The organism is Lentzea californiensis (assembly GCF_024648825.1).
GTDB lineage: Bacteria > Actinomycetota > Actinomycetes > Mycobacteriales > Pseudonocardiaceae > Lentzea > Lentzea californiensis.
Genome location: NZ_JANBBE010000010.1, coordinates 57,672 through 288,357 on the forward strand (window position 1 = coordinate 57,672; position 230,686 = coordinate 288,357).

General features: G+C 69.4%; 167 protein-coding genes, 1 tRNA gene and 6 pseudogenes (2 of these 174 only partly in view). 83 read left to right on the forward strand and 91 right to left on the reverse strand.

The annotated features are described in order from the left end of the window. On the reverse strand, positions 1 to 1,261 hold the 5' portion of the coding sequence (locus LX88_RS30755; protein WP_258951272.1) for an AMP-binding protein. 479 nt of this gene lie to the left of the window's left edge; only the first 1,261 of its 1,740 coding nucleotides appear in the window; the start codon lies at positions 1,259 to 1,261; the stop codon falls past the left edge of the window. Between the two features lie 41 nt (positions 1,262 to 1,302). Further along, positions 1,303 to 2,856, reverse strand: a complete 1,554-nt coding sequence (locus LX88_RS30760; RefSeq protein WP_258951273.1) for a class I adenylate-forming enzyme family protein — start codon at positions 2,854 to 2,856, stop codon at positions 1,303 to 1,305. A gap of 587 nt (positions 2,857 to 3,443) precedes the next feature. Here LX88_RS30760 and LX88_RS30765 point away from each other — a divergent pair. The 4 genes from LX88_RS30765 to LX88_RS30780 all read left to right on the forward strand — a co-directional run bounded on the left by LX88_RS30765 (position 3,444) and on the right by LX88_RS30780 (position 8,331). Beyond that, complete coding sequence (locus tag LX88_RS30765; RefSeq protein ID WP_258951486.1) at positions 3,444 to 4,964, forward strand: MFS transporter; 1,521 nt, start codon at positions 3,444 to 3,446, stop codon at positions 4,962 to 4,964. 23 nt (positions 4,965 to 4,987) lie between these two features. Then, positions 4,988 to 6,769, forward strand: coding sequence for a DEAD/DEAH box helicase (locus tag LX88_RS30770; RefSeq protein WP_258951274.1), 1,782 nt, complete (start codon positions 4,988 to 4,990; stop codon positions 6,767 to 6,769). Position 6,770: 1 nt separating this feature from the next. After that, complete coding sequence (locus LX88_RS30775) at positions 6,771 to 7,331, forward strand: SWIM zinc finger family protein (protein WP_258951275.1); 561 nt, start codon at positions 6,771 to 6,773, stop codon at positions 7,329 to 7,331. A 379-nt stretch (positions 7,332 to 7,710) separates the two neighbouring features. Next, complete coding sequence (locus LX88_RS30780; protein ID WP_258951276.1) at positions 7,711 to 8,331, forward strand: helix-turn-helix transcriptional regulator; 621 nt, start codon at positions 7,711 to 7,713, stop codon at positions 8,329 to 8,331. Between the two features lie 80 nt (positions 8,332 to 8,411). Here the strand turns inward: LX88_RS30780 and LX88_RS30785 are convergent. From LX88_RS30785 to LX88_RS30840, 12 genes and pseudogenes are all read right to left on the reverse strand, one after another. Further along, positions 8,412 to 19,514: pseudogene (locus tag LX88_RS30785) on the reverse strand (SDR family NAD(P)-dependent oxidoreductase); the annotation flags it as partial. Between the two features lie 20 nt (positions 19,515 to 19,534). After that, positions 19,535 to 35,452: a type I polyketide synthase gene (locus LX88_RS30790; RefSeq protein ID WP_258951278.1), complete on the reverse strand. Its 15,918-nt coding sequence runs from the start codon at positions 35,450 to 35,452 to the stop codon at positions 19,535 to 19,537. An 8-nt stretch (positions 35,453 to 35,460) separates the two neighbouring features. Next, positions 35,461 to 37,743 carry a type I polyketide synthase gene (locus tag LX88_RS30795; RefSeq protein WP_258951279.1) on the reverse strand — a complete coding sequence of 761 codons (2,283 nt, stop codon included), beginning with the start codon at positions 37,741 to 37,743 and terminating at the stop codon, positions 35,461 to 35,463. 98 nt (positions 37,744 to 37,841) lie between these two features. Beyond that, on the reverse strand, positions 37,842 to 39,341 hold the full coding sequence (locus tag LX88_RS30800; protein ID WP_258951280.1) for an AMP-binding protein: 1,500 nt from the start codon (positions 39,339 to 39,341) through the stop codon (positions 37,842 to 37,844). Further along, positions 39,338 to 40,567 (reverse strand): 5-aminolevulinate synthase, encoded by a 1,230-nt coding sequence (gene hemA / locus LX88_RS30805; RefSeq protein ID WP_258951281.1) that lies wholly within the window; start codon positions 40,565 to 40,567, stop codon positions 39,338 to 39,340. The genes LX88_RS30800 and hemA overlap by 4 nt, the downstream gene beginning before the upstream one ends. Positions 40,568 to 40,622: 55 nt before the next feature. Continuing rightward, the gene (locus LX88_RS30810; RefSeq protein WP_258951282.1) at positions 40,623 to 42,176 is read right to left on the reverse strand and encodes a class I adenylate-forming enzyme family protein; all 1,554 of its coding nucleotides are present in this window, start codon (positions 42,174 to 42,176) and stop codon (positions 40,623 to 40,625) included. 160 nt (positions 42,177 to 42,336) lie between these two features. Beyond that, entirely contained in the window at positions 42,337 to 43,143 is an 807-nt protein-coding gene (locus LX88_RS30815; RefSeq protein WP_258951283.1) for a cytochrome c oxidase assembly protein, read from the reverse strand. Continuing rightward, entirely contained in the window at positions 43,140 to 43,553 is a 414-nt protein-coding gene (locus LX88_RS30820) for a DUF2243 domain-containing protein (protein ID WP_258951284.1), read from the reverse strand. The genes LX88_RS30815 and LX88_RS30820 overlap by 4 nt, the downstream gene beginning before the upstream one ends. Positions 43,554 to 43,672: 119 nt before the next feature. Beyond that, positions 43,673 to 44,209: a hypothetical protein gene (locus LX88_RS30825; protein WP_258951285.1), complete on the reverse strand. Its 537-nt coding sequence runs from the start codon at positions 44,207 to 44,209 to the stop codon at positions 43,673 to 43,675. A gap of 148 nt (positions 44,210 to 44,357) precedes the next feature. Further along, positions 44,358 to 44,645: a DUF3040 domain-containing protein gene (locus LX88_RS30830; protein WP_258951286.1), complete on the reverse strand. Its 288-nt coding sequence runs from the start codon at positions 44,643 to 44,645 to the stop codon at positions 44,358 to 44,360. A 3-nt stretch (positions 44,646 to 44,648) separates the two neighbouring features. After that, a complete protein-coding gene (gene ctaD, locus LX88_RS30835; RefSeq protein ID WP_258951287.1) occupies positions 44,649 to 46,403 on the reverse strand; it encodes an aa3-type cytochrome oxidase subunit I in 1,755 nt (584 codons plus the stop codon). Between the two features lie 85 nt (positions 46,404 to 46,488). After that, positions 46,489 to 46,746: a hypothetical protein gene (locus LX88_RS30840; RefSeq protein WP_258951288.1), complete on the reverse strand. Its 258-nt coding sequence runs from the start codon at positions 46,744 to 46,746 to the stop codon at positions 46,489 to 46,491. Between the two features lie 95 nt (positions 46,747 to 46,841). On the opposite strand from LX88_RS30840, the gene LX88_RS30845 reads away from it, so the two are divergent. Continuing rightward, positions 46,842 to 47,060: a hypothetical protein gene (locus LX88_RS30845; RefSeq protein WP_258951289.1), complete on the forward strand. Its 219-nt coding sequence runs from the start codon at positions 46,842 to 46,844 to the stop codon at positions 47,058 to 47,060. 52 nt (positions 47,061 to 47,112) lie between these two features. Here LX88_RS30845 and LX88_RS30850 read toward each other — a convergent pair whose 3' ends face one another. Both LX88_RS30850 and LX88_RS30855 read right to left on the reverse strand, forming a co-directional pair. Continuing rightward, positions 47,113 to 47,691: an STAS domain-containing protein gene (locus LX88_RS30850; protein WP_258951290.1), complete on the reverse strand. Its 579-nt coding sequence runs from the start codon at positions 47,689 to 47,691 to the stop codon at positions 47,113 to 47,115. Positions 47,692 to 47,763: 72 nt separating this feature from the next. Further along, positions 47,764 to 48,201 carry a DUF4383 domain-containing protein gene (locus LX88_RS30855; protein ID WP_258951291.1) on the reverse strand — a complete coding sequence of 146 codons (438 nt, stop codon included), beginning with the start codon at positions 48,199 to 48,201 and terminating at the stop codon, positions 47,764 to 47,766. Between the two features lie 339 nt (positions 48,202 to 48,540). Between LX88_RS30855 and LX88_RS30860 the strand changes: the two genes are divergently transcribed. After that, positions 48,541 to 49,791: a carboxylate-amine ligase gene (locus LX88_RS30860; protein WP_258951292.1), complete on the forward strand. Its 1,251-nt coding sequence runs from the start codon at positions 48,541 to 48,543 to the stop codon at positions 49,789 to 49,791. Between the two features lie 6 nt (positions 49,792 to 49,797). Here LX88_RS30860 and LX88_RS30865 read toward each other — a convergent pair whose 3' ends face one another. Continuing rightward, on the reverse strand, positions 49,798 to 51,579 hold the full coding sequence (locus tag LX88_RS30865; RefSeq protein WP_258951293.1) for an N-acetylglutaminylglutamine amidotransferase: 1,782 nt from the start codon (positions 51,577 to 51,579) through the stop codon (positions 49,798 to 49,800). Positions 51,580 to 51,739: 160 nt separating this feature from the next. Here LX88_RS30865 and LX88_RS30870 point away from each other — a divergent pair, with 160 nt between their 5' ends. Both LX88_RS30870 and LX88_RS30875 read left to right on the forward strand, forming a co-directional pair. Beyond that, positions 51,740 to 53,215 carry an amidase family protein gene (locus LX88_RS30870; protein ID WP_258951294.1) on the forward strand — a complete coding sequence of 492 codons (1,476 nt, stop codon included), beginning with the start codon at positions 51,740 to 51,742 and terminating at the stop codon, positions 53,213 to 53,215. 140 nt (positions 53,216 to 53,355) lie between these two features. Then, positions 53,356 to 54,117: an alpha/beta fold hydrolase gene (locus LX88_RS30875; RefSeq protein WP_258951295.1), complete on the forward strand. Its 762-nt coding sequence runs from the start codon at positions 53,356 to 53,358 to the stop codon at positions 54,115 to 54,117. A gap of 160 nt (positions 54,118 to 54,277) precedes the next feature. On the opposite strand, the gene LX88_RS30880 is transcribed toward LX88_RS30875, so the two are convergent. The 6 genes from LX88_RS30880 to LX88_RS30905 all read right to left on the reverse strand — a co-directional run bounded on the left by LX88_RS30880 (position 54,278) and on the right by LX88_RS30905 (position 63,274). Further along, entirely contained in the window at positions 54,278 to 55,159 is an 882-nt protein-coding gene (locus LX88_RS30880) for an NAD-dependent epimerase/dehydratase family protein (protein WP_258951296.1), read from the reverse strand. Next, positions 55,159 to 56,661 (reverse strand): class I adenylate-forming enzyme family protein, encoded by a 1,503-nt coding sequence (locus LX88_RS30885; RefSeq protein ID WP_258951297.1) that lies wholly within the window; start codon positions 56,659 to 56,661, stop codon positions 55,159 to 55,161. Before LX88_RS30885 ends, LX88_RS30880 begins: the two co-directional genes overlap by 1 nt. After that, positions 56,654 to 57,790, reverse strand: a complete 1,137-nt coding sequence (locus tag LX88_RS30890) for a cytochrome P450 (RefSeq protein WP_258951298.1) — start codon at positions 57,788 to 57,790, stop codon at positions 56,654 to 56,656. Before LX88_RS30890 ends, LX88_RS30885 begins: the two co-directional genes overlap by 8 nt. Then, on the reverse strand, positions 57,787 to 58,536 hold the full coding sequence (locus LX88_RS30895) for a glycosyltransferase family 2 protein (protein WP_258951299.1): 750 nt from the start codon (positions 58,534 to 58,536) through the stop codon (positions 57,787 to 57,789). Before LX88_RS30895 ends, LX88_RS30890 begins: the two co-directional genes overlap by 4 nt. Then, positions 58,533 to 59,507 (reverse strand): 3-oxoacyl-ACP synthase III family protein, encoded by a 975-nt coding sequence (locus LX88_RS30900; RefSeq protein WP_258951487.1) that lies wholly within the window; start codon positions 59,505 to 59,507, stop codon positions 58,533 to 58,535. Before LX88_RS30900 ends, LX88_RS30895 begins: the two co-directional genes overlap by 4 nt. A gap of 554 nt (positions 59,508 to 60,061) precedes the next feature. Next, positions 60,062 to 63,274: a P-loop NTPase family protein gene (locus LX88_RS30905; protein ID WP_258951300.1), complete on the reverse strand. Its 3,213-nt coding sequence runs from the start codon at positions 63,272 to 63,274 to the stop codon at positions 60,062 to 60,064. Positions 63,275 to 63,488: 214 nt separating this feature from the next. Between LX88_RS30905 and LX88_RS30910 the strand changes: the two genes are divergently transcribed. Both LX88_RS30910 and LX88_RS44420 read left to right on the forward strand, forming a co-directional pair. Continuing rightward, positions 63,489 to 63,614 carry an acyl carrier protein gene (locus tag LX88_RS30910; RefSeq protein WP_258951301.1) on the forward strand — a complete coding sequence of 42 codons (126 nt, stop codon included), beginning with the start codon at positions 63,489 to 63,491 and terminating at the stop codon, positions 63,612 to 63,614. 773 nt (positions 63,615 to 64,387) lie between these two features. Continuing rightward, positions 64,388 to 67,186: a helix-turn-helix transcriptional regulator gene (locus LX88_RS44420; RefSeq protein WP_258951302.1), complete on the forward strand. Its 2,799-nt coding sequence runs from the start codon at positions 64,388 to 64,390 to the stop codon at positions 67,184 to 67,186. A gap of 4 nt (positions 67,187 to 67,190) precedes the next feature. Here the strand turns inward: LX88_RS44420 and LX88_RS30920 are convergent, their stop codons facing one another. Genes LX88_RS30920 through LX88_RS30930 form a run of 3 tightly spaced genes read right to left on the reverse strand, consistent with a single transcriptional unit; the run spans position 67,191 to position 71,469 of the window. Beyond that, positions 67,191 to 68,369 carry a cytochrome P450 gene (locus LX88_RS30920; RefSeq protein ID WP_258951303.1) on the reverse strand — a complete coding sequence of 393 codons (1,179 nt, stop codon included), beginning with the start codon at positions 68,367 to 68,369 and terminating at the stop codon, positions 67,191 to 67,193. Further along, on the reverse strand, positions 68,366 to 69,967 hold the full coding sequence (locus LX88_RS30925; RefSeq protein ID WP_258951304.1) for an FAD-dependent monooxygenase: 1,602 nt from the start codon (positions 69,965 to 69,967) through the stop codon (positions 68,366 to 68,368). Before LX88_RS30925 ends, LX88_RS30920 begins: the two co-directional genes overlap by 4 nt. After that, complete coding sequence (locus LX88_RS30930) at positions 69,964 to 71,469, reverse strand: flavin monoamine oxidase family protein (protein ID WP_258951305.1); 1,506 nt, start codon at positions 71,467 to 71,469, stop codon at positions 69,964 to 69,966. Before LX88_RS30930 ends, LX88_RS30925 begins: the two co-directional genes overlap by 4 nt. A 189-nt stretch (positions 71,470 to 71,658) precedes the next feature. On the opposite strand from LX88_RS30930, the gene LX88_RS30935 reads away from it, so the two are divergent. Next, complete coding sequence (locus LX88_RS30935) at positions 71,659 to 72,453, forward strand: alpha/beta hydrolase (protein ID WP_258951306.1); 795 nt, start codon at positions 71,659 to 71,661, stop codon at positions 72,451 to 72,453. 60 nt (positions 72,454 to 72,513) lie between these two features. Here the strand turns inward: LX88_RS30935 and LX88_RS30940 are convergent, their stop codons facing one another. From LX88_RS30940 to LX88_RS30970, 7 genes are read right to left on the reverse strand one after another with little or no spacing between them, the layout of a single operon-like run. Then, the gene (locus LX88_RS30940; RefSeq protein WP_258951307.1) at positions 72,514 to 72,996 is read right to left on the reverse strand and encodes a flavin reductase family protein; all 483 of its coding nucleotides are present in this window, start codon (positions 72,994 to 72,996) and stop codon (positions 72,514 to 72,516) included. After that, positions 72,993 to 74,231, reverse strand: coding sequence for a cation:proton antiporter (locus LX88_RS30945; protein ID WP_258951308.1), 1,239 nt, complete (start codon positions 74,229 to 74,231; stop codon positions 72,993 to 72,995). The genes LX88_RS30940 and LX88_RS30945 overlap by 4 nt, the downstream gene beginning before the upstream one ends. Positions 74,232 to 74,236: 5 nt before the next feature. After that, complete coding sequence (locus tag LX88_RS30950) at positions 74,237 to 75,784, reverse strand: tryptophan halogenase family protein (RefSeq protein ID WP_258951309.1); 1,548 nt, start codon at positions 75,782 to 75,784, stop codon at positions 74,237 to 74,239. A 25-nt stretch (positions 75,785 to 75,809) separates the two neighbouring features. Next, complete coding sequence (locus LX88_RS30955; RefSeq protein ID WP_258951310.1) at positions 75,810 to 76,820, reverse strand: methyltransferase; 1,011 nt, start codon at positions 76,818 to 76,820, stop codon at positions 75,810 to 75,812. After that, a complete protein-coding gene (locus LX88_RS30960; RefSeq protein ID WP_258951311.1) occupies positions 76,817 to 78,058 on the reverse strand; it encodes an FAD-dependent oxidoreductase in 1,242 nt (413 codons plus the stop codon). The genes LX88_RS30955 and LX88_RS30960 overlap by 4 nt, the downstream gene beginning before the upstream one ends. Continuing rightward, entirely contained in the window at positions 78,058 to 81,105 is a 3,048-nt protein-coding gene (locus tag LX88_RS30965) for a ferritin-like domain-containing protein (RefSeq protein WP_258951312.1), read from the reverse strand. The genes LX88_RS30960 and LX88_RS30965 overlap by 1 nt, the downstream gene beginning before the upstream one ends. Next, complete coding sequence (locus LX88_RS30970; RefSeq protein ID WP_258951313.1) at positions 81,102 to 81,797, reverse strand: class I SAM-dependent methyltransferase; 696 nt, start codon at positions 81,795 to 81,797, stop codon at positions 81,102 to 81,104. Before LX88_RS30970 ends, LX88_RS30965 begins: the two co-directional genes overlap by 4 nt. Positions 81,798 to 82,001: 204 nt before the next feature. On the opposite strand from LX88_RS30970, the gene LX88_RS30975 reads away from it, so the two are divergent. The 5 genes from LX88_RS30975 (at position 82,002) to LX88_RS30995 (ending at position 87,124) form a co-directional block, all read left to right on the forward strand. Then, complete coding sequence (locus tag LX88_RS30975; RefSeq protein ID WP_258951314.1) at positions 82,002 to 83,603, forward strand: FAD-dependent monooxygenase; 1,602 nt, start codon at positions 82,002 to 82,004, stop codon at positions 83,601 to 83,603. Between the two features lie 108 nt (positions 83,604 to 83,711). Next, on the forward strand, positions 83,712 to 84,404 hold the full coding sequence (locus LX88_RS30980; RefSeq protein ID WP_090062894.1) for a class I SAM-dependent methyltransferase: 693 nt from the start codon (positions 83,712 to 83,714) through the stop codon (positions 84,402 to 84,404). A gap of 297 nt (positions 84,405 to 84,701) precedes the next feature. Further along, the gene (locus LX88_RS30985) at positions 84,702 to 86,186 is read left to right on the forward strand and encodes a family 43 glycosylhydrolase (protein ID WP_258951315.1); all 1,485 of its coding nucleotides are present in this window, start codon (positions 84,702 to 84,704) and stop codon (positions 86,184 to 86,186) included. Positions 86,187 to 86,308: 122 nt separating this feature from the next. Further along, positions 86,309 to 86,608 (forward strand): hypothetical protein, encoded by a 300-nt coding sequence (locus tag LX88_RS30990; RefSeq protein WP_258951316.1) that lies wholly within the window; start codon positions 86,309 to 86,311, stop codon positions 86,606 to 86,608. Positions 86,609 to 86,788: 180 nt separating this feature from the next. Then, a complete protein-coding gene (locus LX88_RS30995; protein WP_258951317.1) occupies positions 86,789 to 87,124 on the forward strand; it encodes a hypothetical protein in 336 nt (111 codons plus the stop codon). Positions 87,125 to 87,886: 762 nt separating this feature from the next. On the opposite strand, the gene LX88_RS31000 is transcribed toward LX88_RS30995, so the two are convergent. Continuing rightward, positions 87,887 to 89,224, reverse strand: a complete 1,338-nt coding sequence (locus tag LX88_RS31000) for an FAD-binding oxidoreductase (protein ID WP_258951318.1) — start codon at positions 89,222 to 89,224, stop codon at positions 87,887 to 87,889. 70 nt (positions 89,225 to 89,294) lie between these two features. Between LX88_RS31000 and LX88_RS31005 the strand changes: the two genes are divergently transcribed. After that, positions 89,295 to 90,146 (forward strand): LysR family transcriptional regulator, encoded by an 852-nt coding sequence (locus tag LX88_RS31005; RefSeq protein ID WP_258951319.1) that lies wholly within the window; start codon positions 89,295 to 89,297, stop codon positions 90,144 to 90,146. Positions 90,147 to 90,402: 256 nt separating this feature from the next. On the opposite strand, the gene LX88_RS31010 is transcribed toward LX88_RS31005, so the two are convergent. The 4 genes from LX88_RS31010 to LX88_RS31025 form a co-directional block, all read right to left on the reverse strand. After that, on the reverse strand, positions 90,403 to 91,989 hold the full coding sequence (locus LX88_RS31010) for a poly(ethylene terephthalate) hydrolase family protein (RefSeq protein ID WP_258951320.1): 1,587 nt from the start codon (positions 91,987 to 91,989) through the stop codon (positions 90,403 to 90,405). A gap of 270 nt (positions 91,990 to 92,259) precedes the next feature. Continuing rightward, positions 92,260 to 93,186 (reverse strand): 3-hydroxyacyl-CoA dehydrogenase family protein, encoded by a 927-nt coding sequence (locus LX88_RS31015; RefSeq protein WP_258951321.1) that lies wholly within the window; start codon positions 93,184 to 93,186, stop codon positions 92,260 to 92,262. A gap of 48 nt (positions 93,187 to 93,234) precedes the next feature. After that, positions 93,235 to 95,028, reverse strand: a complete 1,794-nt coding sequence (locus LX88_RS31020) for a helix-turn-helix domain-containing protein (protein WP_258951322.1) — start codon at positions 95,026 to 95,028, stop codon at positions 93,235 to 93,237. Between the two features lie 16 nt (positions 95,029 to 95,044). Further along, the gene (locus tag LX88_RS31025; protein WP_258951323.1) at positions 95,045 to 95,815 is read right to left on the reverse strand and encodes a CoA transferase subunit A; all 771 of its coding nucleotides are present in this window, start codon (positions 95,813 to 95,815) and stop codon (positions 95,045 to 95,047) included. A 211-nt stretch (positions 95,816 to 96,026) separates the two neighbouring features. On the opposite strand from LX88_RS31025, the gene LX88_RS31030 reads away from it, so the two are divergent. Genes LX88_RS31030 through LX88_RS31045 form a run of 4 tightly spaced genes read left to right on the forward strand, consistent with a single transcriptional unit; the run spans position 96,027 to position 100,105 of the window. Then, a complete protein-coding gene (locus tag LX88_RS31030) occupies positions 96,027 to 97,361 on the forward strand; it encodes an MFS transporter (protein ID WP_258951324.1) in 1,335 nt (444 codons plus the stop codon). After that, complete coding sequence (locus tag LX88_RS31035) at positions 97,358 to 98,029, forward strand: 3-oxoacid CoA-transferase subunit B (RefSeq protein WP_258951325.1); 672 nt, start codon at positions 97,358 to 97,360, stop codon at positions 98,027 to 98,029. The genes LX88_RS31030 and LX88_RS31035 overlap by 4 nt, the downstream gene beginning before the upstream one ends. Positions 98,030 to 98,063: 34 nt before the next feature. Further along, entirely contained in the window at positions 98,064 to 98,462 is a 399-nt protein-coding gene (locus LX88_RS31040; RefSeq protein ID WP_258951326.1) for a hypothetical protein, read from the forward strand. Beyond that, entirely contained in the window at positions 98,459 to 100,105 is a 1,647-nt protein-coding gene (locus tag LX88_RS31045; RefSeq protein WP_258951327.1) for a tannase/feruloyl esterase family alpha/beta hydrolase, read from the forward strand. Before LX88_RS31040 ends, LX88_RS31045 begins: the two co-directional genes overlap by 4 nt. A 63-nt stretch (positions 100,106 to 100,168) precedes the next feature. Here LX88_RS31045 and LX88_RS31050 read toward each other — a convergent pair whose 3' ends face one another. Next, the gene (locus tag LX88_RS31050; protein WP_258951328.1) at positions 100,169 to 102,058 is read right to left on the reverse strand and encodes a helix-turn-helix domain-containing protein; all 1,890 of its coding nucleotides are present in this window, start codon (positions 102,056 to 102,058) and stop codon (positions 100,169 to 100,171) included. 461 nt (positions 102,059 to 102,519) lie between these two features. Between LX88_RS31050 and LX88_RS31055 the strand changes: the two genes are divergently transcribed. Continuing rightward, positions 102,520 to 103,320 carry an NAD(P)H-dependent oxidoreductase gene (locus LX88_RS31055; RefSeq protein WP_258951329.1) on the forward strand — a complete coding sequence of 267 codons (801 nt, stop codon included), beginning with the start codon at positions 102,520 to 102,522 and terminating at the stop codon, positions 103,318 to 103,320. Between the two features lie 369 nt (positions 103,321 to 103,689). After that, positions 103,690 to 106,326, forward strand: coding sequence for an RICIN domain-containing protein (locus tag LX88_RS31060; RefSeq protein ID WP_258951330.1), 2,637 nt, complete (start codon positions 103,690 to 103,692; stop codon positions 106,324 to 106,326). A gap of 36 nt (positions 106,327 to 106,362) precedes the next feature. On the opposite strand, the pseudogene LX88_RS31065 reads toward LX88_RS31060, so the two are convergent. Next, positions 106,363 to 106,569: pseudogene (locus LX88_RS31065) on the reverse strand (hypothetical protein); the annotation flags it as partial. Positions 106,570 to 106,995: 426 nt separating this feature from the next. On the opposite strand from LX88_RS31065, the pseudogene LX88_RS31070 reads away from it, so the two are divergent. Together LX88_RS31070 and LX88_RS43970 are read left to right on the forward strand one after the other, a co-directional pair. Beyond that, positions 106,996 to 107,199 (forward strand): annotated as a pseudogene (locus LX88_RS31070) (cold-shock protein); the annotation flags it as partial. Between the two features lie 30 nt (positions 107,200 to 107,229). Next, positions 107,230 to 107,934, forward strand: coding sequence for a cold shock domain-containing protein (locus LX88_RS43970; RefSeq protein ID WP_372511450.1), 705 nt, complete (start codon positions 107,230 to 107,232; stop codon positions 107,932 to 107,934). Between the two features lie 15 nt (positions 107,935 to 107,949). Here the strand turns inward: LX88_RS43970 and LX88_RS31090 are convergent, their stop codons facing one another. Continuing rightward, a complete protein-coding gene (locus LX88_RS31090; protein WP_372511447.1) occupies positions 107,950 to 108,075 on the reverse strand; it encodes a hypothetical protein in 126 nt (41 codons plus the stop codon). A gap of 275 nt (positions 108,076 to 108,350) precedes the next feature. Beyond that, positions 108,351 to 108,806, reverse strand: coding sequence for a hypothetical protein (locus LX88_RS31095; protein ID WP_258951331.1), 456 nt, complete (start codon positions 108,804 to 108,806; stop codon positions 108,351 to 108,353). Positions 108,807 to 109,186: 380 nt separating this feature from the next. On the opposite strand from LX88_RS31095, the gene LX88_RS31100 reads away from it, so the two are divergent. After that, a complete protein-coding gene (locus LX88_RS31100) occupies positions 109,187 to 109,690 on the forward strand; it encodes a SigE family RNA polymerase sigma factor (RefSeq protein ID WP_258951332.1) in 504 nt (167 codons plus the stop codon). Beyond that, a complete protein-coding gene (locus LX88_RS31105) occupies positions 109,687 to 110,742 on the forward strand; it encodes a hypothetical protein (RefSeq protein WP_258951333.1) in 1,056 nt (351 codons plus the stop codon). Before LX88_RS31100 ends, LX88_RS31105 begins: the two co-directional genes overlap by 4 nt. 16 nt (positions 110,743 to 110,758) lie before the next feature. Here the strand turns inward: LX88_RS31105 and LX88_RS31110 are convergent, their stop codons facing one another. Beyond that, on the reverse strand, positions 110,759 to 111,736 hold the full coding sequence (locus LX88_RS31110) for a zinc-binding dehydrogenase (RefSeq protein WP_258951334.1): 978 nt from the start codon (positions 111,734 to 111,736) through the stop codon (positions 110,759 to 110,761). Between the two features lie 46 nt (positions 111,737 to 111,782). Further along, on the reverse strand, positions 111,783 to 112,172 hold the full coding sequence (locus LX88_RS31115; protein WP_258951335.1) for a hypothetical protein: 390 nt from the start codon (positions 112,170 to 112,172) through the stop codon (positions 111,783 to 111,785). Positions 112,173 to 112,376: 204 nt separating this feature from the next. Here LX88_RS31115 and LX88_RS31120 point away from each other — a divergent pair, with 204 nt between their 5' ends. Beyond that, positions 112,377 to 112,895 carry a hypothetical protein gene (locus LX88_RS31120; protein WP_258951336.1) on the forward strand — a complete coding sequence of 173 codons (519 nt, stop codon included), beginning with the start codon at positions 112,377 to 112,379 and terminating at the stop codon, positions 112,893 to 112,895. Here LX88_RS31120 and LX88_RS31125 read toward each other — a convergent pair. Together LX88_RS31125 and LX88_RS31130 are read right to left on the reverse strand one after the other, a co-directional pair. After that, on the reverse strand, positions 112,862 to 115,576 hold the full coding sequence (locus LX88_RS31125; RefSeq protein WP_258951337.1) for an AfsR/SARP family transcriptional regulator: 2,715 nt from the start codon (positions 115,574 to 115,576) through the stop codon (positions 112,862 to 112,864). The two genes, LX88_RS31120 and LX88_RS31125, sit on opposite strands and share 34 nt — an antisense overlap. Positions 115,577 to 115,799: 223 nt before the next feature. Then, positions 115,800 to 116,129, reverse strand: a complete 330-nt coding sequence (locus LX88_RS31130) for a hypothetical protein (protein ID WP_258951338.1) — start codon at positions 116,127 to 116,129, stop codon at positions 115,800 to 115,802. Here LX88_RS31130 and LX88_RS44640 point away from each other — a divergent pair. Further along, the gene (locus tag LX88_RS44640; RefSeq protein WP_372511451.1) at positions 116,061 to 116,267 is read left to right on the forward strand and encodes a transposase; all 207 of its coding nucleotides are present in this window, start codon (positions 116,061 to 116,063) and stop codon (positions 116,265 to 116,267) included. The genes LX88_RS31130 and LX88_RS44640 overlap by 69 nt on opposite strands. A gap of 74 nt (positions 116,268 to 116,341) precedes the next feature. Here the strand turns inward: LX88_RS44640 and LX88_RS31135 are convergent, their stop codons facing one another. After that, positions 116,342 to 116,521 (reverse strand): hypothetical protein, encoded by a 180-nt coding sequence (locus tag LX88_RS31135; protein ID WP_258951339.1) that lies wholly within the window; start codon positions 116,519 to 116,521, stop codon positions 116,342 to 116,344. A 61-nt stretch (positions 116,522 to 116,582) separates the two neighbouring features. Beyond that, positions 116,583 to 116,726: a hypothetical protein gene (locus tag LX88_RS31140; RefSeq protein ID WP_258951340.1), complete on the reverse strand. Its 144-nt coding sequence runs from the start codon at positions 116,724 to 116,726 to the stop codon at positions 116,583 to 116,585. A 573-nt stretch (positions 116,727 to 117,299) separates the two neighbouring features. On the opposite strand from LX88_RS31140, the gene LX88_RS31145 reads away from it, so the two are divergent. After that, positions 117,300 to 117,779, forward strand: coding sequence for a hypothetical protein (locus LX88_RS31145; protein WP_258951341.1), 480 nt, complete (start codon positions 117,300 to 117,302; stop codon positions 117,777 to 117,779). Positions 117,780 to 118,082: 303 nt separating this feature from the next. Here LX88_RS31145 and LX88_RS31150 read toward each other — a convergent pair whose 3' ends face one another. Then, entirely contained in the window at positions 118,083 to 118,529 is a 447-nt protein-coding gene (locus tag LX88_RS31150) for a hypothetical protein (protein ID WP_258951342.1), read from the reverse strand. A gap of 407 nt (positions 118,530 to 118,936) precedes the next feature. On the opposite strand from LX88_RS31150, the gene LX88_RS31155 reads away from it, so the two are divergent. Together LX88_RS31155 and LX88_RS31160 are read left to right on the forward strand one after the other, a co-directional pair. Continuing rightward, positions 118,937 to 120,805, forward strand: a complete 1,869-nt coding sequence (locus LX88_RS31155) for an FAD/NAD(P)-binding protein (RefSeq protein WP_258951343.1) — start codon at positions 118,937 to 118,939, stop codon at positions 120,803 to 120,805. A gap of 164 nt (positions 120,806 to 120,969) precedes the next feature. Continuing rightward, entirely contained in the window at positions 120,970 to 122,157 is a 1,188-nt protein-coding gene (locus LX88_RS31160; protein ID WP_258951488.1) for a putative PEP-binding protein, read from the forward strand. Between the two features lie 36 nt (positions 122,158 to 122,193). Here the strand turns inward: LX88_RS31160 and LX88_RS31165 are convergent, their stop codons facing one another. Beyond that, positions 122,194 to 123,198 carry a carotenoid oxygenase family protein gene (locus tag LX88_RS31165; RefSeq protein ID WP_258951344.1) on the reverse strand — a complete coding sequence of 335 codons (1,005 nt, stop codon included), beginning with the start codon at positions 123,196 to 123,198 and terminating at the stop codon, positions 122,194 to 122,196. Positions 123,199 to 123,267: 69 nt separating this feature from the next. On the opposite strand from LX88_RS31165, the gene LX88_RS31170 reads away from it, so the two are divergent. Then, the gene (locus tag LX88_RS31170; protein ID WP_258951345.1) at positions 123,268 to 123,933 is read left to right on the forward strand and encodes a TetR/AcrR family transcriptional regulator; all 666 of its coding nucleotides are present in this window, start codon (positions 123,268 to 123,270) and stop codon (positions 123,931 to 123,933) included. Here the strand turns inward: LX88_RS31170 and LX88_RS31175 are convergent. From LX88_RS31175 to LX88_RS31185, 3 genes are all read right to left on the reverse strand, one after another. After that, on the reverse strand, positions 123,914 to 124,555 hold the full coding sequence (locus LX88_RS31175) for a maleylpyruvate isomerase N-terminal domain-containing protein (protein ID WP_258951346.1): 642 nt from the start codon (positions 124,553 to 124,555) through the stop codon (positions 123,914 to 123,916). The two genes, LX88_RS31170 and LX88_RS31175, sit on opposite strands and share 20 nt — an antisense overlap. Beyond that, entirely contained in the window at positions 124,552 to 126,093 is a 1,542-nt protein-coding gene (locus LX88_RS31180; protein WP_258951489.1) for an acyl-CoA carboxylase subunit beta, read from the reverse strand. The genes LX88_RS31175 and LX88_RS31180 overlap by 4 nt, the downstream gene beginning before the upstream one ends. 86 nt (positions 126,094 to 126,179) lie before the next feature. Further along, entirely contained in the window at positions 126,180 to 127,133 is a 954-nt protein-coding gene (locus tag LX88_RS31185) for an NAD-dependent epimerase/dehydratase family protein (protein ID WP_308203470.1), read from the reverse strand. Between the two features lie 183 nt (positions 127,134 to 127,316). Here LX88_RS31185 and LX88_RS31190 point away from each other — a divergent pair, with 183 nt between their 5' ends. The 9 genes from LX88_RS31190 (at position 127,317) to LX88_RS31230 (ending at position 140,639) form a co-directional block, all read left to right on the forward strand. Beyond that, entirely contained in the window at positions 127,317 to 128,285 is a 969-nt protein-coding gene (locus LX88_RS31190; RefSeq protein WP_258951347.1) for a hypothetical protein, read from the forward strand. After that, positions 128,258 to 128,899 (forward strand): MerR family transcriptional regulator, encoded by a 642-nt coding sequence (locus LX88_RS31195; RefSeq protein ID WP_258951348.1) that lies wholly within the window; start codon positions 128,258 to 128,260, stop codon positions 128,897 to 128,899. Before LX88_RS31190 ends, LX88_RS31195 begins: the two co-directional genes overlap by 28 nt. A gap of 75 nt (positions 128,900 to 128,974) precedes the next feature. Further along, complete coding sequence (locus LX88_RS31200; RefSeq protein WP_258951349.1) at positions 128,975 to 129,943, forward strand: DUF1702 family protein; 969 nt, start codon at positions 128,975 to 128,977, stop codon at positions 129,941 to 129,943. Positions 129,944 to 130,040: 97 nt separating this feature from the next. Beyond that, positions 130,041 to 131,024: a DUF1702 family protein gene (locus LX88_RS31205; RefSeq protein ID WP_258951350.1), complete on the forward strand. Its 984-nt coding sequence runs from the start codon at positions 130,041 to 130,043 to the stop codon at positions 131,022 to 131,024. A gap of 62 nt (positions 131,025 to 131,086) precedes the next feature. Continuing rightward, positions 131,087 to 132,931 carry a CRTAC1 family protein gene (locus LX88_RS31210; protein ID WP_258951491.1) on the forward strand — a complete coding sequence of 615 codons (1,845 nt, stop codon included), beginning with the start codon at positions 131,087 to 131,089 and terminating at the stop codon, positions 132,929 to 132,931. Between the two features lie 5 nt (positions 132,932 to 132,936). Beyond that, complete coding sequence (locus LX88_RS31215) at positions 132,937 to 133,941, forward strand: enediyne biosynthesis protein (protein ID WP_372511452.1); 1,005 nt, start codon at positions 132,937 to 132,939, stop codon at positions 133,939 to 133,941. Next, positions 133,938 to 139,670 carry a type I polyketide synthase gene (locus tag LX88_RS31220; protein ID WP_258951351.1) on the forward strand — a complete coding sequence of 1,911 codons (5,733 nt, stop codon included), beginning with the start codon at positions 133,938 to 133,940 and terminating at the stop codon, positions 139,668 to 139,670. Before LX88_RS31215 ends, LX88_RS31220 begins: the two co-directional genes overlap by 4 nt. Before the next feature lies 1 nt (position 139,671). After that, positions 139,672 to 140,109, forward strand: a complete 438-nt coding sequence (locus tag LX88_RS31225; protein ID WP_258951352.1) for an acyl-CoA thioesterase — start codon at positions 139,672 to 139,674, stop codon at positions 140,107 to 140,109. Positions 140,110 to 140,129: 20 nt separating this feature from the next. After that, the gene (locus LX88_RS31230; protein ID WP_258951353.1) at positions 140,130 to 140,639 is read left to right on the forward strand and encodes a flavin reductase family protein; all 510 of its coding nucleotides are present in this window, start codon (positions 140,130 to 140,132) and stop codon (positions 140,637 to 140,639) included. Between the two features lie 65 nt (positions 140,640 to 140,704). On the opposite strand, the gene LX88_RS31235 is transcribed toward LX88_RS31230, so the two are convergent. Continuing rightward, positions 140,705 to 141,439 (reverse strand): helix-turn-helix domain-containing protein, encoded by a 735-nt coding sequence (locus tag LX88_RS31235; RefSeq protein ID WP_308203471.1) that lies wholly within the window; start codon positions 141,437 to 141,439, stop codon positions 140,705 to 140,707. Between the two features lie 623 nt (positions 141,440 to 142,062). On the opposite strand from LX88_RS31235, the gene LX88_RS31240 reads away from it, so the two are divergent. From LX88_RS31240 to LX88_RS31250, 3 genes are read left to right on the forward strand one after another with little or no spacing between them, the layout of a single operon-like run. After that, positions 142,063 to 142,593 carry a DUF5987 family protein gene (locus tag LX88_RS31240; protein ID WP_258951494.1) on the forward strand — a complete coding sequence of 177 codons (531 nt, stop codon included), beginning with the start codon at positions 142,063 to 142,065 and terminating at the stop codon, positions 142,591 to 142,593. Further along, positions 142,590 to 144,251 carry an FAD-dependent oxidoreductase gene (locus LX88_RS31245; RefSeq protein WP_258951354.1) on the forward strand — a complete coding sequence of 554 codons (1,662 nt, stop codon included), beginning with the start codon at positions 142,590 to 142,592 and terminating at the stop codon, positions 144,249 to 144,251. Before LX88_RS31240 ends, LX88_RS31245 begins: the two co-directional genes overlap by 4 nt. After that, positions 144,248 to 145,576 (forward strand): cytochrome P450, encoded by a 1,329-nt coding sequence (locus tag LX88_RS31250; RefSeq protein ID WP_258951355.1) that lies wholly within the window; start codon positions 144,248 to 144,250, stop codon positions 145,574 to 145,576. The genes LX88_RS31245 and LX88_RS31250 overlap by 4 nt, the downstream gene beginning before the upstream one ends. A gap of 51 nt (positions 145,577 to 145,627) precedes the next feature. Here LX88_RS31250 and LX88_RS31255 read toward each other — a convergent pair whose 3' ends face one another. The 3 genes from LX88_RS31255 to LX88_RS31265 all read right to left on the reverse strand — a co-directional run bounded on the left by LX88_RS31255 (position 145,628) and on the right by LX88_RS31265 (position 148,709). Next, a complete protein-coding gene (locus LX88_RS31255; RefSeq protein WP_258951356.1) occupies positions 145,628 to 146,626 on the reverse strand; it encodes a carboxymuconolactone decarboxylase family protein in 999 nt (332 codons plus the stop codon). Positions 146,627 to 146,633: 7 nt separating this feature from the next. Further along, positions 146,634 to 147,620, reverse strand: coding sequence for a DUF1702 family protein (locus tag LX88_RS31260; protein ID WP_258951357.1), 987 nt, complete (start codon positions 147,618 to 147,620; stop codon positions 146,634 to 146,636). A 138-nt stretch (positions 147,621 to 147,758) separates the two neighbouring features. Then, on the reverse strand, positions 147,759 to 148,709 hold the full coding sequence (locus LX88_RS31265) for a carboxymuconolactone decarboxylase family protein (RefSeq protein ID WP_258951358.1): 951 nt from the start codon (positions 148,707 to 148,709) through the stop codon (positions 147,759 to 147,761). 88 nt (positions 148,710 to 148,797) lie between these two features. Between LX88_RS31265 and LX88_RS31270 the strand changes: the two genes are divergently transcribed. Beyond that, positions 148,798 to 149,244, forward strand: coding sequence for a winged helix-turn-helix transcriptional regulator (locus LX88_RS31270; protein ID WP_258951359.1), 447 nt, complete (start codon positions 148,798 to 148,800; stop codon positions 149,242 to 149,244). A 7-nt stretch (positions 149,245 to 149,251) separates the two neighbouring features. Here the strand turns inward: LX88_RS31270 and LX88_RS31275 are convergent, their stop codons facing one another. Beyond that, entirely contained in the window at positions 149,252 to 152,380 is a 3,129-nt protein-coding gene (locus LX88_RS31275; protein ID WP_258951360.1) for an AfsR/SARP family transcriptional regulator, read from the reverse strand. Positions 152,381 to 152,487: 107 nt separating this feature from the next. Here LX88_RS31275 and LX88_RS31280 point away from each other — a divergent pair, with 107 nt between their 5' ends. Further along, entirely contained in the window at positions 152,488 to 154,074 is a 1,587-nt protein-coding gene (locus LX88_RS31280) for an MFS transporter (RefSeq protein WP_258951361.1), read from the forward strand. Positions 154,075 to 154,261: 187 nt separating this feature from the next. On the opposite strand, the gene LX88_RS31285 is transcribed toward LX88_RS31280, so the two are convergent. From LX88_RS31285 to LX88_RS31295, 3 genes are read right to left on the reverse strand one after another with little or no spacing between them, the layout of a single operon-like run. Continuing rightward, positions 154,262 to 155,062: a TIGR03084 family metal-binding protein gene (locus LX88_RS31285; protein ID WP_258951362.1), complete on the reverse strand. Its 801-nt coding sequence runs from the start codon at positions 155,060 to 155,062 to the stop codon at positions 154,262 to 154,264. 22 nt (positions 155,063 to 155,084) lie between these two features. Then, on the reverse strand, positions 155,085 to 156,317 hold the full coding sequence (locus LX88_RS31290; RefSeq protein WP_258951363.1) for a class I SAM-dependent methyltransferase: 1,233 nt from the start codon (positions 156,315 to 156,317) through the stop codon (positions 155,085 to 155,087). Then, positions 156,317 to 157,648: a nucleotide disphospho-sugar-binding domain-containing protein gene (locus tag LX88_RS31295; protein ID WP_258951364.1), complete on the reverse strand. Its 1,332-nt coding sequence runs from the start codon at positions 157,646 to 157,648 to the stop codon at positions 156,317 to 156,319. Before LX88_RS31295 ends, LX88_RS31290 begins: the two co-directional genes overlap by 1 nt. Before the next feature lie 242 nt (positions 157,649 to 157,890). Here LX88_RS31295 and LX88_RS31300 point away from each other — a divergent pair, with 242 nt between their 5' ends. The 3 genes from LX88_RS31300 to LX88_RS31310 are packed head-to-tail and all read left to right on the forward strand — an operon-like array spanning position 157,891 to position 160,776. Continuing rightward, positions 157,891 to 158,628 (forward strand): DUF2306 domain-containing protein, encoded by a 738-nt coding sequence (locus LX88_RS31300; RefSeq protein WP_258951365.1) that lies wholly within the window; start codon positions 157,891 to 157,893, stop codon positions 158,626 to 158,628. Between the two features lie 2 nt (positions 158,629 to 158,630). Next, positions 158,631 to 159,788 (forward strand): epoxide hydrolase family protein, encoded by a 1,158-nt coding sequence (locus LX88_RS31305; RefSeq protein ID WP_258951366.1) that lies wholly within the window; start codon positions 158,631 to 158,633, stop codon positions 159,786 to 159,788. Then, entirely contained in the window at positions 159,778 to 160,776 is a 999-nt protein-coding gene (locus tag LX88_RS31310; RefSeq protein WP_258951367.1) for an NAD-dependent epimerase/dehydratase family protein, read from the forward strand. Before LX88_RS31305 ends, LX88_RS31310 begins: the two co-directional genes overlap by 11 nt. Here LX88_RS31310 and rfbA read toward each other — a convergent pair. Next, positions 160,726 to 161,601, reverse strand: a complete 876-nt coding sequence (gene rfbA, locus LX88_RS31315; protein ID WP_258951368.1) for a glucose-1-phosphate thymidylyltransferase RfbA — start codon at positions 161,599 to 161,601, stop codon at positions 160,726 to 160,728. The two genes, LX88_RS31310 and rfbA, sit on opposite strands and share 51 nt — an antisense overlap. A gap of 152 nt (positions 161,602 to 161,753) precedes the next feature. On the opposite strand from rfbA, the gene LX88_RS31320 reads away from it, so the two are divergent. Further along, positions 161,754 to 162,857 (forward strand): DegT/DnrJ/EryC1/StrS family aminotransferase, encoded by a 1,104-nt coding sequence (locus LX88_RS31320; RefSeq protein ID WP_258951369.1) that lies wholly within the window; start codon positions 161,754 to 161,756, stop codon positions 162,855 to 162,857. Next, positions 162,854 to 164,245 carry an NDP-hexose 2,3-dehydratase family protein gene (locus LX88_RS31325; RefSeq protein ID WP_258951370.1) on the forward strand — a complete coding sequence of 464 codons (1,392 nt, stop codon included), beginning with the start codon at positions 162,854 to 162,856 and terminating at the stop codon, positions 164,243 to 164,245. The genes LX88_RS31320 and LX88_RS31325 overlap by 4 nt, the downstream gene beginning before the upstream one ends. On the opposite strand, the gene LX88_RS31330 is transcribed toward LX88_RS31325, so the two are convergent. From LX88_RS31330 to LX88_RS31340, 3 genes are read right to left on the reverse strand one after another with little or no spacing between them, the layout of a single operon-like run. After that, positions 164,235 to 166,427, reverse strand: coding sequence for a helix-turn-helix transcriptional regulator (locus LX88_RS31330; RefSeq protein ID WP_258951371.1), 2,193 nt, complete (start codon positions 166,425 to 166,427; stop codon positions 164,235 to 164,237). The two genes, LX88_RS31325 and LX88_RS31330, sit on opposite strands and share 11 nt — an antisense overlap. After that, complete coding sequence (locus LX88_RS31335) at positions 166,385 to 166,786, reverse strand: SgcJ/EcaC family oxidoreductase (RefSeq protein WP_258951372.1); 402 nt, start codon at positions 166,784 to 166,786, stop codon at positions 166,385 to 166,387. The genes LX88_RS31330 and LX88_RS31335 overlap by 43 nt, the downstream gene beginning before the upstream one ends. A gap of 20 nt (positions 166,787 to 166,806) precedes the next feature. Next, positions 166,807 to 167,979 (reverse strand): acyl-CoA dehydrogenase family protein, encoded by a 1,173-nt coding sequence (locus LX88_RS31340; RefSeq protein ID WP_258951373.1) that lies wholly within the window; start codon positions 167,977 to 167,979, stop codon positions 166,807 to 166,809. 181 nt (positions 167,980 to 168,160) lie between these two features. Here LX88_RS31340 and LX88_RS31345 point away from each other — a divergent pair, with 181 nt between their 5' ends. The 4 genes from LX88_RS31345 to LX88_RS31360 all read left to right on the forward strand — a co-directional run bounded on the left by LX88_RS31345 (position 168,161) and on the right by LX88_RS31360 (position 170,951). Continuing rightward, positions 168,161 to 168,715, forward strand: coding sequence for a hypothetical protein (locus tag LX88_RS31345; RefSeq protein WP_258951374.1), 555 nt, complete (start codon positions 168,161 to 168,163; stop codon positions 168,713 to 168,715). A 1-nt stretch (position 168,716) separates the two neighbouring features. Continuing rightward, positions 168,717 to 169,241, forward strand: a complete 525-nt coding sequence (locus tag LX88_RS31350; protein ID WP_258951375.1) for a DUF6239 family natural product biosynthesis protein — start codon at positions 168,717 to 168,719, stop codon at positions 169,239 to 169,241. A gap of 126 nt (positions 169,242 to 169,367) precedes the next feature. Continuing rightward, complete coding sequence (locus LX88_RS31355) at positions 169,368 to 170,432, forward strand: cobalamin-independent methionine synthase II family protein (protein ID WP_258951376.1); 1,065 nt, start codon at positions 169,368 to 169,370, stop codon at positions 170,430 to 170,432. Between the two features lie 312 nt (positions 170,433 to 170,744). After that, positions 170,745 to 170,951 carry a hypothetical protein gene (locus LX88_RS31360; RefSeq protein WP_258951377.1) on the forward strand — a complete coding sequence of 69 codons (207 nt, stop codon included), beginning with the start codon at positions 170,745 to 170,747 and terminating at the stop codon, positions 170,949 to 170,951. Positions 170,952 to 170,983: 32 nt separating this feature from the next. On the opposite strand, the gene mycP is transcribed toward LX88_RS31360, so the two are convergent. From mycP to LX88_RS31400, 7 genes and pseudogenes are all read right to left on the reverse strand, one after another. Further along, positions 170,984 to 172,465, reverse strand: a complete 1,482-nt coding sequence (gene mycP / locus LX88_RS31365; protein ID WP_258951378.1) for a type VII secretion-associated serine protease mycosin — start codon at positions 172,463 to 172,465, stop codon at positions 170,984 to 170,986. A 478-nt stretch (positions 172,466 to 172,943) separates the two neighbouring features. Then, positions 172,944 to 173,858 carry a phosphorothioated DNA-binding restriction endonuclease gene (locus LX88_RS31370; RefSeq protein WP_307791522.1) on the reverse strand — a complete coding sequence of 305 codons (915 nt, stop codon included), beginning with the start codon at positions 173,856 to 173,858 and terminating at the stop codon, positions 172,944 to 172,946. 24 nt (positions 173,859 to 173,882) lie between these two features. After that, positions 173,883 to 174,587, reverse strand: coding sequence for an ABC transporter substrate-binding protein (locus LX88_RS31375; protein WP_258951380.1), 705 nt, complete (start codon positions 174,585 to 174,587; stop codon positions 173,883 to 173,885). An 85-nt stretch (positions 174,588 to 174,672) separates the two neighbouring features. After that, on the reverse strand, positions 174,673 to 175,701 hold the full coding sequence (locus LX88_RS31380) for a LacI family DNA-binding transcriptional regulator (RefSeq protein ID WP_258951381.1): 1,029 nt from the start codon (positions 175,699 to 175,701) through the stop codon (positions 174,673 to 174,675). A 324-nt stretch (positions 175,702 to 176,025) separates the two neighbouring features. Further along, positions 176,026 to 176,829 (reverse strand): NADPH-dependent F420 reductase, encoded by an 804-nt coding sequence (locus tag LX88_RS31385; RefSeq protein WP_258951495.1) that lies wholly within the window; start codon positions 176,827 to 176,829, stop codon positions 176,026 to 176,028. Positions 176,830 to 177,109: 280 nt separating this feature from the next. Further along, positions 177,110 to 177,993 (reverse strand): annotated as a pseudogene (locus LX88_RS44645) (MFS transporter); the annotation flags it as partial. Between the two features lie 38 nt (positions 177,994 to 178,031). Beyond that, positions 178,032 to 179,378, reverse strand: coding sequence for an NtaA/DmoA family FMN-dependent monooxygenase (locus LX88_RS31400; protein WP_258951384.1), 1,347 nt, complete (start codon positions 179,376 to 179,378; stop codon positions 178,032 to 178,034). A gap of 152 nt (positions 179,379 to 179,530) precedes the next feature. On the opposite strand from LX88_RS31400, the gene LX88_RS31405 reads away from it, so the two are divergent. Genes LX88_RS31405 through LX88_RS31415 form a run of 3 tightly spaced genes read left to right on the forward strand, consistent with a single transcriptional unit; the run spans position 179,531 to position 181,032 of the window. Next, positions 179,531 to 180,145, forward strand: a complete 615-nt coding sequence (locus LX88_RS31405; RefSeq protein WP_258951385.1) for a TetR/AcrR family transcriptional regulator — start codon at positions 179,531 to 179,533, stop codon at positions 180,143 to 180,145. Further along, positions 180,138 to 180,560 (forward strand): YnfA family protein, encoded by a 423-nt coding sequence (locus tag LX88_RS44650; RefSeq protein WP_372511454.1) that lies wholly within the window; start codon positions 180,138 to 180,140, stop codon positions 180,558 to 180,560. The genes LX88_RS31405 and LX88_RS44650 overlap by 8 nt, the downstream gene beginning before the upstream one ends. Continuing rightward, on the forward strand, positions 180,553 to 181,032 hold the full coding sequence (locus LX88_RS31415) for an HIT family protein (protein WP_258951386.1): 480 nt from the start codon (positions 180,553 to 180,555) through the stop codon (positions 181,030 to 181,032). Before LX88_RS44650 ends, LX88_RS31415 begins: the two co-directional genes overlap by 8 nt. On the opposite strand, the gene LX88_RS31420 is transcribed toward LX88_RS31415, so the two are convergent. Next, a complete protein-coding gene (locus tag LX88_RS31420; RefSeq protein ID WP_258951496.1) occupies positions 181,029 to 181,925 on the reverse strand; it encodes a reverse transcriptase domain-containing protein in 897 nt (298 codons plus the stop codon). The genes LX88_RS31415 and LX88_RS31420 overlap by 4 nt on opposite strands. 913 nt (positions 181,926 to 182,838) lie before the next feature. On the opposite strand from LX88_RS31420, the gene LX88_RS31425 reads away from it, so the two are divergent. The 4 genes from LX88_RS31425 (at position 182,839) to LX88_RS31440 (ending at position 188,096) form a co-directional block, all read left to right on the forward strand. After that, a complete protein-coding gene (locus tag LX88_RS31425) occupies positions 182,839 to 183,390 on the forward strand; it encodes a hypothetical protein (protein WP_258951387.1) in 552 nt (183 codons plus the stop codon). 221 nt (positions 183,391 to 183,611) lie between these two features. Further along, positions 183,612 to 184,034 (forward strand): hypothetical protein, encoded by a 423-nt coding sequence (locus LX88_RS31430; RefSeq protein ID WP_258951388.1) that lies wholly within the window; start codon positions 183,612 to 183,614, stop codon positions 184,032 to 184,034. A gap of 119 nt (positions 184,035 to 184,153) precedes the next feature. Further along, entirely contained in the window at positions 184,154 to 184,945 is a 792-nt protein-coding gene (locus LX88_RS31435; RefSeq protein ID WP_258951389.1) for a hypothetical protein, read from the forward strand. Between the two features lie 163 nt (positions 184,946 to 185,108). Further along, complete coding sequence (locus tag LX88_RS31440; protein ID WP_258951390.1) at positions 185,109 to 188,096, forward strand: AfsR/SARP family transcriptional regulator; 2,988 nt, start codon at positions 185,109 to 185,111, stop codon at positions 188,094 to 188,096. 312 nt (positions 188,097 to 188,408) lie between these two features. Here LX88_RS31440 and LX88_RS31445 read toward each other — a convergent pair. Next, positions 188,409 to 189,582 (reverse strand): annotated as a pseudogene (locus LX88_RS31445) (IS3 family transposase). An 86-nt stretch (positions 189,583 to 189,668) separates the two neighbouring features. On the opposite strand from LX88_RS31445, the gene LX88_RS44430 reads away from it, so the two are divergent. After that, positions 189,669 to 190,538: an integrase core domain-containing protein gene (locus LX88_RS44430; protein WP_258951391.1), complete on the forward strand. Its 870-nt coding sequence runs from the start codon at positions 189,669 to 189,671 to the stop codon at positions 190,536 to 190,538. On the opposite strand, the gene LX88_RS31455 is transcribed toward LX88_RS44430, so the two are convergent. Together LX88_RS31455 and LX88_RS31460 are read right to left on the reverse strand one after the other, a co-directional pair. Next, positions 190,535 to 191,343, reverse strand: a protein-coding gene (locus LX88_RS31455) for an IS5 family transposase (RefSeq protein WP_372511455.1) whose coding sequence is annotated in 2 segments (ribosomal slippage) — positions 190,535 to 191,010 and positions 191,010 to 191,343 — 810 coding nt in all. Because the reading frame shifts where the segments join, the coding sequence is not laid out codon by codon here. The two genes, LX88_RS44430 and LX88_RS31455, sit on opposite strands and share 4 nt — an antisense overlap. Before the next feature lie 128 nt (positions 191,344 to 191,471). Beyond that, complete coding sequence (locus tag LX88_RS31460; protein ID WP_258951393.1) at positions 191,472 to 191,933, reverse strand: hypothetical protein; 462 nt, start codon at positions 191,931 to 191,933, stop codon at positions 191,472 to 191,474. Between the two features lie 95 nt (positions 191,934 to 192,028). On the opposite strand from LX88_RS31460, the gene LX88_RS31465 reads away from it, so the two are divergent. After that, positions 192,029 to 192,769 (forward strand): helix-turn-helix transcriptional regulator, encoded by a 741-nt coding sequence (locus tag LX88_RS31465; protein WP_258951394.1) that lies wholly within the window; start codon positions 192,029 to 192,031, stop codon positions 192,767 to 192,769. A 27-nt stretch (positions 192,770 to 192,796) separates the two neighbouring features. Here the strand turns inward: LX88_RS31465 and LX88_RS31470 are convergent, their stop codons facing one another. Then, entirely contained in the window at positions 192,797 to 193,093 is a 297-nt protein-coding gene (locus LX88_RS31470) for a hypothetical protein (RefSeq protein ID WP_258951395.1), read from the reverse strand. A 10-nt stretch (positions 193,094 to 193,103) separates the two neighbouring features. On the opposite strand from LX88_RS31470, the gene LX88_RS31475 reads away from it, so the two are divergent. After that, on the forward strand, positions 193,104 to 194,174 hold the full coding sequence (locus LX88_RS31475; protein WP_258951396.1) for an integrase core domain-containing protein: 1,071 nt from the start codon (positions 193,104 to 193,106) through the stop codon (positions 194,172 to 194,174). A gap of 993 nt (positions 194,175 to 195,167) precedes the next feature. Next, on the forward strand, positions 195,168 to 195,305 hold the full coding sequence (locus tag LX88_RS31480; protein WP_258951397.1) for a hypothetical protein: 138 nt from the start codon (positions 195,168 to 195,170) through the stop codon (positions 195,303 to 195,305). A gap of 2,303 nt (positions 195,306 to 197,608) precedes the next feature. Here the strand turns inward: LX88_RS31480 and LX88_RS31485 are convergent. Further along, on the reverse strand, positions 197,609 to 198,859 hold the full coding sequence (locus tag LX88_RS31485) for an NACHT domain-containing protein (protein WP_258951398.1): 1,251 nt from the start codon (positions 198,857 to 198,859) through the stop codon (positions 197,609 to 197,611). A gap of 528 nt (positions 198,860 to 199,387) precedes the next feature. On the opposite strand from LX88_RS31485, the gene LX88_RS31490 reads away from it, so the two are divergent. Continuing rightward, positions 199,388 to 204,490: an NACHT domain-containing protein gene (locus LX88_RS31490; protein WP_258951399.1), complete on the forward strand. Its 5,103-nt coding sequence runs from the start codon at positions 199,388 to 199,390 to the stop codon at positions 204,488 to 204,490. A 156-nt stretch (positions 204,491 to 204,646) separates the two neighbouring features. On the opposite strand, the pseudogene LX88_RS44655 reads toward LX88_RS31490, so the two are convergent. After that, positions 204,647 to 204,843: pseudogene (locus LX88_RS44655) on the reverse strand (phosphorothioated DNA-binding restriction endonuclease); the annotation flags it as partial. Positions 204,844 to 204,988: 145 nt separating this feature from the next. On the opposite strand from LX88_RS44655, the gene LX88_RS31495 reads away from it, so the two are divergent. From LX88_RS31495 to LX88_RS31505, 3 genes are all read left to right on the forward strand, one after another. After that, positions 204,989 to 205,585, forward strand: a complete 597-nt coding sequence (locus LX88_RS31495) for a hypothetical protein (RefSeq protein ID WP_258951400.1) — start codon at positions 204,989 to 204,991, stop codon at positions 205,583 to 205,585. A 33-nt stretch (positions 205,586 to 205,618) separates the two neighbouring features. Beyond that, positions 205,619 to 206,701, forward strand: a complete 1,083-nt coding sequence (locus LX88_RS31500) for an integrase core domain-containing protein (RefSeq protein ID WP_258951401.1) — start codon at positions 205,619 to 205,621, stop codon at positions 206,699 to 206,701. Positions 206,702 to 207,054: 353 nt separating this feature from the next. Next, positions 207,055 to 207,984: a hypothetical protein gene (locus LX88_RS31505; RefSeq protein WP_258951402.1), complete on the forward strand. Its 930-nt coding sequence runs from the start codon at positions 207,055 to 207,057 to the stop codon at positions 207,982 to 207,984. 171 nt (positions 207,985 to 208,155) lie between these two features. Here LX88_RS31505 and LX88_RS31510 read toward each other — a convergent pair whose 3' ends face one another. Together LX88_RS31510 and LX88_RS31515 are read right to left on the reverse strand one after the other, a co-directional pair. After that, a complete protein-coding gene (locus LX88_RS31510; protein ID WP_258951403.1) occupies positions 208,156 to 208,671 on the reverse strand; it encodes a site-specific integrase in 516 nt (171 codons plus the stop codon). Positions 208,672 to 209,199: 528 nt separating this feature from the next. Continuing rightward, positions 209,200 to 209,285: transfer RNA gene (locus tag LX88_RS31515), tRNA-Leu, on the reverse strand. Positions 209,286 to 209,658: 373 nt separating this feature from the next. Here LX88_RS31515 and LX88_RS31520 point away from each other — a divergent pair. Further along, positions 209,659 to 210,339 carry a prenyltransferase/squalene oxidase repeat-containing protein gene (locus LX88_RS31520; protein WP_258951404.1) on the forward strand — a complete coding sequence of 227 codons (681 nt, stop codon included), beginning with the start codon at positions 209,659 to 209,661 and terminating at the stop codon, positions 210,337 to 210,339. Here LX88_RS31520 and LX88_RS31525 read toward each other — a convergent pair. Genes LX88_RS31525 through LX88_RS31540 form a run of 4 tightly spaced genes read right to left on the reverse strand, consistent with a single transcriptional unit; the run spans position 210,336 to position 213,665 of the window. Then, complete coding sequence (locus LX88_RS31525) at positions 210,336 to 210,941, reverse strand: response regulator transcription factor (protein ID WP_030475129.1); 606 nt, start codon at positions 210,939 to 210,941, stop codon at positions 210,336 to 210,338. The genes LX88_RS31520 and LX88_RS31525 overlap by 4 nt on opposite strands. Next, positions 210,938 to 212,104 carry a sensor histidine kinase gene (locus LX88_RS31530; protein ID WP_258951405.1) on the reverse strand — a complete coding sequence of 389 codons (1,167 nt, stop codon included), beginning with the start codon at positions 212,102 to 212,104 and terminating at the stop codon, positions 210,938 to 210,940. Before LX88_RS31530 ends, LX88_RS31525 begins: the two co-directional genes overlap by 4 nt. After that, complete coding sequence (locus LX88_RS31535; protein WP_258951406.1) at positions 212,077 to 212,784, reverse strand: ABC transporter permease; 708 nt, start codon at positions 212,782 to 212,784, stop codon at positions 212,077 to 212,079. The genes LX88_RS31530 and LX88_RS31535 overlap by 28 nt, the downstream gene beginning before the upstream one ends. After that, positions 212,781 to 213,665 (reverse strand): ABC transporter ATP-binding protein, encoded by an 885-nt coding sequence (locus LX88_RS31540; RefSeq protein WP_258951407.1) that lies wholly within the window; start codon positions 213,663 to 213,665, stop codon positions 212,781 to 212,783. Before LX88_RS31540 ends, LX88_RS31535 begins: the two co-directional genes overlap by 4 nt. Before the next feature lie 126 nt (positions 213,666 to 213,791). Between LX88_RS31540 and LX88_RS44435 the strand changes: the two genes are divergently transcribed. The 9 genes from LX88_RS44435 (at position 213,792) to LX88_RS31585 (ending at position 222,021) form a co-directional block, all read left to right on the forward strand. Beyond that, the gene (locus LX88_RS44435; RefSeq protein ID WP_258951408.1) at positions 213,792 to 214,358 is read left to right on the forward strand and encodes a TetR/AcrR family transcriptional regulator; all 567 of its coding nucleotides are present in this window, start codon (positions 213,792 to 213,794) and stop codon (positions 214,356 to 214,358) included. Next, the gene (locus tag LX88_RS31550; protein WP_258951409.1) at positions 214,355 to 215,023 is read left to right on the forward strand and encodes a GAP family protein; all 669 of its coding nucleotides are present in this window, start codon (positions 214,355 to 214,357) and stop codon (positions 215,021 to 215,023) included. Before LX88_RS44435 ends, LX88_RS31550 begins: the two co-directional genes overlap by 4 nt. Positions 215,024 to 215,081: 58 nt before the next feature. Next, complete coding sequence (locus LX88_RS31555; protein WP_258951410.1) at positions 215,082 to 216,239, forward strand: PucR family transcriptional regulator; 1,158 nt, start codon at positions 215,082 to 215,084, stop codon at positions 216,237 to 216,239. A 144-nt stretch (positions 216,240 to 216,383) separates the two neighbouring features. After that, positions 216,384 to 216,977 (forward strand): DUF6801 domain-containing protein, encoded by a 594-nt coding sequence (locus LX88_RS31560; protein ID WP_258951411.1) that lies wholly within the window; start codon positions 216,384 to 216,386, stop codon positions 216,975 to 216,977. A gap of 26 nt (positions 216,978 to 217,003) precedes the next feature. Continuing rightward, positions 217,004 to 217,894 (forward strand): glutaminase, encoded by an 891-nt coding sequence (locus LX88_RS31565; RefSeq protein WP_258951412.1) that lies wholly within the window; start codon positions 217,004 to 217,006, stop codon positions 217,892 to 217,894. A gap of 19 nt (positions 217,895 to 217,913) precedes the next feature. After that, positions 217,914 to 219,239, forward strand: coding sequence for a M20/M25/M40 family metallo-hydrolase (locus LX88_RS31570; RefSeq protein WP_258951413.1), 1,326 nt, complete (start codon positions 217,914 to 217,916; stop codon positions 219,237 to 219,239). Positions 219,240 to 219,249: 10 nt separating this feature from the next. Further along, on the forward strand, positions 219,250 to 220,038 hold the full coding sequence (locus LX88_RS31575; protein ID WP_258951414.1) for an SDR family NAD(P)-dependent oxidoreductase: 789 nt from the start codon (positions 219,250 to 219,252) through the stop codon (positions 220,036 to 220,038). Between the two features lie 64 nt (positions 220,039 to 220,102). Continuing rightward, entirely contained in the window at positions 220,103 to 220,936 is an 834-nt protein-coding gene (locus LX88_RS31580) for an alpha/beta fold hydrolase (protein WP_258951415.1), read from the forward strand. Between the two features lie 11 nt (positions 220,937 to 220,947). Further along, positions 220,948 to 222,021: a hypothetical protein gene (locus LX88_RS31585; protein WP_258951416.1), complete on the forward strand. Its 1,074-nt coding sequence runs from the start codon at positions 220,948 to 220,950 to the stop codon at positions 222,019 to 222,021. A 100-nt stretch (positions 222,022 to 222,121) separates the two neighbouring features. On the opposite strand, the gene LX88_RS31590 is transcribed toward LX88_RS31585, so the two are convergent. From LX88_RS31590 to LX88_RS31600, 3 genes are all read right to left on the reverse strand, one after another. Continuing rightward, on the reverse strand, positions 222,122 to 222,565 hold the full coding sequence (locus tag LX88_RS31590) for a hypothetical protein (RefSeq protein ID WP_258951417.1): 444 nt from the start codon (positions 222,563 to 222,565) through the stop codon (positions 222,122 to 222,124). Between the two features lie 187 nt (positions 222,566 to 222,752). Continuing rightward, on the reverse strand, positions 222,753 to 226,391 hold the full coding sequence (locus LX88_RS31595) for an nSTAND1 domain-containing NTPase (RefSeq protein WP_258951418.1): 3,639 nt from the start codon (positions 226,389 to 226,391) through the stop codon (positions 222,753 to 222,755). Positions 226,392 to 226,437: 46 nt separating this feature from the next. Next, entirely contained in the window at positions 226,438 to 227,160 is a 723-nt protein-coding gene (locus LX88_RS31600; protein WP_258951419.1) for a helix-turn-helix domain-containing protein, read from the reverse strand. Positions 227,161 to 227,392: 232 nt separating this feature from the next. On the opposite strand from LX88_RS31600, the gene LX88_RS31605 reads away from it, so the two are divergent. Further along, positions 227,393 to 228,325: an aldo/keto reductase gene (locus LX88_RS31605; RefSeq protein ID WP_258951420.1), complete on the forward strand. Its 933-nt coding sequence runs from the start codon at positions 227,393 to 227,395 to the stop codon at positions 228,323 to 228,325. Here LX88_RS31605 and LX88_RS31610 read toward each other — a convergent pair. From LX88_RS31610 to LX88_RS31620, 3 genes are all read right to left on the reverse strand, one after another. Further along, positions 228,318 to 228,530 (reverse strand): DUF5703 family protein, encoded by a 213-nt coding sequence (locus LX88_RS31610; protein ID WP_258951421.1) that lies wholly within the window; start codon positions 228,528 to 228,530, stop codon positions 228,318 to 228,320. The genes LX88_RS31605 and LX88_RS31610 overlap by 8 nt on opposite strands. Further along, entirely contained in the window at positions 228,527 to 229,159 is a 633-nt protein-coding gene (locus tag LX88_RS31615) for a YncE family protein (RefSeq protein WP_258951422.1), read from the reverse strand. The genes LX88_RS31610 and LX88_RS31615 overlap by 4 nt, the downstream gene beginning before the upstream one ends. A 225-nt stretch (positions 229,160 to 229,384) precedes the next feature. Then, positions 229,385 to 230,350, reverse strand: coding sequence for an aldo/keto reductase (locus LX88_RS31620; RefSeq protein ID WP_258951423.1), 966 nt, complete (start codon positions 230,348 to 230,350; stop codon positions 229,385 to 229,387). Between the two features lie 72 nt (positions 230,351 to 230,422). Between LX88_RS31620 and LX88_RS31625 the strand changes: the two genes are divergently transcribed. Continuing rightward, positions 230,423 to 230,686, forward strand: partial view of an LLM class F420-dependent oxidoreductase gene (locus LX88_RS31625; protein WP_258951424.1) — the 5' portion only. Its footprint extends 786 nt past the window's final position; 264 of the gene's 1,050 nt are visible here — the first part of the coding sequence; it begins with the start codon at positions 230,423 to 230,425; its stop codon lies off the right edge, out of view.

Below are 230,686 nucleotides of genomic sequence, written 5' to 3' on the forward strand. Positions count from 1 at the left end.
CGGCGGTGAACCGGCCGGGGGCGACGTCACCCTGGTAGCCCTGCGCGACCGAGCTGCCGCGGATGCGGATCTGGCCGAGGTATCCCTCGCCCAGTTCGGCACCCTGGTCGTCGATGATGTCGACCGACATCCCGGGTACCGCGGTGCCGCACCCGGTCAGCCAGGTGCCCGTCACCGGCAGGTCGACACCCAGCACACCCGCGTCGCCGAACTTGACCGGAGTGCCCTCGGTGATGACGGGGGAGTCCACCGCCCTGATCGACGTGCCGGTCCCGGGGGTCACGCCGGTCACCGCCAAGGTCGCCTCGGCCATCCCGTACGCGGCCACGAGAGCGGACGGGTCGAACCCGAACGGGGCCAGCAGCCGGCCGAACCGGCCCATGCCGGCCGGGTCGATCCGCTCGGCGCCCAGGATGGCCACCCGCCACCGGGAGAAGTCGAGCCCGTCGAGGTGTTCCGCGCGCACGCGCCGTGCGGCGTAGGCGAAGCCGAAGCTGGGCGCCGAGGTGGCGGTGGCGAGTCCCTGCCCGAGCAGCCGCAGCCAGCACATCGGGTCGCGCAGGAAGTCCTGCGGCGTCATCAGGTACATGGTGTTCTGGGTGACCATGTTGTGCACCGTGGTGATCAGACCCATGTCGTGGTACAGCGGTACCCACTGCGCGAAGACGTCGTCCGGGGTGAGCCCCAGCCAGTCCCGTTGCGCGGCGATGGTCGACACCAGGTTGCCGACGCTCACCCGCACGCCCTTGGGCGCGCCGCTGGAGCCGGACGTGTACTGCAGCAGGGCCAGTTCCGGGAGCGGCAACGGGACAGCGGTTCCAGCGCCGGCCCCGGAGTCCCGGCTCGGCACGAGAAGCGGCGCTGGCCCGACGTGCTCCGCAGCGTCGCGGGCGTGCTGGGCCAGGAGGTCGTCGAAGACGACGGCCGTGCAGCCGGACACGCGGATGATGGTGGCGGCGTGCTCCAGAGACCTCTCGCCACCGCCGAACGTGGCGGGCGTCGCCAGCGGTGACGGCGTGCACCCGGCTGCCAGCACACCGAAGAAGGCGGTCACGAACTGGAGCGGGTCCGCGACCGCCAGGACGACCACCGACCCCGGCCGCACCCCGGCGGCCAGGACGCGCTGTGCGGTGTGCAGGGCTTCCGCCGCGATGTCCGAGTACGGGTGGTAGGAGAACTCACCGGAACCGGCTGAGATGTGCAGGCCGTGCCCCGCGCGAGGTGAGGTCAACCAGTCGTTGAGTGATATCTGATCGGGCATTTCCTGTTCGCTCGCTCATCTCGTGGTGGGACGGTTCGACGTCAGGCGTGTTGCGACCGCAGTAGCACTTTGTCGGGCTTGCCGTTGGCGTTGAGCGGCAGAGCGCTCAGGACGTCGATCTGCTCGGGCACGTGGATCACCGACAGGGACCGGGCGATGCGGGCGCGGATGTGGCCGACGTCGATCGGCGCGTCCGGATCGCACTCGATGGCGGCATGAACGTGCTCGGTGCCGTCGGCGTCCTGCACCCCGTAGACCGCGGCGTGCCGGACGCCCGGATGCGAGAGGATCTCGCCCTCGACGACGATCGGGTGGACCTTGACGCCGTCGACCTTGATCACCTCTGCCACCCGGCTCGTCAGGTGCAGGTAGCCGTCGTCGTCGAAGAAGCCGATGTCCCCGGTGAAGTACCAGCCGTCGCGCAGCACGCGGGTCGTCAGATCCGGGTCGCCGGTGTAGCCGTCCATCATCTGCGGCGAGCGCACCCGGAGTTCACCGATCTGCCCCGCCTCCAGCGGCGCGCCCGAATCCGGGTCGCAGACGACGGCCTCCACCTGGGGGTGGGGCCGGCCGACGGTGGTCGCGAGCGCCGGATCGCCGTGCTCGTCGGGCATGAGGTACGTGATCCGGCCGGTCTCCATCGAGCCGTACCCCTGGGCCAGGACCGGGCCGAAGAGGGCGAAGGCCTGCGCGATCCTGGCCGGCGCCGCCGGGCTCCCGCTGTAGAAGATCCGCTTCAGCGAGGAGAGGCCCGAAGCCGCGACGTCGCTGATCCCCTGTTCGTGGAGGTGGTCGATGAGCTGGAACACGTGCGTGGTCGCCATGTAGGTCCACGTGACGTCCCCTTCGGACACGATCTTCACGAGTTCCTCGGCGCTGTAGTTCTCCTGGAGGTGGACCGCGCCGCCCAGCGCGAGAGTGGCGTCCGCGATCGGGGCGACCGAGTGGCTCAACGGCGTGGACACCAGCATCGTGGCGCAGTCGACGTTGCGGCCGACGGTGACGAAGGCCTGCACCGCGCACTCCCAAGCCCGGTTCGCCATCCGGATGCCCTTGGGCCGTCCGGTGCTCCCGCTCGTGAAGGTGACGGCGGCGAGCGCATCCGGATCCCACGGCGCGACGTCGGCCCGCCCGGCGCCATCGCGGTCCGCGGGACGAGGCCGCACCACCTCGAGTCCGCCCACGCTGTCGGCGAGTTCCCCGGCGCGCCGGGAGTTCCCGGCATCGGCGTAGACGGCCGTGGCGCCGGTCTCGTGCAGGACCCGGACCTGGTCGTCCAGGGGGAGGACCGTCGACCTGGTCCCGGGGTTGCTGGTCCGCAGGTAGCAGACGGCACCACCGAGCAGATGCGTCGCGTACCGCACCGTGAGCATTTCAGGACTGTTGGCCGCGACGAGGATCGCGACCACGTGCCCCTTGCCGACGCCGCATTCGCGCAGCGCGTGGAACGCATCGGTCACGGACCGGAGCAGATCCCCGCCGGTGAACACTTCGCCCCGCCAATGCGCGGCAGGGGAGTCCGGTGCGCCGGCGAGCACCGAAAGGATCTCCGACACGTGACTGCGACTCGCGGTCCACCAATGCTCGGGTGGCATGAAGCGACCTTCCTGATCAGGTGATGGCTGCACCACTGCCCGACGAAGTCGGCGGCTGCACGTGAGAGGCCGGTCGTTCGCCGTTGAACGGCGTGGCGCATACGACCGGGCGGATGAATTCTCGCCTGGCGGGTGAAGACGCGGTAGAACGTTCGACCGGCTACAACGGCGCGTCGAACAGCCTCTGATCGGGGTAGCCGATCAGGGCGGCCGGCCTTCCCGGCCGACGCGTCCCGTGCCGGCACCGGGTCGCGGTGCGGCGCGGCGCGACGCGGATTCGCAGGCTGTGGCCCCGTGCTGTTCGAGGGCATGAAATCTGCTCGGTCGCAACCCTCCGGAAGACACGAGATAATTTGAATGGTGAATCTCTCCGAGGGCATAGAATTACGCAGGAGGCAAATCTGCCCGAGGGCATGGGATTCGGTCGCACGCAACGGTATTGACGAGGAACTTTCGGCTTGACAGTGTTGCGCGCATTTGATTGTGTACGAGTCGTTCAGGCCCTCGCCGATCGATATCCGAAGGTGGTCATGACCACGCCTCCAACGCTGCCGAAGTTCAGGCAGCAGTTGATTCTTGCCGTTCTTATGCTGTGTTCGGTGCTGATCTGGCTGGACAACACGGTCCTGAGCGCTGCGCTGGAGACCCTTGCGGACCCGGTTCGCGGGCTGAGCGCCGATCCCGGTGAGCTGCAGTGGGCCACCGGTTCGTACACGCTGACCTTTGCCACGTTGATGTTCACCGCGGGTGCGTTGGGCGACCGGTTCGGGCACCGGACGGTTTTCTGCGGCGGATTGGTGGTCTTCGCGGGGTCGTCGTTGTGGGCGGCCTATGCGGGTGACGCGGGGCAGCTGATCGCGGCTCGGGCGGTCATGGGGGTCGGCAGCGCGCTGATCACGCCCGCCATGATGGCCATTCTCATGTGGACGTTCACCGGCGCCGCGCGGGCTGCCGCGATCGGTGTTTTCTCCACGTCGGCCGGTGTCGGCATGGCTGCCGGTCCCGTGCTGGCCGGGTTCCTGCTGGACCACTTCTGGTGGGGTTCGGTCTTCCTGATCAACGTTCCGGTCACGGTGGTGGCGCTGGCCGGGCTCGCGCTGCTGGTGCCCAACTTCCGCAGCCCCGTCGTGCGGCCGCTGGACCCCGCCGGAATGGTGTTGTCGATCAGCGGGCTCGTGGCGCTGGCCTACGGGCTGATCCGGGCCGGACAGGTGGCCGCGTGGGGTCGCGCCGACGTCTGGGCGCCGATCGTCCTGGGACTGGTGCTGCTGGGCCTCTTCGTGCTCGTCGAGCTCCGGGCCGAGGTGCCCAGCTTCGATCCGCGACTGCTCGCACAACGCGTGTTCGGTGGCGGCAACGTGGCGCTCGGCCTGCTGCTGTTCGCGGTGGCGGCCATCACCTTCTACAACGCCTTCTACCTGCAGGGCGCGCTCGGGTACTCGCCGACGAAGGCGGGTCTGGCCAACATCCCGACCGCGGTCGGCGCGCTCGTGGGGGCGCCGCTCGCCACGCGCCTGGTCCGGCGTCTGTCGCTGCGCCTCGTCGCCGTGCCGGCGTTGACCGTGGCCGCGCTGACGATGGGCGGGTACGCGTTCCTCGGACTGGAGACCCCGCTCTTCTGGATCGAGGTCCTGTTGCTGGTGCAGGGACTCGCGATCGGCATGGTGATCGGGCCCGTCACGGCCGCGTTGATCGGCAACCTGCCGCTGGACCAGGCCGGTGCCGGATCGGCCGTCACCAACACCATCCGGCAGACCGGCAGCGTGATCGGCATCGCGGTCGGCGGCACGATCCTGTCGATCGTCTACCGGCGCGAGATCGAGCCCTCGCTGGCGGGTGTGCCCGGTCCGGAGCAGGACCAGGCGCGGCTGTCCGCCGAACAGGCGCGCCACGTCGCCGACGTCATCGAGCGGCCGGCTCTCGCCAGGGCCGCCGACAACGCGTTCGTCGAGGCCATGCACGTCGGGGCGGGCTGGATCACGGTCATCGCGCTCCTCGGAGCGGTCGTGCTGCTCTTCACCCTGCCCGCCACCGCGAAGAAGAAGGAGCCGGTCGAGGTCAAGACCCAGGGCGCCGAGGTCAGGGTCGCCGAGGCGCCACGAGTGTGATGAAGACTGAAACGGTGGCCCCGGTGAGGGTCGACAGCCAGGCCACGTACCTCCTCGACCGGCACATGTTCGCCCTGTGGACCTGGGCCGGCAGTGCGGCGGGAGCTGCTCCGCCCGTGGGGGACGTGCAGCCGATCGCCCTGGCCGTTCCGACGCAGGACCTCGCCAGGTTCGAGGTGTCCGAGGTCGACTGCGCACTGGTCGAGCCGGACCGGCTCGCCGGCACCTCGCTCGACTCGCCCGGCCGGTCCGTGGACGCCTGGCGGGCACGGATCACGGGCGGCGACTCGGCCATGCCGATCGCCGGGCACGCCGTTCCCGACGCCACCGGTGCCGCCGTGACGTCAGCGGAACACGCCGTGGCGGTCTTCCTGCACACCACCGCCGTCGCGGCCGAACTGCGCACCACGCTGACCGCCGAGCTGCGGCCCTACCAGGTCCGGGGGGTGAGCTGGCTGCGCGAGACCGTCGACGTGCACGGCGGTGCGGTGCTCGCCGACGAGATGGGGCTCGGCAAGACGCTGCAGACGATCGGCTATCTCGTCGGACGCGCCGGCGAGGGGCCGCAGGTGGTGGTGTGCCCCACGTCGCTGGTCGGCAACTGGGCGCACGAGATCGCGCGGTTCGCACCGGACCTGCGGACGAAGATCTGGCGTGGCGGGCCGCTGGAGGCGATGGGCGACAGGACCGTGGTGCTCACCGGCTATCCGACGCTGCGCATGCACGGCCCCGTCCTCCTGGAGCACCAGTGGGTCACCGCCGTCTTCGACGAGGCGCAGGTGCTGAAGAACCCCTACACGCAGGTGTCGAAGGCCGCGCGAACCATCGAGGCCGACGCGAAGATCGCGCTGACCGGAACGCCCGTCGAGAATCGTCTCGAGGAACTCTGGGCGTTGCTGAACCTGGTCGCACCACAGCTCTTCGGGCACAAGGCGCAGTTCCGCCGTCGTTACATCCGGCCGATCGCGGAAGGTTCCGTCGCCGCCGCCACCCGGCTGCGCGGGGTGATCGAACCGGTCGTGCTGATGCGCAAGAAGTCCCAGGTCGCGGTGTCACTTCCACCGAAGATCCACGCCGACCTGATCTGCGACCTCACCGAAGAGCAGCAGCGGCTGTACGACCGGCTGCTGGAACGGGCGATCGACGACGGCTTCGGCAGCGGCGCGCAACGCCAGGCGAGAGTGCTGGCGGCGCTGACCGCGCTCAAGCAGGTCTGCAACCACCCGGCACTGGTCGCCGGCGATTCCGACGACTCCGGCGACTTGGCGGGGCGGTCCGGAAAGCTCGACCTGTGCACCGACATCGTGGCCAACAACCTCGAAACCGACTCGCCGACGCTGATCTTCACGCAGTACCGGAAGACCGGTGAGCTGCTCCTGCGGCACTTCGCCGAGCAGTTCCGCCTGAACGTCCCGTTCTTCCACGGCGGTTTGAACGCCGACCAGCGGGCCGGCATCGTCCGCGGCTTCCAGTCCGACGACGGCCCGAAAGTACTGGTGCTCAGCCTGAAAGCCGGCGGCACCGGGCTCACCCTCACCCGCGCGGCCGACGTCATCCACTTCGACCGGTGGTGGAATCCGGCCGTGGAGGCGCAGGCCTCCGATCGGGTTCACCGAATCGGTCAGACCCGCACCGTGACCGTCACGACCCTGACCACCAACACCACCGTCGAGGAGCACATCGCGGCCATGCATTCGCGCAAATCCGCGCTGTCCGACATCGCTGACATGTCGGGTGTCGCCGAACTGGCCCGGCTGGACGACGATCGCCTCATCGCGACCCTGCGCCGGAAGCGGGCCGGGTGACGTGCCGGACGACGATTTCGGCTACACGCCGTGGGGCCGGGACTGGGTCCGGCTCGCCCAACCCCTGCGCCAGACCCTGCCCAACCCGGCTCTGCCGCGCGCCCGCAAGCTGGCGCGCCTGGGAGGAGTGCAGGTCACGATCGACGGCCGCGTCGTGCGCGGTGTCGTCGAGCGCGGCCGTGGCACGTCGGTGGCCTGCATCGCGGTGGCGCCGATGTCGCAGGAGACGATCGCCGATATCGCCGGCAGGTTGTGCGGCGCCCGGGCTCTCCTCACCGAGGACGTGCACCGCGCGGTCACGGAGATGGGCCATTCACCCGCACCGGTGCTGGAAAGCGTCGACTGCTCCTGCTCGGACGACACCGGGCGATGTGTCCACGTGTTGGCCGTCTTTTACGAAATGGCCCGGCGGGTCGACGACGACCCGCGAATCTCACTCGACGTCCAGGAATTCTGCCAGGTCTCACCGGATGTCACCCGAGCGCCCACCGCGGCATTGCCGCAGCGGTGGATCGCGCTCAACGTCCTGAACCCGGCCGACTACTTCGCCGTTCCGAGGTAGCCCTACGCGAAGGGGGACTTCACGGTGGAGTCACATTGGACAAAACGGAAAGTTTCGGTGCGCGACACCGGGGATTTCAGTGAGCGCCGTCACTGTTGCCGGCTGATGTGGGCGAATTGGTCATGTGACCAGCTCGAACGCGGTGGTCCATTGAGGTTGGTCTTGTGGACAGTGTCCGCAAAGCGTGCCATGCTGATCCATATGGGGCGAATCTTCGCGATATAACACAACAAAATGGGGGATTGTTGCCATGAGTGGCGTGAACGGTGGTGTGGCGCGACACCCGAGCTTGAGCAGTGGAAGTCGTGCGCGTTGCAGCCAGCAGGAATATTACCTGTTACCTGAGATACGGGACAGGCGAACCGTCAATCTGCAGATCATGCTGATCATTCAGAACGACATTCATCGATATAGCATCGAGGGAATGTTCCGGTCGCTCGACATCCGCTTGACGGCGCAGTTCGGCGCGGATTTCGACGATCTCTCGGCGTTCTCCAACGGGCAGCTGATCATTTCGTCCGCCAGTGCTCTGTGTCCTGTGCCCGGCGAGATCGCGGAAAGGTTGCGCGGCCACAACGTGCGCGTGCTGATCCTGGTGGATTCGGCCGACGTCGTCCACGGGTCCTGGATCGATCAAGCCAACGGCTTCCTGGATTGGGCGGACCTCCGGCCCGAGACCCTGCGCCAAGCGGTCGTCGACGTGGAGGCCGGACGGTTCCACGTTTCGCCGACCCTGGCGCGCCGATCCGTGACGGCAGCCGACAGAGCCGGTGACGACATCGGCTCGAAGCGCGCGTCGGCGATCGCGCTGACGGCACGCGAGCAGCAGGTGCTGCGCCTGATCGCCGAGGGACTCAGCAACCGGCAGATCGCCCGGTCACTGAGCGTCTCCGAGCACGGGGTCAAGCGCATGGTCGGCATCATCCTGGCCAAGCTCAACTGTCCGAACCGGACTCTCGCGGTGGTCCGCGCCATCGAGGCAGGGCTTCTCGCCGTGTGACGTGTCGCCCCAGCCGACCCCAGCTCCGACGAGTTCGCCGGCGGTCCCGGCGAACTCGTCGGAGTCGGCGTTTCCGCCCATCAGACCGAATCGAGCCAGCGCCGCAGGTGCGCCGCCGTCTCCGCCGCCTGCTCCTCGATGATCGAGAAGTGATCCGCCTGCACCTGTTCGGCCGGACCGCGGTGCAGCCAGGCGGGGACGGGGTCGGCGTCTCCGAAACCGCTCAACGCCGCGGTGGCCCGGAGGTTCAGCGTCGGCGCGGTGATCGGCCTGGTGTCGCGCTCGGAAGTGATCCGCACGTAGCCGCCCATGGCGACCAGGCCGTGATCGTCCACGGGAGTCAGCGCGTTGTCCCGCGACAGGAGTTGTCCCAGCGCGTCGGTGAGGACGCGGCCCTGGAGCTCGAGGTCCTCCGTCGAGTAGGTGTCGATCATCGCGACGCCCGCGAGCTCACCGCCGCCGTCCTCGATCCGCCGGGCGACCGCGTGGGCGATCGCACCCCCGATCGAATAGCCGACGAGCGCCACCGGGCCCCGTTCGAGCTCCGCCGCGACGGTCGCGGCGAGGCTCTCGATCGCCGCCGCCCACGTCGCCGGCAGGTCGTCGCCCGCGCGCGTGCCGGGTAGCCGCAACGCACTGACCTGGCGTTGACCACCCAGTTCACGGGCCAGCCGGGCGAACTGGTGCGGGCCTGATCCCGGCAGGAACGACGGGACGCAGATCAGCGCCGGTGCCGCGCTGCCGCGGGCCAGGAGTTGCGCGGCCGGGCGCTGCGCGGCGGCCTCGTCCACGGTGTACGTGGTCACGAGGGACGAACCGGCGATCAGCAGGGGCATCGCCTCCGCCAGCCGGCCGCGGACGTGCGCAGCCGACACCAGCTCGGTGATCGTGCCGCGCACGCCGGCCGGTGCCTGCTCGGCCACTCCGGTGTCGGACTCCTCGATCCGCGATCGCACCAGTTTCGCCACGTCGGCGGCGGTCGGGTGGTCGAAGATCAGCGTCGACGGCAACGCCAGCCCGGTCAGCTGGGCGAGCCGGTTCCGGAACTCGACGGCGCCGAGGGAGTCGAAACCGAGCTCGGTGAACGGCGCGTCCGGGTCGATCGCGTCGCCGGACAGGTGACCGAGGACCACCGCGGCGATCTTGCACACCTCTCGCAGGACCACACCGTCGCGGTCGGCGCCGGGCACCGCGGCGAGCTGCCGCGCCAGGCCGCCACCGGCACTCGCGGCGGCCGGGGGAACCCGGATCATGCCGCGCAGCACCGCGGGAAGCGCACCGCCGCGCGCCAGGGCGGTGAGCGCCGCCGTGTCCAGCAACGCCGTCATCGGTGTCGCCCGATCGGTCGCGACCGCGTTGTCGAACAACACCATCCCGGACTCCGGGTCGATCGGGACCAGGCCCAGCCTGTCCCGGATCTGACGGGCGTGCTTGTCGCCGCCGTCCCCGCCGAGCGTCTCCGCCATGCCGACCGTCCACAGTCCCCACGCCAGTGAGTGCGCGGGCAGGCCGGCGCCGCGCCGCACGCGGGCCAGCGCGTCCAGCATGCTGTTCGCCGCGGCGTAGTTGCCCTGCCCCTGCCCGCCGAGCAACGGTGCCGCGGACGAGAACAGCACGAACGCCGACAGGTCCAGGTCTCGGGTCAGCTCGTGCAGGTGCAGTGCGGCATCGACCTTCGGTGCCAGCACCCGTGTCGTCTGCTCGGGGGTGAGGGTGTCGAGCGTGCCGTCGTCCAGGACGCCCGCCGCGTGGACGACGGCGGTCAGCGGGGCGTCGGCGTCGATGCCGGCCAGCAACGCCCCGACCGCGGCGCGTTCGGTGACGTCGCACGCCACGACCCGGACGCGGGCGCCGAGGCCGGTCAGTTCGGCGGCCAGTTCGGTGGCGCCTTCCGCGGCCTCACCACGCCGCGAGACCAGCAACAGCCGTCGTGCGCCGTGAGCTGTCACCACGTGCCGGGCGACGATCGCGCCGATGCCGCCCGTGCCGCCGGTGATGAGCACGGTGCCCCGGTCGAACGACGGCGGCACGCCCGGTTCGGTGGCGGGCAACGGGTGCAGCCGTGGCACCAGGAGCCGGCCCTCGCGGACGGCCACGTGCGGTTCGCCCTGGGCGACGGCCTCGGCGAGCGAGGAGTCCGGCAGGGTCTCGCCGTCGTGGTCGACGAGCAGGAACCGGCCGGGGTGCTCGGACTGCGCGCTGCGCACCAGGCCCGCCACGGCGGCCCCGGTCAGGTCGGGTTCCTCACCGGGCAGTCCGGCGGCCGTGCGCGTCACGACCACGAGCCTGCCGGGCTGGTCAGAGCTCAGCCAGCCCTGCAACTGCTCGAGCGCCGCCAGCACGCCGGCGTGCACGTCCACGGCGCCGTTCCCCCCAGGCGCCGACCACACGACCGTGCCGGACGCGTCCTGCGGCACAGAAGCGGGCACGTCGACCCACCGGAGGTCGAACAACGGCGCCGCGCCGCGCAGCCGGGCCAGCGCCTGCCGCTCGACCGGGCGGGTCCGCACCGACTCCACGCTCAGCACGAGGACACCGGTCGCGTCGACCGCCTCCACGCGGAACGCGTCCGGTGCGATGCGCGCCACGCGGGCACGCAGGGCGCCCACGCCGGTCTGAGCCAGCTGGACACCGTCGAAGGCGAAAGGCAGCCGCGCCCCGCCGTCGGTGAGATGGCCGGCAGCCGCGTGGAACACCGCGTCCAGCAGCGCCGGATGCAGTCCGAAGGTGGTGGCGCGCACCGCGGCGTCGGTGTCGAGCGCCAGGTCGGCGAACACTTCCTCACCACGCGACCACACGGCGCGAACGCCCTGGAACGCCGGGCCGTACCCGAAGCCGAGGTCGCCGAGCGCGCGGTACACCTGCTCTCCGTCGACCGGCTGACCCGCGACCGGAGGCCACACGCGGGACCAGTCGGGCACCACGGCCGGTGCGGCGGGCGTGAGCACGCCACGGGCGTGCAGCACCCAGGAATCGCCCACGCGGGCGTGCACGGCCACAGCCCGGTGCCCGTTGGCGTCGGGTTCGTCCACGGAGAGCTGGACGTCCACGGCACCATCGGCCGTGAGCACGAGCGGCGCCGCGAGCACGAGCTCCGCCAGGCGCGGCACACCGAGCCGGGCACCGGCGGCCAGCGCCAGTTCGACGAATCCGCTGCCGGGCATCAGGACCGTGTCGAAGACGGCGTGGTCGGCGAGCCACGGCTGCGTGCGCAGCGAGAGCCTGCCGGTGAACAGCCACTCGTCCTTGCCGGCGAGCTGCACCTGCGCGTGCAGCAACGGGTGGTCGGCGGAGTCGGCACCGGCGAGCGGCGCGGTGCTCTCCGCGGGCTGCAGCCAGAACCTCTCGTGCTGGAAGGGATAGGTGGGCAACGTGGTCCGCGTCTGCGGCCGCTCGCCGAGGCAGGCCGCCCACCGCACCGACCGGCCCGCACAGTGCGCGGTGGCCAGCGCGGCGACCAGCTGCTCGGGTTCGGCGACCGTGCGACGGGATGCCGCGACCACCGTCGCATCGGCTTCCGCCAGGGTGGCGCGGGCCATGGTCGTCAGCACCGCGTCCGGGCCCAGCTCGACGAACAGGCCCGCACCCGAGTCGAGCAGTGTCCGCACCGCCGGGGCGAAGCGCACCGCCTCGCGCACCTGCCGCACCCAGTACTCGGGCGTGCCGACCGGGTCGAACGCTCCGGACACCGTGGAACACAAGGGGATCCGCGGCTCGTGATAGGTCAGGCCCGCGGCGATCTCCGCGAACTCGGCCAGCATCGGGTCCATCAGGGCGGAGTGGAACGCGTGGCTCACCCGCAGCCTGCTGGTCTTGACGCCTTCGGCCACCAGCCTCGACTCCAGCTCCGACACCGCCTCGGTGGCCCCGGAGAAGACGACCGCGTCGGGTGCGTTCACGGCCGCCAGTGAGACCGTTCCGCCCGCGACCAGTTCCCGCGCCCGTTCCTCCGGTACCGCGGCGGCGAGCATCGCTCCACCGGCCGGCAGCGCGCCCATCAACCGGCCACGGGCCGCGACGAGCCGGCACGCGTCCGTCAACGACCACACTCCGGCCACGTGCGCCGCGGCCAGTTCGCCGATCGAGTGCCCGGCCACGACGTCCGGCGTCACGCCGAACGACTCGACGAGGCGGTACATCGCCACCTCGAACGCGAACAAGGCGGGCTGGGTGAACTCGGTGCGGTCCAGCGGAGTGTCGTCGGCCGCGCCGAACATCACGTCCCGCAGCGAACGCCCCAGGTGCGCGTCGAACTCCGCGCACACCTCGCCGAGCGCGGCCGCGAAGACCGGGAACTCCTGGTACAGCCCGGCGCCCATCCCGATCCGCTGCGCGCCCTGGCCGGTGAACAGGAACGCGGTCGTGCCCGTCTGGCCGGCGCCGTCGACGATGCCCGGTCCCGGCTCACCCACTGCCAGGCGCGCGAGGGCCGGCAGCAGCGTCTCCCGGTCCGAGCCCACGACGGCGGCGCTCCGCTCGAACCGCGCGCGGTGCCGTGCCAGCGTCACCGCGACGTCGGTCAGGTCGAGCTCCGGACGTTCGAGCAGCGCGTCGTGCAGACGGCGCGCCTGGGTCCGCAGCGCGGTGGTCGTCCGCGCGGACAGCAGCAACGGCACGGCTGCCGGACGGCGCGGATCGACCGGCCGCGGCGAGACCGCGGGTGCCTCTTCGAGGATCAGGTGCGCGTTGGTCCCGCTGATCCCGAACGACGACACCCCCGCCCGGCGCGGGCGCTCCCCGACCGGCCACGGCTCGGCCTCGGTCAGGATCCGCACCGCCCCGGCCGACCAGTCCACGTGCGGTGAGGGCGCGTCGACGTGCAGGGTCGGCGGCAACGTCTCGTGCCGCAGCGCCTGCACCATCTTGATCACACCGCCGACACCGGCGGCCGCCTGCGCGTGCCCGATGTTCGACTTCAACGACCCGATCCGCAGCGGCTCGGCGCGGTCCTGGCCGTAGGCGTTGAGCAGTGCGCGCGCCTCGATCGGATCGCCCAGCGTGGTGCCGGTGCCGTGCGCCTCCACCGCGTCCACCTCGGCCGCGCTCACCCCCGCGTTGGCCAGTGCCTGCGCGATCACCCGCTCCTGCGACGGACCGTTCGGCGCGGTCAAGCCGTTGCTCGCACCGTCCTGGTTGATCGCGCTGCCGCGGATCACGGCCAGCACCGGGCGCCCGTTGCGCTGGGCGTCGGACAACCGCTCGAGGGCGAGCACGCCGACGCCCTCCGCCCACGAGACACCGTCCGCGGACGACGAGAACGCCTTGCAGCGCCCGTCCGGCGACAGCGCCCGCTGCCGGGAGAACTCGAGGAACAGCAACGGGGTCGACATGACCGTCACCCCGCCGACCAGGACCAGCGACGTGTCCCCGGCACGCAGCGCCTGTGCCGCCACGTGCAAGGCCACCAGCGACGACGAGCACGCCGTGTCCACCGTGACCGCCGGTCCTTCCAGTCCGAGTGCGTAGGACACCCGGCCGGAGACGACGCTGCCGGCCGACCCGGTCGCCAAATAGCCTTCCGCGGCCCCGTCGGCGGCGTCGCGCGCCGTGTGGCCGTAGTCCTGGTACATGACGCCCGCGTACACGCCGGTGTCGCTGCCCCGCAGCGAGGCCGGGTCGATGCCGGCGTCCTCGAGCGCTTCCCAGGAGGCTTCGAGCATCAACCGCTGCTGCGGGTCCATCGCCGCCGCCTCGCGGGGCCCGATGCCGAAGAACCCGGCGTCGAAGTCACCCGCGGCGTGCAGGAACCCGCCTTCCCTGGTGTAGATCCTGCCGGGTTTGCCGGGTTCGGTGTCGTAGAGGCGGTCGAGGTCCCAGCCGCGGTCGCCGGGGATCGTGGTGATCGCGTCGACGCGCCCGGTGACCAGGTCCCAGAGCTGGTCGGGGTTCTCGACACCGCCGGGGTACCGGCAGCTCATGCCGACGATCGCAATCGGCTCGTCCGCCTTCGTCCTGGCCCTGGCGGCACGGCGCGGTCCCGCCGGCTCCGAACCGTCGACGCGGGTGCGCAGGAAACTCGCCACGGCGGCGGCGGTGGGGTGGTCGAACACCAGGGTGGCCGGAAGCGGGACACCGGTGGCCGCGGTCACCCGGTTGCGGAACTCGACTCCGCCGAGCGAGTCGAAGCCCAGGTCCTTGAACGGTGTGCCGGGGTCGACGGCGTCGGCCGACTCGTGGCCGAGGACCGCCGCGGCGATCGAGCGGACCTCGTCGCGGATCAACGCCTCCCACTGGCCGGCGGGGGCGTCGAGCAGCCGCCGGCGCAACGGGCTGTCGGCGACCCGGCCGCGTGACGGCACGCGGATCAGGTCGCGCAGCAATGCGGGCAGCGTGCCGAGCCGGGCCGACGCGGTGAGGGAGGCGGTGTCGAGCACCGCGGTCATCAGCACCGGTTCGCCGGTGCCGATCGCGTCGTCGAACATCCGCATGCCGATGTCCGGCTCGATCGGGGCGAGCCCGAGGCGCGTGCGGATCTGCCGTACCAGGTGGTCGCCGCCGGGGTCGTTCAGCGCCTCGGCCATGCCGAGCTTCCACAGTCCCCAGGCCAGTGAGTGCGCGGGCAGACCGGCGGCGCGGCGGGACTGGGCGAGTGCGTCCAGCGCGGCGTTCGCGGCCGCGTAGTTGCCCTGGCCCTGCCCGCCGAGCAAGGGCCCGGCGGAGGAGAACAGCACGAACGCCGAGAGGTCCTTCCCGCGGGTGAGGTCGTGCAGGTGCCAGGCGGCGTCGACCTTCGGTGCGAGGACCCGATCCACCTGCTCGGCGGTCAGGGTGTCGATGGTGCCGTCGTCGACCACACCCGCGGTGTGCACGACAGCGGTCACCGGCTCGGAGTCCAGCAGTGCCGCGACCGCGGCGCGGTCGCTGACATCGCACGCGGCGACGCGGACCTCGGCGCCCAGCGCGGTCAGTTCGCCGACCAGTTCCGCGGCACCCCGCGCGGCCGGTCCGCGGCGCGAGACGAGCAGCAGCCTGCGCACTCCGTGCCCGGTGACGAGGTGGCGTGCCGTGACGGCGCCCAGGCCACCGGTGCCGCCGGTGATCAGGACCGTGCCGTCACCGAAGTGGTCGCCGGTCGGGTCGGCGGTGGCGGCGCGACTCAGCCGCGGTGCGAACGCGGCACCGTCGCGGATCGCGAGTTGTGGTTCGTCCGCGGCGATCCACCGGTGCAGGTCCGCGGGCTCGTCGTCGAGGTCGATCTGCACGATGCGCCCCGGACGTTCCGACTGCGCGCTGCGCACCAGGCCGCGGACGGCCGCCGCCGCGAGGTCCGGCGCCTCACCGGGCAGCCCCGCCGCACCGCGGGTCAGCACGATCAGCGTCGAGTCGGCGCAGGCGGGTTCGGCGAACCAGTCGCGCAGCACCGCGAGGGCGTCGTGCACAGCGGTGCGGACGGTCGCCGGGACGTTGTCGCCGTACTCCGTTTCCGGCGCCCAGACGACAGCCACGCCCGGCCGGTTCCCGCTCGCCGCGAACGCGGTGACGTCCGCGAACGTCTCGTCGCACCCGGCGACGGGCCGTCCCAGCGCGACCAGGTGCCGGTCGGCTGCCGGGCGTGCCGGCACCGGCGTCCAGCCGAGGGTGTGAAGGCGGGTGCGATCGCCGGCGAGAGCACGTGCGTCCGCGGGGCGGGCGAGCACGGCGTCGACCGACAGCACCGCGGCACCGGTGGAGTCGCAGGCGTCGATGCGCACCTTCCCGGGACCCGAGCGGCTGATGCGCGCGCGGACCGCGGTGGCGCCGCGCCGGAACACCCGGACGCCGCTGAAGGAGAACGGCAGCGGCAGCCTCCCGTCGGGCAGGTCGCCGGCGAGTGCGCCGAGGACGGCGTGGAAGGACGCGTCCAGCAGCGCCGGATGCACCTCGAAGCCGGCCGCCCGGTCCAGAGCGACCTCGGCGAACACGTCGTCATCACTGCTCCAGGCGGCGCGCACGGCCTGGAAGTGGGGGCCGTAGCCGAATCCGAGGCCGGCGAGCCGGTCGTACAGCAGCGTCTCGTCGATCGGCGTGCCGTCGATCGGCCAGTCGGGGTCGGTCCAGGCAGGTGCCACGCCGTCGGCGGGGGAGAGGACGCCGGTGGCGTGCACCGTCCAGTCCGCCTCGCCGGAGGCCAGGGCGCGCGAGTGGATCGTCAGGCGCCGGCGGCCGGTGTGGTCGGCGTCGGTCACCGAGACCTGCACGTCCACGGCACCGGTGCCGTCGAACAGCAGCGGCGCCGACAGGACGAGCTCGTCCACGACGGGCAGGTCCAGGTGGCCACCGGCGGCCAGCGCGAGCTCCACGAACGCGGTGCCGGGCAGCAGCACCGTTCCGAAGGCCGTGTGGTCGGCGATCCACGGCTGGTCGGTGGTGGAGAGCCTGCCGCTGAACAGCCATTCGTCGCGTCCGGCGAGCGGAGCGGCGACGCGCAGCATCGGATGGTCGAGTGCGGCGAGACCGGCGCTGCCCACGTCACCGAGCGCCGTGTCGTCGGGCTCCAGCCAGTGGCGGCGACGCTGGAAGGCGTAGACGGGCAGGTCGAGGTGGGGTCGTTCCGGTGTCAGTGGCGTCCAGTCGACGGCGACGCCGGAGCAATGGGCGGCGGCGAGGGACCGCAGGAACTGGCCGGCCTCGTCGACGGTGCGCCGTGACGCCGCCACGACCAGCGAGCGGGCCGCCACCTCGTCGCCCAGGGTCTGGCGGGTCAGCGCCGTCAGCACCGCGTCCGGACCCACCTCGACGAACCGGCGCACGCCGGCGTCGGCCAGTGATCGCACCGCCGGGGCGAACCGCACGGCCTCGCGCACCTGCCGCACCCAGTACCGCGGCGTCAGCAGTTCAGGACCGGCCGGCTCGCCCGACACCGTGGAGTGCACGGCGATACGCGGTGCCTGGTACGCGATGGACCGGGCGACCTCCTCGTACTCGGCGAGCATCGGCTCCATCAACGCCGAGTGGAAGGCGTGGCTGACCGTCAGGCGGGTCGTCTTCACCTTCTCGGCCACCAGCCGTTGCTCCAGCGCGCCGATCGCGGCCGTCTCGCCGGAGAACACCGTCGCCGCCGGTGCGTTCACGGCCGCCAGTGAGACCGTTCCGCCCGCGACCAGTTCCCGCGCCCGTTCCTCCGGTACCGCGGCGGCGAGCATCGCTCCACCGGCGGGCAGCGCGCCCATCAACCGGCCACGGGCGGCGACCAGCCGGCACGCGTCGGCCAGCGACCACACCCCGGCCACGTGCACCGCGGCCAGCTCGCCGATCGAATGCCCGGCCACGACGTCCGGGGTCACGCCGAACGACTCCAGGAGGCGGCACAGGGCCACCTCGAACGCGAACAGGCCGGGCTGCGTGAACTCCGTCCGGTCGAGCAGGGCCGTGCGCTCGATGTCGATGTCGCCGAACACGACGTCGCGCAGCGACACGCCCAGCAGGGCGTCGAACTCCGCGCACACCTCGTCGAGGGCGGCGGCGAACACCGGGAACGCGGCAGCCAGCCCCGCCCCCATGCCCACGCGTTGCGCGCCCTGCCCGGTGAACAGGAACGCCGTTTCGCCGGTGGTGGCGGCGCCCGACACGACCTGTGCGGACGCCGAACCCGCCGCCAGGGCCGCGAGACCGGAGAGCAGTCCGGCCCGCTCGGCGCCGAGCACCGCGCCGCGCTGTTCCAGGCGAGCGCGCGTGGAGGTCAGGGCGGCGGCGACATCGGCGTCGTCTGCCTCGGGGTGGTCGGCGAGCCAGGTCAGCAGCCGGCTCGCCTGTGCCCGCAGCGCGCTTTCCGACTTGGCCGAGAGCAACCACGGCATGGGTGGTCCCGATCGAGGCTGCTGTGCGACGGGTTCCGTGCGCGGCGCCTCCTCGAGGATCACGTGCGCGTTGGTCCCGCTGATTCCGAAGGACGACACACCGGTCCTGCGTGGACGGTCGGTTTCGGGCCACTGCCGGGCCTGGGTGAGGAGTCGGACCGTGCCGGCCGACCAGTCGACCTCGGGGGTGGGTTCGTCGACGTGCAGGGTCGTGGGCATGATCCCGTTGCGCAGGGCCATGACCATCTTGATCACGCCGGCCACGCCCGCCGCGGCTTGTGCGTGGCCGATGTTCGACTTCACCGAACCCAGCCACAGCGGGTCGTCCTCGCCGTGGGCCCGGCCGTAGGTGGCCAGCAGCGCCTGCGCCTCGATCGGGTCGCCCAGCCGCGTGCCCGTGCCGTGCGCCTCGACGACGTCCACTTCGGACGCTGACAGCTGTGCGTTGGCCAGCGCGGCCCGGATGACGCGCTCCTGCGACGGCCCGTTCGGCGCCGTCAGCTGACTGCTCGCACCGTCCTGGTTCACCGCCGTGCCGCGGATCACCGCGAGCACGCGATGACCGTTGCGCTGGGCGTCCGAAAGGCGCTCCAGCACCAGCACACCGGCACCTTCGGCCCAGCCGGTGCCGTCCGCCGAGGACGAGAACGCCTTGCACCGCCCGTCCGGTGACAACCCGCGCTGCCGGGAGAACTCGACGAACGTGTTCGGCGTCGCCATCACCGTGACGCCACCGGCGAGCGCCATCGAGCACTCGCCTTGGCGCAGCGACTGAGCGGCGAGGTGCACCGCCACCAACGACGAGGAACAGGCGGTGTCGATCGTGACCGCCGGCCCCTCCAGCCCGAAGGTGTACGACAGGCGCCCCGACGCGATGCTGCTCGCGCTTCCGGTCAGCAGGTAGCCCTCGAAACCCTCGGGCGCGGTGGGAATCCGCGAGCCGTAGTCGTCGTACATGACGCCCACGTACACCCCGGTGCGGGTGCTCCTCAGCGTGGTCGGGTCGATGCCCGCGTGCTCGAAGGCCTCCCAGCCGGTCTCCAGCAGCAACCGCTGCTGGGGGTCCATCGCCGCCGCCTCGCGAGGGCTGATGCCGAAGAACTCGGCGTCGAACTGGTCCGCGTCGTACAGGAAACCGCCTTCACGGGTGTACGAGGTCCCCAGGTGATCGGGATCGGGGTGGTAGAGCGCTTCCAGGTCCCAGCCGCGGGTGTCGGGGAAGGACCCCACCACGTCACGCCCGGTGCCGACGAGCTCCCAGAAGTCCTCCGGAGAGGCGATCCCGCCCGGCAACCGGCACGCCATGCCCACGACCGCGATCGGCTCGTGGGCGCGTTCCTCCAGGTCCTGGACGCGCTGGCGGCTCTCCCGCAGGTCGACCGTCGCCCGCTTGAGGTAGTCCCGCAGCTTTTCCTCGTTGTTCATGTCTACCTGCCGAATTCTTTGTCGAGCGCTGCGAAGAGGTCGTCGTCGGTGTCGAGGTCGAGGGCCGGGACGGCGGACCCTCCGTCCACCAGCCGGAGCAGAGCGCGCAGTCGTGCGGCGATCGTGTCCGCGGCGGCCGGGTCCGGGGTGGCGATGACGGTCTCCAGGACGTCCAGCGCCTGCTGGACGGGGTCCGGCGTCCCACCGGCGAGCCGGTCCCGCAGATGTGCGGCGATGGCCGCCGTCGTCGGGTGGTCGAAGACGAGCGTGCTCGGCAACCTCAGCTCGGTGGCGGCGCCCAGCCTGTTGCGGAGCTCGACCGCGGTGAGCGAGTCGAAGCCCAGGTCCAGCAGACCGCGCTGGACGTCGATGGTCCGCGGTTCCGGGTGGGCGAGGACGACGCCGACCTGTTCCTTGACGAACGAGAGCAGCAGCGCTTCCTGTTCTGCCTCGCCCAGTCCGGCCAGCCGTCGCGCCAGCGGAACCTCGACCGGCGTGGTTCGCCGGTCGGCTCGGCGCTCGGTCCGCACCAGGTCGCGGAACAGGTCGGGCAGCGCGTCTCCGAGGGAGCGCAACGCGGCCAGGTCGAGTGCCACCGGCGCGAGAACGGGCGGGGCGGTCGAGCCCAGGACCACGTCGAGCGCCGCGAGTGCCTGGTCGTCCGGCATCGGCAGCACGCCGTTGCGCATCAGCCTGACCCGGTCGGCCTCGTCGAGCTCGTTCGCCATTCCGCCCTGCCACATGCCCCACGCCAGGGACACCGCGGGCAGTCCGGCGCCGCGCCGGTGCTCGGCCAGCGCGTCGAGGAACGTGTTGCCCGCGGCGTAGTTGGCCTGTCCGGCGTTGCCCACCAGCCCGGCGACCGAGGAGAAGAGGACGAAGTCCGTCAGCTCCAGGCCGGCGGTCAGCTCGTGCAGGTTCCACGCGCCCTGCACCTTCGGCCGCAGGGCCCTGGCGAGGCTCTCCGGGCTCATCGCCTCGACGGTGGAGTCCTCGACGACTCCGGCCGCGTGCACCACCGCGGTGAGCCGGTGTTCGTCCGGGATCGAGGCGAGCAGCCCGGCCAGCGCGTCGCGATCGGCCACGTCGCACGCCGCGACCCGCACCTCGGCGCCCAGCGCGGTCAGTTCGGGCACCAGATCCTCCGCACCGCCACGGCGGCTGGTGAGCAGCAGCCGGCGAGCGCCGCGACTGGTCACCAGGTGCCGGGCGACGACCGCACCCAGCGCGCCCGTGCCGCCCGTGATCAGGACCGTGCGCTCCGGGTCGAACAGGTCGACGGCGTCCGGGAGTCGCGGCACCTTCACCAGCCTGGTCACCAGCGTTCGTCCGTTGTGGAGCTCCAGCCGCGGCCGGGGATCCGCCAGGGCCGCGGCCAGCAGCTCGTCACTGGCAGGCAGGCCGTCGGTGATCACGTGCTGGAAACGCCCGGGGTGTTCCGACTCGGCCGCCCGCAGCAGTCCGGACAGCGCGCTGTGGCCCAGTTCCCCCGTGCTGACCACGGCGAGTCGTGCTCCGGCCGGTGCGTCGGTGGCGAGCCACCGCTGCACCTCCGCCAGCACTTCCTCCGTGACCTGGGCCGTCTCCTGCGGAGTGGCCGGGCGTACCCGGAAGACGACGCCGTCGGGAACGACACCCGCGGCAGGAGGCTCCACCGCCGTTCGTTCGACCGCGTACACGTGGGGGTTACCGGTCGGCAGTGCCCTCGACGTGAGCGACTCGACGGTGGCGGCAAGCGCTCCCGTCTCGTCGGCGATGCGCACCGCGCCGGCCGAGAGCTTCACCCGCAGCGTGCCGGGCCGTGCCCCCGGCAGCTGGACACCGGAGAAGGAGAAGGGCAGCCGGACCTCCGCCGCGTCGTCCAGGAGCAGCGCGTGCAGCGAGGCGTCGAACAGCGCGGGGTGCAGGGCGAACCCGTCGGTGTCGACGGAGGCCTGAACCTCGGCGTAGAGGTCGTCACCCGACCGCCACGCCGCCCGAAGTCCTCGGAAGGCAGGGCCATAGGCGTAGCCGCGGTCGGCGAGGCGCTCGTACAGGTCGTCGACCGGCAGCGGTTCGGCGGCGGGAGGCCAGGACGCCAGATCGGGGTCCGGACCGACGGGAACGGCGGCCACCACGGTTCCGGTGGCGTGCCGGGTCCAGACGTCCTGGTCCGCACGGGAGTGGACGGCCACCGGACGGCGGCCGTGCGCGTCGGGGCTGCCCACGGTGATCTGCAGCTGGAGCGCACCCCTGTCGGGGAGGACCAAGGGCTCGGAAAGGGTCAGCTCCTCCAGCCGCGTGCAGCCGACCTCGGCTCCCGCGTGCAGGGCGAGCTCCACCAGGGCCGTCCCCGGGACCAGCGGGGTACCGCCGATGGCGTGGTCCGCGAACCACGGGTGGCTGCGGGCCGAGATCCGGCCGGTGAACAGGACGCCGTCGGAGTCCGCGAGTGGGACTCCGGCTCCGAGCAACGGGTGCCGGGTGTAGTCCAGTCCGGCCGAGGTGACGTCGTCGCCGCCCGGCCCCTCCGTGAGCCAGTAGTGCCGGCGCTGGAACGGGTAGGTCGGCAGATCCGCGGTCTCGCTCTCACCGAACAGGGCACGCCACTGCACCGGAACGCCTCGTACATGAGCGTGGGCGACGGCGGTGACGACGGTGTGCGGCTCGGAGCGCCCACCGCGCAGCACCGGGACCAGCAGTGACGTCGCGTCGAGGAAGTCCTGTCCCATGGCGCTGAGCACGCCGTCCGGGCCGAGCTCCAGGAAGGTCCGCACGCCTTCTGCCTCCAGCGCGCGTACCGCGTCCAGGAAGCGCACCGGCCGGCGGACGTGGCGGACCCAGTACTCCGGGGTGACCAGTTCCTCCGCGGTGGCGGGCTTCCCGGTCAGGGCCGACACGATCGAGATGGCGGGTGGGGTGAAGGTGCACTCCCGCACGACCGCGCGGAAGTCTTCGAGCATCGCGTCCATTTGCGGGGAGTGGAAGGCGTGGCTTACCCGCAGCCGCTTGGTCTTCCGTCCTCGAGCGGCCAGTTCCGCCCCGATCGCCTCGACGGCGGCCGTGTCGCCCGAGAGGACCACGGACGTGGGGCCGTTGACGGCGGCGATGCCGAGCAGGTCCTCCTGTCCGTCGAGCAGGCCGAGCACCTCCGTCTCGTCCGCCTCGACGGCGAGCATCGTGCCGTCACGGGGCAGTGCCTGCATCAACCGGCCGCGGGCCGCGACCAGCTTCGCCGCGTCGGCCAGTGGGAGTACGCCGGCGACGTGTGCGGCCGCCAGTTCGCCGATGGAGTGGCCCGCGAGGAAGTCCGGCCGCATCCCCCAGCTCTCGAGGAGCCGGAAGAGAGCCACCTCGGTGGCGAACAGAGCGGGCTGGGTGAAGTCGGTCCGGTCCAGCAGTTCGGGGTCCTCGCCCCACACGACGTCGAGCAGGGGCTTCTCCAGCCACCGGTCGAGCTCGGCGCAGGCGGCGTCCAGTGCCTCGGCGTAGACGGGGTAGGCGGAGTGGAGCTCCCTGCCCATGCCGAGTCGCTGGCTGCCCTGACCGGTGAACAGGAACGCGGTACGCCCGGCCACGGGCGTGCCGCGGACGCTCAACGCCGCGAGCCCACCGGCCGCGTCCTCGGCGGTGGAGGCCACCACCACGGCGCGGTGGGGGAGTCCGGCGCGTCCGGTGGCCAGGGTGGCGCCCGCGGATGCCAGGTCCACGGTGTGCGCGAGAGCCGCGCCGACCTGGTCGGCCTGCGCCCGCAGAGCCGCGTCGTTGTGCGCGGACAACACGAGCGGCACGACCGGCATCGGGACCGGTGAGGTGGTCTCCACCGCCGGTGGCTGCTCGACGATGACGTGGGCGTTGGTGCCGCTGATGCCGAATGAGGACACGCCCGCCCTGCGCGGACGTCCGGACTCCGGCCACGGCTGTGCCGCGCTGAGCAGTTCCACCCGGCCCGCCGACCAGTCCACGTGCGGGGTGGGCTCGTCGATGTGCAGGCTCCTCGGGACCACGCCGTGCCGCATCGCCATGATCATCTTGATGATGCCGGCCACACCCGACGCGGCCTGCGAGTGCCCGATGTTCGACTTCAGCGTGCCCATCAGGACAGGCGTTTCGCGCTGCTGCCCGTACGTGGCGAGCACCGCCTGGGCCTCGATCGGGTCACCCAGCGTGGTGCCGGTGCCGTGGGCCTCGAGCACGTCGACGTCGGCCGGGACCAGCCCCGCGCTGGTGAGCGCCTGGCGGATCACCCGTTCCTGGGAGGGACCGTTGGGGGCGGTGAGACCGTTGCTCGCACCGTCGTTGTTGACGGCGGTCCCCCTGATGACGCCGAGGATCCGGCGGCCGTTGCGCTGGGCGTCGGAGAGTCGCTCCAGCAGGAGGACTCCGGCGCCCTCCGCCCAGGCCGTGCCGTCCGCCTCCGCGGAGAAGGACTTGCACCGGCCGTCCGGCGCCAGCCCGCGCTGCCGGCTGAACTCGACGAAGAGCGTGGGCGCGGCCAGCACCGTCACGCCACCGGCGAGCGCCAGCCCGCAGTCACCGTTGCGGAGGGCCTGCGCGGCGAGGTGGATGGAGACCAGCGACGAGGAACAGGCCGTGTCGACGGTGATCGCGGGTCCCTGCAGGCCGAACGTGTAGGCGACCCGGCCCGAGGCGACGCTGACCGTGCTGCCCACCGACAGGTAGCCCTCCAACGCGCCGGGGACGTCCTTCAGCCGTGCCGCGTAGTCGTTCGCCATGACACCGGCGAACACACCGGTCTGGCTGCCCTTGAGCGAGGTCGGGTCGATGCCCGCGCGTTCGAACGCCTCCCAGCAGATCTCCAGCAGCAGGCGCTGCTGCGGGTCGATCGCCGTGGCCTCCCGCGGGCTCACCCCGAAGAGCTCGGGGTCGAACTCCGCTGCCTCGTGGACGAATCCGCCGTGCTGGGTGTACGAGGTGCCCACGTGGTCCGGGTCCGAGTCGTACAGGTTGTCCAGATCCCAGCCGCGGTTCTGCGGGAACGGCCCCATCGCGTCGCGTTCGTCGGCCAGCAGCGCCCACAGCTCCTCCGGGGAGCTGACCTCTCCCGGGTAGCGGCAGGCCATCGCCACGATCGCGATCGGCTCGTCCGCCGCGCCGGCGATCGGGTGTGCCAGCACCGGTTCGGCGCCCGGAGCGACTAGCTCGCCGCGGAGGAAGCCCGCCAGCTCGACGGTGTCGGGGTAGTCGAACACCACGGTCGTGGGCAGCTTCAGCCCTGACGCCACGTTCAACCGGTTGCGCAGTTCCACCGCCTTGAGCGAGTCGAAGCCCAGCTCGTTGAAGGCCCGGTCGGGGGAGACCTGACCGGCGTCGGCGTACCCCAGCACGGAAGCCACCGTGCCGCGGACCAGTTCCAGCACCAGGCGGTCCTGGTCCTGAGGAGGCAGGCCCGCCAGTCGTTCCCGCAGTGAGCTCGTGCCTGCCCGCTCGCCGGCCGCGGCTCGCCGTGCCGGGCGCACCAGTCCGTGGAAGAGGTCGGGCAGCGTGCCGTCCTCGCGCTGCCCGCGCAGTCCGGTGTGGTTCAGCAGTGCCGGGACGAGCACCGCGCGACGGGTCGCCAGGGCGGCGTCGAACAACGCCAGCCCCTGGTCGCTGCTGATCGGCGCGATACCGCTGCGGGACATGCGGGCCAGGTCGGCGTCGGTCAGGTGGGCGGTCATCCCGCTGTCGTCCGCCCACAGACCCCAGGCGAGCGACGTGCCCGGCAGTCCCAGCGCCTGGCGGTGCAGCGCGAGAGCGTCCAGGTAGGTGTTGGCCGCCGCGTAGTTGGCCTGTCCCGGGGTGCCGACCGTGCCGGCCAGCGAGGAGAACAGGACGAACGCGTCCAGCTCGAGGTCCGCCGTGAGCTCGTGCAGGTGCCGGGCGGCGTCGATCTTGGGACGCAGCACGGTGTCCAGCTGCTCGGGCGTCAGGGTCTGGAGGGTGCCGTCGTCGAGCACACCGGCGGTGTGGATCACGGCGGTGAGCGGGTGCTCGGCGGGAACGCCCCGCAGGACCCCGGCGAGTGCCGCACGGTCAGCCGTGTCGCAGGCGGCCACGGAGATCTCGGCTCCGTGGGCGATGAGCTCGGCCTCCAGCTTCAGCATTCCCGGGGCGTCCCGGCCGCGGCGGCTCACCAGCAGCAGGTGCCGCACGCCGTGTTCGGAGACGAGGTGGCGGGCGAACAGCCGTCCCAGCGTGCCGGTCGCACCTGTGATGAGCACGGTGCCCTCGGGGTTCATCGCGGGCGCGGCCTGGTTCGTCGCGGGCGACTTGACCAGCCGCGGTACCAGCAGCGCTCCGTCCCGGAGGCTCGCCTGTGCTCCAGGTACCGCCAGCGCACGGCCCAGCTCGTCCTCGGAGAGGTCCCACGTCGTCACGTCCACGAGCCCGAACCGGCCGGGCTGCTCGGACATCGCGGTGCGCACCAGCCCCCAGACCGGAGCCGAGCTGAGGCCGGCCTCCGTGCGGGCGGTGGTCGCGTCACGGGTCGCGAAGACCAGGCGGGCGTCGCCGAACCGTTCGTGTGCGAGCCATTCCTGAGCCAGCCGCAGGGCGCGGTGTGCCGTGGCACGCGGCCCGTCCTCGCCGGGCAAGGGCACCACGACCACCCGCGGAACGTCCACGACGCCGGAGAGGTCTGGGTAGGTGCCCGCAGGGGCGGGCAGACCGTCGCCGAGCACGGCCCAGCGCGTGATCGCGGGGCCGTCCGGGGCGACCGCCCACTCCACCTCGAGCAGCGGCCGGTCCGGTGTGGACGGACCGGCCAGCTGCGCGGGATCGACGGGCCTCAGGCTGAGGGACTCCACCGTCATGATCGGTGCGTTGCTCGTGTCGGTGAGGGACAACGTGGCACCCGAGCCGTTCGGGGTGATCCGCACGCGCAGCACGCTGGCGTTCACCGCGAGGAGCCGGACGCCCGTCCAGGCGAACGGCAGCACCAGCCGGCCGTCCTCGGCCAGCGCCAGCGGGTGCAGCGCGGCGTCGAGCAGAGCCGGGTGGATCCCGAACTCGCCGGCGGCGACGTCCTCCGGCAACGCGACCTCGGCGAACACCTCCTCGCCCGCGCGCCACAAAGCCCGCAGCCCCTGGAAGACGGGGCCGTACTGGAAGCCCCGCTCGGCGAGCGTGTCGTACACCGCCGACAGGTCCACCGGTTCGGCGCCGGCGGGAGGCCAGGCAGACGCGTCCACCAAGCCTGTGCCCGCTTCCGCGCGGCCCAGTGCTCCGGTGGCGTGCAGGACCCAAGGCGTGGGCGGCACGTCGGCCTCGGGCTCCGGGCGGGAGTGGAACGACAGCGCGCGCCGGCCCTCCTCGTCCGGAGCGTCGACCACGACCTGGAGCTGCACCCCGCCGCCGCCCGCGAGCACCAGCGGTGCCTGCAACGTCAGCTCGTCGAGCTGGTCGAGACCCGTGTGGTCACCCGCCAGGACGGCGAGGTCCACGAACGCGCTGGCGGGGAGCAGCACAGTGCCCGCCACGGCGTGGTCCGCCAGCCACGGCTGCCCGTGTCGTGAGATCCGTCCACTCAGGACGAGCTTGTCCTCGTCGGCCATCCAGAGCACCGCACCGATGAGCGGGTGGCGCTCGGCGGCCAGACCGAGCCCGCCCGCGTCCCCGGCGAGCTGCGGAGCGTCGAGCCAGTGGCGTTGCCGCTGGAACGGGTAGGTGGGCAGGTCGACCGGGACGCTGGGACCCGCCACCGCCGGCCAGTCCACCACCACGCCGTTGACGTGCGCCTCCGCGACCGAGGCGAGGAAACGATCCCGTCCACCGTCGTCGCGCCGCAGCGATCCGACGACCACCGCGTCGTCCACGCCGGCCTCGTCGGCCGTGTCGCTGAGGGCCGAGGTGAGCACCGGGTGGGCACTGACCTCGATGAAGACGCGATGCCCGTCGCCGAGCAGGGCACGGGTGGCCTCGTCCAGCCGTACGGTCCGGCGGAGGTTGCGGAACCAGTACCCGCCGTCGAGCTCCTCACCGTTGAGCGGCTGCCCGGTGACGGTGGAGAACATCGTGATGTCGCTGGTGCGCGGCGTGATTCCGGCCAGCAGCTCCCGCAGTTCGTCCTCCAGCAGGTCGACGTGCGCGGAGTGCGAGGCGTAGTCGACCGGAATGGTGCGGGAGCGGTGTCCCTCGGCCCTGCATCGAGCGACGAGGCCGGCCAGCGCCTCCGGGTCACCGGAGACGACAGTGCTCGCGGGACCGTTGTGCGCGGCGATGTCGATCGCGCCGCCCCGCCGGGCGATGAGCTCGCGAACCTCGCCGGCCGGCAGAGCGACCGACACCATGCCGCCCGTGCCGACCAGCCGCACGATCGACCGGCTGCGCAACGCGACGACCTTCGCCGCGTCGTCGAGCGACAACGCACCGGCGACCACCGCCGCCGCGATCTCACCCTGCGAGTGACCGGCCACCGCGTCCGGCTCGATGCCCACCGATCGCCACAACGCCGCCAGCGACACCATCACCGCCCACAACGCGGGCTGCACCACGTCCACCCGGTCGAAACCAGGTGCACCCTCCGCGCCGCGCAGCACGTCCAGCAGCGACCAGTCCGTGAACGCCGCCAGAGCGCGCTCGCACTCCGCCAGCCGCGCCGCGAACACGGGGGAGGAGTCGAAGAGGTCGACCGCCATGCCCTGCCACTGCGATCCCTGACCGGGGAAGACGAACACCGTCTTGCCGGCACCGGAGGCCACCCCCTGCACCAGGTTCGCGGCGGTTCCCCCCGAAGCGAGTGCGTCGAGACCCGCCAGCAACCCGTCACCGTCCACACCGGACACGGCCGCGCGGAACGGAAGATGGGGAACCCTTGTCGCCAGAGCCGAAGCGACCAAAGCCGGTGCCACGGTCCGCGAGGCCAGCAGTGCGCGGATCTGCCCTGCCCGCGCGGCCAGCGCCGCCTCGTTCCTGGCGGACACCACCAGCGGAAGTCCCGCTACGACGGGCTCATCGGCGACGACCGGTTCCGGTCCCTGTTCCAGGACCACGTGCGCGTTCGTGCCGCTGATGCCGAACGACGACACCGACGCACGACGCGGGCGACCTGGTTCCGGCCACTGCCGCGCCTGTGTGAGCAGCTGCACCGTGCCCGCCGACCAGTCGACCTCGGGGCTCGGTTCGTCCACGTGCAACGTCGCCGGGAGCTCGCCGTTGCGCATCGCCATCAGCATCTTGATGATGCCCGCGACACCTGCGGCGGCCTGCGTGTGACCGATGTTCGACTTGATGGAACCGAGCCACAGGGGCTGGTCGCCGGACCGTTCCCGGCCGTAGGTGGCGAGGAGCGCCTGCGCCTCGATCGGATCGCCCAGCCGGGTTCCCGTGCCGTGTGCCTCCACGGCGTCGACGTCCGAGGGCTCCAGCCCCGCGTTGGCGAGGGCCTGCCGGATCACCCGCTGCTGCGACGGTCCGTTCGGGGCGGTGAGGCCGTTGCTCGCACCGTCCTGGTTGACCGCCGACCCCTTGATCACGCCCAGGACGTGGTGTCCGTTGCGTTCCGCGTCCGACAGCCGTTCCAGCACCAGCACACCGGCACCTTCGCCCCAGCCGGTGCCGTCCGCCGAGGACGAGAACGCCTTGCACCGCCCGTCCGCCGAGAGGCCGCGTTGGCGGGAGAACTCGACGAACGTGTTGGGCGTCGACATCACGGTGACGCCACCGGCGAGCGCCATCGAGCACTCACCCCGGCGCAGCGCCTGAGCCGCCAGGTGCACCGCCACCAGCGACGAAGAGCACGCCGTGTCGACCGTGACCGCAGGCCCCTCCAGACCGAACGTGTAGGCCACCCGGCCCGACAGCACACTCGAGATCGTGCCCGTCAGCAGATGCCCCTCGAACCCTTCCGGGGCACTCCTCAACCGCGACCCGTAGTCGTTGTACATCACGCCCGCGTACACACCGGTCGAGGAACCGCGGAGCGTCGCGGGGTCGATGCCTCCTCGCTCCAACGCCTCCCACACGACGTCCAGCAGCACGCGTTGCTGAGGATCCGTCGCCATCGCCTCACGCGGGCTCAGACCGAAGAACTCCGCGTCGAAATCCGCGGCCTCGTAGAGGAATCCGCCCCTGCGCGTGTACGACTTGCCGATCTTGTCGGGGTCCGGATCGTAGAGGCCCTCCACGTCCCAGCCGCGGTCCACCGGGAACTCGTCGATCGCGTCCCGGCCCTCGGCCACCAGCCGCCACAGGTCCTCGGGCGATTCGACCCCACCCGGATAACGGCACCCCATGCCGACCACGGCGATCGGTTCGTCCGGCCCCAGGTCGTGGGCCGCCACCGGCGGGGCGACGGCCGTTCCGGACGCGTCGAGCCGTTCCAGCAGGAAGTCCGCGACCGCCCTGGGCGAAGGACTGTCGAAGACCAGCGTGGCCGGCAGCCGCAGACCCGTCAGTTCACCCAGGCGGTTGCGGAACTCGACACCGGTCAGCGAGTCGAAGCCCGCGTCCTTGAACGTCTTGCCCGGATCGACGTCGGTCCCGGCCCCGTACCCGAGCACCAGGGCGGCCGACTTCCGCACCGCTTCGAGCACTTCCCGCGTCCGGTCCTCCACTGGCAGCCGGCTCGTCCGGTCGGCCCAGGACGAGCCGATGGCGGTGGCACCCGCCGCCTGCCTGCGGCGTACCGGGACCAGGCCGGTGTACAGGCCGGGCAGCTCGGCCAGGGCGCGCAACGCACCCAGGTCCAGTTCGGCCGGAACCAGCAGCGGCTCCGCCGAACCCAGCGCGGCGTCGAACAGGGCCATGCCCAGTTCCGGCTCCAGCGGGACGATTCCGCTTCGCTTCCAGCGCGCGACGTCCGCGTCCCCGAGCCCTCCGGCCATGCCTCCGTCGCTGTCCCACAGACCCCAGGCGAGAGAGGTGGCGGGCAGGTTCCGCTCCCGGCGGTACCGCGCGAGAGCGTCCAGGAAGGTGTTCGCGGCCGCGTAGTTCGCCTGACCGGCGTTGCCGATGAGACCCGCGATGGACGAGAAGACCACGAACGCGGACAGGTCGTGGTCCTGGGTGAGGCGGTGCAGGTTCCAGGCCGCGTCCACCTTCGGACGCATCACCCGTTCCAGATGGCCCGCCGTCAGCGATCCGACCGTCGCGTCGTCCAGCACGCCCGCCGTGTGCACCACGGCGGTCAGGTCGACCTCGTCCAGCGCACCCGCCACCGCGTCGAAGTCCGACACGTCACACGCGACCACCGAGGCACGCGCGCCCAGCTCCGCCAACTCCGCCACGAACTCCGCGGCACCCGGAGCCTCACCACCACGACGACTCACCAGCAGCAGGTGCCGCACACCGTGATGGGTCACCAGCCGCCGTGCCACCAGGCGACCCAGCGCGCCCAGACCGCCGGTCACCAGGACCGTGCCGTCCGGATCCAGGCCTTCCACACCCGCGACCGCGCCCGCCGCACGCGCCAGCCTCGGCACGAACAGCTCACCACCGCGCACCGCGACCTCGGGCTCACCCGACGCCATCACCACCGGCAGCAGCTCCGCTCCGCCCTCGTCCAGGTGAGCCAGGACCAGCCTGCCCGGCTGCTCGGACTGGGCGGTGCGGACCAGGCCCACGAGCGCGGCCGCGGGCAGCGCGTCGTCCGGCAGGGCGACGACCAGGCGGCTCTCGGCGAACTGCGGAGCCGTGAGCCACTCCTGCACGAGCTCCAGGCCGCGCGCCGTCGTCATGCGGGTCTGCGCGAGGACATCACCGGAGTCGTCGAGTTCCGGGGTGCCGACCACCACGAACTCCGGCGCCGGCAGGCCCGCGTCGACAGCGGCACGAAGCGCGCCGAGGTCGGCGTGCGGTGCCTCACCCACTCGCACCCACCGCTGTCCGGCGGCGGGCTCCATCGCGGGCAGTGGCTCCCAGGCCACCCGGTACAGGGACTCCACGGCCGGACCCGCCGGTGCGAGCTGGTCGCGGGTGATCGGCCGCAGGGAGACCGCCTCGATCGCCGCCACCGGCGCGCCGGTCCCGTCCGCGACGACGAGGCTCGCGGTGTCCTGGCCGGTACGGGTCCAGCGGACTCGCAGCACCGTGGCACCTACGGCGTGCACGGCGAAGCGCGAGAACGAGAACGGCAGGTGGATCGTGCTGCCGTCGTCCTCCTCGGCCTTGAGCACGAGCACCAGTGGGTGCAGGGCCGCGTCGAGGAGTGCGGGGTGCACACCGAAACGACCGGCTTCGTCGTGCAGCTGTTCGGGCAGCACGACTTCGGCGAAGAGGTCGTCCCCGTCGCTCCAGGCCGCGCGCAGACCGGAGAAGGCCGGCCCGTACCCGTAACCCAGGTCGCCGAGGTGGTCGTAGACGCCCTCCAGCGGGATGGCCATGCCATCGGCCGGGGGCCACTGGTCCAGGGACACCTCCGGCGCGGGGGAGGAGGTCGTGAGCAGACCGGCCGCATGGGCGGTCCACTGCTCTTCACCGGTCCTCGAGTACACGGTGAACTGGCGGTCGCCGCGCGCATCGCCCCGGTCGACGGTCAGCCGGATCGGGACGGCGGCGGTTCCGCTGAGCGCGAGGGGCGCCTGGAGGGTGAGCTCCTCGACGGTGGCGTGTCCGAGCTGCTCGGCGGCGTGACCCGCCAGTTCCAGGAACGCCGTCGCCGGAACCAGGACCGTCCCGCCGATCGCGTGATCGGCCAGCCACGGATGCGTCGCCAACGACACCGATCCGGAGAACTGCACACCGTCGCCGTCCGGCTCCGCGATCACCGCTGCCAGCAGCGGGTGGTCCACAGCGGTCAGACCGAGACTGCCCGCACCACCGGAACGCGGGGCGTTCAGCCAGAAGTGCTGGCGCTGGAAGGCGTACGTGGGCAGGTCCACCACACCCTTGCCGGGCAGGAACCGCTCCCACTCCACGTTCACGCCGTGCACGTGCATCGCAGCCAGAGTCGTTGTCAGAGCACGCTCTTCCGGATGCCCTCGGCGCAGCACCGGGACCACCACGGCGTCCGGCACGCACTCACTCGCGAGGCCGGCCAGCGTGGCGTCCGGGCCCAGCTCGACGAAGGCCGTCACGCCCAGGCGGGCCAGTGTCGCGATGCCGTCGGCGAACCGCACCGCGGATCGGGCTTGAACCGCCCAGTACTCCGGCGTGAACTCGTCGACCAGCTCGCCGGTCACGTTCGACACGACCGGGATGCGCGGTGCCGAGAAGGTCAGCTCACGCGCGACCTCGGTGAGCTCTTCGAGCATTCCGTCGAGGTGTGCGGAGTGGAAGGCGTGGCTCACCTTCAGGCGGGTTGCCTTCACGCCTTCCGCGCGCGCCAGTTCCAGGACCTCCAGCACCGCGGCTTCGTCACCGGAGACCACTGTGCTGCCAGGGCTGTTGAACCCGGCCACGTCCACGCCCGGCCGGCCCTCGAGCCACTGCGAGACCTGCTCCTCACCGGCGTTGAGAGCGACCATCGCGCCGCCTGCGGTCACCTCGTCCATCAAGCGTGCTCGCGCGCACACCAGACGTGCCGCGTCCTCGAGGGACAGCGCGCCTGACACGTGGGCGGCGGCCAGTTCGCCGACCGAGTGGCCGACCAGGTAGTCCGGTGTCACGCCGTGGTGGGCCATCAGGCGGAACAGCGCCACCTCGACCGCGAACAGTGCCGGTTGCGTGAACAGCGTCCGTTCCAGCAGCTCCGGCTCGTTCCCGATCACCGCGGCCAGCGAACGATCCAAGTGCACGTCAAGCGCTGCAACGACCTCGTCGAAGGCGGAGGCGAAAACCGGCTCACTCGCACGCAACTCGCGGCCCATGCCCACGCGCTGGCTGCCCTGTCCCGAGAACAGGAACGCCACCGCGCCACCGGGCACCACGCGTTCCGGCACCGCGGCGCCCTCGGCCAGCGCGCGGACGCCCGCGAGGAGCTCATCGCGGGTCGTTCCCGTGACGACCGCACGATGGTCGAAGCGCGCACGTGACGCCAGCGAACGGCCCACTGCCGTGACATCCAGCTCAGGGCGTTCCTCCAGGAACGACGACAGCCGTCGCGCCTGAGCCGCCACAGCTCCGGCCGACCTGCCGGACACCAGCCACGGCACCACACTCGGCGGGTCGCCCGCCGGAGCGTCGACTTCGGCGGCCTGCTCGACGATGAGGTGTGCGTTGGTCCCGCTGATCCCGAAGGACGAGACGCCCGCCCGGCGCGGGCGGTCGAGCGACGGCCACTGCTGGGCCTGCGTGAGGAGTCGCATAGTGCCGGCCGACCAGTCGACCTCGGGCGTGGGTTCGTCGACGTGCAGGGTCGTGGGCATGATTCCGTTGCGCAGGGCCATGACCATCTTGATCACGCCCGCGACGCCCGCCGCGGCCTGCGTGTGACCGATGTTCGACTTCAGCGAACCGAGCCGGAGCGGCTCCTGGCGAGCCTGGCCGTAGGTGGCCAGCAGCGCCTGGGCCTCGATCGGGTCGCCCAGCCGCGTGCCCGTGCCGTGCGCCTCCACCACGTCCACTTCGGACGCGGACAGTCGTGCGTTGGCCAGTGCGGCCCGGATGACGCGCTCCTGCGACGGCCCGTTCGGTGCCGTCAGACCGTTGCTCGCACCGTCCTGGTTCACCGCGGAACCGCGGATCACCGCGAGCACCCGATGACCGTGGCGCTGGGCGTCCGACAACCGTTCCAGCACCAGCACGCCCGCGCCCTCGGCCCAGCCCGTGCCGTCCGCCGACGACGAGAACGCCTTGCACCGCCCGTCCGGTGACAACCCGCGCTGCCGGGAGAACTCCACGAACATGCCCGGCGTCGCCATCACCGTCACACCACCGGCGAGCGCCATCGAGCACTCGCCCTGACGCAGCGACTGAGCGGCGAGGTGAAGCGCCACCAACGACGACGAACACGCCGTGTCGACCGTGACCGCCGGCCCCTCCAAGCCGAAGGTGTAGGCCAGCCGTCCCGACGCGACGCTGGCGGTGTTGCCCGTCAGCAGATAGCCCTCGTGCCCGCCGGACAGCTCGTGCAGCCGTGGCCCGTACTCCTGTGCCGTCGCGCCGACGAACACGCCGGTGCGGGTGCCTCGCACCACGGCCGGGTCGATCCCCGCGTGTTCGAAGGCCTCCCAGCCCGTCTCCAGCAGCAACCGCTGCTGGGGGTCCATCGCCGCCGCCTCGCGGGGACTGATGCCGAAGAACTCGGCGTCGAACTGGTCGGCGTCGTGCAGGAAGCCACCCGTGGTGGCGTAGGTCTTGCCGGGACTGTCCGGATCTGTCGTGAAGAGCGAGTCGAGGTCCCAGCCGCGGTTGGCCGGGAACCCGTCGACGGCGTCGACCTCGCTGCTGACCAGACGCCACAGGTCCTCGGGAGAGGCGACTCCGCCCGGCAGCCGGCACGCCATGCCCACGATCGCGATCGGCTCGTCGAGGGCCACCGCCTGGTAGGCCTCGTCATCGTGCCGCCGGCCACCGAGGTGCTCGGCGAGCGCGGCCGGGGTCGGGTGGTTGAAGAGGAGGCCGGAGGGCAGCGAGAGCCCGGTGGCGGTGTTCAGCGAGTTCCGGAGCTCGACGGCCGAGAGGGAGTCGAAGCCCAGGTCCTTGAAGGTCGTGTCGACGTCCACGTCTCGCGCGGATCCGTGGCCGAGCACTGCTGCCACGTGCGCACGCACCAGTTCCAGCTCATCGCCTCGTGGCGCGGACGGCTTCGGGGTGCTCTGCCTCGTCACCGAGCCGTCCAGCCAGAAGTGCTGGCGCTGGAAGGCGTACGTGGGCAGATCGACCACACCCCCGCCGGGCAGGAACCGCTCCCACTCCACGCTCACGCCGTGCACGTGCACCACGGACAAAGCTGTTGCCAGGCAACGGTTCTCGGGACGGTCCCGGCGCAGCACCGGGACCACCACGGCGTCTGGCAGGCACTCACCCGCCAGGCCGGCCAGCGTGGCGTCCGGGCCCAGTTCCACGAAGGCCGTCACGCCCAGGCGGGCCAGTGTCGCGATGCCGTCGGCGAACCGCACTCGCCACTTCAGTACTCCGGCGTGAACTCGTCGACCAGCTCGCCGGTCACGTTCGACACGACCGGGATGCGCGGTGCCGAGTAGGTCAGCTCACGCGCGACCTCGGTGAGGTCGTTCAGCATTGCGTCGAGGTGTGCGGAGTGGAAGGCGTGGCTCACCTTGAGGCGAGTCGCTTTGACGCCCTCTGCGCGTGCCAGTTCCAAGACCTCCAGCACCGCGGCTTCGTCGCCCGAAACCACTGTGCTGCCAGGGCTGTTGAACCCGGCCACGTCCACGCCCGGCCGGCCCTCGAGCCACTGCGAGACCCGTTCCTCGCCGGCGTTGAGGGCGACCATCGCGCCGCCCGCGGTCACCTCGTCCATCAAGCGCGCTCGCGCGCAGACGAGGCGTGCTGCGTCGTCAAGGGACAGCACGCCTGACACGTGGGCGGCGGCCAGTTCGCCGACCGAGTGGCCCACCAGGTAGTCCGGCTCGACCCCGTAGTGCGCCAGCAGGCGGAACAGCGCCACTTCGACCGCGAACAACGCCGGTTGCGTGAACAGCGTCCGTTCCAGCAGTTCCGGCTCGTTCCCGATCACCGCAGTGAGCGAACGATCCAGATGAACATCAAGGGCTGCAACGATCTTCTCGAAGGCGGCGGCGAACACCGGTTCGCTCGCACACAGCTCACGGCCCATGCCCACGCGTTGGCTGCCCTGTCCCGAGAACAGGAACGCGACCCTGCCGGCGGGAATCGCGCGACCCGACACCACGCGGGCCGCGGGCTTGCCTTCGGCCAGCGCCTGGACACCTGCCAGGAGCTCTTCGCGAGTCTCTCCCGCGACGACCGCGCGATGATCGAAACGGGCACGTGACACCGCGAGCGAACGGCCGACCGCCGCCACGTCCAGTTCCGGACGCTGTTCCAGGAACGACCGCAGCCGCCCCGCCTGAGCAGCCACGGCCTCGGCCGACCTGCCCGACACCACCCACGGCACGACCCCCGGCGCCGGAAGCCCTTCCACCGCAGGCTCGGTGCGCCAGTCCGAAAGCACGACGTGGCAGTTCGTGCCGCCCATGCCGAACGAGCTGACACCTGCGTAGAGCGGCTCGTCCGGCCGCGGCCACGGCTCGACCCCTCGCTGTACGGCGATCTTCAACTCGTCGAACGGGATGTCCGGGTTGGGGGTCTCGAAGTTGAGGCTCGGCACGAGCTCGCGGTGGCGGATGCACAGTGCCGCCTTGAGCAAGCCGACGATGCCGGCGGCACCTTCCAGATGTCCGACGTTGGTCTTCACCGAACCGACGCGCAGCTCGGCTCCGGTCACGCGGCCGTCACCGAGCACCGCACCCAGAGCGGACGCCTCGATCGGGTCGCCCACCTTGGTCCCCGTGCCGTGCAGTTCGACGTACTGCACCTGCTCCGCGGCGACCTGGGCGCGCTCGTAAGCCTGGCGCAGCACGTCTTGCTGGCCCGCCGGGCTCGGCACGGTGAGGCCCTCGGTCGTGCCGTCGTTGTTCATCGCGCTGCCGTGCAGCACGCAGTAAATCGGGTCGCCGTCCGCCACGGCGGCGTGCAGTGGCTTGAGCACGACGAACGCGCCGCCCTCACCGCGCACGTATCCGTTCGCCCGCGCGTCGAAGGTGAAGCTGAGACCGTCCGGTGAGAGTGCGCCGAACCGTTCCGCGCCGATGGTGCTGTCCGGCACCAGGTTCAGGTTGACGCCGCCCGCGATGGCGGTGGTGGACTCGCCGCGGCGCAGGCTCTCGACCGCCAGGTGCACCGCGACCAGCGAGGAGGACTGGCCGGTGTCCACGGCCGCACTGGGCCCGTGCAGGCCCAGGGTGTAGGAGATCCGGTTGGCGACGATGCCGCGGTTGAGACCTGTCAGCGTGTGACGGGTGATGCCGTCGGCCCCGCGCTGGTGCGTGAGGGCGGCGTAGTCGTCGGCGATGACACCGACGAAGACACCGGTCCGGGTGTCGGCGAGGCTGGACGGGACGATCCTGGCGTCCTCCAGCGCCTCCCACGCGAGTTCGAGCATCAGCCGCTGCTGCGGATCCATCGACTCCGCCTCGCGCGGGCCGATGCCGAAGAAGCCCGCGTCGAAGCCGCTGACGTCGTCCAGATGTCCGCCCGGCCGGTCGGGCAGCCCTGGGCGGCTCGCGGGAGGTGCGCCGATCGCGCTGCGGCCGTCGCGCAGCAGCCGCCACAGCTGGGCGGGGTTCTCCGCGTGCGGCAGCCGGCAGGATGCGCCGACGATGGCGATCGCCTCGGTCGATACCGACGTGTCCTCTGGGATTTCAACCATTGTCGAGCTGCCCCACCTGTGTGCGAAGTGATGCTTGCGCGGAGGCGTGGCACCCGCGGCGCTGCGGGTGCCACGCGACGAACCGGTGCTGTGGCGGCCTACTCGTATTTCGAGACGAGCAGCCGCTTGAGAACTTTTCCGCTGGGCCCCGTCGGGAGCGCGTCGGTGAACTCGACGCGACGCGGGTACTTGTACGCGGCGACGCGCTTTCTGGCCCATTCGACGATCTCGTCACCGGATCCGGAGGTGACGTCCTCCGGCCGGGCCGGCACGACCACCGCCCAGACCTCCTCGCCCAGCGCGAGGTGCGGGACACCGATGACCGCCACCTGTGCCACGGCCGGGTGCTGGACGAGAACCTCCTCGATCTCGCGTGGATGGACGTTGTAGCCGCCACGCACGATCAGGTCCTTCTTCCGGCCCACCACCGAGAGGTAGCCGTCGTCGTCCAGCCTCCCGAGATCGCCGGTGCGGAACCAGCCGCCGACCAGGACCTCGGCGGTGAGATCCGGGCGACCGAGATATCCGGCCATGACGGTCGGGCCGCTCACCACGATCTCGCCCACCTCGCCGACGGGCAGGAGCTCGATCCCGCCGGCGTTCGGCAGTGTGATGCCGACGGTGACGTCGTTGACCGGAACACCGACCGTTCCGGGACGGAAGGGCAGTCCGGGGTAGTGGTAGGCGACGCTGCAGGAGGTCTCGGTCATCCCGTAGCCCTCGTACACGGGACATCCGAACGTGCTCCGGACGTCGTCGAGGGTCTTGACCGGAAGCGCGGATCCTCCGCTGAACACGCGGTCGAGGTCGGGAACCGGACCTCCGCGGTGCACCGCGTCGAGCAAGCCGAAGTACATCGTCGGCACGCCCATGAACACCGTGCACCGGTGTTCCGCCATCAGCGCGAGAGCGTCCCGTCCGGAGAACTTCGACATCAGGACGATGGAGATACCGGCGCGGAACCCGGTGAGCATGCCGCAGATCTGGCCGAAGCCGTGGGAGAGCGGCAGGCACCCGAGCAGGACGTCGTCACTCCGGAACGCGTACGGGGTGGTGATCATCCCCTCGACGTTGTGCATGATGTTGCGGTGGGTGAGCATCACCCCCTTCGGCTTGCCCGTCGTGCCGGACGTGTAGAACACGACCGCGACGTCGTCTGGTGCCCGGCTCTCGAATCCGTCGATCGGGTCGGTGTTCTCCGCGTTGTCCGGGTCGACGGCGAGGAGGACCGTGCCGAGTCGCTCCGCCGCCTCTTCCGCCTGTGGGAGCGAGGAGTTGTCGGTCGCGAGAAACCGGAGGCCGGCATCGGTCAGCACGTGACGGATCTCCGCCGCGGTGGACAGGACGCTCAGCGGGACCGCGACGGCACCGGCCGCCAGCACGCCGAAGTAGGCGATCGGAAACCGCGGTGTGTCGGCCAGGAGCACGGCCACCTGGTCTCCCGGCCGCACCCCGTCGGCGCGCAGCAAGGAGGCGTAGCGCCGCGCCTGGTCCCACAGCCACCCGTAGGTGAAGTGCTCCGAGTCGTGGATCACCGCGGGGTGATCGGGTCGCCGCGCCGCCGCGTCGGCCAGCACGGCGGCGACAGACGTGGTCATCGCGCGTCTCGGGCGCTCGCGGTCGGGATGTTCAGCTCTTTCCAGATGCCGTGCAGGGCGTGGGCGAAGTTCTCGACGTCGGTCTGGTCGTGCACGGCGGACGGCGCGATCCGCAGGATCTCCTCGCCCGTGGGAACGCTGGGGGCGTTGATCGACTGGACGTAGATGCCGTGCCGCTCGAACAGCAACTGGGACGCCCTCTTGCAGGTGTCGTCGTCACCGACGAAGGCCGAGACGATGTGGGAGTCCGTCGAGAGGAACGGGATGTCGGCCGAGATCAGCAGGCTGTGCAGGTACCGAGCGTTCTCCGCGAGCGCCTTCCGTTCTGCATCGGAGGACCGCAGGTACTGGACCGACGCCAGTGCGGCGGCCGCGACCGACGGCGGCAGCGAGGTGGTGAAGACGAACGAGCGCGCATAGGTGCGCACCGCGTCCACGAGCGCCGCGGGACCCGCGATGTAGCCGCCGATCGTTCCGAAACCCTTGGCCAAGGTGCCCATGATGACCGTGAACCGGTCGGCGATGCCTTCCTGCGCGGCGATGCCGGCGCCCTGCGGGCCGTACATGCCGACCGCGTGGACCTCGTCGATGAAGGTCGTGGCACCGTACTCGTCCGCGAGGCCGGCGATCTGCGCGAGCGGCGCGACGGTGCCCGACATGGAGTAGACCGATTCCGCGACGATGAACTTCGGGGCGTCGGCGGGAGCGGCCGCGAGCAGCTCCTCCAGGTGGGCGACGTCGTTGTGCCGGAAGATGAACTTCTTCGCGCCGCTGTGCCGCAGGCCGTCGATGATCGAGGCGTGGTTCTTCGCGTCGGAGAACACGAGGGTGTCCTTCGGCATGCCTGCCAGCACCGTGAGAGAGCCTTCGTTGGCCGTGTACCCCGAGGTGAAGAGCAGCGCGGCTTCCTTGCCGTGCAGATCCGCGAGCTCTTTTTCCAGCAGGACGTGGTGGTGGTTGTTCCCGCCGATGTTCCGGGAACCGCCCGAGCCCACGCCGTGGGTGTCGACCGCGGCCTGCATGGCGGCGATCACCTGGGGGTTCTGGCCCATTCCCAGGTAGTCGTTGCTGCACCACACGCTTACTTCCGAGTCCACGCCGTCGCGCCGCGCGGAGGCCATGGGGTAGTTGCCGGACTTGCGGCCGATCTCCAGGAATTCCCGTTTGCTGCCAGCAAGATCATCAGCGGTTTGCCCGCTCAGGTACGACGCCAGGTGGTGGTTCATTCACTTGCCTTCTCGACGTAGCGGCTGGGTTTACGTGCGAATCAGAAAGACTGCGCTAGACGGATTTCGACCGCAGGAGAACTTTGTCGGGCTTGCCGTTGCTGTTCATCGGTAGCGTGGCCAAGACGTGCACGGTCTCCGGCACGTGGATCGAGGACAGCGCTTCGGCGATTCCGGTGCGGATCTTCTCCACGTCGATCTCGCCGGGATCGCATTCGATCGCGGCGTGGATGTGGTCGCTGCCGTCCTCGTCGCGCACGCCGTAGACGGCGGCGTGCCGGACGCCGGGATGGGCCAGGATCTCCGCCTCGACGACGATGGGGTGCACCTTGACGCCGTGAACCTTGATGACGTCGGCCACCCGGCTCACGAGGGTCAGGCACCCCCGCTCGTCGAAGAAGCCGATGTCCCCGGTGAAGTACCAGCCGTCACGAAGAACTCGTGCGGTCGCTTCCGGTTCGCCGTGGTAGCCGTCCATCAGCTGGGGCGAGCGGACGCGCACCTCGCCGATCTCCCCGACCGCCAGCTGCTCACCCGAGTCCGAGTTGCAGACGACGACCTCCACCTCGGGGAAGGGTTTCCCGACCGTGGCGGCGATCTCCGGGTCACCGTGGTCGAGAGGGGTGAGGGTCGTGATCCGGCCGCTCTCGGTCGTCGCGTACCCCTGCGCCAGCACGGGACCGAAGAGCCGGAACGCCTGCGCGACCCTGGCGGGTGCGGCGGGGCTGCCGCCGTAGATGATCCGCCTCAGCGAGGACAGGCCCGCGGCCTCGACCGCGTCACGGTCACGAATTCCGCGCTCGTACAGGTGGTCGATGAGCTGGAACACGTGGTTCGTCGCCATGAACGTCCACGACACCGCCTTCTCCGTGGCCGCGGTGTGCACGAACTTCTCGACGTCGAAGCTCTCGTGCAGGTGGAGCGCTCCGCCCATGACGAGGACCGCGTCCGTCATCGCGGCGACACCGTGACTCAACGGCGTCGACACCAGCATCGACTCGCAGCCGGCCGCACGGCCGAGGTCCATCCACGCGCGCAACGTGGCGTCCCACGCCCGTCCCGACAACCGGATGCCCTTGGGGCGCCCCGTGCTGCCACTCGTGTAGCTGATGACGGCCAACGCGTCCGGGTCCCACGACACGGCGACCGGCACACCGTCACCGCGTTCGCCCAGCCGCGTCACCGCGATCCCGGTGCTGCCGGCGAGCTCGGCCGCGCGTTCCGACGTCTCACCGTCGGCGTAAATGGTCACGGCACCGGTGTCGCGCAGGATCTGGATCTGGTGGTCGAGCGGGAGGACCGTGGCCTTGGTGCCGGGATTCGTGGTCCGCAAATAGCACACGGCGGCACCGAGCAGATGCGTCGCATACCGCGCGGTGAGCATCTCAGGGCTGTTGGGCGCGAGCAGAATCGCCACCACATCTTTCTTGCCCACTCCGCGCTCGCGCAGCGCGAGAACCGCCTCCGTGACGGAATGGATCAGGTCGCCACCGGAGAAGGCTCGGCCGCGCCAATGGACGACATCGCGCTCCGGCTCGGCCGCGAACAGCGAAAGAATCTCCGAGACATAACCTTGACTAGCGCTCCACCAATGCCCGGGCAGGCTCATGCGAAATTCCTTAGATTCGCCGACTGGCAGCGATGTCGTCCGATTGGATGACTCGATTTTCGCCGTAGAATCGAAGGGATCGGTAGATCGTTCGACTGGCTACAACGGCGTATCGGAAGTCATCCCGTTCCGGCGTAGCCGTTCGGGGCGCACCGATCGGCTACCCCGGAACGCGCGAAAGCCGGCGGGTGCGGGCGCGGCCGGTGGTGGTGTACCACTGGACGGCGATGATCGCGGCGAGGGCGAGTTCGACCAGGTCGCCGCCGTAGTACATCAGCTGTGCGCCGGTGTGCAGGTCAGTGGTGGTGAAGGCGGTGCCCGGCGGAGGTGTCGCGTAGAGGGCTTTGGCCAGGACGGCGTGGGCGGTGCCGGCGGCCAGCAGGGCCGTGGCGCGCCAGGTGAGGTTCCAGCGGTGCCTGACCGGGTCCAGCTGGCACACGGCGAAGGTGAACAGCAGCCCCGAGACCACGACGTGGGTGTGAACCGCGGCGTGCAGCAGCGGCTGGTGGTGAAGGCTGGCGAACAAGGACGTTCGGTAGAGCAGCCACAGACCGCCGAGATCCAGCACTGCCGCCAGTGGGGGGAAGACCAGCACGGTCGCTGGAGCGGAGTGCGCCACGGCCAGCAGCGTGCGCCGTGGCCGCACCGGCAGCACCCGCAGCAGCAGAGTCAGCGGGCGGGCCAGCACCACCAGCACTGGGGCGATCATGGCCATCACGAGGTGCTGGGCCATGTGGGCGGTGAACGGGCCACCTGGCAGCGGTCCCAGCAGCGCGTACGCCAGGACGGCGCACCCGGCGGTGAAGCAGGCGTCTCGCCACCTCGGCCAGGCGTCACCGCGCAGGCGCAGACGGGTACCGCCTGCCAGGTAAGCAGCCGCGGCCAGCAATGCCGTCGCCGCGATGACCATCCCGATCAGTCCTGGAGGCGCCGCGGTGGGCACGTGGTGCAGGTGAGGACCGCTCACGAACTGGCCCGTCGACGCGCGCGCACGGCGAGGACGATGCCCACCGCCAACAGAGCCAGCGCCGCGCCGTTCCACACCAGGTCGTACACCAGCAAGTCCACGCCATAGCGGACCTGGTGCAGGCGCAGCACCTTGTGGTCGACAATCCCGTCGAACAATTGGAAGCCGCCCAACCCGAGGAACAGTCCGGCCCAGGCATGAGCGGGGGCGAGGGCGTCACGACGGCGCAGGTCGGCGTACAGGACGAACCCGGCCACCAGGCCCAGCAGTTCGGCGGTGTGCAGCAGCCCGTCCGACACCAGCCCCACCGCCGGGGTGGACCGGTCGAAGAAGTGGTGCCAGGCCAGGATCTGGTGGAACACGATCTCGTCAACGGCGGCCATCAGCGCCGCGCCGATCACCGCGCACACGACCAACGATCGTCCGGGCAGGGTCGCGGGTTCCGGTGCAGAGGGCGGTAGGGCGTGCCCGGCGGATTCGCTCATCAGGCGAGGAGTCCTCCAGTCGGTGGTGCGGTGGGCCGTTCGCGCTACCGGGTGTGGGCACGCGTGCGGGGCAGTGGGCCGACGCCGGAGTGGCGGCCGGGCAGTACCGCGGCGTGGCGTTGCCCGGGCCCGGGACCGGAGCGGGCGGCCAAGGCGTCAGCGACGACACCGGTGGTCACGGCGTAGACGGCTTTGTGCAGCAGGTCCACCGCCAGTTCGCGGCGGGGCCAGGTCGGGGGCGGGGCGCCGACGCCGGTGGCGTTCTCCAGGATCTGGTCGTTGGTCAGCCGGACCACGGCGAACTTCGCTGAGGACCACGGGCCTCGTAGCCCGGCGTGCGCCATGACCGAGCGCAGCACGCCGAGCAGCACGCCTTGGCCGAGGTGCATCGCCAGGTTGACCGGCACCGGCTGCCGGCCACCAGGGCGTTCCCGCATGCCGGTGAGCCGTTGCAGCACTCGTGCCGGAACGTGGGAGTCGGGACGGCCGGTCAGGCGCTGTTCCACCTTCTCTCCCAGCGTCATCACCAACACCCCGGCGGTACCGGCGAGCAGTCCTTCCCACAACGCGCGTTTCATCATGTCGCTTCGAGTACCCGACTACGGGCGACCTATCCGGGATCTCGGTCCGGTGCAACGGTTTCACCGTTGATCGCGCATTTCACGGACGCCCGGCGCGCGGTCGCCTCCGGCTGGAGCAGCGATGCGGCGACGGTACGGGTCGTTCCGGTCACGGCGAGATCGCACCTCGGCGGCGCCGACGCCGGCACGTGGCGTGCAGGCATGCGCCGATCATCAGCACCAGCACACCCACGAAGACGAACATGAACAGTCCGATGAGTGCACCGATGATCACGCACGCCGCTCCGAGGAAGTCGACGGCGAGCCGTGTCGATCGGCGGTTCGCCGTCCGCGGTTCGGTGCCGTGTGCGGACAACGCCGCAGCCAGCTCGGGGTCGTTGACCGTGAGCCAGCGTTCGATCCGGCGCAGTTCTCGGAGTTCGCGGGCGGCGTCCACGGCTCAGTGCTCCGTTTCGCGGTCGGTCGGGGCGAGCACCTTCTCCGTGGTCTGGTCGATGCCCGCCGGTCCTGGCTTGGTGATGGAGACGTGGGATTCGGCGCGCATGCGTTCGACCATGTGCGGGTAGTGCAGCTCGAACGCGGGGCGTTCGGACCGGATCCTGGGCAGTTCGTGGAAGTTGTGCCGGGGCGGGGGTGAGGTGGTGGCCCACTCGAGCGAGTTGCCGAAGCCCCACGGGTCGTCGTGCCGGGCCGGTTCGCCGAAGCGGTAGCTGCGGAAGACGTTGTAGACGAACGGCAGGACGGACGCGCCGAGCACGAAGGAGCCGATGGTGGAGATGGTGTTGAGGTTGGTGAACTGGTCGCTGGGCAGGTAGTCGGCGTAGCGGCGGGGCATGCCCTGGTTGCCGAGCCAGTGGTGGACCAGGAAGGTGCCGTGGAAGCCGAGGAAGGTGGTCCAGAAGTGCAGTTTGCCGATGGGTTCGCTCATCATCCGGCCGGTGATCTTGGGGAACCAGAAGTAGATGCCGGCGTAGGTGGCGAACACGATGGTGCCGAACAGCACGTAGTGGAAGTGGGCGACGACGAAGTAGGTGTCGGTGACGTGGAAGTCCAGTGGCGGTGAGGCGAGCAGGATGCCGGACAGGCCGCCGAACAGGAACGTGACGATGAACCCGAGGCTGAACAGCATCGGCGTCTCGAAGGTGAGCTGGCCCTTCCACATCGTGCCGATCCAGTTGAAGAACTTGATGCCGGTCGGGATGGCGATGATGAACGTCGTGAGGGAGAAGAACAGCAGCAGTACGGCGCCGGTGGCGTACATGTGGTGGGCCCACACGACGACGGAGTACAGCGCGATGGCGATGGTGGCGTAGACGAGGCCCTTGTAGCCGAACAGCGGTTTGCGGCTGAACACGGGGAAGATCTCGCTGACGATGCCGAAGAACGGCAGGGCGACGATGTAGACCTCGGGGTGGCCGAAGAACCAGAACAGGTGCTGCCACAGGATGACGCCGCCGTTGGCGGGGTCGAACACGTGGGCGCCGAAGTGCCGGTCGGCCAGCAGCCCGAGCAGCGCGGCGGTGAGGATCGGGAACGCGAGCAGCACGAGGATGCTGGTGATCAGGATGTTCCAGGTGAAGATCGGCATCCGGAACGGGGTCATGCCAGGAGCTCGCAGGCACACGATGGTGGTGATCATGTTGACCGCGCCGAGGATGGTGCCGAGACCGCCGACCACGAGCCCGGAGATCCAGAGGTCCCCGCCGATGCCGGGCGAGTGCACCGCGCTCGACAACGGCGTGTAGGCGGTCCAGCCGAAGTCGGCGGCGCCCGCCGGGGTGAGGAACGACCCGACGACGATCAGGCCACCGAACAGGAACAGCCAGTAGGAGAAGGCGTTCAGGCGGGGAAAGGCGACGTCCGGCGAGCCGATCTGCAACGGCACCACGAAGTTGGCGAACCCGAACACGATCGGGGTGGCGTAGAGCAGCAGCATCACCGTGCCGTGCATGGTGAACAGCTGGTTGTACTGCTCGTTCGACAGGAACTGCAGGCCCGGCCGCGCCAGCTCGCCGCGCATCAGCAGCGCCATCACACCGCCGACCATGAAGAACCCGAACGACGTGATCATGTACATGATCCCGATCAGCTTGTGATCGGTGGTGTTCAACAGCTTCAGGAACGTGGAGCCCTTGCGGCCCCGTGCCGCCGCACCGGGGAGCGGCACGACCGGTGCCGGCTTCAACGTGGTCATGATTCCCCTCGACGCCGCGTGGTGGTTCCGCCGTGCAGGGCGTTGACTACCCTGCAAAATCGGGGCGACACATGCCAGAGCGAGTTCATCTGGGTGACTCGTCGATCGGGCAACAGATCGGCGTACCCCGGCCGACGGCACGACTCCGCGGGGTCGCGCTCTCCACCTGCGCGCGGGTGATCTCTTGCTGCAGGCCGGTGCCGAAGCCGTTCGCCACGTCGATCACCTCGCTCGCCACGGGGAGGGGGAAACCGGTGGCGGCATCGACGATCAGGAACTCTTCCTCGACACCCGGGGTGGGCGGATCGAGATTGCGGGGAAGCGGGGAACGGGTGTGGATCATGACGTCCGACCGGCACGTCGAACAGCCGGCGCTACCTGGACCGTCTCGACCGTGGCGCCTGGACCGACGTGCGCCTCGAACTCACTGGAGTCGCCATGGCGACCAAGCCTTGTCCCGGCCGCCGTGCGGTCGTCACCTACCTCAACCCCGATGTGATGCACCCGTCCGTCTTCGTGCACGGGGTGGTCATCGGAGCGCACGTGGTGGACCCGCAGACGTCACACACGTGGGTGCCGATCATGCAGCCCGACTGCACCGTGTCGGTGCTGGACACGAGTCACATCATCAGCGTGCGGCACTCGGAGCTGCGCTGAGAAGAGCCTGCCGTCGGCCTCCTGCCTGTCTCGAACCGCGACCGCAGGCGGCTCAGCTCGCGGTCCGGGCGTACCGATCGAGGGACAAAGCCTGCTCCACGTTCGCATGCAGTTCCAGGACCTGGTCGAGTCCTGTCATCTCGATCGCGCGCAGCACCGCACGATGCGCCGCGACGATTCGCAGAGGGATCTTCTCGGCGGCGGCGCGCCGGTGGTGCACCAGTAGCTGGTTGAGCCCGGCCGACCCGAAGAACCGGACTCCGGTCAGATCCACCACAACCGGGAACGACGGTGTCGCCATCGCGAGGGCGGTCTGCAGTTCGGTGCGCAACACGGCAATGGTTTGCTGGTCCACTTCTCCAGCGGCACGCACGACGATTGCGAGCCCGTGTACTTCTCGCTGCACGTGCAGCGGCTGAACGAAGATCTTCGACATGGCAGCCAGCGCCTCCTCACCTCGTGAACGCACGAGGGCGTTGCGTCCGGCTGCCGTGGGAAGCCCGGCAAGGATGTCGGGCCGTGAGCCGGACGAAGGAAGCAGCTGCGGGCTGAACCGCTTGCATGCGAGTTTAACCGCACTGCAGGCAAGCGCAATCCGGAATCGTTCCAGAGCGGCCCGGCGGCGCACCACCGCGTCGGCGAAGCCGCCGACGCGGGACTGCCCTCCGCGCCGGCGGTACCCACCGGAGTGGTCCTGAGGTGGTCAGTGCCTGCGGGGTGACCGGCGCAGCGCGAGGCCGAGGCCGATCATGCCGACGCCGAGCAGCAGGTGCAGCCAGTTGTCGGCGTTGTTGAGCGGTACGAAGTTGGCGGAGCTGTCGTGGTCGATCACCAGGCCGTACAGCCACAACAGGAGGTAGACCGCGCCGCCGCCGACGAGGTACCAGTACGCGCCGTTCACCGTCCGGGCCATCAGGAACCCGGCGACGCCGAAGGCGAGGTGCACGAGGTTGTGCAGGATGGACACCGCGAACACGCCGAGCAGCATCGCCTGCGACTCGTGGCCGGCGAACGTCATGGTGTCGTAGTTCGTGGTGAGGCCGGGGATGAACCCGGCGATGCCGACCAGCGCGAACACGGCGGCGACGGCGAGAGCCGCTTTCTGCACCGGCGTGCGCGTGGTCATCTCGGTTCTGGACATGCCGACTCCCGATGAGGGTGGGGAACCGCTTCGGTCGTGGCCCGGCTACCCCTGCGATGACCAGGCAAACTGCCGTCGACGTGTGGGCGTGCCCTGGTGGCCGTGACAGGAAGACGCCACCGGACCACGTGCGCCGCCACGCTGTCGCCGCTGCCCGAGCCCGACGTGGCCGGTCAGTCCCAACAGGACGGTCACTGACCACGATCGGGACGTTTCGCGGCCGTTCACCTGGGAATTCGACTCATGCCCGCTCGTGACGACGATCGGCAGCCTCCGCCGGTGAAGCAGGCGCCGGAACCACCTCGGTGGTGTTCGCGCTACGAGCAAGGCGGTGAGATCGTGGAACACGCGCGCCCGAATGACGTGTGGAGTCCAACTGTCGGTGTGGAGGAGGAGTTCCTCCTGGTCGACCCGGTGACCGGGGTGGCGGTGAACCGGTCGGACGAGGTGGTCTCCGTCGCGCGGGAGCTGTACGGGCTCGAGCTGGACTACGAGCTGACCAGGGCCCAGGTTGAGACCAACACCACGGTCTGCCGCGACGCCGGGCAGGTTCGGCGTGAACTGCTCGACACACGCGCCGCGGTCGCGATGGCCGCGCGCACGGCCGGGTGCCGTGCCATCGCGGTCGGGGCGCCGCCGCTGGGCGACGCGACCGGTGTCATCACGGACAGCCTGCGGTACCGGCGGCTGGCACGTGAGTTCGGAGCGCTGGCCGCGCAACAGCTGATCTGCGGATGTCATGTGCACGTCGCCGTGCCGGACAGGGAGACCGCGGTCCAGGTCTGCAACCACGTACGACCGTGGCTGCCCGTGTTGGGCGCGATCACGGCGAACTCTCCGTTCTCACGGGGTGTGGACACCGGCTTCGCGAGCTGGCGGTCGATGGTGTGGTCGCGATGGCCGGTGTCCGGCCCGCCGCCCTACTTCACCTCGTGGGAGCACTACGAGTCCGTGTGCGACACGGTGATCGAGGCAGGCACCGCACTGGACCGGGCGATGATCTACTGGGACGTCCGGCCGTCCGACCACCTGCCGACCGTGGAGGTGCGTGTCGCGGACGTCGCCCCGAGTGCCGGCGACGCGGCACTGCTGGCGGCGCTGGTGCGTGCCTTGGTCGCGACGGCGGTGATGGACGTCGAACGCGGTGTGCAGGCCGTTCCCGTGCCCGCCGAGGTGCTGCGGCAGGCCTGCTGGCGTGCCGCGAGGGACGGTGTGACGGGACGCGTCTGGGACGTGCTGTCCGGCCGGGCGCTGCCGGTGCGGCAGTTGCTGGACGAGCTGGTGCGCCGGCTGATGCCGGTGCTCGACGCCAACGGCGACCTGCCTCTGGTGGAGCATGGTCTGGAGCTCCTGGACAGCGACGGAAGCGGCGCGGATCGTCAGCGCCGCACCTACTGCGGCGGGCAGGTGGAGCCGCTGCTCGGTCTGCTCGACGCCCACGCGCCGCACCGTCCACCGCAGGATCAGCCCGGTGGCCGGCGGGACCGTCGAGCACATGCCGCGCGCCACCGCCATGGGCACGCTCCTGCCGCTCCGCATGCGCTCCGAGGTCCCCTCGCCGGAAGCCGGTTGACCACCGGCGGCGAGTAGCGGTGGTCAGCCGATGCCGCGCTGCTGCAGCCACATCTCCAGCACGCCCAGGTGCCACAGCGCGTTCCCGCCGGTCTTGGTCGCCTGGCCGTTCGGGTCGGCGAGCAGGGCGTCGACGTAACCGGGGCGCAGCAGGCCGCGACGGCGGGCGGCGGGGGAGCCGAGCACCGACCGGAGCAGGTCGAGGACCTCGCCGTCGAGCCGGGTCAGCGCGGGCACCGGGAAGTAGCCCTTCGGCCGGTCGACCACGTCGACGGGCAGCACGTCGCGTCCGATGTCCTTGAGGATCCCCTTGCCGCCCTGGCCGGACTTCAGCTCGGGAGGACACGCCGCGACCAGCTCCACCAGGTCCTGGTCGAGGAACGGCACGCGCGCTTCGACGCCCCACGCCATCGCCGTGTTGTCGACCCGCTTGACCGGGTCGTCGGGCATCAGCAGGTGGGTGTCGGTGCGCAGCACCGCGTCCAGCGCAGTCTCCGCGCCGGGAGCGGCCAGGTGACGGGCGATCAGCTCGCCGCTGACGTCGTGGTCCGGCAGCCGATCGGCTTCCACGAGCTGTGAGAGCTCGTCGTGGGTCAGGTCGTGGAACGCCTCGCGGAACACCTCGGCCACCCGTTGCCGTGCCGCGCCCGCCGCGGGCTGGTGGTAGCGGTAGCCGGCGAACACCTCGTCAGCGCCCTGTCCGCACTGGACGACCTTGACGTGCTGGGACACCTCGCGGCAGACGAGGTGGAACGCGGTGACGTCGTGGCTGCCCATCGGCTCGCTCATCGACCCGACTGCGTGCTCGACCGCCGAGGCGATCTGCTCGTCACCGATGTGCAGCTGGTGGTGGTCGGTGCCGAACTTCTGCGCCACGGCGTCGGAGTAGACGAACTCGTCGCCGTCCACGCCGTCGCGGCCGGTGAAGCCGATGCTGAACGTGCTGGGCCGCTGCCCCTCCTCGGCCAGCAGGGCGACCAGCAGGCTTGAGTCCAGCCCGCCGGAGAGCAGCACGCCCACCTCGACGTCGGACACGGTGCGCCGCCGGACCGCGACGCGCAAGGCCTCCTGCACGGCGTCCTGCCAGTCCTGCGCGGTCCACCCCGAGTGCTCGGGCCGCCGTGTGTACGACGGCCGCCAGTAGACGTGGTCGCGCGGTGCCCGGCCCGGTTCGAGAACGCGGATGGTGGCAGGCGGCAGCTTGCGCACGCCACGCAGGACCGTGCGCGGCGCGGGAACGATCGAATGCCAGGTCAGGTAGTGGTGCAGGCCGACCGGGTCGAGCTCGGTGTCGACGCCGCCACCGGCCAGCAACGCGGGCAGCGTGGAGGCGAACCGCGTCCGGCCGCGCACCTCGGCCAGGTAGAGGGGCTTGATGCCCAGCCGGTCCCTGACCAGCAGCACGCGGTCGCGCCTCCGGTCGACCAGGGCGATCGCGAACATGCCGACGAGGTGCTCGACGAACCGCTCACCCCAGCGGTGGTAGGCCTTCAGGATCACCTCGGTGTCGCTGGTGGACGTGAAGCGGTACCGGTCCGACAGCTCGGCGCGCAGCTCCTTGTAGTTGTAGATGCACCCGTTGAACGCCACCGCGAGCCCGAGCTCGTCGTCGACCATGGGCTGCGTGCCGGTGTCGGACAGGTCGATGATCGACAGTCTTCGGTGCCCGAGCGCGACCCGTCCCTCCGACCAGTGACCCGCGCCGTCCGGTCCCCGCGACCACATGGACCGCGTCATGCGCTCCACCGCGCCGACGTCCGGAACGTCCGCCTGATCCGCCACCACCTCACCGGCGATCCCACACATGGCGAGTCCTCCTTGGACGGTTCACCTGACAGGTGGCAGTCGAATACCCCGATCGCGGACGATCACGCTCGACGAGCCGGACCCGTGTGTGAGCAAGAGCACGTTTGCCGTGGCCACCTGTGCCTTGACGTGGGGGGCCTGTGGGCCCGGCAATGTCTACATGCAGCTCCTGTCCGCCGGCGAACCGGCGATCAACGCCGGTCCGGACCTGGACCTGGATCTGGATCTGGCCACGATCCCCGTGCTCGCCCGTCGGATGGCGGACGGCACGCTGACCTCGGCGGAGCTGACCCGCGCCTACCTGTGCCGCATCGCCCTCGTGGACGGACTGGTGCGGTCGGTGCTCGCCGTCGACCCGACAGCGTTGCGTCAGGCCGAGGAGAGCGACCTGCGGCGGGCGTGCGGGCAGTCCCGTGGACTGATGGACGGCATTCCCGTGTTGCTCAAGGACAACATCGACACCGCCGGCCTGGCGACCACGGCCGGATCCCGGGCGCTGCACGTGCCGCCGCGCGAGGACGCCGGGCTCGTCGCACACCTCCGCGCCGCCGGTGCCGTCGTGCTGGGCAAGGCGGCCATGACGGAGTGGGGGAACTTCCGCTCGCCGTGGGCGGTCTCCGGCTGGTCCGCGGTCGGCGGGCAGACCGTCAACCCGCACGTGCTGGACCGCAACCCGAGCGGCTCGTCGTCGGGCTCGGCCGTGGCGGTGGCGGCGTCACTGGCGCAGGTCGCCGTCGGCACCGAGACCAACGGCTCCATCGTGTCCCCGGCGGGTCACGCAGGTGTCGTCGGGTTCAAACCCACTCTCGGCAGAATCAGCGGGACCGGGATCGTGCCGATCTCGACCAGGCAGGACACGGCGGGTCCGCTGGCGCGGCACGTCGTGGACGCCGCGATCCTGACGTCGGTCCTGCAAGGTCGCGAGGTGCACCACCTGCTCACGCCCGCCACGCTGCGGGGTGCGCGCGTCGGCGTGTGGCGCCAGGTGGGGTTCGGCGCCGAGACGGACCAGGTCGTGGAGTCCGTGGTGGCGCTCCTGCGGCGTTGTGGCGCCGTGGTGGTCGACGTCGAGCTGTCCTACCTGGACCGCATCGACGCTGCCGGACGACCCGCGTTGCTCGCCGAGTTCAAGCACGACCTGGAGCAGTACCTCCGCACCCGGCCCGGCGTGCCGCAGACGTTGCGCGAACTGATCGAGTTCAACGAGACCGACCCGATCGAGCTGAGCGAGTTCGGGCAGGAACTGTTCCACGACGCCGAGAAGGCGCCGCCGATCACCGACTCGGCCTACCTCGAGCAGCGGCGGACGGCGACCGGCCTGGCGCGCCGGTCGATCGACGAGGTGCTCGCCGCGCACAGCCTGGACGTGATCATGGCACCGACCAATGGTCCCGCCTGCGCCGCCGACGCCGGTGACGCGCCCGGACCGAGCACCGCCATGCCGGCCGCGGTCGCGGGCTACCCGGACGTCACCGTCCCGGCCGGGTTCGCCGGGCCGCTGCCCATCGGCGTGTCGTTCATCGGCGGACACGGGGAGGACGAGGCGGTCCTGCGGTTCGCGGCGGCCTTCGAACGCGCGGCCTCGGCACGGCGGGCACCCGGCTACCTGCCGACGACGCCGGTGCTGCGCACCTAGACGCGGCCGACGGGTCGAGGCCGAGCCACCGCTGGAGCCGTTGTGCGGCCAGTGCCCGGCGAACACGAGCACGATCACGTTTCCTCACCGGTTCAGGCGGTAGTCCTCTGGTGGACCACGTCTCCGAGGAGAGGACGCCCATGCCGAACGACCTGCGACGACCTTGCCGGGAGCGGTGGGACGACGTGGCGGGGCGGCAGGTGCGGAGCCTGGAGGCGGGCTGGGAGCACACCTCGGGTCCGCTCGTAGTGGTCGTACCCGGCCTGGGAGCGCTGGGCTACCTGATGGGCGCGGTCGATGCCTGTGCCGGCTGGGCGCGAACAATTCTGCTCGACTTACCCGGCTTCGGCCGTCGAGGTCCGCAGGGTTGCCCTCCGGAGATCCCCGCCATCGCGGAGACGGTGTCGGCGTGGCTCACGCGGGTCGCTGACGGTCCCGTCGTGCTGGCAGGGCATTCCACGGGCGCGCAGGCCGCACTGCACGTGGCTGCGGCACATCCGGATCGCGTCGGTGCGCTGGCCTTGCTGGGACCCACCTTTCCGCCGGAGCAGCGTGTCCTCAGTGGACTGGCGCGCGGCTTCGCCCGCAACTCCCGCCACGAGCCGCCTGGTCTGTGGCGGGTGACGTTGCCCTACTACCTGCGGGGAGGTCCGAGGGCCCTGACGCGCTTCGTCCGGTCCGCGCAGCGCGACGAACCCGAGCGGGTCATCACCGGCGTCAGGTGCCCCGTCCTCCTCGCCCGCGGCGAACACGACGCCTTCGCGCCGCAGTCGTGGCTCGACCGGCTCACCGCGGCAGCACCCGACGGGCGGTCCACGACGGTGCCGGGCGCACACACTTTCCCCTTCCACCAGGGACCGCTGACCGCGGATCTCATCGCACGCACGGCCGATCTGCGCTGATCTGCTCGTGCGCGCGATCCTCGGACTTCGCGGGAGTGCCGTGACCCGCGCTTGCTCACCAGCTTCTGTCCACAGTGGATTGGCTGGTCGGTGCGTCTCGGCCAAGTGTCGCCCGTCCAGCTGCATAGGAACGATCTTCCCGTCGCCGGACGTCTTCTTCTCACCACGTTGCCGCGCCGGCAAAAGACGTCGGTGCGGGCTCGTAGCCGAGGCGCGTCCGGGCGGCTGTGATGTCAAGGGTGCGCTCGCTTGCCAGGTGGCTGATGGCGTACCTGGTCAGGCGGGGAGGCCTGGCTCGGCCCGCCAGTCGCCAGACAGGCTCGGCCATCGCTGCCAGGGACCAGGCGAGTCCCAGGGGGAGGTAGCGGATCCGGACGTCCAGGCCACGTTCCCGCAGTAGGTCCCGCAACGCACTTTCCAGTACGACCGGCGAAGAGTCCGCCACGTTGTAGACGCCGGGTCGGCCGGTGCAGGCCAGCAGGCTGGCTCGTGCGAGGTTGTCGATCGACGTGAGCGACTGCAGCGCCTGCCCGTTGCCCACGAGGAACAAGGTCCGGCCGCGGATGGCGCTCAGCACCCGTGGAAGCAGTGTCGGGTCGCCCGGGCCGTAGACGGCATGGGGGCGGAGGACGACGCTGTTCGGGCGTGCCAGCACCACTCCCTCGGCCTCGGCCTTCGTCGCACCATAAGCGGTGAGGTAGCGACTCACCGGGGCGGTGGACTCGATCGCCGAGATGGTCGGCCTGAACGGGTCGTACACGCTCGCCGACGACATGTGCACGAACCGTGCGCCAGGGAAGGTCTCCAGGACGCTTCGAGTACCGGAGACGTTCACCCGCCGGATCTCCGCAGGAGAACCCCAGTCGGTCACGGCAGCGGCGCAGTGCACCACTGCGTCGACGACTGGCGGGTCGATCAGCGGCCCCGCCGTGATGTCCCACGAACGTGACCCGTAGGCGTGCACCTGCCAACCCCGTGCTTCGGCGGCACGGCGCACCGCCCCGCCCACGAAGCCGGTCGCCCCCGTCACCGCGATCCGCATCAGCGAGCCAGTCTCGCACGGAGGGCGGATCGGTCGATCTTCCTGTTGCGGCCCGACAGCGGCAGCTCCGGCAGGACCACGACCTCGTCGGGCAGCGCGTAGACGTCGATCAGTTCTGGCAGCGAGGCTTGGACCCGCGCGGCCAGTCCGCGGCCGGCGTCAGGGGCGGGCACGAGTGCCAGCACGATCCGCTCGTCGCCGATCTCGTCCGGCACGCCGATCATGACGGCGGCCGCGACTCCCGGCAGGCGGGCGATGGCCGGTTCGTACAAGCCGGGATACACGTTGGTCCCCTTGCGGAGGATCATGTCCTTCTTCCGGCCGGTGAGCACGATCAAGTCGCCCTCCAGACGAGCCAGGTCGCCGGTGGCGTGCTCTGTCAACGGTGGCGATCCCAGATAACCGCGGCACAGGTTGGGCCCGGACACCATCAGTTCCCCGTCCTCGGCGACGCGTGCGCGCACGCCCGGCAGCGGCCGGCCGAGGAGGTCGCCGTCGTGCGCGAGCTTCTCCTCGGCGGTCGCGATCGCCACCGGAAGGATCTCGGTCATGCCGTACACGGCGAGCAGTTCGACCCCTGGCAGCGCGGCTCGTGCACGTCGCAGCAGAGGTGGCAGGACCGGTGCGGAACCCAGCAACACCTGGCGCAGCGACCGTGGCAGCGCGACCCCGCTGTCGAGGATCGCGGCCAGGTCGGAAGGCACCAGGAAGGTGTGGGTGGCGCCCTCCAGGCCGGCCGCGAGCGCGGCGGGCTCGGCGGCGGGCGCGAACCCGTAGGGCGGCATGGACCAGTGCCCACCCGCGATGAGCGCGGGCAGTCCCAGCATCATCTGGTCGGTGTGCACTCGGGCGTCCGGACCCAGTTCGCACCGCGTCGCCAGCACGTTCAGCGCGGCCGCGAGCGAACCCCTGGTGTGCACAACGGCTTTCGGCTCTGCCGTGGTGCCCGAGGTGAACACGACCACGGCGTCCTGGTCTGGTCGGGGGTCGGGCAGTGGCGCGCCGGCAACTGGTTTCGCGAGCCGCCGGGTGGACACCGCGCGCAGTGGTACACCGGGCAGCCATGGCCCGGATCTGATGTACCGCACCGGTAATGAGGTGTAGTCCGGTAGGAGCACACCCCTGCGACGAGCCAAGGCGCGCACCGGGCCGGGTGCGCTCGCCGCGTACAGCAGGGACTCCGCCGCCACCCACGCCGGCCCTGCCAGGTCGGTGCGCCTCGTGAAGAGCTCCTGCCCGCCGCCGGGGTCGACGAACACCACCGTGCCGCCGGCCGCGACGGTTCCCAGAGCCAGGACGATCGCGTCGGGCCCTGGTCGCACGGAGAACAGCATCCGGCTTCCGGGCGAGAAGCCCCTTGAGCGCAACCGGTGCGCTGTGCCGAGTACGCGGTCGGCCAGCTCGGCGTAGGTCGTCGTCCTTCCGCGTCCGTCGGTCAGCGCAGGCCTCCGGCTGTGGCGCCTGGCCGCCTGCAACACCCCGATCAGAAGGTCGTCAGCCACGGCGCACCACCAGTCTCGAGTAGGAGGGGATCAGCACCCGCCGGGCGGCGCTTCGGTCCACAACGGACAAAGGGGCTGCGTCGAGCACGGCGCCGAGCACCGCGCGGATCTCCGCTTGAGCCAGCGGCATGCCCAGGCAGAAGTGCGGTCCCGCGCCGAACCACAGCTGCCTGATCTGCGGCGGGTGCCGACGCTCTGGATCGAAGGCCCCCAACGCGTTGGCCGCCGAGATCGTCGCGATCACCACCCGGTCGCCCGCCCGCACCCGCACCCGGCCGATCCGGGAGTCCGCGGCCACGCTGCGCAGCATCACCGGCGAAGGCACGGTCACCCGCAGCGCCTCGGCGACCGCGTCGTCGACCCGGCTCCTGTCAGCGGCCAGCCGGTCCAGCCAGCCGAAGTCGTGCAGCAACGCCACCAGCCGCGGGACGTACGACACCAACGTCTCGGTCCCCGTGAGCACGAACGCCGCTACCGCGCCGAGCGCCTCCTCCTCGGTCAGTCCGAGTTGCCGCATCCGGCCCGGCACAGTCGTCGGGTCACCGGCGGCCCACGCCCGCGCGGCCGGCCGGGTGAGCACACCCAGCGACTGCCGGTACCGCAGCACCTGCGCGGGCGTCAGCGACCGGCGGCCCAGCCGGATCGCCGACGTGATCGCGGTCCCTGCCACGTGTGCTGCCACCGCCTCGGACACGTCCAGTCCGACCAGTTCGCAGATCACCGCACCCACCAGCCGCCGCACGACGGCCACCAGGTCGACCGGACGGCCGGCTCTCAGGGCACTCCGCAACTCCTCCACCGGTGCGTCGAGGACCGCCCCGCACAGATCGGACACGCTGCGCGGTGTGAACAGCCCGGACAGCTTGCGCCGAAGGTCGCCGTGCGCCGCGCCTTCCATGTTCAGCAACACGGTCGGGCCCACCACAGGCGTCCACAGGTCCGCAGGTGACCCAGGTCCGGTCTTGGTGAAGTGCTCCGGGTCGTTGAGCACTTCCTTCGCGAGTGCGGCGTCGCTGACCACGACCCCGACCCGCGGTACGCGCACCACCGGTGCGATGCGGCCGACGGCGCGGACCAAGGGGTAGGCGACCGGGTGCGCGGCCAGGTGGAGCCTCGACTCCCAGTTCATCGGATGTCCACGACGTCCGGCCGGTAGCGGTGGTCGGCGTACCAAGCGAGCGTCCTGCGCAACCCCCATGCCCGCGCCCGCCGCGACGAGCCGTGGACGACGACGTCCCGCCGCCGCCCGTAGGCTGTGGTGTGCAGGCGAACGGCGTTGACGAGGGCGCGGTCCTCGTGCAGGTCTTCGATCTTCGACCGCGGGAACCCACCGGCGAGCACGTACAACTCGGCCGTGATCGCCATGTTGCAGCCGGGCGTCATCACGTACGGCCCCAGGTAGCGGGGATCTCGGTTGCCCGACCTCACCTTGCCGAACACCGAAGCGACCTCGACGGCGACGATGAGCACCCACCGCGTGACAGCCCGAACCCCTTCGTCCTCGCGCGGCAGGAGCTGCCCTGACACCAGTCGAAGTCCGCTGCCCAGCGCGGCCTTGATCCGAACCGTCCAGTCCGGTGCCGGCAGGCAGTCGGCGTCCGTGCGTGCCAGCCATCGCGCCCCTTGGGCGACGGCGTGGCGCATCCCGGTGTCCGCCGCCGCGCCGGTGCCCTTCTGGGGCTCGTGCACGACTTCGAGCCGCAGCCCCGGATTCTCCTGATGGAACCGCTGCACCAGGTCCACCGTGGAATCGGTCGAGCCGTTGTCCACCACGACCAGCGTGAAGTCCTGGTCCTCCTGTGCCGCAAGAGATCTCAGCGTCGCGACGATGGAGCGTTCCTCGTTGTAGGCCGGCACGACCACCCACAGGCTCACAGCCGCACCACCACGAGACCGAGGCTCACTCCACCGGCCAGGCCCACCAACGCGACGAGGTCGCCGGGACCGCAACGGCCCATGCGCTGCGCGGTGACCAGCTGCAGGGGCAGGCTCGCGGATGCCACGTTGCCGTGCTCGGGCAGCGTCACCACCAGCTTGTCGCGCGGCACGCCCGCGCCCTCGGCGAAGATCTCCAGGTAGGGCAACGACACCTGGTGCACGCATGCCACCGCGAAGTCGTCCCAAGTCAGATCGAGCCCGCGGAGGGTGTCGTCGAGGACGTCGCGGCCCAGGTGCAGGAACGCGTCCTTGAGCCGCGGACCGTCCATGTCGAAGTAGGTGAACTCCGGATCGCGCGGATGCCGAGACCCGCCGCCGGGCAGAGTGCCGACGTCCCACCACGTCGAATCCGCGGTGAACGCACTGCCCAGCACGCCGGCATCACCCGCGGTGAGCAGCACGGCCGCGCCTGCGTCGGACAGCGTGTAACCGGGAAAAGCACGTCGGAACTGCGCTGCATTCGCCACGTCCCACCGCACAGCCCGCGACGGTGACTCACCGCTGGCGACCAGAACGGTGCGGTAACGCCCCGCCGAGATCAGGGCGTCGGCGACCTCGATCGCGTTGAGAACGCTGTTGCACGCGTTCTTGACGTCCATCACGGGGCAGCGCAGCTCGAGCTTCGCCGCGACGATGTGGGCGGTCGCCGGCTCCACCATGTCCTGACTGGCGGAAGCGAACAGCAGCAGGTCGATGTCCGCCGGCTCGGATCCGGTGTCCGCCAGCAGCTTGCGCGCTGCCGCAACGGCCAGGTCAGATGCCTGCTCGTCATCGCGCATCACGTGCCGTGACCGAATACCGGTCAACCGGCCTATGAGCCCAGGCGGCGGAGTGAACGGTCCCAACCGCCGCTCCACCTCGTCTGTGCTCAGCCGCGTCTCGGGCAGATGCACCGCCACACCGGCCATCCGTGTACTCACTCCCGCACCTCCTGTGTGCACGTTATATGCGGTAGCCCGGAGCGACGTCGGTAGATCTACTCGGATGACGAGGCAGGTGGGATGGCGGCGGTTCCCAGGCGCCGCAGGCCGAAGTCTGCGCTAGCGTTGAGCTCGTCAACCGGCGGTGCCGGGCACGATGCATCTCTCCTGATGCGAAATCGTGCTGCATCCCAAGCTGCTGGCGCTGACTTCGTGGGGCAGCGGTTCATCTGGGGCAGGGCTTCTGTGGTCGTCCATGTGGAGACGACCCGCAGACCTCCCGAGCTTGGCAGCGGGCGGTGTCCGACGAGTTGATCGACGACGGACGGAGGCGCGGTGGAGACCTCCGGCGCCTCGGTCAGGGGCAGGGCCACGTGGTCATCACCGAGACGGTCAAGGCGCAACGGGTCGAGGATCTGCGGCCTGGGGTGGAGCTCTTTCGCCCAGCGAGCGAACCACGTGATCAGCGCCGTGTTCTGGTCCTCGAACGACGTCCCTAGTTCTGGAGCGGCGTGGCCTTCGTCCTGATCGCGGGACCGAGGTCATCTGCCTTCTGCCTGGAGCCGATCGAGTTCCCTGATGATGGCGGGGTAGACGGCGGGGTCTTCTTCGACGAGCCGGTCGACGGTGTCCATCCAACTGCTGATGGTGAGCGCTTCGGCGAGTTGCGTGCGGAACGAGAGCGGCGATGAACCCAGGAAGAATGGTGATGCGACGGAGCGAACCGCCGATCCTTCCTCTTCCCTCATGATGTGAATGGGAGAGGCTTTCAGTCGATCTGCGAGCTCGGTCAACGTCCGCAGGCCTTCCGGCAGATGCACCGCCCAGGCGTGATCGCCGTTGCGCTTCGCTTCGGCGGTCAGTTGGTCCTGGACCAGGTGCAGCCTTCGGAGCAGTAGTTCAGCGGTGGCCCGGTCGCCCATGTCGACGGCGGTGCGGAGTGCGGCGCGCAGGATCGTCGCCTGTTCGTCGAGTTCGATCGCGTCGGTCGCCAGGGAGATCACTTCGTCGAGCATCGCCCGATTGCGGGTGGCTCCGGCGATGAAGTCGAGAGCCGCCGCGCGGTGACGGGTCACGTCGGCGGTTCGAGCGAGTCTGGTGGCCTCGTTCTCCTCGCCGGCGCCGAGCAGCATCCGGATCATCTCCATGCGCGGCCGCTGTTGCAGTGAGGGTTGTGTGATGTGGTCGAACGCGGCTTGGAAGCGGCGGAGGTCGCCAGAGGCCGCTGCGGTCTCGGCGAGCCGTTGCCAGGCCGCCGAGCGGATTTCAGGGTCCTGCAGGAAGCTCGCCGCTGTCTCCGCGCGGTCGACGTCTCCGAAGTCCGTCATGACGTCGATCCACCTCAGGAATGCGCGTTCATCCGAGCTCGGTGATGTCGAGCGGGCGGCGTGCTCGGTGGCCTCGATGATGCGTTCGGCTCGGTTGGATTCGCCACGACGCAGGAAAGCGAATGCCACCGACAACGCCCCGCTGAAGTCCTTCTCTGGGAGCAACAGCGTGAAGGTGGACTTCTCGGCCCGGTCGCACTGTCCCGCATCGGCAGCGGCCACCGCCGTCGCCATGACGGCGAACCGTTTGAACTCGTCAGGCGCAAGATCGTTGAGGGCCGGCTCGACCTCGGTTCGGAGCCGGTTCGCCCGGACGGGGTCCGCACCCCTGCCCGCCGCGAACTCGACGGCGGCGAGTGCGGCGCAGCGGTGCTGTGCCTCCGCGCCGGTTCGGGCCAAGGCCTCGGCTTCGTCGAGGTCGCCGTTGTTCGCCAACGTCCGCACGATGCCCAGCAACGCGTCCTCGGGGTCCTCGACAGCGGTGTGTGTCTTGGTGAAGGACAACGCCAAGTCGACGAAGCCGCCGCTGGCCAATGTCTCCGCCACCTCCACGACTTGTCCGTGCGAGCGCAGCTCGTACGTTGATTCGGGATCGGTGGCCGTGGCTGCGAGTTCCGCCGCTCGTTGCTGCCGGCCCAGGGCGGCTGCGGCGGCTGCCATGGTCGCGAACATGAGGGCGTTCGCCTGGAACTTGACGGCGGTGCCGAACAGTCCCTCACGCGCCGGCTCTGACGTGAGCGCCTGCTCGGCGTCCTGGTACCACCGCTCGGCGTGCTCACGGTTCGCGGTCGACAACGCCGCGAGAGCCGCGGAAGCACAGACGTGGGCCTTGGAGTCGGCGGAACTCAGGTGGTCGATCAGGCGCTGGGTCCTGTCGTGGTCGCCGACTTTCACAGCAGCCTCGGCCAGTTCCCGGTGCAGCCAGTCGCCCCAGAACTGATTGAACGCCAACGTCAGGGCCTCGGCCGTGTCGAGCATGCGGGCCGCGAGGTCCAGTCGACCGGTGCGGTACAGCATTTCCGCCGTGCCCATGAGCGCACGAGTGCGTGCGATCGGTTCGCTGATCGACGCGATCAGCATCTGTGCGTGGTCGACCCGCCCAGCCCTGGCCCAGATACTCGGAAGTGGCGCCGGGATCCAGTCCCCACCGTCCTGAAGGCTGGTCCGGTGCACGGCGAGCCGGGCCAGTGCGGTGAGGTCCGGCTCGTCATCGCCGAGGAAGACCGCCTGTGCGGTCTCGATCTCGGTGAGGGAGGCGTGGTGGTTGCCGAACATCCTGTGGGCGGCGTTCTGCCGGCGGGCGTCGATCACGTGGTCCAGCAGACGCTGCCGGTCGCCTGTCGCCGCGAGCAGCGCGGCGTGGCCTTGCAACAGGTGCCGCGGAGTGTCGGCTGGCCATCTACGCGCACGATAGGAGCTCGCCCACTCGGCAAGCCGTTGCTGGAACGAGCGCAAGCGCGGACCGAGCATTTCCACGGCCAGGACGTGCAACTGGTCGTGGGCCAGGAGGTAGACCGGCGGTTCCCCTGGGCGGCGGGCGAAACTGCGCCCCGCTGTGGTGCTCAGGTCGTCCTCGACCTGCCATTGCGATGCGCCGGTCAGCTCGGCCAGGTCTCGCGCGGACAACCCGCCGCCCGCCGCAGTGACGAAGCCGAGCAGGTCCTGTTGCACCTGGCTGCCGCGCATCAGCCGTTTGAGGTCCCTGGTCATCACGTCGTGCACGGCGCTTGCCTCCGGCGATGGGGTCAGTCGTTCGACACGCGCTGAGGTGCGCAGCGGGTGGTCCTTGTGCACGTCGCTGGGAAGTGCCGGGTCCGGGCGCCCCGCGACGACCACCCGGACGCCGCGGTGGGGGAGCAGCGCCGCGATGCTGTGTGCGTCGGCGGATCCGTCGAGTCCGCGGTCCTCGTCCAGGCCGTCGACCACCAGCACGAAGTGCTCGCCCTGCGCGCGGATCTGGTTCGCCACCTCCACGAGCAGTCTTCGAAGGAACGGCTCACGGGTGGCGTCGGTGAGATCCGGGCGAGGAGGACGCTTGGCGAGGTCGTGGAGCTGCTCCAGTACGCAGTCCACGAAGCCGCGCCGGTCGTTCTGGCCCGGTAGCTGCGAGGTGACGAAGAACGACACCACATGCACGTTCGGCGGCGGGTGCAGGACGAACCACGACAACAACGCGGACTTGCCCGACCACGCCTCCGCCCGCCACCAAAGGTAGCTCTCGACGGCCGACTCCGAGGTGCAGAACGCCGTCAAGAGTGCCAGTTCGTGGGATCTTCCTTCGAGGCTCTCCGGCCTGAGTGCTTCCACCTGGGCCAGATAGGCGGAGCGAGCAGGCCGCGCCGTGTCCACGTGCACGTCGCCCACCAGCACGCCGACCTGCAGCACAGGACCGTCGACCCGGCCGGACACCTCGTTGGTCCACGACATGCACCTGATCATGCCGCCGTCCACCGACCCGTGACAGGGACGTACGGGTGAGCGCCACCTGGCGGCCGACACCTCGGGGTCGAGCAGGGCGAGTGCCCCGATGGTGGCGCCTTCGACAGGACGGGAACGCTGGTGATAGCCGCGGCCATTCAGGCCGCCGACGAGACCCACTACGAGGTCGAGAAGGCGGATCTGGCATGGAGGCCTTGTCGGCGTGGTGGCGGCCGAAACCGGTGTGCCGGAGCACCGGATCGAACCCGAACGACCGTTTTCGGACATCGGCCTGGACTCGGTCATGGGCATCGCCATTCGGGATCTCAGCGCGATGGCGGCGCGTTGAGTTCCTGGCCACGAGGTCGTTCCTGGGCAGGAGCTCCCACGGAATCCCGGTGTGCCCGTTGGCGACGCTCTGATCAACGCCGACGGCGGGCGATTCGTCTCGCTGACGTCGGCTCGTGTGGTGACACCCGGCAATTCAGTCCATGGGCTGTCGCCGTGAATTCGTCAGGTGGCGAGCCTCCGGTGTGAAGTCCGTGGCGGTGGCACCGGTCCGTCTCGGTAGGTAGCTGGCTCCGTGTCGCCCCAGATCGGGTGTGGAGTTTCCACTATTGCTTCAGTGCAGACCGAAGGCAAAGTTTCCGCGCAGTGGGCGGCGAGTGGGTCACACGTCCATATAGTGTGCCGAAAGGCCTGCTGAGCAGCAGTTTCCACGTCGTCGACAGCATCCTCGGGGCGCGGTCGAAGCGCGGGGACGGCTCCTCGCCGCAGGACCGAAGCTTCGTGTGGCTGACGGTGGAACGTCTTTTCGATGGCAGGTGGGCGTACCCCGGACATCGAATCGAATTGAGACGGTGGGCGCCGATGATTTGGCTTTATTACTCGAGATCGGTGGACTCGTGGCGCTTCGTTGACATCGTTCTGGCGGCTCGGCCATCATGGGAAAACCACGCAAGATCAATGTGGAGGGTAGTTCCAGGTCACGCCCGGCCCAGGTGCTCGCCAATTGAGATAATTGCGCCTCGTCTCGATTTCTTCGTCGGGTGGTGGAGAGTTTCAAGACAACGATGACATGGGTCGTTGCCGGTCCGGACAACACGCATAGGAGAGTTCGGCGTGTCTCAAAGGAATCTGGAAGACAACCTCGATCGCTCACGCTTGCCCGGCATCAGGGTGGTCGCACCACCGCACGGTCGGGAGGCCGAGCTGCGCGTGGTCGAGGACGTGATCTCCACGATCGAGGCAGGCGCGCAGGCCAACGTCGTCGTGCTGCAGTCCGATCAGGGTTCCGGGAAGACGTGGTTGCTGGAGAGGGCCGCGGCGCTGGCGGCGCGGCGTGGGTTCGCCGTTGTGGACGGCATGTCGCCGTCCGTCGCCACCGGCCGGCCCGTCTCGCTGGTCGGCGGTCGCACCGCGCGGGGCGAGGATGACCGCATCGCCGTGCTCGCGGCCGGGTGTGAGGCGCAGGTCTGCGGTCGTCTGCGGAACGAGCCCGTGCTGGTGGTCCTGGACGACGTGCACTGGGTGGAACCGGCGTTGTTGCACGCGATCGGCCTGGTGATGGCCAAGCTCGGTGCGGCACCCGTGCTGTGGATGTTCGCGCTGGACACGGCGCACGCGGAGTCGGCGAACGGCCAGCTGCTGCACTCGCTGGTCCGCCGGCAGCGCGTGCAGCGGCTCGGCCCGCTGGAGCCGTTGTCCGGCGCCGCCGTGGTCAGCCTGGTCCAGGGCCTGACCGGGGCCACGCCCGATCCGGACGTCATCGCGTTGTGCGAGAGCGTGGGCGGCGAACCCCAGTCCGTCGTGGACCTCGTGCTCGCCCTGCGGCAGGAGCAGTCCCTCGTCATCAGCGGCGGTGTGGTCGAGCTCGCGGACGGGGCGTTGACGACGGACGTGCCGTCGAGGGTCGAGGCCGAACCCGGTGCACGGCTGCCGGCGGCCTTCGTGCGCATGGTCCGTTCCCGGCTGGGGCGGCTGTCGCTGCGGTGCCGGGAGGTGTTGCAGGTCGCGGCGGTGCTCGGCGACAGGTTCCCCCCGCAGGACCTCGCCGAGATGCTGGAGGAACGGACTTCGCACCTGCTGGGGCCCTTGCAGGAGGCCATTCGCGCCGGCGTGATCGACAGTGACGGGGACGAGTTCACCTTCCACCGCGAACCCGTGTGGCTGGTCGTCCTCGGCACCGTGCCCGCGTTGTTGCGCTCGTTGCTGCACCGGCAGGCGGCCACGATGCTGGTCGAGCAGGGACGTGCCGACGCCGCCGCCGTGCACGTGGTCCACTTCGTGAAGCCGGGCGACGAGGACGCACTCCGGATCATCCGCGACGCCGCGGTCGGACTGCTTCCCACGGCACCGCGGACCGCCGCCGCGCTCGCGATCCGCGGCCTGGAGATCGCGCCGCCCGGCAGCGACGACCGGCTGGTGCTGGCGACCTCTGCCGTCGCCGCGCTGGTGCGGATGGGCGACCTCGGTGCCGCGGTGGACCTCGCGACGGAACAGCTCGGCACGTGCGGCGAGAGCGCGTCCTCCTCGCTGCGGACCTGGCTCGCGACGGCGTTGATGCTGCGCGGTGACGAGTCGGCGGCGCAGGGCGTGCTCGCCGGCGGGGGAGACACCCGCGATCCGTTGCCGGACCTCTTGCTGCTCAACACCTTCTCCGGTGAGGAACGGCGTGAGGTCGTCGCGATGGCGGAGCGGGTGCTGGCCGAACCCGGCTCCCACAGCGACGCGGTGCGTGCGGCCGCGCTCACCGTTCGCGCGCGGGTGAGGTGGCGCGAGGGCGAGTTGAGCGAGGCGCTGGCGACCGCGGAGGAGGCCATCGCGGTGCAACCGGGCCTGCCCGAGGTCTGCCAGGTGGATCCGCTGTGGATGCGGGCGTGGATGCTCACGAGGGTGCGCAGGCTCGACGACGCCTTCGAGACGGCGGAGCAGGCGCGTCGAGTGATCGACGAGCACAACCTGGGTGTGCTCGTGTCCCTCCCGCTGGCCCTGCGGGCGGAGGTGCGTCTGGTCCAGGGTGATCTGGCCGCCGCGGAGGCCGACGCGACAGCGGGTCTGCGGGCGGCGGAACGAGCCGGCACGTCCGTGTACGAACCGCAGTTGCGGGCGGTGCTGGTGATGGTGTCGCTGCGGCGAGGTGATCTGGCGGTCGCGGCGCGGCACCTGCGCTGCCTGGAGGACCGTGTACCCGGTGGGCCGCCGGTTCTGTTGCGGTGCCTGCTGTCCGCGCTGCTCACCGCCGCCGGGCGCGGAGTGCGCGAGGCGATGGAGGAGCTGCGAGAGGTGGTCGGGGACGCGGGCTCACGTCGGCGGCTCGTCCTGGAGGACCCGTCGTCGACGTCGTGGGTGGTGCGCACGGCGCTGGGCGCGGGGGAGGTCGACCACGCCGAGCTGGTGGTCGTGACGGCCGAGGAGATCGCCGCGGGCAACCCCGGGCACTCCGCGTTCGCCGCGGCGGCACGGCACGGCCGGGCGCTGCTCGAGGACGACGTCACGGGCCTCGCCGGCCTGGAGGACCTCTACGGCGACGACGTCTGGGCAGCGGCGTCGCTGGTCGAGGACAGGGGGTCGATGCTGCGCGCCGACGACCGCGATCGAGCCATGTCGGAACTCGACCAGGCGATGGAGCGCTACGACGACCTGGGCGCGGCGTGGGACGCGGCAAGGGTGCGGCGCAAGCTCCGCCGGCTGGGGGTGCGGCGGCGGCACTGGAACCACGAGACCCGTCCCGACTCCGGCTGGGAGAGCCTCACCACCGCTGAGGGGAAGGTCGCGGCACTCGTCGCGCAGGGCATGACCAACCAGCAGGTGGCCACGGGGTTGTTCGTCTCCCCGCACACCGTCGGGTTCCACCTCCGGCAGATCTACCGCAAACTGGGCATCAGGTCACGCGTCGACCTGGCCCGCATCGCTCCGTGAGCCGTCATCCCGACCTGGTCACGACGACACTGTGCGGACCGTGGAAGACGATGTCGTGCGGGAACTTCACGCTGTCCACCACGTAGTCGCCCAGCACCGGGAGGAGCGCGCCGAGCCCGATCTCCAGCTCGGCGCGAGCCAGCGCGGCGCCGAGGCAGTAGTGGATGCCGAGGCCGAAGCCCGTGTTGCGGCCACCGGCACGACGCAGGTCGAGCGAATCCGGTGCGGCGAACCGGGCGGGGTCGCGGTTCGCCGCACCGAGCATCACCATCACCTTGCTGCCGGCGGGAATCGTCACGCCCGCGACGTCGGCGTCGCGGTGCGCCCAGCGTCCGACGGCCTGCACGGGCGGGTCGAAGCGCACCAGTTCCTCGACGGCCGCGGCGGTGACGCCGCGGCGCAGCTCCGCCCGCGCCTCGGGCCGCGACGCCAGTGCCAGCACCGACTTGCTCAGCACGTTGGTCGTCGTCTCGTGCCCGGCGGTCATCAGGTGCACGCAGGTACCGACGATCTCGTCCGGCGACACCGGTTCGCCGCGGGTCTGGGCCGACACCATCAGCGACACCAGGTCGTCACCGGGCTCGGACCGCAGCGTCCGCATCAGCGCGAGGAAGTAGTCCCGCAGCTCCTGCGCGGCACGGTCGGCGACGGCGTGCGCGTCCGGGTTCGCCGCCGCCCTGACGCTGCTCGCCTCCTGCAGGTCGACCGCTCTGTCCCGCAGCCACCCCGCGTCCTCGCGCGGTACGCCGAGCAGTTCGGAGATGACCAGGATCGGCAGGGGCGCGGAGAACCTCTCCACCAGGTCGAACGTCACCGGCAGGTCGGTGAGCAGGGTTCGGGCGATCTCGGCGATCCGCGGACGGAGGTTCGTTACCACGGCGGGTGAGAACTCCTTGTTCAGCACCGATCGCAGCTCGGTGTGCCGTGGTGGGTCGAGGAAGACCAGCCAGTTCTCCACGAGCGTGCGCAATGCCGATGGCACCGACACGGGGCTCCCGCCGCCCGCCGGCGAGCGGCGGCCGAAGGCGGAACCGGTCAGCACCTCGACCGCGGCGTCGTGGCCGAACACGTACCAGGTGCCGTCGGCGCGGTGCAGGGGACCGTTCGCCAGGTAGCGGGCGAACACCGGGAAGGGGTTGTGCAGGTCCTCGTCCGTCCAGTTCTTCAGGGAGAACGGCTTCACCGCGCACCTCCGCGCACGGTGTCCGCGATCGTCCCGGCGTCCGCGGGCAGCTCGGTTCCCCGCCAGGCCACGTGCCCGTCCGGCCGCACCAGGACGAACGGCCGTTCATAGGCGTGCGCGATCTCCGGCGAGTCCAGGCACTCCGCGCGGAACGGAATCCCCCGCGACTCGAACGCCTTGGCGAACGACGCCAGGCGTGCGGAGTTCTCGAAGTGCACCAGCACGAACCCGTCTCCGAAGAGGTCCAATGTGGACACGCCGTCCTTCACCCACGCGTGCGGTGCGCGGGACCCCGGCCGGGTGTTCGGCCTGCGGTCCTGCAGGTTCTCCGCCGTCGGGTCGTCGACGACCAGCGCCGATCCGGCATAGGTGAAACCGAGGTGGATCTCCGGCGCGTCGAACTCGCGGGCCACCCCGCCGCGCTGGAGCCCTTCGCTGATCTTCGACCGCATCGCCGCGCCCTGCTCGGTGTCGTCGTTCAGGAACGGCGGCACCTCGCGGCGCATCGCCCGTTCCAGGTTGCGGTTGGCCTCCTCCAGGCCCTCGAACGCGACCGGCTGACGCTCCCGCGTGTAGCTGTCGAGCAGGTCCGGGCCCGCCCACCCGCGCAGCTCGGCCGCGAGCTTCCAGCCGAGGTCCGCGGCGCCGCAGATGCCGGTGTTCATGCCGAACCCACCCGACGGCGACAGCGTGTGCGCGGCGTCTCCGACGAGGAAGACCCGGCCGGAGCGGAAGTCCTCGGCGACCCGGTGCACCAGGTGCCACTCGTTGTCGGACACCACCTCCACCGGCGTGTCGAACGCGATCGCCTTGCGCACCAAGGTCTCGGCCTCCTGCAACGACTCGGGTGAGCCCTGCAGCCCGACCGTCATCCGGTACAGCTCCCGGCCGTCCAGCGCGCGGACCGGGAAGCGCAGTGCGGAGGAGATCATGAGGTAGTAGAAGTTGGCGACCTGGTCGCCGAGCCGCTCGCGCAGTTCGGGCGCGCGGAACAGGACGTTGCGGAAGACCAGCGCGTCGTGGACGGCGGGAGCCGCGATGCCGAGGTGCTTGCGGATCGGCGAGCTCGCGCCGTCGCAGGCGATCAGGTACTGCGCGTGCACCTCGGTGCCGTCGCTCAGCACCGCGTGAACGCCGGTGTCGTCCTGCGTGAACGACTCCAGGCGCGTGCTCATCCGCACCGGTCCGTCCGGGTGGACGCCCAGAGCCCCGCGCAGCAGCGGACCGAGCCAGTGCTGCGGGCAGATCGCGTCCGGTTCCGGGGTGTGCCGGAAGTCCGGCCTGGTGCCCATCGTGTGGCGGGGGAGGCGGAAGAGCTCGTGTCCGCCGATCCTGGTGGTCCACACGCAGTCGAGCGGGTGGTCCTCGGGCCAGCCGGAGTGGCGGACGGCGTCCGCGACACCCCAGCGGCGGAAGAACTCCATGGACCGGGGGCCGATGCTGGACACCTTGGGATGACCGACCGTGCCGTCGCCGGCCTCGACCAGGACGAAGCCGACGCCACGCGAACGCAGTTCCAGCGCGGTGGCCATGCCGGTCGGCCCGCCGCCGACGATGATCACTTCGGTCTCGAGCACGTCGTTCTCCACTGGGTTCATGCCGCGCCACCCCTCATGCGCCGGTACCCGGTCGCCACGAGCGGGCGTTCGGCCGGAGCGGCGGCGTGGACGTCCTGGGCCGCCGCGAGGCCGGACTCGATCGCGCCCTCGATCCACGCCGGGTAGGTCGAGCAGTGCTCGCCGGCGAAGAACAACGTGCCCTGCGGCTTGGCCGCCAGCGCACGTTCCTCCTCGGCCGTCGCGGCGTCCTTGCTCCACCGCACCGACGCGGCCCCCATGCTGGAGAAGTCCTCGCCCCAGGCCTGGGTCACCACGTCGAGCACCATTCCCGGCCTCTTCAGCTCGGGGTGGATCCTGCTGAGCTCGTCGAGCACGACGCGTTCCCGCTCCTGCGGCGAGAACCGCGTCAGCGCGTCCGAGTCCGGCCCGATCGTGTAGCTCGCGAGGAGGGCCGCGCCGAGCCGTGGGTCGCTCTCGACCGGCGGGTAGTAGGTCTGGCGCACCAGGCCGCCGGTGAACGAGCCGCCGCCGCTGATGCCGTCGCCCTCCCAGAACGCGTCCTGGCAGTGCACCGCGATCTTGGTGGCGGGCCAGTACTGCATGTCGTGCACGGTCGCGACCTTGTCGTCGTCCAGTCCGCTGAGGTTCATCCGCCGCACGACCGAGAACGGCACGGTGCACAGCACGTAGTCGCAGTGGCTCGCGACGACGTCCAGGCCGCGCCGCGTCTCGACCACCACGCCGTCGGGCCGTACGTGCAGCCCGATGACCTGGCGGCCGCGGTGGACCGGGCCGCGCAGGCTTCCGGCCAGCCTGACGGTGATCTGGTCCATCCCGCCTTCGAGCCGGAACAGCGCCGACGACGTCTCGACGGTGATGTCGTCGAAGAAGTGCGCGAGACGGCTGCGCCCGGCGAACTTCGGGTTGCCCGCGAAGAACCGGTTGACGTCGAGCCTTTCGACGCCGCCGGTGCTCACGAAGAACGGCCGCACGTCGATGCCGTCGAGCAGGTCGAGCAGTTCCAGGTTCAGGTCGCTGTGCAGGTTCGTGCGGAACGCGCCGGGCGCCACGGCGTTCACGCTCGCGGTCAGCCAGGTCGCCGCGAGCACGGACTCCTCGCGGTACTCGCCGGGAGGCAGGCCGCGGCGGAACTCCTCGACGAGCACCGAGGTCGCGTCGCGCACCCGCAGGTGCCCGGTGCAGGTCTCCAGGTAGCTGGAGTCGTCGGAGAACAGCGTGCGGAACTGCCGCACCCTGTCGCTCAGCCCCAGCAGGTCGATCCACTGCATGGTTCGGTGGTGCGAGGCGGGGATGCGCATGGCGCCGAGCTCGGCGAGCGGGCCCCTGCCGACGAACGAGTGCGTGCGCACCCGGCCACCGACCTCCAGCCGCGCCTCCAGCACCTCGACGCTGTGGCCGAGGCGTTCCAGCTCGTGCGCCGCCACCAGGCCCGCGACGCCCGCGCCGAGGACGGTCACCCGCTTCGGGCGTTGCGGCCAGTGTTGTCCGCCCGAGAGGACGTTCGTGTGCACCGGACTCATGAACGGAATCGTGCCGCCGCGGCCCTGCGCCCACATCCCCCGCAACACCTGTGGCACAGGTGGTTCCGCGTGCCCAACCCACTCGCCGGAGCAGTTCACACCGCGCGACAGAACGGTTTCCGGCGGCCAGGGGGCTCCCGTGCCATCCACGCAGGACACTGGCGCCACACTCTTCCGAGGAGGCCCGTCATGCCAGTGCCCACCGTCGACGTCGTCCCGCGAACGACAACGGTGCGGGGACACGACGGCCTGAAGCTGGCCGCGACCACTGTGGCGCCCGTCGGTGAACCGCGTTGCACGGCCCTGCTGCTGCACGGCGAAGGTGCCGACCGCGACCAGGGCGGGTTCTACACCCGCCTGGCCTCGGAGCTGGCCGGGCACGGCGTGGCCTCCCTGCGCGTCGACCTTCCCGGACACGGTGACAGCGAAGGCGCGCAGGAGGAGCTGAGCCTGTCCGGGCTGCTGAACGTCATCAGCGCGGGGCTGACCCACCTGCGCGAGAACGTGGCACCAGGTCCGGCGGCGCTCGTCGCCACCGGGCTGACCGGCGGTGTCGCCGCCGGCTACGCCGCCCGGCGGGGCGACGAGGTGGCGAACGTCGTGCTGTACAACCCCCTGATCGACTACCAGGAGCACTTCGCCGACTCGAACCCCGCGTGGTCGGGAGGATTCCTCGGCGCGGAGGCCGGCCGCGCGCTGCTCGCCGACGGGTACCTGCGCGTCTCGGACACCTTCGTGGTCGGTCGCGCGATGCTCAACGAGGTCTTCTGGCTGCAGCCGCGCGGGGTGCTGCCGGTGATCACCGCGCCGACCCTCGTCGTGCACCGCGCCGGCCCGTCGGGTGCACCGCTGTCGTCCTCGCGCAGCGCGGTGGAGGCGCTCACGTGCCCGAGCCGCCTGGTGGAGATCGGGCCACCGGTGGAGGCGCACTGGCAGGCCCCGGCGATCCGGGTGACGACGGAGTGGCTCCTCGGCTCACGCTGACACGCAACGAGAACTGGCCCTCTCACCGGTTGTGGTGAGAGGGCCAGTTCTCGTTGCGTGTCAAGCGCTCCGCGGCCAGGACGCGTACCGGCGCAGCCCGTAGAGCAGCGGCTGGGCGGCCGAGCGGTGCACGACCGTGTGGACCTTGCCGAACACCACCACGTGCGTGCCGGTGCGGTGCATGTGGTCCACCACGCAGTCCGCCGCCGCGTGCGCGTCGTCCACCAGGTGCGGCCCGCCGAGGGACGTGGGATGTTCCCACGCCACCTGCCGGAAGCGGTCCGGGTCACCCGACGAGAACAGCTCCGCGGCCGGACGCGCCTCGTGGTGCAACAGGTTCACCGTGAAGGAACCGGTGCGCACCAACGCGTCCAGCGTCGGGCTGCTGTACCGCAGGCACACCAGCAACGTCGGCGGGTCCACCGACACGCTCGACAACGACGACAGCGTCATCCCCCACGGCTCACCGTCCTGACCGAAGGTCGTCACCACGGCGACACCGGTCGGGAAAGCGGCCATGAGCCCGCGGAACTGTTCTGTCACACCAGGACCTCCTGCCGTGCCGCCCCGGCACGCCGGGTGATCACGTCCAGCAGCGGACCCGTGAGCGCGGTTGTCACCAGCGCCATCACCAGCAGCGCGACGAACAGCCCCGGCGTGAGCAGACCGGCGGTGAACGCGATCTGGAGCACCACGATCTCGGTGAGCCCGCGCGTGTTCACGAGCACGCCGATCCGCAGCGACGTGACCGCGTCCTCGCCGCCCCAGCGCGCCCCGGCGTACCCGCCGCCGATCTTGCCGAGGACGCCGAGCGCGAGCGCCAGGGCGACGCCGATCCACGGGAACGCCGACACCCCGCTGGTGGACAGCGTCGTCCCCGCCACCACGAAGAACACCGGCACGAACGCCCTGCCCACCCGGCTGACCAGCGCGACGACCCGCGACCACGCCTCGTCGCGCGGCACCACCACGCCGGCCAGGAACGCGCCGAAGATCGCCGTGAGCCCGAGGGAGTGCACCGCCGTGCCTGCGGCCAGTGCCACCACCGCGAGGACGAGAGCGGTCGTGCGCGGCCTTTCCGCCGCGACGCTCCCGACGCGCTCCGACCCGAGCGCCCGGCGACCGAGCCACGCGATCACCACGCCCACGCCGATGGTCGCGAACGCGAGCCACACGCCACCGAGGCCACCCGCGGCCAGACCCAGCGCCACGGTCAGCAACAGCCAGGCCGGCGTGTCGATCAGCACCGACGCCATCATCGACAGCCCGGAGGCGCGACCCAGGTCGGACCGCTCCTCCAGGATGCGCGCGAGCACGGGCACCGCCGTGACGGACATGGCCACCGCGAGCACCAGCACCAGCGCGGCCGTCGGAGCGGTGCCGCGCACCTCGGCGGGCGCGAGCCAGACGGCCCAGGCGGCGAAGGCGAGACCGGTCAGCAACGGCAGCGCGAAGGCGCCGATCGTGATCCGGCCGAGCGCCTTGCCGCGCCACCCGCCCGTGACGCCGCGGTCGAGGTGGTGCACCACACCGACGAGGAAGAGCACCAGCCCGGCCTCGCCGATCTGTTTGAGCACAGCGGTGACGTCGGCCGGCAGGACCGCGGTGAAGAGGCTCTTGCCGAACGCGGCCAGCAGCACCGGCCCGAGCAGGATGCTCAACGCGATCTCACCGATCACGGTGGGCGTCCGCAGCGCCCGTGCCATCACCCGGCCGAGCGCCGCGACCGCGAAGAACGCGGCCAGGAGCGCGACGAGGTGCATCCCGTTCAGCACCACCGCGCTCACCTCGCGCGGTGCAGCTGGGCGAAGTACTCGTACTGCGTGGGCAGCGTGCGGGCGAGCTCGGCGGCCTGCTCACCCACGAGTTTGAACTCGTGCCGGGCCGGCGCGGCGTCCATCAGTCCGAGCGCGGGCGACGACTTCAGGTCGAGGCCGCCCAGGCCGAGCAGCATGCAGACGTAGGAGTAGGACTCGAACCCGTGGTAGTGCGGGAAAACCGACTCGTTGTCGGGCAGCCGGGTCTGCCAGCGCTCCAGCCGCTCGGCCAGGCCGTCGGGGAGAGGACGGGTCTTGGCGTCCTTCCAGTACTGGTTGTCCTGGCGCTTGGCGGCGTAGTAGTGGACGACGAGGAACTCCCGCACGCCGTCCATCACGTTGTTGACGAGCTTGTTGTAGGCCGTGCGCAGTCCGTCGTCCCAGCGCTCGTCCGGGAAGTGCTTCACCAGCTGCTCGATGGCGTGCTGGATGAAGAAGATGCCGGTCGACTCCAGCGGCTCGACGAAGCCGCTCGACAACCCGACCGCCACGCAGTTGTTCACCCAGTGCCGATTGCTGCGGCCGATGCGCATCTTGATGTGGTTCGCGTCAGCGTGCTCGGCGGCCGGGCCCACGAACGCCCGCAACGTGCGTTCGGCCTCCTCCGGGGAGATGTAGTCGCCGGCGTAGACGTAGCCGGTGCCGATGCGGTCGAACAGCGGGATCGTCCAGATCCAGCCGGCCTCCTGCGCGGTGGCCGTCGTGCACGGCCGCAGTCCCCGGTTCTCCATGTCCTGCGGCACGCGCAACGCCACCGCGCTGTCGTTGGGCAGGGAGTCCTGGTAGGACTGGAACGGCTCGGCGAGCGCCTTGCCCAGCAACAGGCTGCGGAAACCGGTGCAGTCGATGAACAGGTCGCCGGTGAGGTTCCCGCTCTCCCCGGTGACCACGTGGCTGATCCAGCCGCGGTCGTCCAGCGCCACGTCCTGCACGTCGTCGAGGACGTGCTTCACACCCCGCGCGACCGCGTAGTCGCGCAGGTAGTTCGCGACCAGCGTCGCGTCGAAGTGGTAGGCGTAGGGGAACTGGGTGGTCTGCTCGGCCAGCGTCGTGCGGTAGGCGCTGCGCCCGCCCAGGCCGCCCTCGAACAGCTCACCGTTCAGCTGCCGCGGTGACTTCAGGTCGTCGCACAGCGTGCCGACCAGGAAGCAGTCCTTGTCGAACCGGTCGGACCTGGGTTCGCGCAACCACCAGTCCGTCAGGGGGAAGCCGTCGACGACCCGTTGACGCTCGAACGGGTGGTAGAAGTGGTGTCCCGGCTCGCGCCAGTTCTCGAACCGGATGGCGAGCTTGTAGGTGGCGTTGCAGGCGGGCATCCACTCCTTCTCCTCGAGACCGAGGTACTCGAAGAAGTGCCGGACAGTGCTGAACGTCGCCTCGCCGACGCCGATCGAGCCGACGCGCTTCGACTCGACGAGCGTGACGCCGATCCGGTCGCCGAACGCGGCTGTCAGGTAGGACGCGGTCATCCAGCCGGCCGTTCCGCCGCCGACCACCACTACGTTCTTCAACATCTTCGGCCATACCTCCGGTTCGTGGTTACGCGGCTACGGCGTGGATCAGGCTCTGCGGGGACGAGGTCGGCGTGACCTCGGCGCGCCGCAGGCCGGAAGCCCGGAACAGGGCGTCGTACTGGTCGAGGTCGCGCTCGCGGCCCGCGTTGACGGCGAGCATCCCGAGGTCGAGCAGCGGGGCGAACCCCGGTTCTCCCAGCGGTCCCAGCGGCATCTCGACGACGACCACCCGTCCGCCGGGGCGGAGCGCCTTGCGGCAGTTGGTGAGGATCTGCACGCACGACTCGTCTGCCCAGTTGTGCAGCACGGCCTTGAGCAGGAACAGGTCGCCCTCGGGCACCGAGTCGAAGAACGAGCCACCGGTGAACGTGCAGCGGCCTGCCAGACCTGCCTTCTCCGCCTCGGCCACCGCGGTCGCCTCGACGGTCGGGAGGTCGAACACCACGCCCCGCAGATCGGGGTTCGCCTTCAGCAACGGGTGCAGCAGCGCGCCGTTCGCGCCGCCGACGTCCACCGCCGTGGTGAGACCCGTGGTGTCGAGCAGCGCGCCGATCTCGCGCGACAGGCCGTCGGTCAGTTCGGTCATGGAGTTGGAGAACCGCTCCCACTCCTGCGGCTGGGACTGGAAGTACGTCCAGATGTCGCTGCCCAGCGCGGCCTTCGTCTGCGGCTCACCCGTGCGCACCGCGTCCGGGAACCGGCCCCAGGACAGCCAGTGTCCCGGTGAGCCGTGCACGATCGCGATGTCGCGGAACGACCCCGGCGCGCCCTCGCGCAGCGTCTCCAGCAACGGCGTGCTGGCGAACCGGCCTTCGTCGTGGGCCACGAGTCCCTGCGAGGCGCAGGCACGCAGCAGCCGCAGCGTCGTGTCGGCGCCGGCACCCGTCCGTGCCGCGAGTTCCTCCAGGGTCAGCGCGTTCCCGGCGAGGTGGTCGGCGATCCTGAGCTCGGCGACGGCGTGCACGACCTGGGTGATCCAGTACCCCGTGATCATCTGCATCATCCGTGCCTGCGGCGGCATTCCCGGTGCGGTCATCGAACGGTTCCCTCCGGCGCTTTCTCCTGTGTGCGAACGTGTTCCGGCCGGAACCCGAGTCCGATGACGCGGCTCATCAGCCACTGGGCGACGCCCAGCTTCTCGAAGACCTTCGGCGCCGGCGGCTGACCGGACCCGTCGAGCGCCTCGTCGATGCCGAACTTCTGGGTCGCGCGCTGCAAGCCCTGCGACAACGCGACCGCGCGCTTGCGGCGTCGGCGGACCCGCGCCAGCAGTTCGTCGTCGAAGATCCGGCCCTCCTGGGCCCGCAGCAGCTCGGCGGTGAGGATGTTCGAGGTGGCCACGGCGTCCTGCACCGCGAGGTTCACACCGAACCCCGCGACCGGGGACATCGCGTGCGCCGCGTCGCCGATGAACAGCAGGCCCGGCTCGTGCCACCGCTCCAGCCGGTCGATCCGCGCCTCCAACGAACTCAGCTGGTCCAAGGAGGACACCTCGTGCGCCCGGTCGGCGAGGAACGGCACCAGCTCGGAGAGGTCTGCCCGGAACTTGTCGAGCCCCTCGCCCCGCACCTTCTCCATGCCGCCGGTGGACGTCTCGTACGACATCTGCCAGTAGGTGCGGCGGTCGGTCGCGCCGAAGATCTTGCCGTTGCCGATCCGCACGCAGATGCCCTCGTCGGGATCGGTGTCCCTGCGGGAGATCTTGAAGAAGATGACGTCGAGAGACCGGCCGATCAGCGTCGGCACGAACCCCGCGTCCCGCCGGATCACCGAGTGCCGCCCGTCGGCGGCGACCACGAGCGTCGACCGGATCTGCCGCTCGCCCTGCGGCCCGCGCACGCGCAGTCCGGCGACCCGTCCGCCCTCGTCCCGCACGACGCCCAGCGCCTCGGTGTTCATCAGCAGGCGGAAGCCGGGATACCTCTTCGCCTCCGCGGTGATGAGGTCGAGGAAGTCCCACTGCGGCACGAACGCCATGTACGGGTAGCGGACTTTCAACCGGCGGAAGTCGGCGATGTCGATCCGCCTGCCTTCCTGCACGACGCCGATCGTGCTGACCTTCTGGTGGGGGAGCGCGTGGAACTTCTCGATGAGCCCGAGCTCGTCGAGGATCTGCAGGGTCGCCGGGTGCACGGTGTCGCCGCGGAAGTCGCGGCGGAAGTCGGCGTGCTTCTCCAGCACCACGACGTCCACCCCGGAACGCGCCAGCAGCAGCCCGAGCACGGCACCGGCCGGGCCGCCGCCCGCGATGCACACTGTCGTCTTCTCAGTCATCAGAGGTCTTTCAGGTCCATGGTGCGCAACGAGTCACCGATGAAGGCCAGCAGGTCGCCCACGGTCGGGGTGAGGCCCAAGCCGACGCACTTGCGGGCCAGATCAGCCACCTCGTCGAACTCGCGGGCCATCCACTCGACCGCGACGTCGGGCCGGGAGATGTACTCCGGGCCGGAGTCGAGCTCGAACGACGGGCCCGCGGTGCGGCCGGGCCGTCCGGACGGCAGCGTGACGATCAGCTCGCCGAGCGGCCGCAGCACTCCGGTCATGACGTCCAGCGACCAGTTCATCAACCGGCTGCGGCGCAACGACTTGTCGGGGCTGTAGCCGAAGTGCTGCACCATCAGCTGCATCGCCATGAAGTACGAGCGGTTGAACGCCTTCATGGCGATCCGGGCCGGTTCGTGCGTCACGTGGTCCATCGCGGCGTTGCCCGGCTTGAGCGTCGGGTTGCGCATGACCGGGTAGGCGGGGTTCCACGGGATCCTGCGGTCGTTCGGGCCCTTCGCCCGTTCGGCGATGAGCATCTCGGAGATGCGCAGGAACGTGTCGAAGTGCGACTCCTCCTCCGGCAGCGTCGAGGGGATCTGGCCGCCCTCGCCGTGCTCGGTGACGAAGTCGATGGCGAACACCGCGCTCGCCACGTCGTCGACCTCGAGCTGGTAGTCGGGGTGCACGGCGTTGACGGACTCGCGCATGAACAGGTGGTGGGCGCCACCGCCGCGGCCCTTCTTCACCAGGAACACGCCCGGCACGGCCTGAACGCCCTCGCGGATCGCCGCGTACAGCTCGCTCAGCGACCCGTACTGGTACGGCTCTCCGTCCGCGCGCAGGACCGTGGAGTCGTTGCCCTCGATCTCCTCGATCAGGTCGTGCGGTTGTTCCAGCGCCACGAACCGTTGCACGCTCGCCAGGTTCAGCGCCTCGAGCGAGAACTCCAGTGGGACGCAGGTGGTGCTGTTGAACGTGCCGAAGTCGAGCTTGGGCAGGTGGAACGGCCGGCCCATCGCCATCAGGATGTTGTTGATCGCGAGGAAGTGCATCATCTCCTCGCGGGCGACGGACATCAGGCTGCCGCGGATGCCGTTGCTCCAGGTCTCGGTGCCCTCACCGCACGCCGTGAGCAGCTGCTCCTCGGTCCACTCGCCGCGCTGGACGAGCTTCCTGCCGGCGCCGTGGGTCGGCACGCTGTAGGCCGCGTACAGGTACTGCACCATGGTGGCCAGCTCGATCGCCGCTGCCTGGTAGAGCGCGTGCAGCAGCTGGTCCTTCGTCGTGATCGTGCCGAGTTTTCGTTGCTGTGGAACGAAAGTCGGCGGAGTCTGCCGCTGGGCGTCGTCGGCGAGCAGGTAGCGCAGCAACATCCGGATCTGCGGTGCGCTCATGTCGCGCGTCGGGGGCATGTAGAACGTCCTGCCCTTGTGCTCGGGCGCGGACACGTGCCAGATGAGGCGGGCGTAAGGCTCGACCTTGAACTCGTCGGCGAGGCTCAGCACCTCGGACCGCATGAACGAGTACTGGAGTTCGTAGTAGGCGAGCGCTTCGCGGTACACCGTGCTGAACGTGATGTCCTCGTCCGGCAGGTCGTCGAGGTGCCAGTGGTTCGGCAGCACCCGCACCGCGATGGAGCCGACCGCCGACCAGTAGCCCTGCTCGTCGTCGTTGTCGTAGCGCTCGGCCGCCGTGGTGCCCCGCGGTTCCGGCGTGGGCTCCGGCCGGAGCAGGACCCTCGTCGCGCCGCCCCGCACACCCTTGAGCGTGATGGCGCCGCGGCCGTGCTCGTCGGTCGAGAGCACCTGTTCTGCCTGGTAGCCGGCTTGTCCGGTGGGCAGGAACGCGACGAGCTGAGCGCTGTCGCGGTCGCCTGCGAGTGGCAGAGCGGCGGGGTTCACGTACTGCCGGACGTGGACCTGGTCGACCCGCGCGGGGACACCGCGCAGGTAGGAGCGGACGGGGATCTCGACGGCGTGGTCCTCGCCGGTCCTGGTGTTCTCGTGCTCCAGGAACAACGCGGCCTCGTCGGACTCGACGACGATCTCCTCCTCGCGCGACAGCACGGTTCCTTCGCCGTCGGTGATCACCAGCGCCTCGGCCGGGTTGCCGGTCGCACCGTCCACCCGTGCCGCCACGACGACGCCCGACGTGCGCGAGTCCGTTGTGGACGGAATGGTCGCGAGCAGCGTGCCGCAGGCCGTGCGCACCTCCAGGTCGGTGTCCGGATGCGCGGTGACGAGGTTCGCGGTGATGTGGTCGTCGCTGACGTGCACGGAGAGGTTGTGCAACGCGGAACGCGTGGTGCGCGGTGTGAGCAGCCGCCCGGCCGGGTAGCTGCGCAGCTCGTCGCGGTACCAGGCCGCGACGGTCCCGCGCAGCTGCCAGACGTCGGGCTGGCCCTCGCCCGTGTGCTTCTGATCGCTGAGCGCGAACTGGACCACCAGGCCGTCCGCGTCGTTCTCGACCACCTCGCGCAGCCGTGTGAGCACGGGGGAGTCCGCGACACCGCTGAGCCAGTGCAGCCCCTCGGCCTTGTCGACGGCGAACTGGTGCAGCACGGTGTGGAACTGGTTCCAGCGAGGCGGGCACATGCCGTTGACGTCACCGGTGACGAGGTAGGGCACGTCGTGCGAGCGGCCCGACCTGCCGAGCGCGAGCTGGCCGACCATCAGCGTCGTGGTCCAGTTGGAGGCCGGGTCGACGTCGAACACGCGCGACCGGTTGGCGGTGCCCGCGGTGTAGTCGCAGAAGTGGCCCCAGAGATCGAGCTGCCGTCCCGTCACCAGGTCGTCGGAGCGCACCTCGCCCGGAGCGAGTTCGGTGGCCACGACCTTCGCGTCGACCCAGAAGTGGCCGTTGCCCTCGAAGTTGTGGCCCTTGGCGTCCGCGAGGAAGTCGTAGTACTCCTGGACGGGGCGGTCGGTGTCGAACACGCCCTGGTCGTCGGTGGCCTGGTTGGTCTCGAGGTCGAGCCAGCCCGCGCGCGGCCCGGTGGGCAGGCGGGTGATGGCCGTGCCCGCGAAGTGCAGGCGGGGGAGGTGGAAGACGCTCATGCGTTGTCCCAGACGGCCGCGCTCATCGTGGGGATGAGGTCCCTGGTGATCCGCACGCCGGGCAGCGCCCGCTCGTACTGGGACCGGAACTCCGAGTCGGTGAGGGGCATCGCGGCGGCGCTCATCTCGAGCCAGCGCGGGTGCAGCATCATCCGGATCGAGTCGCACGCGGCCTCGACGTCGCGGGAGACGTCGTAGATGATCTTGCCGGTCTGGAACGCGTAAGCGCTCTGCTCGGCGGGGGCCGCCGCGTCGTCGGGCTGCGTCACGTCGACGACCACCAGCCTGCCGCCGGGAGCGACGAGGGCGCGCAGCACGGGCAGCACCTCGTCCGCGGGTCCCATGTGGAACACGGCGTTGACCGACATCACGAGGTCGAAGCGGCCGTCCCGCTCGGGCGTCAGGTCGACGGCGTCGCGGCACTCGTACCGCACCGGCACCCGCGTCCGCTTCGTGGCCGCGATGTCGAGCATCTTCCGCGACACGTCGACGCCGACCACGTCGTCGTACCGCTCGGCGAGCATGCCGCAGTTGTTGCCACTGCCGCAGCCGGCGTCCAGTGCGCGGGAACCGGCGGGCAACTGCTCGACGAGCCACGACCGCACCGGACTCGTGGCGGCGTCGCGGATGAGCGTGAAGCGCTCGTACAGTTCGGCCAGGTCGTCGAAAAACGCTTCCGGTGCGGTACTCATCGAGGTCCCTCGGCTTCCGGCAGTCCGACCATGTGATCGCTTCCACCATCGGGTGTCCGGCCGCCGCGGAGATAGGACGGCGCCGAGAACCTGCGCGGTCGCGCGGGGTGATCGTCCGATCACGCTCCACGTCGGGCGATGTGGTGGCTCGCCGCACGTCGCGATACTGCGTTCGCACACTCGCCGACGTGAATGAGGGAGCCGATGCGCGACGAACGCGACTGCGACGTCCTGGTGGTGGGTGCGGGGCCGACCGGCCTGTGCACCGCGCTGATGCTCACGCAACACGGAGTGCGCGTGCGGATCGTCGACTCCAAGTCCGGTCCCGTCGAACAGGCACGCGCCGCCATCGTGCACGCCCGCACGCTGGAGCTCTTCGACCGGCTCGGCGTCGCGGAGGCCGCGGTCGCACGAGGCCTGCCGATCACCGACGTCGCCATCCACGAGGCCGGCCGGCACGTGGGGGACATGCCACTCGCGGGAGAGGGCACCGGCGACCGGACGCGTTTCCCCTACGCCCTCGCGCTCGAACAGTTCGAGACCGAGCGGGTGCTGGTGGAGGCTTTGAAAGAACACCACGTCGAGGTCGAGTGGAACACCGCGGTCGTGGAGCTGGCCGACACCGGCGCGCTCGTCGGCGTCACCACCGCGGAGGGCCGGTCGATCACCGCGCGCTGGCTGGTCGGCGCCGACGGGGCGAGCAGCGCGGTGCGCGGGTTCGTCGGCCAGTCGTTCGACGGTGAGACCTACGACCAGGCGGGCATGCTGGCGGACGTCACCCTGGACGTCGACCTCGGCGTGCGCGGTATGCGTCTCAACCTGACCCGCGGCGGGTTCGTCGGAATCCTGCCGCTGGCGTCCGGCCGCTGCCGGCTCTTCGGCGTGGTGCCGAGGGAACTGGAGCAGGCACCGTCCCAGAAGAACCCGTCGCACGAGGCCTACGCACCCTTGGCGCCCGCTGACCTGCAGAAGTGGTTCGACGGCTACTTCAAGGTGGATGCCCGGTTGGAGGAGGTCGTCTGGGCGTCGATGTTCCGCTTCCACAGCCGGATCGCCTCGCGGTTCCGCGTGGGCAACGTCTTCCTCGCGGGCGACGCCGCACACATCCACAACCCGGCCGGCGGCCAGGGTCTCAACCTCGGCGTCGGTGACGCGGTCAACCTCGCCTGGAAACTGGCGCAGGTGGTGAACGGCGAAGCGCCCGAGCGGCTGCTCGACACCTACGAGTCAGAACGCCGCCCGATCGCCCGCACCGTGCTCAAGCGCACCGACCTGGGCTTCAAGCTGGAGACCGGGAACAGCGCCGTGGCGGTCTGGATGCGCGCTCACGTCGCGACCCGCGTCGTCGGTGCGGTGTCCCGGCTCGCCCCGATCCGCCGGATGTTCTTCCACATGTTCTCCCAGCTGTGGATCAGGTACCGCAACTCGCCCGCGGTCGGCCCCGGCACCGGTCCGCTCAGGCCGGGTGACCGGGCGCCGTACGCCGAGATCAGGCCGACCCGCGACGGCGCGAGCAGCGTGCTGGACCTGACCCACGGCTCCGGCTACCACGTCCTGCTGTTCAAAGCCCAGTCGCTCGACACCGACCGGCTCGCCGCGAGCCTCGACGACCGCTACACCGTGGCGATCACCACCCACGTGATCCCACCGGAAGAGGAAGCCGCCCACCGCGCGTACCAGGTGAGCGGTCCGCTGCTGGTGCTGGTCCGCCCGGACGGCCACGTCGCCGCGGTGGCGGAACCCGGGTCGCCGGGCGTCACCGACTTCCTGGACACCGTCCTGACCCGCGTGAAGGCACCCGCCTGAGTTCCACCCAGCGTCACCACCACGGGGACGCCGATCCCATACCGCACGACCCAGTGGGTTCGTTTCCCGGCTGTGTTCCCCGATCTCGCGGATCTCCACACTGGACCCATGACGCAGACAGGTCAGACCGACGAGTCCCGCGGGTTCGAGGACCCGGAGTACTGGAACTTCATGTACGACGAGGGAACCGCTCCGTGGCTCATCGGCGGGCCACAACCCGCGATCGTCGAACTGGAGGCCGCCGGTCTCGTCCGCGGCCGGGTCCTCGAACCCGGCTGCGGCTCCGGTGAGCACACCATCCTGTTCACCAGGCTGGGCTACGAGTCCCTCGGAGTCGACCTGTCGCCGAGCGCCATCGACTACGCCCGCCGCACCGCCACCGAACGAGGCGTGCCCGCGGCCCGCTTCGAGGTGGCCAACATGCTCCACCCGGAACACCACCCGTTCCTCGCGGGCGGCTTCGACACCGTCGTCGACGTGGCCCTCTTCCACGGCTTCGGCGCCTACGGGGATCCCGGCGCGGCCAAGGCCTACGCCGACGTCCTGCACGCGCTGACCAACCCCGGAGCGCTGGTGCACATCCTCGCCCACTCCGACGCGGCACCGGGCCTGAGCTCCAGCATCAGCGACGACGTCATCCGCGAGACCTTCACCGGCGGCTGGGAGGTCGAGAGCATCGAAGCAGCCCACTACCAGGGTTTCATCACCGAGCAGATCTCCGAGGTGGCCGTCCAGCGAGGACTGCCCGCCCACGGCGAGGTACAGCTCGCGGCGTGGCTGGGCCGGGTTCGCCGGCTCTGAGGCCTCGCTGCGTTTCGGCGCCGCGGGAGAACGCGGCCGAGGCGCTGCCGTGGCGTGGCAGTTGCTGCGTCCGCAGGGCGGGTACCAAGCCGGAACACGCCTTTCTGATGCGTCGGACGCGACGACATCCTCCCGCAGCCCCGAGCTGCGGCGTGTCCTGAGGCCTGATCGCGAGTGGTCAGCGGCATTCGCTGACCACTCGCGGTACTCCTCCAGATCTGGACAGCCGCACACAGAGAGTGATTGGATCAATGCGCATGGTTTTACAACGTTGTAACCCTGCGGATTGGACGAGACGTGACGTCAAAGATCGTCTTAGCGGCCTTGGCCCTCTCACTGCTCGGCAGCGTGCCCGCTGTGGCCTCGTCCGCGGCGGCCGTGCCGGACTTCTCGACAGCGGAGGCCGGCAACCCGTTCGTGGACGGGTGGTACGCCGACCCGGATGTCGCGGTCTACGACAACAAGTACTGGGTCTTTCCCACGTCGTCGCGACCGTACGACCAGCAGACGTACCTCGACGCCTTCTCCTCGACCGACCTCGTCAACTGGACCAAGCACCCCAACGTCCTCACCATCGCGAACGTCTCCTGGGCACGCCGAGCCGTCTGGGCACCCGCTCCCGTGCAGCGAAACGGCAAGTACCACCTGTACTTCGGCGCGAACGACATCCAGAGCAACTCCGAACTGGGCGGCATCGGCGTCGCGGTCGCCGACCGGCCGGAGGGCCCGTACCGGGACGCGATCGGCAAGCCGTTGATCAGCCAGTTCGTCAACGGAGCACAGCCCATCGACCAGGACGTGTTCATCGACACCGATGGCCAGGCGTACATGTACTACGGCGGCTGGGGACACGCCAACGTGGTCAAGCTCAACGCGGACATGACCAGCCTCGCCAAGTTCGCCGACGGCAGCACGTACAAGGAGATCACCCCGGCGAACTTCACCGAGGGTTCGCAGATGTTCAAGCGGAACGGCAAGTACTACTTCATGTGGTCCGAGGACGGCTGGACCGGACCGAACTACGCCGTGTCGTACGCGATCTCCGACTCCCCGACCGGACCGTTCACCAAGATCAGCCGCGTGCTGAGCCAGGACGCCGCCGTGGCAAGGGGTTCCGGCCACAACTCGGTGATCAACGTGCCCGGCACGGACATCTGGTACATCGTCTACCACCGGCGCCCGCTGAGCCTCTCGGGCGCCAACGACCGGCAGGTCGCCTACGACCGGATGACCTTCAACGCCGACGGCACCATCCAGCCGGTGACCATGCGCGTCAAGGACAACTTCGACGACAACAACGCCATCGGCTGGACCACGCACGGCGGCACCTGGACAGCGACCAGGGGCCGGTACGAGACCGGGACCTCGTTCGGCGGGAAGTCGTTGCTGGACACGAACTTCTCGAACTTCGTGCAGGACGCCGACATCATCCCGAAGTCCGCCACCGGCGACAGCGGGGTCGTGTTCCGCGTGACGCAGGCGACCACCGGGACGGACGCCTACCGCGGCTACTACGCCGGGATCACCGGCAGCGGACGGGTCCTGCTCGGCAAGGCCGACAACAACTGGACGCAACTCGCGTCAGCCGCCGTGACCGTCCGGCCGAACACCCGGCACCACCTGAGGGTGGAGGCGATCGGCTCCACCATCAAGGTGTACGTCGGCGACATGGCCACGCCGAAGATCTCCGTCACCGACACCAGCTTCTCCAGTGGTGCCAACGGTGTGCGCGTCTTCAACACAGCTGCGGGCTTCGACAACTTCGCGGTCGCGCACCGGTGATGCCCACCTGGGGTCGGTGCGGGGCAACTTCGCCGCCAGAACCTTGAAGTACGGCGGGGACGACCAAGCCTGGTGATCGCCGATGACGTACAGGCGGCGCTTGGGCCCGGCTGACCGCGACGTTGAGCAGGTTGGGTCTGCTCGCCGTCCACCGGCGGGCGCCCGGCCGGTCGGGTGCGCTGCCCAGCACGAGGACGACGACGTCGGCGTGCTCGCCCGTGTCGAAGTCCAGGTCCGCGAGCTTCTCCAGGATGCGATCGAGTCGAAGGCCCTCGGCCGGAATCCAGTGGCCCTGGGCGGCGGTGCCGGGCACGTCGATCCACCTCGACTCCGGCAGCTTCCACAGGCGCGAGTGGAAGGACCTGGCGGTGGTGGACCACTGGCGCCGGTTCATGGCTGCGCCCGAGGCCTACCTGCGGTAGGTCACTGAGCACCAAGAGAGCATCAATCGGTCGCCGGAGTCACTGAATCGCTGAACAACCTCTCATCCGAACAGGACAGTTGGCGTCGTTGCAGTTGCACTGAGCCTTTCCAACCTCGTGGGGCTGACACGGTTGGTCCTGGCTGAGCCGGGCGGACCTGCCGGCGGGCAGGATGGTCTCGTGTCCACCCTGGTTGTTGAGATCCACGTGCCGTTGTTGCCGACGCCCGACCTGCCGGACGGCGCTGACCCTTTTCCCTGGATCGAGGAGGTCGAGGACTTCCTGTTCGATCTCGAAGACCAGGGTGACGTGGAAGTCTTCGATGAGGCAGAGCAGGACGGGGACGTCTACGTCTTCTTCCTCACCGGAGCCGGTGAGGGGAATCTTCTAGCGGTGGCGTCCCGTGTGGCCACGCTGCCTGGAGTCCCTGCGGGAACCGTTGCAGTCGTCAGCAACGACGATGCCGAGGAGTTCGGCTTGGGACGACGGGTAGCGCTTCCACTGCCTGCGCTCTGAAGACCGGCGCGGAGCCTCCAGCCCCTGCCCGGGGCAGTTCAGGTTGCACGGCGGCACGCGGTGCTCGGCAGGCCAGCGGGCCAACGCTGTGCACGCGAAGTTCGGCGAGCACCGCCGACGCTGCCCGCGGCTGGTCGTTGTCCGTCGGTGAGGTACGCATCCCCGTCGGTCCGCTGTTCGCCGCGCCCTGCTCGTCGACCTCGCGGCCCACCGCACCGACCTCGGCCGCATGCGCGAGCTCGCACAGCAGTCCGAACGCCATCTGCGGCTTCTGCAGCAGGGCCAGGAGGTAGTTCGTAATGGCCCGCCGCACCTGCCGCACGGCCGCACCACCAGGTGTCGGCGTCGGGCTCGTCAGCGGAGCTGGCGCGACGGATCGTGTTGGATGTACTGATGAGCAAGCACCAGAAGTTGTTGCCGCTGCCCACAAACGGGCTGCCGGGCGGCAGCCCGGGTCTGCGGCACTCCTGAAGTGCCGCCGCTGGTACGTCGCTGCCACACGTGCGTCCCCGCCGTGCCCCACCTGCACCGGATGAGCACATCCGGCACGACGCCGTGGGCTGACGGGTTCCGGGCGGAACTCGTCGCCAACGGCACCGTTCGGGCCAGCACTTGAGACAGATGCGATGAGAGCGCGCAGGTCATCGGCTTCTGAACCGGCTCGTCGCATGCCCACCTCGTCGGGGCCGGACCCGGATCCTGCCCGCCCGGCCTTGATCAGCCGATGATCGGAGGCTTGAGCTCCGTGGTGGATCGAGGTTGTCATGCTCGGCCGTGGTGGATGCGGAACACGTCTTGTGGGTCGACGGCGCGTTTGACGGCGGCGAGCCGGTCGAGGTCGCCGGGGAGATAGCCGGTGGCGAGCTCGGTGGCGCTGATGTCGGGGCCGGACAGGAAGTTCACGCAGACGCCGCCGGTGGACCAGGGTTTCATCGCGGTGAACAGCCGGGTGAACGCCGTGCGCAGTGCCGGTAGTTGCGCGGGTTCCGCGGCGGCTCCGGCGTAGAGGACGTACTGGCCGTCGCGGCGGGCGAGTGCGCTGGGGACCGCGCCGGGCCGGTTCAGGGCGCCGCCGGTGTGGCGCAGTTCGACGAGATAGGGAGCGTCGGCGTTGGGACCGGCGTGATGCAGCAGTTCCATGACGGCGGCGGTGTCCAGTGATGCCAGCATGGTGTTGCGGGCGTGGAACGGCACCGGGGTGGTGGGTTCGGCGTGGATGGTGCCGACGGCGGTGTAGGGCATCTCGGTGACGGTGTCGGTGATCGGTCCCAGCTCGCGGAACGGGCGGACGAGCTGCTCTCCGGCCTCCGCGGAGCCGGTGTAGGCGAAGCGCACCTGCAGTAGGTAGCGGCCACGGAGAGCGTCGGGCAGGGCAGGGAGGTCGGGCATCCGGATGAGCAGCACCGAAGAGCTCATCGCCTCGGGGGTGCTGCGGGTCCACTGCGCCCAGGTGGCGAGGGCGCGTTCGGCGGTGTCGGCGGCGAAGTGCATGCCGCCGCCGTAGAGCCGGGTGATCGGGTGCAGGTCGATCTCGAGGGCGGTGACGACGCCGTAGGTGCCTTTGCCGCCGCCGCGCAATGCCCAGAACAGGTCCGGGTGCCGGGTTGCGGTGACGCGGCGCAGCTCGACGTGACCGGACGCGTCGGCGGTGACGATCTCGATGGCGCGCACGTGGTCGACGGCCCAGCCGAGGCTGCGGCCGAGGATCCCGAGCCCGCCGCCGAGGTGGTACGAGACCGCACCGACCTCGGGCGAGGAGCCGTTGAGCGGCGCGAGCCCGTGTTCGGCGGCGGCGCGCACCAGCGCTCCGCCTCGCACGCCGGCCTCGATCCGGGCAGTACGGGCGTGCGGGTCGATGCTGATCCCGTCGAGCCGCGAGGTGGTGATCAGGACCTGGCCGTCGGCGCTGAGGGACGGACCGTGCCCGGTGGCCTGGACGGCGACGCCCAGGCCGTGGGCGGCGGCGTGGCCGACAGCGTCGATCACGTCGTCGACGGAGGCTGCCGGGACGACGACCGCGGGCCGGTGCTCGACGGAGAGGTTGTAGCCGCGACGCTCGGTGTCGTAGCCGGGATCGGTCATGGTGAGGTAATCGGTCATGACTCGATCCTGTCGGTGCTGAGCTGCGGAAACAATGTCATATCAGGCATAGACTGATAACCTCAGAGTTATGGAACGGCGCGAGATCGAGATCTTCCTGACGCTCGCGGAGGAGCTGCACTTCGGTCGGACGGCGCAGCGGCTGCTGGTGTCGCAGGCGCGGGTGAGCCAGACGATCGCCCGGCTGGAACGCCGGTTCGGTGTGGCCCTGTTCGAGCGCACCAGCCGGCGGGTCGCGCTCAGTCCGGTCGGCGCCGCCCTCTACGCCGATGTCCGTGCGGGGCACGACCGCATCGAACGCGGGGTCGCCGCCGCCGTCGCGGCCGGACGAGGGATCACCGGCGTGCTCACCGTCGGCTTGGAAGCTCCCGCGGTCGCCGAGCTCGCCGCCCCGGTGTTCACCCGGTTCCGCGAGAAGAACCCCGGCGTCGAGATCGTCTTTCGCGAGACCGGCTTCACCGACCCGCTCGACCTGCTGCGCTCCGGCGAGGTCGACGTCGCCGTCACCAACGCACCCGTCGGCCAGGACGAAGCCGGCTTCGAGCAAGGCCCGCTCGTGTACACCGAACCGGTCGTGCTGGCCGTGGCACGCCGGCACCGGCTGGCAACCCGCACAGCGGTGACACTCGACGATCTTGATGGCGAGGTCGTGTTCCGGGCCGGTCGCCGGGCCGCGCCCTACCGCCGTCACCCCGAACCGCCGACCCCTGCGGCGACCCTGTTGGACCTGATGACGCGGGTCGCCGCGGGGGAGGGGGTCTGCCCGCTGGCCGCGCACGCCGCCGACTACTTCGCCCGCCCCACCCTCACGATGGTGCCCTTCGCGCCGGGCTCGCCACCCGTGCGCTGGGTTCTGTGCTGGCGTACCGGTGCCCGCACCGCCCGCGTCGCCGCACTCGCCGCCGCGACAGCCCACCCGTGAACCACTCGGCTACGTGACCGTCCCCAGATCTCGCCTCGGCGGCGCCGGAGATGCCGGAGGCGCCGGGCAACTGTGGCCTACGGGTGTTGGTCTGGGTCACTGCGGGTGACCGACTATCGAAGCCATTGTCACAGCAGAAGCCTTGCGGTGAACCGGATCTGATGGCGGTCATCGCGCCGCTGGTGCGTAGAACTCTCCAGAACAGGGACGGGGAGCCCGACCGATGTCGGGCTCCCCGTTGTTCGTGTGCGGGGCGTCAGGGGCCGGCGACGGCCTGTGCCTTGGCGTTGCGTTCGAAGACCGACCAGAACGCGGAGGTGCAGTAGGTGCAGTTGGTGCCGAAGTACAGGCCGCGAGCCTGTTCGTCCTGCATGAGGTGCAGGCGGAACCAGGAGGTGATGGTGCCGTGCAGGGCGGGGATGCCGTAGTGGTCGGCACCGCGCTGTTCGGCGAAGATCGCCGGGACCTGGGTGGCCTGGTTGTACGGGGTGCGGACGACGATGGGCGAGACGATCGTGTCGTTCTGCCCGGCGATGAACAGCGCCGGACCGCGGACCCGGCTGCCGCTGGTGGTCGCGAGCGGGTAGATCGGGGCGATGGTGTCCACGCGGGGGTCGGCTCCGGCGTCGATCGCCGCGCCGCCGCCGAAGGAGTGGCCGGTGGCGCCGACGTTGGTCAGGTCGACCTTGCCCTGCAGAGGGCTGCCGGCGCGGTTGTTCTCGGTGGTCAGGTGGTCCAGGCCCTGCAGCATGGGGCCGGCGTTGCCGGCGTTGCCCTCCGCCGCGGCGACGATGAAGCCGTGGGAGGCCAGGTGGTTGAGCAGGGGCACGTACCGGTCGAGTCCGGAGCGGGCCCCGTTGTTCCACAGCACCACGGGGTGGGTGGTGCAGCCCAGGGTGCCCAGGGCAGTGGGACGGAAGACGGTGGTGCCGCGGCCGTTGGAGGCGGAGGTCACCGCGAAGGGACCGGCGGTGGCCCACTGGCCGTTGACCGACTTGCAGGGCGAGTTCGGCGGCGCGGTGGTGGTCGTGGTCGAGCCGCTCGTGGTGGTCGAGGTGGTCGTCGGTGTGGTGGTGGGCTTGTTCTCCTGGTCGATGATGATGTTCTTGATCTGGTTGAACACGCCGGTGTCGCTGGGAAAGCTGCTGTGGGTGATGCAGGTCGGTGTCTGGAGGTTGGTGGCACCGGCGAGTTCGGCTGAGGTGCTGGGGCTGACGTTGGTGTCGCAGGTGGAGCGCTGGGTGGTGTAGCGGACGGCGGGGGAGCCGGGGACCTCGGTGCCGGAGTTCAGTGCGGCCAGCCACGGCGAGCCGATGGCGAACTGCTTGCACGACGGGTACAGGTTCTGGCACCACGGCGCGGCAGCGGTGGTGCCGTGGTGCGGCCCGGCCATCGAGAAGTACAGCGAGACCTTGTCCTGCGCGCGGGGGACGTGTTTGAGGTAGGAACGGGCGGCGAGGGTGGAGGCCGACCAGGTCACCAGGACGACCTTGCGGGCTCCGGTGCGGGACAGCACGCTGTCGACCTTCTGACCGATCTCCTGGCCGGCCTTGGTGAGGTCGCCGGTCATGCTGGTGCTGTCGGTCCAGGTGTCGACGCGGTCCGCGCGCCAGCCGGCGGAGACGAACTTGGTCTTCATCGGCTCCATGTACTGGGTCGTGCCGGTCATGCCCGGGATGATGATCACCGGGTCGTGCTCGACCGCTGCCGTGGTGGCGGCCAGGTCCGCGCGCACCTGCGGCGAGAACGCGACCAGCGACACGGCGGCGGATGCCGCGGCGAACGCCGCGAGCACTGCCGTACCGCGGCCGCGGAATGCGGCACGGAGTGGAGTTGTGGACATCGGACAGCCTCCTGGACAGGAAAATGGTGCAGGGTGAACAGGTGATCGGGGTCACGCTGTTTCGCCGATGTTACGAATGTAAAAAGGGCTAGGCCATGTGCCCGTCCACACTCTTGGGCGCCATTCGCATGTCGCTGGCAACACTTCCTATTTCTGCGATGTGGCTCGGCATTCCTTCGCTTTTTCGTGCGGAACTCCGCAGTCGAGCACATGGGAACGGGCGTACGAGCCGCCCTCGTCAGGCTCGTACGCCCGTGGCTCAACGCGGGCTCAGCGGACGGCGGCCTCCGTGGCGGCGAGGTTGCGGCGGATGCCGTCGACCAGGCGGCCGGCCACGTCGATGTCGCGATGGTCGGTCCAGGTGAGCAGACCCTGACGGGTGGCCCGGCCGCGGTGCCCGTCGGTGAGGAGCTTGTCCAGCGCGGGGAACGACTCGGTGGCCGTGGACAGGTGCGGCGCCAGGTTGGCGAGGATGGAACGGGTGAGGTCTAGCCCGATGTAGTCGGCGTTCTCCATCGGGCCGACAGCCGCGAGCCGCAGGCCGAAACTCGCGCGCACCACGGTGTCGAGGGTTTGTGCGTCGCAGACGCCCTCGTCGAGCAGGTGCAGTGCTTCGCGCACCAGGGCGAACTGCAGCCGGTTGCCGATGAAGCCGGGGACGTCGCGGTGCAGCCGGACCGCGGTCTTGCCCAGCGAGAGGATCAGCTCTTCCGCCTCGTGCACCAGCCGTGTGTTCGTCGCGTCACCCGGCGCGATCTCCACGAGCGGGATGAGGTGGGGCGGGTTCCACCAGTGCACGCCCACCAGGCGCTCGGGGTGCCGCATGCCGGCACCGATGCCGGTGATCGACAGGACCGAGGTGTTCGACCAGATCGGGACGTGCGCGGGGACCACGGCTTCCACCGACGCCATCACCTCGTGCTTGACGGCCATCCGTTCCGGCACCGCCTCCACGACGACGTCGGCCTGGCGCAACGCGCTGTCGAGGTCGGATGTGGCGCTGATCAGGTCCAGCACGGCCGCTCTCGCCGGCTCGGGTGTGCCGGTCAGCTCCAGTGCCTTCCCGACGCGGTCGTGCAGGTCGCCCAGCACCACGGGGTCCGGGTCGTGGAGCCGGGTGTGGTGACCCGCTCTCGCCAATGCGACGGCGATTCCGTGGCCCATGAGCCCCGCGCCGACTATGCCGAATAGCGCCATGGATGTCCTTTGCTCGAATGTGGAAAAGGAGGTGCGTGGCCGGTGTGGTCAGTCCGCCTGCAACGCGTGCAGGCGTAGCGCCAGTTGGATCTCCAGCATCCGGTGAGGGGACTGCCAGTCGGCTCCGAGCAGCCTGCTGATGCGGTCCAGGCGCTGGGCGACGGTGTTGACGTGGACGTGCAGCAGGTCCTTGGCCCGTGGTGGGTTTCCGCCGGTGGCGAAGTAGGCGTCCAGGGTGCGCAGGAGCTCGGTGCCGCGTTCGCGGTCGTAGTCGAAGACCGGTCCGAGGGTGCGACGGATGAACGCGGTGTGATCGGCGTGGTCGGCGAGCAGAAGTCCGATGAAGCCCAGCTCCGCCATCGAGGCGCCCGCGCCCTCGCGGCCCAGGCGCAGTAGTGCGCGGAGGCAGCGGCTCGCTTCGGCGTGGGCGCGGGCGAGCTCCGCGGGTCCACCGGCCGGGCCGGCGGCTGCGACGGTGACCGGGCAGCCGGTCGCGGCGCCCAGCGCCGTCGAGACGCGGCCGGCCAGGGTGCCGGGACAGTCGGTGCGGACGAGCAGCACCACCTGTTCGGCGTGGATCCCGATCAGCGTGGCGAACTGGGCGGCCGCGGTGGCCAGCCGGCGGCGTGGGACGGCGGTGGCGTGGGCGATGAGCACGGCGTGGGGTGCGGCGAGGTCCACGCCCAGGCGACGGGCGCGGTCGAGCAGGGCGGAGGGGTTGCGGTCGGGTGCGGTGAGCAGGTCGGTGAGCAGCTCGCCGCGCACCTCGTCCTCGGCCTTGGCCACCGAGCGGCGCAACAACAGCAGCAGGGCGGTGACGACGGCGGCGCGTTCGAACAGGCGCCGGTCGGCGTCGACGAGGTCGACTTCACCGGCGCCGGCGCTGCGCACGATGCTGCCCAGCAGTTCGGGTCCGGCCTGCACCGCGCACACCCAGCCGTCCGATGTGGACACCGCGCGGCCGGAGTGGTGGGAGGCGGCGACATCACGAGGCTCCGGGGCTCGGGTAGGCGGTCCGATGCGGGTCAGTTCGGCTCCGTCGGCGGTGAACATACCGATGCCGCCGCCCAGCACGTCGGCCACGGCGGCGGCGACGGCGGGCAGGTCGCCGCCGCGCAGCACCAGGTCCATCAGCTTGTCGTGGGCTTCCTCGGCGCGTTCCACGGCCTGGCTGTGGGCGCTGATCTCGGCCAGCAACCTGGCGTTGTCCAGTGCGACGGCGGCGTGGTCGGCCAGCGACGACAGCAGCGCGATCTCGTCGGGAGTGAAGTCGCGGGGGCTGCGTTCGGCGGCGTAAAGGACGCCGATGACGTTGTCTCCCACCGTGAGCGGCACGGCGAGCAGTGCGGTCAGTCCTTCGTCGCGCACCGCCGCGTCCACGGGTTCGCTGTGGTGGAAGCGTCCGTCGGTGAGGTAGTCCGGGGTGGCGTAGGGCCGGGCGGTCTGCGCGACCAGACCGCCCAGGCCCACACCCATGTCCATCCGGACTCGCGGGAACAGCTCGGAGACCGAGCCGTCGGTGACGCGCATGGACGTCGTTTCGGTGACCGGGTCGTTGAAGGTCAGGTACGACAGCTCGACGCCCAGCAACCGCCGAGCCCGGTGCACGATGGACCGCAGCACCGCGTTCGGGTCGCGCAGGCGGGCCAGGTCGCCCGCGGTGTCGAACAGAGCGCTGAGCTCGGCCTCCCGCCGCCGGTGGCCGCGCATCGTGGTGTTGATGCGCAGCGCCAGCTCGACCGCCTGACCCGCGCCGGGGTCGTCCACGGCGATGAGCGCCAGCTCGTCACCGCGCGCGCCTGCGGCGAGCAACTCCAGCAGGCGGAAGGCGACTTCGTCCATGCGCCTCCTCCTCTTCTCAACCCGCGGCGGGCCGCACGGTTCGCCGCTCGATCCGCTTCTCCACGTCGGTGCCCACGTGCACGACCCGCTGGACGAACACCCCGGGCAGGTGCACCTCGTCGGGATCCAGCTCGCCCGGCGCCAGCAGTTCCTCGACCTCGGCGACGGTGATCCGGCCGGCCATCGCGCACAGCGGGTTGAAGTTGCGTGCCGACCGGTGGAACACCAGGTTGCCGTGCCGGTCGCCGCGAGCGGCGTGCACGAGGGCGTAGTCGCAGGTGATCGCGCGCTCCAGGACGAACGGGTGCGGTGCGCCGGCGACGTCGAAGTGCCGGACCTCCTTGGCCGTCGCGGTCTTCTCGACCTGGCCGTCAGGGGAGTAGCGCAGCGGGACGCCACCCTCGGCGATCTGGGTGCCCACCCCGGTGGCCGTGTAGAACGCGGGGATGCCGGCGCCGCCGGCGCGCAGCCGCTCGGCCAGGCTTCCTTGCGGCACCAGTTCCACCTCCAGCTCACCGGCGAGGAACTGGCGCGCGAACTCCTTGTTCTCGCCGACGTAGGAACTGGTCATCCGCGCGATGCGGTGGTCGGCGAGCAAGATGCCCAGCCCGAAGTCGTCCACCCCGCAGTTGTTGGACACGACGTCCAGACCGGTGGTGCCCCGTGCGTGCAGCGCCCGGATCAGTTCCACGGGGATGCCGCACAGACCGAACCCGCCGACCGCCAGGCTCGCCCCGTCGGGGATGTCGGACACCGCCGCCGTGACCGTCGAAACCAGCTTGTCCATTCCGTCCCTTCCGCCGATGTCGTGCGGATCAACACTGGGCGAACTCCGGTGCGGCCGACAATGTGGCCGCACACATGAGCGAGGCGTGTTTTACGTGTCCGGCCACATTGGTCGGCCTGAGCTCCCGGCTTAGCGTTTGCCGCCGTGCACACCGCCTGCCGGTGACTTTCCCGGGCGGTGCATTCGGCACGGCATGACAAAAGGAGTCCTGATGAGCACAGCCGCCGCGCCACAGACCCGGATGGGCCGTGTGGTGGCCGCGAGCCTGGTCGGCACCGCCGTGGAGTGGTACGACTTCTTCCTCTACGGCTCGGCCGCCGCCCTGGTGTTCAACAAGCTGTTCTTCCCGCAGAGCGACCCGCTGGTGGGCACCATGCTGGCCTTCCTCACCTACGCGCTCGGGTTCGTCGCCCGCCCGCTGGGCGGCCTGGTGTTCGGGCACTTCGGCGACCGGCTCGGCCGCAAGAAGCTGCTCATGGTCAGCCTGGTGATGATGGGCGTGGCCACCGCGGCGATCGGCCTGTTGCCGACCTACGCCTCCATCGGTGTGTGGGCGGCGGTGCTGCTGACGGTGTTGAGGCTGGTGCAGGGCTTCGCCATCGGCGGCGAGTGGAGCGGCGCTGTGCTGCTGGTCAGCGAGCACGGATCCCCGCGGTGGCGCGGTTTCTGGGCGAGCTGGCCCCAGGCCGGCGTCCCGGTCGGCAACCTGCTGGCGACCGCGGTGCTCGCGCTGCTGGCCGCGACCATGCCCGATGAGATGTTCCTGGACTGGGGCTGGCGGGTGCCGTTCCTGTTGTCCGCGGTGCTGATCGGGCTGGGCTACTGGATCCGTTCGTCCATTGAGGACGCCCCGGTGTTCACCGAGGCCCGTGCCCGCGCGGAGGCTCGTGCGCACACCGATGCCGCCGACGGAACGGCTCGACGCGCTCCGGCGCTGGAGGCGCTGCGCCGTCACCCCAAGCAGATCGCGGTGTGCATCTCGGCGCGGATGGTGGAGAACATCTCCTACTACATCATCACCGCGTTCGTCCTCACCTACGTCACCGCTCACCTGAAGCTGGACAAGTCGGTGGTGCTCAACGCCCTGCTGCTGGCCAACGTCGTCCACCTGGTCGCCATCCCGGCCTTCGGCGCGCTGTCCGACCGGATCGGCAGGCGGCCGGTCTACCTGGCCGGCACCATCGGCATGGGGTTGTGGGCGCTGGTGTTCTTCCCGCTGCTCGACAGCCGCGACAGCTGGTCGATCATCCTGGCCGTGGTCGGCGGCCTCCTCGCGCACGCGGCGATGTACGGGCCTCAAGCCGCGTTCTTCGCCGAGCAGTTCGACACCGACGTCCGCTACTCCGGCACCTCCATCGGCTACCAGGTCACCTCGATCATCGCGGGCTCGCTGGCGCCTTTGATCGCCACCGCGCTGCTGTCCCACTACGGGAGCCCCACACCGATCACGATCTACGTCGTCGTCGCCGCCGTCATCTCCACCGCCGGGGTGCTGGCCGCCACCGAAACCCGCCACCGCGACCTTGCCGAGGTGTCCGCCCGATGAGCCTGACCCGCGCCCAGATGGCCGCCCGAGCCGCCCGCGAACTGCCCGACGGCGGCTACGTCAACCTCGGCATCGGCCTGCCCACCCTGATCGCCGACCACGTTCCCGCTGACAAGCACGTCGTGCTGCACTCGGAGAACGGCATCCTCGGAGTCGGTCCCTACCCGGCCGACGGCCTGGAGCACCCCGACCTCATCAACGCCGGCAAGGAGACCGTCACCGTCGCACCCGGCGCTTCGTTCTTCGACTCGGCGTTGTCCTTCGCCATGATCCGCGGCGGCCACATCGACGTCGCCGTGCTCGGCGCCATGCAGGTCTCCGCCGAAGGCGACCTGGCCAACTGGATGATCCCCGGCGCCGTGGTCAAGGGCATGGGCGGCGCGATGGACCTCGTCCACGGCGCCCGCAGGGTGATCGTTTTGATGGAGCACACCACCAGGGACGGCTCACCCAAGATCGTCCGCACCTGCACGCTGCCCACCACCGGCCGCCGCGTCGTGCACCGGGTGATCACCGACCTCGCCGTTCTCGACGTCACCCCGGACGGCCTGGTCCTGCGCGAGCTGGCGCCCGGCGTCACCGTCGCCGACGTGAGGGCGGCGACCGAGCCCGATCTGCTCGTGCCCACCGATCCGAGGGCCATGCTCCCGGCCGTCACCCGTGCCTGAATCCGATCCGAAAAGGACCTGGCAGGTGACAGGTGTGAGCTTCTCGTGGGAGCGGGAGCGGTGGGTCGCCACCGGCTACGCGGTGCGCCGTCTCGCACACCGGCCGGCACCTGTCGAACCGGGCGACTTCGGTGTGGTGTGGGCGAACATGACCCGTGGGGTCCACCTCGGTGAGCTGCGCGAGCTGCCCACGATCGACAGCGCCTTCGCCGACTGGTTGTGGGAGGCCACCGCCCCGTCTGCGCCGCCCACCGGTCGGCCAGTCTGTCGTTCTCCGGTGTACCGCCGGCAGCCGCGCGTGACGGTGGTCGAACCCGGTGCCGGGCCACACGGCGAAGGCCGCCGGTATGTGCCCGCGCACATCGTGAAGGGCCACCGGCCGTGCCTAGCCTGTGGTTCCCGCGACGATGCGGAGCCCAGGGAGGCACCATGAGAAGACGTCAGGGAGTTGCCCCGGTTGTGGCGCTGGTGTGCGGTGCGGCGCTCATCGCACCTCCGGCAGCGGCGCATACCGGATCGACGGGCTGCACCGCGTTGCGCGGCACGATGATCCCGGCTGCGGTGATCGGACTGCCGACCACCGGTGGTGAGGTCACCGCGGCGCAGCTGGTCGCTCCCGCGGGCGACGGGGCCACCGCGGTCGGAGAGCACTGCCGGGTGGACGCGGCGCTGCACCCTGTCGACCCGGCCGCACCGGACATCCTGCTGCGGATCGCCCTGCCGGCGCGGTGGAACCGCAAGGCGCTCATGTTCGGCGGCGGAGGTTACGACGGCACCATCCCCGACGTCGCGGGCAACGTCCCCTATTCACCCGCCGACCGGCCCACCCCGCTGGGGCGCGGGTACGCGACGTTCGCGAGCGACTCCGGGCACCAGGCCGCGCCGGACTTCACCCCGGCCCGGTCGCTGGACGGCTCCTTCGCGGTCAACGACGAGGCACTGCGCAACTTCGCCGGTGACGCGTTGAAGAAGACCCGCGACGCCGCCGTGTTCGTCATCGGCAAGCGCTACGGGGCCGCTCCGCGGCACAGCTTCTTCGCCGGCGGCTCCAGCGGCGGCCGGGAGGCGCTGGCGGTGGCCCAGCGCTGGCCAGCCGACTTCGGCGGCGTGCTCTCCGCCTACCCGGCCTGGAACGCCGCCAGCCTGGACCTGTTCTTCGGCCACCAAGCGCAGTTGTTGTCCCAGCCGGGGGCGTTCCCCGGTCCCGCGAAACAGGACCTGCTGTACCGCAACGTCATCAGTGCCTGCGACGGTGCGGACGGCGTCCGCGACGGCGTCGTCTCCAACGAGTCGGGATGTCGGTTCGACCCCGTCGTGCTGCGCTGCCCCGGCGGCGGTGACACCGGGGACTCGTGCCTGTCCGACCCGCAGATCGACGTGGTGCGAAAGATGTCCGCACCTCTGCGCTGGGACTACGACATCGCCAGCGGTGAACGTGGTTACCCCGGCTTCCCGTTCCTGTCGGGGGCGGACATGACCACACCGTTGCTGGGCCTCGGTACCGCTGCCCCTGCCGGCCCCATGCCCAAGACCGCGGGCTACGGCGTGCAGTTCTGGGACCAGTGGGTCAAGCACTTCGTCACCCGTGATCCCGCGCACGACCCGCTGGCGATCGATCCGCTCGATCCGGGGCCGTGGCGGCAGCGCATCAGCGCGCTGTCCGCCCTCCAGGACGTCAACGATCCCGATCTGCGGCCCTTCGCCGCCGTCGGCGGCAAGCTCCTGCTCGTGCACGGCGCCGCCGACGAACTGGTCAGCCACCGCTCCACCGCCGAGTACTTCGGCCGGGTCCAGCAGCGGCTGGGGAGCGCGGCCACTCACAGGTTCGCCCGCTTCTACGTCGTGCCCGGCGCCAACCACGTCAACGTCGACGCCGCGTTCGCCGCCGGCTGGGACTCGGTGACCGCGCTCCAGAACTGGGTCGAGCGCCAATTGCCGCCTTTGCGGCCCGTGGTCACCGACAAGAACCCGGCTGCGGGCCAACGCACCCGGCCCCTGTGCCAGTACCCGGCCTGGCCTCGCTACGCCGGGATGGGCGATCCCGATTCCGCGCGCAGTTACGTCTGCATCAGGTAGCCCGCTGCGGCTGAACCGGCGTGCGTCCTCCCGTCCAACAGCGGAACCGCACGCCGCGCCCGTTCACCGCACCAGTTCTGGCCGGCTGATCCTGAGCAGCTGCAACGCGATCTGCACCTCCAACAGCCGGCCGGGCTCACGCCACGTCCCGCCCAGCAGCCGGCCGATCCGGGACAGGCGCTGCGCGATGGTGTTGGCGTGCAGGTGCAGCTCCTGCGCCGTGGTGGAGACGCTCTGCCCGCTCGCGCAGTAGGCGCTGAGCGTGCGCACCAGGTCCGCGCCACGCGTCTTGTCGTAGTCGATCAGGCAGCCGAGCACGGAGTCGACGAACGAACCGAGATCGCGCCTGCTGCCGAACAGCACGCCCACCGCACCCAGTTCCGAGGTGTCGGCACCTTCTCCCACGCGGTCCAGCGCGAGCATGGCCTGTGCGCAGTCCGCCGCCTCCCGGTACGCCTCGGCGACCCGTTCGATGCTCTCCACCGCCGCCGCGCCCGCGGTCACCGGCCGTGTCGCGGTGGACAGCTCACGACTCGCCACCCGTGCCTGCCGTCCAGGCTCGGCGCCCGGCAGCAACAGCACCACCTCGTCCTTGCGGCAGGTCGCCAGACCACCACCGCGACGAGCCAGCGTCGCCGCCGCGGAGTGGTAGCGCTCGCGCCCGCCCCCGCAGACCCGGGCCACCACGACGACGTGCCGGGCGTCCAGGTCCACACCCAGCAGTGAGGCACGATGGCGCAGCAGGTCGTCCCGGCCCGGCGACGGGGACAGCAGGTCCTCCAACAGTTCGCCGCGCACCTGCGCCTCGGTCTCGGCCAGGCGCTGGCGCGTCACCAGCACCAGCGAGGCCACCAACGCCGTCGCCTCCAGCGTGCGCCGGTCGATGTCACCGATCGCGGTCTCTCCCACGAGGACCATCGTGCCGAGGTAGTCGGACTCGGTGATCATCGGCACCGCGCACGTCGTGTCGCCCACGACCGTGTACCCGGCCTCGCGCGCGGCACGGGCGAGTGCGACCAGGTCAGCCGCCTCCACCGCAGCGGCGTCACCTTCGCGGGTCACCACGGTGCCGTCCCGGTTCACCAGTGCCACGCCCCCCACGCCGACCGAGTGCGCCGCGGCCTGGACCACCTCGTTCACGCCCTTGCCGTCCAAGACCAGGCGGGTGAGGCGTTCGTGCAACGCCGCGCTGCGCTCCAGGGCCTCGGCGTGGGACCGGATGGTCGTGTTAGCGACCCGCAACTCGTTCGCCGCCGCCCGCGCCTCACCCAGCAGCCGGCTGTTGTCGATGGCCACGGCGGCGTGCGCGGCCAGCATGGACAACGCGCCCACGTCCCGGCCGCTGAACGTGCGCTGCTCCCGGTGCGCCGCCAGCAGCACGCCGATCACGTGCTGCCCCAGCACGACCGGCACCCCGAGCAGCGACACCATCTTCTCCGCGCGCACGGTCCGGTCGATCTCCGCCGTGTGGATGATCGACTTGTCGTCGTGGTAGGACAGCACGCTGTAAGGCGCGCCGGTGCGGGCGACCATGCCGCCCACACCGGCACCACTGGGCAACCGCAACTCGCGCAGCAGCCCGGAGATGTTGCCTGACGCGGCCTTGATGTAGCTGTCTCCGCGGTCGCGATCGCTGAGGCTGATGTAGGCCACGTCGCATTCCAGCAGACGGCGCGCCCGATCGGAGATCGCCTGCAGGATCGCGTCCAGGTCGTGCAGTGCGGCCAGGTCATGGGCCGTGTCGTTGAGCAACTGCAACTCTGCCTGGTGCCGGCGGTGCCCGATCAGGATCTCGCGGACCCGCAGCGCCAGCGCCCGCTCCCGTTCCAGACAGGCCAGCCGGTCCGGCGGCGCACCGTCCGCGCGGGCCCGAACCAGGGGCTCGTCGAAATCCCCGACGTCGGGGTCCGACGCCAACAGCAGTTCGAGGTACGAACCGATCGCCACTGTCACGGGTCCTTCCACCGACGACGTCGTCGAGCATTGCACTGTCCTCCGAGATCGGCCGCAACTCCTGACGCGCCAACGGACGGTTCGACGATCGGCCGAACTCGCCGGGTCTGCGTGCCTTCACGGTCGTGATTCGCGTGTGGGCGGCTGGAAGCGATGCTCGACACTGCGAGAAGGCCGAGTGGAAGAACGCCATGCCGCCGATCCGGCAGTTGCCGCAGCAGCCCGAGGCGAGGCCGACGGCTTCGCCGTTCGCCGCGAAGAGTGGGCCGCCGCTGTCACCGCCTTTGCGCGCACACGGCCGTGTGGTTGAGTCCCAACGACGCGGCCGGTGCTCGAGCAACGCGATCAGAGCCCTGTGGACGCGCACGTATGACCGTTGGACGTTCGCCTATTTCCGATCCCGTCGTTCGCGGCTTCAATGCGAGTACGACCACAAGATCACCAGCAGACCGAGGTGAAGTATGACCATCGCTCATCCGCCGAAGCCGGGGAACGCTCTGTGGGTGTACGCGCACCCGCGCCGTGACTCGCTGAACGACCGTCTCCTGCAAGCCGGGGCCAAAGCCTTGTCGCAGCGGTATGAGGTGACGGTGTCGGATCTCTACGCCCAGGGCTTCGACCCCGTGCTGTCCAAGCGCGACCTGGGAGATCTGGCGGAACGCCCGGGCAACATCTCCGAGCTGGCGGGGGAGGCCTACGCCAGCGGCCAACTGCCTGCCGACGTGCGCGAGGAGCAGGCCAAGCTCGCCGCGGCCGAACTGCTCGTCCTGCAGTTCCCGCTGTGGTGGTACGGGCCGCCGGCGATCCTGAAGGGATGGTTCGACCGGGTGCTCACCAGTGGGTTCGCCTACGGCGATCTCGACTCCGAACTCGGCGTGCCGCGCCGGTACGGCGATGGCGGGCTGGTCGGGCGCAAGGCGTTGATCGTGGTCACCGCGGGCGAGGACGAGCGCTCCATCGGCCCGCGCGGGATCAGCGGCGACCTCGACTCCCTGCTCTTCTCGATCACCCACGGCGTGCTCTGGTACGTCGGGATCGAGGCACTGGACCTGCACGTGGTCCACGACGCCGATTCGCTCGGTCCTGAAGAGGTCGAACACCAGGTTGAGCGTTTGGTGACCAGGATCGGCGGCGTCGATGACGAACGCGCGCGACGGTTCCGGCGGCTGCGCGACGGTGACTACGCGAACACGCGCGCACTGCGGGAGGACCTCGCGTCCGGCCGCACCGATCTGGGAATCCATCTGGCTGATCGCGACTGAGCCCGGCAACGTGTTCCGGGGCGCCAACGAGCAGGTAAGAGTACGCCATCAGGCCAGTGTCCGACTCAACATGTCCGATGCCGTCGCGCGTTCCAGCGCCTCTCTGTCGATCGCAGTGGATGAGTCATACCAATATGGTCGGTATGCAAGTGGCGACCGCCCTGAACAGGCATATGAGTGGACTAGTCCGACTCATCACTTTCAACATGTACTACCTATTGACCGTCACGGCCGCCGAGCCCTACCTTGGGGACTGCGCGCTCCCTGTCCTCGACTCGACGAACACCTGTGACAGCTTCGTCCACTGTGGACTCTGCGATGGCCCGCCGCCAGTGATGAGAACTCTTCGCCAGGACAAGGAGTTCAGGCATGGCACGAGTGTTGGTGCGGGCCGTGGTCGCGGTAGTGCTGGCCGGGACCGGGGTGACAACGCCGGTCCCGGCGGCTGGTTCCGCCGCCCCGGTGCCGGACGTGAACGGGGTCGCCGCGGGCAACGCCGCGATCGGGTCCGTCGACCTGGCTGGCAGGTGGAGCTTCACGCCGGCGGGCAGGGCGGCCACGACGATCACCGTGCCCGGTGGTGGCTGGTACAAGCAGGGCTTCACCGACGTGTCCGAGGCGACGTACTCGCGCACCATCACCGTGCCCGACTCGGGGCAGCCGCAGTCGGCGTGGATCGAGTTCGGCGCGGTGAACCACCAGGCGACCCTGTCGGTCGACGGGCGGGTCGTCGCCACCCAGACGACCGCGTTCACCCCGTCGAACTTCGACATCACCGCTGTCGCGGCGCCGGGCACCACGCACACGATCAGCGTGAACGTGAAGGGCCGCAACGCGTTGAAGACGCCGACGGGCAAGTACCTGGTTCCCGACGCCGCCAGCTGGTCCGAGGCGGTGCCGCAGGGCATCTTCCGTTCGGCGTTCCTGCGCGTGTACCCGGCCGTGTACGTGAGCGACGCCTTCGTTCGCACCTCGGTCGCCGACCAGAGCCTCACCTATGACGTGTCGGTCACCAACACCTCCGGCAGAGCCCGCACCGTGACCCTCGGTGGCACGCTCGCCTCGGACAACGGCGCGAACTTCAGCTATCCGGGGCTGCCCAGTCGCACGGTCACAGTCGCCGCCCACTCGACCGCCAAGGTGACGGTCGGCCCGGTGGCGTGGAACCTCGGCTCCACGTCGTACTGGTGGCCGAACGTGCCGTACCGCCAGGGATATCGCGCTCAGCTGCACCGGCTGTCGGTGCACGCTTCCACCGACGACGGCCGCACCAGCGACGCCACGTACCGGTTCGGGTTCCGGGAAAGCACCCAGAACGGCGAGCACTACCGCCTCAACGGTGTGCGGCTGAACGTGCGCGGCGACAACCTGCAGGGCGCCGACTACGACCGGATCGACAACGGCGGCAAGGGCGACGCCTACCACACACTGCCCGGCTTCCTCCCGCCGTCGACCGGCAACGGCGGCTGGCCGCAGGCGGTCGACAACTACCAGCGGCTCAACTACAACGTCGTCCGGATCCACCAGGAGCCGGCCAGTCCGTACATGCTCGACACGGCGGACGAGCTCGGCTTGATGATCATCGACGAGACCGCGATCCGCGGCTCCGGCGGACCACAGGACTTCAACGCCGGTCGCGCCAACATGGTGGCCCACGCCCGCGCGCTGGTCCTGCGCGACCGCAACCACCCCGCGATCATCCGCTGGAGCCAGGTGAACGAGCCGAACGGCGGCGAGTTCGACTCCGAGCAGTTCCAGCGGGAGCTGTACGCGGCCATGAACGGCGCCGACGGCACCAGGCCGATCATCGCCGAGCTGGGCACCGGCGGGTCGCCCAACCAGTATCCCAGCATGACGCAGGCCAACTTCAACCTCGTCCCGCACTACCTCGACGGCTTCGGCCGCTACGGCGAGCAGACCTGGTCCGTGGCCGGTCGGCCGGACGGCGAGGGCGAGTTCATCTGGCCGGCGTGCAACACGAAGCAGGGCTTCGAGTGGTTCGCCACCGCGACCGCCGCCAAGCGCGGCAAGGACGCCAGCGACATACGGCCGTACACGCTGCTGTCCGCCTGGGCGGGCGTCATCCCCGGCGTGCGGACCACGGACTTCATCCCGGAGGAGGGCGGCCGCCCCGTCTACGGCGTGGACAACCTGCCCGACCCGTGGAGCAACGCCCAGATCCAGCGGGTCCAGGCCGGGTTCAACCCGGTCGCCGCGATCGACCTGCCCTACTGGTCGGCCTCCGGTGCGTCCGACGCGAACGGCAGCTTCCCGCTACCGTCGGCCGTTCCCGGTTACGCCGCCAGCACCAGGGTCGACCGCACCGTCACCGTCTTCAACGACACCCTCACCGGCACCGCCGTGGACTTCGCCTGGAGTGCCCGGCTGGACAGCCCCACCGGCGCGGTGATCGCCTCCGGCAGCACGACCCTCACCATCCCGCTGGGTTCGCGCGTGAGCCAGCCCGTGTCGTTCACGACCCCTGCCAGCGGCTCACGGGTGTACCTCGTCCTGTCCACCGCCAAGTCCGGCACCACCACGTTCACCGACACGGCCGAGTACTTCACCCTGGGCGCCGGCCAGAGCCCGACGCCAGGTAAGTACCGCATCGTCAACCGCAACAGCGGCAAACCGCTGACCATCACCGGCAACTCCACCGCCGACGGCGCCAAGGCCGTGCAGCAGACCGGAAACGCGACCTGGACCGTCAGCACCGGTCAGAACGGAGCCTTCAGCCTGCGCTACGACGCGACCGGCAAGGTGCTCGACGTCAACGGTTCCTCTTCCACCACCGGGTTGCAGCTGCAGCAGTGGACCGCGAACGGCGGCACCAACCAGCAATGGTTCCTGCGGCCGGCGGCCGGCGGTTTCTTCACCATCGTCAACGTCGGCAACGGTCTCGCGGCAGACGTCTACGGAGCGTCCACGAGCGACGGTGCGCAGGTCGTGCAATGGACTGCCAACGGCGGCGCCAACCAGCAATGGCAACTCGTGCCGCAGTCCTGACTCAGGGGGACAGGGGCGGCGACCACGTCGTCAGGTTCACCTCGGCCAGTTGCCCGGGGCGGTGGGCAGCGGTTCGTGGTGCAGCACGCCGAGCCGTTGGGTGGCACGGGTGAGCGCCACGTACAGCTCGGCCGCCCCGCGCGGCCCGCCGGCCACGATCCGCTCCGGCTCGACGACCAGCACCGAGCCGTACTCGAGGCCCTTGGTCTCCGAGACGGGCACGCCGGGCGGCCCGATCAGCACACGGCCCAGGCAGCGGCGCACCAGCACGCCGGTCTATTTCGGACAGTACCTGTGCCTCGTCGACCACCACGTGCCAGTAGGTTCAGCCTCGGTCGGCGGAGGCGCGTTCGACGAGGTCCAGTTGCGAGGCGGTCAGCTTGCACTGCCCACCGGCCGGGCCACGCGAGACCAGCGCCTGCGAGTGGGGTGCCAGAGCTCCGCACTCATTGCGCTGAGCTGCGATGATCAAGGTTCTGTCGTCCTGACCAGATCGGCGAGAAACGCAATGAGGACGTCCGCACGCTCGGGCAACGGCTGGTGACGGCGCGCGAACTCGGTGACTTCGGCGATGTACTCACGGCGGAGCTGCCGCGCGCCGGGATCAGGACGTACATACGACACCTGGGACACTGGACCCCCGACAACCCGCTAGACCAGGAGTGCACCGTGCAGCAGGGAACCGTCCGCTGGTACGACCTCGAGCGAGGCTTCGGCTTCCTCGCCCCCGACGACGGCAGCGACGACATCTTCGTGCACGTCTCGCAGGTGCAGGGCGAGGGCGCGGCCCGGGCGCTGCGCGAGGGCCAGACGGTGGAGTTCGAGACCGGTGAGGGCCCCCGCGGTCCGCAGGCGCTGCACGTCGCCGTCACCGGGGACGTCGCGCCCGACGCGGCCCTGGGTGTGCTCGCCACCGTCTCCTGGTACGAGCCGGCCAAGGGCTACGGGTTCGCCGCGCCGGACGGCGGGGGTGCGGAGGTGTTCGTGCACTCCTCCGCCATCGTCACCGGGGGCGTCCTCGCGGCCGGGCAGCGGGTGGCCTTCGTCGTCATCGCCGGGGAGAAGGGGCCGCAGGCCCAGCACCTGGTGCCGCTGAGCTTCGACGCCGGGGTCCGCCGAGCCCCTCTGGTAGCGCCCGGCGACGGTGCCGACGGCTCCGTCCTGTGGTTCGACGAGGAGAAGTCGTTCGGCTTCGTGGCCGCCGACGACGGGGCGGGCGACGTCTTCCTGCACGTGCGCGCCCTGGTCGACGAGGTGTACCTGCCGGCCGCGGGCGACCGGGTCTCGTTCACCACGGTCACCGTGGACCAGGGTCGTCAGGCGCGCGAGGTGCGGTTCGTGGCCACCGGCGAGCCGGTGGAGGCCACCGCGGCCCCCAGCCAGGCCCGTCCGGTCACCCGGCCCGCAGCCCGCGCCGGCGACGGCACGGTGGCCCGTTACGACGCCGATCGCGGTTTCGGCTTCATCACCCCCGACGCGGGTGGGCCCGACCTGTTCGTGCACGTCTCGGTGGTCTCCGGCGAGCCCCTGGTGGCCGGCGAGCGGGTGCGCTTCCGCATCCGGCAGAGCGACCGGGGCCCGCAGGCCGATGCCGTCGAGCACGCCTGACCGTCCGGGACGGTCCTACGACGCCTCGAAGCGGGCGACGTAGCGGCGCTGCCACGGCGCCTCGACCGCCCGGTGGTCGTAGCGCGCCCGCACGTACGCGACCGCCTCGGCGGCCGGCACCCCGTCCAGACAGCCAGGCACGCCAGCGAGGTGCCGGTGCGACTGTGAGGGGTGCGACGCGGTCGAGGTTGGTCCGGCTCTGATTGATGCAGCGGACGAGGAGGTTGGCGTGTGGTTCGCGTATCGCAGTAGTGCGTCGGTCCCTGCAGGTCAGTGACATCGGTGGGCATCACTCGTTTCTCGCGCCGCCGCGTTGCTGGCCGCCCAGACGGAGTCGCGCCAGCGCGCGTCCGGAGCTCATCGGCTCGTCTCCGCAGCTCGTCGTTGAACACGCGTGCTCTGGCGGTCTCGACGGTTCAGTGTGGCGGCTCGACGCGGTCAGTCCGTTCGAGGTCGGAGATCCACAGGGCAAGCGCCGCCTGCGCGTCGCGCAGGGTGCGTGCCGGCTCGCCGAGTCCGCGCAACGCCAGCCGCCGCTGTTCGAGCCTGGGGCTGCGGAACTTCGGGAAGGCGAGCTTGAGGCACGTGTCGATCATCTCGGCGTGGTAGTGCAGCAGTTGAGCCACCCGGAACTCCAGCGACGCGCGGTCGGCGTCGCCGATGAGGTCCATCGCCCACCCGTGCAGCCGGCAGTAGTCGGACGCGACCCGGCCGCCCTGGCGGGCCACCTGCGCCGGGGTGTCGCCAGGCTGCGTGCAGGCGCCGATGATCTGCTCGGCGGCGGGCTGGAGTGCGACCGCACGGGTGGCTACTTCCAGCAGCGACCGCAGCGCGACCAGACGAGCGGCGGCGGAGTCCTTCGCAGCTGCCACGTCCGCGCTTCGCCGCGGGCGACGCCCCGGAATCCGCATGTGATCCACCAGCCTCGATGAGCCAGCCCAGGAGCATCCAGTATGAACCGCCACGAGGCGCACCGCGAGGTTCGGGAGTGTGGTTGGGCTTCCGCCGTTCGGGGTCGCGCCAGACGGCGCCGACGGTGACCAATTGGCAGGAGCAACTCGTTGCGACAGCATCAGGGTCTTGCGCGGCGGATCCGTTCGGTTCAGTGCCCCGCACACTGCCCTTGGAACGACCTGACGTGAGCGGGTACGAGATCGAACATTGCCTGCCTCCACGACTCGTCAAGTGGATCAACTTGGTCATTCGGGAAGACGGGTAAACGGATCGCCGCCGAGGCGAGTCTTCCAAGGTGATGGCTGACTACGACGACTTCGCCCGAGCGCAACTGCCGCGGTTGCTGCGGTACGCGACGATGCTCACCGGCGAGCGGGAGCAGGCGGCTGATCTGGTGCAGGACGTGCTGGTGAAGGTGTACCGGCACTGGGCCCGGATCAGCGGCGCGGATCATCCCGACAGGTACGTGCTGCGGATGGTGACCAACGGCTACCTGTCCTGGCGACATAGCCGGTCCGCGCGTGTGATCGCCTCGGGCGACCTCCCCGAGGAGGCACGTGCGGACGATTTCGCGTCGGACCACGCCGCGCGCGAGGACATGTGGCAGCGCCTGTCGCGGCTGCCCAAGCGCCAACGTGCCGTGGTGGTGCTGCGGTACTACGAGCAGCTGCCCGATTCCGAGATCGCCGGGCTGCTCGGCTGCGCCCAGGCCACCGTCCGCGCACACGCCCACAAAGCATTGGCCTCGCTGCGAAACGGCTTGGCCGTCGAGCAGATGGCGGAGGCCAGGGAGACAAGATGAACATCGAGAACTTGATCAAGGACACCTTCACGGCGCGCGAACATGACGCGCCCGACAGCGACGCGGTTCTGGCCGCGGCCCGCCAACGCATCGACAGCAGGCGCTCCGGGCTGAGCCGGCCGCTGGCGGTCGCCGCCGGGGCGACCGTGCTGACCCTCGGCGCGGTCACCGCCGTGGCGCTGAACCGGCCGGACCCAGTGGACCAGTCCCAGACGGTCGCCACCGCCAACGGTTCCCAGGACAGCCAGACCCCGGCCCCCACCGCCCCGGCCCCGGCGGGGCTGCAGATGCCCTACTCCCTGGGCTGGCTCCCGCCGGGCGCGGTCGCCTACCGCGCACAACGGATCAACATCGGGTCCAGCGCGGCCAACCCGGAAGCACCTCTGTACGGCGGCGAGTACATGCTGACCGTCACGGCCGGCGGCCAGGTCCTGGAGGTCGGCGTCCAGCAGTTCCGGATGGTGCCGGTGGACCAGGCGATGTTCAAGTCGGGCCCGGGCTCCCCCGTAACGATCAAGGGACAGCGCGCCGTCGAGAGCTCGGTGTCCACCGGGCCAGGTGGGTACGAGCTGTACGTGGAGCACCCCGACGGCGGTTCGATGTACGTGCACGTGGCCGCCGCGTACGGCAGCACCGCGCCCGCGCAGCAACTCGTCGACAACGGCCGCCGGATCGCGGAGAACATCCAGTTCCCGGGCACCACGACCGTCACCCCGGCGTTCGGCCTGCGCGACCTGCCCGCCGGAATGCGGATCTGCGCCTTCGGCGTCCAGCAGCCCGCGGACCGGCCCGGGCCACAGGCCACCACGAGCTACTCGCTCGGCACGTGCACCGTCCAGCCGACGGTGCACGTCAACAGCGCGGTCGTCGGCCAACCGGAGGGCACGCCGGGACAGCCGGTGCAGGGCCGCGAGACGCGGTACGCCGACGAGAACGGCTACCACCGGCTGTGGGTCCTCGGCGCGCTGGAGGGAGCCCCGGTCGTCATCGCGGGCCGGGTACCGCCGGCCGACCTGTACGACATCGCCAACCGTCTCGTCCTGCCGAACTGACCGCGGTCCGGACCTGTCAGGGACGCAGAAGGATCTTGCCCCGCCGGCCCGGGGCCGCGTTGCCGCGCGCGGCCCCGGCGATCTGCTCCAGCGAGTAGACGTGCTCGACTGGCAGGGTGAGCGCGCCCGAGGCGATGCCCGTGACCAGTTCGCCCAGCAGCGCGGCCCGCTTGCCGGCCGCCATCGCGGGGAAGACCTTGCTGCCCCAGAAACCGGTGACGGTGACCTGCTTGAAGATCACGTCACCCGAGCTGATCTCGAGGGTGGGGGAGGCCATCGCACCGAACACCACGAGCCGCCCGCCCTCGGCGAGCAGCGAGACGACGTCGCCCGCGGCCGCACCGCCGACCGAGTCGACCCCAGCCCTGATCGGCGCGTCGCCGACGATCTCCCGAACCCGGTCGCGCCAGCCGTCGTCGTCGGTGGCGACGACACTGCCGATGCCCTGCGCACGTAGTTCGGCCACGCCGTCGGCACGGCGGACGAGGCCGAGGACGTGGACGCCGCGGGCCGCCGCCAGCTGCGCGACGAGCCTGCCGACGGCTCCGTTGGCGGCGTTCTGGACGAACCAGTCACCCGCAGCGAGCTCCAGCGAGTCGAGCAGCGCGATGGCGCTGAAGGGCATCGACACCAGCTGGCTCGCCGACTCGTCATCGATGGCGTCGGGAACGGGGATGAGCGTCTGGGCGGTCGCGACCACGAACTCGGCCCAGGCGCCGAAGGTGCCACCCGACGCCACGCGCTGGCCCACCGCGAGGCCGTCCACGCCCTCACCGAGCGTCTCGACGACCCCGACGAACTCGGTGCCGGAGCGTGCGGGCATCTCGGGCTTGAAACCGTAGGTTCCGCGCGCGGTCCACAGGTCGTGGTTGTGGACGGGGGAGAGCAGCACCCGCACCAGGACCTCTCCGGGACCGGGCTGCGGAGCGGGCACCTCCTGCACCTCGAGGACCTCGGCGGGGTCACCGAACTTCTGCTGGACCAGTGCGCGCATGACATGCCTTTCCGTAGGTGCTGGGGACGTGTCCCTCCCTCCGACCTCACACCATGCGCAGAAAGGTCGCACGCCAGAACAGCAGAACGACGGAGTAGGCCACGAACAACCACCCCGCCGTGGTGCGGGAGCACCGGGCCTTGCGCCGCAGCAACCGTGCGATCCCCACCCACGCCAGAGCCAGCAACCCCGCCGGCAGGGGCAGCGACACGTCGAAAGCGGTGCTGCTCGGCACGCCGACCATCAGCGCCACGACACCCCAGACGGCCGACGCGATCGTCCAGCGCGACCTCGCGCGGGCCGAGAACGTGCCCCAGTTCACCAGCGTCACCCCGTTCGCAGCGATGGTGCCCCAGGTCTGAGCGCCCTGCGTCTGGCGCTCCCACCACGAGCGCTCCGCGTGGCCGCGGGAAGCTCGGGAGGCGAGGTCCAGCATCGCGACCTCCCGCGCCCTTCTGGGCTGGCCCGCGCCGCTGCGCCTTCGACCGCCCTGCTCGTCCCCGTGCCACGACGGCAGCCTGGTTCGAACGCGGTCACGGAGACCCGCCCCGCTCTGGCGCCGTGTATCGGCGATGTATCAGCCGTGTATGCGACCTCCGGATGCTGTGGGGGCCGTACAGACATGCGAAAAGGGGATCTCATGCGGTTCACCAAAGTCACGGTCGCTGCCATCGGCCTGCTCGGCGCGGCCCTGATCGGCACCGCCGCTCCGGCCGGCGCGGCCGGCGGGCAAGCGTTCGGCCCGAACGTCAAGATCGCGCAGCCGTGGTTCGACGACACGGCCACCGCGTCCGCCGTCGAAGGCGACGTCAGCATCCAGCAGACGGCGGACGGTGCCATCAAGTGGATGGCCGACCGTCGCGGCAGCACGGCGTACGAGGGCTACTGCGAGCGCGCCGTCCGCCTGGCGTGGAACCGCTCGACGCACCACGCGTCGGCGATCGACCACTGGCGGTCCTCGGACGGCGCCCGCCACACCACCGGCACGCCACCCAGGGGAGCGTTCGTCTTCTGGAACATCAGCCAGTACGGCCATGTGGGCATCGCGGACGGCAACGGCGGCTTCTGGTCGACCAGCGTCGGCGGCAAGATCGGTCACCCTGGTTCGACCGGTTACTTCAGCAACTACCTCGGCTGGAAGTACGGCAACAGCAACTGATCCGCGGAGGCCGCCGCGCGTGCGAGTGCTCGCCGCGCGGCGGGTTCGCCTTCCCGGTTCCCGGTGCGGCGGTAGGTTTCCAGAGCCTGTCGCAGGAGGGTGTGCGCCTCGTGCGGGTGGCCGTTCGAGATCAACGCCTCGGCCAGCTCGACCTGGGCGAACGCCGTGCACCGCTCGTCGGTGAGGTCCGTCAGGATCGTCACGGCCCGGCGTGCGCTGACCAGCTCCTGCTCGTGCTCGCCCGTGCTGCGGCAGAGCGCGGAAAGTCGCACCAGCACCAGGGCTTCGCGGTGTGCGTCACCGAGGTCCGCGGCGAGCCGCCGGGCGTTCGTGAGCCACTTCCGCGCCTCCTCGGGCCTGCCGAGCGAGCTGTGGACCCCGCCGATCGACGCCCGCACGTGTGCCACGGAATGCAGATCGCCCGCGAGCTCCAGCAGCCGCAGGCCTTCGCCGTAGAACTCCATCGAGCGCTCGTACTCCGCTTGCAGCCGGTACACCACGCCGATGCCCGCGAGGGAGGTGCCCTGGCCGCGGTCGTCGCGGAGCGAGCGGTAGAGCTCTTGTGCCGCAAGCAGTCCTTGCTCCGCCTCCGTGAACTCGCTGCGGTAGATGTGCACCTGGGAGATGCCGCGCAGCAACGCCGCCTCGCCAGCCTCGTTGCCGGCCGCGCGGACACTCCGCAACGCCCGCGCGTGGGTGCGCGCCCAGTCCTCGTAGTGGCTGTGCAGGTCGAAGAACGGCACGCAGGCCGCCGCGAGCTGCCACGCCACCTCGTCGAGGCCCGCGTCCGCCGCGATGTCGACCGCGCCGCACAACGTGCGCCGTTCCGCCTCGAACCACGCGACGGGCTCGGAGAGCAGGTGCTCCGGCGCCGCGACCGGGGCGACGTCGGCGATGGTGGTGCCGAACGTGACGGGTAACCGCCGTGCGGCCGTGACCGCGAGCCAGAGCCACGCGCGCAGCGTCCGTTCGAGCGCGGCCCGGCCGTCCGGCAGTGAGTGGTTCAGGGCGTGGCACCGCAACAGGTCGTGCAGCCGGTAGCGCGGCTGGCCGATGCCGTCCGCGCCGAACGTCTCGAGCAGATGAGCGTCGACCAGCCCGTCCACGAGGTGCTCGGTGCCCGGTTCACCGAGCAACGTCTCGACCACCCAGCTTGGGAAGTCGTGCGGACCGAGCAACGCCAGCCGCACGAACGCCTGGAACTCGCGCGGGGACAGCTGCCGGATGCTCAGGTCGAAGCTCGCCCGCACGGCCAGCTCACCGGAGGTGAGCTCGCGCAACCGCGTCGACTCGTCGACGAGCCGCTCGCGCAGCACCTGCATCGACCACCGCCCGCGCCCGGCCAGCCGCGCGCCCGCCACCCGGATCGCCAGCGGCAGGTGCCCGCACGCCGCCGCGATCGCCGCCGCTTCGTCGGGCTGGGCGCGCACCCGGTCCTCGCCCGCGATGGCGGTGAGCAGTTCCGCCGCCTCCTCCGGGGAGAACGGGGACAGCTCCACCTGCAGCGCGCCGGGCAGCTCCGGCAGCCTGCGCCGGCTGGTCACGAGGACCGCGCAGCCCGCGTCGGCCGGGAGCAGGGGCACGAGCTGGCTCACCGAGGCGGCGTCGTCGAGCACCACCAGCACCCGCCGACCGGCGAGCTTGGAGCGGAACAGCGCGGCACGCGCGGTGACCTGCGCGGGCAGGCCGGCACCCGTGATCCCCAAGGCGTGCAACAGTTCCGTGAGCACCTCACCCGGTTCGCGCGGGTGGTCGGAGGTGCCGCCGAGGTCGACGTAGAGCTGTCCGTCCGGGAAGTGGTCACCGACCTGGTGCGCCACCCGGATCGCGAGTGTCGACTTGCCGACACCGGGAGGCCCGGTCACCACGGCCGGTGCGGAGTCCTGCCGCAGTGCCGTCGTCAGCACCGCGATCTCTCCCGCGCGGCCGCAGAAGTCGAACACCGTCGGCGGTAGCTGACGCAGGGGAGCGGGCGCCGGTTCGTCGCGCAGCACCGCGAGCTGGGCCTCTCGCAGCGCGGATCCGGGCTCCAACCCGAGCTCGCCGGTGAGCCGCACGCGCATGTCCGCGTAGACCTGCAACGCCTCAGCACGCCGGTTGTCCTGATGCAGGGCGAGCACGAGCTGCCCGCACACGCTCTCGCGGTAAGGGTGCTCCGCCAGCAACGCCCGGAGCTCAGGGATCGCCTCGGCGCACTCACCCGAGGCCACCTGCAACCCGAGCCGCTGCTCGGTAGCCGCGAGCCGGGCCTCGTCGAGCCGGGCGAGGGCAGGCGCCCACGCGTCGTGACCCGGCAGGTCCTCCAACGGACGGCCGCGCCAGAGGCACTCCGCCCGCCGCAACAACCCCAGCGCCGCGTCGGGTCGCCGCCGGGCTTGCGCGACGAGCTCGTCGAACATCAGCGCGTCGAGTTCGTCAGCCTCGAGTTCGAGCACGTAGCCGGTGCCATGGGTGCGCAGCTGCTCGTTGAGCAGCTGCCGGAGCCGCCAGACGTAGGTCCGGACGTTCTGCACCACCGACCGCGGCCGAGTCGCGGGCCACAGGGCCTCGATCAGCTGGTCGAGCGAGACGTCGGTGTTCGCGTGCAGCGCGAGGTGCGCGAGCAAGGCCCGCTGTTTGACGCCACCGAGACTCTCCCTGCGGCCGTTCCGCCAGACCTCCAGAGGGCCCAGCACCCGCACGCTCGACCTGCTAATGGCTCCTCCGCTCCCCAGGACCTGCTCAGGTGTTCGTCCATCGGACGACGTCGGCGCCCGTCGCGTTCCCGCCGCACACCGCGATTCCGAACACCGGTCCCGCGCACCGCCGCCACACCCTCGCTGCAACACCCATTCGGTGAAACGGTTTGAGTCGATTTTTCGGGATAACGCTGCTTTGCTGACACGCGTAACGCCGACCTCGATCTCATGTGATCGTGTCCCGGCTGTACAAGGTGACTGGGAAGTTGCTGTCTGCCGCGTCCTTCTCCGACAGCTGGTCCTTCCGTTCCGCTACGAGCCGGCAGACCGATTCTGGTTCGCCGCGCTGTCCAGGCTGATACGTCGTCCGCGGTGGGGACATCGAGGCCGAGGAACTACGCGTGATCAAGAGCGCGCCGCAGGCCCTCCGGATGAACGCCACTGCGAACGCATCATCGGCGCCATCCGGCGCGAGGTCCTCGACCACATCCTCATCACCGGAGAAGCCCACACGCGTCATGTCCTTGCCACCTACGAGATCCACTACAACACTCACCGATCCCACCAGGACCGCGATCAGCTACCACCCGAAGCTCAAGAGCAACCCGCCGTCAGGCATGACCTCAAGCCCCGCAAGCTGCTCCGCACCCGGATCCTCGGCGGACTCGTCAACGAGTACAGATACGCCGCATGACGTGCAGCGATGACTTTTCGAGCGGCACAGGGTGACTAGAACATGGGGTGGACGTCATGCCCACCCCATGCCGTCTACCGTCTGCGTGTACCGACACTCAGCACTGTGCCGGCGATGATGGCCGCCACGATCACTGAGGACAACGCCGTGCCGTTGATGGTGAACTCGCCTGCTCGCGTGCTGGGTATCAGGAACCCCAGCACGACGAGTGCCAGCAATGCCAGGCCGACAAGCCACGCCATCTTGCGGTCCATCGTTCTCCCAAAGGTTTCACAGTGCGCCGAGCACTGCTCCGCCGGCGCATGCTCCGACGGACTAGTCCAAGCCGGTGCTTTGGCCGTTGATGGTGTTGGTCACGACATTGGAGACGGTCTCCTTGATGCGTCCGCCCGCTGCGAGACCGCCGATCACTCTGCCCGCAGGGGTGACGCACGGCGAAATCGCGGTGCTGAAGGACACGCCGACGCCAGCCTTCGCTTACCTCGCCGTTTCCCACACTTCGCCGCGTTGCGGCTACTGCGCACGACCGACTGTGAGCAAGGCGCTCCCCGTCGCTGGTGCCAACGCGCACTCCTGCTACTACTCCGAGGACGTCCAGGCGGTAACCCCGGCACGTCGAACTCGTGATCGTCCCGTGCGCTGACCACGTCGACCTGTACGACCGCAATGACCTCATCCCTTCGACAGGCTCGACGAGTTCTTCACCACGAATCCTCGCGTGACCTCGGCGAACGCCTGCTCGCCGCCCGCCATGACAGCAAAGACAGCAAAGACAGCGTCACCCACCCGCACCTCGGCGCACTGGCTCCTAGGCAGACGTCGACTCGTGGCCGTGCACGAAGCTGGCCCGCCGGGTAGTACCCCTGCCAGTGACGCCGAGAGGGCTTGTCTCCCACTCGTGCAACGAGGGACTGCGACACGTGTAGGTGCCGTGTAGCACGCCTCACTACGCTCTTTCACAGCGCGAAAATCCGCGTTTCAGATAAAGAAGGCGTCGGCCAGAACCGTCGACCCGAACGAAGGATCACGACAATGCGCAAGACAATCGCCGCGACGTTGAGCGCGGCCGCCGTGCTGGTGGGCCTCATGCCGATCAGCGCAATCGCGACGGCAGCTGCGGCTCCCGGGCTTGGCGTTGCCAGCACGAGCGACTACCCGAACGGGACGACCAGCGCTACCGCCGCCTACCCATCCGACCCGATCCCCCAGACGTGCAACGGCCGAAGCGGCTGCATCTCCGGCATCGTGAACTGGTCGAACCGTTCGGCCAATCTTAGTATCAAATTGTTCGATGATAACAACGCCGGATCGACTACTGCTTTTTTCTACTACTACACGGCAAACGGTTGGTATGGAACCGAAAGCCGGACCGCCAACAATAAGACTATCTCGGGCTACCCTGGCAAGCAGGGCCCGGCGGGCGGAATCACCGAGGTCATAATTACACTCAAGGCAAATGTTGATCCTGATTCTCCCGAATTCCCTGTCGGTGCTTTCTATCGCGACTTCTGATCAATAGTTCCGCACGGAAGTTGTTCCTGAGGCGCAGCCGTACGGGCCCGAGGGCGGTCACCCAGGCCGTCCGCAGCCTGCTCATGGACCTCAAGGACACCGGACACCTCACGCGGATCAGATTCCTCATCCGCGACCGCGACGCCAAATACCCCGCGTTGATCACGAAATCCTTGGCGCCGCGGGGATCGATACGGTGCCGACCGGTGTCCGGATACCCCGCATGAACGCGATCATGGAACGCTGGTCAAGACACTTCGCGTTGAACTGCTGGACCGCACGCTGATCTGGAACCAGGCCCACCTACGGCACGTGCTGCGCGAGTACGAGCGCCACTACAACGATCGACGGGATCGTCTTGGCGGAGTCGTCCACGAGTATCGGCGTGCGGCTTGAACTGCACGGACGCGGTTTTCGGCACACAACTTCTGGCAACAGGCTTAGATCGCAGCGGCGGAGCGCGAGTGTGCCGCCGCGACGCGGTTTGGCGACGCGTCGTGCTGGGTTGTCGCTTTTGGGCATGAGACGGTCCGCGATCGCGTGCTGGTAGAGGCAGCGGGCCGCGGCAATGAGGTGCTCGGCGGCGGAGCGGCCGCCGGGGGAGTTCTTGCGGACGACAGCGTCTGCCTCGATTCGCTCGGCGAGCTGTTTGATGTCCAGCGGTGTCGGCTTGTCGCCCCACTCGTCGACGATGCGGTTCCAGTACGTCTCGTAGACGCGCAGCGCGTCGGCGGGTACGGCCTTGGCCACGCGCTCGACGTACTCGCGGACGTGTTGCAGGTGTGGTTCGGATCGCCGGGGAGTAGAGCTTCGAGGCCCAGAACACGACGAACTGACCGAGGGGTACCGCCTGTTCCTGGAGTTCCGCCACGGAGAGAAGCTGCACACCGCGGCGCTCACCGTGGCCGTGCGTTGATGCGAGGCCGTCGAACGGGAGACAGCGCACCAGCAGGATGATCTGTCCAAAAAGGAGCCTCTGTCCGACGACCGCGGGCAGAGACACTTCGTTCGACCAGTGCACAGTCCGCTGCCGACCGGCAGTTCAGCGTGATACGAGAATCGAATGCACACGTTCGTACCCTTCAACGCGCCTCGTGATCGATGAGATCATTTGCGGGTTGCTGGCCGTGTGATGGGGGAACAGGGGTGACGACCGGGTGCAGTGGTCCGACAGATCGCGGCGAGTGGTCATCGTCGGGGCGGGGCTCGGCGGCACCGCCACCGCTGTCCGCCTCCTCCAGTTCGCCAGGGAACCAATGCAGGTCGTGCTGATCGAGCGCCGTCCTGAGCACCGCAGCGCGGGCGTGGCCTACCACCCGGCGGGCAACCCCTGGCACCACGTCTTCAACATCCAGGCCGGGCGCATGGCGATGTTCCGTGAGGACGTCGACGACTTCGTGAACTGGGCCAACACCAGCGCCGACCGGACCGGCTGGCCGCCGGAGTGGCGCGGGTTCGAGTTCACCGAGTCCGGGCCCGCGCCTCGCCGGATCTACGCCGACTACCTCGCTGACCGCCTCGCTGAAGCCGCACGTGAGGCGTCAGAGGGAGTGACGCTGGCCGAGGTCGACGGCGAGGTGGTGGACGTGGTGGTCGACGCCGGTGACGTACGTGTCGTCGTGGAGAACTTCGCCCTGCCGCACAGGCCGTCGCCGGGTGGCGAAGCCGAGTCCCCACCGGTGACCGTCCGAGCCGACCACCTCGTCATCGCGACGGGCCTGGAGCAGCGGGCGCTCGCGTTCGCCACCGAGGTGCTGGACCACCCGTCGTTCGTCAGGAACCCCTACTCCGCGGCCGGTGTCGAACGCGTGCTCGGGGTCCGGCCCGACGCCGTCGTCGCGATTATCGGCACGTTGCTCACCGGGTACGACTCGGCGGCGCTCCTGTTGCGCCGCGGTCACACCGGGAAGATCCACATGGTCTCGCGTTCCGGCCTGACCGTCCGCACTTATCCGCCTGACCACCGTCACGAGGTCCTCGACCTGCCCGCTCCGCGGTTGCGGGGCGACTACGAGGGGCCCGGCCATCTCGTCCAGCGCGTCAAAAGCGAGTGGGAACGGGCGTGCGCCGTCGTCGCCGAGGTCTATCCCGGCGTGGCGCCGGTGGTCGTGACCGAACGGGTCGCCAAGTCGTGGGAGCCACACCTTCCCGAGCTGCTGCAACGCGTCCCGACGGCCGATCTGCGCGCGCTCCTCGACGAGCACGGCAGCGCGCTCGCCACCCTGAGGGTCAGCGCCGTCGCTTACACGACCCAGATGGTCGACGTGGCGATGTCCGGGGACGGGCAGATCGCCGTCACGACCGGGAAAGTCAGCCAGATCGATGGTTCCGGGAACGGCACGCTGGTGCTGACGGTGTCCACACCGGACTCGACCCGGGCGATCGAGGCGGACCTCGTGATCTCGAACTTCGGCCGGGAACCCGACTACCAGCGCGCTGGTGAACCGTTCTGGGCGAACCTGCTCAGGAAGGGCCTGGCCGTGCCGCACCAGCGCACCGGTCGCGGCGTGGAGGTGGACGGGACCGGTGTCCTGCTCGGACCGGGCGGTGTCCCGTCCGGCCCGATCTCCGTGGTCGGTGGTCCGCGGGAGGGCGACGAGATCGTCCGGCACGGCCGCATCGGCGCGTTCTCGTTCAACCTCGCCGCGATCAAGAACCATTCGGTCGGTGTCGCCGCGAACGTGCTGCGAGGCCTCGAATCCTGCTACGACGCGAAAGCCGGTGACGTGACGGCGAACTTCGGCGCTCCGGCGCGCGAAGCGTTCGCGCGGTCGGTTTCGCTCGACGTGCGCCGGATGGCGGCACGACGACGGCGTGACCGTGAAGAATCGGCTCTCCGTCTCGACGAGAGTGTTGTGACCGTGTGCGATGCCATGGCTCGCGACGGCCAGGTCCCGACGACCGCCGACGCACTCCGGTTCGCCGTGAACACCGCCGCCACGGTGAGGCTCAACGACCTTTCGGTGACACCGAGAGATCTCCGCTCCCTGCTGGGACTCGACGAGCCGACCGGACCGATCGGCTGAAGCGGCGGCGTCGAGCACCACGCATTCCGGAAGATGCAGGGCCGGTTCGGCGGCTGCCATCCTCAGATCAACACGGAGTGTCAGGTCGGCACGCTCTCGGCCGCGGTGCTCCGATCGGGATCGGGGAAAGGACCCCTGTGAACTTTCGCGAAACACCTGCACATGTGTTGGTCGGCGGACACCTGAGGACCTTTCACGGCACGTGCAATCGAACCGCCGAACCCGTTGAAGGCACGGTTCTCGTGACGGAACAGCTCGGCCCTGAGCTGTACGACGCCATCCTGGCCTCCAGCGCCGTGATCTGCGCACGAGGTGGCCAGACCGGCCACATGCAGTCCCTGTGCCGCTCCCGCGGCATCCCCGTCCTGCGCGTCGACCCGCTCGCGCTGGACACCCTCGTCGGCGACATCACCGTTCGACTCGACCGCGGGTCGATCATCCACGGCACCGTCGTGGACGTGCCGCGGCAGAGGCAACCCGTGCTGCCCGGCCTCGACGACGTCGAGTCGATCTGCGTGGTGATCGCCGACGCGACGGACATCCGCTCCACCAACGACCTCACGGCGCGCGTGGACAGCTACTTCATCCGCGAGGAGTTCCTTTGCCTCGGCGCGGGACTGAGTCCGATCGACTCGCTCCGCGCCGGGCCGCGCGAGGCCGAGCGCTACGGCGTGGCGATCGCCGGGGTGCTGCACTCGATGGTGAGGGAACTCCTTCCCGGCCAGCGACTCGTCATGAGGCTGCTCGACCTCCGGTCCGACGACGCCGCGCGGATGACCACCGGGATCGAAGTGGACGACGAGCCCAACCCCGAACTGGGCCTGCACGGCGCCCGGTGGCTGCTGGCGGAACACCACTACCCGGCGGCTTTCCTGGCGTTGCGCGCCCACGTGGCCGATCACTTCGGCGCGGACGCGGACCGGGTGAGCTTCGCCGTGCCGTTCATCAACGACAGCACCGAGTTCCTCCGGTTGCGCGAGCACCTCCGCCTGACCGGCGACACCCCGCTCGGCGTCTTCGTCGAGACACCGGCCGCCGTGCACTCCGCGACCGAGTTCTGCGCCGCCGGGGCCAGTGAGCTGTTCGTCGGCACCAAGGACCTGATCCAGTTCTACCTCGCCGCCGACCGCGGCAACCACAGGGTCGCGGCCACCTACCAGACCAGGCACCCGGCCGTGCTCGCGGCGTTGAGCCAGACCGTCGAGTCGGGCCGTGCCTCGGGCGTTCCGGTGCACGTGTTCGCACTGGGCACCGACGTGGACCACTACCTGCGGCACCTCCCGGGGCGGCGCCTCATGATGTGCAACGCCGAGCTCCAGCGGGTCGCCGGAGCCGTGGAACTCCCCGCCTGACCGGGAAGGCGGCCGACGCCTCTGCTCTGCCTGGTCCTACCGGACCGGGTGGAGCAGAGGCTGCCACGTGGTGCGGGTGGCCACCGGCACGGTGACGGGCAACCGGACGACGGAGATCGGGCCGGCGGCGAGATCGGTGGCGTCGAAGACGGCCAGGTCGCTCGATGCGCCATGACGCATCGGGACCACGAGCCACCCGTCGGCGAGTGCGGGCTGGCCGAGGCGATGACCAGCGCCGAACGAGTAGGTGGCCTCGCCGTGCCGGAAGACCGTGGTGTCAGCGGTTCCGTAGATCTCGTGCCCTCGTTGGCCGTGCCCGTCAGCGCGCGCGATGGCGAAATCCGCGTACGTCAAGAACTCCTCGTTGACCTCACCCGTGACGAGGTCCAGGGTCCAGCGGATCAGCTCGCGCGGTCCGGCGGGCGAGGTCTGTCGCAGCGCGTCGACCACCACCTCCTGGCCGTCCTCGAAGGCGTGGACCGCGTCCGGCACGAAGCACGGTGAGACCGGGAACCACAGAGGATTACCGCGAGATCGTCTCGGCAGGAGGCCGATCCGGGCCTGTTTGGACGATCGCCAGGCGAAGGGTGTGCGCAGGCCGACGAGTTCCGCGGCGCGGTCGTGCACCATGGAGAGGTCGAAGACGACCACGTGGTCAGGGGTCAGGGCGACGGTGTCGATGCGCGCGGGACCGCTGAGCACGAAACAACGGCCGCGGCGCACCGCACCCGAGGCGCTCATCGTCACGTGCTCGGCGAGGGGGGAGCCCGGTCTGGTCGCGATCGTGTGCCACTCGCCGGTGCGCGGGTCCTGCATCGGACGGGCCACGCGCAGGCCGTCGCGCACCGCCGGAGCGAGGCTGGGCACGGTGCCCAGCAGCGAGTGGTCGGCGCGGGCGCGGTGCCAGGCCGCGGTGCCGCCGGACAGGCGGACACCGGTGATGGAGACGGGGTCGGCGCCGTGCGCCGGATGGGGGACGGACTGCAGGAACCGTCCGCGCAGGTTCGCGGGCAACGAGCCTTCGACGAGCAGTGCTTCCACGGTCGCACCTCCGACCAATGCATAACAGTGTTGTGCTAAACATATCGCCGTTATGCAACAATGTCAAAGGTGAGCCCACGCCGAACGGACCCGCGCACGCACACCGCCCTGATCGAGATCGCTGCCGCGTTGCTTGCCACCGAAGGACCTCAGGCTCTCTCGACACGGCGCATCACGGCGGAGGCCGGCACCTCGACGATGGCCGTCTACACCTACTTCGGCGGTATGAGCGGCCTGGTCCGGGAGATGGTGCACGAGGGTTTCCAGCGGCTGCAGCGGCATCTCACCGCGGTGCGCTCGACGTCCGACCCGGTCTCGGACATGGCGTTGCTCGGCCGTGCGTACCGGCTGAACGCGCTGGCGAACCCGCATCTGTACAGCGTGATGTTCGGCGGCGCGTCGCTCAGCGGGTTCTCGCTGACGGACGAGGACCGCCAGCACGGCCGATACACCCTGACGGGCGTCGTCGAGTGCGTGGCGCACTGCGTCTCGGTGGGCCGCTTCGCGGACGCCGACGTCGCGCACGTCGCCCACCAGATGTGGATCGCCACCCACGGACTGGTGACCCTGGAACTGGGTGGGTACCTGGTGGCGCCGCTCGACGGTGACGCGTTGTTCGACCCCCAGCTCGTCGCGTTGATGGTGGGGGCGGGGGACCGGCCGGAGATGGCGGCGCGGTCCGTGCGGGCGTCACGGCGCCGGATCGAGCGAGAGCTCAGTCAGCAGGCGGGGTGAACGGTCCCCAGGTGAAGGCGGGCAGCCACGATCCTGGCGGGCCGTCCCAGCCGAGGGCGGCGATCTCGGCGTGGGAGCGTCTGCCCGCGAGACTCCGGTGCAGGTCGTGGGTTCCGGCTCGCAGCGTGCGGGCCACCGGTCCGTCACCCGTCGTCCAGGACGTCGCGGGGCTCTCGATCCGCAACGCCGGCAGGTCGTGCGCCCGCACGGAGGCTGAGAAGCCGCCTGCGAGCAGGCCCAGCGTGCTGGGGTAGGCGGGGTGATCCGGGTCGGCCGGTACGTCCAGGGCGGCATGGAGGTCCAGCAGGTGGGTGAACGCGTCCATCACCATGCGGCCGGCCGAGCGCGGGCCCTCCAGCTCGACGAGCGGTTCGAGGACGTGGGAGACGCGGTCCCACTCCTTCAGGCCGCGGTCGACGTCGGGGTGCGGGGGCTGCGCCGTGCCGATCGGCGATCCCAGCCGTGCCGCCACGTTCCCCGCCACCTCCAGCAGGTGCGTCACCAGGTCCGTGACCGTCCACTCCGGACACGCGGGCACCGGTAGGTCCGCCACCCGCCGCGTCGCCAGCAGGCCGATGTCGTGCCGGATCCGCCGGTACAGCAGGTGGTCCGGCGCGGTCACAGCGGCACGTTCCCGTGCTTGCGCGCCGGTGTGGAGGCACGTTTCGTGCTCAGCATCTCGAGGCCGCGGGCGATCGCCGCTCGCGTCTGAGCCGGGTCGATCACGTCGTCCACCAGGCCGCGTTCGGCGGCGTAGTACGGGTGCATGAGTTGCTCCGTGTACTCGGCGATCAGTTCGGCGCGCAGGGTCAGCGGATCGGCCGCGGCGGTGAGTTCCTTGCGGAACAACACGTTCACCGCGCCTTCGGCCCCCATGACCGCGATCTCGTTGGTGGGCCAGGCCAGAGAGAGGTCCGAGCCGATCGAACGGGAGTCCATCACGATGTACGCACCGCCGTACGCCTTGCGGATGATGACCTGGATGCGGGGCACGGTGGCCTCGCAGTAGGCGTAGAGCAGCTTCGCGCCGTGCCGGATCGCGCCGCCCTGCTCCTGTGCGGTGCCGGGCAGGAAGCCGGGCACGTCGACCAGGGTGACCAGCGGAATGTTGAAGGCGTCGCAGAACCGCACGAACCGCGCCGCCTTCTGCGCCGCCGCCGAGTCGAGGACGCCGGCGAGCACCAGCGGCTGGTTGCCCACCAGGCCCGCCGTCCGGCCGTCGACGCGGCCGAGCGCGCAGATCACGTTGCCCGCCCAGTGCTCGTGCACCTCGATGAACTCGCCGTCGTCGACGACCTCGGCGATGACCGACCGCATGTCGTACGGCTTGTTCGGTTCGACCGGCACGAGCTGGGCGAGGCGCGGCCGTTCGTCGGTCGTCGCACCGGCCGGTTCCTCGCAGGGAGGACCGTCGAGATTGTTGGAGGGCAACAGGGAGACCAGGTATCGCACGTCCGCGAGACAGGTCTCCTCGTCGTCGTGCACGAACGTCGCGACGCCTGACTGGCTGCTGTGCACGTCCGCGCCGCCGAGTTCCTCGTGCGTCACCACTTCGCCGTTCACGGCCGCGACGACGTCGGGTCCGGTCAGGTACATCTTCGCCGTGCCGCGCACCATGAACGTGAAGTCGGTCAGGGCGGGGGAGTAGGCGGCGCCGCCCGCGCAGGGGCCGATCACCACGCTGATCTGCGGGATGATCCCGGAGGCCGCCACGTGCCGGCGGAAGATTCCGCCGTAGGCGTTGAGGGCCATGACGCCCTCCTGGATGCGGGCGCCGCCGCTGTCGTTCAGGCCGATCAACGGGCACCCGGCGGCGATCGCCAGGTCCATCACCTTGTGGATCTTCGACGCGTGGGCCTCGCCGAGCGACCCGCCGAACACCGAGAAGTCCTGCGCGTACACGAAGACCCGGCGGCCGTCGATGGTGCCGGACCCCGCGACCACTCCGTCCGTGTGCGGCCGGTTCTCGGAGATCTTCATGCCCCGCGCCTGGTGCCGCCGGTACAGGTCGATCTCCGTGAACGAGCCGGGGTCGAGCAGCAGGTCGAGCCGTTCGCGGGCGGTGTGCTTGCCGAGCGCGTGCTGGCGGGCGACGGCGTTCTCGTCACCGGCGACGACGCGGGCCCGCAGCCGGTCGGACTCGTCCAGCACGGACTTCATCGAGCGCGGTTCCGGTGCCGGTGCGGGGCGGGGCACCGCGACCGGCACGAAGTCGATCGGCCGGAGCGCGCGTTCCGACAGGTCGGTCATGTCGTCCTCTCCGCCAGCCAGCGAACGGTGTCGGCCATCGTCTCCGCCAACGGTCTGGTGGCACCGGCCGAAGCGACGCGCTGAGCGTTCCGGCACGTGCGGATAGCGCCGCCCTGCACCGGAATCGGCCACGGCCACACCCGCTGCAGCGCGTCGGCGACCAGGCCCACCGGCGCCAGGGCCGCGGCGGGCAGGAACACGGCGGGCAACCGGCGCCCGGTCACCTCGCGCAACGTCCGCAGGTACTCGCGCGTCGAGACGAACCGCCCCGGCCCGAAACACCGAGGCGGGCCGCCGGTGAGCAGGTGAGCGTGCATCGCCGCCGTGTCACGGACATCACCCAGCGGGAAACCGCCGGTCGGCCAGATCGGCAGGAGACCGCGCAACGTCGCCCGCAGCCGTGCGGTCTGGTCACCCAGCCGCGGGTCGTGCGGACCGAGCAACGCGGGCGGATAGCTGATCACGGCGTCGTAGTTCCGCGCGACGGTCTCCGCCGCGGCCTTGGACGCCGCGTACGCCTCGGAAGAGGTCGCCACGGGAGAGTTCTCGTCGAGCACCGAGCCGCCGAGTGCCACGAAGCTCGACACGTGGACGATCCGTCCGACCCCCGCGCGCCGAGCCGCCCTCAGCACGGTCTCGGTGGCGATCACGTTGGTGCGCCGCATCTCCTGGCGCCTGCGCCGGTCGAACGAGTAGACGGCCGCGGCGTGCAGCACCGCGTCCGCACCGCGCACCAGTTCCGCGACCCTGCCGGCGTTCGTCGCGTCACCGGCCACCACCTCGACGGCGGCGGGATCGACCCCCAGCGGGCGCAGCACCTCCGGCACGTCTCCCGGGTCTCTCGCGAGCAGCCGGACCCGATGCCCTGCCGCGACGAACGCCGCGACCGAGTGTGATCCGACGAAACCCGTTCCTCCGGTCACGCTCACCAGCATCAGCACCCCGTTCACCGCGACGACGATCGCCAGCCTGCCTTCGCCGCGGTCCCGGTGCTTATCCCAGAGTGCGATGTCCGCCCCGGCGCAACCCCGCACTCTGGGATAAGCGATCGGCGCCACCTCGACCCCATTCTGTGATAGGCGCAGCAGCGCTTGTCCTTTGTGGACTAATTTAGGCGGCGGAGGAGCACACCCATGTCTACGGACCAACCCGCGCTGACCAAGGCGCGGCCGATCGCCACATCCGCGTTCGTCAACGGCCACTTCCCGCGCAGGCGCGGGCTGATCGTGCTGCTGAGCGCACTCGCCGGCTTCGGGCTGACGGTCGTGTGGTCGGCTCACTTCGTGGACTCGACGATCGGGGACAACGTCGCGAACACGTTGCTGGGCCATGACGCCAAGGCCACGCCGATCGCCGGTGTCGCCGCCGGCATCGCTTTCGCGTTCGTCACGGGCCTCGCGGGCACGTTCACCGCGTGCAACATCGCCGCGTTCGGTGCGATGGCACCGCTGCTGGGAGGTTCCAGCAGCCGGGCCGAACGGGTTCGCGGCGCGCTCAAGCCGTTGTTGTGGCTGTCCGCCGGCATGCTCTCGGTGTCCGCGATCTACGGTGTGATCGTCGGGCTCGTGGGCACCTCGATGCCGCAGTTCTCGACCGCGCAGACCGCCGTGGGCACGTTGAACGGCCGCAGCGTGCAGTCGCTGGTCGTGTTCGGCGTGATCGGCCTGGTGATGACCTACCTCGGCCTGGCCGCGCTGGGCGTGGTGCGCGACCCGTTCGCCGGCATGGCGAAGCGCTTTCCCAACGCACCCATGGTGTTCATGGGCGTGCTCATCGGCGGGTTCCTGATCGGCCGCCCGTTCGGCCTGTTCCGCCAGCTGTTCCGCGACGCGGCCGAGAGCGGCAACCCGCTCTACGGCGCCGCAGCGTTCTGCCTGCAGTCGCTGGGCAACATCCTCGTGCTCGCGCTGGCGCTCGTGGCGACGGCGGCGTTCCTCGGAGACCGGCCGAGACGCTGGCTGACGGAGAAGCCGGTGCGGCTGGCGGTGATCACCGGCGTCGCGCTGATCACGGTGGGCGTCTTCACCTTCCTGTACTGGGACGTTCGGCTGCTCGCCCGGCGCGAGCTGATCCCGTGGTACCCGACGGCGCCATGGGCATGAGCGGCGAAGGCTTGCGGATCGCCGGGCTGAGCAGGCTCGCGCAGGTCAGCATCCCGACGATCAAGTTCTACCTGCGGTCCGGTCTGCTGCACGCGGGGCAGCGGACCGGACCGAACCAGATGCGCTACGACGAGAGCCACGTGCGCAGGCTCCGCGTCGTCCGCGCGCTGATCGACCGTGGCGGCCTGTCGGTCGCCGCGGTCGCGGAGCTGGTGGGCCGCAACGGTGACCGAAGCGTGCCGGACGTGCTGACGACCATCTCCCGTGGCACTCCGCCCGACGCCACGGAGGAGGCGCGGGCGAAGTGGCGTGACCGCATCGACGAGGTGCTGGCTCGCGACGGCCGGAGCGTCGCGGGCGACAACGCCGCCGCGACGGAGCTGGCCGGCGTGCTCGCGGGCCTGGAGTTGGCGGGGCACGCACCCGACGACGCGCTGCTGGAGGCCTACCTGCGGGCCGGTGCGACGGTCGCGGCCGCCGAGGCGGACCAGGCGGGTGGTGCGGGCGGCACGGACGAGTGCGCGGAACGGCTGCTCGTGTCGATCGTGCTGGGAACGGTGGCGCTCACGGCCGCCCGCAGACTCGGCCACGACCTCATGACAGAGAACGGCTGACGTCACCGCAATTGGAAAGATGCAAATTGCCACAGGTTTGGTCGATGATGGAGGGAACCGACAAAAGGAGCGCTGATGTCGACGGTGCTCGGTTCCATCAGAAGACTCGTTTTCGCTCCAAAACTCTCGGACGTCACGTTCTCCGCACGCGGGTTCTCCGTTCCGGAATCGAAAACGACCAGAGAGCTGGAACAGATACCGCAGACCGTGATCGCGGGATTCGAATGGGGAATCGACTGCCGGAGCCTGTGGGAGCTGGAGCGCAGGTTGTCGCTCGTCGCGCCCGGTCTGCGCGGGTTCGCCTACGAGGGTGCGACCATGGCGTGCACCGTCCTCGACGCGATGGACGGTCGCAAGCGCACCCGTGACCTGCTGCGCGGTCCCGGTCTGCCGCACCTCTTCCTCGCCTACATCGGCATCGGGTTCGCCATGGCCCGGCTTCCCCGGCCGCTGTGGCGCAAGGTGGTGCCCGATCTGGAGGGCGTCCGCTACCACCCGGCGATCACCTGGCTCGCCGTCGACGGCTACGGCTTCGACCGCGCCTACTTCCACCCGAAGCGCTGGGTCACCGAGCAGGAACCGCCGAAGCCCTACCCGTGGCAGGACACGCCCTCGTACTTCCCGCGGGCCTTCGACCAGGGGCTGGGGCGTGCGCTGTGGTTCATCCACGGCGCCGACGTGAAGGCCGTCGTGGGTGCCGTGCGGGCGTTCGCGGGCCACCGGCAGCCCGACCTGTGGAGCGGCGTCGGGCTCGCCGCCACGTTCGCGGGCGGCGCCGAACCGGACGACCTGGCGTGGCTGCGCGCCGAGGCCGGCGACCAGTGGCCGGAGCTGGCGCTGGGCGCGGCCCTCGCGATCATGGCCAAGGCGGCGGCCGGCTGCGTCGACGACCGCGCCGGACAGGCCGTCCACGTGTTGGGCGACCTGAGCCCGGCTGCCGCGGTCACCCTCGTCGAGACCGCTTCCGTGCCCACCGGTGAGGCGGGCGGAGAGCCGGAATACGAACTCTGGCGCAGTCGCATTCGCGCGCATTTCACTGCGTGAGAAAAGCGGAAGTATTCGAGCATGCTGGAAGATGTCATCCCGTCGCGGTGACGCAAAGAATGATGTCGGGAATTTGTCCGGTTGGGGAGAGTGCATCGTGACCAAAGCGGGATTGCGCGCTTTGCGGCGTCGGTTGCTGACGCCGAAGAGTTCGGAGGCCACGCTCGCAGTACGTGGATTTCACCACAAGAACGAAGCCTCGAAGGAACTGCTGGAAAGCGTCGGCCGGAACTTCCTCTTCGGGTTCGCGACCGCTGTCGAGGCGCGCGCACCCGCGGAGGCGGAGCGGCTCCTCGACACCGTGCCCCCGCAGTTCCGCGGCTTCGCCTACGAGGGCGCGGGCATGGGGTTCGCCACGCTCGACGCGCTGCCGTTCGGCGGCGGCGGCCGGGTGGCGGAGTTCCTCGCGGGAGCCGGCGGGAAGCACGTCTACATGGTCTACGTCGGGGTCGGCTGGGCGATGGCCCGCGTGCCGAGGTTCCGCTGGCCGAAGCTCGCGGTGAGCGACGAGCTGCTGCAGTGGCTCCTGATGGACGGCTACGGCTTCCACCAGGCGTACTTCCACACGGAGAAGTACGTGCACCGGCACTACCGCGAACCTGACTTCCCGTGGCCGTTCAGCGGCCCGGCCTGGTACGCGAACCGCGCGATCGACCAGGGCATCGGGCGGGCGCTGTGGTTCGTCGGAGGAGCGGACGCCGCCCAGGTCGCCGAGCTGATCGACGGCTTTCCCGACACGCGCCGGGCCGACCTGTACGCGGGTGCCGGCCTCGCCGCGACCTACGCGGGCGGTGCTGGGCCTGAGGAACTGCGCTGGTTCGCCGAGCACTCGGGGCGCCACCGCGCGGTGGTCGCCCAGGGCAGCGCGTTCGCCGCGGAAGCACGCGCCCTCGCCGGCCTGACCATCGACCACACGCACGTCGCCACCGAGATCTTGTGCGGCACCGGCGCGGACGAGGCCGTGGACCGGGTTCGCGCACTCAAACCGGCCGGGCCTTCCCACAACGACGTGCCCGCCTACGAGCTGTGGCGGCGCGGCTTCGCCGAGCAGTACGTCCACTCAGGAGGTGTGGAGCAGTGAGCTGGACCCGCAAACAGCTGCCGGGAATCCTGGCGCTCGTTCTCGTGTTGGTGACCTTCCTGATGGCCCGGCTGCCCGCCGCGTCGCATGCGGAGAAGCGCGACGTGGCGAGCGGTTACGGCTTCACCCCGATGTCGATCTCGCTTCCGGGCGGGTTCGACCAGCAGACGATCCGCAAGGTCAACAAGGACTACCAGCACATCGACGGCTGGATCTCCTCGGTCGGTGCGGCGATCGCGATGAACGACCTCGACGGCGACGGCCTCGACAACGACCTGTGCGTCGTCGACCCCCGGATCGACCAGGTCGTCGTGACGCCGGCACCGGGCGCGAAGGAGGAGCGCTACGAGGCGTTCGCGCTCTCACCCGGCACCCTGCCGATGAACGACGTGATGGCGCCGATGGGCTGTGTGCCCGGCGACTTCAACGAGGACGGCCGCACGGACCTGCTGGTCTACATGTGGGGCCGCACCCCGATCGCGCACATCGCGAAGGACGGCCAGGACAAGCTCACCAGTGGCTCCTACACCGCCACCGAACTGGTGCCCGGCGCGAACGCCACGTCCGGTCGCTACACCGGTCCGCAGTGGAACACCAACGCCGCCGCGGTCGCCGACTTCGACGGTGACGGCCACGACGACATCTTCATCGGCAACTACTTCCCGCACGGCCCGGTGCTCGACTCGTCGATCAGCGGTGGCGTCGAGATGAACGACTCGATGTCGGCCGCCTACAACGGCGGCGTGAACTACTTCCTGCGCTGGAACTCCACGTCGGCGGGCGTGCCCCGCTACGACGTCCAGGACGGCGTGCAGGACGCCGACGCCTCCAAGGGCTGGGAGCTCGGGGCCGCGGCCGCCGACCTCGACGGCGACCTGCTGCCGGAGCTGTACCTGGCCAACGACTTCGGCCCGGACCGCATGTACCACAACAGGTCCACTCCGGGACGCATCGAACTCGCGCTGGTCGAGGGCGTGCGCACCGCACTCACCCCGAAGTCGAAGGTCGTCGGCCACGACTCGTTCAAGGGCATGGGCGTCGACTTCGGCGACCTCAACCAGGACGGCGTCTACGACATGTTCGTCAGCAACATCACCACGTCGTACGGCATCCAGGAGAGCAACTTCCAGTTCATGTCCCAGTCCGGGGACAAGAACGTGCTGCGCGCCAAGCTCTCGAACGACGAGGCGCCGTGGGAGGACGTCAGCGCCCCCGCCGGCACCGCGTGGTCGGGCTGGGGCTGGGACGTCAAGATCGCCGACTTCGCCAACTCCGGCGAACCCGCGATCGCCCAGGCGACCGGCTTCGTCCGCGGTCAGGTCAACAGGTGGCCCCAGCTGCAGGAACTGGCCACCTCCAACGACCTCGCGCTGCGCCACCCCGTCTCCTGGCCGCGCGTCACGGTCGGCGACGACGTCGGCGGCAACCACCGGCTCGCGTTCTACGTCAAGGACGGCGACCGGTACGTCGACATCGCCGAACAGCTCGGCCTCGCCATCCCGGTGCCCACCCGCGGCATCGCGACCGGGGACGCGGACGGCGACGGCAAGCTCGACTTCGCCGTGGCACGGCAGTGGGCGGAACCGGTGTTCTACCGCAACTCCGGCCCGTCGCAGGGCAGCGCTCTCACGTTGCGGCTGTGCCACGAGGGCGGATCGCCCGCGGTCGGCGCCCAGGTCACCGCGACCACCAGGGAGGGCCGCACGTTCATCGGCCACGTCGACGGCGGTGGCGGGCACTCCGGCAAGCGCGGTCACGAGGTCCACATCGGACTCGGCAAGACGGACGGACCCGTCGAGGTGCGGCTCAACTGGCGCGACCGCTCGGGGCAGACCCGCGAGCACACGCTGACGCTCGAACCCGGCAGGCATCTGATCGAACTCGGCTCCCAGGCTAAGGAGAGGTGACGGACGTGACGGACGTGGCGGCGACCGTGCCCCGGCACGACCCGAAGGTCGTCAAGGCACTGCGCAACTTCGCGATGTCGATGACGGTGTTCAACATCATCGGCTACTCCGTGCTCGGATTCGAGCAACCGTGGCTGTGGCCGTTCATCGCGCTGCTGACCGGCTACACCGTCGAGATCGGGCTCGAGCTCGTCGGGTCCAGGATGGACGGACGGCCACCGAGGTTCCTCGGTGGCGGTGTGCGAGGCGTGGTGGAGTTCCTCTACCCGGCGCACATCACCAGTCTCGCGATGAACATGCTCATCTACGTCAACGACCAGGTCTGGGTGATGATCTTCGGAGTCACCGTGGCCGTCGGTGCCAAGTGGGTGCTGCGGGCACCGGTGCGAGGCCGGATGCGGCACTACATGAACCCGTCCAACTTCGGCATCGCGATCATCCTGCTGATCTTCCCGTGGGCGAGCATCGTTCCCCCGTACCACTTCACCGAGAACACCACCGGCTTCGTCGACTGGCTGATCCCGGCGATCATCCTCACCGCGGGCACCATGCTGAACATGAAGCTCACCGGCCGGATGTGGTTGATCCTGTCGTGGCTGTTCTTCTTCGTGGTCCAGTCGGTGGTCAGGGGAATCCTGTTCGGCACGTCGATCCCCGGCGCACTGCTCACCATGACCGGTGTCGCGTTCGTGCTGTTCACGAACTACATGATCACCGACCCCGGCACGAGTCCGTCGAAGCCGATCTCGCAGATCGCGTTCGGCGGTGGCGTGGCCCTCGCGTACGGCTTCTTCACCGGAGTGCACATCGCGTACGGCCTGTTCTTCGCGACGGCGCTGGTGTGCCTGATCCGCGGCCTGTTCCTGTGGGGCATCCACTTCGTGAACAAGGCACGGGAGCAGCACGAGGCGGCCCAGGCGCTGGCGGCGAAGGAAGCCGAGAGCACCACGGAGAACGGCAAGGTCGTCTCGCCTCCGTCGACACTGGGCAAGGAGGTCGTACCGGCATGACCAGGATCGCGATCGTCGGTGTGGCCTGCCGCTACCCGGACGCGGTGTCGGCTGAGGAGCTCTGGGAGAACGCGCTGGCGGGCCGCAGGGCCTTCCGGCGGCTCCCGGACGAGCGGATGCGGCTGGAGGACTACTGGGACCCGGACCCCTCGACGCCCGACCGCTTCTACGCCCGCACCGCCGCCGTCATCGAGGGCTACGAGTTCGACCGCGTGGCACACCGGATCGCGGGCAGCACCTACCGCTCCACCGACCTCACCCACTGGCTCGCGCTCGACACGGCGGGCAGGGCGCTCGCCGACGCGGGGTTCGCCGGCGGTGAGGGGCTTCCCCGCGAACGCACCGGTGTCGTGGTCGGCAACACGCTCACAGGGGAGTTCGCGAGGGCCAACCTGATGCGGCTGCGGTGGCCGTACGTGCGCCGCACGGTCGCCGCGTCGCTGAAGGCCCGCGGCTGGGCGGACAGCGAGCTGGAAGGCTTCCTCGCCGACCTGGAGACCACGTACAAGAACCCGTTCCCCGCCATCGACGAGGACAGCCTCGCCGGCGGCCTCGCCAACACGATCGCAGGCCGGGTCTGCAACTACTTCGGCCTCAACGGCGGTGGCTACACCGTCGACGGCGCCTGCTCGTCGTCGCTGCTGTCCGTGGCGACGGCGGCGGGCCGGCTCGCGGACGGCGACCTCGACGTCGCCGTCGCCGGTGGAGTCGACCTGTCGATCGACCCGTTCGAGATCGTCGGGTTCGCCAAGACCGGAGCGCTCGCGCGGTCGGAGATGCGGGTGTACGACCGCGGCTCCAACGGCTTCTGGCCGGGCGAGGGCTGCGGCATGGTCGTGCTGATGCGCGAGCAGGACGTCCAGCCGCACCAACGGGTCTACGCGACCGTTGCCGGCTGGGGCATCTCTTCCGACGGCTGGGGCGGCATGACCCGGCCGGAGGTGAGCGGTTACCGGCTCGCCCTGGCCCGCGCCTACGAACGGGCCGGGTTCGGCGTCGACACCGTGCCGCTGTTCGAGGGTCACGGCACCGGCACCGCGGTCGGTGACGCGACCGAACTGCGGGCGTTGTCGCAGGCCCGTGCGGATGCCGACCCGGCGGCGCCCCCTGCCGCGATCAGCACCATCAAGGGCATGATCGGCCACACCAAGGCGGCGGCGGGCGTGGCCGGTCTGATCAAGGCCGCGCTGGCGTTGCATCACCAGACGCTGCCGCCGACGATCGGCTGCGTCGACCCGCACCCCGTGCTGACCGAGGACGCGGCGACCCTGCGGGTCCTGCGCAACGCCGAACCCTGGCCTGCCGGTGCTCCGCTGCGGGCCGGCATCACGGCCATGGGTTTCGGAGGCATCAACACCCACGTCGTCCTGGAGTCGTCGGCGCCCTTGCGGGCACCCGACGCCCGTGCGCTGGAGATCTCCGCCGCCGCGCAGGACGCCGAGGTGCTGCTGCTCGACGCCGAGTCCGCGGAGTCGTTGCGGGCCAGGCTGACCGAGCTGGCCGAGTTCGCGGCACGGGTGTCCTACGCGGAACTGGGTGACCTCGCGGCGACGCTGCACGCAGAGTTGGCGGACCGGCCGTACCGCGCCGCCGTGGTGGCGCGGTCGCCCGAGGACGCAGTGCACGGGCTCAACCGCGTGCTGGAGGCGGCCGACTCCGGCGCCGTCACGTGGTTCGGGCCGGATGGCCGCGGTTTCCTCGGCCACGTCACGGAACCGGCGACGGTCGGGTTCCTCTTCCCCGGCCAGGGATCCGGCCGGGGCACCAGCGGCGGCGCGATGCGGCGGCGGTTCGCGGCCGCGCGGGAGGTCTACGAACGGGCCGCGCTGCCGGCGTCCGGTGACATGGTCGCCACGTCCGTCGCCCAGCCGCGGATCGTCACGGGGTCGCTCGCAGGGCTGCGCGTGCTGGCCGGTCTCGGTGTCACCGCGGACGTCGCGGTGGGGCACAGCCTCGGCGAGATCACCGCACTGCACTGGGCAGGGGCGATCGACGAACGGACGTTGCTGCGCGTGGCCTCCGTGCGTGGCGCGACCATGGCCGAGCACAGCGCCTCCGGCACGATGGCGAGCCTCGGCGCCTCAGCGGACGTGGTGAGCGAACTCGTTCGCGAGCTGCCGGTGGTGATCGCCGCGTTCAACGGTCCCAAGCAGACGGTCGTCGCGGGGACGGACGCGGCGGTGGCCGCCGCGGTGGAGGCGGCGGCGCGGGAAGGTGTGCAGGGGACCGCGTTGCGGGTCTCGCACGCGTTCCACTCGCCGCTCGTGGCCCCGGCGGCCGACGCGTTGCACACGAAGCTCGGTGCCGAGACGTTCACGGAGATCAGCGGGCACGTCGTGTCCACCGTGACCGGCGAGACGCTGGCGGCCGACACCGACATCCGCGAGCTGCTGCGTGCCCAGATCACCGATCCGGTGCTGTTCTCGCAGGCGATCGGTGTCGCGGCCAAGGACGCGGACCTGCTGGTCGAGGTCGGTCCTGGCCGGGTGCTGACGACGCTGGCCGCCGACGTCGGGCAGGTTCCGGTCGTCGCGCTGGACACCGACGACGAGTCGCTGGTGTCGCTGCTCGGCGTCGTCGGTGCCGCGCACGTCACCGGAGCCGCGCTGAACCCGGCCGCCCTGTTCGCGGACCGGCTGGTGCGGCCGCTGCGAGTCGGCCAGGAGTTCTCGTTCTTCGCGAGTCCGTGCGAACAGGCGCCGGGACTGTCGGTCGGCGCCGGCAACCTCGTCGTCACGGCCGTCGCGGGCATGACCGTCGTCGGCACCGCGACATCCACGGTGGACGTGCTGCGGGAGATGGCCGCCGCACGGGCCGAACTGCCGAGCGAGGCGGTCGCCCCGGAGAGCAGGCTGCTCGACGACCTGCACCTCAGCTCGATCACCGTGGGCCAGCTCGTCAACGAGGCGGCCCAGCGGCTCGGGGTGCCGCCCGCCAGCGCGCCGACGAACTTCGCCACCGCGACCGTGCGGGAACTGGCCGACGCGCTGGACGACCTGGGCGCGACCGGGAGGGAGACCGACGCCGCGGCGACCGTCGTCACGGGCGCCGGACCGTGGGCGCGGGCGTTCGTCGTGGACGACGACCCGGTGCCGTTGCGGCCCGTCGCCGCTCAGGAGGACGACGGCCAATGGCAGCTCTACGCCGAGGACGCCCACCCGTTCGCTGAACGGTTGCGGCGAGACCTCGAACGCGGCTCGGCGGGCGACGGTGTGCTCGTCTGCCTGCCCGAGGTGTGCGAGGAACGGCACCTGGAGCTGGCTTTGCGGGGCGCGAAGTCCGCGGCCGCACGCGGTGACGGCAGGTTCGTGCTGGTGCAGCACGACGCGGGTGCGGCGGCCATGGCGAAGACGCTGCGGCTGGAAGCTCCGGGCGTGCGGGTGACCGTCGTGCACCTGTCCGCAGGCGCGAGCTCTGACGTCGTTCTGCCGGAGGTGCTGGCCACCACGGCGTTCAGCGAAGTCCGCTACGACAGCCAGATGACCCGCACGGTGCCGACGATGCGGGCACTGCCGGTGTCGCCGTCCGCCGAGATCCGGCCGCTGACCGACACCGACGTGCTGCTGATCACCGGCGGCGGCAAGGGAATCACCGCCGAGTGCGCGATCTCGCTCGCGCAGGAGTGGGGGGTGCGGCTGGCCGTCGTCGGCAGGTCCGAGCCCTCCGCTGACGCCGAGCTGGCCGCGAACCTCGACCGCATGAGGGCCAGGGGCATCGAGGTCGCCTACGCGGTGGCCGACGTGACGGACGCAGAACGGATGCGTGCCGCTGTGAGCGAGCTGGAAGCCGTGCTCGGCCCGGTCACCGCCGTGCTGCACGGCGCCGGGCGCAACGAACCGGCCGCCTTGTCCACAGTGGATGCGGGCCGGCTGCGGTCGACGATGGCACCGAAGATCGACGGGCTGCGCGCGGTGCTCGGCGCCGTCGACGCGGGCGCGTTGCGGCTGCTGGTGACGTTCGGCAGCATCATCGGCCGCTCGGGCCTGCGCGGCGAGGCGCACTACGGCACCGCCAACGACTGGCTGGCGGCGCTCACCCGCGAGTTCGCGGACGGCCACCCGTCCTGCCGGGCCCTGTGCCTGGAATGGTCGGTGTGGTCCGGTGTCGGCATGGGGGAGCGGCTGGCCGTGGTCGAGTCGCTCTCCCGGGACGGCGTCGCGCCCATCCCACCGGACGAGGGTGTCCGGATCCTGCGGCGGCTGCTCGTCGATCCCGAGACGCCGGACGTCGTCGTGGTCAGCGGGCGCACCGAAGGCGTCGACACCGTGCGCCACCACCTGCCGCCGTTGCCACTGCTGCGGTTCGTGGACAAGCCGCTGGTCCGCTACCACGCCGTCGAGCTCGTCACCGAGGTCGAGCTGAACGCGGGCACCGACCTCTACCTCGCCGACCACCTGCTCGACGGCAACCTGTTGTTCCCCGCCGTCTACGGGATGGAGGCGATGACCCAGGTCGCCGCGGCGGTCACCGGACACGAGTCGACGCCCGAGCTCTCCGGGATCCGGTTCCTGCGACCGATCGTGGTGCCGCCACGCGGGACCACGACGATCCGGATCGCCGCCGTGGTCACCGCCGACGACGTGGTGGACGTCGCGATCCGCAGCTCGGAGACGGCGTTCGAGGCGGACCACTTCGTGGCCAGGCTGTCGTACGGGAAGACTTCGCCCTCAGGGGAAACCGTCCCGGACGCGGGGTTGCCGCCTGTCGCGCTCGACCCGGCGACCCAGCTGTACGGCGACACCATGTTCCAGGGCCCGAGGTTCCAGCGGCTGCGGCGCTTTCACGAGGCCCGCGCCCGCGACGTCGACGCCGACGTGGCGGTGAGCGCGCACCCGGACGGGTTCGCGGGGTACCTGCCCGCCGACCTGCTGCTCGCCGATCCGGGCATGCGGGACGCGTTGATGCACGGCAACCAGGTCTGCGTCCCGGACGGCACGCTGCTGCCGGAACGGATCGACCGCGTGCACCCGGCGGGCGCCGGCATCGGCGCGAGCGAGGTGCGGATGCGTGCCACCGAACGGCACCGCGACGGCGACACCTACGTCTACGACATCGCGGTGTTCGACGGCGACGAGGTCGTGGAGCGGTGGGAGGGCCTGCACCTGCGTGCTGTGCGGCGCAAGGGATCCGCCGGCCCGTGGGTGGCCCCGCTGCTGGGCTCCCACCTGGAGCGGGAGGTCGAGGACCTGCTGGGCCACCGGGTCGCGGTGGTCGTGGAGCCCGATCGCGAACCCGGGACCGACCGGGCCACCAGGCGCAGGAGCACCGCGCTCGCGGTGAGCCGGCTGCTGGGACGGGAGACCGAGGTCCGTTACCGGGCCGACGGACGGCCGGAGGTGGACGGCGGGCTGACCGTGTCGGCGTCCCACGCAACCGGGGTCACCCTCTGCGTCGCGGCGGATCGCGTCACGGCCTGCGACCTGCAGGAGGTGGTCGGGCAGGAGGACCAGGTGTGGCAGGGACTTCTCGGCCGCCGGCACCGCACGGCGGCGTTGCTCGCCGAGGACGGTGAGCCGTTCGCGGTGGCGGCCACGCGCGTGTGGTCGATCGTCGAGTGCCTGCAGAAGGCTGGTCTCTCGCTCGACACACCGCTCACGCCGGAACCGGGTGGGCCGCGGGGCTGGCGGGTCTTCACGGCGCCGGGACTGCGGATCGCGACGCTGGTGACGTCACTGCGCGGGGTCGCGAACCCCGTCGTGGCGGCGGTGCTGCTGGTGGAGGGGAGCTGACGTGGAGTCGTACTTCGAGATCAGGCACACGGTCGGATTCGAGGAGACCAACCTCGTCGGCAACGTGTACTACGTGAACTACCTGAGGTGGCAGGGCCGGTGCCGGGAGATGTTCCTCGTGCGGCATGCGCCCGAGGTGCTGGCCGACCTCCAGGACGACCTGAAGCTCTTCACGCTGAAGGTGGACTGCGAGTTCTACGCCGAGCTCACCGCGTTCGACGAGCTCGCGGTCAGGATGACGCTGGTCGAGCTGGCACAGACGCAGGTCGAGTTCGGCTTCGACTACGTCCTGGTCGGCGCGGGCGGAGCGGAGAAGCTCGTGGCGCGGGGAACCCAGCGGGTGGCGTGCATGCGCGGCCCGAACAACGCGACCAGGCCGGCGCGGGTGCCGGACTCGCTGCGTCTCGCGCTCGAGCGTTACGCGCCGGTGGCGGCCTGATCATGACGGGGGAGAACTGCATGGACGAGTTCGAAGACCCGAAGACGCTGCGGCGTGTGTTCGGCACGTTCGCGACCGGCGTCACCGTGGTCACCGTCGGAGGCGCGTCACCGCACGGCATGACCGCGAACTCCTTCACGTCCGTGTCCCTCGACCCGCCGCTGGTGCTCGTGTGCGTCGGCCGGGACGCGTCGATGCACGGGCACCTCACCGCCGCAGGGGCGTTCGGGGTGTCCGTGCTCGCCGCGGGCCAGGAGGACGTCGCGCGGCATTTCGCCAGCCGGTGGCGGCCGGCAGGCCGTGCCCAGTTCGACGCGGTGGACTGGGTGCCGGGCAACCGGATCGACGCGCCGCTGATCGGCGGCGCGCTCGCCCGGTTCGAGTGCACGCTGTGGCGGACCTACGACGGCGGCGACCACACGATCTTCCTCGGCCGCCTCCTCGCGACCGACGGCCCGGCCGGCAGCAACGCGTTGCTGTTCCTCAACGGCACCTTCCACGCACTGGAGCGTTCCGGTCTGTCGGCCTGAAGTACCTGGGCACCAACGAGAAGAAGGCGGGCCGTCACTGGCGGCCCGCCTTCTTCTCGTCTCGTTCAGCTCGCCCGTGGAGCCTCCAGCGCGGTGGTGCGGACATCGAGCAACGCCATGAGCACCGGCGGGTCGATGGCCGACATGGGGCGCAGGACGACGTCCACGACGTGCGCCATCGTGCTGCTCGACACGACCAACGGCCCATGTGAGCCCACGGACGGCATGCGGTCTGCCGTGTGCTCACTGCCCGGTGGGACGGTGTGGATGAGCAGGTACCAAGCACCCTCCGGCACGTTCTCCAGCACGAAGTGACCCGGCCCCGGCAGCACCGCGCAGCTGACCGGCGCGCCTTGCGGGATCGGGTCGCGAAACAAGCCGACGAACGTGGGGCCGGGCTCGCACTCGGCCGGGCAGTAGATCCGCCCGCTGACCGAGCTCGTACGGCGCAGCATGATGTTCTTGCGGTTGTCGACGGAGATGCGCGTCGTGCGGCCACGCAGCTGCCGGTACTCGCTGGGGGAGAGTCCGACGCTGATTTTGAACCGCGAACTGAACGTGCCGGGACTGTTGTAACCGACCCGGTGGCTGATCTCCGTGACTCTCAGATCGGTCGCCACGAGAAACCGTTTGGCCTCTTGCAGCCGCAACGCCGAGAGAAAACGCGCCGGCGAAACTCCGGTGACCCGCTGGAACACTCGCGTGAAGTGGAACTTGCTGAACATCGCGACCTTGGCCATGTCGTCGATGGTTATCCGCTCGCCGAGGTTCGTCTGCATGGCATCCACTACCCTGGCCACTGCTTGTTCACCGAGCTTGTCCATTGAGTCCCCCGATTCCGCCATTGCGGTGACTGTGGTGGATTCTCCAGTTGTTGGGAAAGTGCGTTGGAATCACTCCAACCGAAGCTAGCAGCGGGCAAAACGCCAGGCAAGGTGCGATTCCGGCATAGCGCACCGCTCTTTTCCTCACTCTGGGTAGGCGATTGAAGTCCCTTATGTTGCCTCTGCGTTTTGGTTATGAACGGAACGCACGGGCGTGCGGTGCCGGGGAACAACGCAGGTTGCTCTGTGCGGTCCAGCGATGTGGACCGCTTGGAGTTGTGGGCCCGCTCCCAGAGGTGTCGTGTTCTTTGTCGCTCTCCGTGCGCAAAAGGGGATCGTCTCATCTGGTGAGTTGATCTCCAATTCATCGAGACCGCAATCGGGGAGATGCGCCGTTCGGACGACGCTCGCGAGAATGGAGTCCGCGGAAAGCCTTGGTCGTGCATTGACTGCCTTCCGTGTCTTCCGCCGAACGGGTTGTTCGGCCGGTGAAAGTCATTGCTCGCACCATCGCCGGGCGCTCGCCCGACCGAAGAGGACAGGAGGACGCGCACGTGACCGCCACCGAAACGGAGACTTCCCAGATCGACGTCACGACGATGACGTTCGAGGCGTTCGCGGACACGATCGTGCCCGGCGAGAAGAGGTGGCCGGACGACGTCGCGGTCGCGGGGGCGAGCGCCGGTCCCGGTGCCGTCGCGGCCGGCGCCATCGAACTGCTGCGCATGCCCGAAGGCGGAATGGCCGCGTTGCTGGACCCGCTCGCGGGTCTGCTGAACACGCACGCGGCCACGTACGCGGCCGAGCACGGCGCTGAACTCGATCCGGCCCTGCCGGCGTTCGTCGCACTGCCGTTCGCGGACCGCACCGCCCTGGTGCAGCTGCTGACGACACCCGGCCACCCGGAGAAGGAGGTCTGGGTCGGTATCGCGCTGTTCAGCAACATGGCCTTCGACACCGGTGCCCACATGCACACCACCGACGCGATCGCGGCAGGTCATCCCGGGCTGCTGACGATCGGGTTCGCCCCGCCGAACCCCGACGGGGTATGGCGCTTTCCCGACTACACCTACGGCAAGCCGCTCGCGCGCCGCCACCCGGACACGACTTCTTCAGGGAGCCCGGCATGAGTTCGTCCACAGTGGAACAGACGGACGTCGTGGTGATCGGCAGCGGGTTCGGCGGGGCGATCACCGCCTACCACCTCGCGGCCGGAGGCGCGCGGGTCGTCCTGCTCGAACGCGGGCCCTGGCTCCAGGCTGACGAGTTCGACCACGACTTCCGGCTCGGCTCGTCCTCCACCCGCGTGTTCGAGTTCGTCGTCGGTGACGGCATGAGCGTCCTGAGCGGCAACTGCGTGGGCGGCGGCAGCGTCGTCTACTTCGCCGCCATGCCGCGGGCGCCGCGCTTCGTGTTCGACCGCCAGGGCTCGATCGGCAGGCGGATGTGGCCCGCCGCGATCACCAGGGACAGCCTCGAGCCGTGGTACGACCGGGTCGCCGAGGCGTTGCCGATCAGCACCACCGACTGGGACACGATGACCTACGGCGGTGGGCTCTTCGGCGCGGCCTGCGCCCACTCCGGCCGCACCGCGAATCCGGTGCCTGCCGCCATCGACACCGCGCTGTGCACCAACTGCAACTGGATGATGTCCGGCTGCAAGTTCGACGCGAAGCGCTCACTGCTGCTGAACTACCTGCCCGCGGCCCTCGCCCACGGCGCGGAGATCCGGCCGTTGCACGAGGTCCAGCAACTGTCCATCACAGACGGTGGCGGCTATCGCGTGCACTACAACGTGATCGACGGCGAGGACTACCGCGTGTCCACCGGCAGCGGCACGATCGACGCCAAGATCGTGATCCTGGCGGCCGGCGCCGGCGCCACACCCGTGATCCTGCAACGGTCCGAGCCCACGCTCGGCGCGATGCCCCACGCCGCCGGCCGGTACTTCTCCGGCAACGGCGAGCGCCTCAACACCGCGATCCTCAACGAGGACAGGGTGCGCGAGGTGCTGGGCATCAGCGTCGACGAGGCGGTCACCTACCAGGCCAACCAGATCGGCCGCGGCCCGTGCGTCGCGAGCTGGGACCGGCTCGACGGCTCGCTGCCCGAGTACTCGCGGTTCTCGCTGGAACAGCTGTACTTCCCGCCCGGCCTCGGCACCATCCTCGCCCAGGCGCCCGACGCCACCGGCCCGAGCTGGTTCGGCGTGGAGAAGAAGGAGATCCTGCGCCGCTGGAAGTCGTGGCTCACCATCTTCACGATGTCCGAGGACGACAACGAGGGCGTCTTCGGCCCACCGCCACCGACCGGCAACGCGCACCGCATCTCCCAGCAGATGCTCGGCCGCGGCACGATCAGCTACCGTCCGACCGAGAACACCCTGCGCGGCTGGGCCGAGTCCGACGAGGCCGTGCGCGACATCCTGGAACGCGACGGCATGTCGCGCGTGATGCCGTGGACGAACGACGTCGTGGGCGCGTACACCGTGCACCCGCTGTCGTCGTGCCGCATCGGCGACGACCCCGCGACCTCGGCGCTGGACGAGAACCACGAGCTGCGCGGGCATCCCGGCATCTTCGTGACCGACGGGTCCGCGGTGCCCGGCGCGCTGACGGTAAACCCGGCCATGACGATCGCGGCTCTGGCCGAACGTGCCGTGCCGGCGATCGTGCGGGCGGCCCGGCAACGCGGCGTCGACGTGTCCTACGGAGCGCCGTCGCCGGACGGTGAGACGTCAGCGCGCAATGGTGTCCTGCCACTGGTCTCACATCTGGTGACCGAATGACGGCGGCACTCGCTCCTGGTCCGCCGCGGCGGGCGACCCTCGCGGTGCTCGCGAAGATGGCCAGGAACCGGCTGAGCGTCATGTCGTCCATGTCCGCGCACTACGGCGACGTCGTGCGGCTGCCCTTGGGCCCCAAGACGCTGAACTACTTCAACCACCCCGACCACGCGAAGCACGTGCTCGCCGACCACGCGGCGAACTACGTCAAGGGCATCGGCCTGACGCACGCCAGGCGCGCGCTCGGCGATGGCCTGCTCACCAGCGACGGTGAGCTGTGGCGCAAGCAGCGCAAGGTGATCCAGCCGGTCTTCCAGGCCAAGAGGATGGCGCGGTACGCCGGAGTGATCGCCCAGGAGGCGGAGGACGTGGCCGCACGGCTGGGTTCGGCGCGCGGGCAGACCGTCGACATCCGCGCGGAGATGACCGATCTGACGTTGCGGGTGCTCGGCCGGGTGTTGCTCGACGCGGACCTGGGTGAGTTCCACACGCTCGGGGCGTCGTTCGAGGCGGTCCAGGACCAGGCGATGTTCGAGATGATGTCGCTGAGCGCGGTGCCGACCTGGGTGCCGCTGGGACGTCAGCTCAGATTCCGGCGGGCGCGAGCCGACCTGCAGCGCGTGGTGGACAGGCTCGTCGCCGACGGGGAACGGGCGGGCAGCGACGACGTGGTGTCACGGCTCGTCGAGTCGACGCGCGCGGAGACCGACCCGGCCGTCGGGCGGCGCCGGATGCGCGACGAGCTCGTGACGTTGCTGCTGGCCGGTCACGAGACCACGGCGAGCACGCTGAGCTGGGCGTTCCACCTGCTCGACCGGCATCCGCACGTGGCCGCCGCTGTGCACGACGAGGTCGTCGGCGCACTGGAGGACCGCATGCCGGAGTTCGAGGACCTGCACGCCCTGCCCTACACGTCGGCCGTGCTGCAGGAGGTCATGCGGCTGTACCCGCCGGTGTGGATCCTGCCGCGCCAGGCCAGGGAGTCCGACGTGATCGGCGGCTACCGCGTGGAGGCCGGCGCGGACGTGCTGATCTGCCCGTACACGCTGCACCGGCACCCGGCCTTCTGGCCGGACCCCGAGAGGTTCGACCCCGGTCGTTTCATGGGGGACGCGGCGGGACGGCCCACCTACGCCTACATCCCGTTCGGTGCCGGGCCGCGGTACTGCGTCGGCAACCACCTCGGGATGATGGAGGCGACGTTCGTTCTGGCCACCGTTACCAGGGCGTTGAAGCTCACGGGGGTGCCGGGACGTGCGGCGGTGCCGGAGCCGATGCTGACGTTGCGCATGCGGGACGGCCTGCCGATGACCGTGTCCAGCTGGTGAACACAACAGAAGTGCCGATGGCTCCCGGCCATCGGCACTTCTGTTGTGTCCTCAGTGGACTGTTGCGGCCTTCCGCTCGCCGAGGTGGCGGGCGGCGGTCAGTGCCGCCAGTGACAGCAGGCCGAGCAGGTCGCGGTCCTCTGGTTGCCGTTCCCGGAACTGGGCGACGTCGCGGTCGCCGACCTGGTGCGGCGCCAGCGCGGTGAGCAGGGCGAGCCGGGCGGAGGGAACGGACTTCCGGCCGAGAGGCCGCAGGTGTTCGTCCACCCAGGCCGCGCTGACGCCCTGGGGCTCGCCGAGCAGGCTCGTGACCACGGTGTCGAGCGTGTGGTGGGTCTCGTCGGGGACGTGAGCGGCCGCCGCGGCCGTTTCGGTTGCCAGGGCGGCGAAAGCGGAAGCGACCGCAGGCGAACCCGCCGCCCATCCGAAGCCCTCCGGCGGCGCGGTGCCGGAGGGCAGACCGGTGGCGCGACCGGCCTCGTTCCGCGCGTTGACCTTGCCCGCCATCATCCTGCCAGCGACGCGCCGGGCGATGGCCTTGGCCCTCGGGGGACCGGGCAGGAACGTGCCGTCGAGCAGGACGTTGATGACCCGGTTGAGGAAGTGGAAGTACACCAGGACACCGACGTACTCGGGTGTGTGAGCGGCGGGGAACGGTGGTCGTGCCGATATCTCGGCCCAGGTGGCGAACGGCCGCAGGTTCGCGTCGAGTTCGTCGCCGCTGCCGCCGGACAACAGCTGCGTCGCGAAGGATCCGGCGCCGCCGCCGTAGAGCATGATCGCGTGGGCGTCGACGCAGTAGGTGCACTGGTTGAGCCGGGACACGGTCGCGGCGACCGCCTCCTTGCTGACGCGGGACGCCGTCCCCGCCAGCAGAGGTTCGCGGAACGCCGCCCACGACGCGGCGAGCAGTTCCGGTGCGGCGGAGAACATCGTCACCGCCTCGACGAGCCGGCCGACCTCCTTCGTGGACTGCGTGTAGACCTCGCGAACCAGGCCGGTGGCCTGCTTCGCCGGGACGACGTCGACGTGTTTGACGATTCCGGACATGGCGGCCTCACCGGAAGTAGTTCTGGACGCGCTGGCGGAAGACTTCGTACGCGGGCACGGCGCCGTCCTCGGGAAGGTTCTCGATTTCCTTCGCGGCGATGTCCGAACAATCCTCCGCGCTGCGCCCGCAGAACACCTGGGCAGCCATTTCGCTGTGCGGCGTGACGATGTCCGCGACCACCCGGGCACGCATCGCGAAAACCGCACCCTGGGCGACCTCCGGCAGGAAGGCACCGGCTCCCTCGACCAGTTTCCCGAGTTCCTGCTCGGTGACTCCGCCCGCATAGGAGGCGGCCAGGCCGGCGCCGCTGAGCAGGTCCGCGCGTCTGTCCTGGGGGAATCGTCTGATGCTGTCGAGGAGCCGATCGACGTCGCCGCCGTGGATGAACCACATCGCGCGCCCGATGCCGTGGTCGATCACCCGGTTCGTGTACGCGGCAGGCCCCGGCCACGGGAGGCGCCCGGGGACCCGGTGGTTCTCGACCCACGTCACGTGGTCGAAGTAGGCGAGGTGGAAACCGTAGCCATCCATGATCAACCAGCTGAGCGACGGGTGGTCGGCGAGCTTGCGCGCGTCGGGAAGGGCCCTTGACCAGAGCATTCGCGGCAGCCTGGCCAGAGCGAAGCCAACACCGATGTAGGCCATGAAGATGTGCTTCGACGCCGGCGCCGAGGTGAAGTCGGGCCCGGCGAGGAACCGCTCGACGTTGCTGCGGCCGGGCAGCGGGGTGAGGGCGTCGCGGATAGCCAGCGCCATCGTGGCACCCTCGTAGGCGAACCCGCGGTATTCCCGGGACAACGCGTCGAGGCGCACGATTATCGAGTCGTGGTCTTTGTGTTCGATGCCGAACTCAAATCCGAAAACGAGCTGGAGAGCGCTTAATTCGAGCTGAGTGCGTGCGGGTGTGTCCACGGCGAACCCGCGCCGGTCGAAGAGGACGTCCGAAGCGTCCGGGGTGATAAAACGTTTGCGAATCAGTCCCGAAGTCGTCATTTCCGGTGGGACCTCCTCTTGAAAAGGCGATTATCCACCGTTCAATGCTGGCACACCACCCGCTGGGGCGCTTCTCTCACGTTGCTCCCGATTATCGCAAATCATCGGACAACGGCGATGCGCGGTATCCGGACAATTCTACGAACCGGCCGGCGACTTCGCGAGTGCCGTCGCGCGGACGGCCGCGGCCATGCTCGCCCAGGCGGTGAGCCCGATCAGCGCGGTGTCGTCCGCGCGGACGTTCCCGATCACCTCGTCGTCCACCTGGTACGGCGCGAACGCGGTCAGCAACGCCAGTCTGGCCGCCGCCCGGTCGCCCGGTCCGACGCGGTCGGCCGCGTCCCACGCCCAGGCCCGGCTCAGGCCCTTCGGCTTCCCGTCCCACGTGGACAGTTCGCCGGCGAGCAGAACCCTGACGGCTGAGGGGATCTCCACCGCGTCGAACACGGCTTTCGCGCGAGCGAGGGCGTTCGCGACGTGCGGGCTGCTCGCTGCCCACGCCAGTTCGCCGGGCAGAGGTGCTTCCGGCAACGGGTTGCGGCCCGGTGGTGCGGCGCCGGCGGCCGCGATGAGGCCGGTGAGCATTCCCGTGACCGGCCCGAGCAGCCACTTCGGCGCGTACGGCGGCATCGGCCGTTCGGTGAGGAAGACGCTCACCATCCGGTTGAAGTACTGGAGCGTCGTCGCGACGCCGAGCGCCTCCGGCAGTTCGTCGGCGCCGAAGCGCCCGGCGTCCGCGAGATCCACCGTCGTACCGCCGAACTTGGCCATCGTCGAGGTGTGGACGGTGACGCAGTAGGGGCACCTGTTGGCCTCGGACACCGCCGCCGCGACGGCCTCCTTGGTGCCGCGGTCGAGGAGGCTCGGTGCGAGCACGATCTCCCGCAACATCACCCAGGACGCCCGCAGCACCTCGGGCGCCGCCGCGTGCAGCACGACAGGGGGCGCCAGCACGCCGAACTCCCGCTCCACCTCGCGATAGACCTCCAGGACCTCGGGCCCGGCCTGGCGGAAGGAGACCGGCGTGACGTGACGGACCTGGGCGAGGGAGAGGCCACGCAGAGCCGTGCGGAGCAGAGAGCGCGCCATCCGAGCCCCCAAAGGTTGCATGATGCTACTCACTGGGAACGCTACGGTACGTCGGTTCGATCACGCAACCGACGGTTTACCATGGGGAATGCTCGGACGAACGTACGACGACCAGGTCTGCTCGGCCGCCCGCGCCCTGGAGGTGGTGGGCGAGCGGTGGACGTTGCTGATCGTGCGGGACGTGCTGCTGGGCACCGTGCGCTTCGACGGCCTGCTGACGAGCCTGGGCATCGCGCGCAACGTGCTCAGCGACCGCCTCACCCGGCTGGTGGAGCACGGTGTGCTGGAACGTGTTGCCTACCAACAACATCCGCTCCGCTATGAATACCACCCGACCCCGGCCGGCCGCGAGCTCGCGGTCGTCGTGGTCGCGTTGATGCAGTGGGGCGACCGGAACGTGCCGTCGCCGGAGGGGCCGCCGCGCACCGCGCTGCACGCCACCTGCGGGAGTGAGCTGGTCGCGTGCCTGGTGTGCCCGGACTGCGGCAGTCCGGCCCGTGCCGGTGAGGTGACGATGAGGTCGAACCGGTCCTGACCGGCCCCTATCGAGGCACTACCGCCGAGCCGTCCCTCGATTCGAAGCCGCGTGAGTACTCGGCAGCGAACTCGTCGCCCAGCCGCTGCCGCACCCCGGCCTCCACCCTGTCCCGATCCGCCCGCTCCGCCGGCGGCAGCGTGGCCCCGACCGAGCGCCGGGCCGCCGCCGCCGCGCCGAGCAGCCGAGCCGCCTCGGCCGGCAGCGAGTCGGCCAGGCACGCCCCGGCCAGGCCCTCCATCGCCACGGCCACCGCGCGCTGGTCACCCAGTGCGCGGGCGACGGTGAGTCCTTCCAGATGCCTGGCCCTGGCCGCCTCGGCGTCGCCGCGTTGTTCGGCGACGAAACCGAGTTCGGTGAGGATGAGCCACAACCCGATGCCCGGCTCCCAGTCCCACTCCAGCACTGTGCGCAGGTGGTTCTCGGCGGTGTCGAGGTCCCCCGCGCGCCGGGCGATGACGCCCAGGTTGATCTCGGCGAAGATCTGGCCCGGCTTGTAGCTCTGCTCGCGGGAAAGCCGCAGGGCGCGTTCGTTCAGTTCGCGGGCGTGGGCGTGGTCGCCGCGCAGCATCGAGGCGCGGCCCAGCCAGCTCAGGCGGTCCGCGGCCTGCGGCCACAGCCGCAGTTCCTCCGCCATGCGCAGGCCGTCGCGGTGCAGGCGGGTCGCCTCCTCGTAGTCGCCCTCGATCTCGGCCAGTCCACCCAGCGCCTCGGTCGCGCGCAGCTGGCCCCACTGGTCGCCGAGCTCCCGGAACAGCGCGAGGCTCTGCGAACCGTTGCGCCGCAGGGACTCCAGATCGCCTCTCGTGTGCGCGCGGATCGCCTGCAGGCTCAGCGTCGCGGCGACGCCCCAGCGGTCGCCGAGCGCGCCGAACGTCTCCTGCGCGCGGTTCACCAGGTCCTCGCTGGTGGACTGGGCACCGAAGTCCGACTCGACCAGGCCGAGGAAGAACTGGGCGAACGCCTTGCCGTGCGGGTCGTCCAGCGAGTCGAACGCGGCGAGGGCGGCGGCTCGTGCGGCCGCTCGGTCCGCCACGTCGCTGCCGAGGAACGTGATGCCCGCGTGCCACGCCGTGGCCCGGGCTCGCGCGGCCGTGCGCGTGGTGTCCAGGGTCAGGGCTGAGGACAGGGCCCTGCGTGCCTCGGACAGCCGGCCCCGCAGGTACCAGTACCAGGCCAGCGCGTTGACCAGCCGCAGCGCATCGGGGCCGGAAGCGGTGTCGAGTGCGGTGCGCAGGTTCGCGGACTCGGCGTCGAGGCGTTCGAGCCACAGTCGTTGTGCGGGCCCGCGCAAGTGTGGTTCGGCGGTCTCGGCCAGCTTCGTGTAGTAGCGCCTGTGAGCGTCTTGCACGGCTTCGGTCTCGCCCGCCTCGGCCAGCCGTTCGCGGCAGTAGGCGGCGACCGACTCGAGCAGCCGGTAGCGGGTGCCGTCCGGCGTGTCGACGACGGTGACCAGCGATCGGTCCACCAGTCCCGCGACCGTGTCCAGCACGTCGGCCGCCACCGCCGTCCCGCCCGCGCACACCGCCTCGGCCGCGGCCAGCGTGCAGCCGTCCGAGTGCGCGGCGAGCCGGCGCAACACCGCCCGTTCGACCTCGGTCAGCGGCTCCCAGCTCCAGTCGATCATCGCCCGCAACGTCTGCTGGCGCGGCGGCGCGTCGCGGTATCCGGCTGCGAGCAGGCGGAACCTGTCGTCCAGCCTGGCCAGCAGTTCGCGCAGCCCCAGCGACCGCGCCCTGGTCGCCGCCAGCTCCAGCGCCAGCGGCACCCCGTCGAGCCGCGTGCACAACTCGGCGACGGCGCCGGCGTTGCTCGCGTCCAACACGAACGAGGGTGCTGACCGGGCGACGAACAGCCGCACCGCGCTCGACCGCTCCACGACGTCCGGTGACGTGCCGGGCGGCGGCAGGTCGAGCGGCGCGACCGTCCACACCGACTCGCCCGCGATGCGCAGGGGTTTCTGGCTGGTCGTGAGCACCCGCAGGCCCGGCGCGGCGGCGAGCAGCCGTTCGGTGAGCGCCGCGACCTCGGTCAGGACGTGCTCGCAGTTGTCCAGCACCAGCAACATCCGCCGTGCTCGCAGAGCCTCCGAGAGCACGTCGGTGTTCGGCACGTCCCTGATGCCGAGTCCCGCCATCACCGCGCTCGCGAGCAGACTGCCGTCGGAGATCGTCGCGAGCTCGACGAGCCGAGCGCCGTCCGGATACCGCTCGGCCGTGCGGGTGGCCACCTCCACCGCGAGGCGGGTCTTGCCGACACCACCCGATCCGGTGAGCGTGACGAGTCGCGACGACCCGAGCACCGCGCAGACGCCCACCAAGGCCTCCTCCCGGCCGATCAGCTCGGTGAGCGGCACCGGCAGGGAGGTGCGGCGCCGGAGGGGAGGTTCGAGCGACGGGTCGTGGCGCAGGATCGACCTGTGCAGCTCGGCCAGCTGCTCGCCGGGGTCGAGCCCCTGCTCGTCGCGCAGCAGTGCCCTCACCTCGCGGAACGACGCCAGCGCCTCACTCTGCCGCCCGGCCCGGTACAGGGCCAGCATGTGCAGCGCCCGCAGCCGTTCGCGCAGGGGATGGGCCGCGACGAGATCGCCGATCCGGCCGAGCAGCGCGGCGTGGTCGCCCAAGTCCAGTTGGGCCTGCCCGAGTTCCTCGGCGGCCACCAGCCGGTCCTCCTCCAGCCGGGTGATCTCGGCGCGGGCGAACGTCTCCCCGGCGAAGTCCGCGAACGCCGCCCCGCGCCACAGCCCCAGCGCGCCGGTCAGCAGCCGTGCCCGTTCATCCGGGTCGGCGCTGGTGCGCGCGGCGGCGGTGAGGGCGGCGAACCTGTCGGCGTCCACGGCGTCCGCGCCGGTCCGAAGCACGTATCCGGGGCGTTGCGAGGCGACGAGGTCCCGCGCGCCCGGTTCACCGGCCTCCAGCGCCTGGCGCAGCTTGGAGATCTTCGTCTGCAACGCGCCCGTCGGGTTCACCGGCAGTTCGTCGCCCCACAGGTCCTCGATCAGCGTCGTGGCGGACACCGGACGGTTGCGGTGGGCCAGCAGGTTCGCGAGGAGCGCCCGCACCTTCGACTCGGGGATCTCGACCGGGCGGCCGTCGGCGGTTCGGACGGCGAGCGGCCCGAGCACCGCGAACAACATGCGCACACGATAGCGGCCGAAAGGATTCCGACAGTGCGGACGCGCAGGGTGAACCGGATCGATGAGTTCGGGTGCCGCTCGAGGCACCACACGGAAGGACAAGTTCCATGGAATCGACCGATCCGGCCGGGAACACCACGCGGGCGGGACGGCGGGAGTGGATCGGCCTCGCGGTGCTGGCCCTGCCGACGCTGCTGCTGTCGCTCGACCTGAGCGTGCTGTTCCTCGCACAACCCCAGCTGAGCGCCGACCTAAACCCGTCGGCCACCGAGCAGCTCTGGATCATGGACATCTACGCGTTCATGATCGCGGGCTTCCTCGTCACGATGGGCACCCTCGGCGACCGCATCGGCCGCCGCAAGCTGATGCTGTTCGGCTCCGCCGCGTTCGCCGTGGCGTCCGTGCTCGCCGCGTACTCGACGACCCCGGAAATGCTGATCGCCGCACGCGCACTGCTCGGCATCGCGGGCGCGACCCTGATGCCGTCGACCCTCGCGCTGATCATGACGATGTTCACCGACGCCAAGCAACGCGGCTTCGCGATCGGCGTGTGGCTGAGCTCGTTCATGGGCGGCATGGCCATCGGCCCGGTGATCGGCGGCGTGCTGCTCGGCTGGTTCTGGTGGGGTTCGGTGTTCCTGATGGCCGTGCCGGTGATGGTGCTGCTGATGATCACCGCGCCCGTCCTGCTGCCGGAGATGCGCGACCCGGACGCCGGCCGCATCGACCTGCTCAGCGTGGTGCTGTCGTTGTTCGCGATCCTGCCGGTCGTCTACGGCCTGAAGGAGATCGCCCAGCACGGCTTCAGCGCGTTCGCGGGCGGCTCGGTCCTCGTCGGCATCGTGTTCGGCGTGCTGTTCGTGCTGCGTCAGCGGACGCTCGACAGCCCGTTGCTCGACCTGAAGCTGTTCCGCAGCAAGACGTTGAGCGGTGCGCTGGTCATCATGCTGCTCACCTCGGCGACGATCTCGTCCAGCATCATGCTGTTCAGCCTCTACCTGCAGACCGTGCGCGGGTACTCGGCCGTCGAGTCCGGCCTGTGGCTGATCCCGGCCGCCACCGCCCTGATCGTCACGTCGCTGGTGGCACCGAAGTTCGCGCAGAAGATCCGCCCGGCCTACGTGGCTGCCGCCGGCCTCCTCGTCGCGGCCGTGGGCCTCGCGATCGTGTCCCAGGCCGGCCCCGCCACGAGTCTCGTGGTGGTGTTGCTCGGCTTCGTCCTGGTGCAGGCGGGCGTGGGCCCGATGGGATCGCTCGGCACGGAGATGGTCGTCGGTTCGGCACCCGAGGAGCGCGCGGGTTCCGCGGCCTCGGTCTCGGAGACGAGCACCGAACTCGGCGTGGCCATCGGCGTCGCGACCTACGGCACGATCGCCGCGGCGGTCTACCAGAACGTCGTCGCCGTGCCGCCGGGCGTTCCGGCCGAGGCCGCCGCGGCTGCTCGCGAAACGATCAGCGGTGCCGTCGCGGTGGCTGAGGGGCTGGCCACCGACACGGGCGCGGCCCTGCTGGATTCCGCGCGCACCGCGTTCACGGACGGCGTCAACACCGCTGCCGGCGTCGCCGCGGTGATCCTGGTGGTGCTGTCCGGGCTCACCGTGGTGCTGCTGCGGCACGTCGGCAAGACCGGCGAGGAGCCACCGGCCCCGGCCGACACGGGTGTTCCCGTGGCGGCGGAACGGGAAGTCCGGTGAACCGGTCGCGCCGGATCCGGTGGTGACCGATCCCCGATCGTCCGGTTCCGGCGCGACCACCCCCTACGAGTGAGCCCGGCATCGTGTCCCCCGCGATGCCGGGCTCACTCGCGCTCGTGGTGGTGACACGTCACCCGCGCACGAAAAGGGGCCGGGGGAGTCCCCGGCCCTTCCCGTCACCGCGGAGTCAGGCGGGCAGCCCCGCGAACTGCCCCGCCTCCCGCCCCGCCCCCGCCGGCCCGCGATAGGCCTGCGCGATCTCCAGCCATCCGTGAGCCTCGTCCCCGCTGGCCACCACAGCGAGATCCGCGTGGTGCCGCCGCCGAGCCACGAGCAGGCAGAAGTCGAGCGCGGGCCCGGAGATCCGCTGCGTGGCGTCCTCCGGTCCGAACGTCCACAACTGCCCGGCCGGCCCGGTCAGCTCGAACCGGAACGGCTTCTCCGGCGGGGTGAGGCCACGCACGAGGTAGCCGAACGTCATGGTGTGGAAGCCGAACCCGCACAGGTGCTTCAGGCGGTCCGTCGGCTCGCGGCGGATGCCCAGCGCGTCGGCGATGTCCTGGCCGTGCGCGAACAGTTCCATCATGCCGCCGGCCGCGAGCACCGGCGCGGGCAGCGGGTTCACGAGCCACGGCACGAGTTGCCCGTCGGGCACGGACGACAGCGCGCTGCCCGCGGCCTGACGTTCGGCCCGCCAGGTCTCGAGCAGCTTGCGGGGGCCGAGCGAGAGGTAGGGGGCCAGCGCGCCCGCGACGGCCGCGTCGAAGTCGGCTCCGATGCCCGCCACGAGGGTGGCGAAGGCGGCCGGGTCGGAGGCGGCGAGGCCCGCCATGCGGGTGGTCGAGGTGAGGTGGGCGATCTGGTGCGCGATCGTCCAGCCGGCGGCGGGGGTCGGCAGCGCCCACCCGGTCTCGGAGAGCGAGGCGACCATGCGGTCCACCTCTTCGCCCTCGGCTTTCAGTGCGAGGAACACGTTGTCTTCGGTCACGCTTCTGTCCTCCTGGGCCGGGCTAAACGATGTGGACGTCGGGTACGTAACGGATCCATCGGCCGCCTGACTCGCGGAACCCGATCTCCTTGGCCAGGATCTCGTCGGCGTGGTTCCACGCGAACAGCACCGCGTAGTCCGGGTACGGGTCGGCGAAAGCGTCCGGCGGGCGCACCGGGATGTGCGAGCCGGGGGTGAGGCGGCCCTGCTTGGTGGCGCTGGTGTCACTGATGAACGGCACGAGGTCCGGCCCGATGCCGCAGAAGTTCAGCACTGTCGCGCTCTTCGCGGTCGCGCCGTAACCGGCGACGGTCTTGCCCTCCGCGCGCAACGATCGCAGCAGCTCCACCAGATCGGTCCGGATCCGCGCGACGTTCGAGGCGAACCGCGCGAGCGTCTCCGCCGAGGTGAGGCCGGACAGCTCCTCCTCGGCGGCGAGCTCGGCGACAGCGGGCGACACGGGGCGGGTTCCCTTGCGCGCCAGCGTGTAGCGCAGCTCGCCACCGTGCACGGTCAGCCGTTCGGCGTCGACCAGCTCCAAGCCGTGCAGCAACGCCATGAACTGCACCGACCGCACGGTGAAGAAGAAGAAGTGCTCGTCGTAGATTTGGTCGAACGAGTTGCGCTCGACGATGTCCGCGAAGTAGGGGTCCTCGAAGACGAAGATGCCGCCGGGGGAGAGCAGGGTGGCGACCCCGCGCAGGATCGAGCCGATGTAGGGGATGTGGCACAACGTGTTCGCGGCGAACACGACGTCGGCCGGACCGTGCTCCGCGAGGATCTCGGCGGCGGTCGGCTCGTCGAAGAACGCGTTGCGCACCTGCACGCCCTTGGCGGCGGCGAGCTGGGCCACCCCGCCGGACGGTTCGACGCCGAGGTGGTGGACGCCCTCCGCGGCGAAGGACTCGAGCATCACGCCGTCGTTGCAGCCGATCTCGACGACGAACGGCGCCGGCCCGGTGAGGTCCTGCCGCAACCGGGCGGCCAGCGTCGCGAAGTGCTCGCGCATGAACTGCGAGCCCGACGACAGGTAGGGGTAGTCGTGGTGGAACATCTTGTCACGGGGAACCTCGGACATCAGCTGCACCATCGTGCACGACCCGCACACCCCGACGGCGAGCCGGAAGCGGAAGTCTCCGGCCGGATCGCCCGGCGGCAGGAAGGCGTCGGACAGCGGCTGTGAACCGAAGTCGGCGAACTCCCGCACGACACCGGTGCACACGTGGCAGACGGAGTTCTTTCGACCGGTGTCCATCACGCCCCCGCCCGCTGCTGCTCGACGAGCCGCGTCAACACCGGCACGAGCTCACCAGGACTGGGTGCGGCCGCCGCGTCGAGCCGCAGCCGTTGCGCTCCTTCAGCGAACGACGGCTCCGTGATCACCCGCATGACCCGCTTGCGCATGGCGTCGATCGAGTGCCTGGCGAAGTCGAGCGTGAGCCCGGCGCCCTGCTCGACGACCCACGCCGCGGTGTCCGACGACTCGATGTCCTTGGCCGCCAGCGCCCACTCGGTGCCGGTCTCGCTCTCGGTGAGCAGTCCCTCGTCACCTCCGGAGTCCAGGATCAGCTGCGGCACCCGCAGACCGGCCGCCGCCGAGAACGTGCCGACGCCGCCGTGGTGGATCAACGCCGCGCACGTCGGCAGAAGCTGGTTGAGCGGTACGTAGTCGACGATCCGCACGTTGTCCGGCACCGCGCTCACCCCGGCGAGCTGCGTCTCGTTCAACGTCGCCACGACGTCCACGTCCACTTCGGACACCATCTCCAGCAGTCCGGGAACGTGGTCCCAGCCGCCCTTCATGACCAGCCGCCGCGACTGGCCGAGCGACAGCCCGACGCGTGGCCGGTCCTGGGGCGCGTACAGCCAGTCCGGTACGGCGGTCTGGCCGGAATACGGGATCCAGCGCATCGGCACGGTTCTGGTGGCCACGGGCAGCCGCATGCCGGCGGGCAGCGGGTCGATGGTCCACTGGCCGAGCAGCAGATCGCGGTCGACCTCGACGCCGTGCCGGTCGGCGGCCGGGCGCACGGTCTCCGCCAGCGGGTTCCAGTTCGTGCCGATCCGGTCGAGCGTCCACGCGAAGTAGTCGAGGCCCCAGTGCAACCGGGCGTGCGCCGCGCCGCTCACCCGCGCGCCGATCGCCCCGGCGGGGAAACACGCGTCCCACACCACGAGGTCCGGCTTCCAGGCCTGGCAGAAGCCGACGAACTCGTCGACGACGGGGTGCGCGTCCGACGAGGCGGCGCCGACCGGGTGGAAGTCCCAGATGGGCGGCAGCATGAACTGGCAGAACACGTCCCACAGGTTCTGCTCCGCCGGGGTGTTCGGGCCGAGCGCGAGCCCCGTCTCGTCGAGCTGTGCCCGCGTGGACGGCGGCGTCGGACGTCCCGGCCCCATCAAGGCCGGTGCGCTGTCGGCGGATCCGAGCGACACGGCGGTGAGCCCGACCGCGGCGACGGCGTCGGCGAGTGCCGGATGCGCGGCGACGCAGACCTCGTGCCCCGCGCTCTGCAGAGCCCAGGCGAGCGGAACCATCGGATTCAGATGCGACGGTGTTGGCCAGGGGGTGAACACGACTCGCATCGGCTGCTCCTCAGCGTGGGGAAAGCGAATGACGCAGACACGGTGACGGCCATCCTGATTCGCGCGGAGCAGCGTGCGCATCTCCGAAGTTGCGGAGCGTGAAACCCCTGGCACCCCTGGGTTTCCGAGCCCGGAACACAAGGCGTCCGCAGAGCAATCTGTGAGAAGGAAGTGCCGCTGTCCAAAGCTACGGTCAGCGGGCGCGCGCATCGGGTGGAATTTGCTGGCTGAGGAGGAAGTTCATGACTGATCAGCTCGCTCCGGTGGCCGATCGCGCGCCTGCCGCGAAGCCTCGGGTGACGTCGAGGCCCGTGTGGCGAAATCCTTGGTGGATGGCGTTGGTGGCGCTCGTGGTGGCATTCTTGGTCTACGCCTTACCTCCCTACTTCGACCTCGACCCGGCGAAGTCGCTGTCGCCGATCGTCGAGGGCTCGTCCATCCACTACCCCTTGCTCATCCTGCACATCGTCGCCGGCACGCTGGCTCTGCTCACCGCATGCCTGCAGATGTCGTCGTGGGTGCGGAGCAGACATCCGCGTCTGCACCGGACAAGCGGGATCATCTACATATTCGGCGGGGCGCTCCCCGTCGCGGTGACGACGCCCGTCCTGCTCATGTTCTCCGGCGAGATCGCCGCGGGACCGGGCAGGGTCGGCAGGTTCGTGCTCGGCCTGCTGTTGCTGCTGAGCACGATCGTCGCGTACCGGCTGGCGCGCCGGCACCGCTACGCCGACCACCGCCGGTACATGATCTACAGCTTCGCACTGATCATGGACGGTGTCGGCACGCGGCTCGTGCTGTTCCTGCTCGGTGTCGTGCCGGTGTTCGGGGTGCAGTTGCCGTGGACCGCGCAGATCGACCAGGGGCTGCTGTTCGAGATGGTCGGGTGGTGTGTGTGGGTGTTCAACCTGCTCGTGGCCCAGTGGTGGATCGAGCGGACCAAGCACCGGAAAGTCCTGCCCGCCAACGTGAAAGGCTGACCATGCGCCCCTTCCGGATCGACGTGCCCGACAGCCGGCTCGACGAGCTGCGCCGCCGGATCGCCGCGACTCGCTGGCCCGCCGCGATTCCCGGCACCGGCTGGGAACGCGGGGTGCCGCCGGAGTACCTGCGTGAGCTCGCCAAGCACTGGTCCACCGACTTCGACTGGCGCGTGGTGGAGCAGCGGCTGAACTCCTGCGACCAGTTCCTCACCGAGATCGACGGCGCGACCGTGCACTTCCTGCACGTCCGCTCCCCGGAACCGGACGCGCGCCCGTTGCTGCTCACGCACGGCTGGCCGGGATCGGTGATCGAGTTCCTGGACGTGATCGGCCCGCTGACCGACCCGCGCGCCCACGGCTGGGATCCGTCACAGGCGTTCCACCTCGTCATGCCCTCCCTGCCCGGCCACGGTTTCTCCGGCCCCGTCGACCAGCCGGGCTGGGACGTCCCGCGGATCGCGAAGGCGTGGGCTGAACTGATGGCCAGGCTGGAGTACGACGCGTACTTCGCGCAGGGCGGCGACTGGGGCTCGTTCATCTCGCTGGAACTGGCCAGGCGCGATCCGGAGCACGTGCGTGCCGTGCACGTGAACATGCTGGTGACGGTCCCGTCCGGTGATCCGGCGGAACTGGCCGGCCTGTCCGAACAGGACTTCGGCCGCCTCGGCGGGTTGCAACGGTTCGACCAGGAGCTCTCCGGCTACCTGAAGCTGATGTCGACCAGGCCGTTGACCGTCTCCTTCGGACTGAACGACTCCCCGGCCGGCCTGCTGGCGTGGATCGTGGAGAAGTTCAAGGACTGGACGGACCCGGCGACGGAGTTGCCTGAGGACGCGGTGAACCGGGACGCGCTGCTCGCCAACGTGACGCTGTACTGGCTGACCGAGACCGCCGCGTCGTCCGCGCAGCTGTACTTCGAGGCGGGCCCGCAGCTCGGGGCGATCTTCACGCCGGGCGTGCGACCGGAACCCGTGCCCGTGCCGCTGGGCGTGAGCGTGTTCGGCGGAGACGTCGTCGCACCGGTCCGATCACTCGCCGAGGCCGACTACCCCGCGATCACCTCGTGGTCGGAGGTGCCGCGGGGCGGGCACTTCGCCGCCATGGAGGAGCCCGAGGCGTTCGTCGGCGAGGTAAGGAAGTTCTTCGGTGCGGTCTGACCTGCACGGCCGCACGGCCCTGGTCACCGGGGCGACGGGTTTCCTCGGCGCGCACCTCGCCGGGGAGCTCGTCGCCCGCGGTGCGACGGTGCTCTGCCCGTGCCGGTCGGGAGTGCTCGCCCTGCCTCCGCACGACCGTCTGCGGCCTGTCCGGCTCGACCTGCTCGACCGGACCGGCCTGGCACGGCTCGTGACGTCCTGCGAGGTCGACCTGATCGTTCACAGCGCGGCCGTGGACGGCACTCCGGAGGACAAACGGCTGCGCGCGGGCACGATGATCGACGAGAACATGCGGATGGTGTCGAACGTCCTCGACAGCGCGCGGCGGGGCGGGGTCGCGGACACGGTGCTGGTGAGCTCCAGCGACATCTACGCGGGCTCCGTGCCGTGGCCGATCAGGGAGACGGAGGACCACCACACGGACATGCGGTTCGCGCAGGACGGGTTCTACCTCTCCAAGGTGTACGCCGAGGTGCTGGCCGAGCAGTACGCCCAGGAGCACGGGATGCGCGTGCACCTGCCGCGGCCCGCGAGCATCTACGGTCCAGGAGACGACTTCGGGCCGCGGTCGCTGCGGCTGATCCCACGGCTGATCTCCCAGGTGCACGCCGGGAAGGAGGTCGAGATCTGGGGAAGCGGCGAGCAGACCCGCACGTTCGTCTACGTCACCGACGTCGTCCGCACGATGCTGGCGATGATCGAGCACCCGGCGCACCGCGTCGCGAACATCGGTACGGCGGAACAGGTTTCGATACTGGCGCTCGCGCAGCTCGTCGGGGAGGCACTGGGCATGCCGGTGCGGGTCAGGACGGATCCGGGCAAGCCGACCGGCCGGTCGAGCCGCGATCTGGACCTGACCCGCATGCGGGAGATCGGCGGCCGGTCACCGCTGCCGCTGCTGGAAGGCCTGCGCCGCACCGTGGCGTGGTACCGGTGGTCAGCCGCGCAGCTCGCGGGCGATCTCCATGACGTATCGGCCGTATCGTGAGTTGCCGTACCGCCGGCCCGCCGCGAGGCACGCGTCGGTGTCGATGAAGCCCATGCGCAGCGCCACTTCCTCCAAGCACGCGATGCCGACGTCCTGGCGTTGCTCCAAGGTGCGGACGTACTGGCTCGCCTCCAGCAACGCCTCGGGCGTGCCGGTGTCGAGCCAGGCGAAACCGCGGCCGAGGTCGACCATCTTCGCGAGGCCGCGTTCCAGGTAGGCGCGGTTGACGTCGGTGATCTCCAGTTCGCCGCGCGCCGAGGGCCGCACCCGTCGCGCGATGTCGACGACGTCGTTGTCGTAGAAGTAGAGGCCGGTGACGGCGAGGTCCGACCTCGGCCGCGCCGGCTTCTCCTCGAGCGACAGCAGGCGGCCCGTGTCGTCCAGTTCGCCGACGCCGTACCGTTCCGGATCGCTCACCCGGTAGCCGAACAACACGCACCCCTTGACCGCGGTGCTGTGCTTTTCCAGCACGCGCTGGAATCCAGGGCCGTGAAAGATGTTGTCGCCGAGCACCAATGCGACCGAATCGTCGCCGATGTGCTCCTCGCCGATGAGAAACGCCTCGGCGAGGCCGTTCGGATGCGGTTGTTCGGCGTAGTCGAGGTGGATGCCGAACTGGCTGCCGTCGCCCAGCAACTGCCGGAACAGCGGCACGTCCCGGGGCAGCGAGATGATCAGCACCTCGCGGATCCCGCTCAGCATGAGCACGGACAACGGGTAGAAGATCATCGGCTTGTCGCCGACCGGGAGCAGCTGTTTCGAGATCGCGGCGGTCATCGGGCCCAGCCGGGAACCGGTGCCGCCGGCGAGAATGATTCCCTTCACGGAACCCAGTTAACGGCAGTCGTCGCGGAAACCGGCGGTATTTGTTCGATAGTGCGCTGCGCGGCGCTGTAGGGGTTGGTAGGGGTTGGACGCAGGGGTGTCTGTGAATCTAATTGAGGTGATTCACGGAGAACACACTCGGAGGTAGCGCCGTGGGAACGTCGGTGTGGGATTACCTGGCTGAGTACGAAGAGGAGCGCGACGACATCCTCGACGCGGTGGACAGCGTGTTCCGCTCCGGCAGGCTGATCCTCGGCGGCAGCGTCGCCGGGTTCGAGTCCGATTTCGCCGGCCACCACGGTGTGCGGCACTGCGTCGGCGTCGACAACGGCACGAACGCGCTCGTGCTCGCGCTCAGGGCGTTGCAGGTGGGGCCGGGTGACGAGGTGATCACCGTGTCGAACACGGCGGCACCGACCGTGATCGCGATCGACTCGGTGGGCGCCACCCCGGTGTTCGTCGACGTGCGCTCGTCGGACTACCTGATGGACGTGAGCCAGGTGGCCGCCGCGATCACCCCGCGAACGAAATGCCTGCTGCCAGTGCATCTCTACGGCCAGTGCGTGGACATGGCGCCGTTGGAGGCGTTGGCGGAGGCGCACGGCATCCCGATCCTGGAGGACGTCGCCCAGGCGCACGGCGCCACACACCACGGCCGGATCGCCGGCAGCATGGGCGGTGCGGCGGCGTTCTCCTTCTACCCCACCAAAGTCCTCGGCGCGTACGGGGACGGAGGTGCGGTCATCACCTCGGACGACAAGGTCGAGGAACGGCTGCGGCGGCTGCGCTACTACGGCATGGCCGAGCGCTACTACGTCGTGGAGACCCCTGGCCACAACAGCCGGCTCGACGAGGTGCACGCGGAGATCCTGCGCCGCAAGCTGCGCCGCCTCGACTCGTACCTGGCCGGCCGCCGCGCCGTCGCCCGGCGGTACGCGGAAGGCTTGGGGGACACCGAACTCGTGCTCCCGCACGTCGCGGACGGCAACGAGCACGTGTACTACCTCTACGTCGTCCGCCACCCCGACCGGGACCGGATCATCGAGGAGCTCAAGGCCCGCGACATCTTCCTCAACGTCAGCTACCCGTGGCCCGTGCACACGATGACCGGCTTCGACCACCTCGGGTACGCGACGGGGTCGCTGCCGGTCACGGAGGCGTTGGCCAAGCACATCTTCTCGCTGCCGATGTACCCCTCGCTCGACCCGTCCGTCCAGGAGAAGGTCATCGACGCGCTGCGCGAGGTGCTCCGATGACGAACATCGTCACGCAGATCGCGTTGTCCGCACACGACGTCGAAGGCGGGCACCTGGACCTGCCCGACTTCCACCGCTGGTTCGCCGGCCTCGCCGAACGCTGCTACACGCGTGCGCGGCGGATCCCGCTGGACGCGCTCGACGGCTGGCACACCGTGGCGGGCAGAGGCGACATCGTGCACTCCAGCGGGAAGTTCTTCACCGTCTGCGGCATCGACGTCGAACTGCCGGGCAACGCGGTGCCGCGCTGGACCCAGCCGATCATCAACCAGCCCGAGGTGGGCATCCTCGGCATCCTGGTCAAGGAGTTCGAGGGCCGCCTGCACCTGCTGATGCAGGCGAAGCCGGAACCGGGCAACCCCAACGGCCTGCAGCTCTCACCGACCGTGCAGGCCACCCGCAGCAACTACACGAGGGTCCACGGCGGCCAGGACGTGCCCTACCTCGACTACTTCCGCGACACGTCGAGGCACACCGTGGTCGCCGACGTGCGGCAGTCCGAGCAGGGCGCGTGGTTCTACCAGAAGCGCAACCGCAACATGATCGTGTCGGTGAGCGAGGACGTCGAGCTGCTGGACGGCTTCTGCTGGCTCACGCTCGGTCAGGTGCACCGGTTGCTGCTCGTCGACGACCTGATCAACATGGACGCGCGGACCGTGCTGTCGTGCCTGCCTTTCACCGGCGCCGGCAACCTCTCCGGTGCGGGGGAGGAGTTCCGGGACGTGGTCGCCCGGTCATGCGGTCCCGCGGTGCCCGGCGTGCACAGCGAGGACGAGATCCTGCGGTGGATCACCGACGTGCGCACCCGCACCGAGGTGCGGACCCGGCTGGTCCCGCTGCACGAGGTGCGGCAGTGGCATCGCACCGAGTACTCGATCACGCACGAGACCGGCAGGTTCTTCGACGTGATGGCGGTCGAGGTGCAGGCGAGCGGACGTGAGGTGCGCACGTGGACCCAGCCCATGATCGAGCCGTACGGGACGGGCCTCGCGGCCTTGCTGGTCCGCCGGATCAACGGCGTGCTGCACGCGTTCGTGCGCGCGACCGCCGAGCCCGGTTTCCTCGACGTCGCCGAGCTCGCGCCGACGGTGCAGTGCACACCGGAGAACTTCGACGTCCTTCCCGAAGCCGCTCGTCCGCTGTTCCTGGACCTGGCGGTCACCGCCCCCGCGTCGTCGATCCGGTTCGACGCGGTGCTCTCCGAGGAGGGCGGGCGGTTCTTCCACCCGCGCACCCGGTACGTGATCATCGAGGTGGACGAGGAGCTGGAGCACCCCGACTTCCGCTGGGTGGTGCCGCACCAGCTGGTGGGTCTGTTGCGGCACAGCCACTACGTCAACGTGCAGGCGCGGACGCTGGTGGCGTGCCTGCACAGCCTCACCTCGTGAGCAGCTCGCGCGGCAGGTCGTCGCGTCCCGCGACCTCCAGCTTGCGGTAGACGCGGGTCAGGTGCTGTTCGACGGTGCTGACGGTCACGCACAACCTCAGGCCGATCTCCCGGTTGCTGTGTCCCGCCGCCGCGAGTGCGGCGACCCTGCGTTCGGCGGCGCTGAGAACACCCTGCGCCGCACCGGGTTCGCCGGGCAGTCCCGACTCCCGGCGGGCCCGGCGGCCGAGCAGGCGGGCCTCCGCCAGCACGCCCCTGTCGCGCTGGTCGCGGCCGAGGTCGGCGAGAGCGCGGGACAGTTCGAGGCGGTCGCCCGCGTGTTCCAGTTTCCGCACGGCCTCGCGCAGCAGCCGGGGTCGATCCGCCCTGGCCGCGGTCCTGGCGAGCAGCCTCAACGCGATGCCGGTCGTGCGCGGGTCCGCGGTGGCTGCGATCTCCTGCTCCAGCAGGGCTTTCGCCGGCCAGGGCTGTCCGAGCGCGAGCCTCGCCTCTGCCGCGCCCAGCCGGTCGCCGCACGCGGTGAAGTCGTCGAGGGCCGCGTGTGGCCGGTTCAGCGCCAGGTGGTGGTGGCCGCGGGCGTGCCGGTAGCGCGGCCCGAAGACCGTGCGGAACACCGCATCCGGCACGTGGTGCGGCTCCGTTTCCCGGCCGAGCGCGGCATCGGCGAGCAAGGCGAACCGCAGCGGGAACCCGATCACCACGCCCCAGGCGTCCGCGCTGAGCCCGGCCAACGCGGCCTTGGCGGACGCGGCCGTGGCGGCGACGTCCCCGCGGCGCCACGCGTCCTCGGCCCGGACGCAGTCGAGCAAGGCCCGCATGGTCGGCTCGCCGGCCTGTCTCGTCAGTGCCGTCAGCCAGTGCTCGAACCTGGCCGGCCCGATCTGACGCAGGGCCTGCACCACTGCCTCGGGAGCGGAATCGGCGTGCTGCCGTTGCAGGACGCCTTCCGGGTCGACCGGCGAGAGTGCTCGCCCGGTGATGAACTCGTGGCACAACGACAGCTCGGCCGGCCGGAGATCCGGGAGACCGAGCGAGAAGTCGCCCTGCCACCACCGCGCTCGCAGCACGACCGGGTCGAGTCCGGAGCAGGGGAGCAGGGTGCGGGCCGCTGCCGCTGGATCCGTGCGCCACTGCACCTGGCCGAGTTCCAGGCGCACGGCCCGTGCGTCAGCCGGGTCGCACGTCCGCAGCGCGAGGCGCAGGCTCTCGGCGGCCAGTTCGGAAGTGGCGGAGCGAGCCGCTCGGCGCAGCAGATCGGTTCCACCCACGACTGTCTGCGCGGCGACGCAGTGAGCGGCGATGTCGGTGTCCGGCGCACCCGCGTCGTGCAGCAACATCGCCGCACGCTCGTGCAACGCGACGGCGTGGACCCGTGGCAGCGCACCGAGCAGGATCTCCGCTGCTCCCGGCAGCCGGAACTGCCTGCCGTCGAACAGGCCGCTGTCGGCGAGCGTGGAGGTCAGCGCCGTGGCCGCTGCCTGGTGGCGTCCGGTCAACGCGCTGAGCAAGGATGTGTGCGGTCCGAGCGCCGCGAGTCCACAAGCGGCCTCGAACAACGCGGAGCCCCCGCCACGCAACAGATCCAGGAACGCGCGTCGCGTCGCCGGGCCGATCTCCCCACCGTCGTCCCGCAGAGCGGCCAGCAGGGCCGGGTTGCCGCCGCTGAGCGCGTGCAGCTCCGGGGTGGCGTCGGGAGACAGCGGGCGCAACCAGACCTGCTCCCACGTCGACAGCTCGGCGCGATGAGGGGAGTCCGTCGCCGAGTGGGTCACGACGACGCGCACGTCCGGAAATCGACGCAGCCACACCAAGAAGGCGACCGACTCGGGATCCGAGTGCTGGACGTCGTCCACCGCGACGAGGGTCGGCTGGGTGGGCGAGAGCCGGGGAGCCAGCTGGTTCGCGATGCCGAACGGGACAGTGCGTTCGGACGGGACCGCGGTCGCGGACACCACTCGTGCGCTGGACCGCGCGAGGGCCGCGCGCAGCAGGGCGGAGCGCCCGCACCCCAGGCCGCCGCTGACGACGACCTGGGGTGGACCGAACAGCACCGTCCGCAACGCGGCCTCGCGCTCGAGCAGGGAATGGGGATCCGTGCTCCGCCGGGAACCGTTGTTCGACCGGCGGGGCACGGATCGGGTCAGGCGTTGATCGGCGTGTTCTGGTAAGCGGCGATCAGCCATCGGCCGTCCTGCCTGGCCAGCACCCAGGTCGCCCTGATCGCGCGTTCGGGTGCGACCGCCGTGTCGCCGGGCGCGAGCACCCCGCCCTGCGTGACGATCACGCCCGCGTCCTCGCCGAGGTAGCGCGCGTCGAGCGGCTCGCCGAAGACGCGCGTGCCCTGGTACGGACCGGCGAACGCCTGCGTCATGAACCCGCGGATGCCATCACGGCCCTGCAGGAAGATGTCCTTCGGCAGGATCAGCGTGGCGTCCTCGGTGAACAGGTCGCTGAACGCCGCGCCGTCGTTGGTGGCCCAGGTCTCGATCATCTTGGTGGGCAGTTCGTGCATCTGCTCCGCACCGAGTTCGGTGACCGACATTTGTGTCCCTTTCAGCTGGATCAGAGGTAGTCCGTGTTCGGTTCGAGGCCGCAGAGCACTCGCCCGTACAACTCGTAGTTGGTGTTGGGGTGCATGAGCGCGTGCATGTTGAGGGCCTGGACGTCGCGCAGGATCCGTTGGATGGGCGCGGTGTTGTAGAGCGATGAACCGCCACTCGCGGTGGCGAGCACTTCCACGGCCTGCTTCGAGAGGTCGAACACGCGGCCGAGGGCGACCCTCGCGCGGGCGCGCTCGTGCACGGACCACGGTTCGTCGGCCTGCCGTGTGTCGATGTGCTCGGCGAGGCGAGTGGCCTGGAACGTCGCCTCGTCGATCTTCATGGCGGCCTCGGCGACCTGCAGGTGCGTGATCGGTGCTTCGCGCTGGCTCTCGTACTTCGTGTACGTGATCTTGCGGTTGGGCAGGCGGTCGAAGAAGTTCTCCTTCGCGGCGTTGGCGAGGCCGATCGCCGCGCCGGTGAACGTCGCCGAGCCCGTGACCATCAGCGGAGCGCGGAACATCGGCGCGCCCGCGTTGGCCTGCGAGGCGTACTGTCCCTGCAGCACCATGATCAGCGGCAGCACGCGTTCGGCCGGAACGAACACGTCGTCCGCCGTGGTCGTGACGCTGCCCGTGCCGCGCAGGCCGTACGGGTGCCAGTCGTCCACGATCCCGAGATCGCTCATCGGCACGACGGCCATCAACGGCCACAGGCTGCTGCCGTCCGGAGTCGGCCCCATCGCCAGCACGACCTGCCACTTGCTGTGCAGGGCGTTGCTGACGAACTGCCAGCCGCCCTTGATGGTGACGCCACCGTCGACCGGGGTTGCCATCGCCGTCGGGCTGAGCACCGAGCACACCCGCGAGTCGGGGTCGTCGAAGACCTCGTCCTGCACAGCGTCCGGGAAGAGACCGACGAACCAGCTGCTGATCGCGTTGACCGCCACGTTCCAGGCGGCCGATCCGTCGCCCTGAGCGAGCTGGCTGATCGTCTCGAACGTCGTGGTGGCGTCGGTCTCCAGGCCGCCGTACCGGGCAGGCACGCGCATCCGATAGGCGCCGGCCTCGGTCAGTGCGGCGACGACGTCGTCGTGCAGGCGGCGGTTCTCCTCGTGCCACAGCGCGTGCGACTGCAACAGCGGAACGAGTTTCGAGGCGTTCTGCACGAATTCCGTGCGCGACTGGGAGTTCAACCTTGCCTCCGGAAAGTGTCAGTGGATGTCCCGCTCGATGATTCTGGCGGCGACACACCACCAAGCGCTTCTCCTGAATTGCAGAGCTGGTCGTGGGAGCAGAGCAATCTGGAAGAAGGAAGACCGTTTGAGGTCAAGTAACGTCCGGCTCGCTCGTCGCCGTCCCGGATGGAGCTCACTCATGACAACTCGTACCGGGGCGTGGTCGGCGCCCGGCTCACTCAACGACCGATGGCACCGGACCGCGCTCAACATCTTCGCGTTCGTGGTGATCGCGCATTGGGCCGAGCACATCGTGCAGGCGATCCAGGTGTTCGTGCTGGGCTGGCCACGGCCCCAGGCGGGTGGTGTGCTCGGCCTGTGGATACCGTGGCTCGTGACATCCGAATGGATGCACTACGGCTACGCGATCATCATGCTGGTCGGATTCTTCATGCTTCTTCCGGGATTCACCGGGCGAGCGAAGAAATGGTGGAAGATCGCGCTGTGGATTCAGTTCTGGCATCACATCGAGCATTTTCTGTTGCTGATCCAGGCGTTGACCGGACGGAATCTTCTCGGCGGCCCCGTGCCGGTCAGCATTCTGCAGCTGGTGCTTCCGCGCGTCGAACTGCACCTGTTCTACAACTTCGTCGTGTTCGTTCCGATGGTGGTCGCGATGTACTTCCACATGCGACCGTCACGGGAGGACCGCGCCGACATGCGCTGCTCCTGTGCGGTAGGCGCGGCAGCCTGACGTGCACGACCACGGCTCGACGGTGCCGATGCTGTTCGGGCCGGTGCTGCTCTACCTGATCGGCTACTTCGCGGTCCCGGTGGTGGCGGGCTTCGCGTTCTTGCGGATCTTCACGCCACCGCCCTGCCGGGCCGACGCGCTGCTCGTGACGGGCGCGTCGACCACGGCGTACCTGGTGGCGATGTTGCTCGTCCCTTCGCTCGTGCTACCACCACAGGCGATCGTGCTCCTGCTCGCCGCAGGCATCGTCCCGTTCGTGATCTGGTGGCGCGCCCCGCACCTGATCGTGCGGGTGGTCGCAGTGGCGCCGTGGCTGGTGGCTGCCGCGACCACGACGGCGTTGCTGCGGGCGACGGCCGACCAGCCCGGTGGCTATCTCGCGGCGCTGACCGCCGTGTCCTGGCTGACGTTCTGCGTGCCGAGGTCGCGCGCGGGCCGGGTCGTGTTGCGACTGACGGCCGGAACTCTCGCCCTGTCGGTGGTGGCCTTCACCGGAACGGTGGCGGCGTCAGGTCGCTGGCCGTAGAGAGCAACCGGCAGTTTGATCCACCACACGGGTGGAGAGCATCGCGCGCCGATATTTTTCCATGATCGCGCTGTTAGCTTTCGGTCGGAATCTCCGGTTTGTCTGCACACTGCTCCAGGGGGAGTCTTGCTCATTCCAACCGAGCCGATCGGCAGCGTTCCTCGCTCTCCCGAACTGGTTCAGGGACTGTCCGCGTTCGCCTCCGGCCAGCTCGGCCAGGCCGAACTGGACACGTTGACCCAGCAGGCGGTCGCCGACACCATCAGCCGTTTCGAGGCCACCGGATCACCCGTGGTCACCGACGGCGAACAGGCGAAGTCGAGCTTCGCCACCTACCCCCTGGACGGTGCCACGTCACTGGCCGCGGACGGCGCGGTCATCCCGTTCGCCGACGGCCACACCCGCCAGCTCCCGCGCCTGACCGAAGGCCCCTTCCGCTACGCGTCCTTCGCGGAGGAGTACTTCCGCGGCGCCTCCCAGCACACCGGCCTGCCGGTCAAACAGGCGGTGATCGCCCCCTCCGCCCTGAGCCTGCTCTACCCGGCGGACGGGATCGCCGCCTACCCGCGCGAGGAGTTCATCGCCGACCTGGTCGACCAGAGCGAGGCCGACATCCGCCGCTGCCTCGACGCCGGCGCCGCCTCCGTCCAGCTGGACTTCACCGAGGGCAGGCTGTCGCTCAAACTCGACCCGAGCCGCGGCCTGCTGCGCAACTTCGTCGAGCTCAACAACCAGGTGCTGGACCGCTTCTCCGCCGAGGAACGCAAGCGGATCGGCGTCCACACCTGCCCCGGCGGCGACCAGGACTCGACGCACAGCCTCGACGTCGACTACGCGGAACTCCTGCCGGATCTCTTCGCGCTGCACGCGGGCCGCTTCTACCTCCAACTGGCCAGCGAACCCGACAGGGAACGGGTCCTGCGGATCATCAGCGAACACGCCCCGGCCGACGCCCAGGTGTTCGTCGGCGTGATCGACCCCATCGACCCGCGGGTCGAGACCCCTGAAGAGGTGCGCGACCGCGTCCTGGAGGCGGCGCGCTTCATCCCCGCCGACCGCCTGGGTACCTGCGACGACTGCGGCTTCTCGCCGTTCGCCGACGACACCTCGACCTCCCGCGACACGGCGTTCGCCAAGATCACCGCCCGCGTCGAGGGCACGGCGCTGGCGAGGGCGGCACTCGGCATCTGAGATGACTTGCCCATTGCGCTCGGCACTGGAGTTGTTCGAGCATTCGACTGATCATGACTCCGGTTACGTGCGAGTACCGCTCATCCGTGGAACCGCGCTTGTGTCCCAGCAACTCCAGCCTCAGCACGCGCGGCACCTCGTCCTAGATGAGCCGACCTGGCCGAGGTCCCCGACTACGCCGCGCGCCTCCTCCCGAACGTCGCTCCGAGGCGCGACGCCCCGATCTCCTTCCGGCGCCGTGCGAAGGCCCTGCACGGGCGCAGAACCGCTCCAGGCGAGTGCACGCTGTCGATCGTCGAGATCTGCCGCGCTGTGCTGGCCGGCGAGGGGTCGATCTGCGTCATCGCCGCCGACGCCGACGTCCCGGAGTACGACACCGTCCTGGTGGTCGATCCGGCCCGCGTCGTCGACGCGGAAGCCCCTGGCCTGCAACGTCTCCACGTCGCGCTGACCCGAGTGGCGAGCACGCTGCACGTCGTCCACGCCAAAGACCTGCCAGGACCTCTGGCTGAACGCTGACCGGACGCCGCTGACCTCGACCCCGCGCAAATTCACGTCGGCGAAGGTGGCACCCCGCGGGTCTTCGGGGTGGCTGAGGTTCGGCGTGGGTCGACTTGTCCTCCGAGTTCGGCACGACGTCCGCGGTTGATCGAGTTGAGGACGAGCAACGTCAGCATCAGCAGCCCGAAACCGATGCTGATGCCGCTCAGGGCCACGATGATCGGCGGCCAGTCGCGGTCCGGCGGCGCGGTGATGGTCGTGACCAGGTCCCTGGGCGGCGGACTGGAGAAACCCGTGGACTCGGAGGGCAGCACTGCGGTCAGGGCGGCCACCGGGTTCACCATGCCGAAGCCGATCCGGTGGTCCCTGCCGGACGTGTTGCCGGGGTGCAGCGCGGTGGCCTTGAGCCGGTCCATCACGTGGCGCGCCTTGAGGTCTGGGAACCGCTCGCGCACCAGCGCGGTGATACCCGCGATGTACGGGGCGGCGAAACTCGTCCCCTGGATCTTTCCCACACCGTCGGCCTTCACGTTCGCGTTGGTCAGGCCGGTGCCCTTGGGGTCGACGGAGATGATCTCTTCACCGGGTGCGGCGATGCTGACCCAGGGGCCCCAGACGCTGAAGCCCGACACCTCACCGGAGCGCGCCATCGACGCCACCGACAGCACGTCGTCGGCGAACCACGCGGGCGACGAGACCGAGTTGACGGTCGCCGGGTCCAGGTTGTTGTTCTGCAGCGGACAGCCGGCTTTGCTGTCGAGGTTGCCGGCCGCCGTCACGATCACGGTGTTCTTGACGTCGACCGCGTACCGGATCGCGGCCTGCAGCGCCCGGTCGTCCGCGCTGAAGTCCTTGGGGGCGCCGCAGTTCGTCAGGGAGATGTTGACGACCCCGGCGCCCTGGTCCGCGGCGCGCACGACGGCCTGTGCCAGCGTCGAGACCTTGCCGGCGGACGTCCGCTTGTCCCTGGTGGCGTCACCCTTGAACTCGAAGCGGTCGCTGGTCTGGCGGATCGCGAGGATCGTCGCTCCTGGTGCCGCGCCGATGAAGTCGCCCTCGGTCCTGGCCGCCGCGGCGACGCCGGCCACCTCGGTGCCGTGGCCGTCGCAGTCGTCCGCGCCGTTCCTGTTCCCGCTGACGTACTCACCGCTGGGTACGACCCGGCCGCCGAAGCGAGGGTTGCGCGGGTCGACACCAGTGTCGATGATCGCGATCTTGACGCCCTTGCCGGTCGCGAACCGGTGTGCCTGCTGGAGGTTCAGCTGGACCTGGCCCCACGGCATGTACTCGATCAGTTCGTTCTTGGTGTCGGACTCGACGCAGCCCTTGCCGGTGGGTGTGTACGGCACGTCCGGCCCGCCCGTGTCCCGCGGCGGCTGGGTACCGGGCGGTAGCGCCGGCGGCACCGAGTTCGGCTGGACTGCGGATGACGGCGGTGGCGCGGAAGCCGCTGGAACTGCTCCCGTCAGCAGCAACGATGCGGTGATCGCCGTCGCCGTGGCATGGCGAAACCCCGTGGTAACGATCTTCACCTGTGACCCCCGGTCCTCACACACCGACCCCCCGATCGGTGATGACCGAAGTCCACCACGGAAAGCGTGGAGCCGCAAAAATCGGGGCACCCCAACCTGAAACCGGCTTCAGGTAGGCGGTTCCGCGGAGCGAGACGGCTACGCGCCGCACCGTCGTGTCGGGCATACGACCTCGCGTCGCACCTCGTCAGAGAAAGCGTGCCGAGGATCGCACATCAGTCGGATGTGGGACGCAGGAAGGGATGCGCCGCGCGTTCATGCGCGAACTCGGTGTCTCACCTACGGAGTACCGCCGCGGTCAGCTCTGATCTCTGCCGGATGGCAGCGTTGTTGACCAGCGTGTCCGCAGCGCTACTGCGACCGCCCCACGGCGATGACCGAAAAAGGCACCGGCAGATCGACGTCTTCCGCCAGCCACCCTGTGAAGCCTCATCCCCGTAGTCGCGACCAGCGGCGATGAGCGTTTGGCTGGCACGGGTCAGGTGGTCAGTGCTGGACTTTTGAAGACTTCGCGGGTGTGCCAGGTGATGTGCGCTGCTGCGGGCGGGGCGGTGCCAGGTCTGGGGTCGAGTGTGCGGTCGTGCAGCTGGTAAACGGTTCGTCCGGTGGTGGTGCGGCTGGTGAACTTGGCGGACACGGTGATGCGCAGGTCGTGGTTCAGGCCGAGGACACCGTGGTCGAACAGTTTGTGGTGCGCTGAGCACAGCGCCAGACCGTTGTCAGGGGTGTCTGGGCCGTCGAAGGCGAACCAGCGGATGTGCGCGGCTTCGACACCGACGGTGGCGGCGCCGAGTTGTCCGTCGAAGCCGCAGAAAGCGCATTGCCGGTCCCACGACTGCAGGACGGTGGCGGGCCACGAACTCTGTCGGTGTCGTCGGGGCACTGGGGTACCGGTGACGCCGAGGACCGCGTCGGGATCCAAGCCGACCGCCGTGAGGACGTCTGGTACGACAGTGGGCGGGAACTCGGGCTCGACCAGGCGCCGGGCTGCCGCGGCGGCGAGATCCGGATCGCGCAGGGCTTGTTCGAGTCTCGGGTCCAGCCGGCCGAGGATCTCCTCGGTGGTGAGTGGTTGCACGCGATCCATGGGCACGTCTCGGTCGAGGGTCCAGATGCCGTCTGAGCGCAGGCGGGTGAACGGATACGCGGCGGCCTGTGCGGGTTGGGTGGTTGAGGGCGGTCCGAAGTCCCGGATCAAGTCCGCCAGCTTCGCGGAGTCCGCTGTCCAGGACAGCGTGCTCGTGCCGGTAGTCGTCAATCGGCCCAACGCGAGCAGCACCAGCAGGGGCTTGTGCGGTGACCGTTTCCCTCCCCGAGTGTGCTGCCGCAAGGAGGACAGGCGGGCCAGCACTTCGTCGGAGGACATCGACTCATCGGTCACGACGTGAATCATGACCGATTCGCTCGGCGGCCAAGTTCAGGAATCAAAGGCGTTGCGGAAGTAGGAGGAGCGGTCGACGAGGTCGGCGCCGAAGCTCTGCAGCTGGGGGGAGTAGGCGTACGGCCACCACTCACCACTGCCGCCGGTGCCCATCTCCAGCGGGTGCTCGAACCCGCCTGTGGCCTTGAGCTTGGCCAGTGCAGCGCTGAACTCCGCACGGGTCCACGGCTGCTCAGGGGTCGGGATGCGGATGCTGTTCTTCTCGAGCACCGACTTGCGGGCGAACGTCGTCAGCGCCACGTCGTAGAAGCCGAAGGAGTAGACCTTGTCCTGGTACCTGCCCACGGTGCTGGGCAGCTGGTCGTCCAAGGGGACCTCGCCGCCGGAGAGCTCCAGCGGGGCCAGGTAGCCGCCCCAGGCCCAGTTGGCCACGTTGGGGCCGTCCACGTCGAGGATGCAGGGCAGCTTCTTCGAGGTCGAGGAGGCGACGACCGCGTCGTTGTAGGAGCCCTGCGGGAAAGCCTCGATCTCGACCTTGTAAGTGGGCTGGCTTCCGTTGAAGCCGTTGACCAGCTTCTCCACGGCCGCGTACTCGGCAGCGTTGCCCGCGTTGTGGGTCCACAACTTCAGGACTCCGTTCCCGGAGGCCGATCCGCCACCGGTACCGCAGCCCGTGACCGCGGTCGCCGCGGTGACGGCAGCTAAACTCGCTGCGGCGAGGTGTCTGGTCCACACGTTCATGGTTCCTCCATCGTGCTGGGTCGGTTCTCGTCGGGCCGCCGGTGCAAGCGGCAGCCCACTCGTTGTCGCTTCGCCGTCCCGGTGGTCAAGACCGGGACGGCGAAGCGATCGAATCTCTTGTCACCAGCGGGCAACGCAGTACCTCCTGGACTGCGGGCCCGGTGATCTCGGACGTGGTGATGACGGCTTGCAGGAGTGCTATCGCCCGTGCACCCATCTCGTAGTGCGGCAAGGCGACGGTGCTCAGTGCGGGGTGAAGGTTCTCGCTGATCAGCTCCTGGTTGTCGAAGCCGATCACGGACAGCTCTGCCGGAATCGGGAGACCGAGCTCTCCGGCCGCGCGATAGGCGCCCATCGCCATGCGGTCGTTGAAGCAGAACAGGGCGGTAGGCCTGGCCGCGGAAGTGAGCAAGGTGCGCGCGGCGCGGTAGCCGCCGGGAGCGTCGGAGCGGTCGGCGGCGACGAGAGCGGGATCGAACTCGATGCCCTCGTCAGCCAGCGCGGCCCGATATCCGGCGAGCCTGCCCCGCGAGGCGGGGATGTCGTCGACGTTGGTGACGAACCCGATGCGGCGGTGTCCGTGCGCCAACAGCGTCTGGGCGGCGGTCTTCCCACCTTGCTCCTCGTCGGGCACGACCGAGGGAACCGCCGAATCGCCGGAGCTGGCGTCAACCAGGACGGTGGGCACTGATCGCAGCTGTGCGGGTACCTCAACGATCCTGTGGTACATCGACGCATAGAGGATTCCGTCGACGCCGTGCTGGATCAGCAAGGTGATCGCCTTGCGCTCCAGCTCGGGGTCGCCCCCGGTGTTGAGCATCAGCAGCAGCAGATCGTGCTCGCTGCCCGCGTCCTGCGCGCCCTGGATGATCTGTCCCGCGTGAGGCGTGGTGGCGATCCCATCGCTGATGAAGCCCACCGTGTAGGTGCGACTGGTGCGCAGACCCCGTGCCAGCTTGTTGGGGCGGTAGCCCAGCTCGTCGGCCACGCGGAGCACGGTCGCCCGCGTCTCGGCGTTGATCCGCTTGCCCTCGACCGCGTTGAGGATGTGGGAGACCGTTGTTGCGGAGACACCGGCCGCCGCCGCCACGTCCTTGATCCCGATCCGCTTCACTCTCGCCTGCCAAATCGATTGGGCAACTGGTGCGGTGAAGAATTCATCAGGACGAGGCGAGTGTCAACGACCCGTTACGGACCTGTGTCCGGCAGGGGGAGTGCTGCTGGATAGTCCGGCCTCCTGGTGCCGGTGGCGAAGCCCGCGAACGCGTACCGGAGCTTTTCAGGAGCCGGGAGCGGGGTCGGCTGCCGGTGCTGACTGCGGAGCCGATGTGCTCGGTGCCGTGCTGCCGCTCAAGTCGGTGTCTCGGGATGTTTCCTGCCCTCCGCACGGCCGATTCGACACCGAAAGTGGCGGACCGAGCGGAGGGCAGAGGGCGGATCAGTTGTAGATCAGGCGGTTGACTCGCACGAGGAAGTCCTCACCCAGATCACCTAGGGGGTCGGTGGTCAACTCCGCGATGACGGTCATCGCGAGGTCGCGGCGCTGGGGTGAGCGCGCGGCTTTGGCTTTCGCGAGGGCGGCGAGCAGTTCGTCGCGGGTGAGGTCGGTGCAGTAGCCGGGTGCGCCGGGTTGCTGGCGCCATGAGTCGGCCAGGGTGCCGGCGTCGACCGCGTCGAAGCCCGTCTCCTCGACGAGCGCCATGCCCAGTGCCCGGTCGGTGTCGCTGTCGGCGGCGACGGGGATGGCGATGCGTCCGGGGGTGCCGGGGGTGCTGTCCTTGGTGTCGAAGGAAGGGGAGGTGATGGCGTTCCAGGCCTTGACGACGGGGCGGCCGTACTGTTCGGCTACCCACAGGCTTTCGGGCTGTCCGTCGTCGAGGGCTTTGATCTGGTCGTCGCGCATCGGGTAGTAGTTCGAGGTGTCGATGATGACCGCATCGTCGGGCAGGTCAGCGAGTAGTGGCTTGAGGTCCGGGACGCGGTTCAGGGGTACCGAGACGATCAGGACGTCGACGTCGGCGGCGACCTCCGAGGCGTGCACGGCTCGCGCGCCCGAGGCGAGCAGATCGGCCGGGATGGTCTCCGGGCCGCGGGAGTTGGCCACTTTCACCTGGTGACCGGCGGTGCTGAGTCGTCGGGTCAAGGTGGCGCCGATGCTTCCGGCGCCGAGGATGCCGATCTTCAACTTCTGCTCCTTTTTCACGGTTGGACGGTCTTGCCGTCGGGAAGGTGTGACGCGGATGCCCGGGTCGGTGCCTTGCCGACGAAGAGGGTGCCGAGGACGGCGGCCACGGCGATGATTCCGGCAGTGGTGAACGCAGCCTGCGACGCGGAGACGGCTTGGCCGAGGCTGAGTGCACCGGTGTCCGGTGCGTTCGACCCGATCGTGTAGGCCGAGACGAGTACCGCTCCGCCGGCGGCGCCAGCGAGTTGCTGGACGGTGCCGAAGGCGGCGCTGCCGTGCGGGTGGAGATCGGTAGGACGATGAGTGTGCCGAAGCCGTTGAGCGCGATGATGAGCATCACCAGCAGCGGTGCCGAGAACGACGTCGCACGGAGGATCCGCATGTCGAGGAACGCGCCGGCACCGCGCTGGAGCACGACCTGGCGCCTGACGAACGCCGCGACGCCGGCCAGTCCGAGAGCGATCGGGAGGTAGGGCGGGATCGGTGCGTGACCGGCTGCCGCCTCGCCGATCGAGGCCAGGCCGTAGACGAGGGCGCCGAACCCGACAGCGGACAGCAGCAGCGACGGTACGTCGAGGGTCACCGGCTCCGGTGTGGTGATGTTGCGCAGTTTGGCCGCTCCCAGTACGAGCGCGGCCGCGGCGATCGGCAGCATCATGATGAACAGCCAGCGCCAGCTCAGCCCGGACAGCACCACCCCCGACAGGGCGGGGCCGACCGCCGGTGCGATGGCGGGCACGGCGGTGGCCATCGCCATCAGCCGGCCGCGGCGGGCGGCGGGGGCCAGGCGCATGGTGGTGGTCATCAGCAGGGGACGAAGACGGCGGTGCCGGCGGCCTGGATGATGCGGCCGGTGAGCAGGATCTCGATGCCGGGTGCGAGGGCGGCGATCGCGGTGCCGACGGTGAACAGCGCCAGCGCGCCCAGGAAGATGGTGCGCAGGTGGTAGCGGCGCATGATGAACCCGGTGGCCGGGATCAGCACCGCCAGGGTCAGCAGGTAGCCGGTGGTGACCCACTGGCCGGTGCTCGGGGTGATGCCGAAGTCGGCGATCAGGGTGGGTAGCGCCACTCCCAGCATCATCTCGTTGAGCAGCACGACGAACGCCGAGACCATCAGCAGTCCGATGATCAGGCCGTCTCCCGGGGCGAGGCGGTCGTTGCGCTGGGTCCCGGGCGCTGGGGTCGCGACGTCCGGTGCCGCGGTGTCTGGTGTTGCCATGTGCGCTTCCTGTTCACGGATCGAGTCGATGCGGGCCGTCAGCTGACCGCGGGCGCCGTTTCGGTCAGGCGGGGGTCGAGTCCGTACTGGGCGGGTGCGCCGAGGTGCTCGCGCAGGGTGGTGCCGGCGTAGTCGAGGTGGAACACGCCGCGTTCCTGCAGCAGGGGGATGACCTGGTCGACGAAGGTGTCGATGCCGTCGTGGTAGACGTCGATGGCCAGGGAGAAGCCGTCGCAGGCGCCGGCCTCGAACCAGTGCTGCATGTGGTCGGCGACCTCGGCGGCGGTGCCGGGTACGACCGGGTGGTAGTCGATGACCCCGTGGGCCAGCACGTCGCGCAGCGACCAGCCTTCCCCGGCCACCTGCAGTGCGTACGCCGAGCGCGGGTCCGCTGGGCTGGGACGGGCGTCGGCGAGCTGCCGTGCGGTGAGCGGTTCGTCGAGCTGGCCGGGGTTCAGCCGCAGGCCGAGCATGGCCCCGAGGTAGCTCACCCGCTGGTGCAGGTCGATCGACTCGTCCAGCCGGCGTCGCCGGTCCAGGGCGGCTCGCTTGGTGGGGGCGACGGTGGGCATGAAGCCGGCGAACAGCTTGATCTCGTCGGGATCGCGCCCGACGCGTTCGGCGGCTTCCCGCAGCGCCGTCCGGTGCGCGCGGCCTTCCTCGATGGTGAAGGGGTTGGCGTAGACGCCGCTGGCGTAGCGGGCCGCCAGCTCGAGACCGTTCGCCCCGCCGCCGGCCTGGAACACGACCGGCTGGCCCTGCTCCGACGGCGGGATCGGCAGCGGCCCACGCGAGGCTACGTGGCGTCCGCCGAGGTTGATCGGCTGGATCTTGCTCATGTCGGCGAACCGCTTGCCGGCGACGTCACGGACCCACGCATCGCGTTCCCAGCTGCCCCACAGCGACTGCACCACCTGCACGACCTCGTGCGCGCGCTCGTACTTCTCCGCACGCGGGGGCACCACGCTGCCGAAGTTCGCCGCGGCGGCCGGGCTCGAGGTGGTGACCGCGTTCCAGCCAGCCCGGCCGTGGCTGACCACGTCCAAGGCCTTGAACTGCCGCGCGATCGTGTACGGCTCGTTGAACGTCGTCGAGCCAGTGGCGACCAGACCGATCCGCTCGGTGCCGCGTGCCATCGACGTCAGCACGACCAACGGGTCGATGGCGTGCTGCGGGGTCTCGCGGTCGAGGTCGGCGGTGAGGGCAGGGGTGTCGGCCAGGAAGACGAGCTGGATCTTTCCTCGTTCGGCTGCTTGCGCGTACCGGACGATGGTGTCCATGTCGGTGTAGCTGGACGGGTCGACACCGGGCATGCGCCAGGCCCCGGGCTGAGCGCCGTAGCCGTTGGCGATCTGAATGGCCAGGAGCATCTGCGGTGCGGTCACGACATGTCCTTCAGCTGAGGTGCAGATCCGGTACCCGCCTGGGCGGACGGGCGGGCGGACTCGCCATCCCGGAAATGAGGAGGTAGCCTCCGTTTTGTCTTCACCAACATACGGAGGCTGCCTCCGCTTTTTCAAGAGAAGGACGTGAAGCCGTGACCAGCAGCACAGAGGCAAGCGGGCGCCGACCGCGCACGGACAAGCAGCGCAACCGGATGCACCTGCTGCAGGTCGCCGAACAGCACTTCACGGAGCACGGCGTCACCAGTTCGCTGGAGGCCATCGCCAAGCGCGCCGGCGTCGGGGCAGGAACCTTCTACCGCCACTTCCCCAGCCGGGAGGCGCTGCTGGCCGCCCTGCTGCAAGCGCGCGCCGAGCAGTTGGTGGCACGTCGTGAAGCCATCCGGCAGCAGGAAAGTGACACCACCACCGCACTAACGCTCTGGCTCGACGCTCTGAGCGAGTGGGCCACCGCCTTCGACGGCCTACCCGAACCACTGCGAGCAGCGGTCACCGAGGACACCTCCCCGCTGGCCCTCACCTGCCAGGGCTACATCACCACCACAGACGAATTCCTCCACGCCGCCCGACGCGACGGCGGCGCCCGCCCCGAGGTGCGCGGCCGCGACCTGTTCCTGGGCGTGCTCGCCATGAGCTGGGTACGCGGCGCCGCCATGGCCGACGAGGCCTCACCCCAGGCGCTGAGCGCCTTGATGCGCACCGGTTGGGCCGCCCCCGCAGCGTCCGCCGAGACAGCGTCGAATCCTTGAGGATGAGTCCGGCTTCCACCAGTCCGAACCCAGCGACAGTCGGCCATCACCTGGCCGATCCAACTTCGGCCGGGTTTTCGTCGGCCTGCGGCAGAATGGCCGGGCCGCCGGGTCGCTGGCCTGGGTAATGGTCGTCGGCAAGTTCCGCTTCGCCCGCTACGACGTCACCGGCGCGGTCATCTGCTTGATCGGCGTTGCCGTGTCCAGGTCATGCAGAGTCTGTCGGCCTGCTCGTACGCCTCGACCACATCGGCAACCCGATAGGGGCAACTCGTCCTGCCGACACTCACCCACTGCGCCGAGCCGCGTGAGCCACGATCACCGCAGCCAGTCACGTCGTGACCATGCGATCAGACCCGAGAGAAAATCGCTCGCGTCGCCCACGACGCAGCTGCAACGCTTTGCACGTGAATGACCAAAGGCCAGAGAAATGCGTCTTCTGCGCCATCGTCGCCGGAGAGGCCGAGGCGAGCTTGGCATATGCAGATGATCGAGTCGTTGCGTTCATGGATCTCGGCGCGGTGACGCCGGGGCACGTCCTCGTAGTGCCACGGTTGCATGCCATCGGGCTGGAAGACTTGGACGAGGAGACGAGCACACACGTCTGGAGGATCGGCCACCGCGTCGGCCGCGCCCTTCGACGCTCTGGCCTGCGCTGCGAGGGTATCAACGTGTTCCTCGCCGACGGAGAAGCCGCCTTCCAGGAGATCTTCCACTTCCATCTGCACGTCTTTCCACGCTTCCGCGGCGACAGCTTCCGCATCGACGCAGACTGGGCCACCCGTGCTCGCCATTTGCTCGACGAAGAAGCTAGTGCTGTTCGCCAGGGGCTGGACGTCATCGACGCCGACGCGCCACCAGCAGCGCCCGCTAACACAGAGAACTAGCGCACTGCGCTTGACTCGATCACCCACATAAGTGGAATTGTACATCGGAGCAGGGCAAATGCTCCACGCGCCCACATTCGGTCAGGTGGTTCAGATTGGCCCGTACCGCTGGAAGGACGGTCGGCGATGAAGGTGTAGACGTACCACTTGTCCGTACCGCGCTTGCGGCGCCACTGGATGTGAAACCCCAAGAACTCGAACCCGTCGCCCAGCGACGCAACCTGGGTCTTGGCTGGTGACAGCCGCAGGCCCATCGGTTCCAGCACGTGGGCGACGTCCTCGCGCAACGCCTCGGTGTCGGTCTGGTTTCCGTTGACCAGAACGACGAAGTCATCGCAGTAGCGGATCAGCCGCCACGTTGGTAACCCCTTGGCGCGGCGGCCCGCGCGTCGGCTCTCGGTGGACATCGTCCCGCCCGGTTTCCATGGCCCCATCAGGTGTTCATCGAGCACCGACAGAGCGATGTTGGCCAGCAACGGTGACAAGGTCCCACCTTGTGGCGTGCCGGTGTGCGTACCCTTGATCTCGCCGAACTCGGTCAAGATTCCGGCTTTGAGGAACGCTTTCACCAGCGCCAGCACACGCTTGTCCTTGACCCGCAACCGAACCCGGTCCATCAGGCCCGAGTGCGAGATCGAGTCGAAGCACGCCTCGATGTCCGCGTCCAGCACCCACCGATACCCGTGGGAGCCGTAGTGGTGGATCTCAGCGTTCGCGTCCTGGGCACGCCGTTGAGGCCGGAACCCATAGGAGACCGGCACGAAGTCAGCCTCGAAGATCGGTTCCAGCACCAGCTCCAACGCGGCCTGCACGACCCGGTCGGCCACGGTAGGAATACCGAGACTTCTGACCTTGCCCGACTCGCCCGGCTTCGGGATCTTGCGTTCCCGCACCGGCAACGGCCGGAACGTACCCTCCTTGAGCTGGGCACGATTGCAGCATCCTTCCCTTCTTGATCCCGCTGCCGCCCTTCCCCATGGGCGCAGGCTTTCCCTGGCTCGGAGTACTACGGCGACTCCGCCCCGTCCCAGGCCGATCGGTGGTCGGCGCACCCAACCCTTCTATCCACATTGGACACATGGCTACGGGTGAGACCCAGGACGGTTCCCGCGTTCACTGTGATTCGCTCGGCGAAGTAGGAGCCCGACTGTGTCCCAGCAGCATCGCCACGAGTACGCCGCAGACCTTCCTCGTAGCCTCCCGGACAGCATCGGCAAACCATCCCAGGAGTTCCCCAACCCCTTCACATGATCGGGTGTGCACCGCCTCCGGCCCAGATCCGCCAGGTTCGAGCCGGTGTAAATTTGAGGGACGTAAAACGCCGGCACCTCTCGTACTCCTCTCCGTCACGCTCACCGGACCCGCACCATCTGGCAGTGCTGACACGTCCCGGCTTTGTCAGGGCTGCTCCCGCCCGCCCCGGCACCACCCGGACCAGGCTGCCCTCAGCTCCACCGTCCTGCTGCGACAGGATCAGCGGCGAAGGTCTCCCACCTCCACTCGAATCAACAGCGCCTCACGGCACAAACCGCTCGTTTTACAGTCCCTGTTTTGGCACCCCGCAGGGTTCGAACAGCTCCCGGCACGGTGAGCATGCGGGCCACCCGCATCAGGGGATAGCCAGATCCGCGGTGGGTGCGCAGGTCGTCGCGGGTCAAGGGCCAGATGGTGCCGATGAGGTCTGCCAGTGGCCGCGCGAGCTGTTCGCCGTGTGTGGCGACCAGGTCCCGGTGGATCGCGCGCGCGGCGATCTCGCCACCACCAGGACGATCCCGGCCGAGCGGCTCCGTGTCCGCGTGCACGGCTGTGGGCGTACGCCACCGCGAGCGCCCGTGTCTGCAGGTCGTCGACGCGCTGGAGGACGTCGGGGGCGTTCAGTCGTGGGATCATGTCACCGACTGCGCCGCGTTCCTCTACGCGCAAGCTCTTGCTGGGATCGTCGCGCGTGACGGCAGAGCCCAGCTGCTCGACATCATGAGCGAGTCGGTGTTCGGGCTCGCGGTGAACGGCGAGAACACGCCTGTCGTGGTGACGTCGCCGGACGACGTGCCGTGCGTGATCGGGGCGACGGCGCCCGCGCACGGCGCCCGCGCACGGCCCGACGCATCGCCAAGCTCGAGGGTTTGCAGGACATCGCGGGCCTGGGCCGAGGTGAACCTCACGCAGCTGGTAGGTGTGCTCCCGGAGGAAGGCGTGGACCTGCTGCTCAACCCCGGTGCCACCTCGTTCATACGGTTGATCGCCTCGGTGCTGCGTAAGGCCGCCGCGGAGCCCGGCCTGACAGCTGATGGTCGTACTTGGTGTGGCCGGCGGTGTCGCCGTACATGGTCCAGCGGGCCCGGTCGACGACGGTCTTAGGGAAGCGCTGGTTGCTCCAGAAGCTGGAGTGGCTGGCCGCCGACCGAGCAGCTGATCGGATTGCTGCGCTACACCGACTGACCTGGGCATTGCAGAAAGCTTGCAAGGCTTTCACACGATCGATCACACATCGTTGCGCCATCCACCACCACCGGTACCGGAGGCCATCGCCGCCGGGCACCAGTCAGAAAGGCGGCGAAGTAATGCGCTGGTCGAAGGGTTTGAGTGCTGCTCTCGGAGTGGTCGCGGCGGCAACGGCGCTGGCCGGTACGGTCGCGCCGGCCGGGGCGGCGTCGAAGAACATCGGCACCATCGCCGGAGTCGAGTCACGCTGTGCCAACTCGCCGTACTGGGCGTGTCTGTACTTCAACAGCGGCAGGGCCACGGCTTACTGGGGTACGAGCGTCACGGTGCGCGATCTGGAAGGGCGAAGGTTCTTCGACGGCACCGGCGTCGGCGCGCGTGAGCCCGTCAAGAACAACGCGGCTGCGATCTCCTGCGACATGACCACCACGTCGATCTGCTACGTGTACGACCGGTCGGAGCTCGGCGGCGACGTCGACTACCTCTACGGGCAGCGCAGCGGCGTGCTCTCGTACACCTACAACGACAACGCTTCCATCAGGCTCAGCCCTGGGGCGTAGCCGTCGGCGGCACCGAGGGGCGGGGGCGCCCCTCGGTGCCGCCGACCGGACGGCCATCACGGAAAGGTGTGAGCGAAGTGTCTCGACGGCTCTGGCACGCTACGGCTGCGTTGGCGTCCGTGCTGCTGGTGGGATGTTCAACGAACGGGGCCGCCCCGCCCCGCCCCATTCCACCGGAGGCCACGGCGCCCGACGCGGTGAACCTTCCCCTCGACCAGTATCGGCTCAGCACCTGGGACACCGGCCGAATAATTCTGGCTCGCGAAATCCTCATCCACCGGTGCATCGAGGATCGTGGAGGGTCGAAGCCGTCGCCTGACGCGGCGGCGATCGAGCAGGACGCCCGAGTGCGTATCAAGGACATCGGCCCGCGTGGCAACAAGCGGCGCTACGGAATAACGGACCCGCGTGATGCGGCCGTCTACGGTTATCACCTGCCGTCGACGGTCGATCGCACCGAGCGTCCAGTCCCGGCGAAGGAACGGAGTACATCGAGCCAGTGCGTTCAGCAGGCCGACAAAACGCTCGGTGAGGCGAACCTGACCACGCCTGCCGAGGTCAAGGAGATCTCCACGGACAGCTACGAGAGATCGCTTTCCGACCCACGTGTGGCCCAGGCCCGTACTCAGTGGTCCGCCTGCATGAAAGCCGCTGGTCACGACTACGACAGTTCCGCGGCTGCGGCAGGGGCGTTCGACCTCTCCGCGGCGACCGTGACCGCGGCGGAAATCGCCACCGCCTCCGCCGACGTCGAATGCAAGTCGCGGTCGGGGCTGGTCGGCACTTGGCAGGAGGTGGAGTCGGCAATCCAGCAGTCCGTCCTCGACAGTCGCCGGCAGGCCTTCCAGGACATCGCCGAACAGCGCGAGCGGTTCAACGGCCGGGCTGACAGGACGATAAACGGTCACTGACGCGTTACCAGTGCTTTCTCCGGATTTCCACGGTGGTGCGGCAATAGAGCACCCGTGTCTCAACTGGTGGGCCGATCGTGTGAATCGCTCGCAAACCTTCCGCGAAGCGAGGATCGGAATGTTAAGCCGGTGGTGCTGGTTTGCCGAGCACGGGGGACACCGGGTGTTGCGCCTGCTGGGAGAAGTGCGCGCGGAGGCCGATGGGCAGCCGCTGGACCTGGGCACGCCCAGGCAGCGCTGCGTGCTGGTGGCGCTCGCTGTCGACACCGGGAGGACCGTTCCGGCGGACTGCCTGGTCGAACGGGTCTGGGGCCTGGACGCGGCACCACGGGCTCGGGCGACGTTGCACAGCTACGTCTCCCGGCTGCGGCGGGCGTTGGACGGGCTGGAAGGAGTCTCGATCGTGCGACGGTCGGGCAGTTACGTGTTGCTCGTCGACGCGCCGGAGCCGCTGCTCGACCTGCAGCGGTTTCGCGATCTGCGTGCTCAGGCACGGGGTGACGATTCGGCGGCCGTGCGCTCGTTGACCGACGCACTGGCGTTGTGGCGTGGGGAGGCCCTCACCGGTGTCGACGGTGAGTGGGTGCGAGCCGAACGGGAGCGGTTGGAGCAGGAGCGCCTCACCGTCGAACACGAGCTGGTCGACGCTCGGTTGCGCGCCGGGGAGGGCCAGGAACTGGTGGGCGAGCTGTCGGCGCGGGCCGCAAGGCACCCGCTGAACGAGCGTGTCGCAGGCCAGTACCTGCTGGCCCTGTACCGGGCCGGTCGCACCACCGACGCCCTGGACCACTACCGCCACGTCAGGGGGCAGCTCGTCGAGGAACTGGGTGTCGAGCCAGGTGCCGCGCTGCAGGAGCTGCACCGGCAGGTCTTAGCCGCTGATCCCCGGCTCGTCGCGGCAGTTGCGGAGTCCGCCGCACGGGCCGCCGCTCACCCGGTGCACGCGCTGCCGCACGACGTGGAGGACTTCACCGGGCGCGACGACGAGCTCCTGCGGTTGTTCGACGCCACCGCTTCCGTGAGCAGCTCGACGGTGATCGTGGCGATCGACGGCATGGCGGGTGTGGGCAAGACCGCTCTCGCCGTGCACACGGCCCACCACCTGGCAGACCGCTACCCGGACGTGCAGCTGTTCATCGACCTGCACGCCCACACCGCCGACCTGCGACCGACGGATTCCGCCGCGGCGCTGGCCGTGCTGTTGCGCTCCATCGGGGTGGCGGGCGAACGTGTCCCAGACGGGCTGGAGGAACGCGCCGTGTTGTGGCGTGCCGAGCTTGCGGGCCGCAAAGCCTTGCTGGTGCTGGACAACGCGGCCAGCGCGGCGCAGGTGCGCCCCCTGCTACCCGGCACCGCTGACTGCCTCGCACTCGTCACCAGCAGACGCAGGCTCACCGATCTCGACTCGGCCAGAACCGTGTCGCTGGACGTGCTGCCGCAGCGCCAGGCCGTCGAGCTGTTCACGAGGGTCCTCGGGTACGAACCAGCCGAACGCGAGCCGGTGGCGGACGTCGCCGCTCTGTGCGGCCATCTCCCGCTGGCTCTCCGGATCGCGGCGGCCCGGCTGCGCTCACGTTCCGTGTGGACGGTCGAGCACCTGGCGGAACGCCTGCGTGACAGCGGGCAACGGCTGAACGAACTGGTGACGGGCGACCGCAGCGTGGCCGCCGCGTTGCACCTGTCCTATCTGCACCTCGACGCTACCCGGCAGCGCCTGTTCCGGTTGCTGGGCCTGCATCCCGGCGCCGACCTCGACGCGCACGCAGCCGCCGCTCTCGCCGACGCGGATCCGGTGGAGACCGAACGGCTGCTGGAGGAACTGGTCGACCTGCACCTGCTGCACCAGTCCGAAGCCGGCAGGTACCGGATGCATGACCTGCTGCGCGCGTTCGCCTCGGAACTGGCCGCCACCACCGAGAGTCCGTCGTGCCGGCGCGAGTCCCTGACCCGGCTCCAGGACTGCTACCTTGCCACGGCCGCGCGGGCGATGGATGTCGTCGCGCCCGGAGCCGAACGCACGAACGTCCGGGCCGAGGCGCGGTCCCCGGTCCTGTCCACCTACGCGCAGGCCATGGTCTGGCTGCAAGGCGAACGCGCGAACCTGGTGGTGACGGCGACCTCGACCGAGGGTGCCCACTCAAGTGAACTGTCCACGATCCTGTTGCGGTACCTCGATCTGCGCGGCTACCACGATGACGCGCTCGTGTTGCACAGTCACGCCCACGCCGTCGCGCGAGGTCGCGGAGACGTCGTCGCGGAATGTCAGGCGCTGGGCAACCTCGCCACCGCCCACGAACGCCTGGGTCGCTACGTCGAGGCCGAAGCGCACCACCGGAAGGCACTGGAGCTCGCGAGGTCCGTCGGCGAGATCGCGCTGGAAGGACGAACACACAACAACCTCGGCAACGTGTACCTGGCTGTCGCCGACCACCGGAACGCACTCGTGCACTACCAGCAGGCGCTTGACATCGCCGCGCGCACTGGAAACCGCCTTGGCCACTGCCGCTCAGCCAACAACCTCGGCATCGTATGCGAACGGCTGGGCCACTACGACGAGGCGTTCGCTCACCACAACAGCGCCTTGGCCCTCGCGCAGGAGATAGATGATGTGGCCGGGCGGGGTTATGCCCTGCATAGCCTGGGTTTCGTCCTCCGGCGGCTCGGCAGGCACCGCGAAGCGCTTGCCCGTCTCCAGCAGGCGCTCACCATCGCCGTGGACACGGGAAACCGGAGCCTGGAGGGCTACACGGCGCTGGGACTAGGGCTGGTGCAGGCGGATCAGGGCCGGTTCGCGGAGTCCGCGACCAACCTCCGTACTGCGCTCACCGTCGGGCTCGACAGCGGAAACCGAGGTCTGCAGGCCGAAGCTCTCAACGGGCTCGGCGAGTCGGTCCGGCTCAGTGGCGATCCGGTGCGCGCACTCGCCCACCACCGGGAGGCACTGAGGCTGGCCGAGGAGACGGGTGATCGCTACCAGCAGGCCTGCGGGCACGACGGTCTCGCGCACGGATACCGCATGGTCAACCAGGCGGTGCGTGCTCGCCAGCACTGGAGCAGCGCCCTGGCGCTGTACGTCGAGACCGCGGTACCGGAGGCGGGCGCCGTCCGCCTTCAGCTGTCCACTTTGGATGAACGATCCGCTCACCTTTAGGAGTTCTTCGATGAGGTTCGTATCAGTTCTGGTTGCGGCCGTGGTGCTGCTTCTCGCTCCTGCTCCGGCAGCGCATGCGTGTTGCGGGCCAGGGCCGGGAAGTCAGATCTACTCGTGCGGCAACCTGTTCGACCGCTTCTGCGGGTTTTAAGCAACGCTCACAAGAACCCTCCTACTCACAGGAGCCGAACTTGATGAAACTGCTCTCCGCCGTTGTCGCGGTCACAGCTCTGCTGGGACTCTCGTGTGCCTGGGTCTGCTGCACGGGTAGGTGACTGACCTGCCCTATCGGAAGGGTTCCAGTCGTTGTGGCTAACTGGCAGCGGTGATGGTGTCGTGGTCAGAGCGTAGTTCGTACTCGATTGAGGTGAGGTAGCCGAGGGCGGAGTGCCGTCGGCGGCGGTTGTGGAAGATTTCGATGTAGTCGAAGATCGCGTTGGCCGGCTCCACGCGGGTCTTCCATTTCTGGCGGTTCAGTAGCTCGATCTGCATCGATGACAAGAAGGATTCCATCATCGCGTTGTCGAGGCCGTCGCCGACTGTTCCGAAGGATGGCAGGAGGCCGGCTGAGCGGATCTTGTCGCCGAAGACCCATGAGGTGAACTGCTTGAGTTCAACCGGTCGGTGTGGACCACGCAGCCGGCGACGTCGTCACGTCTCGCGATGGCGTTGGTGAGCGCGGTGACGGCGAGGCGGGACTTCATCCGGGAGTCGATGGAGTAGCCCACGATCCGGTTGGAGCAGACGTCCTTGACCGCGCACAGATACAGCTTTCCTTCTGTGGTGCGGTGTTCGGTGATATCGGCCAGCCACAACAGGTTCGGCGCCGCGGCGGTGAAGTCGCGGCGCACCAGGTCATCGTGCACCGGCGGGCCGGCCTTCTTGCCGTTGCGGCCGCGTTTCTTGCCGAACGCGCTCCACCAGCTCATGGACGAGCAGATCCGCCACGCTGTCCGGTCCGCCAGGGGCAGGCCGGCGTCGCGGGCTTCGTCGGCGAGGAACCGGTAGCCGAACTCCGGATCGTCGCGGTGCGCGTCGAACAACGCGTCCGCCCGGTATGCCTCCGCGAGTTCCGCCTGGACGACCGGGCGGGCACGCCACCGGTAGTACGGCTGTCGAGCGATGTTCAAGACCCGGCACGCCACCGCGACGGGAATCCCGTCCGCGGCCAGCTCGTTCAGGAGCGGGTAGAGCCTTCTCCCGGCAGATTCGCCTGCGACAGATACGCCGTCGCCCGGCGCAGGACCTCGTTCTCCTGTTCCAGCAGCTTGATCCGCTTACGCGCCTCGCGCAGCTCGGCCGAGTCGTTCCTGCTCACGCCTGGTTTGGCGCCCTCGTCGACCTCGGCCTGGCGCAGCCACTTGAACAACGTCATCGGGTGCACTCCGAAGTCTTTCGCGATCTGCTCGACCGTCACACCGGGCTCGCGGTCACGAGCGACCCGCACGACATCGTCGCGGAACTCCTGGGGGTAGGGCTTGGGCACAGCGACATCCTCCCAGGCCAGCCTCACGGCTAGCCAACTCAGATGTCACCTAACGGTGCAGCAGAGCCTTGCGCCGACTCCGGCTCGTGGTGAACCCGGATACGGTGCTGGGGTGGCATCGCGACTTGATCAAGCGCCGCCATGCTCGTATGAGCGTGAACCGAGGGCCTGGACGTCCGCGCACTGTTGCTTCAATCCGCCGTCTCATCCTGCGTCTGGCAACCGAGAACCCCTCGTGGGGATATCGACGCATCCACGGCGAACTCGCACTCCTGTGCATCGCGATCGCCGCCTCCACGGTATGGGAGATCCTCAAGACTGTCGGCGTCGATCCGGCCCCGCGCCGGACAACCATTACCTGGGCCGACTTCCTGCGCTCGCAGGCAGAGGCGATCCTGGCGATGGACTTCATCGAGACGGTCACGCTGACTGGGCAGCGCCAGTACATTCTCGCGGCCATCCACCACGCCAGCCGGCGTGTGTGGATAGTCGGTACCACCGCACACTCAACCCACGCATGGGTCATCCAGGCCATCCGCAACCTGCTCATGGTCCTGGAAGAAACCGGACCCCTCGTTCGGATCAAGTTCCTCATTCGTGACCAGGATGCCACGTACCCCGCGTTGATCGACAAATTCCTGAGCGCAACGGGAATCGTTACGGTGCTGACTGGTGTACCGGTGCCCCGCATAAATTCCGCCATCGAACGCTGGGTGAAGACACTTCGCGTTGAACTGCTGGACCGCACGCTGATCTGGAATCAAACCCACCTACGACACGCGCTGCGCGAGTACGAGCGACACTACAACGAGCACCGCACTCACCGATCACTCGCCGCCGCGGCACCCTTGGGTGTCCGGCCCCAGCCTCTCGAACCCGATCAGATCGAACGCTTCGGGGTAGATCGGCAGGACCGTCTCGGCGGAGTCAACCACGAGTATCGCCACGCGGCTTAGAACTCCCAACTCAATGAGAGGTTGCGGAGTCGGCGCCAGCAGATGATGGCGCAGGCCAGGCTGAGGAAGGCTTCGTGGATGTCGTCGCGGATCTCCCAGCGGATCCGCAGGCGGCGGAACCAGTGCAGCAGCGCGAAGGTCTGCTCGACCACCCAGCGGTGCACGCCCAGACCGGAGCCGTGTTCGCTGCCTCGGCGAACGATCAGCGGCGTGATGCCCTTGGCGCGCACCAGCACGCGGTACTTGTCGTGGTCGTAGCCGCGGTCGGCGTACAGCTTCTCAGGCCGGAACCGCGGGCGGCCGCGCTTGCCTCGCACCGACGGGATCTGGTCGATCAGCGGCATCAACTGGGTGACATCGTTGCGGTTCCCGCCGGTGAGCGAGACGGCCAGCGGGATGCCGTGTCCTTCGGTGATCAGGTGGTGTTTCGAGCCCGTTCTGGCGTGGTCGACCGGGCTCGCACCCGTTTTGGGCCGCCTTTGAGGGCGCGGACGTGCGAGCCGTCGATCACCGCCCGCGACCAGTCCAGCTCGTCCGCGGCGTTGAGTTCGGCGAGCAGGTTCTCGTGCAGCCGCTGCCAGACGCCGGCCTGGTGCCAGTCCCGCAGCCGACGCCACGCGGTCATGCCGGAGCCGAAGCCGAGTTCCTGGGGCAGGAACTCCCACGGGATGCCGGTGTAGAGCACGAAGAAGATGCCGCACAACACCTTGCGGTCATCCAGCCGATTGCGACCCGGATGATCCGCACGACGCGGCACCACCGGGAGCAGCGGCTCGATCCGCGACCACAACTCGTCGGACACGATCCAGGGAAGCTGATCACCCTTCCTCACGCCATGGTCAACACGCCGATGATCAACCGTATTCCAAGATCATTCTGTTAGGACTTCTAGGGTGAATCTGGAACGGCAGCACAGCGATCATACGTCCTATTCTACGTGCACACTGACACGTCGGCGATGAACGCACCGGAGCCGTTGCCGGGGTGGTCGTCGTTCGTTCGAAGAATGACGAATCCTGGGTTGGGCTGGTTGTTGACGAACGATGTGTCGTAGCCCGCATAGCGATAGATCGTCGGCGAGTAGTTGTTGCTGATTCTGGTGATGAGGCTGAATACCGGTCGGTCGGGCAGCGGGAAGCTCCACGGTGCAAGGTCGACCCATCCGGGCGGCCCGTTCGTTCCGGTGAACGCGACACCAGCCCAGATGCGGCTCTGCTGGTTCGGCTTGATCGTCACAATGCTGCCGGTCGGAGCCCACAGAGACGGCACACCAGACGACTTCTCCGGGACGAAGACGCCATGCTCGGTCTGGCAGTACGCCGCCGACGCCGGGACGACGGTAAGGAGCGATGCCGCGAACGAGGCGGTGATAGTAAGTACGACTGTCCGAATCATAGTTGTCCTCCTTTGGATCAACGCAATCGTCGCGATGGAGGAGCTGCCGAGTAAATACGGACATTTGCGTACCGGGTGTGTCGTACGCTGGTTCTATGGAGGACAGGCTGGGGTACTGGCTGGACGTCGTCCGAGACCTGCTTGCGGAACCGTTGACGGAGCTGCCGCTCCCGATGATTTTGAACGAGCTGGTGGCGACTTTCGGCGCTCAAGGTGGATCTTGGGTAGATCGGCACGCGAGCGGACACATCAACTACCAGCTGCTTGCGGGGATGAGGGTCGATCAAGAGACTGTCGCTTGGATGCGATCACGTCTTGATCAACATCCGCTGTTGTGTTGGTTTTCGGTGACCGGTGATCCTTCCGCGCAGACGATCGCACGGGTGCCGGGTCCCTTGATCGATCCCCGCTACGCGGAATGGGCCGGCGTCATAGGCGGCCTCGACGTCGAGCACCAGATGGCCATTCCGTTGACACTGCAGGGTGTGCGTCACCGGGCGTTCGTCATCGTCACCGGCGGAGAGGACTTCACCGAGCGGGATGTGCTGCTGGCTCGACGCCTGCAGGCACTTTTGATCGGTTTGGATCGGCAGGCCGGTGCGCTTGCCAGGTGGATGCCGCGCAAGCCGTGTGGTGAGGCAGGTCTGACCGCCCGTGAACTGGCTGTACTGAGCCTCATGGCCAACGGTCTGACTGCCCAGGCTGCAGCACGCAGGTTGCTGATCTCGCCTCGCACGGTGCAGAAGCATGTGGAGCACATCTACGCGAAACTGAGGGTGTCGGATCGGGTATCAGCGGTGTGCAGGGCTCAGTCGCTTGGCCTGGTGGGCCGTTAGGGCATACTGAGATTTGATGTGAGTTGATCAGCAGTTCAACTCCAGGTCACGCATGTGATGACGGTAGTCCTCAGATGGCGTCCTGCTCGGAATGCTGAAGTGGTACCAGTCGGACCGGCCTCCGGTGAAGCCGTCCACGAACACCGCGTAGCCGCCCACGTCGATGCCGAACTTGTGCTCGAAGCGGTCGTCACCCAGTGGTCCGGCGACACCGCACCACTGTGCCATCGCAACCACGTGTTCGTCACCGAACTCTGTGGGGTGCCAGAACTCCGTACACATGCGTTGAGCTGCGGTGGTCGGGTCCTGTTGTTCGGTCGGCATGATCGTAAGCGTGGCGCTGCGACTGCTGTACCTCATCTTTGTCAAGCTAAGTGGCTGGCTGGTCCTGCTCTGCCGGTCTTCGGCGGCGAAGGACGTCGAGTTGTTGGTGTTGCGGCATGAGGTCGCGGTGTTGCGCCGTACTCATGGTCGTCCGCAGTTGGATTGGGCTGACCGCGCTGTGCTGGCCGCGTTGGTGCGGCGACTTCCTCGCTGCCTACGGGAGCATCGGTTGGTGTCTCCGGGCACGGTGTTGCGGTGGCATCGGCGCCTGGTCGCCAAGAAGTGGACCTACCCGAATCAGAGTGGCCGCCCGCGGGTCGACGAGGCGGTGGTGGCTTTGATCGAGCGTATGGCGCGGGAGAACACGGGCTGGGGTTACCGCCGGATCCACGGTGAACTGCTCAAGCTCGGCCACCGGACCGCCGTCACGACTGTTCGTCGTGTGCTGAAGCGACTTCGGATTCCGCCCTCGCCGACTCGGGACACCGACATGTCGTGGCGGCGGTTTCTGCGTGCTCAGGCGGCGAGCATGCTGGCGTGCGACTTCTTCCACGTCGACTGCGTCGTCACGCTGAAACGGGTGTACGTGTTCTTCGTGATGGAGGTCGGCACCCGCTACGTCCACATACTCGGGACCACCACCAACCCTGATGGTCTGTGGACCACGCAGCAAGCTCGCAACTTCCTCATGGAGCTGGACGACCGGGCCAACGAGTTTCGATTTCTGGTCCGTGACCGGGCCGGCCAGTTCACGGTGTCGTTCGACTCGGTTCTTGCTGACGCCGGTATCGACGTCGTGAAGATCCCACCGCGGTGTCCACGAGCCAACTGTTACGCGGAACGGTTTGTCGGCACTGTCAGACGCGAGCTCACCGACCGGCTGCTCATCATCAACGAGCGTCACCTCAACTCAGTGCTGAACCGCTACGTCTCTCACTACAACCACCGGCGACCACACCGAGCGCGACACCACACTCCACCACGACCCGATCACCCGATCGGAGACCCAGGCTGTAGATCTGTACGTCGTCGGCGAGTGCTCGGCGGCTTGATCAACGAGTACGAACCTGCAGCGGCTTGATCCGCAGGTCAAGCCGCTGAGCCATGTTTCGGCACCCCACAGGGCGTCCAGCCGTGCGCGCAGGTCACGTTCGGCGGTGCGTTGCCGGCGCATGGCCAGGTACAGCGCGATGAGGGCGCCGCCACCGGCGACGATGCTCAACGCGATCTTAACGGCGTCGAGCATCGCCGTCACGTAATCCTTGCCCTGGATGGCGGCGCTCTGGTCGGCCTTGACCGACGCGACTCGCGCGAGCCAGCCGAACGTGAACCACAGCGCGCCGCCGGCGACCATCATCAGCGCTGCCAGTTCCACCAGGAGCCCGAGCCAGGGGAACCGGTCGCCGGATACGGGCTGGCGCCGAGCCCCCAGGGCTCGGCGCCAGCGTGAACCAGGCCTGGATCCAGTGATGGTCATGTTCCTAGTTCGTCAGAAGATCGCTTCGTGCAACACCGTCCGATGGTGTGACGGCACCATCGGACGGTCGGCAGGTCAGCCGGGCATCTCGTCCAGGTACGCCTGCGCCTGCGACGTGAACAGGTCGGCGTAACCGGCCTTGGCCACCATCGGCGACTTTCCCGTCGGACGCACCGGCACCACCGATGCATTCCTGGGCAACCCGCGCGTGCCCGTCGGAGAGAAGAAGCGACTGGAAGTCGAGCACGTCCGCGGACTCGAAGTGGCGTAGAAACGCAAAACAGGTGCTCAAGTGGACTTGAGCACCTGCCACGTGAATGTGGCAAATCTGCCACATTTTGGTGTCCGAGGCCGGAGCGGACCACTACGCGCACGCGCTCTATCAGCGGTTTTTGCTGAAGCTCGTCGGCTGACAGCTCTGCGCGCACGCATCAGATCCACTGTGGTGCGCGAGCCGTAGCTGTGCGGTTCAAAGGGGGACTTGACCCCCCACATGTAGCAAGCGTGCGCAGCTCGTGTGTTCATGAGCTATTGGATAGCTCGAAACTAGTATAGAGGGCCAGTCGGCACGATTCAATCTCTCGTCACTAGGTTCTGTTGACTGGATCCAAGAACTTTCGCGGCGAGCTGTTCGACGGCACGCTGATGTGGAATCAGGCACCTCTCCGGCAGGCGCTGAGTGACCGCGAGCGGCACTACAACGAGCACCGCACCACCGATCACGCTTTGGCGTGACACTCCTGTTGGTCCGGCCTCAGCCTGTCGAACCCGCTCAGGTCGAACGCCTCGCCGTAGATCGGCAAGACCGACTCGGCGGAGTCATCCACGAGTATGGCCAAGCTGCTTAACCTGCATGGACGTAGTTTCCGGCACGCGCAGGGTTGATCAACGAGTATGAACCCGCAGAGGCGTGATCCGCAGGTCATACTGCTGGGCCGTGTTCCTCAAAAGACCGCGACCTCGGCCGAGTCCCGCTGGCCATGAGGACCAGCGACTAAAGCTCAACAGCCACCAGGGGTCCGCGTTCATCCGTCGCCTGGGGTCAAAATTCGCGGCAAGGTTACGAGTGAGGTCGCTGTCGCCTGTGGTGCTGTGCCAGTCGGCTGCCTGCAAATCTGGGCAGGACAAGGCTCTCGGCAAGAACTCCATCCCAAGTATGGCACCAGCAGGGATCAACCTGCTCGGGCCGGTTGTTCGGCATCAATCCTTGTCCGACAGGCGGGCCAGTTCGTCGAGCGTGTCCTCGCGCACCTCGACGGTGCGCAGCAGAGTCCACGGGCGTAGCAGCCGACAGTCCAAGAGCCAATGAGTGGGCACCTGTTGGTCGGCAAGGCTGGGGCAGGCTTGCCGGAGACTGAGGTTGCGCTCCTCTGTCGCACGGATCTGTGCGCGTTCGATCTCTCCGACCAAGTTCTCGATTGCCTGCTTCGCATCCGGCTCGCGAGCGATGCGCTGCGTGCCGAGCCGGGCGATCACCGTGTCGAAGGCTGATGGGCTTCTCAGTCGGGCGACAAGAGCCAGGGTGTCTTCTCCGGTTCGTGCATTGGTCGTTGCTGTGCGCAACGGATAGCTGCTCATCAGAAACCGGATGAGGAGGAAGGACGCCGAGCTCAGTGCCATCAAGATCAGTGCTGCCAGAGGAACGTACTTTGCCAGCAGCAGCAACGAAATAGACGCGGTGGCAACGATCAGCAGCGCTGCCAGGACGTAGCCGATCTTGCGCCAGGAGGGGCGAAGCATCAGTCCGATTGTCGTCAACAGCTGCAGACAGGCTGCCCTGCCTCCCCATTTGATCAACTCGGAGTACCGTTGACGCAGCCAGTTCGGCAGTCGTGATCCACCGAGGACCAGCATCACGGCCGGCAGCAGTGGCCACCACGCAATCCTGCTGCCAGCGCCGTTCTTCACCGACCAGATGACTGCCGCAGGCCAGAGCCCTCCATACGCCGTGATTGCTGCGACGGTTGCCAGCGATCCCGCTGCGGTTTTGAACAACAAGTAGCCGACCGATATGAAGCAGAAGGCAGTGTGCACCGCCAAGGCCACGGCTATCGCGCAGCCTCTCAGGACTCTGTACTCGATCAACGTACTGCGGGACATCGAGTCGTTGAGGCGACCGCCTCCACGCCGAAGGGCGGCTTGCGAGAACATCGTGGAAATGATCAGGACCGCGACCATCACGAAAATGATGCTTGCGATGTAGCCGCCCACAGCTTGAGTGGACGTAGGCCCGAGATCGAAGATCACTGAGGCTGACAGCGCAAGAAATCCGCCGATGGAGAAGACGATGGCGATGGGCTGGGCGATGCTCAGGAGGGTGAGCAGGGCAAGGAAATCCGATGACTGGGCGAGGCGTTTGATCTGAGCCACTGTGGAGGCTCGTTTACGGTACAGGTCGGTCGATGCCGCGAGGCCGAGCAGAGCCGTCCGGATCTGGGCACGCAGCTGGGGACTGAGGCTGGGAAGGAAGCCCGCGCTGCGGAAGGCTCCCTCGCGAAGCAGCTCGTTGCGCGACCGGAAGGCCTCGGTGAGGAGCTTCTCGGCAACAGTCGGGCTGGCGAGCAAAACGAAGTTCAGCGCCCGCCGCTTGTCGAGTCTGCTCCCGGCTTCCCATGCGCGGATGATGATGCGGTCGACGTACTCCCGCAAGAGTTCAGAGACGGTGTCTACACGGCTCTCGAGCCCGGTCGAGAGGATGCTCAGGAGATGCAAACATCCATCGGGCCAGTGGAATTCTTCCGCCTCAACCTGGCGAGTGTAGGCCGACAACCGCGAAAGCGCCTCGTTGATCAGCGGAGCGGTGTCGTGCTGTTCCTGGATCTGGAGCAGACTGACCGCGGTTTCGCGCCACTGATCGTTATCCAACAGCGATGTGACTGGCACTCGGCGTCTTTCTCGGATCACCACGCAGGTTGCGAAGTACTCCTGGAAGCGCCGGTGCACGAACGAAAACGTGGCTTTGCCTGCCGTGTTCATGTCGACGCGGCCGAGCTTCGTGTACTCCAACGCGTCAAGGACGGTGTCGAGCCAACGTGGTGTCAGCGTATCGAGCCCACAGGCGGAGTCCAACAGCATGGCCCGTGTGGGCGTGAGACCCATGCGTGGTACTGAGCCCATGAGGAAGGCGATCTCCTCGGCTCCAGCGCGAATGAAGACGATCTCGATGGCAAATCGGGCCTTGATGCGCTGCGCGTCTCGCTGGAGCCGGTGATCGAGGTAGTCCTCGAACACCGCGTGAGAGTTGGCGGGGAGTGCGTACTGCTCCGCATGTGCTCGCACAGCAGACCGAGGAACATCGGATTGCCTGCGAACGTCGCGATGTCGTGCGACGCCGTCGCCAGGCCGGATCGCAGCGCGCGGTCGACGGGCCGGTCGAGATCTGCCCGCCGGATCAGCTTGTGCTGTTGTCGCTGGGAGAGTCGGAGAATCCTGAACCGGGTGAACTGAGCAAGGTCTGGGCTGGTGAAATCCCGCGAGGCGACGATCCCGCGGCAACGGGTGAAGGGCCCGAGGAAGTCCGCGATGGCTTGGGCGTATAGCGGCGCGACTCGTCGTGTGTCCTCAGCGGACAGGAGGTCGGGGATCTCGTCGAAGGAGTCGAACAGGAACAGCCAGGTGCCTTCGTCGAGCCCGCGATCGAACTCGTTGTCCAGCAGCTCTTGAACGTCGCGGCTGTTGGCCTCGTTGAGACTAGCCAGCACAAAAGACTTGATCTTGTCCTCGCGCACCTCGTCAGGCCGGACGTCGAGCTGTTTGAGGTTAATGTAGAGCGGAATGACCGCCCGTACGTTTCTGCTCTTCGCGGCCTGCTTGGCCAGCACTCGAGCGAGGTGCCGCAGCGCGATGCTCTTGCCGGCTCCGGGCTCGCCTTCCAGCAGAACCAGCGGCATGCTGCTGCGGCCAAGCGCTTGGGAGAGCGACCGGACGCGACGAAGCGACGAGCGGCGGAACGGCAACACCTTGCGCATCCAGCGCCGACTCCACGTCTGCTCTATCTCCACCTCGGCTTCGAGCTCCGCGTACTTCTCATCTCGCCAATCCTCCTGAAGCTCCAGGTGGCGTAGTTGATTGTCGACGTGGAGGGCGAACATCTGACGCTTGCGGCGGCGGCGCCGTTCGGCGCTGAGCCGTCGTCCGGCGACCCACTTGACGAGATTCCAGAACTCGTAGAAGGCGGGCGTCACCGCTCGAATCGCGGTCACGACAATCCCGCCGAGGAGAAGCACGACGAAGATCTTCAGCAGTAGGCTGGTATCCGGGTTGGTGAGGTAGCCGACGTACTTCCGCACGTCTTCGATCGGATCGCTCTTTCCGCCTAGATCTTGGGCGTAGCCGACGGATCTCGCCATCTGCGGCCTCGCTGCGTTTGTCGTGGTACGAGCTGACAGGCGCTAGATCGCATGATCTCGCCGACCGCGTTACAGTCCTGATCACCTGGAATTGAACACCTTGGTCAGTCCTATCCGTAGTTGACACGTTCAAACGAACGATCGGACTTTCTGGACAGGTCCGAAATCCACGACACCTGGGTTGCTGGAGACCAGAAGCGGGGCAGGTGCCTGCCGCTTCGGCGGCGTTAGGCCCTGTTACAGGTAATCGAGGACGGCTGAGCTGCAGTGATCGGGTTCTGTCGTACTGACGGCATGATCGTGGGCGTGGCGCTGCGACTGCTCTGTTTCGTCTTTGTCCAGTTGGTGGCTGATTGGTTCGGCTCGGCCGGTCATCGGTGGCGAAGGATCGACCGCCGAAGACGCGAGCGACGTGAACGTCCTTGATTTGGCGCGAAATGGCCGGCCAGATCATGAGACCATCCGTCGATGGCGCACGAGGACCTCACCGCCAACTCCATGGGCGATGTCCATGGCATCGGCTTTCAGGCCGACACGATTCACGGTGACGTCCACGTCACCTACACCCCACTTGCAGCTTCATCCACAACCCAACCGCGGTGCACGCCACCGGCTGACTGGGGGGCGACCACAGACCTGCCGGCGGTGGTCCAGGACCTGCTATGGGCGCAGGAACAATGTGCCGACCTACTGCCGTACCAACTTCCCGGCGCCCGGAAACCGTCGCTCGGCACCGTCTACGTGCGACAGGATGTAGGCAGCGGCGTTGAGGACGCCCAGCCAGAACATCGACCCGCCCCGACGCTCGACGAACACGGCCAGCTCGTCGACATACCACCAACGCCTGTCGCGCGCGTTGCCGTCCGGCCGCCGTCCAAGCCGATGCGCGCCGCCCTCGACACTGACGACCACCTGGTGATCACTGGCGGTCCCGGCCAGGGCAAGTCGACCCTCACGCTCCGCCTCACCGCCGATATCGTCCGCCAATGGACCACCAAGTCGCCCGAGGACGCACCCCTGGCCGAACCCGTCCTCCCGCTCCGCATCCCCGCTCGCGTGCTCGCCGAACATCTCGGCCCTTCGTTCTCCCATTCTCTCGCCAACAGCGCCGCGGCCGAGTACGGCCACCTTCTCGCCGACCCCCTCGATCCCACTTTGTTCGCCAGCCACGTGGTCGGCTGCCGCTGGCTGCTCCTCATCGACGCTCTCGACGAGGTCGCGGACACTCACACCCGCGCCAAGATCGTCCATACGCTCTCCGCGTGGGCCAAGAAGTCCACCTACCGCGTTCTGCTCACCACCCGCCCGACCGAGAGTGGTGCCCTCGCCGCATTCCAGCGCGTCGCATGCCGCTACGAGCTCCAGCCTTTCGACGAGATCGCGCTGCACCTCTTCGCCACCCACTGGTTCGATGAGGAGGGCGAGGACTGCGCGAACCGCTTCCTTCAACAGATCCGTGAGGCCCACCTCTTCGAACTCGTCGAGGTCCCGCTCCTCGCGACGATCGCCGCGATCGTCTTCGAACAGCATGCGCGGGACCCGTTGCCCGGCAACCAGTACGAGCTCTACGAGGTCTACCTCGACCACATCAGGAAGCCTGACACAACACCCGTCGTATTCGAACGTCACCGCGTCCCCTTGATCGAATACCTCGGCCGCACCCGCCTCGAAACTGACACGTCTCTCACCGCAGCGGTCCACGCCTGGACACAAGAACACCCCGAGGTCGGCTCCGCCGACGACCTGATCGCCCATCTCAAGGCTTGCGGCCTCTTCGTCCAACGCGGCCGGGAGCTCACCTTCCTGCACCACAGCTTTGCCGAACATGTCGCGGCCACTGCGAAAGCCCGCGAACTGCCGCCGGAGTTCGATCCCCAGGAATCCGCCTTCGCCGACCTCCTTCACCAGGCACAACCCCTGGAAACCGGTCGTTTTGCACGGGCAGTCCTGCTGCACCACACCCGCCTGCATCCCGCCGAGGCCAACCGGTTGTTGCGGTGGTTGCACGACGGCAAGGCTGAACAGCACCTCCTCGCTGCTCGTCTGCTCGCCCAGCACATGCTGACAAGCGCATCCGTGCTCGACGAGTTCCTCACTGTGGTCAGGGGTTGGGCGGCTACCACCCAGTACCCGGCCCGGGCGATCCTGGGCCAAGCCAGCCGAGCATCCCAACATCCCGGTCTGGGGAGTTGGCTCGTCGAGCTGACACAGGATGAGCTGGCGCCGTTCGAGTCCCGCGCTGAAGCAGCGACAGCGCTGGCCGTGCGACTGCGTGACACTTACGCGAGCGAAGCGATCGCTTTGCTCAGGTCGGCGGTCGACAACGAGTCAGCTCCCGTGCAGCACCGGTTGATCGCGGCGGAAGCCCTGGCACACAGTGGCTCGAACGAGAGGGAGGCAGGGGAGCGCGGCTTGCGTTCCGTGTTGCGCGATTCGTTCGCCAGCGGCCACAGCTGTCGTACCGCGGGTGTCGTGCTAGCTGCATTCGGTGGCGCTGCTCGTGACTTCGCGTTGGCCGAGTTGAACCGGTTGCTGTCTGATGGGGACACGCCTGACCCTGACTTGGTGAACGTTGCAACCGCGCTGGTCGAAATCGGTGCGGAGTTTCACGAGCGCTGTGCTGACAGCTTCTTGGCTGTGGTGCGCGATCCGGTCCACAACACAGCTGGCAAGCGAGACGCCGCGCTTGGCTTGGTAGCTCTCGGCGAGCAGGAGGCGGCGGCTGAGGCGATCATGGAAGTTGGGTGTGACCGTCTGCGTACCGCCGGGCATCAGTCCTACGCACTAGGCACGCTGGCGCTGCTCGGCCCGCGAATGCGCGCAGCCGCAGGAGATATGCTGGTCGCAAGGCTCGATGCCTTTGACACGGCGTTTTTTGGCCAGAAGATGTACGTGTCGGCGCTTGTGCGGCTGGGTCATCGTGATCTCGCGATCGAACTCATGCGTCGGCTGCTCGCAGACCCCAGCACGTCCTGGCTGGACGTGGTGATGATGACCACCGCGCTAGGAGAGCTCGGCCCGGCGTTCCACGACGAAGCCGCTATCCATCTGCAACGTGCACACCGATATAGCCGAAACACCTACTACGAGTTCACCGCTCCGTTGCGTGAACTGGCCAATTTGGCGGAGCCACACCGAAGGAGGGCGACAGCACTCCTTCGGGGGGCGTTGACCGACCGCAGCCTGGACCCGCAGATCCGCTGTGAGGTCGCGAACGAGCTGATCAGGTGCGCGCCTCAATTCCACGCCGTGGCCGTCGAGCACCTGGTGTTGATCGCGTCCAGCGAGCATGCCCCAGACGTCCGGGCCATGGCTTGGGCAAAGTTACACCGGCTCGGACCTGCACTGGCCGAGCGGGCGCAGACAGAGCTTCTTGCGCTCGCACGCGACCATGAGGCGTTGTCGGAGCTTGGCATCGTGTTCGCGGCGGCCGGCGCGGCGGACCGGCGCAGCGCGGCTGAAGTGCTCACCACCCTTCTGAAGGACCCGCAGCGCAGTCTACGAACTCGGCTGAACGCGACACAGGGCCTGATCATGTTGGGCAAAGCGTTTCATCGAGTGGCGTTGGCGGGTGCGGTCGATCTTCTGCACGCCGGGCTCGTCAACGATCCCATGCGGTTAGCGCAGTACTTCACCTCCACTGGGCGCGGAGTCCGGGCTGACCTTGCCACGGTGCTCGGTGACCTGCTCCCGCGCCAAGGACTCAACCCGCAGAACCGCATGCGCGTGGTGAAGGCGATCGATGTTCTCGGGCACAAGGCGCCACTAGCAGTGGTGCGTGATCTGGCTTGCGACGAGTCGGTCGACCTTGACGTACGGGCGGAGGCTGCGGTGAAGGTGGCGAGCTACGATCCGGGGCAGCTCGACGTTGCCTCGGACGTGGTTTTTGCTGCCGCCCCAATGATGGCTTTTCAGCGGTGGAAGCAGCTGGCCGGATACCTCGCTCAGCTCGGAGTTGACGTGCATGCCCGATTGCGTCGGATCGCGGCGTCACCTGACGCAGGGCGCTACACGACCGTAGAAGCTGCGTTTTTCGTCGAAGTTGAGGCGCTCCGCGCCTGTTCGGAAGACCAGTACTCCGATTTCAAGTTCCGGCTATACGCCTACCGGCTGCGGGCGATCAGAGGCGACTATGCCTCGGAGAGCTATCTCACCGCGATCCTCAACGATCCTGACCAACCGATCGCCGACCGTTGCTCTGCCGTAGTCGAACTGGCTGAGCGAGACCTAACGATGCAGGACCAGGCGTCGGCGACGGTGTGGCGGTTCGTGGAGAGCTGGCATTTGCGCATCGCGGAGCGCGTTGATGCGATCAAGGCGCTCATCGGTCTAGTTCCGCAAGGGCCAAGGCTCGCTGGCCTGATCGTAGCTCTGGTACACCACCCGGAGCGAAGCGATAAAGCCGCCGCGTCGCTGGTTGTACACCTGCCCAGGGCGGAGCGGACGCTGGTCGAGCGGCTGTTGCTGGCCGATCAGTCGATCGCGGTCGAGCACCGCATGCCGAAGGTCGATCACTGGGGTGATGCCCCGCTGTGCACCGAGGCAGAAGCCACAGCGCGAGAAGTGCTCCGGTCTCCGGAGTACAGCGCGGTTGATCGTCGCGAGGCGTTGGTCGCTTTGGCAGGATACTCGCTTCCGCAGGCTACTGAAGCTCTCTCTCTGCTCGTGGCCCAGGGTTCCGCTGAGGACTTGAAGGAGGCGGCGAAGCTCGGAGCGTGGGAAGAAGTCCACGATCGTCTGCATACGATCGTGTCGGACGAAGATCGGCCGATCCGAGAGCGGCGTGCCGCCGCGCTGGTGATCGGCGAGATCGAGCATGAGCCCTCGGTGCGGGAATTCCTGCGCAACGATGTCCGAGCCTCGTGGCGAGATCGTGTGGACGAACTTAAGTTCGTCAAGGCTTTCGACGAGCTGCGCGCGATCCGCGACGACTCGACGTTGCCACCTCACTACCGCCGGCGAGCGGCGGTGTTCCTGCTCTACCGGTCGATCGACGATCGCGTGGCGAGCGCGAAGGTGTTCGCCTCGATCGCCACGGACACGTCCGCGCACCCCGCGCTGCGTTGGTGGGCGGCGGACGACCTCTCTGACCTTGGCGCCCGCGGTCGAGCCGAGGCGCTGCCACTTCTCAATGCGATGGTGAGGGACAAAAGCCTTCCTGTGATCGTGCGGTCGGACGTGGCGGATGCCATCGGCAAGAAGTGGCCCACCAAGCGCGAAGAGGTGCTCGAACTGCTGCGAGGACTGCTGCCGTTGGCGAAACCGTTGCAGCGCATCCAGGTGTTGCGTGACATCGGTGCCATTCGGGTACAGGAAGGCGTGGATGGCCTTAACGCGATGGCCGCAGACACAAACATGGGGCCGGTGGTGCGGTTATGGGCGGCAATACGGATGTTCGAGTTGTCGCGGGACATGAAGGAACGGGCCGCGGTGGTAGCGCGGGAGATCGCGTTCGATGACGCGATGCCAGCACACGTAAGGAGGCGGGCTGCGCAAAGGTTGGCGCGGTGGAGCGAGGTGTGCCGGGAGGATGCGCGGCAGTTGTTGTACACCTTGAGGTTGCCTTGCTGAGCCTATTGCGGGATCGCCCGAGCGAATTAGGTTCTCAAGGCGGCGACGCGAGGAAGTCGGGATGTTGGGAGCGTTGGTCCTGGTGGCGGTGCGTTGGCGCCTCCGCATGGCTCTGTCAGGTAGTCAGAGCGGGACTTTGAAGGCTTGGCGGGTGTGTCAGGTGATGTGGGCTGGTGCGGGTGGGGTGATGCCGGGTCCGGGGTCGAGTGGGCGTTCGTGTAGCTGGTAGACGGTTCGTCCGGTGGTGATGCGGCTGGTGAACCTGGCGGATACAGTGATGCGCAGGTCATGGTTCAGGCCGAGGAATCCGTGGTCGAACAGTTGTGATGCGGGGAGCGCAGGGCCAGGCCGGATGCGGAATGGCAGGCCGGTCGCAATCCGACCGATTCACGCTCGCGTCGGCGGTTCCGAGAACCTGTTCGTGCGCGAAGGTACGTTCATCAAGTTCAAGTGACTATCGGAAGGTGACGCTGCGGAAGCCTTGAGTCGTTCGTCGCCTTGACCATGAAAGCGGACACCGAGGATTATCGCCTGGTGTCCGAGGCGATCAAGTTTCCGGTCGTCCGCCAGACTGCCAAGACCTCGCGTGTCGAGTTGCAGACTCACGGTTTCGAGGTCGATCTGGTCGGTGCACGCCGGGACAGGCTGGTTCTCGCCACTGTGAAGTCTTTCTTCGGTTCACGCGGCGTCGTAGCCGAGCACGTGATGGGCAGCTCCCAGACTAAGCGCTTCAACTCGCTGTACACGCTGATCAACGATCCGGTGGTGCGGGACGCGGTCATGGACGGGGCAAGTCAGCGCTACGGATACCCGGTCGACCAGATCGAACTTCGGCTCTGCGTAGGCAAGTTCGCTGGCGGCAAGACGGCCGAGCACGAACGCCTCATACGAGAGTGGGCCGCAACGCAGATCGTCGGCGCAGGGCCGATCCGGGTCTTCGGTCTGCAGGACATCGCAGCCACCGCGCGTCGGGTTGCCTCGAATAAGACCTATCGCGACAACCCGGCGTTGGTGGCCATGAAGGTGATGGACGCGGCCGGGATGCTGATCCCGAACGAGCCTGTGGGGTGCCAGAACTCCGCACACACGCGTTGAGCTGCGGTGGTCGGGCACTGTGGTGCGGTCGGCATGATCGTGGGCGTGGCGCTGCGACTGCTGTACCTCGTCTTTGTCCAGCTGGGTAGCTGGCTGGTCCTGCTCGGCCGGTCCTCAGCGGCCAAGGACGTCGAGTTGCTGGTGTTGCGGCATGAGGTCGCGGTGTTGCGTCGAGGTCAGCGCCGTCCTCGGTTGGATTGGGCTGATCGTGCGGTGCTGGCCGCGTTGGCGCGGCGGTTACCGGTGTGGTTGCGGGAGCACCGGTTGGTATCTCCGGGCACCGTGCTGCGGTGGCATCGGCGCTTGGCCGCCAAGAAGTGGACCTACCCGAACCGGTCTGGTCGACCGCGGGTCGATGAGACCGTGGTGGCGTTGATCGGGCGGATGGCGCGGGAGAACACGGGCTGGGGTTACCGGCGTATCCAAGGTGAGCTGCTCAAGCTCGGCCACCGGACGGCCGCGTCGACTGTTCGTCGCGTGCTCAAGCGGCTTCGGATTCCGCCTTCGCCTACTCGAGACTCCGACACGTCGTGGCGTCGGTTCCTGCGTGCTCAGGCGGAGACCATGCTGGCGTGCGACTTCTTCCACGTCGACTGCGTCTTCACGTTGAAGCGGGTGTACGTGTTCTTTGTGATGGAAGTCGGCACCCGCTACGTCCACATCCTCGGCACCACCACCAACCCAGACGGCCCGTGGACCACACAGCAGGCTCGCAACTTCCTCATGGAGCTGGACGATTGGGCCAGCGAGTTTCGTTTCCTGATTCGTGACAGGGCCGGCCAGTTCACGGCGTCGTTCGATTCCGTTCTCGCTGACGCCGGCATCGACGTTGTGAAGATCCCACCGCAATGTCCGCGGGCCAACTGCTACGCGGAACGGTTTGTCGGCACCGTTAGACGCGAGCTCACGGATCGGCTGCTGATCATCAACGAGCGGCACCTGAAGTCAGTGCTGAACCGCTACGTCTTCCACTACAACCACCGGCGACCACACCGAGCGCTACACCACTCTGCCCCACGACCCGATCACCAGACCGGAGACCCAGACTGTAGATCCGTACGTCGACGGCGAGTGGTCGGTGGCTTGATCAACGAGTACGAACCTGCAGCAGCTTGATCCGCAGGTCAGACACGTTGAGCCATGTTTTGGCACCCCACACGAGCCGCAGGACTGTCCACTCCGAACGAGATGACAGTGCGGTACTCACCTGCAGCACTAGCAGGTAGTGATGTGAACGTGAGCATGCTAACGACCGCAGCAACAAGTGCTGCGTATGAACGCTTGCGCATTTCCCCCTCTTAAAAAGAGGGCTGCACACCTCCCCAGGGTGCAGCGGCGCGGTCGTGCTGCCAGTAGCCAGCGAGCAGCGGCAATAGGCGGGATGGATGGCTGGATGTGATGCAGGCCAAGCGTGGAGTCACTCGCAGTAGAGTCCTCGTTGGTACACCTGTGTCGGCAAACGGGAGTTCGTGCACATCAGTTGGGTCACCGCGCTGCCAATAGCCTCGGCCGTCATCGCACTTGGTTCGATGCTGTTCTCTTTTCGATCGAGTCAGATCGCGAGAAACTCGCTCAAGTTGACACAGAGATCTGCTCAAGCGGCTTACGAGATGTCGAGAGCAGATCCGAGACCTGCTGCGAGCATGTATATAGATGAGGTCGAGTACCGCCAAAGTGATGCTGTCGAATTCGAGCCTGAATCCGAGCTGAATGAAAGTCCGATCGACAAACTTTTAAAAGGGGCCAGGCGGTACGGGCTTCGGCAGCTGGAGGGCCTCACGGAGGACGGTGACTTCGAGGTGGTTGTTCGTGGACGAATCGTTAACAACGTCTCCCACGAGTTATTGCTTACCTCGTACTACAACGCGCCATGGTTTGGAGATCATGGCACGACAACGTTAGACATGCAGGGAATTGACCACGTGTTGAGCCCTGGGTTAACTGTGCACTTCGAGTATGTCCTCCGTCGACCAAAGCGTGTCTGGGTGAGGATTAATAAGTGGTTGACGCGGCGGCAATACATGGAGTGTGAGACGGCGGGATTGGTTGTTAGTCGCAGTTATAAAGTGCAGGCGGCTATTGACCTAGCGATCGACTACGTTCTCCGGCTTGGGCATAACCGCATGATCGAACGCTGTGGCTTCACGTTTGTCTGCGAGCCGCGCTTCGCTGAACGTGTGGCGACAGTGTGGAGACTGCAGGTTCGCTTGAGTCCCGTCGAGCTGGTCGAAGGCGCTCAAGGTGAGGAGCCGAGGTACATCGGGCGGGTCGGGCTGCTGGGTGGGCCATTTGATGACGAGGTCATCTACTATCGTGGTGAGCTTGACGGTACGCTGGCGAGGTTGGAGCCGCCTAAGTATCCCCACGGCGTAGCGGATCGCCCGGGTCGAGAGCAGTGACGAAAGCTCGATATCTCGTATGGGGTTCTCTGTAGAAGTGGACTTAGATTCATTGCGCAGACGTTGGGCTGCAGTCGTGGGACATGTAAACTCGGGAATTAAGACGAGGTCTCCCTCGCGCCCGCATCTTGACTCCTGCCTCAGCCAGCCGGCTACGTACTGTCGCATCGCTTACGCCGAAGTGCTTAGCGATCCGCTGTGACGACCATCCCGGCTCGTAGAGCTCCAACGAGTACGTACCCGCGGCGGCCTAATGCGCAGGTCAGACCGCCAGGCCCAGTTTTGGCACCCCACAGGGTTGGAGCGTTCGTCGATGAGTTCGTCGTTGACGGCGTGCCGGTAGAGGCAGCGCAGTGCGGCGATGAGCTGTTCGGCTGCGGAGTTGCCGTTGCGGGTGTTGCGTCGGACGGTCAGGTTGGCCTTGATGCGCTGGACGAGCCGCTGGATGTCGGTGGGGGTGCGGTCGCTGAGCGAGATGTCGGCCCACTGGTCGAGCACGCGGTTCCAGTACGGGGTGTAGGCGCGGCGGGTGCCGTCACTGACCGCAGCGGCCACGACTGGGATGTATTCGCCGAACGTTGGTGCCAGCGGTTTGACGGAGTTGAGCAGGTCCTCGGCTGTGACACCCATGCGGTCGAGGACCAGGCGTGCGGCGTCGAGTTCGGCTTGCGTCGGTGCGCCGGTCATGCGTCCTCACCACCTGGCAGGACGCGCAGCAGGAGGCCGTCCAGTGCGACGGGTGGAAACACCGTCACGGTATGGCGGTCGAGGTGTGTCAGAAGGAGCACCCCGTCGCCGCAGCTCACGGCCGCGGCGCGGCGGGCGTCTGCTGGTAGGCGGAGGTAGCCCTGCTTGGTGGGCTGGAAGACGCCGTGCGGGTCGGCGGTGATGACCAGCAGGCCGTCGTGCTCGCGGATGTTCAGCCTCGTGCCCGCGTTCCAGTCCAGCGCGGCCGCGCTGGTCCACGGTGGCCATCCGGTACAGGACGTTCGTCAGCCTGGGCGGCCGGGACGCGGGGACAGCGATCAGGGGGAGAGGCTGAGCAATGGCGCGGGTCAAGGCGTCGGACGCCTTTTCCGGCGTCGTGTCCGGGACGATCGGGCGGATGTAGGAAATCGTCATCGAACGCCACCTGCGGGTGGCACGGAAACGCAAAACAGGTGCTCAAGTGGACTTGAGCACCTGCCACGTAGACGTCGCAAATTTGCGACATTTTGGTGTCCGAGGGGGGACTTGAACCCCCACCCCCTTTCGGGGACTAGCACCTCAAGCTAGCGCGTCTGCCATTCCGCCACCCGGACGTATTCAGTTGAGCCCCGGCTCGCGCCGTGGTGTGTGCATAGGTTACATGATCGTCAGCGCGCGCCAAAATCGGGGGGACTGGGGTGTGTCTGTGCTGGTTGGCGGGTTGCGGGCTAGGGTCCTTGTGTGGTTGAGGTTACTGGGTGGTTGCTTGACTTCGACCCTGCGTTGCGGTGGCAGGTCGAGCGGGATCTGGTGGGGGCGCCTGAGGCTGTTTGGCGTGCTACTCGGGCTCGGGTTGGGCGTGAGGGCTTTGGGGCTCGGTTGGTCGGGCTTCAGGGTGTTGATGGGATGTGGGGTGGTGGAGCCTTCTTTCCAGCTGGGTTCGACAGGAAGGAGGAGGGGCAGCCTTGGACGGCTACTACCTGGTCGTTGACCTCGTTGCGGGAGTGGGGGCTTGAGCCGGCGGTGCTTGAGGGGACCGTTGAGTTGCTTGCGGCTGGGTGTCGGTGGGAGTACGAAGGGCTGCCCTACTGGGGTGGTGAGGTGGACTGCTGCATCAACTCCTGGACCTTGGCCAACGGGGTGTGGCTTGGGGCGCCGGTTGAGGGGATTGCCGAGTGGTTCGTCGAGCACCAGCTCGAGGACGGTGGGTGGAACTGCGAGTGGGTTGAGGGGTCGGTTCGGTCTTCGTGCCACTCGACGCTCAACTCGTTGAAAGGGTTGCTGGCTCACGAGGTTGCCACTGGCGGGACTGTCGGGTCTCGGGCTGCTCGGGTGCGTGGGGGCGAGTACCTGTTGGAGCGGGCGCTTTGCAGGCGGTTGTCGACCGGGGAGGTTGTGGGGGAGTGGGCCTTTGAGTTCCGGTCGCCGTTTCGGTGGGGGTACAGCGTGCTCAACGCGTTGGACTACTTCCGGGCCGCCGGGGTGAAGGAACCTCGGATGGCTGAGGCCGTTGAGGTGGTTCGGTCTGCTCGGCAGGACGACGGGACCTGGTTGCAGGGTGGGCGGCATCCTGGGCGCGTTTGGTTTGAGATCGACGTTGAGAAGGGGTTGCCGTCTAAGTGGCTCACCTTCTACGCGATGAGGGTTCTTCGGTGGTGGGAGGGTTAGATCCAGCCCTTTGCCCTGGCGAAGCGGGCTGCTTCGTGACGGTTCGAGGCGCCGGTTTTGCCCACGGCTGAGGAGAGGTAGTTGCGGACCGTGCCTGGGGAGAGGGAGGCGCGGCGGGCTATTTCCTCGATGGGGGCGCCTTCCAGTGCTAGTTCCAGAACGTCTGCTTCTCGTGGGGTTAGCGGGCTGTCGCCTGCGCTGATGGCCTCGGCGGCCAGGGCCGGGTCCACGTAGCGGCCTCCTGTGTGGACGGTCCTGACCACCGTGGCCAGGACGTCCGAGGAGACGGTCTTGGGCAGGAAGCCTCGTACTCCTGCTGCTAGCGCGCGTTTCAGGTGGCCTGGGCGACCGTGGCTGGTGACGATCATGGTGGAGCACGTCGGCAGTTCGAGGGCCAGGGACTGGGCTACCGCTACGCCGTCGAGGTCTGGCATCTGCAGGTCGATCACGGCCACGTCCGGGCGGACCACTCGGGCGGTGGCTATGGCTTCGGCGCCGGTTGCGGCTTGGGCTACTACCTCGAGGTCGTCCTCCAGCGACAACAAGGCTGCCATGGCGCCTCGGATCAGGTGCTCGTCGTCGGCCAGGAGGATGCGGATCACGGGAGCTCCACGGTGAGGACGAAGCGGTTGGGGGCTTCCGGGGTCGCGGTCACTGAGCCGCCGAGGGCCGCTACGCGTTCGTGCAGGCCCGTCAGGCCGCTGCCGAAGCGGAACGGGTCTGGCGGGACGCCGTCGTTCGTCATCGTGAGGACCTTGCCGCGCAACGTGATCGTGCACGTCTTGGCCTCGCTGTGGCGCAGGACGTTGGTCACGCCCTCGCGGACCGCCCAGCCCAGGGCGCCGGCCGGTTCGCCGTCGAACGTCACGTCGCCTATCACCCGGCAGTCGATGCCGGCGGAGGCCAGGAGTGAGCGGGCGCCCGCGAGTTCCACGGAGAGGTCGGCGGTGCGGTAGCCGCTGACCACGGCGCGGAGCTCGTCCAGGGAGTCCTGGGCGATCTGGCGGACCTCGAGCATCTCGTCCACCGCCGACGAGGAACGGCCGCGGCGGGCCAGTTGGGCTGCCAGGTCGGCCTTCAGCGCTACGGCCGAGAGGTTTCGGCCCACCACGTCGTGCAGATCGCGGGCGAAGCGGAGGCGTTCCTCGGCCACGGCCAGGTTCGCGCGGACCTCGCGGGAGCGGTCGAGCTCCCAGACGATCGCGAGCATCCAGAGGGTCGAGCGGAACGCGGCCACCAGGAACTGCAGCATGAGGCTGATGAACAGGGCGTGGCCCGGTGGGGCGGTGAGCAGCATCCAGACGCCGCCCGCCGCGGCCGCCAGCACGACGTAGCGCGGGCGGAGCACGGCGGACAGGGTCGTGATCGCCAGGACCAGGAAGATCACCGAGATGCCGTCGCCCGGGCTGTCGGACTTGCCGGGCAACGGATCCGGGTAGGTCAGCGCTCCGGCGGCCAGGACCGCGCAGGTGGCGACCAGGAAGGTCGTCAGCAGGGTGCGCGGGAACGGGCCGCGGCCGAGGTGGTGCTCGATGCCGAGGTGGACCAGGCGGCAGCTCAGGGCCACGTACGTCACCACCACCGCGGTGAGCACGACCATTGCGGCGGTGCTGATCTCCGGGGCCAGGCTGGTGAGCAGCAACGGTGGCAGGAACACGTAACTGAGGTAGAACGTGTAGCGGACGAACAGGTCGAACCGCGCCGCGCTGCCACGCGACCGCCACCAGCCGAGCAAGCTCACCTCCGCGGATCCCACCTGAACCACCGCTGCACAGCGTAGGTCCCCAGGACGATCCACACCGCCAGGACGATCAACGGCTTCAGCACGGGTCCGTCGACCCACCCGGCGCGCAGCAGTTCGAGCACCGGCGTCAGCGGCAGGTACTCCAGCACCGAGGCGAGTACTTCGGGCAGCACCGAGAGCGGGAAGATCAGGCCGGAGCCCAACATGCACGCCATCAGCACCGGCAACGACGTCACCTGCGCCATCTCCACGGTCCGGGTGAACGCCGAGGACGCCGCCGCGAGGAGCACGAACACCGCGACGCCGCCGAGCACACCGAGCAGCAGGAACCACGGCCGCGTCGGCAGCGCCACGCCGGTGATCACCCCGACGACCACGGTGTAGAGCACCATCTGCCCCAGGGCGACCACGACGGACGGCAGGGCGGCGCCGGCCAGGATCTCCGGATCGGTCAGCTCGCCGACGCGCAGCCGCTTGAGCACCAGCTCCTCACGCCGCGCGACGAACGTGGTCACCAGGTTGTAGTACACCGCCATCAGCAGCGCGAACCCGATCAACCCGACGACCAGCGGCACGCCGTCAGCGTCCACCGAGTACAGCACCGGCGCCAGCAACAACGGCAGCAGCAACGAGTTGAACAGCGCGGTCCGGTTGCGCCAGAACAACTTCAGCTCGGCCTGTCCCACAGCCACGGCCTTCATGCCGCCTCCTCCGCGATCGCCAGGAACGCCTCTTCGAGCGACGCCGACCGGGCGTCCAAACCGGACAGTTCGACGTTGTTGTGCTGAGCCCACACGAGGAGCCCGTGCAGGGTGGACTGCAGTTCGTTGGTCCGCACGGTCACGCGCCCCGACGACTCCACTTCGGCGACGACGGGCAGCGCGATCCCCTCCGGCGGCACGAACGAGATGCGCGACGGGTACGCGTCCACGACCTCGGACACCGTGCCCTGCGCCACGATCCGGCCGCGGTGCATGATCGCCAGCCGGTCGGCCAGCGCCTGCGCCTCCTCCAGGTAGTGCGTGGTCAGCAGCACGGTCACGCCCTCGCGCAACAGGGCGCGGATGAGCTCCCACGTGTTGCGCCGGCTCTCCGGGTCGAGTCCGGTGGTCGGCTCGTCGAGGAACAGCACCTCCGGCTTGCCCAGCAACGCCAGGGCCAGGTCCAGCCGCCGCCGCTCACCGCCGGACAGCTGCTTCACCCGCACCGCCGCCCGGTGGGCCAGGTCGACGAGGGACAACGCCTCGTCGACGGGCCGCGGCGACGTCAGCGTCCCCGCCCACATCCGCGCCGCCTCGCTCACGGTCAGGTCGGGCGGGAAGCCGCCCTCCTGCAGCATCACGCCCATCCGCGGCCGGACGAGCTTGCGTTCCGCGAACGGGTCGTGGCCCAGCACGCGCACGGACCCCTCGGCCGGGCGTGAGAGCCCTTCCACCACCTCTACCGTCGAGGTCTTCCCGGCACCGTTCGTGCCGAGGAGAGCGAACATCTCGCCTCGCTCCACATCAAACGACACGCCCCGCACAGCTTCGAAACCTCCGCTGTACCGGCGAGTCAGCCCCCGCACCTCGATCGCTGTCATGCCTCAACGATCTCGGGAGGAACGGTGCACCGGCAGTGCTGCCACACACCAGTTCCCCATGACAGATGTCATGGCTTGTGCGCCGCTGACTTGCCGTGATCAGATCAAGGTCGTAATCTTACGACTGTGCCAAAACGCGCGGATCCCGTCGAACGGCGTCAGCAGGTGGTGGCCGCCCTCTACCGGGTGGTCGACGCCGAAGGGCTGGACGCGGCGAGCCTCCCCAGGATCGCCAGGGAGCTGGGCGCCACCACGGGCCTGCTGCAGAAGTACTTCCGCAGCAAGGACGAGCTGCTGCTGTTCGCGCAGGACCAGCTCACCGAGGAGCTCACGACGAGCGTGACGACGGTCCTCGAGCAGGAGGGGAGCCACGAGGAACGGCTGCACGAGGCGTTGTGTGCCATCGCGCTCGTGGGCGATCCGGCCCGCGCACGTGTGTGGCTTGCGTTCACTGCTCGTGCGGCCGCGAATCCTGTGCTGCTCCAACGGCACGTCGAGGGCGCACGTGTGATCAGAGACCTGTGCCGGCACGTGCTGGAGGCGGCGGGCCTGGACGGCGGGGAGGCCGTCGGGCTCGCGGCACTGGTCGACGGGGTGACGGTGCAACGGGCGCTGGAGCCCGAAGTGATGACAGGGGAGGTGGCGGCACGCGTGATCGGCCGTCAGCTCGAACGACTGTGGGGGAGAACATGACGCTGGGACTGGTGGCGGCGCTGGCGGGGCTGGCGCTGCTCGACTCGACGAGCATCGGGACGCTGTTCATCCCGATCTGGCTGATGCTCACGCCGGGGCGGCTGAGGGTGAGCAGGTTCGCCGTCTACCTCGGCACGATCACGGTCTTCTACTTCGTGGTCGGTGTTCTGATCGTGCTGGGGGCGTCGCAGGTGGTCGGCCACCTCGACGGACCGGTCGCGCTGTGGATCCAGCTGGTGATCGGCGTCTTCCTGTTCGTGATCAGCTTCCGGTTCGACGGCAAGAAGAAGCCGGACACCGGCAAGTGGCAGAACCGGATCAACGCCAACGGGTCGGCGGCCGCGCTGGCGGGAGTGGCGGTGCTGGCGGGCGTCGTCGAACTCGCGACGATGCTGCCGTACCTCGGCGCGATCGGGATGATGAGCACCGCGGACCTCGACGCGGGGCAGATCGGGCTGCTGCTCGCCGCGTACTGCCTGGTCATGATCCTGCCGGCCCTCCTGCTGCTCGGCGCCAGGCTGGCCGTGCGGGAGAGGATCGAGCCGTTCCTCACGAGGATCAGCACGTGGTTCGCGGAGAAGGGGGCGAGCACGACGGGCTGGATCCTCGGCATCGCCGGGTTCCTGGTCGCCCGTGATGCTGTCGCTCGGCTGTTCTTCGTGTGAACCGGTTGGCCCGGTTGGCTGAACGACCCGGTTCCGTTTTCCTCCTACACTCGCCAGGATGACTGGGCTGGACGATCCGCGCAGATCGGTCCCGCGGGAGCTGGCGCCGTTGCTCCGAATGGAAGTCGCGCCCGTCTCGGTGAGTATTTTCGAGGCGATCGAGAAATCGATTCCGGAATACAGCACGTTCCGCGACAACGTGGTCGACGGAATTCGGCAGGCGTTGGTGAAGTTCGTCGACCGCATCGCCGCGCCGGATTCCGAACCCGATCCGCACGACGACATCCACCGCAAGCTCGGCGCGTGGGAGTTCAAGTCCGGGCGCAGCCTCGACAGCCTGCAGGCCGCCTACCGGATCGGCGCGCGGGTGGCGTGGCGGCACGTCTGCGGGTTCGCCGAACGGCGCGAGCTGTCGCTGCGGCTCATGTCGGTGCTGGGCGAGGCGATGTTCGCCCACGTCGACGAGCTGGTGAGCCTGTCGGTCGAGGGGTACGCGGCCGCGCAGGCGAGTGCGGCCGGCACGCTGGAACGCAAGCGGCGCAAGCTGATGGAGCTGCTCGTCGCCGACTCCGCCGGCAACTGGCAGGCGGTGCTGGACGCGGCGCGGGCGGCGGCCTGGCCGATGCCGGACCGGCTGGTGGCGGTGGCGCTCGAGCCGTCCGCCGCGCCCGCCGACGACCTGCCGGCCGACGTGCTGGTCAACTTCGAGGACACCACGCCGTACCTGCTGGTGCCGAACCCCGCCGCGGTGACGCGCTGGCTGCGCAGGGCACTGCCGGGATGGCGGGCGGCGGTCGGTCTGCCCGTGGCTCCTCAGGACGTGCGCAGGTCGCTGGCCTGCGCACGCCGGGTCCTCGCCCTGTCCAGGGAGGAGGTGCTGCCAGACCGGCCGGTTCTCGACTGCGCCGACCACATCGTCGAACTGACCGTGCTCGCGGACGAGTTCCTGGCCCGGCAGCTCGCCGAACGGGCGCTGGCGCCGCTAGCCCCGCTCACCGACCTGCAACGCACCAAGCTCGCCGAGACGCTGCTGGTGTGGCTGTCGGCGCGGGGCGGGGCGCCCGAGGTCGCCGCCCGGCTGAAGGTGCACCCGCAGACCGTGCGCTACCGCGTCAACCAGTTGGACGAACTGTTCGGCGACCGGATGCACGACGCCGAAGAGCGGTTCAACCTCGAACTTGCACTGCGCGCGCACTATTTGTTGCTGCGCGACTGACAAACAACGGGAAGCCATTTCGTACGCAGGTGACAAAAGTCGGTTTTCGCTTGCCTTGCCGAATCAAAGCTGGCTACTTTACTGGCGAGTAAAGCAACACCGCCTTCTTGCAGTTCAATGACGTACTTCAGGAGGTCCCTGCAGATGAAGACCGGACTTTTCACGCGCGCAGCCGCAGTTCTGATGGTTGCCGGAGCGCTGAGCGTGGCGACGGCCGGCACGAGTTCCGCCGCGACCGCCGAGCTGAGCCTCACCTACTCGTGCCAGTTCTCGGTCGCGGGCACGCACGACGTGCCGACCGTGGTCAGCTCACCGAACCTGCCGGACTCGGCCGCCGTCGGGGTGCCGACCGAGCCGGCGTCGGCGACGGTGACGTCCACCGTGTCCGACGACGTCCGCAACACGCTGTGGTGGATCGGCGGCCGTTCCGTCGACGGCACGCTCACCACGAACATCGCCGTGGACAACGCCGGCAGCGTCCAGAACCTGTCGTCGACGCTGACCATCCCGAACACGCCGGTTCCCTCGTCCGGCACGTTCCAGGTCGTCGCCAGCGGCACCCTGCCCGCGCTGACGCTGGCCAACGCCGGCACGACGTCGATCAACCTCGGCAACGCGGACCTGGCGCTGACGCCGCGCTACGACAACGGCGAGCCGACCTGGATCGGCGTCGTCCACGTCCCCTGCACCGTCGTCGCGGGCCAGCCCACCAAGTTCTACGAGTTCACGGTGGCGTAGAGCTCGTCCCGTGATGGGATGAGCGCATGGAGCTGCAGCAGCTGGTGGACCAGATCGCCTCAGAGGTCACGCCAGGTGGTGCCGTAGCCGACTACATCCCGGCACTGGCCAGGATCGACCCGCACGCCTTCGGCCTCGCCGTCGCCACCCTGGACGGCGAGGTCTTCGGCGCGGGGCAGTACGACAGGCCGTTCTCGATCCAGAGCATCTCCAAGGCGTTCATGCTGGCTCTGGCCCTCGCCGAGAACGACGACGTGTGGACCCGCGTCGGCCGCGAGCCGTCCGGGTCGCCGTTCAACTCGCTGGTCCAGCTGGAGACCGAGCAGGGCATCCCGCGCAACCCGTTCATCAACGCGGGCGCGGTCGTCGTCACCGACCACCTGGGCCTCGGCGCCGCGGACCGGCTGCTCGAGTTCCTGCGGCAGGAAAGCGGCAACCCGGCGCTGGACGTCGATCCCGAGGTCGCCAAGTCCGAGCTGGACCACAGCGATCGCAATCGCGCGCTCGCGCACTTCATGGCCTCCTACGGCAACATGCGCAACCCTGTCGACGTGGTGCTGCACGAGTACGTGCGGCAGTGTTCGATTGCGATGAGCTGCGCTGATCTTGCCCGCGCCACCCTCTTCCTCGCCCGCCACGGCGTCCGCAACGACGGCACGCGGCTGCTCGGCGTCAGCGGCGCCAAGCGCGTCAACGCCGTGATGCTCACGTGCGGCACCTACGACGCCGCCGGCCAGTTCGCCTATCGCGTCGGCCTGCCCGGCAAGAGCGGCGTCGGCGGCGGGATCATCGCCGTCGTCCCCGGGAAGTGCGCGATCTGCGTCTGGAGTCCAGCATTGGACGCACGCGGCAACTCCGTCGCGGGTCTCGACGCGCTGGACCGTTTCACCACTCTCACGGGCTGGTCCGTGTTCTGACTGGTGGTAGGAAGACGGGGTGAGCACAACGGGGAACGCACTGGCACTGGCGGAGGACGAGGTCGTCACCCTCGTCAGTGAGCTGATCAGGATCGACACGACGAACACGGGTGATCCCGCGACGGTCGTGGGCGAGCGCAAGGCCGCCGAGTGGGTGGCCGAGAAGCTGTCCGAGGTCGGCTACGAGACGACCTACGTGGAGTCGGGGGCCAAGGGCCGCGGCAACGTCGTCGCGCGCCTCCAGGGCGCCGACCCCAGCCGTGGCGCGCTTCTCGTGCACGGCCACCTCGACGTGGTGCCCGCCGACGCCTCCGAGTGGTCGGTGCACCCGTTCTCCGGCGCCGTGCAGGACGGGTACGTGTGGGGCCGCGGCGCGGTCGACATGAAGGACATGGTCGGCATGACGCTGGCCCTGGCCCGGCACTTCAAGCGCGAGAACGTCGTGCCGCCGCGCGACATCGTGTTCGCGTTCCTGGCCGACGAGGAGGCGGGCGGCCTCTACGGCGCGAAGTGGCTGGTGGAGAACCGGCCCGAGCTGTTCGAGGGCGTCACCGAGGCGATCAGCGAGGTCGGCGGCTTCTCGATCACCCTCAAGGACGACGTCCGCGCGTACCTCGTCGAGACCGCGGAGAAGGGCATCCGCTGGCTCAAGCTGCGCGTCAAGGGCACCGCCGGGCACGGCAGCATGATCCACCGCGACAACGCCGTGGCGAAGCTCGCCGCCGCCGTCACCAAGCTCGACCAGCACCAGTGGCCGCTGATCATCCGCCCGTCCGTGCGGGAGTTCCTCGACGGCGTCACCGAGATCACCGGCCTCGAGTTCCCCGACGATGACGTCGAGGGCTCGATCGGCAAGCTCGGCGCGCTGTCGCGGATGATCGGCGCGACGCTGCGCGACACGGCGAACCCGACGATGCTCTCCGCCGGGTACAAGGCGAACGTCATCCCGTCGACCGCCGAGGCCACTGTGGACTGCCGCATCCTGCCGGGCCGAGAGGAGGCGTTCGACCGCGAGCTCGCCGAGCTCCTCGGCCCGGACGTCGAACGCGAGTGGGTCGGCCTGCCGCCGGTCGAGACGACGTTCGACGGCGCACTGGTCGACGCGATGACGGCGTCGATCATCGCTGAGGACCCCGGCGCCCGCGTGCTGCCGTACATGCTCTCCGGCGGCACGGACGCCAAGTCGTTCCAGACGCTCGGCATCCGCAACTTCGGCTTCGCGCCGCTGAAGCTGCCCGCCGACCTCGACTTCTCCGGGCTCTTCCACGGCGTGGACGAGCGCGTGCCGGTGGACGCCCTGAAGTTCGGCGTCCGGGTCCTCGACCGATTCCTGCGCAACAGCTGAGGAGACCGCCGTGTCCACTGTGGACTTGACTGGACGGGTCGCGCTGGTCACGGGCGGCGCGGGAGGGATCGGCTCCGCCGTGGCGCGGCGGCTCGCGAAGCTCGGGGCCCAGGTCGCGGTGCTCGACCTCGACGCCGTCGGCGCACACCGGGTCGCGTCCTCGGTGGGCGGGATCGCCATCGCCGGTGACGTCAGCGATCCCGCGACCATGCCCGCCGCCGTGGCGCAGGTGGAGAGGGAGCTCGGACGCCTCGACGTCGTGCACCTCAACGCCGGCATCGGCGGCGGCCAGGCCGGTGTGGACGACGCGCTGGACGTCGCCCGCTACCGCAAGCTGGTCGGCGTCAACGTCGACCACGTCGTGTACGGGCTCTGCGCGGCCGTGCCGGCGTTGCGGCGGCAGGGCGGCGGGAAGGTCGTGATCACGGCATCGCTGGCGGGGATCACCGCGATGCCGTCCGATCCGCTGTACACGCTGACCAAGCACGCGGTCGTCGGGTACGCGCGGGCCGCGGGCAAGGCGTTGGCAGGCGACAACATCACGGTCTCCGCGCTGTGCCCCGGGTTCGTCGACACGTTGCTGCTGGGCGGGGCGAAGGAGGAGTTCGCCGCGGCCGGGTTCCCGTTGCTGACGCCCTCGGACGTCGCGGAGGCCGTGCAGTCGGTGCTGGCCGACGGCGGGCCGGGGGAGGCGTGGATCATCCAGCCCGGCGGCAGGGCGACGGCCTACGACTTCCGCGGTGTGCCGGGTGTCGGTGGCGGGCAGTTGCCGCCTCCTGTGGTGCTCGGCCGCGTTTAGGGCGTGTCCTTTCGCCGTGTCGTCTCGTTAGGACGAACAGACGACACGGCGAAAGGAACTCCGCATGGTGCGGCTGGAAGACGGAACCGAGCTCAACGTGCTGCGCGCGGGCGACCCCGATTCACCGGTGACGGTCGTGCTCGCGCACGGCTACGCCCTCGACCACCGCACCTGGCACAAGGTCGTGGAGCAACTGAGCCCCGAGTTCCAGGTCATCGCCTACGACCACCGCGGCCACGGCGGGTCGGGCGGCGCGTCCAAGGAGACGGCCACGATCGACCAGCTCGGCGAGGACCTGGGCGAGCTGATCGAACGCGCGGTGCCGCAGGGCCAGGTCGTGATCGCCGGGCACTCGATGGGCGGCATGGCGGCACTCGCGATGGCCGAACGCAGGCCGCGGCTGTTCCGGCAACGGGTGCTGGGCAACGTGTTCGTGTCCACGGCGGCGAGCGGCATGTCCGAGACGTCGCTGGCGTGGCCCAAGGCCGTCGGGAAGCTCGTGCGGGAACTGGAACGGGCGTTCGGGCCGATCGTGCGCGCGGTGCGGGAGAAGATCGAGCCGGCCAAGACTGCGGGGCTGCGCTGGTGGCTGTTCGGCGACGAGCCGTCGGACGAGGACGTCGACCTGACCGCGGACGTGGTGTGGGGGCACTGGCCGGAGACGATCGCGCTGTTCCGGCCCGCCGTGGACCGCTACGACCGCGAGGCCGGGCTGATGGTGGCCAAGGAGAAGGCCGTCGTCGCCGTCGTGGGGGACGAGGACCGTCTGGTGCCGGAGTCGGACGCGGTGAAGTTCGGCGGAACGTCGGTGATCTTGTCGGACGCGGGTCATATGCTTCCCCTTGAGCGGCCGGCCGAACTCGCGAACCTGATCCGGGAGGTCGCCGCCAAGGCATAGCTGGGGGGCTGGTGCTGCACCACCTGGAACCGCGGACCGACGTGCCCGCGAAGGACGACTGGTCCACCCGCCTCGCGCTCGTCGACGTCCGCGTCTCCACGCGGCACCGCGTGGAGACGCTCAGCGCCGCCATGACGTTCGCCGCCACCTTCTTCCTGCCGGACTCGCCGGGCAACACGGCCGCGCGAGTCGTGATGGGAGTGGTGGCGGCGATGTCGCTGGCCGGCTGGCTGCCGAACCGAGGTGTCCGGCGCGCGCTGCGGCGTGGGCTGTTCGACGAACCGTGGCGGCGCGCCTCGGCGGTGGTCGCCGAGAAGCAGGAGATCGACCCGGTCGACCGGCTGCTGTTCGACGGGCTGGTGCTCAGGGGCGCGTTCGACGACCTGCCTGAAGTGGTGCTGGAACGGCAGGAGGTCTTCGTCCTCGGGCCGGACGCGGAGGGCCGGGCGCTGGTGAGGGCCGCGGGCTCGACGTCGATGTACCTGGCGTCGACCGAGGAAGGGGAGTACCAGCCTGCCGAACGCGTGGAGCGTGTGCTCGGCCGTCCCGCGGGCGAGAAGCGGATCTATGGCGGGATCGGCCTGATGCGCGGGCTCAGGCACATGCTGTGGGTGTTCCCGCTGCTGACGCTCGTGACCGTGACGGCGCTGACCGCGCTGAGCCTGTCCCCGCTCGCGCCGGCCGGACTGGTCGCGTCCGCGCTGCTGGTCCCCGGGCTGTTCTTCTTCCCGTCTCGATCGAGTGGTTCCGCCAGGACCGGGACAACGCCAGGGCCGTGGCCGGTGCCCAGGAGTGGACCCCGGTGCCGGTCAGGCTGTTCCCCTGGCAGCGCGGGCACCACGTCGCCGGGATCGCGGAGCTGCCCGGCGGCGGTGCGGTTCCCGAGGCCGAACGCAGACCTGGTCGCGAACGTCGCCGGCGCCGGTGTCATGTGGGTCGCGGGCACACACGAGGGCCGGCTCACCGTGGGTCTTCCCGGCCACGGCGGGCTGATGACCGCGGTCGTGCGGCCGATGGGGACGAGCGACCCGATGTCGTGGTGGCGGAGGGCCTGGCAGTACGACTTCAGCGCGTTGCCGCGCTGACCGGGGAGGGCGGTGCCGGGCGATCACCGGTCGTGCCCGCGGTCGCTGGATCGGGGCACCCCGGAGGAGGACCCGATCCAGCGGTTCGACCAGCCTGGCTTCAGCGGCCTGCCGCGCTGGAGCGGCGGCGTCCGGGCGGGCGGCCGAAGAGCCGCACGTGCTCGTCGACCAGCCAGTCCTTCAGCGGCGACCACTCCGGGTGGTGGTTGAGGACCAGCAGCCGGTGCATCCACCAGTTCGGGTCGTCGTGACGGGGGAACGCGGCGAGCCACGCGGCCCGTTCGTCCACCGTGAGGCCCCAGAGGTGGTGCAACTGGCCCTCTGCGTCCGTGTCGAGCTGGGCGGTGATGCGGCCGCCCTCCGTCTGCCATTCCGCGCGCAGTTCGCGCAGCACGGCGATCGCGCGTTCGTCACCCTCCTCGGCGGTGACGACGACTGTGTGCAGGCCCTGGGCCGCGGCTTGCGCGAGCAGGGCACGGGCGGACGTTTCGTCGTGCGGCAGTGCGCTGTGAGCGACCCCGACTTCGTGCGGCACGAGCTCCATGACCCAGAATCTGATCACATCTACAACCAGTTCGGCGAATTTTATTGCTTCAGTGTTGACTAAAGGGTCACCTTCAGCCGGTTCGCCGCTCCCCGTTGCACGAACGTTGTTGTACGACGCCCGGACATCGACACCACACAACGTTTTCGCACTACAAAGACGGCGAGAGGAAAGGTGAGGGTGTTGTTCAGCAGAGAGCCCTCGGCTCCACGCCGGGGAAGTATTGCTCCCAATGACGAGTGGACAGGTGCGCCGTCGTAGTGGCGCACACGCGGGCTGCGGTCGCCTCGACGTCGATGTCCCAGACTCGGATGGTGCGATCCGTACCGGTGGTCGTGAGGGTGCGGTTGTCCGGGGAGAAGGCCACGCCCCAGACCCGTTCCGTGTGACCGTGCAGCACTGCCCGCACCTGGGGGTTGCGGGGATCGCTCACGTCCCACACGCGAATCACGTCGTCGGTCGTGCCGGCGGCCACAAGGGTGCCGTCGGGGGAGAAGGCGAGGCGTTGCAGCGGCCCGCCGTCGTTGGGCAGTGAACTGAGCCTGCGCGGCTGTGCGGGATCGCTGATGTCGTACAGCGCGCCGCTGCTGCCCATGTTCGCGAACGCCATGACGTCGCCGTGGATGACGACGCTCATGACCTCCTCGCGCCCGGCCTGCCCGCCGCGGCGGATGGGGTCGGGGTTGTCGTCGGTGCGCAGCACGGGGTGGGCGCGGGGCTTGGCGGGGTCGCCGACGTCCCACAGCTGGAGTTCGCGGCTGCCGTTGGCGATGACGAGCGTGCGGTCGTCCTGGGAGAACTCGATCTCCCACACGGTGTCGGCCTTGTGCGCGGCGAAACTGCCCATCTTCACCGGCGTGGCCGGGTCGGTGATGTTCCAGAGCCCGATCGTGCCGCCCTCCTCGGAGACGGCGAGGGTCTTGCCGTCGTGGCTGAAGGCGGCGGCGACCAGTGGCCCGCCCGCGGTGACCGCCCTGCTGAGTTCACGAGGCCTGGACGGATCACTCACGTCCCACAGCGCGCTGGCGGCGTAGGACGAGCCGAACACGATCTTGCCGCCGGGGTGGACGACCGCGGTGGCCCCCTGGTCGCCGGCGGAGAGCTTCGGCAGGGCCGAGAGCTGTTCGACGTGCCGGTCCTCCTGCCGCCACAGCTTGATCTCCCCGTCCGAGGAGGACGTGGTGAAGAACGTGCCGTCCTCGGCGTACGAGAGCTTCCACGCCGTCCAGTCGTGCCGGGGATGGCTGAGGTTGGCCACGTCGAGCACGCGGACCTCGGAGTCGGTGGTGGCGGTGACCATCTGCTTCGAGTCGGAGCTGAACGCGACGGACCAGACGGTGTCGGTGTGGCCGGCCAGCGTCGCGGCGGGGCGGACGTCACGGGGGTCGGAGACGTCGAAGATCCGGGTGGACTTGTCCCCGCCGCCGGTGGCGAGGAACTTCCCGTCGGGGGAGAAGGCCAGCGTGTGGATGGAGAACTGGTGCCCGGTGGCGGCGTCGAGCAGCACGGGGTTGCGGGGGTCCTTGGCGTCCCACACCCGCACGTCGCCACTGTCGGCGCCGGTGGCGAGCAGGTCGCCGGGGGAGAAGGCGATGGCGTCGGAGGAGAAGTTGGTGGGGGAGGTGGCGATGGTGGCGAGGGGCGCGCCGGTCGCGAGGTCCCAGAGCTTCGCGGTGCCGTCCCAGGACGAGGACGCGATCGTCGTGCCGGACTTGTTGATGGAGATGCCGTGCACGTTGTCGTTGTGGGCCTGGATGGTGCGCACGAGCGTGGCGGGGCCGGAGATGTCCCAGACCCGGATGGTCTTGTCCTTGCCGCCGCTGACGAGCGTGGTGCCGTCCGGCGTGAACTGGACCGCCTGCACCTGGCCGTCGTGGCCGGTGATGCGCGCCCTCTCGACGGGCTTGCGCGGGTCGGTGAGGTCGACCAGGCGGATGAGGCCGTCCCATCCCGCGGTGGCGAGGGTCCGGCCGTCGGGGCTGAACGCCATGCCGTGAATCGCGTCGTCACCGGCATGCGTGCGGCTGAGTTCGGTGGGGTGGTGGTGGTCGGCCATGTCCCAGACGATCAGCTGCTTGTCGTCGCCCGCCGTGGCCATGAGCTTGTCGTCCGGGCTGAACAGCGCGAACGACGTCGCGTCGGTGTGCCCCCTGGCGATGGCGACCTGGGGCCCGGCGAACGTGCTGAGCAGGCTGTCGCGGGCGGCGGGCAGGCCCGTCAGGCGGTAGGCGGCGAGGCGGAGCTGGCTCGCGAGGCCGGGGTCGCGGTCCTGCAGGCCGTTGGCCTCGGCGATGGCCTTCTGGGCGAGCGCGATGGTGCGTTGCTCGGTGGTCTGGCGTTGTGCCCGTACGGCGAACACGGTCGCGGTAGTGGCCACGAGCAGCAGTACGGCGAGCAACGCGACCACGCGGCGAAGGTTGGTGGTGCGGCGCTTCTCCGTGGCCAGTTCGTGTTCGGCCGCGGCCTTGCTGGCGTCGAGGAACGACTTCTCCGCGGCGTTGAGCGCGTCGGGTTCGCGCTGGACCCAGTCGGTGGCCTGGGTGAGCGACGCCCCTCGGTACAGCGAACCGTCGTCGCGGCCGTGCGACTCCCAGTCCGCGGCGGCGGCGGTGAGCCGGCGGTGCACGCGCAGGTCCTCGCGCGCCTCGGCGAGCCAGTCCTTGAGGCGCGGCCAGCTGCGGATGACGGCTTCGTGGCTGATCTCCACGCTGTCGTCGTCGACGGTGAGGATGCGTGCGTCGGCGAGGTGCTCGACGACGTCGTCGGCCGCGAGCTCGGACCGTTTGACGTGGCGTTTGGTGTCCTCGGTGCCCTGACCGGGGGTGATCAGGCGCAGGAAGACCTGACGGGCCTGGACCCGCTGCCGCTCGTCGAGGCCGGTGTAGGCGTTCTCGGCGGTGTTGGCGATGGCACGGGCGATGCCGCCGCTCTCGTGGTAGCTGGAGAGCGTGAGGGTGTTGCCGCGCTTGCGCCGCCAGGTCTCGAGCAGCGCGTGGCTGACGTGGGGGAGCACGCCCGGTTCGCCGGTGGCGTCGGCGATGAGGCGGGCGACGAGTCCGGTCTCGAGCGCGCAGCCGACCTCGACGGCGGGCTGGGTGATGGCCTTGCGCAGTTCGTCGGTGCTCATCGGGCCGACCAGGACCTGGGCGTTCTCGACGGCGCCGACGAGGTCGGGGTAGCGGGCGCAGTGGCCGTAGAAGTCGGCGCGCATGCCGATGACGGTCTGGCCGGCGCGGCGGGTGAGGGCGGCGATGAACCCGTCGCGGTGGGGGAGCGCGAAGATCTCCTCGAACTGGTCGACCACCAGCAGGCCCTCGACGTCCGGCAGCGTCTCGTGGGTGCTCGGGGTGATCAGCTCGCCCTGCGCGCGGGCCAGCAGACCGGCCCTGAGCAGCGAGGACTTGCCCGAGCCTGAGGCGCCGACGACGAGCACCGCGTCGTGGTGCTCGAGCTTGCCCAGCAGCTTGCCGACGAGCCGTTCCCGCCCGAAGAAGCGGTCGGCGTCGTGCTCGGTGAACGCCTTGAGGCCGACGTAGGGGGAGTCGCCCTCAGTGTGCCGCGGGTCGGCCTCGCCGATCTCGCGCCAGCGTTGTTCCCACATCTCCTCGTCGCCGCCGCAGGCGCGGACGAACGCGAGCGACACGGCGAGGCTGGGCAGCCTCTGGCCGCGGGCGGCGTCGGCGAGGGTGCTGGCGGAGTAGTGGCTGAGCCTGCCGAGCTCGCGGTAGCCGGGGGAGCCGGCCTTCTCGCGGAGCTTGCGCAGGTCGAACGCGAACTGTTCAACAGGCCCGGCGAACGGGTCGAGCGGTTTTTCCGGGCGGGGCATGACGGCAATTCTTCCATCCGTCCACGTTCCGACTATCTCTATCGCTTCAGTGTTGACTAAAATAAATCGTCAACCGGTGCTCGCCTTCGCCGGCCAGATAAAGCGTCTCGAACGCCAGGAGGTGAGAGCCCCAGCGCTCGGTACCGATGGCCGGAGGCAGGGACGACGCGGCGTCGTAGCGGTCCGCAAAGGCGGCGCCGACGGTGACCGAGAGTTCCAACGCGAGCGCGGCTGCGGCGTGATCGCCCAGGTCAGCGGCCGCGCGCAGGGTGGCGGCGCGGTCGCTCACGACCCGGTCCCAGTCGGGGTAGTGGGCCTTGGCCTGCGGGCTGAAGGCGAAGCGGACGAGGTTGCGTTCGTCGTCCAGACCGGAGATCTCGCGGAACCGCGCGGTGCTCGCGAGGACGTCACCGGAGGGGGAGAGCACGGCGGCCGCGGCGGGTTCGAGGGTGTCCAACATCGCCCTGATCGTGGGGCGCAGCGGCGGAGGCGGGGGAGGGGAGCAGGCGGTGCCGGCCTTGATCAGGCGGTACAGGTGGACGCGCTCGTCCGCGGTCATGGTCAGGGCGTCCGCGAGGGCGGACAGGACCTGGCCGGAGGGGGAGCGGTCGGTGCCGCGCTCCAGGCGCGTGAGGTACTCGACGCTGATGCCGGCGCGGTCGGCGAGCTCGCCGCGGCGCAGGCCGGGGGTGCGGCGGCGCCCGGTGGCCGGGGGAGTGGTGGCTTCACGGCGGGCGCGCAGGAAGCGGCCCAGTGCGTTGTCGGCCATGATCGGCGAGTTTAGTGGTGTGGCCCGGAACGTCGGCTGGGCAATTCACGCTCAGCAGGACACCTCACGACACCGCCCCCACACCCCCGTACGTCCAGTACGAGGACGTGGGGGCGGTGTCGCGATGCGCCCGTCTGACCGCGAATTCGCCCGGCAACGTTCCGGGCCACACCACCAGAGGGGCCCTGAGCCGGTCTCCCTCGGTTCGCCGCCGGCGGTGATGCTGTGGATCATGAGATATCGACTGTTCGGCCGGACCGGCCTGCGCGTCTCGGAGTTGTTGCTGGGCACGATGACGCTGCGTTCGAAGGACCTCGCGCGGCGGGTGGTCGGCACGTACGCCGACGCCGGTGGGAACTTCCTCGACACGGCTTCGGCCTACGGCGAGAGCGAGGAGGTCCTGGGCGCGGTGCTGACGAGGCGGGACCGGTTCGTGCTGGCGACGAAGTACGCGCTGTCGCGGGACGCGGCGGATCCGAACGCGGGCGGGAACCACCGCAAGAACCTGGTGCTGTCGCTGGAGCAGTCGTTGCGGCGGTTGCGGACGGACTACGTGGACGTGCTGTGGGTGCACCTGTGGGACCGGCACACGCCGGTCGAGGAGACGATGCGGGCGCTCGACGACGTGGTGCGGGCGGGGAAGGTGCTCTACGTCGGGGTGTCGGACGCGCCGGCGTGGTTCGTGGCGCGGGCGAACGCGCTGGCGGAGTGGCGGGACTGGACGGCGTTCGCGGGGCTGCAGGTGCCGTACAACCTGCTGAAGCGCGATGTGGAGCGGGAACTGCTGCCGATGGCGTCGGCGCTGGGGCTGACGGTGGCGGCGTGGGCGCCGCTGGCCGCGGGGAGGCTCTCCGGCGGCACGCAGCGGTCCGGCCCTCTGTCCGAGCGGGAGGAGGGTGTGGCGCGCGCCGTGCGGGTGGTCGCGGAGGAGCTCGGCGCGACGCGGGCTCAGGTGGCGCTGGCGTGGGTGCGCGCGTCCGGGGCGCTGCCGCTGGTAGGCGCGCGGACTCCTGAGCAGGTGCTGGATTGTGCGGGCGAGGTCGTGCTGCCGCCGGAAGCGGTCGCGCGCCTGGAGGCGGCGGCCCCGTTCGAGCGGGGCTTTCCGGCGGACTTCATCGCCGAGTGCGAGCCTGCCGCGTTCGGCGACGGGCTGGTGCTCAGATGATGAGGCCTGGCACCAGGGCGGGCTGGCGCTTGCGGCGGAGCCAGATCTTGCGGGAGCCGTCGCCGTAGAGCAGCGTTCTGGAGAGTTCCCAGCCCGCGAACTCGGCCTGGATGGCCAGCTGCGTGGTCGCGGTGCGGCGGGAGATGCCGGGCGGCAGACGCAGCGGCTGGTATTCCCAGTCCCCGTCGATCACCCCTTCGGTCATGGTGAGATCACCTGTACCCCTCCGTTGTCGCCGGACGTGACGGTGACGCGTCCGGATTCCTGGTCGACGCTGACGGTGTTGGGCTGACGCACGGTGGGGAACCGGTGCTTCTCGGCGGGTTCTCCAGCGGCGACGTCGAGTCCCACGACCTCGTTGCGCTCGGTGAGCGTGATCCACGCGATGTCGCGCTTGGCGTCGTAGGCGATGCCGTAGGGCGTGCCGGGCATCGGGTAGCGCTGACGCATGATCAGCGGGTTGATCGAGAACGCGATGAACTCGCCGCCGCGGGTGTCGACGACGAGCAGGCGTCCGAAGCGGTCGGGGACGCCGTTGGTGGCGCCGTCGCCCGCGCGCAGCCCGGCCCCCCTGGTCTCGGCGCCCTTGTCGTCGGTGGTCATCTCGAAGACCGCGCTGCGCAGCCGGTCGAGCTCGACGTTGCGGCCGTTGACCTGGAACTTCAGCGTGGTGCCGCCCTCTTGGAACGTGCCGCCGGGGGAGATGGCACCGGGCGGCGTGCCGGTCTGGGCGGGGGAGCGGGCCGGCTTGGCCGCCTCGAGGACTTCGGCGACCTGCAGCGGATCCTGCGACCCCTCGCTCTGGCCGCACGCTGTCAGAGCGGCGGTGGTCAAGATCAGAGCAGCGAGCCGGCGCAAGATCGGTTCCTCCGTAGAAACGTCGTGGTCTTCCAGCATCCACGACGTTCGGGCGAAGGTCACGCAAGGGGTGGGGTGAAACCTCGTTCGGAGGCTTGTCACATTTATCTCTATGGTTTCAGTGTAGACCAAAATCAATACTCGATCGCTGACCAAGCCAGTCGAAAACGCCAGTCACAAACCCGCAACAACAGGAGGCGATCAAGGCATGGGGCGCTCGGGGTAGCCCAGTTCGATGGCGCTGACGTCGTCCAGCGCGGCCCTGATCGCCGGTGGCAACGTCAGCTCCTCGGCTTCCAGGGAGGCGAGGAGCTGGTTCGTGTCGCGGGCGCCGACGACGGGTGCGACGACTCCGGGGCGGTCGCGGACCCAGGCCAGGGCGACGCAGAGCGCGGAGGTGCCGAGGCCTTCCGCGGCGGTGGAGACGGCCTGGACGATGCGGGCGGCGCGGTCGTTGCGGTGTTGTTCGACGTAGCCGGCGAAGTGGGTGGACGCGCCGCGGGAGTCGGGTGGGGTGCCGTTGCGGTACTTGCCGGTGAGGACGCCGCGGCCGAGGGGTGCCCAGGGCAGGAGGCCCAGGCCGTGGTGGCGGGCGGCGGGGGCGACTTCGCGTTCGATGCCGCGTTCGAGCAGGGAGTACTCGACCTGGGTGGAGATCAGCGGGTAGGTGGTGGGGGTCAGTGCTGCCGTGGCGAGCTGCCAGCCGCTGTAGTTGGAGATGCCCGCGTATCTGACCTTGCCGGAGGAGATGGCGTGGTCGAGGGCGGAGAGGGATTCCTCGATGGGGACGCCGGCGTCCCAGGCGTGGAGTTGCCAGAGGTCGAGGTGGTCGACGCCGATGCGGCGCAGGGAGCCGTCGAGGGCGGACAGGAGTGCGCCGCGGGAGGCGCCTCCGCCGAAGGGGCCTTCGGTGCGGCGGGCGACGGCTTTGGTGGCGAGGACGAGTTCGTCGCGGGGGACGACTTCGCCGAGGAGGGTGCCGAGGATGCGTTCGGCTTCGCCGTCGGAGTAGACGTCGGCGGTGTCGACGAGGGTGCCGCCGGCGTCGGCGTAGGCCATGAGCTGGGTGGCTGCCTCGTCCGCGTCGGTGTCGCGGCCCCACGTCATCGTGCCCAGTGCCGTTCTGGACACGCGGAGGCCGCTGCGGCCGAGGTATCGCTGTTCCACGTGCGCGATGCTAAGGGGTGATCATCGGCTGAGCCTGGCAATCGGTGTTACTGACCGGTAGGGTCTCGCCGTGTGAAGCTCGGACTGAACCTCGGATACTGGGGCGCCGGCAACGACGCCGCGAACCTTGAGCTGGCCAAAGAGGCCGACCGACTCGGTTTTTCGGTGGTGTGGGCCGCGGAGGCCTACGGCTCCGACGCGCCGACGGTGCTCGCGTGGGTGGCCGCGCAGACCGAACGCATCGACGTCGGTAGCGCGATCTTCCAGATTCCGGCGCGGACGCCGGCGATGGCCGCGATGACCGGGGCCACTTTGGACACTCTTTCGGGTGGCCGG

Excerpts from the sequence above, each read along its gene's own strand:
- LX88_RS30760 (WP_258951273.1), bottom strand. The coding sequence starts at position 2,856 with ATGCCACCCGAGCATTGGTGGACCGCGAGTCGCAGTCACGTGTCGGAG.
- LX88_RS30765 (WP_258951486.1), top strand. The coding sequence starts at position 3,444 with ATGCTGTGTTCGGTGCTGATCTGGCTGGACAACACGGTCCTGAGCGCT.
- LX88_RS30780 (WP_258951276.1), top strand. The coding sequence starts at position 7,711 with ATGCTGATCATTCAGAACGACATTCATCGATATAGCATCGAGGGAATG.
- LX88_RS30795 (WP_258951279.1), bottom strand. The coding sequence starts at position 37,743 with ATGGTTGAAATCCCAGAGGACACGTCGGTATCGACCGAGGCGATCGCC.
- LX88_RS30800 (WP_258951280.1), bottom strand. The coding sequence starts at position 39,341 with ATGACCACGTCTGTCGCCGCCGTGCTGGCCGACGCGGCGGCGCGGCGA.
- hemA (WP_258951281.1), bottom strand. The coding sequence starts at position 40,567 with ATGAACCACCACCTGGCGTCGTACCTGAGCGGGCAAACCGCTGATGAT.
- LX88_RS30810 (WP_258951282.1), bottom strand. The coding sequence starts at position 42,176 with ATGAGCCTGCCCGGGCATTGGTGGAGCGCTAGTCAAGGTTATGTCTCG.
- LX88_RS30825 (WP_258951285.1), bottom strand. The coding sequence starts at position 44,209 with ATGATGAAACGCGCGTTGTGGGAAGGACTGCTCGCCGGTACCGCCGGG.
- ctaD (WP_258951287.1), bottom strand. The coding sequence starts at position 46,403 with ATGACCACGTTGAAGCCGGCACCGGTCGTGCCGCTCCCCGGTGCGGCG.
- LX88_RS30840 (WP_258951288.1), bottom strand. The coding sequence starts at position 46,746 with ATGATCCACACCCGTTCCCCGCTTCCCCGCAATCTCGATCCGCCCACC.
- LX88_RS30845 (WP_258951289.1), top strand. The coding sequence starts at position 46,842 with ATGGCGACCAAGCCTTGTCCCGGCCGCCGTGCGGTCGTCACCTACCTC.
- LX88_RS30855 (WP_258951291.1), bottom strand. The coding sequence starts at position 48,201 with ATGTCCAGAACCGAGATGACCACGCGCACGCCGGTGCAGAAAGCGGCT.
- LX88_RS30865 (WP_258951293.1), bottom strand. The coding sequence starts at position 51,579 with ATGTGTGGGATCGCCGGTGAGGTGGTGGCGGATCAGGCGGACGTTCCG.
- LX88_RS30870 (WP_258951294.1), top strand. The coding sequence starts at position 51,740 with ATGCAGCTCCTGTCCGCCGGCGAACCGGCGATCAACGCCGGTCCGGAC.
- LX88_RS30875 (WP_258951295.1), top strand. The coding sequence starts at position 53,356 with ATGCCGAACGACCTGCGACGACCTTGCCGGGAGCGGTGGGACGACGTG.
- LX88_RS30880 (WP_258951296.1), bottom strand. The coding sequence starts at position 55,159 with ATGCGGATCGCGGTGACGGGGGCGACCGGCTTCGTGGGCGGGGCGGTG.
- LX88_RS30890 (WP_258951298.1), bottom strand. The coding sequence starts at position 57,790 with ATGAACTGGGAGTCGAGGCTCCACCTGGCCGCGCACCCGGTCGCCTAC.
- LX88_RS30900 (WP_258951487.1), bottom strand. The coding sequence starts at position 59,507 with ATGGCCGGTGTGGCGGTGCATCTGCCCGAGACGCGGCTGAGCACAGAC.
- LX88_RS30905 (WP_258951300.1), bottom strand. The coding sequence starts at position 63,274 with ATGTCGTGGACCAACGAGGTGTCCGGCCGGGTCGACGGTCCTGTGCTG.
- LX88_RS30925 (WP_258951304.1), bottom strand. The coding sequence starts at position 69,967 with ATGAACCCAGTGGAGAACGACGTGCTCGAGACCGAAGTGATCATCGTC.
- LX88_RS30930 (WP_258951305.1), bottom strand. The coding sequence starts at position 71,469 with ATGAGTCCGGTGCACACGAACGTCCTCTCGGGCGGACAACACTGGCCG.
- LX88_RS30935 (WP_258951306.1), top strand. The coding sequence starts at position 71,659 with ATGCCAGTGCCCACCGTCGACGTCGTCCCGCGAACGACAACGGTGCGG.
- LX88_RS30950 (WP_258951309.1), bottom strand. The coding sequence starts at position 75,784 with ATGTTGAAGAACGTAGTGGTGGTCGGCGGCGGAACGGCCGGCTGGATG.
- LX88_RS30955 (WP_258951310.1), bottom strand. The coding sequence starts at position 76,820 with ATGACCGCACCGGGAATGCCGCCGCAGGCACGGATGATGCAGATGATC.
- LX88_RS30960 (WP_258951311.1), bottom strand. The coding sequence starts at position 78,058 with ATGACTGAGAAGACGACAGTGTGCATCGCGGGCGGCGGCCCGGCCGGT.
- LX88_RS30965 (WP_258951312.1), bottom strand. The coding sequence starts at position 81,105 with ATGAGCGTCTTCCACCTCCCCCGCCTGCACTTCGCGGGCACGGCCATC.
- LX88_RS30970 (WP_258951313.1), bottom strand. The coding sequence starts at position 81,797 with ATGAGTACCGCACCGGAAGCGTTTTTCGACGACCTGGCCGAACTGTAC.
- LX88_RS30975 (WP_258951314.1), top strand. The coding sequence starts at position 82,002 with ATGCGCGACGAACGCGACTGCGACGTCCTGGTGGTGGGTGCGGGGCCG.
- LX88_RS30980 (WP_090062894.1), top strand. The coding sequence starts at position 83,712 with ATGACGCAGACAGGTCAGACCGACGAGTCCCGCGGGTTCGAGGACCCG.
- LX88_RS31000 (WP_258951318.1), bottom strand. The coding sequence starts at position 89,224 with ATGACCGATTACCTCACCATGACCGATCCCGGCTACGACACCGAGCGT.
- LX88_RS31005 (WP_258951319.1), top strand. The coding sequence starts at position 89,295 with ATGGAACGGCGCGAGATCGAGATCTTCCTGACGCTCGCGGAGGAGCTG.
- LX88_RS31010 (WP_258951320.1), bottom strand. The coding sequence starts at position 91,989 with ATGTCCACAACTCCACTCCGTGCCGCATTCCGCGGCCGCGGTACGGCA.
- LX88_RS31015 (WP_258951321.1), bottom strand. The coding sequence starts at position 93,186 with ATGGCGCTATTCGGCATAGTCGGCGCGGGGCTCATGGGCCACGGAATC.
- LX88_RS31020 (WP_258951322.1), bottom strand. The coding sequence starts at position 95,028 with ATGGACGAAGTCGCCTTCCGCCTGCTGGAGTTGCTCGCCGCAGGCGCG.
- LX88_RS31025 (WP_258951323.1), bottom strand. The coding sequence starts at position 95,815 with ATGGACAAGCTGGTTTCGACGGTCACGGCGGCGGTGTCCGACATCCCC.
- LX88_RS31030 (WP_258951324.1), top strand. The coding sequence starts at position 96,027 with ATGAGCACAGCCGCCGCGCCACAGACCCGGATGGGCCGTGTGGTGGCC.
- LX88_RS31035 (WP_258951325.1), top strand. The coding sequence starts at position 97,358 with ATGAGCCTGACCCGCGCCCAGATGGCCGCCCGAGCCGCCCGCGAACTG.
- LX88_RS31045 (WP_258951327.1), top strand. The coding sequence starts at position 98,459 with ATGAGAAGACGTCAGGGAGTTGCCCCGGTTGTGGCGCTGGTGTGCGGT.
- LX88_RS31055 (WP_258951329.1), top strand. The coding sequence starts at position 102,520 with ATGACCATCGCTCATCCGCCGAAGCCGGGGAACGCTCTGTGGGTGTAC.
- LX88_RS31060 (WP_258951330.1), top strand. The coding sequence starts at position 103,690 with ATGGCACGAGTGTTGGTGCGGGCCGTGGTCGCGGTAGTGCTGGCCGGG.
- LX88_RS31100 (WP_258951332.1), top strand. The coding sequence starts at position 109,187 with ATGGCTGACTACGACGACTTCGCCCGAGCGCAACTGCCGCGGTTGCTG.
- LX88_RS31105 (WP_258951333.1), top strand. The coding sequence starts at position 109,687 with ATGAACATCGAGAACTTGATCAAGGACACCTTCACGGCGCGCGAACAT.
- LX88_RS31110 (WP_258951334.1), bottom strand. The coding sequence starts at position 111,736 with ATGCGCGCACTGGTCCAGCAGAAGTTCGGTGACCCCGCCGAGGTCCTC.
- LX88_RS31115 (WP_258951335.1), bottom strand. The coding sequence starts at position 112,172 with ATGCTGGACCTCGCCTCCCGAGCTTCCCGCGGCCACGCGGAGCGCTCG.
- LX88_RS31120 (WP_258951336.1), top strand. The coding sequence starts at position 112,377 with ATGCGGTTCACCAAAGTCACGGTCGCTGCCATCGGCCTGCTCGGCGCG.
- LX88_RS31135 (WP_258951339.1), bottom strand. The coding sequence starts at position 116,521 with ATGGACCGCAAGATGGCGTGGCTTGTCGGCCTGGCATTGCTGGCACTC.
- LX88_RS31145 (WP_258951341.1), top strand. The coding sequence starts at position 117,300 with ATGCGCAAGACAATCGCCGCGACGTTGAGCGCGGCCGCCGTGCTGGTG.
- LX88_RS31180 (WP_258951489.1), bottom strand. The coding sequence starts at position 126,093 with ATGAAGTCCGTGCTGGACGAGTCCGACCGGCTGCGGGCCCGCGTCGTC.
- LX88_RS31190 (WP_258951347.1), top strand. The coding sequence starts at position 127,317 with ATGTCTACGGACCAACCCGCGCTGACCAAGGCGCGGCCGATCGCCACA.
- LX88_RS31200 (WP_258951349.1), top strand. The coding sequence starts at position 128,975 with ATGTCGACGGTGCTCGGTTCCATCAGAAGACTCGTTTTCGCTCCAAAA.
- LX88_RS31210 (WP_258951491.1), top strand. The coding sequence starts at position 131,087 with ATGGCCCGGCTGCCCGCCGCGTCGCATGCGGAGAAGCGCGACGTGGCG.
- LX88_RS31220 (WP_258951351.1), top strand. The coding sequence starts at position 133,938 with ATGACCAGGATCGCGATCGTCGGTGTGGCCTGCCGCTACCCGGACGCG.
- LX88_RS31230 (WP_258951353.1), top strand. The coding sequence starts at position 140,130 with ATGGACGAGTTCGAAGACCCGAAGACGCTGCGGCGTGTGTTCGGCACG.
- LX88_RS31240 (WP_258951494.1), top strand. The coding sequence starts at position 142,063 with ATGACGTTCGAGGCGTTCGCGGACACGATCGTGCCCGGCGAGAAGAGG.
- LX88_RS31245 (WP_258951354.1), top strand. The coding sequence starts at position 142,590 with ATGAGTTCGTCCACAGTGGAACAGACGGACGTCGTGGTGATCGGCAGC.
- LX88_RS31250 (WP_258951355.1), top strand. The coding sequence starts at position 144,248 with ATGACGGCGGCACTCGCTCCTGGTCCGCCGCGGCGGGCGACCCTCGCG.
- LX88_RS31255 (WP_258951356.1), bottom strand. The coding sequence starts at position 146,626 with ATGTCCGGAATCGTCAAACACGTCGACGTCGTCCCGGCGAAGCAGGCC.
- LX88_RS31260 (WP_258951357.1), bottom strand. The coding sequence starts at position 147,620 with ATGACGACTTCGGGACTGATTCGCAAACGTTTTATCACCCCGGACGCT.
- LX88_RS31265 (WP_258951358.1), bottom strand. The coding sequence starts at position 148,709 with ATGGCGCGCTCTCTGCTCCGCACGGCTCTGCGTGGCCTCTCCCTCGCC.
- LX88_RS31270 (WP_258951359.1), top strand. The coding sequence starts at position 148,798 with ATGCTCGGACGAACGTACGACGACCAGGTCTGCTCGGCCGCCCGCGCC.
- LX88_RS31275 (WP_258951360.1), bottom strand. The coding sequence starts at position 152,380 with ATGTTGTTCGCGGTGCTCGGGCCGCTCGCCGTCCGAACCGCCGACGGC.
- LX88_RS31280 (WP_258951361.1), top strand. The coding sequence starts at position 152,488 with ATGGAATCGACCGATCCGGCCGGGAACACCACGCGGGCGGGACGGCGG.
- LX88_RS31290 (WP_258951363.1), bottom strand. The coding sequence starts at position 156,317 with ATGGACACCGGTCGAAAGAACTCCGTCTGCCACGTGTGCACCGGTGTC.
- LX88_RS31295 (WP_258951364.1), bottom strand. The coding sequence starts at position 157,648 with ATGCGAGTCGTGTTCACCCCCTGGCCAACACCGTCGCATCTGAATCCG.
- LX88_RS31300 (WP_258951365.1), top strand. The coding sequence starts at position 157,891 with ATGACTGATCAGCTCGCTCCGGTGGCCGATCGCGCGCCTGCCGCGAAG.
- LX88_RS31305 (WP_258951366.1), top strand. The coding sequence starts at position 158,631 with ATGCGCCCCTTCCGGATCGACGTGCCCGACAGCCGGCTCGACGAGCTG.
- LX88_RS31325 (WP_258951370.1), top strand. The coding sequence starts at position 162,854 with ATGACGAACATCGTCACGCAGATCGCGTTGTCCGCACACGACGTCGAA.
- LX88_RS31330 (WP_258951371.1), bottom strand. The coding sequence starts at position 166,427 with ATGGCTGATCGCCGCTTACCAGAACACGCCGATCAACGCCTGACCCGA.
- LX88_RS31335 (WP_258951372.1), bottom strand. The coding sequence starts at position 166,786 with ATGTCGGTCACCGAACTCGGTGCGGAGCAGATGCACGAACTGCCCACC.
- LX88_RS31345 (WP_258951374.1), top strand. The coding sequence starts at position 168,161 with ATGACAACTCGTACCGGGGCGTGGTCGGCGCCCGGCTCACTCAACGAC.
- LX88_RS31370 (WP_307791522.1), bottom strand. The coding sequence starts at position 173,858 with ATGATTCACGTCGTGACCGATGAGTCGATGTCCTCCGACGAAGTGCTG.
- LX88_RS31375 (WP_258951380.1), bottom strand. The coding sequence starts at position 174,587 with ATGAACGTGTGGACCAGACACCTCGCCGCAGCGAGTTTAGCTGCCGTC.
- LX88_RS31460 (WP_258951393.1), bottom strand. The coding sequence starts at position 191,933 with ATGATTCGGACAGTCGTACTTACTATCACCGCCTCGTTCGCGGCATCG.
- LX88_RS31465 (WP_258951394.1), top strand. The coding sequence starts at position 192,029 with ATGGAGGACAGGCTGGGGTACTGGCTGGACGTCGTCCGAGACCTGCTT.
- LX88_RS31470 (WP_258951395.1), bottom strand. The coding sequence starts at position 193,093 with ATGCCGACCGAACAACAGGACCCGACCACCGCAGCTCAACGCATGTGT.
- LX88_RS31490 (WP_258951399.1), top strand. The coding sequence starts at position 199,388 with ATGGCGCACGAGGACCTCACCGCCAACTCCATGGGCGATGTCCATGGC.
- LX88_RS31500 (WP_258951401.1), top strand. The coding sequence starts at position 205,619 with ATGATCGTGGGCGTGGCGCTGCGACTGCTGTACCTCGTCTTTGTCCAG.
- LX88_RS31510 (WP_258951403.1), bottom strand. The coding sequence starts at position 208,671 with ATGACCGGCGCACCGACGCAAGCCGAACTCGACGCCGCACGCCTGGTC.
- LX88_RS31535 (WP_258951406.1), bottom strand. The coding sequence starts at position 212,784 with ATGAAGGCCGTGGCTGTGGGACAGGCCGAGCTGAAGTTGTTCTGGCGC.
- LX88_RS31540 (WP_258951407.1), bottom strand. The coding sequence starts at position 213,665 with ATGACAGCGATCGAGGTGCGGGGGCTGACTCGCCGGTACAGCGGAGGT.
- LX88_RS31550 (WP_258951409.1), top strand. The coding sequence starts at position 214,355 with ATGACGCTGGGACTGGTGGCGGCGCTGGCGGGGCTGGCGCTGCTCGAC.
- LX88_RS31555 (WP_258951410.1), top strand. The coding sequence starts at position 215,082 with ATGACTGGGCTGGACGATCCGCGCAGATCGGTCCCGCGGGAGCTGGCG.
- LX88_RS31560 (WP_258951411.1), top strand. The coding sequence starts at position 216,384 with ATGAAGACCGGACTTTTCACGCGCGCAGCCGCAGTTCTGATGGTTGCC.
- LX88_RS31565 (WP_258951412.1), top strand. The coding sequence starts at position 217,004 with ATGGAGCTGCAGCAGCTGGTGGACCAGATCGCCTCAGAGGTCACGCCA.
- LX88_RS31580 (WP_258951415.1), top strand. The coding sequence starts at position 220,103 with ATGGTGCGGCTGGAAGACGGAACCGAGCTCAACGTGCTGCGCGCGGGC.
- LX88_RS31590 (WP_258951417.1), bottom strand. The coding sequence starts at position 222,565 with ATGGAGCTCGTGCCGCACGAAGTCGGGGTCGCTCACAGCGCACTGCCG.
- LX88_RS31595 (WP_258951418.1), bottom strand. The coding sequence starts at position 226,391 with ATGCCCCGCCCGGAAAAACCGCTCGACCCGTTCGCCGGGCCTGTTGAA.
- LX88_RS31600 (WP_258951419.1), bottom strand. The coding sequence starts at position 227,160 with ATGGCCGACAACGCACTGGGCCGCTTCCTGCGCGCCCGCCGTGAAGCC.
- LX88_RS31605 (WP_258951420.1), top strand. The coding sequence starts at position 227,393 with ATGAGATATCGACTGTTCGGCCGGACCGGCCTGCGCGTCTCGGAGTTG.
- LX88_RS31610 (WP_258951421.1), bottom strand. The coding sequence starts at position 228,530 with ATGACCGAAGGGGTGATCGACGGGGACTGGGAATACCAGCCGCTGCGT.